The following is a 230,686-nucleotide window of genomic DNA, read 5'->3' as shown; positions in this document are numbered from 1 at the left end:
AACACCTACCACAACGGCCTGAAGGGCCTGATGACCTGGTCCCTGAACTGGGACGGCGCCAAGGACTGGACCTTCGGCGACAACGTCAAGACCGCCCAGGGGCGTTGAGCCCCCGGGCGCCCGATCGACGACGCTACGACCGCCGGCGCGGCCGACCGCGCCGGCCGCCGTCCTTGGGCGCCCCGGCCGCGCGCCGCGGACTCCGCCCGGACGGCGCCTTGCCCCGCGCCGCCCCGGTGCCCTTGCCCTGGCTCTTCGCCCCCGCGGTCTGGCCGCCCTTCGCCTTCTTGCCGGACGCCGACTGCTGCGGGCCCTCCCCGGCGGCGGGGCGGCGGCCGCGGGTGCTGTTCACCGTCCGCCCGCGGACGATCCCGATGAAGTCCTCCACCTGGTCGGTGGTCCGGTCCTCGCGCCACGACAGCGCGACCCGTGACTGGGGCGTGCCGGTCAGCGGCCGGTAGGTGAGGTCCCGCCGGTGGTACAGACGGGCGAGCGACTGCGGGACGATCACGACGCCCACACCGGCCGCCACCAGTTCGAGGGCGTCCGGTGTCGTGGCCGGGCGCTCGATCGCGGGCCGGCCCGGCAGCCGCTCCCAGTCCAGGGTGTCGTCGAGCGGATGCAGCACCAGTTCGTCGGCGAGATCGTCCACGGAGATCTCGTCGAACGCGGCGACGAGGTGGTCCTTGGGCACCACGACGACCGTCGTCTCGGTGTAGAGCGGGATCGCGCTGAGGTCCGTGCGGTCGACCGGCAGCCGCAGCAGACCCGCGTCCGCGCCACCGCTCCGCAGCAGGTCGGCGGCCTCGGCTGCGGACACCTGGAGCAGGGTGAGCGGTGCGTCCGGCAGGCGCTCGTTCCAGATTCGCACCCACTTGGCGGGTGTCACTCCCGGTACATACGCGAGTCGGAACGAAGGGGGTGCTTCCGTACCTGTCACCCCGCCAGGTTACCCGCCGTGGCCGGAGCCCGTGATCCAGAGCCCGTCGTCAGAGGCCGTGGTCAGAGGTGGTGCGCACGCTCGATACCCTGGAACCATGACGTCGCACCAGACCACCCAGACGATGAAGCCCGCCACCGCGGCGAAGAAGCTGGGTGTGTACCTCGAGGCCACCCCCGCCGAGTTCCAGGAGGGCGTGGTCTCGCGCGCCGAGCTGAACGCACTCCAGGCGGACCCGCCCGCGTGGCTGCGCGAGCTGCGGCTCAACGGCCCGCACCCCCGCCCGGTGGTCGCCGCGAAGCTGGGCGTCTCCATTTCCGGCCTCGCCCGTGCCGGGGTCACCGAGGCTCTCACCACGGAGCAGATCGACGCCCTCAAGGCGGAGAACCCGGAGTGGCTGCAGAAGGAGCGCGCCACCCAGGCCGAGGTCCGCAAGGAGGGGGCCCGCCTCAAGGAGAAGCGGCGCGCCCAGAACGAGGCGTAACCGCCCCGCGACGGCGGGCGACGCCCCGGTCCGGCCTCTGTTCGCCGGTCCGGCCGGACCGGCGGTCGGCAGTCGGCAGTCGGCAGTCGGCAGTCGGCACGATCCGGCGACACCCGCCGCCTCACCCTTCGGCACCCGACCCGACATGAGGGGCACATGACGACTCCGAGGACCCGGCCCGTACTCGTCTACGACGGCGACTGCGGCTTCTGCACCACCTCCGTCAACGCCGCCGAGCGGTACCTCCGCCCGCGCTGCCGGATCACCGCGTGGCAGTTCGCGGACCTGGACGAGTTCGGCGTCACCCAGCAGCGCGCCGAGCACGAGCTGCTGTGGATCACGCCGTCCGGAGCGGTGCATGGCGGCGCCCAGGCCGTCGCCAAGCTGCTGCTGAACGCGGGCGGCCCCTGGGCCGTCGCCGGCGCCGTGCTCACCCTTCCCCCGGTGCGCTGGCTCGCCCACGCCGTCTACCGCCTCGTCGCGGACAACCGCCACCGTATGCCCGGCGGCACCCCGGCCTGCGCCCTGCCGGCCAACTCCCGGCCGACTGCGGGGCGTTGACAGGCCGGACACCCGAGAGGGAGCGGCCGGCGGCAACACGGGAGGGCACGGCGCGGCCGGGTGACGAGAGGCGGCCGGGACGGGGCAGACACTCCTCTGTGTACGGTCGGCGACCCGCCGTGATGGGCCGGGAATAGTCGGTGGCCGCCGCGCCTTCACCCAACATGACCGCTACGCCCTTCACGTCCTTCGACCCGCGCACACTGCTCGCGGAGAGCCGCCTGGGTGTGCTCGCGACGATCAAGTCGGACGGCCGCCCGCAGCTCTCCCCCGTCATGCCGTTCTACGACCCGGCGGCGAACGTCCTCTACGTCTCGATGACCGAGGGCCGGGCCAAGACGGCGAATCTGCGCCGGGACCCGCGCGCCACCCTGGAGGTCACCAGCGCCGACGGCGGTTCCTGGGCCACCGCCGAGGGCACCGCGGAACTCATAGGCCCGGGCACCGACCCCCACGGCCCCGAGGTCGAGGCGCTGGTGCGCTACTACCGGCTCGCCGCCGGGGAGCATCCCGACTGGGAGGAGTACCGCTCGGCGATGGTGTCCGACCGCAGGGTGCTGATGGCGATGCCGGTGGACCACGTGTACGGCGCCAAGCTCCGCTGACCAGCTCGACGCCGGCTTTCCGGAAGGTGCCTGGGATGTTCGCACAGGTGCCGGGGATGCTCCCACGGTGCCTGGGATTGTTCCCCCGGGTGCCCGGAATGGTTCCCACAGGTGCCTGGCGCGTGCCGTGACGTACCCGGGAAGCACAAAAACCTTCCCGTGCCGCCCTGCGGTCCGCCCCCGTCGAGGCCCGGCAGTAGCCGGCGAGGCGGACCACGCCGCGTCCGGGCCGACTGCCGCCGGACGCCGGCGTCGTAGGCTCCCAGGGACGAAAGGAGCCTGATCGATGAGTCCGCTGAGTCTGGAGAAGGTGCAGCAGGCCGCGCCACCGCTGGTGAGCCTCTACAAGCAGGCGGGAGTCAGCCTGCGCAAGCACGGGCTCCAGGGGCAACGGGCCGCGGTGTACCTGGTGCTGGACCGGTCGGGCTCGATGCGCCCGTACTACAAGGACGGCACCATGCAGCGCCTGGCCGAACAGGTCCTGGCGGTCTCCGCGCACCTCGACGATGACGCGGTCGTCCCGCTGGTGTTCTTCTCCACGGATGTCGACGGGGTGCACGAGATCGGCCTGGACGACTACCACGGGCGCGTGGCCGCCTGCCACGAGCAGTTGGGGCACATGGGCCGCACCCACTACGAGGCCGGGATGGACGCCGTGCTCGACCACTATCTCGCCTCCGGGGCGACCGCGCCGGCTCTGGTGGTGTTCCAGACGGACGGCGGCCCCACCAGCCGGACCGCCGCCGAGAAGTGGCTGTGCAAGGCGGCCCGGCTGCCGCTGTTCTGGCAGTTCATCGGCTTCGGCGATCCGGAGCACCGCGAGTTCGACTTCCTCCGCCGACTGGACGAACTCCCGGTCCCCACCCGCAGAATCGTCGACAACGCCGGCTTCTTCCCGGCCGGCACCACTCCTGCCGCCCTGCCCGACGCCGAACTCTACGACCGGCTGCTCGGCGAGTTCCCCACCTGGCTGACGGCCGCCCGTGCCTGCGGCGTTCTTCCCCAAGCCTGACGGGCGGAGATCCGGCCGGTGGCGGAACCCGCACTTCCCTGGAAGCAGAGCTGGAGCTCCCGTCGTGCCGGGGAGAGACGGCCCGGCCTTCGTCATAGGCGGCGACAGTCGCTCGCTGATCACCCCGCGCGGCGTTAGCTTGGGTTTTCCAAGTGAATACTTGGAAAACCCAAGCCGCTCCCCTACGATGCCTGGATGATCACAGGCACGGAAGAGGGCGGCCAGGCATGCGCGTAGTGATCCTGTGCGGCGGAGAGAGCTCGGAACGAGACGTTTCCCATGCTTCGGGCCGGTCGGTGGCGAGGGCCATGTTGGAGCGGGGGCACGAGGTGACGCTGGTCGACCCGGCAGCCGACCTGCCGGTCCTGGCCGGACCGCTCCAACCCGGTGATGATGTCGAGGAGTTCACGGTCGGGACGGAGCCGCCGTCCGCCGACGACCGGCGTCGGCTGCAGCGGCGCATGCATGCGGCGCTGACCGGTGGGCCGGTGCTGGAGCTGCTGCGCGGTGCGGAGTCGGTGTTCCTGGCGCTGCATGGTGGTTGGGGCGAAGACGGGCACGTTCAGGCACTGTTGGAGATGGCGGACGTACGGTTCACCGGGGCCGACAATGGCGCCTGTGCGGCGGCGTGGCACAAGGGGCGTGCACAGGCGGTGCTGGGCGCCGCGGGCCTGCCGGTCGTCGAACGGGTGCAGTGGCGGCCGGGGTCGGGTGAAGTACCGCATGCTGCAAAGGAGTTGGTGGCTGCGGGCCCGGTGGTGGTCAAGCCGGTCGCGGACGGTTCCAGTGTGTCCGTCCACCGGGTCGATGCACTTGTGGAACTGGCGCAGATCGGCACCGAAGCAGTTCCCGCCGGTGACGAGCTGCTGGTGGAACCCTTCCTCCCGGGGCGGGAGTTCACCGTCGCTGTCGTCGGAAGCCAGGCACTGCCCGTCGTCGAGATCGAGCTGACGACTCCACTGTTCGACTACACCGCCAAGTACCAGCCCGGTGCGGCCAGTGAGGTCTGTCCGGCGGAGGTGCCCGACGACTTCGCCCGCCGGCTCCAGGAGCTGGCCCTGCGCGCGCACCGGGCTCTGGGCTTCGGCGACGATGCGTACTCGCGCACCGACTTCCGCTGTGACGGCCGGGGCGAGCCGATGTGCATCGAGGTCAACGCGCTTCCGGGCCTGACCTCGACGAGCCTGCTGCCGCTCGCGGCCGGCGGGGCCGGCTGGACGTACCCCGAGCTGATCCAGCGCATCTTGGACCTCTAGCGTCTCCCAGTCCCCGCGGACCGGCCTGCCTTGCGGAGCGTCATGGCTGCCGGAGTTGCGCGCCGGCTGGCAACCCTGCGCTGCCTGGGGCTGTGGGCGGAGGTACGCTCGCCGATCACAGGCCCCCGGGCCTCCGGTCCCACAGACCGGTGACCAGCAGCGAGAGGAACTTGAGCCATGTCAGACACCAGTCCGCTCAGCGGTGTCCCCGCCCCGGCCCCCGACGCCCGCTCGACCGTGGCCGTCCTCGGGCCCGGCGGTGTCGGTGGGCTGCTCGCCGCGCTCCTCTCCCGCGCCGGACACCGCGTCATCTGCATCGCCGGCGACGAGACCGCACGCACCCTGCAACAGGGCGGTGTCCGCGTGCGCAGCGGGCAGTTCGGTGACTTCACCGCCACGGTCGAGGCGGACACCGTCCTGCGCACACCGGTCGATCTGTGCGTGATGTCGGTCAAGCACACCGCGCTCGACACGGCACTCGACCGCGTCCCGCCCCCTCTCCTCGCCGACGGCGTGGTGCTTCCCCTGCTCAACGGGGTTGAGCACATCGCCACCCTGCGGGCACGCTTCGGCATACGGCAGGTGGTGCCGGCCGTGATCCGCGTCGAGTCCACCCGCACCGCGCCGGGGGTCATCGAGCACGGCAGTCCGTTCGTCGAGATCGACCTGGCCGGCGGGCAGGAGCGGCTCGCCCCGCTCGCCGCCGCGCTCACGGCCGCCGGCGTGAACACCCGCGTACTGCCCGACGAGAGCACGGTCCTGTGGGCCAAACTGGCCTTCCTGGCCCCCTTCGCCCTCCTCACCACCCGCTACCGCGCGCCGATCGGCGACATCCGGTCCGAGCGGCCCGAGGAGCTGGCAGCGCTGGTCGAGGAGACCGCCGCCGTGAGCCGGGCCTGCGGCGGCCCGGGCGATGTCGCCCAACTCCTGGCGCGCTTCGACGCCTTCCCGCCCGGCAGCAAGTCGTCCATGCAGCGCGATGCGGAAGCGGGCCGTCCGCTGGAGCTGGAGGCCATCGGCGGCGCCGTGCTCCGGGCGGCAGAACGGCACGGCATCCACGCACCGCTCCTGAAGCGCCTGGTGACGGAGCTGGCGGCCGGCTGAGCGCCACTCGCCCTCCATCTCGCCACCGGCCAACCGGCCCGTCGTCCGATCACGTCGCGGTGTCGTCCGGGGCCACGGCGCCGCACGGCACCGCGTACGCCCTCACCCGTCCGTCCGGGTGGCTGCTCGGTAGACTGCAGACTGCGTCTGCTTCGTCCAACGCACGGCCGGTCGACCCCTTCGAGGACTCCCATGGCGCACCTGGTCAACCGGCTGCCGAAGCTGATCAACCTGGTGGTGTGACGGTGCGGGCGGGCGGCCTCGACCGCCCGCCCGGTGCAGGGCGCCAGCCCGCGCGGGGCCCGCTCAGGTCCGTCGCACCAGCGCAATGCCCAGGGCACCGATCCCGCAGGCGGCGCCGGCCGCGAGATAGGCGAGGTGATAGCCGCCCAGTTGTGTGCCGCCGGTCGCCGCAACCAGGACCAGGACCGCGACGCCGGCGCTGGAACCGATCTGCTGCGCAACGACGTTGACCGCTCCGGCGACCGCATGCTGGTGCTCCGGCACGTCGGTGAGCCCGGACGTCGTCATCGCGGGGAAGTTCAGTCCCTGGCCGAAACCGCTGATCACCAACCCGGGCATCACATGCAGCAGGTAGTTGCCGTGCTGCGGGGTGGTCATCCACAGTGCCGTGCCGGCGCCGATGAGCAGGATTCCGGTGACCATCAGTGCCCGCGGGCTGTACTTGGTCAGCAGTCGTCCGGTGGCGAACGTGGCCGTGAGGAACACGGTCAGCGACATCGGCACCAGGGCGAGGCCGGATTCGACCGGGGAGTAGTGCAGCATCCCCTGCAGATACAGCGGCGCGAAGAACACGATCCCGACCGACGCCGTGTACTGCAGCAGTGCCGCCACGGTCGCCAGCCGCACCGAGGAGAGCCGGAAGAGGGGGAGCGGCAACAGCGGGTCGGCGGTGCGGCGTTCACGCACGACGAAGAGCACCAGGAAGACGACCGCGGCGGCGATGACGCCCAAGGCCCGCGCCCCGCCCAGGCTCACGCCGACGACGAGCAGCGCGAGGCCGAGGGTGCCGGTGATGGCACCGGCCATGTCCACCGGGCCTCGGCGGCCCGCTCCGTCGGGCAGTCCGGCCCGCGTGACCGCGAGCACGAGCACGCCGAGTGCCACCGAGAACCACAGGACGGACCGCCAGCCGAGGAACTCGGTCAGTACGCCGCCCAGCAGCATCCCGCCGCTGAAGCTGGCCGCGCCGACCGCGGCGTACACGCCCAGCGCGCGGCCGCGCTCCGGTCCGGCCGGGAACACCTCGGTGAGCAGCGCCAGTGCGGCCGGCCCCGACAGCGCCGCGCCGATGCCCTGGACCGCTCGCGCGCCGAGCAGCACCGCACCGGTCGGCGCCACGGCCCCGGCCAGCGCGGCCACCGTGAACAGGGCGACGCCGGCCTCGAAGACCCGCCGGCGGCCGAACACATCGGCGAGTCGGCCGCCCACCAGCAGGAAGCCGGCGAACGTGACGGAGTAGGCGGTCATGACCCACTGGAGGGTGGTGTCGGCCAGTCCGAAGCGTTCTCCGACGGACGGCAGGGCCGCGTTCAGGACGGCCATACCGCTCAGGTCCAGGGCGAGCGCCCCGGCCAGCACCCCGAGCGCCAGGCCCGGCCTGCGCTGCGTGGTCGTTGCGATGGTGGTGGTCATGCGGACCTGCCGAGGGACTCCTCGTCGCGGCGGTGGCCGGCGACTGCCCGGAGGAGGTGCTGCCCGCCCGCGAGGGACGGGTGACCTTCGGCATGCGCCGGGCCGATCAGGCCGACGGGCCGCAGCGGGGCCGCGCCCGTCGCGGCCGGCCGGGCCCGCCCCCGTAATGATCTTTTGCGCATAGCGGCGTTGCTTCCTCTCCCCAGGCGGGTTGGACACGAACCCGCCAAGCCGATCACTGCGCCGCACAGCCGGTCAACTGCTTGTTTCCCAACTGGCCGGAAACATCGCATAGTTCACGGGTGACTGGCAGGTGCGGGGGCCGGCAGCCCTTGGTGCCCTTGGTGGGGCGTCTGCGACACCGACGACGTCCTGCCTGGGGCGCCTGGCCTGACTGGCCTGACTGGTCTGGTGGCCTGACTGGCTTCGCCCGCCGCCCGCCGGCGACCGCTGCGACGGACGGCCCGACATACGCGGGGCGTGCGTCCGGAATTGCCTGGCCTGAGCACGATTGCCGAGTTCGGCGCACAGCGTCCGGACTCTCCCGCGATCGCCGCGGGAAAAAGTCGGAACCGGCCACTTGGGGGTCAATTCTTGCCACTGCACCTCCGGCCCCCAGATCACTCTTGTCTCATCCGTTCACAGAGTGGCAGTCTGAGTTCGCCGATCGGGCAAGCGCCTCGTCATCCGGTCCATTTGGGTAAAGCGGACCTGGAAGCCCGTCGGTTGCGGTCGTGCCGGCGAGGGGTTTTCGCAGGCACATCGCCGCAGTCACAGCACGCACGTTGCCACAGTCAAAGCAGTCGCCGATCAACTTGACCAGCAGATGGACGACGTGCCCGGCGGGTGGAATGCCGGGCAGTGATCCCGAATCAGACCGTGACCTGATTCGGTCATGACTCAACGGGGGCAGTCACAGTGCAATTACCGGCCTTTCGGCAGCTACGCCTTCATCTCCAGGGGGGTACCGGCCGTCGCGCACCACACGGCTCTCTTCGCCCTGACCGGGCTTCCTCACATCTCTCATGTTCGCCGTATTCCAGCCTGACCGACGAGGCCGGCGCACCGCCGAGTGCAGCCGGGCACAGCACGGTAGGTGCGTCGAGGCTGACGCAACGGCGCGACCGGGCGCGGCGGTGAAAGCGCCGGTCGGGCGGTAGCCGACCGCGCGCCGCGGATACCCGACCGACCACTCGGACAGACTTGGAATCCTCTGGTTCGTCGGCGCGCGCGGGCAGATTCGCGTGAGCGGAAACAGCTGTGACGGACCGTAGGCCAACTGGCCGGCTTCCGCGCACTGGCCGGCTTTCCGCGTACCGACCGCCCGTGCACTGACCGACCTTTGTGAACACCCCTTTGTGCATACCGCCGGCCCCGGCCGTTGGACCGGCGCGGCCGTATGCACCGAGCCGGCTCCTCCCCTCTGTTTCCGCAATCTCCCGTCCCCCGATACCCCCTTGCCCCAATCCCCTGGGTCTCCCGCTGCCCTGGCGTGGCCGAAGGAGTTTCCCGCGCCTTCGATCCGCCGCGGCAATCCATTACCAGCCCCTGCCATCCGCCCTGCCGAGGAGGCGAAGTGCCCCAAGAGCGCGGACCGCGCAATGTGCGCGCCGTAACAGATTTTCTGCTTTCTCGCGTCGTCGAGCTGTTGGACGTGTCCAAGGACGCGGTGGACCGCTGGGCGCCGATGCACCAGTACGGCCTGGAATCGGTGAAGGCGGCGGCGCTGGCCGCCTCGTTGTCCGAATTCCTCGGCTGGAAAGTGCCGGTCACCTGGATGTGGCAGTACCCGACCGTCGACGAGCTGAGCCGTGCGCTCGTCGACGGTCCGCGTGCCGCGGAGACCGCCGCCCCGAGCACCGGACGCCGGGCGGTCTCGCACGAGCCGGTCGCGATCGTGGGCATCGGCTGCCGGTTCCCGGGCGGGCCGGACCCGTCGTCGTTCTGGCAGATGCTGACCGAGGGACGCGACGCCGTCGGCCCGGTGCCGGCCGCGCGGCGCGAGCTGCTGCGCGACAGCGCGCGCTGGGGCGGATTCATCGACGGCATCGACCAGTTCGACCCGCTGTTCTTCGGTATCTCGCCCCGGGAAGCGGTCCAGATGGACCCGCAGCAGCGCCTGACGCTGGAGCTGGCCTGGGAGGCGCTGGAGGACGCGGGTATCGCGCCGCTCAGCCTCGTCGGCAGCGACACCGGCGTGTTCATGGCCTCCTGCTGGGGCGACTACGCCGCGTTGGCGCACTATCGCGGTCCGGACAGCCAGATCACCCCGCACACCGCGACCGGCATGCACGACGGCATCATCGCCAACCGCGTCTCCTACGTCCTCGGCCTGCAGGGCCCGAGCATGGCCATCGACGCCGCCTGTGCGGGGTCGCTGGTCTCGGTGCACGTGGGCTGCCAGTCGATCTGGCTGGGCGAGAGCGAACTGGTGCTGGCCGGTGGCGTGAACCTGAGTTTCGTCTCGGACTACTACACCGCCATGGACCAGATGGGCGCACTCGCCCCGGACGGCCGCTGCAAGTCGTTCGACGCCCGCGCCGACGGCTATGTCCGCGGTGAGGGCGCCGGTGTCGTCGTGCTGGCCCCGCTGAGCGTGGCGCTGGAGCGCGAACTGCCGGTGTACTGCGTGATCAAGGGCAGTTCGTCCAACAACGACGGCCTGAGCAACGGCATGACCGCGCCCAATCCCCAGGCACAGGAGCTGATGCTCCGCACCGCGTACCGGCGGGCCGGCATCGCACCCTCCCTCGTGGACTACATCGAGTGCCACGGCTCCGCGACACCGCTCGGCGACCCGATCGAGGCCAACGCCATCGGTGCGGTCCTGGGCGGTGACCGTCCGGAGCCGCTGCGGCTGGGCTCCGTCAAGTCCAACGTCGGGCACCTGGAGGCGGCGGCCGGCATCGTCGGCCTGGTCAAACTCGCGCTGTCGATCCGCAACGGCGTGCTGCCGGCAAGCCTGCACTACGCCGCCCCGAACCCGCAGATCCTGTTCGACGAGTACCACCTCACGGTCCAGGACCGCCTGACGGCGTGGCCGCGGCGGTCCGACGCGCGCCGCGGCGGCGTCAGCTCGTTCGGCTTCGGCGGTGCGATCTGCCACGTCGCCGTCGAGGAACTGCCGCGTCCCGAGGGCGCGTTGGTCCTGCTGGCCGAGGACTCCCCGGAGGCGCTGGCCAAGCAGGCGCTGGCGCTGCGGGACGAGAGCGATCTGCGGGCGGTCTGCCGGCGGCAGCCCGGCGACGGCCGGTTCCGGCTCGCGGCCGCCGCCCGCGACCTGAGCGAGTTGCGGGGGCAGCTGGACGCCTTCGCCGCCGGCACGACGGCCGCCGGGCTGAGTGTCGGGGAGAAGACCGGACGCCGGCCCCGGGTGGCGTTCCTGTTCTCGGGCAACGGTTCGCAGTGGGTGGGCATGGGGCGGCAGTTGCTCGCCGGGATGCCGGTGTTCCGGCGGTCCATGATGCGCTCCGACAAGCGGATGCGGGAGCTGCTGGGCTTCTCGCTCGTCGACCAGCTGCTGGCGCCCGACGGCCGCATCGACGACATGGACGTCTTCCAGCCGCTGCTGTTCTGCATGCAGGTGGCCCTCACCGACGCCTGGCGCTCGCTCGGGGTGGAACCGGACGTCGTCGTGGGACAGAGCGTCGGTGAGTTCGCCGCCTCCCACATCGCCGGTGCCCTCGACTTCGAGGACGCCTCCCGGCTGGCCGCCTGCCACGGCCGGCTCCTCCAGCAGCTGGCCGTCGGACGTGGCGAGGGCATCGTGGTCACGACCGGTGCGGACGCCGTCGAGCCGTATCTGACCGGCCGGCTCACCGTGTCCGGCCACAACGGCCTGAACTCCACGCTGGTCACCGGCACCCCGGAGGAGATCGACGGACTCGTCCAGCGGCTGACCGAGGCGGGCCTGACCACCCATCGGGTGCGGATGGGCCACGCACCGCACTCGCCGCTGGTCGACCACGTCCTCGCCCCGCTGAAGGTCGAACTCGCCGGCCTCGCGCCCAAGTCCACCCGCATCCCGATGATCTCGACGGTGACCGGCGAGCGCGTCGACGGCGCGGAGCTCGGGCCGGACTACTGGGCGGACAACCTGCGCCGGGAGATCCGGGTGGTCGACGCCCTGACGGCCCTGCGCGACCACGACATCGACGCGGTGGTGGAACTCAGTCCGCATCCCGTCCTGCTCAAGTCCGTGGGCGAGATCCTGCCCGCGACCACCCTGCCGTCGCTGCGGCGCGGCGCCGACGAAGCCTCGACGCTGCTGGGCTCGCTCGGCGCGTTGTACGCCGCCGGCCACCCCGTCACGGCGAGCCCGTTCCTCGCGGGTGACCGGGGCCGGCACGGGACCCCGGTCCAGGGCGCGGTCGCGGCCGACGAGGAGCTGCACCTCGTACCCGTCACGGCGCACTCGGCGGCCGCGCTGGCCGACACCTGCCGTGCGCTGTCCAACCACGTCGAACGCGATGCGGGCCTGCGGGTCTCCGACCTCGCCTACACGCTCGCGACCCGGCGCACCCCGCAGAACCACCGGGTGGCGCTGTTCGCCCGCAACCGTCAGGACGTCCTGGACGGCCTCGCCCGGGTCGCCGCCGGTCAGCCGCACCCCGATGTCGTCACGGGCACGGTCGTCGGCAACAGCGACCGGCGGGTGGCGCTGGTGTTCTCCGGCGGCGGCACGCAGTGGGTCGGCATGGGCCGGGAGCTGATGGGCTCGCACGCCGGTTTCCGCACCTGGATGCACGCCTGTGACACCGCGGTGCGCGCGGCCGGCGGCTGCTCGGTGCTCGACCAGCTCGCCGCCCCGGCCGACCGGGCCAGGTTCGAGGAGATGGACTTCCAGCAGCCGGTCCTGTTCGCCCTCCAGGTCTCGCTGGCGAAGGTCTGGCTCGAACTCGGGGTCCGGCCGGCCGCCGTCGTCGGGCACAGCCTGGGCGAGGTCGCGGCCGCCTGTGTGGCCGGCCTGCTGTCGCTGGAGGACGCCGCCCGCGTGGTGGTCGCCCGGTCGCATCTGCTCGAACGGAAGGCGGCCCCGGGCGCGATGATCTCGGTCGACCTGCCGGAGCAGGAACTGCTGCCCAGGCTCGCGCCGTACGCCGAGCACGCGGCCGTCGCCGTGGTCAACAGCCCCACCAGCGCGGCGGTCTCCGGTTCGCCCGAGGCCGTGCGCGCCCTGGAGGCGGAGCTCCGGCGGGACGGGATCTCGACCCGGAACATCCGGGTCGAACGGCCGGTGCACAGCCCCGGGATGGACCCGCTGATCGAGCCGCTGCGCGAACGGATCGCCGGCATCACCCCGCTGACCGGCACCCTCGACTTCCACTCCACGGCACTGGCCGACACGGTGAATCCGGTCGCCGACGTCGACTACTGGGTGCACAACCTGCGCAACCAGGTCCGGTTCGCCGAGACCGTCGCCGCGCTGAGCGAGGACGGCATCGGCACGTTCATCGAGATCGGCCCGCACGAGACGCTGCGCGGCGCGGTCGAGGAGATCGCGCTGACCCGTGGTGCCCGGGTGCACGCGGTCAACTCCCTGCGGCGCGACGAGAGCGACCGCCGCTGCCTGCTGGGGGCCGCCGCTTCGCTGTACGTCAGGGGCATTCCGCTGACCTTCGACTCGCTGTTCACCGACGACGTCGAGGTCGTTCAGACCCCGCTCGTGCAGTGGCAGAAGGACCGCTACTGGATCGACACCGACACCAGGCCGCGAGTCGAGGCCGCGTCGGCACCGGCAGTCGAGACCGTGGCCACGGCGGCGACGGCGGCCGAGCCCGTGGTCACGGCCGCGCCGAGCAGGTCGACGGCGGACATCGTCCTCGGTGAGATCTCCGACGCGCTCGGCGTACCGCAGGACAGGTTCGGCGAGGGCGCCGGACTGCGCGACTTCGGCCTGGACTCGATGCTGGCGATCCGCCTGGTCAACAGGTTGCAGTCGCTGTTCGGGCAGCGGGTGTCGCCGGTGGTGTTCCTCGACGGCCGGCCCCTTTCCGAGCTCGTCGACCACATCGTCGAGACCGTCGGCGGGCCGGCTGCGACCACGACCACCACCGCGACCCCGACGGTCGAACCGGCACCGGCACCGGCCGCGGAGGCCCCGCCGGCACCGGTACCAGCGCCCACGGCCCGGCCGGTACGGGACTTCCTCGACGACCTGAGCGAGTTGGACGCCGAGGAGCTGGTGGACGAGCTGGCCGCACGCGGTCTGCTGGAACCCACCGAGGCACCGGCACTCGACCAGCTGCGCGCCGACGGTCTGGGCTTCGAACTGGCGCCGGCCTCGCACGGCCAGGTCTCGCTGTGGTTCATGCAGCAGGTCGATCCGGACGCCGTGCCCTACAACTTCATGGTGGCCGCCCGGGTCCGGACCGCGGTCGACGAGGACGCCCTCGACCGCGCCGTGCGGGCCGTCATGGAGCGGCATCCGGCGCTGCGCACGATCTTCGTCGAGGCCGGCGGCGTCCCGCGCCAGGTCGTCCTGGACGAACCGCTGTACGAGTTCCTCGTCGTGGACAGCACGGACCTGGACGACGAGCAGGCCCGCGAGGAACTCGCCGAGTACGGCCATCTGCCGCTGGACGTGGACAACGGGCCACTGGTGCGCGTGGTGCTGATGACACGTGGCCCGGAGGACCACTACCTGCTGGTGCTCGTGCACCACATCGCCTCGGACGCGGCGTCGGCCGACGTGATGATCCGCGAACTCCAGGAGTTCTACGAGGGCGCCGACCCCGCCGACAGCACACCGGTCGCGCCCTACACGGAGTTCGTCGAGTGGGAGCGGCAGTGGCTGGCCGGCCCGGCGGCCGACGCGGCACTGGACTGGTGGTCGCGGGAGCTGGCCGACCCGCCCGCCCACCTCGACCTGTCCACCACGGAGCGCCCGCCCGGCGTCACCTACGAGGGCCGCGACCTCACGTTCCGCTGGAGCGCCGAGGAGACCCGCCGGCTCCGGGAGTTCGCGGTGCGCGAGGGCGTCTCGCTCAGCACCGTCGTGCTGGCCGGCTTCTTCGCCACGCTCAACCGCGCGGCCGGCGTCGAGGACTCCGTGCTGGCCACCGCCATCGCCCAACGCGGCGAGGCCGGCTGGGAGTCCGCCATCGGCTACTACCTGAACACGGTGCTGGTGCGGGCGAAGCCGGCCGGCGACCGCAGTTTCCGCGACCTGCTGCGCGAGGTCCACGCGTTCGCGCTCGGCCTGCTGGAGCATATGAACTACCCCCTCGACCTGCTGGCTTCCGCGCTGAAGCCGCCGCGGGCGGAGGGCCGCTCGCCGTGGTTCGACGTGGTCGTGAACTGGCTGTCCTCGGACGCCTTCCCGCGCTCCGTCAAGCTCTTCCACGGCGTCGGCGACACCCTCGCACCCGACAGCGCCCTGCCGCTGGAGCCGCTGCCCGTACGCAGGCATCTCGCCAAGTTCGACCTGGAGATCTCCATGGCCGAGGTCTCGGGCGAGGTGGTCGGCCACGTCCAGTACAAACCGAGCTACCTGGAGAAGCAGACCGTGACGGCACTGCTCACGCTCTACCGCACCGTGCTCTTCGACTCGATCGCCCAACCCGACCTGGCACTCGACGAGATCACGCCGGGCGGCCGTTTTGAGGAGACGGACCAGTGACCCAGACCCTGTACACCGAGTTCGTCGCACAGGCCGAGAAGCGGCCCGACGCCACCGCGGTCCACGCCGACACCGGCGACCTGACCTACCGCGAGCTGAACGAGCGGTCCCGCGCGCTGGCCGAACGGCTCGTCGCCGAGGGCGCCGGCCCCGGCGTCCCGGTCGGCCTCTGCATCGAGCGCAGCCCCGATCTGCTCGTCGGCCTCCTGGCCGTCCTCGGCGCCGGCTCCTGCTATGTGCCGCTGGACCCGAGGTATCCGACCGAGCGGCTGGACCTCATGGTCCGCGACAGCGGGACCCGTCTGCTGCTGACCACGCCCGCCTCCCGGGCCAACTGCCCGGCCGGCCCGACCGTGGTCGTGCTGGACGGGACCGTGAAGACCGAGCCCGGTGAGAAGCCGGTGCCGGTCGTGCCCGCGGACACCGCGTACGTGATCTACACCTCGGGCTCCACCGGCCGGCCCAAGGGCGTGGCCGTCCGGCACAGCGGCTGCGTCGCCATGCTGGACGAGATGGACCGGGTCCTCGCCGGCTGCGACCGCAGCGGCGTCTCCGCGGCCGCCTCGATCTGCTTCGACATGTCCGTGATGGAGATCTTCCCCGCGCTGTGCCGGGGCGGCGCCGTCGTCCTCGTGGAAAGCGCCGTCCACCTGCCCGAGAGCCCGCACGTCGACCGGATCACCCTGCTCCACGCCATCCCGTCGGTGATGAACAGCCTGCTCGACGCCGGCGGCCTGCCCCCGAACCTGCGCACGGTCGTGTGCGGCGGCGAGCCCCTGCGGCGCAAGCTGGTGGACCGGGTGTACCAGGAGACCGGCGCCGACCGGGTCTTCAACGCCTACGGCCCCACCGAGGGGACGGTCTTCTGCACCTTCGGACCGGTGCCGAAGGACGGCGCCGGTGAGCCCACGATCGGCTCGCCGTCGCTCAGCGCCCGGGTCCATGTGCTGGACGAGAACCTCCGGCCGCTGGCGGCCGGCGTGCCCGGTGAGCTGTACCTCGGCGGCGCGGGCCTGGCGGCCGGCTACGTCAACCGGCCGCGCACCACCGCCGAACGGTTCGTGCCGGACCCGTTCCTGGACGGCGAACGCATGTACCGCACCGGCGACGTCGTCCAGCTGACCGACAGCGGTGAGCTGGAGTTCGTCGGGCGCACCGACAACCAGGTCAAGGTGCGCGGCCACCGCATCGAGCTGGAGGAGGTCGAGGCCCGGCTGACCGGCTGCCCCGAGGTCCGGGAGGCCGCCGCCGCCGTCCAGGGCCGCCGGCTCGTCGGCTATGTCGTGCCCGAGGGCGATGCCCGGGACGGTGTCCGGGTGGACGCCGAGCTCCGGTCCACCATCACCGGCAGGCTCGCCGCCGAGCTGCCCGAGTACATGGTGCCCGGGACCATCGTGTTCCTGCCCGCGCTGCCGCTGACGCCGGGCGGCAAGCTCGACCGCGCCGCGCTGCCCGAGCCGCCGGCGGCCGACGCCGGGCGCCCCGTGACGGCCGCCGGCACGCCGACCGAGGTGGCGCTGTCGGAGATCTGGGGCCAGCTGCTCGGCCTCGAACCGGCGAGCATCGACGTCCGGGCCGCCTTCTACGACCTCGGCGGCGACTCGCTGCTGCTGGTCCGGCTGGCCAGGCTGATGACCCGGCGGTTCGACCGCCGCGTCCGGGTGCCCGACCTCTTCAGCTTCCGGGACATCCACTCCCTCGGCCGCTGGCTCGACGACGACAGCGGCGCCGCCCCCGAGATGGTCCAGTCGGCCCGCCGCCGCGGCAACATCCGCCGCGCCGCGCTGCGCGGCCGCGCCGCCGCCACCGGCAACTGAGCCCCCACCCACCCCACTTGAGCAGGAGCCTTTCATGTCCGACAGTCCAGAGCAGGACTACGACCCGGGCGACGTGGCCATTATCGGCATGGCGTGCAAGTCGCCCGGTGCCCGCACCAAGGAACAGTTCTGGGACAACCTCGTGCACGGCAGGGAGTCCGTGCGGTTCCTGTCCAAGGACGAGATCAACGTCGACGAGACGCTGATCAACAACCCGTTCTACGTGCCGGCCTGCGGGGTGCTCGACGGGTACGACGCGTTCGATCCGTCGGTGTTCGGCATCAGCGACCGGATGGCGGCCGCGATGACCCCGGAGAACCGGCTGTTCGTGGAGAGTGCCTGGGAGGCGCTGGAGGACGGCGGCTACGACCCGGACCGGGTCGGCGGCGAGGTGGGCGTCTACGGCGCCAACAACCCGCAGACCGCGGCCCTCTACAGCTCTCCGCCGGACCGGGTGTCGGTCGGCCCCGAGGCGATCGAGCACGGCCTGGCGTGGTCGCCGGACACCATGACGTCCAACGCGCTGTACTACCTGGGGCTGACCGGTGAGGCCGTCACCGTCACCACCGCCTGCGCCGGCTTCCACTACGCGGTGCACCTGGCCTGCCAGTCGCTGCTGCTCGGCCAGACCGACATGGCGATAGCCGGTGGCGCGATGGTCCGCCTGCCGCACCCGCGCGGCCATCTGTGGGAGGAGAACCGCATCCTGTCCCGGGACGGCCACACCCGCCCGTTCGACGCCAACGGCACCGGCGCCGTGCTCTCCAGCGGAGTCGTCACGATGCTGCTCAAGCCGCTGGCCGAGGCCGTCGCCGCCCGCGACCACATCTACGCCGTGATCAAGGGTTCGGCCATCAACAACAACGGTGTCAGTGCGGTGGCCTACGGTCTGGCCCAGCCCGAGCGGCTGAGCGCGTGCATCGCCAACGCCATGGAGGTCGGTGGCGTCACCCCGGACACGGTGTCCATGTACGAGGCCAACGGCCTCGGTCTGCCGATGACCGACGAGCTCGAAGTGCACGCGGTGAGCATGGCGTTCGGCAAGCAGACCGGCACCTGCTCGATCGGCGGCGTCAAGGGCAACGTCGGGCACGGCGGTGTGGTGGCGGGCGGCTTCGGTGCCGCGAAGGCCGCGATGGCGCTGTACCACCAGAAGCTGGCACCGACGATCAACCTGACGGACGTCAACGAGGACATCGACTTCCCCAGCACCCCGTTCGTACCGCAGCTCGAACTCGCCGACTGGGAGCCGGAGTCCGGCATCCGCCGCGCGGGCGCCACCGCCATCGGTGGCGGCGGCTACAACGCGCACCTGGTGCTGGAGGAGCCGCCGACCCTCGCCGCGCGTACCCCCGAGGTCGCCGACCGGCCGCGACTGGCCACGCTGTCCGCACTGGACGACGAGGCGCTGGCGCGTCAGCGCGCACGGCTGAAGGACTGGCTGGTGGCCAACCCCGACCTGCGCCTCGACGACGTCTGCTACAGCCTCAACCTGGGCCGCAAGGTGATGGGCCGCCGCTGGGCGGCCGTGGTCCGCAGCCGCGCGGAGCTGATCGAGGCGCTGTCCGCCGACGCCCCCCGCGGCCTGGCCGCCGCGACCGGCGCCGCACCGCAGGTGGACGTGTCCGCCCTCGGCCGCACCGACGGCGGGATCGTGCCGTCCGGCCAGGACGGGCAGGCGCTGTTCGACCTCGCCGCGGCCTGGGTGAACGGCGAGCGGGTGGACTTCGGCTCCCTGCACCAGGGGGAGGCCAGCCACCGCGTGCCGCTGCCCACCTACCCGTTCCAGCCGCGTCGGCTCTGGCGTACGGACTGGTGACCGTGACCACACCAGCACTGGACACCGTGGACCTGGGCGACCCCGGCACGTTCGCGAAGCACGACCTCGACGGGTTCTGGCGCCACCTGCGGGACAGCGCACCGGTGCACTGGAACCCGCCGGCCGACGGCCGCCGCGGCTTCTGGGTCCTCTCCCGCCACGAGGACATCCTGGCCGCCTACCGGGACGACGTGCACTTCACCTCCGAGCGCGGCAACGTGCTCGTCACCCTGCTCGGCGGCGGTGACGCCGGTGCCGGCCGGATGCTGGCCGTCACCGACGGGCACCGGCACCACGAGCTGCGCAAGATCCTGCAGCGGGTGCTCTCGCCGAGGGTGCTCAGCGAGGTGGCGGCGGCGGTGCGGGTCAACACCCGGCAGCTGATCCGCGAGGCGGTCGAGGCCGGTGGCTGCGACTTCGCCGAGCAGATCGCCGGCCGGATCCCGATGAACACGATCTCGAACCTGCTCGGTGTGCCCGCGCAGGACCGGGAATACCTGCTCGCGCAGACCAAGACCGCGCTGTCGACCGACGCCGAGGACGTCGACGAGGTCGACTCCGAGATGGCTCGCAACGAGATCCTGCTGTACTTCATGGACATGGTCGAGGAGCGGCGCGAGTCGCCGGGCGACGACGTGATCAGCATGCTCATCGGCAGCTCCATCGACGGTGTGCCGCTGTCCGACGAGGACATCGTGCTCAACTGCTACAGCCTCATCATCGGCGGCGACGAGACCAGCCGGCTGACGATGATCGACAGCATCCACACCCTCGCGGCCCGGCCCGAGGAGTGGCGGCGGCTCAAGCACGGTGAGGTCGCGATCGACACCGCCGTGGACGAGGTGCTGCGCTGGGCCTCCCCCACCCTGCACTTCGGGCGCAGCGTCGTCCGCGAGACCGAACTGCACGGCGTACGGCTGCGGCCGGGCGAGATCGTCACGCTCTGGCACGCCTCCGGCAACCGCGACGAGCGGGTCTTCGACCGGCCCGGGACGTTCGACCTCGGCCGCACCCCCAACAAGCACATGGCCTTCGGCTACGGACCGCACTTCTGCGTCGGCTCGCACCTGGCCAAGGTGGAGATCGCCGAACTGCTCATGGCGTTGCGGGACTTCACCGCCGGCTTCGAGCAGACCGGTGAGGCGCTGCCCATCCGGTCCAACTTCCTGACCGGGTTCTCCACGCTGCCGGTGCGGTTCCGGCCCGACCACTCCGCGACGAAAGAGGTCGACTGATGAGCGGCAACCCCTTCGACGGCGGCGACGGCGACTGGCTGGTCGTGGCGAACGCCGGCGGACAGCACGCACTGTGGCGGCCGCACCTGAAGGTGCCCGAGGGCTGGCGGATCGTCCACACCGCCACCGCCCGCGACGGCGCCCTGGACTACGTCGAACAGCACTTCACGCCGATGGCGCCGACACCGACGCCCTGACCCGCTCCGGGGGCCGGCGCCGCACCACCCGCACCCGGCCCCCGGAGCCCGGCCACACCGACCGACGACGACGCCCCTCACACGAGAACGCACCGGACACCGGAACCGCGATCGATCGGCCGTTCCCGTGCCTTGGTGGAGCGCTCTCTCAGCCGTACTGAACAGACACCCGACCAGCGACCGCCGGGAGCGCGAGTGAAGATCTACATTTCAGGACAAGGAGCATTCGCGGTGCAGGTCGCGGAGGCCCTGTGCGACGAAGGCCACGAGATCGTGGGTGCGGCCGCCCCCCGGCTGCGCAAGGGCCACTCCGACGACAGCAATGCGCTGTCCTGGGACCGCCTGCGCTCCTGGGCGTACCCCAGGAGCATCCAATGGACGGATTCGGCGGAACTGCGCGCGATGCACATCCCGGACGGGGTGGACCTCATCGTCGCCGCGCATTCGCACGCCTTCATCGGCCGCCGGACACGCGCCAGGGCCAACGTCGCGACCATCGGCTACCACCCCAGCCTGCTGCCGTTGCACCGCGGCCGGGACGCGATCCGGTGGACGATCCGCGACGGTGACAAGGTGACGGGCGGAAGCGTCTACCACCTCACCGAACGCACCGACGCCGGCCCGATCGCCGCGCAGGAGCACCTGTTCGTCCCCCCGAACTCGACCGCACAGAGCCTCTGGCGCGACCACCTGGCCCCACTCGGCGTACGCCTCCTGGTACGGGTGGTCACCGACCTCGCCGAGGACCGCCGCATCGAGGTCCCCCAGGACGAGAAACTGGCAACCTGGGAACCCGCCATGGACGCGCCTCCCCTCTTCAAACCCGAACTCATAGCCCTCCCCGGCACAACCCCCGTCAACGGCAACAAGTGGGCGCTCCACACTCCCTGAAACCGCAACCCCCGCCCACAGACAGCCAGGGCCCTGACAGCGCGATTCCCCCCGCCCGCGCTGGTCAGGGCCCGCCGCGCCTACCGCTGGGGGCGACCGTGCCGGTGGTGTGCAGGGAACGGGCGGCTTCCGGGGGTAGCCGGTGCCTGGTTCGTGTTCCCGACGCCAGGCAGCGACCGAAGGTGTTCCATCGGCCGTTCCGCTGCGGTCACCCCGTACGAAAGTAGGGGGTGTTGACCGCCAACCAGCCGATGCGGGAGACAAGTTGCGTACCCATGCTGATCTGGTGAACAAGCTGAAGGGCCGGGGCTGGCCGTGGTGGGCCGAGGCACTGATGATCTGCGTCGTCGGCGCGGGAACGGTGCAACAGGCGTATGTAGGTGCGGGTGCCACACTGCTCAGCCCCCGCGTCGGGGTGGCCGTGGCGTTGACGCTCTCGGTCCTGCTGCGGCGCCGTTGGCCGGTGTTCGCCTTGGTGAGCACCATGGTCGGCGCGTTGCTGCTGGGACTGTTCTTCCCGCTCCTGATCGTGTTCTTCTACCGTGTCGCCCAGGGCCGGTTCCTCTTCGAGGGGCTGTGCGTGGTGGTCGCGATGATCGGAAGTTCGCTGGCGCATCCGGGGAGCAGCCTGTGGATGACCCGTAAATACGGGCCGCTGCTGGTGCTGCTGCTCGCTGTGATCATCGGGCTGTGGACGGGCAACCGCCGCCGGCACGTCGCCTCGCTCGCCGAACAGGTCGACCGTCTGCGGGTGGAACGAGAACTCCGCGCCGAACAGGCCAGGTTGGAGGAGCGCACCCGGATCGCCGGCGAAATGCACGATGTGCTCGCCCACCGGCTCACGGTCATCGCCCTGCACACCGGTGCCCTCAAGCGGCGGGCCGCCGAACTCCCCGAGCCGGTGGCCGACCGGATCGGCCTGCTGCGCACCGCGTCCACCGAAGCGCTCGGCGATCTGCGCGACGTGCTGGGCGTGCTGCGCGGCCACGACATTGGCGAGAGGCAAGCCTCACGGGTCCCCGGTCTGCCGGCACTGTCGACAGTGATCGACGAGGCGCGGGCGGCCGGACAGCAGATCGAAGCGGTCCTTGAGGGCCACCCCGACTCCGTACCGGCCAGTCATCGTCTGGCCATCCACCGACTTGTGCAAGAAGCCCTGACCAACGCCCGTAAGCACGCCGCCGGAGCGACCGCACAGCTTGAGGTGCGCTACGGCCCGCCGCAGTCCACGGTGGCGATCCGCAACCCCGCCGGCGCCTCGCTGGAGGCCGCGCCCGAGGGTTCGGGCTACGGCCTGGTGGGACTGGCTGAGCGGGTGGCCGCACTCAACGGCCGGCTGGAGTACGGCCCTACGGAATCAGGAGGCTGGCAGGTGGCCGCCACCATCCCGCTCGACGACGAGCGCAGCAGGGAGCCGGCGTGATCCGGACGATGCTCGTCGACGACGACGTCCTGGTGCGGCCGGCGCTCGCCGACATCCTTCAGGACGCACCAGGCATCACCGTCGCCGCACGGGCATCCGACGGCCGGGAAGCCGTCCAACGGGCCGGCACGCAGCGCCTGGACGTCGTGCTGATGGACGTGCGGATGCCCCACATGGACGGGATCGAGGCCACCAGACGGCTGGTCGCGCTGCCCGATCCACCCAAGGTCGTGATGCTCACGACGTTCGACCTGGACCAGTACGTCTACGACGGACTGGCCGCCGGCGCGGTCGGCTTCCTGCTCAAGGACACCGACCCTGCGGACATCATCCGGGCCGTCGAGGTCGTCGCCGAGGGGCAGGCCATGCTGCACCCCTCCGCCGCCCGACGGCTCATCGAGCACCATCACCACACGGCACGCGGCGCCTCGGCCGCCGCCCGGGCCCGGGTGGAGCGCCTGACGCCGCGCGAGACCAATGTGCTCAGGCTCCTGGCCGACGGTGCGTCCAACGCCGAGATCGCCACCGGGCTGGGTATGCGGGAGAGCACGGTGAAAGCGCACGTCAGCCGCATCCTGGCAGCCCTTGAGGTGGACAACCGGGTACAGGCGGCACTGTGCGCCAGGGACGCCGGGCTGGCGGGCTGAAGCCGCGGCCCATCATCGTCGCGCCACCGGCAGATCGCCAAACAGCGCCCCAAGGACAAGTTCCCGTATCTGACCGGCACCACCACGGACCCCCACCAAGGAGAAGATCAAAGCCTTCGACTCGTACTCGTGCCCGCGTCAGGCCACGTCGTTTCAGCGGCCGCCCAGGCTGCTTCCGCCGTCGACGTCGAGGACGTGGCCGGTGATGAAGCCCGCCTCGTCGGAGAGCAAGAACGTCACGGCCGCGGCGACATCGTCGGGGGTGCCCAGGCGCCCCATCGGGATCGACGCGATCGCCCGTCGCTCGCCCTCGCTGCCGACCGGCCGCGCACGGCGGAACAACTCCGTCGCGGTCGGGCCGGGCGACACCGCGTTGGACGTGATGCCGTCCGGGGCCAGTTCCAACGCCCACGACCGCGTGCAACCCACCAGCGCACTCTTGGCCGCCGCATAGGACGTGCGGTCCTTGGCCCCATACGTCGCCCGTGACGTGATGTTCACGATCCGGCCGAACCGCTGCGCACGCATCACCGGCACCAGTGCCTGGACGATCTGAACCGAAGCACGCAGGTTCAAGTCGACCACCTGCTGCAAGACCGTCAGGTCCAGCTCCTCGATGGGCTGTGGCTGGGCGATACCCGCATTGTTGACCACCCGACACACCGCATGCCCTCGGGTCACCTCCTTGAGCATGCGCGCGGTGTCCTCGACATCGGCGAGATCGCACCGCAGGAACGTGCCGGGGAACTCCTCCTCCGGCGCACTCCGGGCCACACCGATGACCCCGTACCCTGCCTTCGCCAACTGCCGGGAAACCGCCAACCCGATGCCCTTGCTGGCACCGGTGACCAGAACGTCGTGCATGCGCTCTTCGAACCTCCACAGTTTTCGGGACGTTGCTCGCCCCGTCGCCTTGTCGCCTTGTCGCCTTGTCGCCTCGGATGGATACGGTCGTGCACCCATGGTGACACCCCTCCCAACCCGCCGGCTCCGCACCCCCGTTCCGCACCGAGTCCGAGCATGCACTGACCGTGGGCCGAGACGCAGCTCAGCTCACGGTCAGCGGGCAGATGGCCACGCGACCGGCCTGGACGCCCACGTTCGGGCCCGTCAGGACGCTTCCGGGAAGTGGCAGGCCGCCTGGTGGGCTGTGTTCGGCTTCAGTGGGCGCAGTGTGGGGGTGTCCGTGTGGCAGATGCCCTGGGCCTTGGGGCAGCGCGGGCGGAGGGCGCAGCCCGGTGGGTGGGTGGCCGGGCGGTCGGGGACTTGCCTGCGGGAGCGGAGCGGGGAGTCCGGGGAAGGGTCGCCGAGGAGGGAGACGCGTGCGCGGGCTCGTTCCACGGCTGGGTCGGGTACCGGGACGGCGGAGAGCAGGGCGCGTGTGTAGGGGTGCGCGGGGGCCGCGTACACCTGCGCCTTCGGGCCGATCTCGACGATCCGGCCGAGGTACATCACGGCGACCCGGTCGCACACCCGCTTGACGACCGACAGGTCGTGGGCGATGAAGAGGTAGGCCAGGCCGAGTTCGTGCTGCAGCCGCGCCATGAGGTTGACGACCTGGGCCTGGACGGAGACGTCGAGGGCGGAGACGGGTTCGTCGGCGACGACCAGGCGGGGGCCGGTGGCCAGGGCGCGGGCGATGCCGATGCGCTGCGCCTGACCGCCGGAGAACTCGTGGGGATAGCGGTCGAGGTGTTCGGGGATGAGCCCCACCCGCTCCATCAACTCGGCGGCACGCGCCCGTGCCTCGGCTGCCGGAGTGCCCTGAACGAGCAGGGGGTCGGCGATGATCCGAGCCACGGTCTGGCGCGGGTTGAGGGAGGAGTGCGGGTCCTGGAAGACCATCTGCAGGTCCCTGCGGAGTGGCTTGAGTTCGCGCTGTGACAGGTGGCTGATGTCCCGGCCGTCGTAGGTGACCGATCCGGCGGTGGGTTCCAGGAGGCGGACGATCAGGCGGCCGGTGGTGGACTTGCCGCACCCGGATTCTCCGACGAGTCCCAGCGTCTCGCCCGCGGACACATCGAAGGTGATGCCGTCGACGGCCCGGACCGGGGCGGCGGCCCGCCGTCGCCCGGGGAAGGTCATGCTCAAGTCCCGTACGGAGAGGAGGGGTTCGGTGGACATTTCGGTGGGCGGTTCAGTGGGCGATGCAGTAGTCGGTTCTGTGGGCGGTTCTGTGGGCGGTTCTGTGGGCGTCATGAGGTTTCGCCTTTGTGCGTGGGGAAGTGGCAGGCCGCGGGGTGGCCGGGCGGGCCGGTGAGGTGGGGGCGCTCGGTCTCGCAGCGGGTGCGCTCCTCGGGGGCCGCGCCGGCGAGTCGGGGGCAGCGGGGCGCGAACGCGCAGCCGGGGGCGGGGGTGAGCAGGGAGGGCGGACTGCCGGTGATGGCCCGTAGGGGTGCGTCGCCGTCGTCGTCGAGGCGGGGCAGGGAGTCGAGGAGGGCGCGGGTGTAGGGGTGGGCCGGTGTGGCGAAGAGGGTGTCCACGTCGGCCTGTTCGACGGCTCTGCCTCCGTACATCACCAGGACCTCGTGGGCGACACGGGCGACCACACCGAGGTCGTGCGTGATCATGATGACGGCCAGTTGCCGCTCCTCCTGGATCCGGGCGAGGAGTTCCAGGATCTGTGCCTGGACGGTGACGTCCAGGGCGGTGGTCGGTTCGTCCGCGATGAGCAGGTCGGGTTCGCAGGCCAGGGCCATGGCGATCATCACGCGCTGGCGCATGCCGCCGGAGAACTGGTGCGGGTGGTCGCGCGCCCGGCGTCGCGGCTCGGGAATGCCGACCTCGGCGAGCGCGTCCACGGCACGCGCACGGGCGGCTCGCCTGCCGGTGCCGAAGTGCACGCGGTGGTGCTCGGCGATCTGCTCGCCCACGGTGTAGTAGGGGTGGAGGGCGGACAGCGGGTCCTGGAAGATCATCGCCATCTTCCGGCCGCGCAACCGGTTCAGCTCGCGCTCCGCCAGGCCGGTCAGTTCCCGGCCGTCCAGCGTGATGGAGCCGCCGACCGAGGCGCCGGTGTGCAGTCCCATCAGGGCCAGGGAGGTGACGGACTTGCCGGAGCCGGACTCGCCGACGATGCCGAGGGTTTCCCCCCGCCGTACCTCGAAGTCGAGGCCGTCCACGGCCCGTACGGGACCGCGCGGGGTGGCGAAGGTGACCGTCAGGTCCCGTACGCGCAGGAGGGTGTCGGGGGCGGCGTTCATCAGTACCTCACTCGCGGGTCCACGACGGCGTACAGCAGGTCGACGGCCAGGTTGGCGAGGACGATGAAGGTGGCCGCCAGCAGCGTCACGCCGAGGATCACCGGCTGGTCGCCGCTGGAGAGGGCACCGTAGAAGAGCCGTCCGACGCCGGGGAGCCCGAAGAGGGACTCGGTGATCACCGCGCCGGCGAGCAGCCCGCCCAGGTCCATGCCGAAGAGGGTCAGGAGGGGTGTCATGCCGGCCCGCAGGCCGTGTTTGACCACGACGGTCCGGTACGGCAGGCCCTTGGCGCGGGCGGTGCGGATGTAGGGCTCCGCCATCGTCTCGATCATCGAACTGCGGCTCTGCCGCGCGTACATCGCCACGTACAGGACGGCCAGGGCCAGCCAGGGCAGGAGCAGGTTCGACGCCCAGTGCAGCGGGTCGTCGCCGAAGGGCACATAACTCGGGTAGGGCAGCAGGCCGGCGATCCGGATCACGCCGTAGATCAGCATCATCGAGGTGAAGTAGACCGGCAGCGAGGCGGCGGCCACGGAACCGACCATGAGAGCGCGGTCGGTGAGGGTGTCCTTGCGCAGGGCCGCGACGACCCCCGCGGACAGCCCGAGGACGAGCCAGATCGCGGCGGCGCCCAGAGCCAGTGAGGCGGAGACCGGCAGACGGTCCATCAGGAGGTCCCAGACGTCCGCGCTGTTCTCGTAGGAGTAGCCCAGGCACGGGACGTGGCAGTGCAGCGTGTACTGGCCGCTGCCCATGGTGCGGCCGGTGAAGATGCCGGTGACGAAGTCGGTGAACTGTCGCCACAGCGGCTGGTCGAGACCCATGTGCGCTCGGATCGCCGCCAGTCGTGCGGTGCTGCACGACTTGCCGCAGGCGGCGGCCGCCGGGTCGGACGGCAGGACGTAGAAGATGACGAAGGTGACGGCGGCGACGGCGATCAGGACGCCGATCACACTGAGCAGCCGGCGGCCGGCGTAGGAGATCATGTGCGGCTTCCCCTCGGGTCCAGGACGTCCCGCAGCGCGTCGCCGAGCAGCGTGAACGCGAGCACGGTGAGGAAGAGGCAGCTGCTGGGGATGACGAAGTACATGGGGTCGGTGTCGTAGAAGGCGACGCTCTCGGCGATCATCTGGCCCCAGGAGGGGGTGGGCGGGCGGACGCCGACGCCCAGATAGCTCAGCGCCGCCTCGGTGGCGATCATCCCCGGGATGATCAGGGTGGTGTAGGCGATGACCGGTCCGGCGACGCCCGGGAGGACCTCGCGGGTGAGGATCCGCCAGGGGCCGGAGCCGCCGACGCGGGCGGCGTCGACGTACTCGCGGTGCTTGAGCGAGAGCGTCTGGCCGCGTACCACACGGGCGATACCGGGCCAGCCGAAGAGCCCGATGACGGCGGTCATCAGCACGATCCGGTTGACGTCCCGTGCCACCGACATCATCGCGATCATGAAGATGAGGGACGGAAAGGACATGGTGAGGTCCATCAGCCGGGAGAGCACCGCGTCGGTGCGGCCGCCGAAGTAGCCGGCCGCGATACCGGCCGCCGTGCCGGCGACGACGACGATCGCGGTGGCGGTGAGGGCGATGAGCAGGGAGACCTGGGCGCCGTGCACGACCCGGGCGAACAGGTCGCGGCCGGTGACGGGTTCGACCCCGAGCCAGTGGTCGGCGGAGATTCCGCCGAGCGGGCCGATGGGCTGACCGCCCAGGTAGGGGTCGACGGCGGTCTTGTCGAACTCCTCGGGTGACCAGCCGCCCAGCGCGCTCAGCAGCGGGGCGGCCACCGCCATGAGCGCGAAGAGCGCGATCACGACGAGGGCGATCTTCACGGAGGTGCGTCGGCGCAGCTGCTCCCAGGCGCGCTGCCAGGGGCCGCTGCCGGCCGGGGCGACGGTGGAGGCGGGGACGGAGGTGGTGGCCATGACGGTGTCCCCTTCAGCCTTCGCTCTTGGCGGGGTCCTTGAGGCCGACCGAGGCGTAGTCGAGCTGGCCGGCGAAGGAGGTCTGCCCGTATGCGCCCGCGACGTTGGTCCCGACCACCAGCGGCCAGCGCCGCACCAGCACGGGTACCGCCGGAGCCTTGGCGAGGATCTCGCCGTCCAGCTTCCGCCAGGCCGCGGTCGCCTTCCCGGCGTCGGTCATGGCGGCGATCTCGTCCATCCGCCGCATGGTCGGGGCGTCCCGGAAGAGGGAGTGGTTGCCGGAGTTTCCCTTCTCCTTGATGGAGCGGCCGTCGAAGACGAAGGGCAGGAAGGTGGAGCCGGACGGGTAGTCGGGACACCAGCCGGTGTAGACCATGTCGGTGCGGTGGGTGGTGTCGCCGATGGTGGCGTAGAACGCGGACGGGTCGACCGTCTCGATGGTGACCTTGATGCCGGCCTTGGCGAGCGCCTGCTGGATCGCCTCGGCCCGGCCCTTGTCACCGTTGGAGACCGTCATCGTGGTGGTGAAACCGTTCGCCTTGCCGGCCTCCTTCAGCAACTGCCTGGCCTTGGCCGCGTCCCCGGTGGTGGGGATCCTCAGGGCGTCGGGCTGTTTGCCGCCGAAGAGCGCGGCGGGCATGTACGCGGTGGACACGTCGTTGAAGGCGGGACCGCCGGAGGCGGTGATCACGGCCTCCTTGTCGAGGGCGTACTGCACGGCCTGACGGACCTTCACATTGTTGAAAGGGGCCCGCCCGGTGTGCATCTGCACCATGTCGGTGCAGTTCATCGACTCGGCCAGCAGCCGTTCGCGGACGTCGGCCCTGGGCAGGACCTTGCCCGCGCTCTCCGGCCGGAGTGCGTACCAGGGCACGGTGGAGGCGTCCGCGCCCCGGCTGGCGACCATCCGGTCGTCGATCTGGTTGGCTCTGAGCCCCATGACCATGACGAGCCTGTCCGGGTACGCCTTGCGTATCGGGTCCGTCCCGGGGTCCCAGTGGGTATTGCGGACCAGGACCAGCTTCTTGTTCCGCTGGTACGTCTCGATCTTGTACGGGCCCGAGGAGAACGGCCGGTTGTCGTACTGGGGCCCGGTGTCCTTCGCCTTCGGCACCGGGGCGAAGGTGGGCATCACCGTCGCGTTGGGGAACTCCGCGAAGGGCCTTCGGAGTTCGAAGACGATGGTCCGGTCGTCCGGTGTCCTGATGGAGTCCAGCTGCCTGCCGTCGGCCGGACCCTGGTATCCCTCGGCGTCCTTGAGGTAGCGGGCCGCGTAGTCGGCGCCGCCGGGCAGGTCCGGGGAGAAGGACCGCTCCACGTTGTATTTGATGTCCTGGGCGGTGACCGGCGTCCCGTCCTCGTAGGTGATCCCCGGCTTGAGGTGGAAGGTCCAGGTCCTGGCGCCGTCCGAGGGTGTGCCGAGGTCGGTTGCGAGGTCGGGGACCAGCTCGCCGCCGGCGGTCCCGGGGGCCGCCTTGTACGACACCAGGGTGCGGTAGAGCAGCCGGGTCCCGAAATCCATCGCATTGACCACCCAGTTGCGGGCCGGGTCGAGGTGGGTGAGGTCCTGGTCGGACAGGATGGTGAGGGTCCCGCCTTTCTGCGGTGTGCCGCCAACGACCCGGCCGTTGTTGGCCGTTGCGAGGTTCTTTCCGTGGGCTCCGTCCGCCTGCCGCCCGCCGGAACAGCCGGCCGTGCCGAGGAGGAGGGCCGCCGTCAGCGCGGTGGACAGGGCGGCGGACAAGGTGCGGGAAGTGCGCTTCTTCATGGGTGGGTCACTCCGGAAGCGATCGGACAGCCAGAGCTGGCTGGAGCGTGACGGGTAACATAGTAATGTGAAATTGCACTGACAAGGTGTCGGTGCAGAACTCACCTCCCTCCAAGGGCAATTGAGTGCGGACCCTTGGCAGGCGAGAGTGCAATGTGAAATATTACCGAGGTGCTGACAAGGAACTCCGCAGACGTCATCGTCGTCGGGGCAGGCGTGGTTGGCGCGGCTTGCGCCTACTACGCCGCCCGGTCCGGTCTCCGTGTCGCCGTACTGGACCGTGGCTCCGTGGCGGGCGGTACGACGGGGGCCGGCGAGGGCAACCTCCTGGTGTCCGACAAGGAGCCGGGCCCCGAACTCGAACTGGCCAGGATTTCCGGCGAGTTGTGGCGCAAGCTGGCCCAAGAGCTCCCGCCGGACATCGAGTACGAACCCAAGGGCGGACTGGTCGTCGCTTCCGACGAGGCGGGGATGGCCGCGCTGCGCGACTTCGCGTCCGGGCAGCGCGGGGCGGGCGTCACGGCGGAGGAGGTCCCGGCCGACCGCCTGCCGGACCTCGAACCCCATCTCGCCGCCGGACTGGCCGGGGGCTTCCACTATCCGCAGGACGCACAGGTCATGCCGGCGCTCGCCGCCGCACATCTGCTGCGTGCGGGCGGCGAGCAGGTCCGGCTGCGCCTCGGCGAGGAGGTCACCGGCCTGCTCACCGGGGCGAGTGGCGAGATCCGGGGAGTGCGGACGACGGCCGGGGAACTCCACGCCCCGTACGTGGTGAACGCCGCCGGGACCTGGGGCGGTGAGATCGCCCGCCTGGCACGGGTCGCGCTGCCGGTCCGGCCCCGGCGGGGCTTCGTCCTGGTCACCGAGCCGCTGCCGCGCGTGGTGCGCCGCAAGGTGTACGCGGCCGACTACGTCGCCGACGTGGCCAGTGGCTCCGCGACGCTGCAGACATCGGCGGTGGTGGAGGGCACCCCGGCGGGGCCGGTCCTGATCGGCGCCAGCCGGGAACGGGTCGGCTACGACCGCACACTCTCACCCGAGGCGCTGCGGCGCCTGGCGGCCCAGGCCACCGCCCTGTTCCCGGTCCTGGCCGGGGTCCGGGCGATGCGCACCTACGTCGGCTTCCGTCCGTACCTTCCGGACCACCTGCCCGCCATCGGCCCCGATCCGCGCGTCCCCGGCCTGCTGCACGCCTGCGGCCACGAAGGCGCGGGGATCGGGCTGGCCCCCGCCACCGGACTGGCCGTCGCACGGTCGCTGACCGGTGGCGAACCGCCGCTCGACCTCACCCCGTTCAGGCCGGAACGCTTCTCCCCGGCCGCCTGAAATCCGCCCGTCCGATGAGCCACCGCCCGACATGTAACTGCCGACACGCCACCGCCGGACACGTCACTGTCCGACACGTCACTGTCCGATGAGTCATGAGAGGAGGAGCCATGGCCCGTACCCCCGCCGAACTGGTCGGGGCCCGGCCCGGTCCGCCCTTCCGGATCACCTTCGACGGGCGCGCCGTGACCGCTCTGCCCGGCCAGTCCGTCGCCGCCGCCCTGTGGGGAGCCGGGATCCTGGCCTGGCGCACCACGCGCGGCGGCGGACGCCCGCGGGGCGCGTTCTGCGGCATCGGCCAGTGCTACGACTGCCTCGCCACCGTCAACGGAGAGCCGAACCGGCGGGCCTGCCTCGTTCCGGCCCGGCCGGGGGACGTCATCACCACCCAGGAAGGACACGGCCGTGCCGATCTCGGCGTCTGAACCGTACGACCTCGCGGTGATCGGTGCCGGCTCCGCCGGTCTCGCCGGAGCCGTCACGGCAGGTGAACTCGGGCTGTCCGTCGCCCTGTTGGACACCTCTCCGCAGACGGGCGGACAGTTCTACCGCACCCCGGCCCCCGCCCTGGGAGCCGTCCGGCCCGAGGCCCTGCACCACGACTGGTCCGCCTACACCGACCTGCGACGACGGCTGGCCCGGAGCGACGTCCGCCATCTTCCCGGGCATCATGTGTGGAGCGTGACGCAGGACGACGAGGAGGGCACGGGCGGCGGGGCGGGTGACGGGCTGTGGGCAGTGCACGCCGTCACCGGGGCCGACGGCTGCGGTGAGCGCCCCGTGCGGGTACGGGCCCGTGCGGTGCTCCTCGCGACCGGCGCCTACGAACGGCAACTCCCCTTCCCCGGCTGGACGTTGCCCGGTGTCGTGGGAGCCGGCGGGGCCCAGGCCATGCTCAAGTCGGGTCTGGTGCTGCCGGGGCGGGAGGTCGTCGTGGCGGGGAGCGGCCCGTTGCTGCTCGCGGTGGCCTCCTCGCTGGCGGCTGCCGGCGCGCGAGTGCCGGCCGTCGTCGAGGCGTCCGGTTATCTGCGCTACGCCCGCCACCTCCGGGCGCTGGCCACGAATCCGCACAAGGCCGCCGAGGCGCTGGTCCACGGCGCGGCGTTGCTGCGCCACGGGGTGCGGGTGCGGCAGCGCAGCGCCGTCACCGAGGTGCACGGCACGGATCGGGTGGCGGCCGTCACCGTCATGCGTCTCGATCGCGACTGGCGCCCCGTACGGGGGACGGGACGCCGGATCGCCTGCGACGCGCTGGCCGTCGGACACGGCCTCGTCCCCCAGATCGAGCTGGCCGTGACGCTCGGCTGCGCCACCCGCCCGCTGTCCGACGGCACCCGGGCCCTGACCCTGGACGACCTCCAGGAGACTTCGGTACGCGGCCTGTGGGCGGCGGGTGAGACCGGCGGGGTGGGCGGGGCCCAACTGGCCCGGATGGAAGGGGAACTGGCGGCGGTGGCGGTGGCCGCACGCGTCCGGGGACGCCCCGCCCACGGCGGCCGGGTCCGGGAGCTCCGGCGCCGCCGGGACCGGATGCGCGCCTTCGCCGACGCGATGACCGCCGTCCACGCGCCCGGCCCCGGGTGGCCGCGCTGGCTCGCCGACGACACCGACGTGTGCCGCTGCGAGGAGGTCACCGCCGGGCGGATCCGGACGGCGGTCGAGGACCTCGGGGCGCGGGACGCGCGCACCGTCAAACTGCTCACCCGAGCCGGTATGGGCTGGTGCCAGGGCCGGATGTGCGGTGCGGCGGTGGCCTGCCTCGCGGCCCGGGGCCACCCCGCCGAACCGTCGGCCGAACGCCGCCCGTTCGCCACTCCCGTCCCGCTCTCGGCACTCGCCGCACTCGACGACCCGGCCGCACCGGTCGTACCGGCCGTCACCGAGCCAGGGCCCCTCACCGATGAACCCGGTGACCACACCCCACAGTAAAATGTCACATTCCATAGAGAGGTGTTTCGTTCACATGACCGTCTCCACCACCTGGAACCCCGACCGTCCGTGGCGCGGAATCATGGTCGCCACCGCCCTTCCCCTGCGGGACGATCTCTCCGTCGACCACGACGCCTACGCCGAGCACGTGCGCTGGCTGATCGACAACGGCTGCGACGGCGTCGTGCCCAACGGCTCGCTCGGCGAGTACCAGACCCTCACCGACGAGGAGCGGGCCCGCGTCGTCCGTACCGCCGTCGAGGCGGCGGGCGACGGGGCGCGGGTCATGCCCGGCGTCTCCGCCTACGGCAGCGGCGAAGCCCGGCGCTGGGCGGAGCAGGCGGCCGACGAGGGCTGCGGCTCGGTGCTGCTGCTGCCCCCGAACGCCTACCGGGCCGGCGAGCCGGGCGTACGCGCCCACTACGCCGAGGTCGCCCGCGCCGGGATACCGGTCGTCGCCTACAACAACCCCATCGACACCAAGGTCGACCTCACCCCCGGCACGCTGGCCGGGCTGCACCGGGACGGCAGCATCGTCGCCGTGAAGGAGTTCACCGGCGACGTCCGCCGGGCCTACGAGATCGCCGAACTCGCCCCGGAGCTCGACCTGTTGATCGGCGCCGACGACGTCCTGCTCGAACTCGCCCTGGCCGGCGCCGTCGGCTGGATCGCCGGCTACCCCAACGCCTTCCCCACCAGCTGCGCCACGCTGTACCACGCCGCCGTCGCCGGCGACCTGGCCACGGCCCGCCCGCTCTACAAGTCCCTGCACCCCTTGCTGCGCTGGGACTCCAAGACGGAGTTCGTGCAGTCCATCAAGTTGTCCATGGACATCGTCGGGCGGCGCGGCGGACCCACCCGCCCGCCGCGTTCCCCGCTCACCGGGCAGACCGAGGCGGCGGTGCGGACCGCCACGCAGAAGGCCGTCGCCGACGGTCACCGCTGACCACGTCACCCGCTCGTCGACGACCAGAGCACCCCGTCCACCGAAGGGAAGCCCGTGCGCACCCGCCATGTCTTCCACGCCGTCGACTCCCACACCGAGGGCATGCCCACCCGCGTGATCACCGGCGGCGTCGGCGTGATCCCCGGCACCACCATGGCCGAGCGGCGGACGTACTTCATCGAGCACCTGGACCACCTCCGGACGCTCCTGATGTACGAACCACGCGGTCATGCCGCCATGAGCGGCGCCATTCTCCAGCCGCCCACCCGCCCCGACGCCGACTACGGGGTCCTCTACATCGAGGTCTCCGGGCTGCTCCCGATGTGCGGGCACGGCACGATCGGGGTCGCCACCGTCCTGGTCGAGACCGGCATGGTGCCGGTGACCGAACCGGTCACCACCGTCCGGCTCGACACTCCGGCGGGGCTGGTGAGCGTCGACGTACGGGTGGCGGACGGCGCCGCCACGTCCGTCACCCTCACCAACGTCCCCGCCTTCTGCGCCGCCCTGGACCGCACGGTCGAGGTGCCCGGGTACGGCACGGTCGCCTACGACCTGGCGTTCGGCGGAAACTTCTACGCGTTCGTCGAACTCGACGCGCTGGGGCTGCCGTTCGACCGCGGCCGCAAGGACGACCTGCTGGCCGCCGGACTCGCCGTCATGGACGCCGTCAACGCCTCGCCGGAACGGCCCGTGCACCCCGAGCGGCCGGAGATCACCGGAGTCAAGCACGTCTACCTCGCCGCTCCCGGCTCCGACGCCCGCCACTCGCGGCACGCGATGGCCATCCACCCCGGCTGGTTCGACCGCTCCCCCTGCGGAACGGGCACCTCGGCCCGGATGGCCCAGCTGCACGCCCGCGGCCGACTCCCCCTGGACCGCGACTTCGTCAACGAATCCTTCATCGGCACCCGCTTCACGGGCCGTCTGGTCGCAGAAACCACGGTCGGCGCCCTGCCCGCCGTCGTACCGACCGTCACCGGACGCGCCTGGATCACCGGCACCGCCCAGTACTTCCTCGACCCGGACGACCCCTTCCCCGGAGGTTTCCTCCTGTGACCGACACCACCGACACCGCCCCCCTCCTCACCTCGCACAACCCGGCCGATCCCGCCGATGTCCTGCTCCGTATTCCGGCGCCCGGCGCCCCGGGGGCGGCCGACGCCGTGGAGCGGGCCCGCACCGCCCAGCCCGACTGGCTGCGCGGCGGGGCGGCCGCCCGCTCGGCCGCGCTCGGCGCGGTCGCCGCGGCCCTGGACGCCGCCGCGGCCGAACTGACCGCACTCGCCGTCCGCGAGGTGGGCAAACCGCTCGCCGAGGCCCGGGCCGAAGTCGCCCGCACGGTCGCGATCTGGCGGTACTACGCCCAGGCCCCCTACGAACCCGTCGGCGCCGTCCACGAGACCGCCGCGGGCCCCGGCCTGCTGCTCACCCGCCGCCGCCCGCACGGCGTGGCCGGACTGATCACGCCCTGGAACTTCCCGTTCGCCATCCCCAGTTGGAAGGCCGCCCCGGCGCTGGCGGCCGGCAACGCGGTCGTCCTCAAGCCCGCCCCCGAGGCCACCGCCTGTGCACAGCGCCTGACCGAGATCGTTCAACAGGAGCTACCCGACGGGGTGTTCACCCTCCTGCCCGGCGGAGCCACCGAAGGCCGGGCGCTCGTCTCCACCGCCGACGTCGTCTCCTTCACCGGCTCCACCGCCGTGGGCCGGGACGTCGCCCGCGCCGCCGCGGAACGGGGCGTCCCGGTCCAGGCCGAGATGGGCGGGCTCAACGCGGCGATCGTCCTCCCCGACGCCGACATCGAACGCACGGCGGCCCAGCTCGCCGCCGCCATCGCCGGGTACGCGGGGCAGAAGTGCACCGCCACCAGCCGCGTCATCGCGGTCGGCGCGGCCCTCGCCCCCCTGCGCGAGGCGCTCGCCGCGGCGCTGCACGCCGTACCCGTCGGCGATCCGGCCGACGCGGCGACCGTGAGCGGGCCGCTCATCAGCGCAGCGGCCCGCGACCGGGTCGGCGACGCCTGGCGGGGCCTGCAGTCGGTGGTGGGCGGAACGGTGCCCGACGGGCCCGGCTGGTACGCGACCCCGACCCTGGTCGAGAAGGTGCCCGCGGGGCACCGCCTGCTGCGCGAGGAGATCTTCGGTCCGCTCGCCGTCCTGCTGCCCGCCGACGACCTCGACCATGCCGTGCACCTCACCAACTCCGTGCCGTACGGCCTGGTCACGTCGGTCCACACCGCCGATCTGGACGTGGCGCTGGGAGGTCTGGACCAGCTCGACACCGGAATGATCCGGATCAACGCACCGTCCACCGGTGTCGACTTCCACCTGCCGTTCGGCGGCACCAAGGCATCCAGCCACGGGCCGCGCGAACAGGGGCGGGCGGCGCTGGAGTTCTACACCTCCACCCGGACCTACACCCTGTCACCGTCGAAGGCAACGTGACATTGTACGGTGGTCCACACCAGACCGAAGGGACCACGAGCGCCATGGGGCACCTGAAGCACCGCGACCTCAACGTCGGCCGGGAGCGGCTGCGCGACCAGGTCAGCAACGCCCTGCGGGCCGCCCTGATCTCCGGTGAACTGCGTCCGGGCATGGTGTACTCGGCGCCGGTCCTCGCCGAGGACTTCGGCATCTCGGCCACCCCCGTGCGCGAGGCGATGCTCGACCTGGCCCGCGAGGGTCTGGTCGAGCCCGTCCGCAACCGGGGCTTCCGGGTCACCGAGGTCAACGAGCGCGACCTCGACCAGTTCACCGAGATCCGCGCGCTCATCGAGATCCCCACGGTCGGCCGGGTCGCCCGCACCGCCGCCCGCGAGGAACTGGAGGCGCTGCGCCCGGTTGCCGAGGAGATCGTACGGGCCGCCCGCGAGCACGACCTCATCGGCTATCTGGAGGCCGACCGGCGGTTCCACCTCTCGCTCCTCGCGCTCTCCGGCAACGACCGCCTCGTCGAGACCGTCGGCGATCTGCGCAAGCGTTCCCGCCTGTACGGGCTCACCGCCCTCGACGAGCGCGGTGAACTGATCCCCTCGGCCGAGGAACACCTGGAACTCCTCGACCTGATGCTCGCCGGCGACGCGAAGAAGGCCGAGCGGTGCATGGCCAGGCACCTGGGCCACGTCCGCTCCCTGTGGGCCGGCGGCGGCAGCTCTGCCCCGGCCGAGACCAAGGGGGCGGCGAGGCAGCGCTCCGGGCAGCGTTCTTCCTGAGGCGCTGAGGCAGCGAAGGGGCCTCCATAACGCCGCGCTATGCCCGGACGAGGGCTCCCCGGGAACAGTCGGCTGAGGCACGCTGACTTGTGCGCACCCATGCAATGTCACACCTCACCAAAGCTTCCGTCCCCCGCCGTGCCGCACCGTGAAAGGGCGCCATGAACCCCGCTCCCGCCACCACCGATCACGTCTTCACCGTCCCGCTGGACCACTCCCGTCCGGACGGCCCGACCCTCCAGGTGTTCGCACGTGAGGTCGTCGACCCGGCCCGCGCCGAGGACCAACTGCCCTGGCTGCTCTACTTGCAGGGCGGCCCCGGCGGCAAGGCACCCCGCCCTTCGGCGGGATCACCGGGATGGCTGTCCCAGGCGCTGAAGACCCATCGGGTGCTCCTCCTCGACCAGCGCGGCACCGGCCGTTCCACTCCGGTCACCGCCAAAGCGGCCTCCCGCTTCGCCGCTCCGTCCGAACTGGCCGCTCACCTGGCCCACTTCCGCGCCGACGCGATCGTGGCCGACGCGGAGCTGATCCGCCGGCACCTGTGCGGCGACGAGCCCTGGGAGACCCTCGGCCAGAGCTACGGCGGCTTCCTCACCCTCACCTATCTCTCCCAGGCCCCCCACGGCCTGCGGGCCTGCTACGTCACCGGCGGCCTGCCCGGACTCACCGCGACCGCGGACGACGTCTACGCCCGCACCTACCCCCGCGTACGGGACCGGGTCCTCGACTTCTACGCCCGTTACCCCGACGACGCCGCTCGACTCCGCAAGATCGCCGACCTTCTCACGTCCGACGACATCCGGCTGCCCGGCGGCGACCGCCTCACCACCCGCCGTCTCCGCACGCTCGGCCTCGTCCTCGGGATGGGCGACGGCTTCGAACGCCTCCACTGGCTGCTCGACGAATCCCTGGACTCGGAGGGGGAGTTGACCGACACCTTCCTCCACCAGGCCGAGTCCCTGACCGGCTTCGTCGACAACCCGCTGTATGCCGTCATGCAGGAGACGCTGTACGGCCAGGGGGTCGGCCCGACCGCCTGGGCCGCCGCCCGGTCACTGACCGACTTCCCCGAGTTCACCGAGGACGCCGACCCCCTCCTCCTCACCGGAGAGATGATCTACCCCTGGATGTTCCGTGAGATCAAGGGCCTGCGCCCCTTCGCGGACGCCGCGGACCTCCTCGCCCGGCGCACCGACTGGCCCCCGCTCTACGACCCCCGGCGCCTCGCCGCCAACCAGGTCCCCCTGGCCGCGGTCGTCTACCACGACGACATGTACGTCGACGCGGGACTCTCGCTGCGCACCGCGCGGGAAGTCGGCGCCACCCGCGCCTGGGTCACCAACGAATGGGAGCACGACGGCGTCACCGCCTCCAACGGCCGTGTCCTCGCCCGCCTGATGGACCTGGCCGCCGGACGCGCGTAGTCCGCTCGTCCCGCACCGCCCCTCCTCCCACCCACCACAGGACAGGAGTGACATGTCCGCCCTCCCCACACGTCTGCGCGCCGTCACCGCGGCTCTCGCCCTCACGTCCTGCCTCGCCGCCCCCATATCGGCCCACGGCGCCGCGCCACCGCCGACCCACCGTCCTTCGTCCCCCGCCCCCGACTGCGCGCTGCCCGGCAGGACCGGATGGACCGACGAGGGCCACGCCACGGACCCCACCCGGTTCCAGCGCGCCACCGGAACCAGGCGCGTCCTGATGCTGTTCGTGGACTTCCCCGACGCCCGGGCCACCGGCTCCACAGCACCGTACGCGGCGCAACTCGCCCCCGCCGCCGACTGGATGCGCACGGCCAGCTACGGGCGCACGCGCCTCGCCCTCACCGCACTGCGCCGCTGGGTCCGCATGCCGGCGACCTCGGACTCGTACGGATTCCGGCGCGGCCTGACCTTCGAGGCCCACGAGAAGTACGTACGCGACGCGATCAACGCCGCCGACCCGTACGCGGACTTCTCCCGCTACGACATGGTCTACGTCGTCCCCACCAAGGCGGCCTCCGCGATCTCCTTCTCCCCCACCTACCTCTACGACCCCGGCACGCCCGGGGTGACCGCCGACGGCACCCGCATCAAGTGGGCCGTGACCTTCGGCCAGGACCTGTGGCACTGGGGCTTCAAGGTCGCCGACCACGAGACCGGCCACACCTTCGGCCTGCCCGACCTGTACTCCTTCACCGGCGCCACCCACCGGTACGTCGGCGGCTGGGACGTCATGGGCAACATCGCCGGCCCCGCGCCCCAGTACCTGGGCTGGCACTCCTGGAAGCTCGGCTGGACCCGTGACGCCCAGGTCGCCTGCCTGGCCGGACCAGGCCGGCGCACCGTGCGGCTGACCCCGGTGGAACGGCGCGACGGCACCAAGATCGCCGTACTGCGCACCGGGGCGACGACGGCGTACGTCGCGGAGTCCCGCAGGGCCCGGGGCCACGACGCGGACGCGTGCTCACGCGGCGTCCTCATCTACCGGGTCGACTCCGCGACCCCAACCGGTGAGGGACCCGTCCGGGTCATGAACGGCCACCCGTCCGCCGGGCCGCAAGCCGGCTGCACCGCCCTCGACCTGGCGGCGTACACCCCCGGCCAACACTTCACGGACCCGGACAGCGGCGCCAGGATCGACGTTCTCGCGGGTGACGCGGCGGGGGATGTGGTGAAGCTCAGCAGGTCATAGCGTAAGCCTCGTATGTGCCGTGCCCCGCTGTCGCTGCTCATGGCGCCGCTGCCCAACTCGGCGTCGAGGGTGGCTCCGACCTGGAGCCCGGCCCGCTCGGCGAAGTCGTCGGAGACCGCGATCCTCCCGGGGCCGATGTCGTGCAGCGAGCCGGCGCGGAAGTCGAGCCGGGCCGGCCGGAGTTCAGACAGCTGTGAAGCGGATTCCTGTAAGTCGCCCACCAGTAAGGTGGTTTGGGACGTGGCCGAGCGGTGCGCCACGTTCCTCAGGCAACCAGAGCCGCCTGAGCCGCGTCTTCCAAGTAGCGTTACCTGCCCCGCCGACGGAATCGTCCGGGCGCCGCAGATCCCGCACGGGGCACGCGATCTGAGCAGCATGCCGAGCTTCAGGAAATGAGAGTCGTTCTCTCATCGCACACCCGAACAGTGGACGGGGGCTAACTCATGAGCATCAGGTGCGGCAGGCCAAGGATGAGGATCATCCTTGCGGTCGCCACAACTTCGGCAGCGGCAAGCGGGTTGGTGGGCGGTATCGGAACCGGAACGGCTGCCGCGCAACCGCCTTCTCGTACGTTCGGCTATACGTGCTCGTCTCTCATGATCGGCGACCAGCCATTCACAGCAGAGGTCGACTCGGACATCCCGCATTCGGTCGCAGTCGGCGCGCCCAGCAAGACCATCACCGTCAACGCGGTGGCGACGGTGGGCGCGGGTTTCACCCGGTGGCTCGCCGGCGCCGGCATGAAGACCCTCGGGGGCACGGTGGACGCGAGGGCCCATGTGGCCGCGCCACAGAATGGCTTCGACGTCACGGTCCCCTTCCACATGGCCACGACCAGCGTCCCGGCATCCGGTCCCTTCAAAGTCACGGCAACCGCCAGCGCGACCACGCGCACCTTCAGTCATCCGGGCAAGGGGAGGGTCACCGCCGGCGGCCTCACGCTCCACCTCCTCGCGAAGAACGCGAGCGGCACCGTGACACTGGCGGGCGATGCGCCGTGCACCCTGAACGCCGGCCAAAGCGATGTCGTGGCGTCCTTCGACATCACGACGCCGAACTCGGCGCCCTCCGCCACTCCGAGCCCTTCGATCGGATCGGTGGCCTCCACTGCTCCGAGGCCGACGACCGGATCGGTGGGCGCTGCCGTTCCCAAACCGACGGTGTCACAGGGCGCCGGGCCCGCAAAGGACAGCGCGACCACGCCCGGCAATCCGAGCCCCAGGGCTTCCAGCACCCCAACGGTGACGAACCCCACCCGTGCGACGCCGAAGTCGACCGAACCCACGATCGTCGGTAAGGGCTCGACCGCTGAGCAGGACACTGGGGATCTCATCCTGCTGGCCGTGGGTGCGCTCGTCGCATGCGGCGCCGCCTTCCTCCTCGGCGCGCGGCTGAAAAACCACCGCCGCACCGGTGAGGACGGACAGGAGCAGCGGTACATCACCCCGAAGCCCGACCGGCCTGTCGAAGGTGTCAAGGCCGGGAGGGGCGACGTCAGTTGCCAACGGAAGGTCTTGATTGCCGCCGCCCCCCAGCGTCGAAGGTGTGACGGTAGGGCAACATCGCACGGCAGCACGGGCCGGAAGGCTACGGACGGCCGGAATCTCCTGCCGGCACGTCATGTTCCGCACCGGGTCGGCCAACAGGGCGTCAGTGCGCGGGCCGGCAGTGGCGCCGATCTGGACAGCCAACTCGCGGGCTTGCTACAGGGTGAAGGCGTCGATGTCGTGACCGACGAGAAGCCCAGCACCGCATACGTTCGACAGGTGTAGTGAGCGACCACCGCCTGTGTAACGGAGGCTCAAGCAGGGCGGCAGGCAGGCACAGGCGCCTGCCTGCCGAGGCGAGGACGGCCGCGGAAACCGACGATCCGCGTGAAGAGGGAGGTACCTCTGTTGACTGAGATCGACACGTTGCTCGGCCAGGTCATGCCTGCAGGTGAAGCGGCGGTGGGCGCGTACGGCGTCGGCGTGCTGACCAGGACCGAGGACGAGGCAGCCGGAGCGACGGTGCGGCTGGGACAGCGGCTGCCCGCCCGGATCCTGCACCGTGGCACCGACGCCGTGTCGGTTGAGGTCGGCGTCACCGACCTGGCGGGGAGGGGTGAGGACCCGGACGTACGGGCCGCACTGCGCCGGCAGATCAAAAGGGCGCTGAGGGACGACCCCCAGTTCGCCGACGAGTTGTCGGCGATGCTGCCCGAGCGCCCGGCCCCACAGGCCACCGGGGCGCGCAGCGTCTCCGTCACGGACAATACCGGGATCATCTCCGTCGGCGATGGCGCGACGAACATCCAGTACCTGTGAGCGTCGCGCCGGATCCGCAGGAGTCGGGGCCCGTCGCACATACGCCTGACCAGTCGAGCGGCGAACGGAAGGTCACGTTCGGAGACGTCTCGGGCATTGTCACTTTCGGAGACGGCAATGTCATCGTGCAATTCGCCAAAGGGGCCACCACCGAACACGCGCTGGCCGAGTTGGTCGAGCAACTCGTGCAGGCAGTGCGCGCCGAGCGCGGCTCCGTTGATGACGAGCTGGCCCAAAAGGCCGATCTGCTCGCGCATGAGGTGCGCGCTCGCCTGCAGCGTGAGGTGGCAGAACTGCGGCTACGGGATCGGGACTCGCTGCCGGTGCGCTGGCAACCGGTGCCTGGGAACGTGCTCGGCCGCGGGGAAGACATCCGCAAAGCCCCGGCCGGGGCAACGGATGCTCCCCCGCTGGACCTGGCCGGTTCACTGGACGAGATCACGGCAGGCGGCCACGAACAGGCGGATTCCCCCTGGCTTTTGGTGCTGGGGCGGGGAGGCTCAGGGAAGAGCGCCCTGGCCCTGCGTTTCGCACTGACCCGCCTGAAGGCGCGTCGTCGCGCCCGCGAAGCGCCAGTACCGGTGATCTTCAGTCTCGGATCATGGAATCCTCAAACTACCTTGCTGCGCAACTGGTTGATCAACCGGTTGGAGCGGGATCAGTCCTTTCTCGCCGAGGCTGGCCCCACCGGTAACAAGACGTGGGCCGCCACGCTGGTGGATGCCGACTACGTGCTACCGATCCTGGACGGGTTCGACGAGATCGCCATCGGTCTGCGCAAAGACGCGCTGATAGCGCTCAACAGCTGCGACTTTCCGCTGCTCGTGACCAGTCGCCGCGCCGAAATCGAGGCCGTCAGGGAAGAAGCCAAGGTGGTGCCCTCCGCCGCCGCTATCGAATTGATCGACCTCAACCTCGACGACTCCGTCAATTACCTGCAGGAGGCCACCGGCACAACTCTCCCCGAGAGTATGGACGTCGCCCCCCGGACCGGGTGGGCTTACGTCCTGCGTGAGTTGCGCCGCCGTCCCCACACACAGGCCGCCGCCAATCTCGGCGCCGTGCTGACCACCCCCTTGATGGTCACACTGGCCCGATTCGTCTACGAATCCGAACTCGACCCGTCGGACCTGCTGAAACCCGAGAAGTTCGGCACCCGAGAAGCCCTTGAAAAACACCTCTTGGACATCTTCATCCCCACCGCCTACAAGCGCTTTCTCAGCGACGAGCCCGCAGCAGGAGAACACCGGCGCTGGGATGCCGAACGCGCCCAGCACTGGCTCCGCTACCTCGCCGCACATCTGACGGAACTCAAAACGCCCGACATCGAATGGTGGCGGCTGGGGACCACTGTGAAGCTGCGCTGGCTCATGCTGCGGGTCGGGGTCACGGTCGGAATCGCGTCCGGCCTCGTAGCCGGGCTGGTTAACGGGGCCGAGGACGGGCTCTTGTACGGGCCCGCGGTCGGTTTCATGGCGGCAAGCCTCACCGGCCCGGTGAACGGGCTCGGGCTGGGTCTGACCTTCGGGCTCATGCACGGGTTCGTCACGAAGATGAAGGTCGGCGGCCCGAAGTTCGAACCGTCGCTCATGGAGATCAGACTTCGGGGCTGGACGAAGAACGGGACGAAGGCCAGATTGCGGGAGAGCTTCCGTCCCAGAGTCGCGGGCGGGCTCGCCGGTGGCCTCCTGTTCGGGCTCCTGTGGGCGCTCGGAGGCGCGGCCTTGATGGCCCTCCTGGGTGTCCCCGGGCCCATGATCGCGCTGAGTGCGGGGGAGGAACTCGCGGTCGGGATCGGCCTGGGGTTCGCGATGGGGCTCGTCGCCGCGCTCGGGGCCGGGTTCGAGACTGTCATCCCGAGAGAGGAAAGAGAGGAATTCGCCCTGCCGTCGGTCCTGTTGAACACGAACCGCGCCACCGTACTCAAGCAGATACTCACCATCGGGCTCGTGATCGGGTCCGGATACGGGATCCTGTTCGGGCTCGTGGTGAACAGCGCCGTGTTCGGACTCGGGGCCGGACTGGTGGCCGGATCCATGATCGCGCTCGGGGTCGGCACCATGACCGCCTGGGGGCGTTGGGTGGTCCTGGCCCGAATCTGGCTGCCCCTGTCGGGATGGCTGCCGAGGGACCTGGACGCGTTCCTGCAGGACGCCTGCGAGCGAAAGGTCCTGCGCCAGGTCGGCACGGTCTACCAGTTCCGCCACGCCCAGCTCCGGGACCACCTGTGCGCCACCACCGACACCCCGCCCGAGCGCATCCTCCACCGGACCGGCAACGACAACGGCAACCTGGACCGCCCCTTCGACACCGCGGACACCGATAGCCACGGCTAGGGCGACGGCGGCTCGATCACGTGCCGTAGGTCCACGTTCGCCGACACAGCTGCCGTCCTGCACAGCCACCTTCTTTCCTGCAGAGAAAGAAGGTGATCCGCCCGCGCCCACGCCCGCGCCCGCCAGCCCTGCCCCGTCCCCCTGACTCGCCAGGCGCCTCTTCGCGCATCGACGCGGACTCGCGGGCCGACCCTCCAGCCAGCAGGCACCAGGCGACCCACGAAATCCGCAGCGGCTGCCTCCCCTGCGGACGATGGCGATCCCCAGACTCAGTTGGACGATCCGGGCTGGCATTCCACGCCCCAAGACACCGAGGCCGAAGAGAATCACCAACGATGCGAAGACGATCGCGGTGGTCCTCGCCCCCCGTACCGGACGGGCGAAGCACAGCGCGCAGAGGAAGCCGCCGATGACAGGCATCGCCGAGCCCGGTGCGGCACCCGCCCCCACAGGACCCGCCGCCGCTCCGGCGACCACCGTTCCCAGCGCAGCCACCTTGCGGCGACGAAGGCCAAGGACTCTCCGTTTCGCGCACGCAGGGTACGGAGACTTCGCAGCCATCCCCGGAGCGATCTTGATCAGCCCAGAAAGCTCAGTCGCACCCGCCGGTGCGGGTTGTCGACGTTGGTGTCCACCAGGCAGATCGACTGCCAGGTGCCGAGGGTGAGTTTGCCGGTGAGGACGGGGAGGGTGGCGTGTGGGGGGACGAGGGCGGGGAGGACGTGGTCGCGGCCGTGGCCGGGGGTGCCGTGGCGGTGGCGCCAGCGGTCGTCGGGCGGGAGGAGATCGCGGAGTGCGGCGAGGAGGTCGTCGTCGCTGCCAGCGCCGGTCTCCAGGAGGGCGACGCCCGTCGTGGCGTGGGGTGTGAAGACGTTCAGCAGGCCGTCGCGGCCCTGTGCCACGTCCCGGAGGAAGGCGACGCAGTCCCGGGTCAGGTCGTGGACGGTCTCCGCGGAGCCGGTGTGTACGTCGATTTCTCGTGTCGTGAAGGTTGCAGCCATGCGGCGATTTTCGCAAAGGCGAGGGGGCGGACCCCGTAGGTGCGGGGGTGGTGGCGGCGGGGCTGCCTGGTGATGGTCATGGCCGGTCGACATGGCCGGTCAATGCTGCGGAAACAAAGGTCCGGGTGCCGAGACGGGGGTTTGACCGGCTCTCCGGGCGGCGCTACGTTCGTCGGCATGTCTACGTCAGCCCTGCTCACCACGCGCGGTCATATCGACCTGCTGCGGGTGGCGTCCGCCGCGTGTTGTCGCCGCGGCCGCGGTTGCTGACGTTCGTTCCGTTCCGGGCGGTTCGGCTCGGTCCTTGTGTGCTGTTCGGTCTCCGCAGGGCTCGCTGAGCTTTGTTCGGTCTGAGTGGGTTTCTTTCGCACTCGTTGAGTTCTGTTCTGTGGCTGGGCGTTCGGCGTTGGTTCCTTGCCGGGGTGGCGTGCTGTGCCGGTGTGCGCTCGGGTGTGTCTGCGGGCGGCTGCCTGCGTTCCGTGCGTCCGGGCGGACGTTGCCTGGCGTCGTGTGGTGCGGGTCCGGGTGCCTGGTTCTCTATGTCTGGGGTTGTCTATGAGCGGTGGGGCCGTGGAATTGTCCCGGGTGGTGCCTGTTTCGGGGCGGCGGTGGAAGGTGCCGCGGTGGATGCGGCGGGCCGTCGGGCCGGTCGGGCTGGTCGTGGTGTGGCAGGTGCTGAGCGGCAGCGGGGTGCTGGCGGCGGACCTGCTCGCGTCGCCGGTGGACATCGCCCGGGCGGCCGGCGGCATGGTGGCGGACGGGACGCTGCCGTCGGCGATGGGGGTCTCGCTGCAACGGGTCGTGGTGGGCCTGGTGTTGGGCGGGGTCGCCGGGATCGGGCTGGCGCTGGTGGCGGGCCTCTCGAGGCTGGGTGAGGACCTGGTCGACGCGACCGTGCAGATGTTGCGGTCGATTCCCTGGGTGGGGGTGATCCCGCTCTTCATCATCTGGTTGGGAATCGGCGAGGCGCCGAAGATCGCGCTGATCGCGGTCGGGGTGGCGTTCCACCTCTATCTGAACGTGTACGCCGGGATCCGGGGCGTGGACGCGCAGTTGATGGAGGCCGGGACCTCGCTCGGGCTGGGCCGGTGGGGGCTGATCCGGCATGTGGTGCTGCCCGGGGCGTTGCCCGGTGCCATGACCGGGCTGCGGTACGCACTGGCCACTGCCTGGCTGGCGCTGGTCTTCGGTGAGCAGGTCAACGCCGACGACGGGCTGGGCTTCCTGATGAACCAGGCACGGGAGTTCTTCCGTACCGATGTGATCGTCGTGTGTCTGGTGGTCTACGCGGTTCTCGGGCTGCTCGCCGATTTCCTTGTCCGTACCCTCGAAAGGCTGTTGCTGCAGTGGCGACCGACGTTCACGGGGCGGTGAGCCCCCTCGCGGTGGGCGCATCGTCCACGCCCACGCCCACCACTCTCCCGTCGTCCGGGCCGCCCCCGTCGCCCCTGTCGTCCGCGTCGTCCGCGTCCTCCCGGTCGGAGGAGGTGGCCGGAGGCGCGGTGCGGGTCGCGGGGCTGGTGCGGGAGTTCGATCGGCGGCGGGTCGTCGATGGACTTCAACTGCGCATCGGGGAGGGTGAGTTCGTTGCGTTGTTGGGGCGTAGTGGGTGTGGGAAGTCGACGCTGTTGCGGGTGCTGGCGGGGCTCGACCGGGAGATCGAGGGTGAGGTGCTGGTGCCGCGGCGCCGGGCGGTGGCGTTCCAGGCACCGCGGCTGATGCCGTGGAAACGGGTCTGGCGGAATGTGGTGCTGGGGCTGCCCGGCGGGGTCGAACGTGCCGTGGCGGAACAGGCGTTGGCGGAGGTCGGGCTCGGGCATCAGGCGGATGCCTGGCCGAAGACGCTGTCCGGCGGCGAGGCGCAGCGGGTGTCGTTGGCGCGGGCCCTGGTGCGCGACCCGGATCTGCTGCTGCTCGACGAGCCGTTCGGCGCGCTGGACGCGCTGACCCGGATCACGGCGCAGCGGCTGGTGGCCGAGCTGTGGCAGGAGCGCGGGTGCGCGGTGCTGCTGGTCACCCATGACGTGGAGGAGGCGCTGCTGCTGGCCGACCGGGTGCTGGTCATGGAGGACGGCCGGATCGCGTACGAGACGGCGGTGGAGCTGCCCCGGCCGCGGGATGTCACGGACCCGCGGTGTGCGGCGCTGCGCGCCCGGCTGCTCGGCCGCCTGGGCGTGGCCGGAACGGACGACGGCGAGAGGGAGACGGTGGACGGCGAGACGGAACCGGTGGGCGGCCGGCCGCAGCCGACCGACGGCGAGACGGCGACAGCGAGCAGCGGGCCCGTGGCGCCCGACGGCGGAACGGACACCCCATGAGAACTGCACGCAGCACCGCCGAGCGCTCACCGAGGCACCGTCGGATGCGTCTCGCGCTGGCCGCGGCGTTGCCCCTGGTGCTGGCGTCGACGGCCTGCGGGGGTGCACCGCGGGCCGGCGGAGGCATGGGTGGGATCGGCGGACATACCGACGGGAAGGGGGCGCCGACGCTGAACGTCGGGGATCAGAAAGGGGGTTCGGAGGCGATGCTGCGGGCGGCGGGCGAGCTGGACGAGCTGCCCTACACGATCAGGTGGTCGACATTCACCTCCGGGCCACCGCTGCTGGAGGCGGTCAACGCGGGGGCGGTGGACGTCGGGGCGGTGGGCAACACCCCGCCGGTGTTCGCGGGGGCCGCGCACTCGAAGATCAAGGTGATCGCCGGGTCCCACAGCCGGTCGGACGGTGAGGCGATCCTGGTGAAGAAGGACTCGCCGCTGACGTCCCCGGCACAGCTCAAGGGGAAGTCGATCGCGGTGGCGCAGGGCAGTTCGGCCCACTACCAGCTGATCGCGTCACTGAAGGAGGCGGGGCTGTCGCCCAAGGACGTCACGCTCAACCACCTCCAGCCGGCGGACGCGCTGGCCGCGTTCACCCGGGGGAAGGTCGATGCCTGGGCGGTGTGGGATCCGTACACCTCGCAGGCGCTCGACCAGGCCGGCGCCCGGGTGCTGACGAACGGTCAGGGGCGGGTGAACGGGCTGAGCTTCCAGGTCGCAGCGCCCGCCGCGCTGGCCGACGGGGCGAAGTCGGCGGCGCTGAAGGACTACACGGCGCGGCTGCGGCGGGCGCAGGACTGGGTGTTCCGGCACCCGGCGGCCTGGGCGAAGGTCTGGGCCGAGGCGACCGGGATGCCGGAGAAGGTGGCGCTGGACGCGGTCCGGCGCACCCGGGGGACGGCGGTGCCGGTCGCCGTGGACAAGAACGCCGTCGCCTCCGAGCAGCGCATCGTGGACACCTTCGCGGCGCTGAAGCTGATCCCGCGTTCCTTCGACTTCGGGGAGTTGGTCGATCCCCGCTTCAACAGCGGTCTGCCGCCTTCGGGCACGGCGCCGCGTACCTACGGAAAGGCCCGGTGATATGTCCGTACACCTGCATTGGTTCCTGCCGACCGGCGGCGACGGGCGGACGCTCGTCGACCGGCACGCCTACACCGACGGCGGCGTCCGGCGGGACCGGATCACTCCGGTGAGCGGGGTGCGCGCCCCGGACGTCGGCTATCTGGCGCAGATCGCCAAGGCCGCCGAGCAGTTGGGGTTCGAGGCGGTGCTCACTCCGACCGGTACGTGGTGCGAGGACGCCTGGCTGACGACGATGGCGCTGGCGCAGGTCACCGAGCGGCTGAAGTTCCTGGTGGCGTTCCGGCCGGGGGTGATCTCGCCGGTGCTGGCCGCGCAGATGGCGGCCACGTTCCAGCGGGTCTCACGGGGGCGGCTGCTGCTGAACGTGGTGACGGGCGGGGACTCCACCGAGCAGAAGCGGTTCGGGGACCATCTCGGCCATGATCAGCGGTATGCGCGGACGGACGAGTTCCTGCGGGTCGTGCGGGGGGTGTGGAGCGGCCGGCCGTTCGACTTCCGGGGGGAGCACTACGAGGTCGAGGGCGGGCTGACGGCGCTGCCGCCGGATCCGCTGCCGGAGATCTTCTTCGGTGGGTCGTCGGCGGCGGCCGGGCCGGTGGCCGCGCGGAACGTCGATGTCTATCTGACCTGGGGCGAACCGCCGGAGCAGGTGAAGCAGAAGATCGACTGGATTCGCGGGCTGGCGGAGCGGGAGGGCCGGACGGTCCGGTTCGGGATCCGGCTGCACACCCTCTCCCGGGACTCGTCGAAGGAGGCGTGGGCCACCGCGAACCGGCTGCTGGACGACCTCGACCCGGACACCGTGGCCGCCGCGCAGCAGGCGCTGGGCCGGAGCGAGTCGGTGGGGCAGCAGCGGATGCTGGCGCTGCACGGCGGTTCGCGCGACAGGTTGGAGATCTCGCCCAATCTGTGGGCGGGGGTCGGCCTGGTGCGGGGCGGTGCGGGGACCGCGCTGGTCGGGAGCCATGCGGAGGTGGCGGACCGGATCGAGGAGTACCACGCGCTGGGCATCGAGCACTTCGTGCTGTCCGGGTATCCGCATTTGGAGGAGGCGTACTGGTTCGGGGAGGGCGTCCGGCCCGAGCTGGCCGGGCGGGGGCTGTTGGCGGCCGGGCCGGCGCCGCTCGCCGGGGTGCCGGCGGCGAACGGGCGGCCGGCCTCGGCTCCCGGCGGTGCGCCGCTGCTGGTGTCCGGCGGGCGCTGAGCCGGGCGGTCGGCACAGGGGGTGGGGCGGTGGGAAGATTCCGGCCCCACCACGAGTTAGTAGAAACATGAACTACACCGGGGTGCGTGAGGTCGAGGTCGTGGTGATCGGCGGCTACTTCGCGGCGTACGAGCGGCGGTTCGGGCTGCGGGTGCACCGGCCGGTGAGCGTCACCGCGGTGCGGGAGGCCGGCGACGGGCGGCTGCGGGTGGAGACCTCGCAGCGGACGTACGCGGCGCGGGCGGTGATCAACGCGACCGGCACCTGGGACCGGCCGTTCTGGCCGCGGTTCCCGGGGCAGGAGGACTTCCGCGGGCGGCAGCTGCACAGCGCCCGGTACCGCGGCCCCGAGGGGTTCCGCGGCGCCCGGGTGGTGGTCGTCGGGGGCGGCACCTCGGCCGTCCAGCAGCTGCTGGAGATCGCGCCGGTCGCGGCGGCGACGACCTGGGTGACCCGGCGGCCACCGGTGTTCCGTACCGGGCCGTTCGGCGCGGACGAGGGGCGGGCGGCGGTCGCGCTGGTGGCGGAGCGGGTCCGGCAGGGGCTGCCGCCGCGCAGCGTGGTCAGTGTGACCGGGCTGCCGATGACCGAGGCGGTCCGGCAGGCCCGGGAGAGCGGCGTCCTTACGCGGCTGCCGCTCTTCGACCGGGTCACGCCGGACGGGGTGGCCTGGGACGACGGGCGCACCGTCGAGTACGCCACCGGCTTCCGGGCCGCCGTCGACCATCTGGCGCCGCTGCGGCTGCGCGAGCCGGGCGGCGGCATCCGGATGGCCGGGACCCGGGCGGTGCGCGACCCCCGGGTGCACCTCGTCGGCTACGGGCCGTCCGCCGGCACCATCGGCGCCAACCGGGCCGGCCGGGCCGCTGTCCAGGAGATCCGGCAGTTGCCGGCCGGGCCCCCGGACGCGGATGTTCCGGGCCCGCGCCCGGCCGATGGCCTCGTCGGGGGCGGTGGCTACGCGGCCGGCGCGGCGGCGGTCTCCCTCACCGGGACGCGGCCCAGCTCCCACGCCCGCAGCTGGGCGTAGCCGGGGCGGATCACCTCGTTGATCAGGGCGGTCCGCTCGTCGAAGGGGAGGAAGGCGGCCTTGGCGGCGTTGACGGTGAACTCCTCCAGCTCGGCGGTGCCGTAGCCGAAGGTGTCCCGCAGGTGCGCGAACTCCTGGGTCATGGTGGTGCCGCTGACCAGGCGGTTGTCGGTGTTGAGGCAGACCCGGAAGCCGAGCCGGCGGAGCAGGTCGATGGGGTGCTCGGAGTAGCCGGCGGCGGCACCCGTCTGGAGGTTGGAGGTCGGGCAGATCTCCAGGGCGATCCGCATGTCGCGGACGTAGGACGCGAGCCGGCCGAGGGCGACCCGGCCGTCCGCGCCGATGGTGAGGTCGTCGGTGATGCGGACGCCGTGGCCGATGCGGTGGGCGCCGCAGCGCAGCACCGCCTCATGGATGGACTCCATGCCGACCGCCTCACCGGCGTGGACGGTGACCCGGGCGCCCTCGGCACGGAGGTAGTCGAAGGCTTCGGCGTGCCGGCCGGCCGGGTTGCCGATCTCGCCGCCGGCGATGTCGAAGCCGGCCACGCCGCGGTCGCGGTGGGCGACGGCGAGCCGGGCGATCTCCAGGGAGCGGTCGGCGTGCCGCATGGCGCACAGCAGCGTGCCGATCCGGATCGGTCGGCCGGCCGCCGCGGCGCGGCGCTCGCCCTCCCGGAAGCCGTCGTTGACCGCCTCGACGACCTCGTCGAGGGTGAGGCCGGCGGACAGGTGCTGCTCGGGGGCGTAGCGGACCTCGGCGTAGACGACGCCGTCGGCAGCCAGGTCCTCGGCGCACTCGGCGGCTATCCGGGACAGTGCCTCGCGGGTCTGCATCACGGCGCAGGTGTGCGCGAAGGTCTCCAGATACCGCTCCAGGGAGCCGGAGTCGGCGGCGTCCCGGAACCAGACGGCCAGCGCTGCCGGGTCGGTGGTGGGCAGGTTCCGGTAGCCGATGGCCGCGGCCAGTTCGATGATCGTCTCCGGGCGCAGCCCGCCGTCGAGGTGGTCGTGGAGGAGCACCTTGGGGGCGCGGCGGATCCGCTCCCGGTCGAGGAGGTGCGGGGACTGCGTCGGAAGCTTGTCAGACAAGGTCATGGGGCGGGAGTATGACACGTCCCGCCGCCACCGGGCGACCGGGCCCGGCGGCCGGTCGGGATGCGCGGCGTCCGGGCCGGTCAGCGGGCCTGCCAGACGGGAAGGGCGGGGGCGCCCGGCGGCAGCATGTGCTTGGCGGCCAGCAGCGGCGTGCGGTCCAGCCGGACGACCTGGGTGACCAGGACGCCGGGGGTGTCCGCGGGGCGGCCCAGCTGGGCGCCGCGCTGCCGGCCGAGGGTGGTGGCCACAATGGTGCTGCTGCCGGTCAGCGGCAGTCCGCGCCCGGCGTCCAGCAGCAGGCCCAGCAGGGACGACGTGTTCCCGCCGGGCCCGTCGAACGCGGCGACGGCGTCCGGCAGCAGCTCCGTCAGCGTCTCGTCCGAGGCCCATTCCTGGGTCAGGCAGGCCGGGAGGCCGCCGACCTCGATCACGCTCTCCCAGAAGCGCACCTCGCCGTGGGCCGGCAGGACCAGGTGCTGGGTGGAGAAGTCGGTGGGCTCCTCGCGGGTGCGGGCCAGCGGCACGATCACCGCCTGCCCGCCCTCCCCGAGCAGCCGCTCGACCGGCTTGAGGAACTCGAAGCCGCGCGGCGGGAGATGATGGCTGACCGTGCGGCCCACCCCGCGCCGGACGCTGATCACGCCGTCCTCCTGGAGCAGGATCAGCGCCTCGCGCAACGCGGTCCGGCTCACGCCCAGTTCGGCGGCGAGCCGGGGCTCGGACGGCAAGGTGGAGCCCGGCGGATAGGTGCCGGTACGGATGGCCTCGACCATCCGCTCGTACAGCGCGACGACCGGGCGCCGCTGGGGCCGCACCGGGGCGCTCCCCCGGTCCTGTTGTCTGCCAGCCATGTCCGTCTCCCCGCGTCCGTGGTCGACCACTCGCACCGCGCCCCGGACGGGCGCGCACCGCCAGTTTCCCACCGACCAGGGGCCGATGACCGGGCACCCCGACTCCGGCGACCGGAGCCGCCGGGCCCGGCACGGCACCGAACACCACTCTCTTGTCTGACAATGCAGTCCCACCTCCCGCCCATGCGGGAACAAACGAACGGCCGATCGAGTGTTCGCCGGAAAGCGTGGTCGATCATGGAACGGCTTCCCTGCCGCCCCGCGACGGGTGATGCTTACGGGGCGCAGGCGACGGGCTGCAGACCGTTACGGCGCGCCTCCGGCCGACACCCCTTGTCGCGCCGGGGAGTTGGTCCCACACTTCGCTAGGAGACAGAACCAGATGAACATCATCACCAGCCTGCTTGCCGGCATCGTCCACCTCGTGGGCTGGCTGGTCTGACGCACTTGCCGCACCGCGGGGCGCCGCTCCTCCTCGTCCCAGGAGGAGCGGCGCCTTCCGCGTGTCCGGGGCCCAACCACCCTGACGGGCGGGCCACTTGGCCGACGGGCGGCTACTGTGCCAGCGGCTTGCGCGCGGTCTCCGGAAGCGCCAGGTAGACGAAGAACGACACCAGGCAGAGCGCCGCCACGTACCAGGGGAAGAGGTCCGGGTGGCCGGCCTGCTTGAACCAGGTGCCGACGTAGGGGGCGGTGCCGCCGAAGAGCGCGACGGTGAAGGAGTACGGGAAGCCGATGCCGGCGGCGCGCACCCGGGCCGGGAAGACCTCGGCGTTCACCGCGGCGGCGACCGACGTGTAGCCGGTGAGCAGCACCATGCCGGCGCACTGCACCAGCAGGAGCGAGACGAAGGCGTCGGTGACCAGGTGCAGCAGCGGCACGCTCAGCACGGCGAAGCCCAGGCCGAAGGCGAGCAGCAGCGGCTTGCGTCCGATGCGGTCGGAGAGCAGGCCGCCCAGCGGCTGGAGCAGGGCGAAGAAGGCCAGCGACAGGGTGCCGACGGTGAGCGCGTCGCCCTTGTCGAAACCGGCGTTGACCTGGGCGTAGGTGGGCAGGTAAGTGGTCCAGGTGTAGTACGCGAGGGTGCCGCCGGCGGTGATGCCGCAGATGAGGAGCGACTCACGGGGGTAGCGACGCAGGCCCTCGAACAGGCCGGGGCGGGCGGCCCGTTGCGCGGCGTCCGGGGACTCGGCGTCCTCGGCGGCCTGCGGAAGGGTCTCCTGGGCACCGCTTCGGATCCACAGTCCGAACAGGCTCAGCAGGGCGCCGACGAGGAACGCGATCCGCCAGCCCCACTGGCCCATCTGCCGCTCGGTGAGCAGCGCGGCGAGCAGTGCCCCGGTGCCGGAGGCGAGCAGCTGGCCGAGGGTGGTGGAGACGTACTGGAAGCTGGAGAACAGGCCGCGCCGGCCCGGTCCGGCGGACTCCACCAGGAAGGTGGTGGACGCGGCGAACTCGCCGCCCACCGACAGGCCCTGCACCAGGCGGGCCACGACCAGCACGATCGGGGCGAGGACGCCGGTGGCCGCGTAGGTGGGGGTGAGCGCGACCAGCAGGCTGCCGCCGCCCATCAGCAGGATGGTGAGGGTCAGCGCGGCGCGCCGGCCGCGCCGGTCGGCGACCGCGCCCAGCAGCAGCCCGCCGACCGGGCGCATGAAGAAGCCGACGGCGAAGACCCCGAAGGTGGCGAGCAGCGGCACCAGGGAGTTGCCGGCGCCCTTGGGGAAGACCTGGTCGGCGAAGTAGACCGCCAGGAAGGAGTAGGCGTACCAGTCGTACCACTCGACGGCGTTGCCGACCGAGGCGGCGGCCAACTGCCGCAGCCGGGACGGCGGACGGGGGCCGTCGGGGGCCCGGTCCTCGGCTATGTGCTGTGCGCTCGACATCGTCCTTCAGCTCCCGGTTCTTCTCCTCGGCGTGCCACTGGGGCAGGATGACCCAGGTGATCATGTACCGGTGGGGCGGGTCGCCGCCAGGGGATACGGCGGCGCGGTCGCGGCCGTAGAACCGCGGCAACGCTGTGGCAACACGGCCGCAACGCGGTGGCGGTGCCCGGCGGGCCGCCGGAGAAGAGCGCGAGGAGGAGGCACCGTGCGGGTAGCGCTGTTCGTCACCTGCATCAACGACACGCTCCGCCCAGGGACCGGGCGGGCGGTGGTGACCCTGCTGGAACGGCTGGGCGTCGACGTCGACTTCCCGGCGGAGCAGAGCTGCTGCGGCCAGCCGCAGTTCAACACCGGCTACCGGCACGCCACCGAGCCGCTGGTGCGCCGCTTCGACCGGGCGTTCGCGGACCACGAGTACGTGGTGACCCCGTCCGGGTCCTGCGCGGCGATGGTGCGCGAGAACTTTCCGCGGATCGCGGCGCGGGCCGCGGCGGAGGGGCGCGGCCGGGAGCTGGCCGAGGCCGCGGCGCGGGCCGTGCCCAAGACGTACGAGCTGACGGAGTTCCTGGTGGACGTGCTGAAGGTGACCGACGTCGGTGCGTACTACCCGCACACCGTCACCTACCACCCCACCTGCCACGGGCTGCGGATGCTGGCGCTCGGCGACCGGCCGCGGCGGCTGCTGGAGCGGGTGCGGGGGCTGACGCTGAGGGAGCTGCCGGGCGCCGAGGAGTGCTGCGGGTTCGGCGGGACGTTCGCGGTGAAGAACCCGGCGGTGTCGGTGGCGATGGGCGCCGACAAGGTCCGGGCGGTGACCGGGACCGGCGCGGAGGCGGTCTGCACGGTGGACAACTCCTGTCTGCTGCATCTCGGGGGCATGCTCGTCCGGCAGGGTTCGCCGGTCCGGCCGGTGCACCTCGCGGAGATCCTCGCCAGTACGGAGGAGGACGTGGCGGCGGGCGGCGGCGCGGGCCGGGCGGCCGGTGCGGCAGGGGGCGCCCGATGAGCCGCAGCTTCCTGGGCATGCCGGCGTTCCCGCGGGCCGCGGCCGTCTCCACCCGCGACACCCGGCTGCGGGCCAACCTCGCCCACGCCACCCACACCATCCGCGACAAGCGGGCCCGGGCGGTGGCGGAGCTGGACGACTGGGCGCGGCTGCGTGCCGCGGGCGCCGCGCTCAAGGACCGGACGCTCCGTCATCTCGACCACTATCTGGAGCGGTTGGAGGAGTCCGTGGTCGCCGCGGGCGGCCAGGTGCACTGGGCGGCGGACGCCGCGGAGGCCAACCGGATCGTCACCCGGCTGGTCCGGCAGACCGGCGAGCGCGAGGTCGTCAAGGTCAAGTCGATGGCGACGCAGGAGATCGGGCTCAACGAGGCGCTGGCCGAGGCCGGCATCCGGGCGTACGAGACGGATCTGGCGGAGCTGATCGTGCAGCTCGGCGACGACCTGCCGTCGCACATCCTGGTGCCGGCGATCCACCGCAACCGTGCCGAGATCCGCGACATCTTCCGTCGGGAGATGGGGAAATGGGGCCGCCCGGCGCCGGAGGGGCTGTCGGACTCCCCCGCCGAGCTGGCCGAGGCGGCCCGGCTGCACCTGCGGGAGAAGTTCCTCACCGCCAAGGTGGGGATCTCCGGCGCCAACTTCATGGTCGCCGAGACCGGCACGCTGGTGGTCGTGGAGTCCGAGGGCAACGGCCGGATGTGCCTGACCCTGCCGGAGACCCTGATCTCCGTCGTCGGCATCGAGAAGACCGTGCCGACCTGGCAGGACCTGGAGGTCTTCCTCCAGCTGCTGCCGCGCTCCGCCACCGCCGAGCGGATGAACCCGTACACCACCACCTGGACGGGGACCACGGACGGCGACGGGCCGCGCACCTTCCATCTGGTGCTGCTCGACAACGGGCGGACCGACACCCTGGCCGACACCGTCGGGCGGCAGGCGCTGCGCTGCATCCGCTGCTCGGCGTGCCTGAACGTCTGCCCGGTCTACGAGCGGGCCGGCGGACACGCCTACGGCTCCCCCTACCCGGGCCCCATCGGCGCCATTCTCACGCCCCAACTCCGCGGCATGGCAGGCCCGTTGGAGCAGTCGCTGCCGTACGCCTCCTCGTTGTGCGGGGCGTGCTACGAGGTGTGCCCGGTGGCCATCGACATCCCCGAGGTGCTGGTGCACCTGCGGGAGCGGGTGGTGCAGGGCGGGCCGGTGACCAGGAACGGGGCCCGGGTCGTCGTCAAGCCGGCCCGGGGGCATGCCGCGGAGCGGGCCGCGATGCGCGCCGCGGCCTGGGCGTTCGACCATCCGGGCGCGCTGCGCGGCGGGATGCGGCTGGCGGCCCGGACCCGGCGGCTGCATCCGCGGCGGCTGCCGGGGCCGGGNCGCGCCTGGTCCGACACCCGTGCCCTGCCGGCGGTGCCGGCCGAGTCGTTCCGCGACTGGTGGCGACGCACCCGGGGCGCGGCCGGGAACTCCGAGGCGGGAGGCGCCGAATGAGCGGCAGGGACGTGGTGCTGGCACGGGTCCGGCGGGCGCTGGCCGATGTGCCCCGCGGCGAGGGGCCGCACGATCCGCCGGTGCCCCGGGACTACCTCCGGGTGCACGGCTCCCGGACGACCGAGGAGACCGTGGAGCTGCTGGCGGAGAACCTCGCGGACTACCGGGCGGTGGTGCACCGCTGCCCGCCCGGCGGACTGCCGGCGCTGATCGGCCGGCTGCTGGCCGAGCGCGGGGCGCGGACGGTGGTGGTGCCGGCCGGGCTGGACCCGCGGTGGCTGTCGGCCGCCGAGGTCACCGTGCTCCCGGACCGGGCCGGCGACACCGCACGGGAACTGGACGCGGTGGACAGTGTGGTGACGGGGTGTGCGCTGGCGATCGCGGAGACCGGCACGCTGGTGCTGGACGCCGGCCCGGATCAGGGCCGGCGCCGAATCACCCTTGTCCCGGACCATCACCTCTGTGTGGTGCGGGTGCCCGGACAGGTCGTCGGCTCCGTGCCCGAAGCACTGCCGCGCCTGTCGCCGGAGCGCCCGCTGACGTGGATCTCCGGGCCGTCCGCCACCAGCGACATCGAACTCGACCGGGTGGAAGGGGTGCACGGGCCGCGGACGCTGGAGGTGGTCCTGCTGGCGGAGGACGGCGGGAGCTGAGCCGGGCGGCGGCCGGCCCGGAGGGTGACCCTGGCAGTGGTACGCACCGGATGCGTACCACTCGCAGGTGTCTGGGTACCCCTCGCGGCCGTCGGCAGACTTCTGGTCATCGCCACCGAGCAAGATGACCGAGAGGCAGGCAGCATCCCATGAACCGCAACGACAACTCCCCGGTGTGGCAGTCCGGTTGGGCCACGGCCGTGCAGCGTCCCAGCGAGGGGTTCCACAAGAACTGGGCCGAGGAGGGCTTCGCGGACCAGACGGTGCGGCAGACCGTGCGGGTCGCCGGGGCGGGGACCCGGGCCCGTATCCGGCTCTCCAACCGCTACGGGACCGCGCCGCTGGAGGTGTCCGGCGCCAGTATCGCCCGGGCCGGTGACGGGGCGGCGGTGGCGCCGGGTTCGGTGCGGCCGCTGACCTTCGACGGCGCGGAGTCGGTGCGGATACCGGCGGGCGGCGAGGTCGTCAGCGATGCGGCGGAGGTGACCGTGGCGGCGCTGGAGTCGCTGACCGTGTCGCTGTACTTCGCGGGCCCGACCGGTCCGGCGACGTTCCACGCGCAGGCGTGGGCCACCGCCTACCGGGCCGCCGGCGAGCAGTTGGGCGAGGCGGATCCGGCGGTCTTCGGGGAGACCTCGGTGTCGTGGTACTACCTGGCCGCGGTGGAGCTGGCCGACGGCGGCCCGGTGAAGCCGGACACCGTGGTGCTCTTCGGCGACTCGATCATCGACGGCTTCGGCTCGGCCATCGACGCCGACCGGCGGTACTCGGACGCGCTGGCCGAGCGCCTGGCCGCCGAGGGCCGTCCGCTGCGGGTCCTCAACCTCGGGATCGGCGGCAATCTGCTGCTGAACGACGCGCCGTACTTCGGCGAGCGAGCCGGGGCGCGGTTCGGCCGGGACGTGCTGGCGCAGCCGGGCGTGCGGTCGGTGGTCGTCCTGGTGGGCCTGAACGACATCGGCTTCAGCGAGGTCGACCTGCCGACGTACAAGCCGAACCCGGACAACTCCGTCGAGCAACTCATCGCCGGGTACGAGGAGTTGATCGCCCAGGCGCACGCGGCGGGGGTGCGGGTCGTCGGCGGGACGATCACGCCGTTCAAGGGGTCGGAGTACCACACGCCGGCCGCGGAGGCGAAGCGCCGGGCGGTCAACGACTGGATCCGGACCGGTGGCGCGTTCGACGCGGTGGCCGACTTCGCGGCGGCGCTGGCGGACCCGGCCGCCCCCGACGCGCTGCTGCCCGCCTACGACTGCGGGGACTTCAAGCACCCGGGCGACGAGGGCTACCGGGCGATGGCGCGGGCAACCGACCCGGACGCGCTCTGACCGCGTCGGCTCCCCCGCGCTCGCCGCACCGTTGAGGGCGGCGCCCCGGGGCCCTGGTCACACCAGGACCCCGGGGGCGCGGCCGTCGTCGCCGGCACCGGCCGGGTCGGCCGCCGGCTCCGGGCGGGTGTCGCGGCGGACCAGGGCGGCGTAGCGGCCGTCGGCGGCCAGCAGTTCCTCGTGGGTGCCGCGTTCGGCGATCCGGCCGCCGTCCAGGACGACGATCTGGTCGGCGTCCCGGACCGTGGAGAGGCGGTGCGCGATGGTGAGTGTGGTGCGGCCCTTGGAGAGCGCGTCGACGGCCTGCTGGACGGCGTGTTCGGTACGGGTGTCCAGGGCGCTGGTGGCCTCGTCGAGGACGAGCACCGGCGGGTCGCGCAGGAGGGTGCGGGCGAGGGCCAGGCGCTGCTTCTCGCCGCCGGAGAAGCGGTGGCCGCGTTCGCCGACGACGGTGTCGTAGCCCTCGGGGAGGGCCGCGATGTGGTCGTGGATCTGGGCGATGCGGGCGGCGCGCTCGAGCTCCTCGTCGCTCGCGTCGGGCTTGGCGAAGCGGAGGTTCTCGGCGACCGAGGCGTGGAAGAGGTAGGTCTCCTGGGAGACCACGCCGACGGCCCGGGCGAGGGTGTCGAAGCCGAGGTCGCGGACGTCGGTGCCGTCGAGGGTGACCCGGCCGCCGGTGACGTCGTAGAGGCGCGGGACGAGGTAGCTCAGGGTGGTCTTGCCGCTGCCGGTGGCGCCGACGACGGCGAGGCTGGTGCCGGCGGGGACGGTGAGGTCGATGCCGTCGAGGGTGGGGGCGACCTCCGGGTCGTAGCCGAAGGTGACGTTCTCGAAGCGGATCTCGCCACGCGGGGCGGGGAGGCGGACGGGGTCGGCGGGTTCGGTGAGGGTGACCGGCAGGTCGAGGTATTCGAAGATGCGCTGGAAGAGCGCGAGCGAGGTCTGCATCTGGACGCCGGTGGTCAGCAGGGAGACGGTGGGGCGCAGCAGGCCCTGCTGGAGGGAGACGAAGGCGACCAGGGTGCCCAGGGAGAAGACGGGGCCGCCGAGTTGGAGGACCAGGCCGGCCGCCCAGTAGATGAGCGCGGGCATGGCGGCCATGACGATGCCGATGGTGGCCATCCGCCAGCGGCCGGCCATGTTGGCGCGGACCTCCAGGTCGACCAGGGCCTCGGACTCGGCGGCGAAGCCGCTGGTGAGCGAGTCGGCGCGGCCCATGGTGCGGCCGAGCAGCACCCCGCTGACCGACAGGGACTCGGTGACCATCGCGGACATGGCCGCCATCTGCTTCTGCCGCTTGCTGGTGATCTTCTTGCGTTCGCTGCCGACCCGGCGGCTGATCCAGACGAAGAGCGGGAGCAGCAGCAGCGAGACGACGGTCAGGCGCCAGTCGAGGGCGATCATGGCGACGACGGTGGCGGTGACCGAGGTGAGGTTGGAGACCAGGGACGTGGCGGTGGAGGTGACGGTGGCCTGCATCCCGCCGATGTCGTTGGCGATCCGGGACTGGACCTCGCCGGTGCGGGTGCGGGTGAAGAACGCCAGCGGCATCCGCTGGAGCTTGGCGTAGACGGCGGTGCGCAGGTCGTGCATGACGCGCTGGCCGACGGTGGTGGAGATCAGGGTCTGCAGGACGCCGAAGACGCTGGTGGTGACGGCGGTGGCGATCATGCCGAGGGCGAGCAGGGTCAGCAGTCCGGTGCGGCGGCCGGGTATGGCGACGTCCAGGATCTCCCGGAGCAGGAACGGGGAGGCCACCGAGACCAGGGAGGAGGCGGCGACGAGCAGGCCGACCAGGGCCAGCCGGCCGCGGTAGGGACGGAACAGCGCGAGGATCCGCCGCAGCTGGACGGGGGCGTCCGGGTCCTTGGGCGGCGGGGTCCAGTTCGGTTCTTCGGGGCGCATGGGCTCCTTCGAGGGGGGCGGGCGGGAACCAGGGGGGCAGGAGGGTGGGAACCAGGGGCAGGAGGGACGGGACTTTGCCGAGCCTAGCTCATTGTTACCTATACTCACAATGAGCCTTGTCCTGTACTCTGGGGCCATGCCCTCCCCCGAGCCGTCGGCCGGCGCCACCGAAGCCAACGTGGCCGAGCAGCTGGTGCGGCTGACCCGCCGGATGCACCGCGCCCAGCAGCGCCACATGGCCCACCTGGATCTCGCCGTCACCCCCGCGCAGTCCCGTCTGCTGCGGATCGTCGGCCACTGCCACGGCGCCCCGCCCCGGATGGCCGACCTCGCCGAGCGGCTGGAGGTGGTGCCCCGGGCGGTGACGACGCTGGTGGACGCCCTGGAGGCGAACGGCACGGTGCGCCGGGTGCCCGACCCGGCCAACCGCCGGGTGGTGCGGATCGAGCTGACCGACACCGGCCGGTCCGCGCTGCGGGCGTTGCGCGGCGCGCGCCGGGCCGCCGCGGAGGAGATCCTGGCCCCACTGACCGCCGCACAGCGCGAGTTGCTCGGCGGTCTGCTCGCCACCCTCGTCGACGGACCGGGTGAACCGCACTGACCTGACGCACTGGCCTGCCGCGCCGTCCGGCGCGCAGGCGACCGGAGGTGACCGTGCCCCTGCTGGAGCCCACGCCCGAGGCCCTGCGGCCCCGCACCACCCGCCCCGCGCCGGACCGGGTGCCCGAGCGGCTGGCGGCCGGCACCCCCGAGCCGCTGCGCGGCGACCTGCTCGCCCTGCTCGGCCCGGACAAGGTGCGGCACACCGTCACCGACCTGGTCCGCTACGCCTCCGACGCCAGCCCCTACCGCTTCCTCCCCCAGGCCGTGGTGGTCGCCGAGACCGCCGAGGACGTCGCCGCGGTCTTCTCCTACGCCCGCGCCCACGGCCGCCACGTCGTCTTCCGGGCCGCCGGCACCTCCCTCAACGGCCAGGCGCAGGGCGAGGACATCCTCGTCGACGTCCGCCGCCACTGGTCCGGCGTCGAGGTGCTGGACGACGGCGCCCGGGCCCGGATCCGGCCCGGCACCACCGTGGTACGGGCCAACGCGGCGCTGGCCCGGCACGGCCGGCTGCTGGGCCCCGACCCGGCCAGCGCCGTCGCCTGCACCGTGGGCGGGGTGGTCGCCAACAACGCCTCCGGGATGACCGCCGGCACCACCCGCAACTCCTACCGGACACTGGCCTCGCTGACCTTCGTCCTGCCGTCCGGCACCGTCGTCGACACCGCCCGCCCGGACGCCGACGCCCGGCTGGCCCGCGCCGAACCGGTGCTCTGCACCGAACTCCTCGCCCTGAAGGCCGAGATCGAGGCGGACCCGGAGCTGGTCGCCCGGATCCGCGCCAAGTACACGCTCAAGAACACCAACGGCTACCGCCTGGACGCCCTGCTCGACGGGCGGACGCCGGCGGAGATCCTGCGCGGGCTGATGGTCGGCTCCGAGGGCACCCTCGGCTTCATCGCCGAAACGGTCTTCACGACCCTGCCGCTGGACCGGCACACCTCCACCGCGCTCCTCTTCTTCCCCTCCCTGGCCGCCGCGGCCGCCGCCGTCCCCCGCTTCAACGAGGCGGGCGCGCGGGCCGTGGAGCTGATGGACGGCAACACCCTGCGCGCGTCGGTGAGCGTGCCCGGGGTGCCCGCCGACTGGGCGGAACTGCCCAGGGAGACCGCGGCGCTGCTGGTGGAGTTCCGGGCGCCGGACGAGACCGCGCAGCGGGCGTACGAGGAGGCGGCGGCGCGGGTGCTGGCCGGGCTGGAGCTGGTCGCCCCGGTGCCGTCGGTCGGCAACGCCTTCACCCGGGACCCGGCGGTGAGCGGCGGCTACTGGCGGGCCCGCAAGGCGTTCGTCACCGCGGTCGGCGGCTCCCGGCCGTCCGGCACGACGCTGATCACCGAGGACTTCGCGGTCCCGCCGGCCCGGCTCGCCGACGCCTGCACCGCACTGCTGGAACTCCAGGCCCGGCACGGCTTCGACGCTGCGGTGGCGGGCCACGCCGCCCACGGCAATCTGCACTTCCTGCTCGCCTTCGACGCCGCCGACCCCGACGACGTGGCCCGCTACGCCGCCTTCATGGACGACTTCTGCCGGCTGACCGTCGAGCGGTTCGACGGCTCGCTGAAGGCCGAGCACGCCACCGGCCGCAACATCGCCCCGTTCCTGGAGCTGGAATGGGGCCCGCGCGCCACCGCGTTGATGTGGCGGATCAAGGAGATCGTGGACCCCCGCGGCATCCTCGCCCCGCGGATCCTCCTCGACCGCGACCCGCGCGCCCACCTGCGCGGCCTGAAGACGATCCCGCAGGTCGAGGCGGTCGCCGACCCGTGCATCGAGTGCGGCTTCTGCGAACCGACCTGCCCCAGCGAGGACCTGACCACCACTCCCCGCCAACGCATCGTGCTGCGCCGCGAGATGCTCCGCCAGCCGGCCCGCTCCGCGGTCAACGACGCGCTGCTGGGCGCCTACGGCTACGCCGCGGTGGACACCTGCGCCGGCGACTCCACCTGTGGGCTGGCCTGCCCGGTCGGCATCGACACCGGCGCGCTGATGCGGGACTTCCGGCACCGCCGGCACTCTCCGCGCGAGGAGCGGATCGCCGAGCGCGCCGCCCGGCACTTCGCGGCGGTCGAGCGGGCGGCCCGGCTGGCGGTGGCCGCCGCCGACCGGCTCGACGACCGGTGGCTGACCGCGGCGACCGGCGCCGCCCGCCGGGCCGTCCGCCCCGACCTGGTGCCGGAGTGGTTGCCGCAGCTCCCCGGCGCCGCCGCCCGCCGGCTGCCCGCCACGCAGCGCACCGGCGCGGCCGCCGTGTACTACCCGGCCTGTGTGAACCGGATCTTCGGCGAACCCGCCGGTCACCGCGGCCCGTCCCTCCCCGAGGCGGTGGTGGCGCTCGCCCGGCGGGCCGGCCGCCCGGTGTGGATCCCGCCGGACGTCACCGGCACCTGCTGCGCCACCATCTGGCACTCCAAGGGCTACGAGCGGGGCAACCGCCTGATGGCCGACCGCATCGTCGAGGCGGCCTGGGGCTGGACGGCCGGCGGACAGCTGCCCCTGGTGGTGGACGCCTCCTCCTGCACCCTCGGCCTGGCCCGCGAAGTGGCGCCCCACCTCACGCCGTTCAACCGCGCCCTGCACGCCGAACTGACCGTCGTCGACTCCGTCGTCTGGGCCGCCGGCCTCCTCCCCCGTCTGGAGATCCACCGCACCCTGGGCTCCGCCGTCCTCCATCCCACCTGCTCCATGCAGCATCTGGGCGACGAGGATCAGCTGCGGCAGGTCGCCGAGGCGTGCGCCCGCGAGGTGGTGGTCCCGGACGACGCGGGCTGCTGCGCCTTCGCCGGCGACCGCGGCCTGCTCCACCGGGAGTTGACCGAGTCCGCCACCGCGAAGGAGGCGGCCGAGGTCACCGCCCGCCCCTTCGACGCCCACCTCTCGGCGAACCGCATGTGCGAGATCGGCATGGACCACGCCACGAACGGCCGAGGCTACCGCTCGGCCCTCCTGGCCCTGGAGTGGGCAACGCGCCCGGACATCAGCCCGACCGGCAACAGCCCCAGCCCGTCCGGCGTTTGAGGACGAGCGAGCGTCAGCGAGCGATGTGCAGCGCCACGGCCCCATGCGCGGGCACGGTCAGCTGCGCCTGCCCGTCCCCGCCCACGGTCACCGTGTGCCCGTCGCACGCCCCCGGATCCGCCGCGACCACGTCGCAATACGTGCCGCCCGGCAACGACGTCGCGAACGACCGACTCACCGCCCCGTCCCCGGCGTTGATCGCGACGAACCCCGCCGCCCCCCGCCCGAAGGCGATCGCGTTGCTCCCGTTGTCCCACCAGTTCGTCAGCTCCGCCGCCCCCACCGCGTTGCGGAACCCCACCATCCCGGTGATCTCCCGCTTGGCGTGCTCGTCGGTCCAGCCGGCGGCACCGGACGCGGGCGGACCGGCGTCCTTGTCGGTCCACTCGTAGCCGGAGTAGACGTTCGGCGAGCCGTACGGCGAGGCGAGCATGAAGACGTTGGCGAGGGTGTAGGCGGCGCCGTCCTTGTAGGTCAGGGTCGAGCCGTTCCGCTCGGTGTCCCAGTTGTCGACGAACGTCCGGGCCCGGTCGCCGCCGAGCTTGCCGTCCGCGACGGACTTGAGCTGGGCGAGGTTGCCGCTCTGGAAGGCGCTCTTGAGGTGGGTGCCGTAGCGGAACTCGTCGACGTCGCCGGTGCCGGTGTACTCGTCGGGCCGGACCGCCTCGCCTGCGCCGTAGACGACCTCCTGCACCCAGTAGCCGGGGTCCTTCATCTTGCCCTTGACGGCGGCGAGATCGGTCGCTGCGATGTGCTTGGCGGCGTCGATCCGGAAGCCGTCCACGCCGAGCGACCGCAGGTCGTCGAGGTACGTGGCGATCGTGGTGCGGACGTAGTCGCTGCCGGTGTCGAGGTCGGCCAGGCCGACCAGTTCGCAGTTCTGGACGTCGTCGCGGTCGGTGTAGTCGGAGATCGGTTTGCGGCAGCCGTGGAAGTCCTGGTTCTGGTAGTAGCCGGGGTAGTTGTACTTGGTGTATTGGGTGCCGCCGGTGCCGGTGCCCGATCCGGCCGACATGTGGTTGATGACGGCGTCGGCGATGACCTTGACGCCGGCCGTGTGGCAGCTGCGGACCATGGCGGCGAAGGCGTCGCGGTCGCCCAGCCGGCCGGCGATCTTGTAGCTGACCGGCTGGTACGAGGTCCACCACTGGTCGCCCTGGATGTGCTCGGTGGCGGGCGAGACCTCGACGTAGCCGTAGCCGGCCGGGCCGAGTTGACCGGTGCAGGCTTTGGCGACGTCGGCGTACTTCCACTCGAAGAGGGTGGCGGTGACGGTCCGGGCGCCGGGCGGGGTGGCCTGCGAGGGCCAGGGGGCGAAGGCGGCGAGGCCGGCCGCGGCCACCGCTCCGGCCAGCGTCCTGCCCCGCATCCGGGATGGGCGCCGCCGGCGCAACTCCCCGGGCACTGCGCGGTTGCGGCTCCTGCGTCGCTGCATGGTGAAGGCTCCTTCGTCATGGGGCACGGGGACCGCGCCCACGAGAGCAGCCACGCGCCAGGCCGCCATGGGGGGGATTCCGCTTCGGAGCCTGCCTTTTCTCGCGTGGACACGTCAAGGCTTTCGGCAAGGCTTTTCAGGCTCTTGCGAAAGACACTGACGGCGCCGGGCGGGACGCCACGGCCGGCACCTCAGCGGATGCACCAAAGTCCATGTACACGAACCACGCGTCCCATGGGCCCTCTTGTGCCCCGGGCCGCCCAACCGCCAGGGTTCCTCACCGAGGTTCACGACTGTCCCGCGTACGATCCGCTTCCTTGGAGGACCGATGCACGAGGCACCACCGCAGAACCAGGAGCCCGAAGAGAGCGGACCCAGCCGCCGTTCGGTCCTGTGGACCGCCGGCGCGGCGGGCGCCGGACTGGGGCTCGCCGGACTGGGCACCGGACCGGCGGCCGCCGCCGCACCCGGGGCGGCCGGCCCGGCCGAGGCCGCCGCCCCGGCCCCGAAGCCCGGTGGACGGACCATGATCGGGGTACCGTTCGAGCCGCACAGTACGGTCCGCGTCGGCATCATCGGCCTCGGCAACCGCGGCGGCAGCATGATCGACCTCTTCCTGGCGATGCCGGACGTCCGGGTCGTGGCCCTCTGCGACCCGGTGAAGGACAAGGTCGCCGCGGCCGCCGCGAAGGTCACCAGGGCCGGGCAGCCCGCGCCCGCCGTCTACACCAACGGCGACCACGACTTCGAGAACCTCTGCAGACGCACCGACATCGACTTCGTCTACGCGGCGACGCCCTGGGACTGGCACTTCGAGATGGCGCGGACCGCCCTGCTCAACGGCAAGCACGTCGGCACCGAATGCCCGCTGGCGCTGCGCCTGGACCAGCTGTGGGAGCTGGTCGACCTCTCCGAGCGCACCCGCAGACACTGCCTGCAACTGGAGAACTGCTGCTACGGCAGAAACGAGATGCGGGTGCTGCGGATGGCGCACGCCGGCCTCTTCGGCGAACTGCTGCACGGCGCCGGCGCGTACATCCACGACCTGCGGGGGCTGATGTTCGACCCCACGTACTACGAGGGTCCGTGGCGGCGGCTGTGGCACACCCGGCTGCGCGGCGACCTCTACCCCAACCACGGGTTCGGGCCGGTCGCCAACTACATGGACGTCAACCGCGGTGACCGGGTGGTGCGGATCTCCAGCTTCGGCACCCCGGCCCGGGGCCTGGCCGCGTACCGCAGGCAGCACATGCCGCCCGGCGATCCCAGCTGGAAGGAGTCCTACATCGAGAGCGACCGGACGATCAGCCTGCTGCAGACCGCCAAGGGGCGGGTGATCCGGCTGGAGCACGACGTCTCCACACCGCACCCGTACAGCCGGATCAACAGCCTCGCGGGGACGAAGGGCCTCTTCGAGGACTACCCCGAGCGGATCTACCTGGAGCCCGACCAGGGCAACGACGAGTGGGGCGACTTCGGCAGGTACGCGGAGTGGGACCACTGGCTGTGGAAGGAGCACGCCAACCCGCCCGGCGGCCACGGCGGCATGGACTACATGCTGGTCCTCCGACTGACGCAGTGTCTGAAACTGGGACTGGTACCGGACTTCGACGTCTATGACGCGGCGACGTGGTCGGCGCCGCTGCCGCTCAGCGACCGCTCGATCAGGGCGCAGGGCGCCCCGCAGGAGATCCCGGACTTCACCCGGGGGCTGTGGCGCAGGGCGCGGCCCGGGATGGACTCGCAGAAACCCGCCGCCTGACGGGGGCGCGGGCCTCCGGCGGACGGTACGTGGCCCGGGGGCGGGCGATCCGCCACCGGGCCACGGGAGTTCACGTCGCCCCCGGGGCCGTGTCCGGCGCGCGGGTCACTTCTCCCCCGGGGCGACGGCGGCGCCGTCCGGCTCCTCCCGGTCGGCGGGCGCGGGGGCCGCCGGCTGCTGCGCCCGGCCGGCCGGAGTGGCGCCGGCGAGCACCTGCTTCGCCGTCACCCGGTCCAGCGCCCCCTCCCAGCGGGACACCGCGAAGACCGCGACGCAGTTGCCGAGCAGGTTGGTCACCACCCGCATGGAGTCCATGATCCGGTCGACACCGAGCAGCAGGGCGACCGCGGCGGCCGGGATGACGCCCAGCGCGGAGGCGGTCGCGGACAGCGCCAGGAACGCCGAACCGGGCACGCCCGCCATGCCCTTGCTCGTCAGCATCAGCACCAGGACGACGGTGATCTGCCGGCCGAGCGAGAGGTGCACGCCGATGGCCTGGGCGATGAAGAGCGTCCCGACGGAGAGGTAGATGGAGGCGCCGTCGAGGTTGAAGGAGTAGCCGGTGGGCAGCACCAGGCCGACCGCGTCGTCCCGGCAGCCGGCCGCCCGCAGCTTCTGCATCATCCGCGGCATCACCGTCTCGCTGGAGCCGGTGCCCAGCGCCAGCAGCAGCTCTTCACGCGTGTAGCGGACGAACTTCCACAGGCTGAGCCCGGTGACGGCCTTGAGGGCCAGCCCCAGCAGCACGAGGAAGACCAGCGCGACGCCGTAGCAGACCGCGATCAGCTTGCCGTACGTCGACATCGCGCCCAGCCCGTACTGGCCGACGAGATGGGCGGTGGCCCCGAAGACGGCGAGCGGGGCGAGCCGCATGATGTAGCCGACGAGGGTGAAGACCACGTCCTGGGTCTGCTCGATCAGCGGCAGCAACTGAGGCACCCGCTTCTGCCCGAGGTGCAGCAGCGCCGCGCCCACCAGGCAGGCCAGGACAAGGACTTGGAGCAGCGAGTTCTCGGCGAACGCGCCGACCGCGCTGTTGGGGAGTGCCTCCAGGATGAACTGGGCCGCGGAGGGCAGTTTTCCGCCACCGGTCCTGGCGTCCACGGCGCCCTTGTCGAGGGAGGCCGGATCGATGTGCATCCCGGCGCCGGGGCTGACGAGATTGCCCGCCAGCAGGCCCACGACCAGGGCGGCACTGGTCGCCACCTCGAACCAGATCAGCGCCTTGACGCCGATCCGGCCGAACGACTTGAGATCCCCGGCCTTGGTGATGCCGGCGACGACGACGCAGAAGACGAGCGGCGAGATGACCGCCTTGATGAGGCGGACGAAGCCGTCCCCGAGCGGCTGGAGCGCGGAGCCCGCCTGCGGCCAGAGGCGCCCGACCAGGACACCGAGCAGCAGGGCGAGCAGCACCTGGGCGAACAGGCTGGTACGCAGCATCCGCCCGGCGCGCCGGGCGAGGCTTCCGGTGGCGTGCGGCACGGGCACTCCTCCATGGACGGATTTTGAAATGCGGAAAGGGATTTCCGCGGTCCGCCACTATGGCCGGTTGTCGTTGCTCCCGAAAGAGGGCCGTGCAACTTCCGTGAAAATCTTGGAGCTTGATCCAAGGAGCGCCCGCCTCCCGTCTTCCGGCCCCGTGCTCCGCCTTCCGTCCCCCGTCCTCCGGGGCCGGAGCAGCGGATTCAGCCCGCGAGGTGCGCCCGGTCCCCCATCACCACGACCGGGTGCCGCGCCGGATCGAGCGCCCGCAGCAGCGCCGCCATCGCGGACTTCGCCACGCTGACGCAGGCCGATGTCCCGCTCCCGTGGTCCAGATGGAGCCAGACCCCGCCGCCCTTGGACTGCCCCTGAGGACGCGTCGGATCCAACGGGGACGTCCCGACGACCCGGTTGTAGTCGATGGCCACCACGTAGTCGAAGTCGTGGCGGGTGTTCTTCGACCAGTAGGCGGGCGGGGTGAAGGCGGCCGAGTGCGTGTAGGGCAGCCGGGCCCCGGGGTCGGGCAGCACCCCGCCCGCGTCCGTCAGCCCGAAGACCCCGACCGGGCTGCGCTGGTCGCCCTCGTGGTGGTCCACCGTCCAGCCGCGCCGGCCGTTGTGCGCCGGCCAACTCCCCTTACGGGCCCAGCCGTCGGCGCCCTTCTCGTACAACTCGACCGTCGACTCCGGGGAATCGGGACCCGCGCCGTAGACCGCGACGACCTGGCGAGTGGCGGCCGGAATCCGCGACCGGAGCGCGGGACCGACCTCGGGGATGTCCCCGCGGTGGGCGGTGCCCGAGCCCGCGCGGGCCGCGCCCCCGGGGCGCTCGGGCGCGCCGGCCCCCTTGCCCTCGGCACCCCTGCCGTCCTGGCCCTGCCCGCCGTTCCCGCCGTCCTCGCCGCCGGCTCCGCAGCCCGCCAGGAGGGCCGCCGTCGCCGCGGCCACCGCCGCCACCCGTACCGCACTGCGCACTGTCCGCATACCGTCCATGCTGCCACCACCCCCTGACAGCCGTTCAGACGCGGGGCCGTCGCCCACCGTCCGCCGTCCGCCACGGACGTGGGAGATCCCTCGGCTTCTCCGCCTTTCCGGAGAAAACCGTTTGAAGCCGGGCCACCCGGCACGCCACGCTTCGCTGTGCCTCAGCTCGCGCCGGGGCCCGCCATCACGGGTGCGAGGCCATGCCGGCCTGCCCGAACGGCGTGCGATCACTCTCACCACCGACGAAGACTCACCTCGTCCCCCGGCCCGCCGAGACGCTCGGCCGACCCCCACTCGCCGCGACGACTCCTTGGACATCATGCGCATTCGCGATCTTCCCCACCCCGACCCCGGCGTCCCCGACGTCCGCACGGGCGGCAGATTCCTCGTGTGGCTGTGCCGGCAGCAGCTCGGCGGGCACGCCAAGGCCCTCTTCTGGGGGCTGGTCCACATGGCCGCGACGGCCGCGTTCCCGCTGCCGGTGGGCCTCGCCGTGCAGGCCGCGGTGGACGGCGACGGAGCCCGGTTGGCGCTGGCGGGCGGCCTGCTGGCGCTGCTCGGCGCACTCGTCGCGGCCGGCGATGTCATGCTGCACCGCGCGGCCGTGACCAACTGGATCGTCACGGTGGCCCGGATGCAGCAGCTGCTCGCCCGCAAGACCGCGGAACTGGGCGGGGCGATGACCCGGCGGGTGGCGGCCGGCGAGATCGTCGCCGTCAGCACCGGCGACCTGGAGCGCATCGGATGGTTCGTCGAGACGCTGTCCCGTTTCGGCGCGGCCCTGGTGGCCTCCATCGGCGTCTGCCTGGCACTCGTCGTCTACCAGCCGCAGTTGGGCTTCATCGTGGCCCTCGGCACGCCCCTGCTGGCGCTGGCCGTCCTCCCGCTGCTGCCGCCGGCCACCCGACGCGCCGACGTCCAGCGCGAGAAGGCCGGCCGGGCCACCGAACTGGCCTCCGACACCGTCGCCGGGCTGCGGGTGCTGCGCGGCATCGGCGGCGAGGAGCTCTTCCTCGGCCGCTACCGCAGCGCCTCCCAGGAGGTCCGCCTGGCCGCCGTCCGCAGCGCCCGTATGTGGTCGCTGATCTCCGCCATACAGGTCGCCCTGCCGGGGCTGCTGCTGATCGCCGTGGTCTGGCACGGCGTCCGGCTCGCCCTCGACGGCCGGATCGCCGTCGGTGAACTCGTCACCATCTACGGCGCGGTGGCCTTCCTGCTGTACCCGCTGCGCCACTTCGAGGAGATCACCATGGCGTGGTCCTTCTCCCGCCCGTCGGCCGGGCGCACGGCACGGGTACTGGCACTGAGCCGGCCGACCGGCGGCCGACCGGCCGGCCCCGACGGGCTCCCCGCGGCCCCGCAAGCCCCGTCCGGCGACCTCCATGACCCGGTCAGCGGACTGACCGCCCGGGCCGGCCGGCTGACCGCCGTGGTGTGCGGCGACCCGGACGCCGCGGGCCGGCTCGCCGAACGCCTCGGCGGACATCCGCCGCAGACGGACCCGGTCGCGCCACCGGACCAGGCCCCGGCCCCGGCTACGGCTACGGCTACGGCTACGGCTACGGCTACGGCCGAGGAGAACGGTGCCGCTGTCCCGGCGGCAAGCGGCGCGGACGGCCACGGGGCGAACGGCCGCGCGGCGGAGCCGTGCCGTCCGCTCTCCGTCCTCCTCGGCGGCACCCCGCTGGACGACCTCCCCCGCGACACCGCCCGGACCGCCGTCCTCGTCCAGGACAAGGACCCGGTACTGCTCTCCGGGACACTCGGCGAGCTTCTCGACGTCCCGGCCTCGGGGCGCGTGACCACGGCCGCGGCGCTCGACGCGGCCCGGTGCGGGGATGTGCTGGCCGCGCTGGCCCAGGCGTCCGCCGACGACTCCGGCGACCCGATGCGCACCCACATCACCGAACGCGGCCGGTCCCTCTCCGGCGGCCAGCGCCAACGGCTGGCCCTGGCCCGCTCGTTGGTCGCCGACCCCGATGTGCTGGTGCTGGACGAGCCGACCAGCGCCGTCGACGCGCACACCGAGGCCCGGGTCGCCGACGGCCTGCGGGAGATCAGGGCCGGCCGCACGACCGTGCTCCTGACCTCCAGCCCGCTGCTCCTGGACCGCGCCGACCAGGTCGTCTTCCTCCAGGAGGGCAAGGTCGCCGGCGAGGCCCCGCACCGCGAACTGCTGCGTACCCACCCCGCATACCGCGCCGTCGTCACCCGCGCGCCGGACCCCGTCCCCGGCCCGCCGGCACCGCACCCCGACCGCACCGCCCTAGAGGAGACCGCATGATCGGCCTGGCTCCGCCGGAGCACGATCCCGGCACGCCCCGGACCGCCGCCACCCTGCCGGTGGGCTCGCCGGCGACGGTGCGCGCCTACGCCGCCGAGCTGATCCGCCGCCACCGCCGGGACTTCACCCTCCTGGTCACCGTCAACGCCGTCGCGGTCATCGCCTCGATGGCCGGCCCCTATCTGCTCGGCGGCCTCGTCGAGGACCTGTCCGCCGGCCGCGGCGGGCAGATCCGACTCGGCCGCACTCTGGGCCTGTTCGCCCTCGCCCTGGTCGTCCAGACGGTGTTCGTCCGCATGGTGCGGCTGCGCGGGGCGATGCTCGGCGAGCGGATGCTGGCGGACCTCCGCGAGGACTTCCTGGTCCGTTCGGTGGCCCTGCCGCCGGGTGTCCTGGAGCGGGCCGGCACCGGCGACCTGCTGTCCCGGATCACCACCGACATCGACCGGCTCGCCGAAGCGATGCGGGAGGCCGTGCCGCAGCTGGCGATCGGCGTCGTCTGGGCCGGCCTGCTGCTCGGCGGGCTCGCCGTCACCGCACCGCCGCTGGCGCTCTCCGTGCTGGTCGCGCTGCCGGTGCTGCTGGTCGGCTGCCGCTGGTACTTCAAGCGCGCCCCCTCCGCCTACCGCTCCGAGGCCGCCGGCTATGCCGCGGTCTCCGCCGTCCTCACCGAGTCCGTGGACGCCGGCCGCACCATCGAGGCGCACCGCATGGGCGCCCGCCGGATCGCCCTGTCGGAGCACCGGATCCGCACCTGGACCCAATGGGAGCGCTACACCCTCTTCCTCCGCTCGGTGCTCTTCCCCGTCATCAACGTCACCCACGTACTGATCCTCGGCACGGTCGTGTCGCTCGGCGGGGTGTTCGTGCTGCACGGCTGGCTCACCCCGGGGCAGTTGACCACCGGCGCGCTGCTGGCGCAGATGCTCACCGACCCCGTCAACCTCGTCCTGCGCTGGTACGACGAGCTCCAGGTGGCCCAGGTGTCGCTGGCCCGGCTCGTCGGTGTGCGCGAGATCGAGCCGGAGGCCGCCGACGCCTCGGTGGTCCCCGGCGGCCGGGACGTGCGCGCCGAGGACGTCAGCTTCGGCTACCGCGCCGGCGTGGACGTGCTGCGCCAGGTCTCGCTGAGCGTCCGCCCGGGCAGCCGGGTGGCGCTGGTCGGCCCGTCCGGCGCCGGGAAGTCCACCCTGGGCCGGCTGCTGGCGGGCATCTACGGACCGCGGGCCGGCTCGGTGTCGTTGGGCGGCGCCGAGCTCTCCGCGATGCCCGCCGAACGCGTCCGGGAACACGTCGCGCTGGTCAATCAGGAGCACCACGTCTTCGTCGGAACCCTGCGGGACAACCTGCTGCTGGCCCGCACGGACGCCGCCGACGCCGAACTCTGGGCGGCGCTGGGGGCGGTGGACGCGGACGCCTGGGCCCGCGCCCTGCCCGGCGGCCTGGACACCGAGGTCGGTTCCGGCGGCACGGCTCTGACGCCGGCACAGGCCCAGCAGATCGCGCTGGCCCGCCTCGTCCTGGCCGATCCGCACACCCTCGTGCTGGACGAGGCGACCTCGCTCCTGGACCCGCGCGCCGCGCGCCACCTGGAGCGGTCGCTGGGCAGGGTGCTCGACGGGCGCACGGTCGTGGCCATCGCCCACCGTCTGCACACCGCCCACGACGCCGACGTCATCGCGGTCGTCGAGGACGGCCGGATCACCGAACTGGGCAGCCACCGCGACCTCGTCGCCACCGGCGGCGCCTACGCGGCACTGTGGCGCTCCTGGCACGGCTGACCCGCAGGGACAGCGGCGCCCGCGTACCGGACGTTTCCCGACGGCGCGATCCGGCCGCTCTCGCCCTGGCACACTGTCCCCTCGCCCGGCAGCAGCACCACCGCAGGTGGCGCGCCGCTGCCGGGCGACGCATCCGGCGCCTGGTGGCACCCCGAGGCTCCCAACTCGCCCAAGGCGCCCGGCGGCCCGCTGCGCCGGCACCGCTCCGCCTGCCCGCGGACGACTCCACCATCTCGGCCGCTCGGGCCGCTGGGGCCGCAGCCGATACCGACGAAGCTGCAGACCCTGCAAAGGTGGCGCCCCGCGGGACCGCGGGACGCCACTCGGCGACAGGGCCGGCCCGGAGCACCGGCCCGGCCCGATCGAACAGATCAGACGGATCAGATGGATCAGGCGGATCGAACAGCTCGCAGGGCTCAGATGTAGCCCATCGCCCCCAGGGCGCCGATGCCGCCCAGCAGCATGAACGCCGGCATCAGCACCTTCAGCTCCACCCAGCTGCCGGCCCGGAAGCGCATCGGCTTCGGCGTGCCCAGCGGATACCAGCGCTTGCGGCCTATCGGGATGGGCCACAGGATCGGGCAGCCCGAGACGGTCAGCGCGTCGCCGATGTCGTGCACCAGCGCGCCCAGCATGATCGGCAGGCCGAGCCAGAGGTACTGCTGCCCCGGCTCGGCGAACAGCCAGCTCGCGCCCTGCCCGGGCTGGTCCATCACCTGGGCCAGGATCCACGCCGACGCCGCGCCGAGCAGCCACACCAGCACATCGCTGGAGACCCGTGCCGCCCGCCACAGCAGTCCCTCGATGGCGAGCACCATGTGCACGAAGAGGATGCCGAGCACCGCCCAGCGCCCGCCCGCCATGGCCAGCAGCGACATGCCGCCGCCGACCAGCACCGCCCACAGCCAGGTGTGGGTCAGCGTCCGGTGGCCGCCGGAACGGTGCGAGTCGCCGCGCATCTTGGTCGCCTTGAAGACGGCGTGCGAGAGGGCGTCGACCACCTCGCACAGCCCGCGGGAGAGCGGTCCGAAGGCGCGCGAGATCGTGGCGGCCTTGTGGTCGAGGTCGGGGGCGAGCGCCGCCCCGGCACAGATCAAGGCCCCGCTGACCAGCACGGGCCAGGGCATCGGATAGCCGGCGCTGTAGGCCGCCGCCCCCACCCCCAGCCAGGCCGCGGCTCCGGACAGCGAGTGCGCCGGTCCCATCATGGTCGTTCCCCACCCCTTGTTCTGCGCTTCTGACGCCCGATCGGCGACTCAGCGTAGCGTCAGATGATCTCCGGGAGCGGAGCGGGTGCCCCACCGCGGCGCGGCCGGGCGACGTACCGAACACGATCCGCACACGGCCGTGCGCGAGAGGTGCGGACCCGGCCCCACGCGGGCGCCGGCCGGACGTCCGGGGCCGCCGCCGGTCTCCGGTTGATCTCCATCCGGAGCACCGGTTCCCTGATCCGGGCCGAAGGCAGGCAGTATGGGGGGCGTGACCCTCATCGATCATCTGCCGAACACCGCCGACCCCGACGCCCTCTTCGAAGCCTTTTCGGGCTGGGCCGAACAGCAGGGCATCGCGCTCTACCCTGCCCAGGAGGAGGCGCTGATCGAAGTGGTCTCGGGGGCCAACGTCATCCTGTCGACCCCCACCGGCTCCGGGAAGAGCCTGGTGGCGGCCGGCGCGCACTTCACCGCCCTCGCCAACGACCAGGTCACCTTCTACACCGCGCCCATCAAGGCGCTGGTCTCGGAGAAGTTCTTCGACCTGTGCAAGCTCTTCGGCACCGAGAACGTCGGCATGCTCACCGGCGACGCCTCGGTCAACTCCGACGCCCCGGTGATCTGCTGCACCGCCGAGGTGCTCGCCTCGATCGCGCTGCGTGACGGCAAGTACGCCGACATCGGCCAGGTCGTGATGGACGAGTTCCACTTCTACGCCGAGCCGGACCGCGGCTGGGCCTGGCAGATCCCGCTGCTGGAGCTGCCGCAGGCGCAGTTCGTGCTGATGTCGGCGACGCTCGGCGACATGTCGCGCTTCGAGGAGGACCTGACCCGGCGCACCGGCAAGCCCACCGCGGTGGTCCGCTCCGCGACCCGGCCGGTGCCGCTGTCGTACGAGTACCGCACCACGGCGATGACGGAGACGCTGACCGAGCTGCTGGAGACCCGCCAGTCGCCGGTCTACATCGTGCACTTCACCCAGGCCGCCGCCGTGGAGCGGGCGCAGGCGCTGATGAGCATCAACATGTGCACCCGCGCCGAGAAGGACGAGATCGCCAAGCTCATCGGCAATTTCCGGTTCACCACCAAGTTCGGGCGGAACCTCTCCCGGTTCGTCCGGCACGGCATCGGCGTCCACCACGCGGGCATGCTGCCGAAGTACCGGCGGCTCGTGGAGAAGCTGGCGCAGGCCGGTCTGCTCAAGGTGATCTGCGGCACCGACACCCTCGGCGTGGGCGTCAACGTCCCCATCCGCACGGTGCTGTTCACCGCGCTGACCAAGTACGACGGGAGCCGGGTGCGGACCCTGCGGGCGCGGGAGTTCCACCAGATCGCCGGGCGCGCCGGACGGGCCGGCTTCGACACCGCGGGCTTCGTGGTGTCGCAGGCCCCGGAGCACGTCATCGAGAACGAGAAGGCGCTGGCGAAGGCCGGCGACGACCCGAAGAAGCGTCGCAAGGTGGTCCGCAAGAAGGCGCCGGAGGGCTTCGTCAACTGGAACCAGAACACCTTCGAGAAGCTCATCGGCTCCGACCCCGAGCCGCTGACCTCGCGTTTCCGGGTGACGCACGCAATGCTGCTGTCGGTGATCGCCCGGCCGGGCAACGCCTTCGAGGCGATGCGGCGGCTGCTGGAGGACAACCACGAGCCGCGCCGGAACCAGCTGCGGCACATCCGCCGCGCCATCGCGATCTACCGCTCCCTGGTGGACGGCGGGATCGTCGAGCGGCTGCCGGAGCCGGACGCGGAGGGCCGGATCGTCCGCCTCACCGTCGACCTCCAGCAGGACTTCGCGCTCAACCAGCCGCTGTCGACGTTCGCACTGGCCGCGTTCGACCTGCTCGACCCGCAGTCGCCGTCGTACGCGCTGGACATGGTCTCGGTGGTGGAGTCCACGCTGGACGACCCCCGGCAGATCCTGGCCGCCCAGCAGAACAAGGCGCGCGGCGAGGCGGTCGCCCAGATGAAGGCCGACGGCGTCGAGTACGAGGAGCGCATGGAGCGCCTCATGGACGTCGAGTACCCCAAGCCGCTGGACGAGCTGCTGTCGCACGCCTACGGCCTCTACCGCAAGAGCCACCCGTGGGTCGGCGACCACCCGCTGTCTCCGAAGTCGGTCATCCGCGACATGTACGAACGCGCCATGACCTTCACGGAGTTCACCTCCTTCTACGAGCTGGCGCGCACCGAGGGCATCGTGCTGCGCTACCTGGCCAGCGCGTACAAGGCGCTGGACCACACCGTGCCGGACGACCTGAAGTCGGAGGACTTCCAGGACATCGTGGCGTGGCTGGGCGAGATGGTCCGCCAGGTCGACTCCAGCCTGCTGGACGAGTGGGAGCAGCTGGCGAACCCGGAGGAGGAGACCGCGGACCAGGCGGCCGAGCGGGCCGACCAGGTCCGGCCGGTGACCGCCAACGCGCGGGCGTTCCGGGTGCTGGTCCGCAACGCGATGTTCCGCCGGGTGGAGCTCGCGGCGCTGGACAAGGTCGAGGAACTGGGCGAGATGGACGGCGAGTCCGGCTGGGACGCCGACGCCTGGGGCGACGCGATGGACGCCTACTGGGACGAGTACGAGGAGCTGGGCACCGGCCCGGACGCCCGCGGCCCGAAGCTCCTGCGGATCGAGGAGGACACCGCGCACGGACTGTGGCGCGTGCGGCAGACTTTCGCCGACCCGAACGGCGACCATGACTGGGGCATCTCGGCCGAGGTGGACCTGGCCGCCTCCGACGAGGAGGGGCGCGCGGTGATCCGGGTCACCGACGTGGGACAGCTGTGAGCCGACGGCTTCGACCGAGGCCGCCGAAGGAGACGACGGAGGACCACCGGTCATGACGAATCCGGCCGAGAAGCTGGTCGATCTGCTGGACCTGGAGCAGATCGAGGTGAACATCTTCCGGGGCCGCAGCCCGCAGGAGAGCCTCCAGCGGGTCTTCGGCGGGCAGGTCGCCGGCCAGGCGCTGGTGGCCGCCGGGCGGACCACGGAAGGGGACCGCCCGGTCCACTCGCTGCACGCGTACTTCCTCCGACCGGGCCGGCCGGGGGTGCCGATCGTGTACCAGGTCGAGCGGGTGCGCGACGGCCGGTCCTTCACCACCCGCCGGGTCGTCGCCGTCCAGCAGGGACGCACGATCTTCAATCTGACCGCCTCCTTCCACAAGCCGGAACCCGGCTTCGAACACCAACTGCCGATGCGCCGGGCCGTCCCCGACCCGGAAGAGCTGCCGAACGTCTCGGAAGAGGTCCGCGCGCACCTGGGCGGACTGCCCGAGGCGCTGGAGCGGATGGCCCGCAGGCAGCCGTTCGACATCCGGTACGTCGACCGGCTGCGCTGGACGCCCGACGAGATCGAGGGCGCAGAACCGCGCAGCGCGGTCTGGATGCGCGCCGTCGGCCCCCTGGGCGACGACCCGCTGGTGCACACCTGCGCCCTGACGTACGCCAGCGATATGACGCTGCTGGACGCGGTCCGCATCCCGGTCGAGCCCCTGTGGGGCCCGCGTGGTTTCGACATGGCCTCCCTCGATCACGCGATGTGGTTCCACCGCCCCTTCCGGGCGGACGAGTGGTTCCTCTACGACCAGGAGTCCCCCGTCGCCACCGGCGGCCGGGGCCTGGCCCGCGGCCGTATCTACGACCGCGCCGGGCGGCTGCTGGTGTCCGTCGTGCAGGAGGGGCTGTTCCGCCGGCTCGACGGGTGACGGGCTCTTCGGCGGCAGGCGCCGCCCTCTTCTACGCTGGCCTCATGGACTTCAGCATCAGCGCGGCGGAGGAGACCGTCGTCCGCCGTCTCACCGGCCGCCTCCGGGCGGGCATGCCGCCCACCGACGACGATCTGGCGGACGAACTGGGCGACGAGGTCCGGCCCCTGCTGCAGTCCCTGCTGGAGAAGGGCTGGCTCGTCGTCGGCGAGGAGCGGACGCTGACCCTCTCCACCATCGCGCGGGCCGTGGTGGCGGACAGCGGCGACACCGGGGAGCCGCGCGGCTGACGACGGACGGCATCCGCCGTCAGCCGACCGGTGACTCGCCCGTCCGGCTCCTCCCGTACTGCCCTCCACCGCGGCCCAACGAGCCCTTCGGCGCTACGGGCGCGGGGAGAAGTTCCCGGGTTCCGACGTCCAGACCGGGACGTTCCCCGGGCTCGTCCCCCGGCTCGACGGCCGGCCGGGCCGGACGGCGGCGGGTGGCCGGACCCGGCCGGGATCCTCTCGGCGAGCGGCTTCCAGGGCCCGGGAGAGATTGACGCGGTACCACAGCACCTCGTCGAACTCCTCCGCCGTCAGGACCCGTTCGAACGCCTCCCTGGCCGCCGGCGTCGCAGTGATCATCGAGGCGAGGACGGGCCGGAGGCGGCGCAACAGGTCGCGCTCCAGCGGGTCCTCGGCCACCGAGGCGAGTTCTTCCGGCGGGAGAACGGCGGCGATCACCGCGGCCGACTCCCACGGGTCGTCGGTCCGCCCCATCAGCTGGGCGACCCGGCGGCTGCGCCACTGGCGGGCCCGCCAGTCCTGTCCGCTGGTGAGCATCACCCGCATCGCGGCGGGGGTGTTGCCCTGCAGCAGCTCCGGCTCACGCTCGGCGAACTCGGTGATCTCCGAGGCGAGATAGAGCCAGACCACCGCGCCGAAGCGGTTCACATAGAAGCGGACGGGGCCCACGCAGCCGGCCCGGGTCAGCCGCAGGGCGCGGCCGGGGCCGATGCCCATCAGCGCGGCGGCCTCGTTGGTGGTGACCGCGCGGAGGCGGGCCCGGAGGCTCTCCGGGAAGCCCGGCTCGGCCTGCAGCCGGGCGATCTCCTCCGCCGGTACCCGGCGCCGGGCGGGCGGCCCGGCGCTTCCCGGCCGGCGGTCGGGCTCGGCCGGGACCGTCCGTACTTCTCCGAGCTGGGTGGCGAGTTCGAACTCGCCGGTCCGCAGCTCCAGTTCCTGGGCGGCGCGCGCCGTCGAGAGCGTCTGCCGTCCGTCACACATCACTGTCACCGTCATGGTGCTTCCCCCTGCGACTCGATCGTCGATCACTGACGGTTACGACGATAGCCGCGGGCGGTGACAACGCGTCAACGCTCGCCTGATGCCTGTGGATAACTCTCCGGCCGGCGGGCCGCGACGCCCAGGTGCTCTCCGACGCGGTTGACCAACAGCGTCATCTCGTAGGCGATCTGGCCCATGTCGGAGTCGGCGCCGGCCAGCACGCACAGACAGCTGCCGTCCCCCGCGGCCGTCACGAACAACACCCCGTCGTCGAACTCGACCATGGTCTGGCGCACCCGCCCGACCCCGAAGTGGAGCCCCGATCCCTTCGCGAGGCTGTGCAGTCCCGAGGCGACCGCCGCCAGATGCTCGGCGTCCTCCCGCTCCAGCCCCTGGCTCGCGCTTGTCACCAGCCCGTCGTTGGACAGCACCAGGGCGTGCCGTACCTTCTCCACCCGTTTGGTCAGGTCGTCCAGCAGCCAGTCGAGTCCGCTGCTCAGTGCCATGCCCGTTCCTCCCCGTGTCCCCGTCCGCGGATGTGGCCGGACGGCAGTTCGCAGCCCGTCGCGGGCCGCCGTGCCAGCCTGTCCCACCTCCGCCGTCTCGGCAAGCGGCTCCGCGCACCGGCGTGCCACGTGCCTCCGGGATTCCACCGGCGGCGAGGATGGCGGCATGGCACACACAATGACGAAGGACGAGTGGCGGGCGTTCCTTTCCGAGGGCACCCGGACCGGAAAACTGTCGACCGTGCGGGCCGACGGCAGCCCGCACATCGCCCCCGTATGGTTCCTGATGGACGGCGACGAGCTGGTGTTCAACACCGGCAAGGAGACGGTCAAGGGCCGCAATCTCGCCCGCGACGGCAGGGTGGCGCTGTGCGTCGACGACGACCGGCCGCCGTTCACGTTCGTGGTCGTGCAGGGCACGGCGGAGCTCGGCGAGGAGCTGCCGGACGTCCGGCACTGGGCGACCCGGATCGCGGCCCGGTACATGGGCGAGCAGCGTGCGGAGGAGTACGGGGCGCGCAACGGCGTCCCGGGCGAACTGGTGGTGCGGGTCCGCATCGACAAGGTGGTGGCGCTCGCCGGGGTCGCCGACTGAGGCGGCGGGGCGCGGGCCGTTCGGTGTTCCGCGCCCCGGGGCGGCGGGCGCCCGGTCCTCCGGGCCGTTCAGCCCACCTGCCGGCCGGAGTGCCTCCGCCCCGCGTGCTCGACGAGCCGGACCAGCACCTCCTTGCCCGAGTCGCGGTCCCGCGCGTCGCACAGCACGACGGGCGTACCGCGATCCAGGTCCAGGGCGCGGGAGACCTCGTCGGCCCCGTAGGACCCGGCGCCCGGGAAGCAGTTGACGGCCACCACGAACGGGAGGGCGCGTCGCTCGAAGTAGTCGACGGCCGTGAAGCAGTCCCCGAGCCGCCGGGTGTCGGCCAGCACCACGGCGCCCAGCGCGCCCTCCGACAGGTCGTCCCACAGGAACCAGAAGCGGTCCTGGCCCGGGGTGCCGAAGAGGTACAGGGAGAGCCCCGCCCTGATGGTGATCCGGCCGAAGTCCATCGCCACCGTGGTGGTGGTCTTGCCGGCCACTCCCCCGGTGTCGTCCACCACCCGGCCGGCCTCGCTGAGGCGCTCCTCGGAGCGCAGCGGACGGATCTCGCTGACCGCGCCCACCAGGGTCGTCTTGCCCGCCCCGAATCCGCCCGCGACTAAGATCTTCAGGGCCAGTTCGGGCGTGGGGCCGGGGGCTATCGCCTCCGGGGTCCCGTGTACGGCGTTCATCGGCCGTCTCCTTCGGGGTGCGGGGTCCCGCGTGGCGCGGGGGTGCGGATCCAGGGCACAGCGACGGGGCCGGGGGCGGCACCACGTGCCGTCCGGAGATCCTTGGCGAGGACCGTACCGCCCGCTGATCGGGATTTCCCCGGATTCGGGAAAGCCGCCCCGCCCTCGGGGCACGATGGGGTTTTCGGCCACGTCGTACCGCGCCGCCCGTATACCGCACCGCAGTCTCCGTACAGACGTTCCCCGGCGGTGCCGGCCATGGGGAATCATGTGCGCATGACGCAGCAGCGGGCACCACGGTCACCGGAACGGCACTCCACGTCCGGCGGGGCGAACACCTCTGTGTCGGCCGTGGAGCGCAACGGCATCGACCCGGTACCGGACGCCGAGCGGCACGGCACGCCCCGTTCGCTGTTCTGGCCGTGGGCCGCCTCCGGGCTGTCCCTGCTCGGCATCGCCTACGGGATCTACGTCATGGGGCTCGGCCTCAATGCCTGGCAGGCGGTGGTGACCGGGACGGTCGGCTATGTGCTGTCGTTCGTCCTGGTCGGCCTGGTGTCGGTGGCGGGGGCGCGGACGGGCGCCCCCACCATGGCCATCGGGCGGGCCGTGTTCGGCCGGCGGGGCAACAAGCTGCCCACAGTGTTCAGTTACGTCTCCAACGTCGGCTGGGAGACGGTGCTGGTCGCGCTCTCCTCCCTGGGCGGCGCCACCATCCTGGCGCGCGTCTCGCCGGCGGTCTTCGCCCGGGCGGACGGGCGGACGCCGACCACCGCGGCCCAGGCACTGTGCTTCGCGGTGACCGCCGTGTCGGTGGTGGTCGTGGGCGTCTACGGGCACGCGCTGATCATGAAGGTACAGCAGTACCTGACCGCCGCCATCACCGTGATGACCGTGGCCTACATGGTGCTGACGGCCGACCGCATCCACCCCTCCGCGCTCCTGGAGGGCCGGCCGGGCGGCCTCGGCACGGCCATCGGGGGCGTGGTCTTCGCGATGACCCTGCTGGGGCTGGGGTGGGTCAACTGCGGTGCGGACTACAGCCGTTACCTGCCGCGCGGCAGCAGTGGCCGGGCGATCACCGGCTGGACGACACTGGGCGGGGTGCTCGCCCCCGTGGTGCTGCTGGTCTTCGGGGTGCTGCTGAACGCCGGCGATCCGAAGCTCGCCGCCGCGGCCTCCGCCGACCCCGTGGGCGCGCTCGCCGCGGCGCTGCCCACGTGGTTCCTGGTGCCGTATCTGCTGACCGCCATCGGGGGGTTCGTCTCCGGGGCGATCATGGACATCTACAGCTCGGGGATGTCGCTGCTGGCCCTCGGGGTGCCTGTCCGCCGGCATCTGGCGGTCCTGGTGGACGGGGCGCTGATGGCCTTCGGCGGCTGGTACGTGCTGTTCGTCTCGCCCGGATTCTTCGCCACGTTCCAGGCGTTCCTGTCCGTCGTCGGGGTGGCGATGGCCGCGTGGACCGCGGTCTTCCTGGTGGCGCGGTGGCGCGGCCGCCGCTCCGGTTCCGGGCCGTCCGCGGCGCCCGCCGTAGGGTGGCCCGCGGTCCTCTCGCTCACCGTCGCCACCGTCGTCGGGCTCGGCCTGATCACCTCCGCCGATCCCCACATCGCCCGGGTCGTGGGGTTCCTGCTCACCGACCGCGCCGCGCACGGCACACCGGGCGCCATGAACATCGGGGTGGTGGCCGCGCTGCTCGTCGCGGGCGTCCTCTACGCCGTCACCGCGCCGCTGGCCCACCGTCCCACCGCACCCCGAGGAGACCGATGAACGGCCTGCCCACCAGTCAGCCGCACGACGTCCGCGCGTTCTTCGGCGCCCGCGCCGCCGGCTGGGACGCCAAGTTCCCCGGCGACGGCCCCGCCTATGCCGCCGGCGTGGCCGAACTGGGCCTGCGGGAGGGCCAGCGGGTGCTGGACGCCGGCTGCGGCACCGGACGCGCCCTGCCGGCCCTCAGAGCGGCCGTGGGCGCCCGCGGAACGGTCCTGGGCGCCGATCTCACCCCGGAGATGCTGGCGGCCGCCGTACGGGCCGGACGCGACGCCTGCGCGGCCCTGCTGCACGCCGATGTGACCCGGCTGCCGCTGTCGTCCGCCGCGCTGGACGCGGTGTTCGGCGCCGGGCTGATCTCCCATCTGCCCGACTCCGGGGCCGGGCTGGCCGAACTCGCCAGGGTGGTCCGCCCCGGTGGCCGGCTCGCGCTCTTCCACCCCGTCGGGCGGGCGGCCCTCGCGGCCCGCAAGGGGCACCCGCTCACCCCCGACGACCTCAGGGCCGAACCCAACCTGCGTCCCCTTCTGGCCGGCAGCGGCTGGGACCTCATCCGGTACGTCGACGAGGACGCCCGCTATCTGGCAATGGCGGTCCGCCAGGGGTGAGGCGCCCCGGCGGCCGCACCCCCTCAGGACGAAGCCGGGTCCCCCTGGGAAGCGTCGCCGCCCACGGGGTGAACGGGGCAACTGCCCAGCCGGCGGGGCGTGGGGAAGGTCCCGAGCTCGGCGACGCGGTAGCCGTCGGGGTAGCCCTTGATCTCCGGGTTCTGCCGGGAGTAGTGGGGAGTACGGCGCGGCGGGAGCAGCCGTACGGCCCTGGCCCGCAGCTTCAGGGCGGTGCGCACCGCGGTCCGCACCGCTGGCCGGGGCCGGTCGTAGCCGAAGGTGTCCAGCAGCGCGTCGTCCAGGAGGGCCTTGCTCGCGGCGCGCACCACCGGGGCGAGCGGTCCGTACCAGCCCGCCATCAGGTCCAGGGAGGCGTCGGCCACCCGGCGGGCGCCGGCGTCCCAGCCGAAGTGCGCCTCCTCGTAGGCGTCCAGGCACTTGGCGAACTCCTCGTGGGTCCGCGGGATGTCGGCGATCCCCATGTGGCGGCCGAGGGTGCGGTAGTAGGCAGCCATGGCGCGCTTCTCGTGCTCGCTCAGCGGCCGCCAGCCGTACTGGTCGATCCAGCGGATCGGCACCACCACGAAGGTGCACAGGACGTAGCGCATGTCGTCGTTGGTGATGTCGTAGCTGCGGTGCATCTGGTTGATGCGGCGGATCGCGGTCCGGCCGTCGCCGGCGTCGAAGCCGTGCTCCACGACGGTGTCCAGGAGGAGGACGGTGTCGTCGTAGCGCTTCTGCGTACGGTCCGTCAGCTCTCCGGTCTCGGCGAGCAGCCGTCCGATGCTCGGCACCGCGTAGGTGCGGTAGAGCGCCAGTTCCAGCGCCCTGGTGATGTCCCACGGGAATTCGTGGGCGTAGGTGATGCGGTGGATCCGCAGGAAGTCACGCTCCGGATCGAGCCGTTGGATCTCCCGCAACCAGTCGTAGCGCCGCACCTGTTGTCCGTCCCTTCGTCGGCCGAAGTTCCCACAGTACGGGCGCGGGTGCACTGCCGCACCGTTCCGGGCGAGGGGCCGGGGGCCGCAATGGCCGGATTTCTACGCGAGATGGCCGGGGCGTCGGCGGGCGGGGTCCTCCACGGCTCCTTCACCGACGTCACGGGATGGCATCGTCGCAGCGTACGGCTGGTGACAAGGCCGCACCCGGCCAATTAGGGTGCGCGGCGAAGTGCGGACCTTAGTGGAGGGAGGCCCGGCGTGCCGACGACCGAGAGCGCCGACAGCGACCAGCTGTTCGTGCTGACGGCGGTGCTGCTGACGCCCGCGCAGTTCCCGAGCGTGCTCGGCGACGACTACCCCGAGGTGTGTGCGGGCCTCGGCCTCGAGCCCTACGCGGAGGGCTACGGGCTGGTCCTCGGCCAGGACGGCACGGGGGCGCGCTGGACCGTCGCCACCGAGGACGTGTCGCTGGTGGCCTGTGCGATCGCGGCCTGGGACTGCGGCATGGAGTACGACCTGTCACCGGGCGAGGACGGCATCGTCGTGGCGCTCCCGGGGTGGCCGCTGGCCCTCGCGGTGGCGGCGCCCGGGGTGCCGGAGCCGCACGATCCGGAGCCGCAGGAGGGCGACCGGGCGCCGCTGGTACCGCCGGACGCCGCGGACTGGGGGCCGGCCCAGCGGCGGCTGGGCGCGGACGAGATAGCCCTGCAGTGGGCGTCCTGGCGGGCCCAGGTGGAGGATGAGGAGGTCTCCTTCGCGGAGCCCGGCGAGGAGCGGCACCCGGGCGTGCGGCGAGTGCTGGCGCAGGCCCGCGGCTACGTCGCCGAGCCGCCGCCGCCCGGCCGGGTGCGGTCGTCGTTCGCCGCCGGCGAGGCCCGTACGCTGCGGGTCGACGGGCCCGGCTGGAGCATGGTGGCCCGCACCGACGACATCGCGTTCGTCCTGCTGGACGAGGAGCCCGGGCAGGTGCACCCGGTGGGCCGAGGGCCCGAACTTCCCGGGCTGCTGGCGTCGTTGGACGGGCTGGCGGCCCGCCCCGTCTGACGGCCCGCGACCCCGGGGCGGACGGGCCGGGGCCGCCGGCTCAGCGCCCGAGCTGCTTGCGGCCGGCCCGGCGCAGCCGGCGCCGCTGGGAGGAGTCGAGCGTCAGATACGCGGCGGCCGGGATACCGACCATGACCAAGACGGCCGCCCAGAAGGGCAGCAACCACAGCAGGAGCACTCCCACCGCGACACCACCGATCGCGACCTTCGCCTGTGTGGACATCCTTCACGCCCTTTCCGCGGCCTGCGCCGCGCTCTGTCGTATTCCATTGAACGCCGGTTCGGCTCCAGAGGTTCCCCGACCGGCCGGATCGTGCTGTACCCTCGGGCGCTCCATGCTCCAGTAGTCAAATTTGAGGAGTACCCGGCCCAGTGGCTTCCCTCCCCGCGGTCACGCCCTCCCCGCTCTTGGATCTCGCCCGCTGCGCGGCGGTCTTCCTGCCCTCGGATCCGCCCCGGCTCGGTCGGGTCGCCTTCTGGCGCCCGGACGGTGCACCGGTACCGGACACCTCCCCGTACGGCGCGCCCGAGGGCAGCGGCGCGCACCGGCCCGCACCGGAGCAGCTGACCGTCGCCCTGCCCACCGGGCCGGACGACGACGAAGCAGTGGACAGGAGCGGCGACGGCGACGGCATCACCGTGTGCGCCGTACCGGCCCTGGTGCTGCCGGTCGCCGCTGCGCTCCCCGTGCTCACCCGGATACGGGGCGGCCGGCACACCCATCCGGCCGCCGCCTTCTGGGGCGCGGCCGCGCTGCTGGCGTTCCGCATCGCGGCCCACGGCCGGCTGCTGCCCGGCCTCAGTCCCACCGACCACGACGCCTGGCGGGCCGGCCCGCTGGACCCGGACGACACGGCGCGGCTGCGCGAGCTGGCCGCCGCGATGCCGCCGTACGCCCACGCCGCCCCGCTCCCCGGGAGCGGCCCGGTCCGGCTGCCGGAACCGGAGCGGCTGGTGCGGGCCTTTCTGGACGCGGTCGTCGACGGGCTTCCCCGTACACCCGCGGCCGAACTGGCCGCCGGCGGGCCGGCGTTCGCGGCGCCCGCCCCGCAGCACGTTCCGGAACAGCGCGCCTGGGCCGCGGAGATCGCCGCCGGCCACGACGCGGGGGTGCGGCTCTCGCTGCGCGTGGAGGTGCACGGAGCGGGCCCGGAGTGGACGGACGAACGCGATGCGCGCGCACCGGGGCCGGACCCGGAATCCGGTGCGGCCCCGGATGTCGCGTTCACTGCCGTCGTCCAGGTGCACAGCGCGGCCGATCCGACGGTGGTCGCGGACGCGGCGGAAGTGTGGTCGGGCACGGCTCCGGCGGGGCGGGCCTTCGGGCCGCGGGCGCGGACCGAGGCCCTGCTGACGCTGCGCCGGGCGGCCGCCGCGTGGGAACCGCTGGCGCCGCTGCTGTCCGCGGCGGTGCCGGACGCGCTGGAGCTGGCGGACGAGGAGGTCGCCGAGTTGCTGGGCCCGGCGTCCGGCGCGCTGGCCGCCGCCGGGGTGCGGGTCCACTGGCCGGCGGAGCTGGCCCGGACGCTCACCACACGGGCCGTGGTGGGCCTGCCCGACGAACCGGAGAACACCGCACACGGAACCGGGGCGGTGGCCGGCGGGCTGCCCTCGTTGGTCTCCGCGGACGCGCTGCTCTCGTTCAGCTGGCGGTTCGCCATCGGCGACCAGGAGATCGACCGGGCGGAACTGGACCGGCTCGCCGAGGCGCGGCGCCCGCTGGTGCGGCTGCGCGGCCGGTGGGTCCTGGTGGACCCCGAGGCGGTGCGCGCCGCCCGGGACCGCGAGGACCGCGCGGTCACCCCGCTCGACGCCCTGGGCGCCGCGCTCACCGGCACCGCCGAGGACGGCGACGGACAGCGGGTGGAGGTCCTGGCATCCGGCCGGCTCGCCCGGCTGCGCGACCGCCTGGCCGACCCCGAGCGCACCGAGGACCCGGCGCTCGGCCCGCCCCCGGGGCTCGCCGCCACCCTGCGCGACTACCAGGTGCGTGGCGTGAGTTGGCTCCACCGGATGACCTCCCTCGGCCTCGGCGGTTGTCTGGCCGACGACATGGGCCTGGGCAAGACCCTCACCCTGATCGCCCTGCATCTGCACCGGCAGACCACTTCGGAGTCGGCCGGGCCCACGCTCGTCGTCTGCCCCACCTCCCTCATGGGCAACTGGCAGCGGGAGGTCGAGAAGTTCGCGCCGGGGACGCCGGTGCGCCGCTACCACGCCGGGCGGCGCAGCCTGGCGGACCTCGCGGACGGGGAGTTCGTCCTCACCACCTACGGGACGATGCGCCTGGACGCCGCCAGACTGGCAGGGGCCGGCTGGGGGCTGGTCGTCGCCGACGAGGCGCAGCACGTCAAGAACCCGTTCTCGGCCACCGCCCGGGCGCTGCGCACCGTTCCCGCCCAGGCCAGGGTGGCGCTGACCGGCACGCCGGTGGAGAACAACCTGTCGGAGCTGTGGGCGATCCTGGACTGGACGACGCCAGGGCTGCTGGGGCCGCTGGGCCGGTTCCGGCGGCGGCACGCGCAGGCCATCGAGGGCGGCGCGGCGGGGTCCCCGGAGGCGGCCGCCGCGGCGGAGCGGCTGGCCCGTCTGGTGCGGCCGTTCCTGCTGCGCCGGCGGAAGTCCGACCCGGGGATCGCACCGGAGCTGCCACCCAAGACGGAGACCGACCGGGCGGTGGCGCTCACGGGGGAACAGGCCGAGCTGTACGAGGCGGTGGTGCGCGAGGGCCTCGGCGAGATCGCCGGGACGGACGGGCTGGCGCGGCGCGGCCTGGTGGTCAAGCTCCTGACCTCGCTCAAGCAGATCTGCAACCACCCCGCGCACTACCTCAAGGAGCCGCCCGGCGGGCCGGACGCCGGGTCCGCGCGGTTCGCCGGGCGGTCGGGGAAGGCGGAGCTGCTCGACGAGCTGCTGGACACTCTCCTCGCCGAGGGTGCGGGCGTCCTGGTGTTCACCCAGTACGTACAGATGGCGCGGCTGCTGGCCGGCCATCTGGCGGCGCGCGGGGTGCCGGCCCAACTCCTCCACGGCGGGACGCCGGTGGCCCGACGGGAGGAGATGGTGCGGCGCTTCCAGGAGGGCGAAGTGCCGGTGTTCCTGTTGTCGTTGAAGGCGGCGGGCACCGGCCTGAACCTCACCCGGGCCTCCCATGTCGTGCACTTCGACCGCTGGTGGAACCCGGCGGTCGAGGCGCAGGCCACCGACCGGGCCTACCGCATCGGGCAGACCCAGCCGGTCCAGGTGCACCGGATGGTCACCGAGGGCACCGTCGAGGACCGGATCGCCGCCCTGCTCGCCCGTAAGCAGCGGTTGGCGGACGCGGTCCTCGGCTCCGGCGAGGCGGCGCTGACCGAACTCACCGACGCCGAGCTCGCGGACCTGGTGGCGCTGCGCGGGAGCGACCGGTGAACGGGAGGACGACCAGGGACCACGGGACAGGCAGAAGGGCGGCCCTTGTGTACGGGGACGGGCTGCTGGAGGGGGACACGATGAACAGGGACGCGGCGGAGCACCACAGGGAAGGCGGGGACGCGGTGTACGGGAGCGGGGCCGGGGCGGCGGTGCCGGAGCGGACCTTCGCGGCGCTGCCGGTGACGCGCGGCCGGGGCTTCGCGCGCACCTGGTGGGGTCAGGCGTGGCTGAAGGCACTGGAGGACACGGCCCTGGACGGGAAACAGCTGAAGCTGGGCCGCCGTCATGCGCGTGCCGGGGCGGTCGGCGCGGTCTCCGTGCGCCCCGGCCGGCTGACCGCCGTTGTCCAGGACCCCGACCACACCGCGTACCGCTCCGACGTGCTGCTGCAGCAGCTGAGCGCGGCGGACTGGGACCGGCTGCTGGACGTCGTCGCGGACCGGGCCGGGCACCTGGCGGCCCTCCTGGACCGCGATATGCCGCCGGTCCTGGTGGAGGACGCGGCGGCGGCCGGCGTCGAACTCCTGCCGGGCATCGGGGACCTGGAGCCGGAGTGCGGCTGCGAGGCGTGGGACCACTGCGCGCACGCGGCGGCGCTGTGCTACCAGGTGGCGCGGCTGCTGGACCAGGACCCGTTCGTGCTGCTGCTGTTGCGCGGGCGGGGCGAGGAGGAGCTGCTGGACGAGCTCCAGCGGCGCAGCGCGGCCCGGGCCGAGGCGGCGGCCGGGCCGGCCGGTCCCGCAGGCGGGGAGGAGGCGGGCGTGCCCGCCGCCGAGGCGTACGCGGCGCGGGACGTCCTGCCGCCGCTGCCGCCGCCCCCGCCGCCGGTCACGTCCCCCGGCCCGGCACCGGCGCTCGGCGGGGGCACCCCGCCGGCGCCCGGAATCGCGGCGGACGCACTGGAGTTCCTCGTCGCGGACGCGGCGGCGCGCGCCCGGCGGCTGCTGGCGGAGGCGCTCGCGCCCGAGCACGCCGACGCCCCGCCGACGCCCGCTCCGGCGCTCTCCCAGGACGCGGTGCGGCTGGCCGCAGCGGGGCCCGGGGCGGCCGTCGCGGCCCGCCTGGCGGACGGCACGGGCCGCGGTGCACGGGGCCTGGCGCTGGCCGTTCGTGCCTGGCGGACGGGCGGCGCGGCCGGGTTGGCGGCTCTGGAGGAGGAGTGGATGCCGACGCCCGAGGTGCTGTCCCGTGTGCAGGACCGGTTGGCGGCCGCCTGGGAGGACGAGGCGTCCCGGCCGCGGCTACGGGCCGCCGGGAACCGCTGGACCGTGGTGGGCGGCGGCACCCAGCTCCGCTACGGGCGCGACGGCCGATGGTGGCCGTTCCGCAAGGAGGCCGGCCGGTGGGCACCGGCCGGGCCGGCCGCGGACGATCCGGCGGCGGCGCTGGCCGCCCTCGCGGCGGACGCACCGGGCGGGTTCTCGTAGGGGAATCCCGCCGCGATGCGAGAAACGTCACGTTTGATCAGACCTTGACACCCATTGGTCATTTCGGGTCGGCGCCAATGACAGGATGGGACCGAATCCGCACCCTTTTCATGCGATTCATTCCGCGATGCTGCCCGCCCGGCTCCCGCTGTCCAGGCTTGCGGCGGCACGCGTCCCGTATGTCCGCCGTTCGACCGTTCCGACGGTCGGACCGAACCGACCGTTAGGGCCCCGTCCTGCCATGCCGCTCGCCTTCCTGCACCGCCTGCGCGACCGTACGCCGCACAGCCTCCAGCCCGCCCTCCCCCGCGGGGCGGGCGCGCTGGACCTGTGCGTCAACGATCCCGTCGGACTGCCGATGGCCGGGGTGGCGATCTCCGTCCGGGACGCCGACGGCCAGGAGGCGACGGCCGGCCGGACCGACCCCAACGGCCGGCTGACCGTCACCCTGCCACCGGGCGACTACCGGCTCCTGGTGACCTGCGACGGCTTCAGTCCGGTCCGCTGCGAGGTCCGGCTGGCGGCCGGCGAACGGACCGCGCCCCGCCCGATCACCCTGGAACTGGCGCCGGCACTGCCGCTGCCCGACGCCGGCCAGTGGCGCCTGGACCCCGACCACAGTGCCATCCGCTTCACCGCCCGGCACATCGGACTGGCCGAGATCCACGGCCGGTTCAACCGCTTCGAGGGCGGCCTGTGGGTCGGCGAGCGGATGGCGGACTCCCGGGTCGAGGTGACCATCGACGCGGCGAGCATCGACACCGGCGTGCGGATGCGCGACGACCACCTGCGTTCGGCGGAATTCCTGGACGTCGCCAGGTTCCCCCATCTCCAGTTCGCCGGCGAGCGGTTCGTCCACAAGGGAGGCAGCCGGTGGGCGGTGCAGGGCGTGCTCCATCTGCACGGCGTCAGCCGCACCGTCCAGTTGGACACCCGCTACCTGGGCATCGGCACCGGCATCATGGGCGAGACCCGCACCGCGTGCCAGGCCGTCACCGAACTGCACCGCGAGGACTTCACCCTGGACTGGCGCAAGATGCTGGCCAGGGGCATCGCCGCGATCGGCGCTACGATCCGGGTCGAGCTGGACATCCAGGCGGTCCGGCCCGAGTAGCCACCGCAAGGAGAGGTCGAACCCCATGACCGGCCCGTCGCCCCAGCCGCCGCTCGCCCAGGCGCTCGCCGCCGGACCGGTCGTCCTCGACGGCGGTCTCTCCAACCAACTGGAAGCCCAGGGCCACGACCTGAGCGACGCCCTGTGGTCGGCCCGACTCCTCGCCGAGGAACCGGAAGCGGTGGTACGGGCCCACCAGACGTACTACGAGGCGGGCGCCCAGGTCGCCATCACCTCCAGCTACCAGGCCACGTTCGAGGGCTTCGCGCGGCGCGGCATCGGCCCGGAGGAAACCGCCGGGCTGCTGCGCCGCAGCGTCGAGCTGGCCCGCGAGGCAGCCGCCCGGGCCCGCGCGGGCGGCGTCACCGGACCGCTCCGTGTCGCCGCGTCGGCGGGCCCGTACGGGGCGATGCTGGCGGACGGCTCCGAATACCGCGGCCGGTACGGGCTGTCCGTGGACGCGTTGGAGCGCTTCCACCGGCCGCGCCTGGAAGTCCTGGCCGCCGCCCGGCCCGACGTGCTCGCCCTGGAGACGGTGCCGGACGCGGACGAGGCGCGGGCCCTGCTGCGGGCCGTGCGCGGCCTCGGCGTCCCGGCCTATCTCTCGTACAGCGTCGCCGGCGACCGCACCCGCGCCGGGCAGCCGCTGGCCGAGGCGTTCGCCCTGACCGCCGACGCGGACGAGGTGATCGCGGTCGGCGTGAACTGCTGCACGCCGGACGACGCCGACCGGGCGGTGGCGCTCGCCGCCCGGGTCACCGGCAAGCCGGTCGTGGTCTACCCCAACAGCGGGGAGCGCTGGGACGCCACGGCCCGCGCCTGGCGCGGCAGCCCCACCTTCACCGCGGACCGGGTGGCCGGCTGGGTCGCGGCGGGCGCCCGGCTGATCGGCGGCTGCTGCCGGGTCGGCCCGGACGCCATCGCGGAGTTGGCGACGGCACTGGGCCGCTGACCGGGGCGCGGGAAACCCGGCGGCGGCCTGGTCTCCGCGCGCCCGAGACGGGCACGACGAGCCCTCACGGCCTCTCCCCGACCACCGCACCGCCTCAGACCAGCGGCTTGGTGAGCTTCTTGGTGCCGCTGCGGTTGCCGGTCAGGCTGCACACCACGGACTTGACGCCCAGCTTGTAGCCGTGGACGGTCGGGAACTGAACGTAGGTGCCCCCGGCCGTCCCGGCGGGCTGCTTGGCCGCCTTGTCCGGGAGCTCGATGGAGCACAGCGCGGACGCCTTGTCCTTGATCTCGTTCTCGGAGGCCAGGCCGCGCGGCAGGGTGTAGACGAAGACGACCTCGGCGTCGTGCGGGCCGTTGCAGGACGCCGCCCGGTTGTTGCCGCCGTTCCCGCCCGGCGGGATGTCGAAGCAGTCGCCCGTCTTCAGCGTGTAGAACGGCGCAGTGCGGCCCGTGGGTGCGGACGGGGAGGTCTCCGGGCCGGTGGGGGTCGTGGAGGCGGACGGCGTCGGGGAGGCGGAGTCGGAGGCCGAGGGGGTGGCGCTCGCCGAGGCGCCGGTGCCCGGCCGGGCCTGAGTGCCGCCGCCGTCACCGCTGTTGGCCCAGACGACGCACCCGACGACGAGCGCCACGACGAGCACGCCGGCGCCGATGATCAGCGCGATCGCGGTGCCGTTGCCACCGCCGGAGGGTGGCGCGGGCGGCTGCTGCCAGCCACCGGGACCGCCGGACGCGGGCGGGCCGAAGCCGCCGGCGGGCGCACCGTACGGGCCGGCCGGCGGCTGCCCGGCCTGCGGGGCCGAGGGCCCGTAGCCGCCCGGCCCGTAACCCCCCGGCCCCGGCTGCTGCCCGCCGGGCCCGTAGCCGCCTCCCGGCGGGCCAAAACCGCCCGGCTCCCCCTGGGGCGGCTGGTGCGGCGGCTGGTTGGACGGCGGGGGCGGGGGAAAGCTCATGGCGGAAGTGATCGCTTCTTTGATGGGGAGTCAAGGACGCGGTGACCGATCTGGACCGTTCCGAGGCGAAACATCCACCCCTGAGGCCACCGTTGGTGCTCCACGGCCCGGGACGGACGGCCCTGGGCCCTGGTCGCCCGGACAGACCCTAACGTGCCCGACGTGTACGCCTCACTGCCCGGAGGTGCTCCATGTTCACCGACCTTCCCCTGGACGAACTGCGCCGCTACCGCCCACCGCTGCCCGAACCCCCCGGTTTCGACGCCTTCTGGCAGCGCACCCTGGACGAGGCCCGCGCCCACGACCTCGCCCCCCGGTTCACCACGGCCGACACCGGCCTGACCCGGCTGCACACCGACGACGTGGAGTTCACCGGCTTCGGCGGGCACCGGATCCGCGGCTGGTTCCTGCGACCGCGCACCGCCGCCGGGCGGCTGCCGTGCGTGGTGCAGTACCTCGGCTACGGCGGCGGCCGACTGCTGCCGCACAACTGGCTGCTGTGGCCGTCGGCCGGCTACGCCACGCTGGTCATGGACACCCGCGGCCAGAGCGGCCCCGACCGGCCCGGCGACACCCCCGACCCGGTGGGCGCCGCGCACCCGGGCGTACCGGGCAAGCTGACCCAGGGCCTGCTGGATCCCGACACCTACTACTACCGGCGGCTGTTCACCGACGCCGTACGGGCCGTGGAGGCGGCCCGCGGCCACCCGGCGGTGGACGCCGAGCGGATCGTGGTCGCCGGCCACAGCCAGGGCGGCGCCCTCGCGCTGGCCATGACCGGGCTCGTCCCCGGGCTCGCCGGCGCACTGATCGACGCGCCGTTCCTCACTCACATCCGGCGCGCCCTCGACCTCACCGACCAGGGGCCGTACGGCGAACTGGCCCGCTACTTCGCCGGCCAGCGCGGCCACATCGACACCGCGCTGCACACCCTCGACCACTTCGACGGCCTGAACTTCGCGGCCCGCGCCACCGCCCCGGCGCTCTTCGGCACCGCACTGCGCGACGAGATCGCCCCGCCGTCCACCGGATTCGCCGCCCACCACCACTACGCGGGCGACAAACGGCTGGAGGTCTGGCGGTTCAACGCCCACGAGAGCGGCGGGGGCGCCCAGCGGACCGCGGAAATCCGCTTCCTCCGCGAGCTGTTCGGCGGCTGATCCGCACCGGCCGCGCGTGTCGTCCACAGGCCGCCCGCGGCCCGCGGCCCGCACATTACGATGCGGCTGCACGCCGGGGCCCTGAGCGGCCGGGAGCCCCGGATCAGGGCCTGGCACCACCGGCCGCGGAGGGAGGTGCCCGATGGGCGCACAGGCGGCCGGACCGCTGGTCGTCGGCGTGGACAGCTCGACGCAGTCCACCAAGACGCTGGTCGTGGACGCGGAGACCGGCGAGGTGCTGGCCCGGGGCCAGGCACCGCACACGGTCGGCGGCCCCGGCAAGGAGAGCGATCCGCGGCAGTGGTGGCAGGCGCTGGGCGAGGCACTGGCCCGATGCGGTCCCGCCGCGCGCCAGGCGTCCGCGATCTCCGTCGCCGGCCAGCAGCACGGGCTGGTGACACTGGACGCGGCCGGCGAGCCGGTGCGCCCGGCACTGCTGTGGAACGACGTCCGGCCGGCCCGCGAGAGCGCCCGGCTGATCGCCGAGGGCGGCGGCCCGCAGGCATGGGCGGAGCGCATCGGGAGCGTGCCGGGCCCGGCGTTCACGGTCGCCAAGTGGGCCTGGCTGCGCGCCCACGAGCCGGACGCGGCGGCCGCCACCGCCGCCGTCCGGCTGCCGCACGACTACCTCGTCCAGCGGCTCACCGGCCAAGCCGTCACCGACCGCGGCGACGCCTCCGGCACCGGCTGGTGGGCGGCGTCCACCGGGGCGTACGACGCCGGGACCCTGGAGCGGGTCGGGCTGACGCCCGCGATGCTGCCGCGGGTCGCACTCCCCGGAGAAGCGGCGGGCAGCGTACGCACCGACGAACTCCCGCTCCCGCACGGCGCGTTGGTGGCCGCCGGGACGGGCGACAACATGGCGGCGGCGCTCGGCCTGGGCCTGCGCCCCGGCCAGCCGGTGCTGAGCCTGGGCACCTCCGGCACGGTGTACGCGGTCACCACCCGCCGGCCCGCCGATCCGACCGGCACCGTCGCCGGCTTCGCCGACGCCCGCGGCGACTGGCTGCCGCTGGCCTGCACACTCAACTGCACACTCGCCGTGGACCGGGTGGCGGCGCTGCTCGGCCGCGACCGGGAGGCCGTCGAGCCGGGCGGCGGCGCCGTGCTGCTGCCCTTCCTGGACGGCGAGCGGACGCCGAACCTCCCGCACGCCTCGGGCCTGCTGCACGGCCTGCGCCACGACACCACACCCGGCCAACTGCTCCAAGCCGCCTACGACGGCGCGGTGTTCACCCTCCTGCGGGCCCTCGATCAGGTGTCGGGGCCGGAGACCGCGCCCGGTGCGCCACTGCTGCTGATCGGCGGCGGGGCCCGCGGCAGCGCCTGGCGGGAGACCGTACGGCGGCTCTCGGGCCGCCCGGTGGTGGTGCCCGAGGCCGGCGAACTGGCCGCACTCGGCGCCGCGGCGCAGGCGGCCGGGCTGCTGCTGGGCGAGGATCCGGCGGCGGTGGCGCGCCGGTGGGGCACGGCCCGCGGCGCGGAGTACCCGGCCCGGGAGCGGGACGACGCCGCCTGGGCACGGCTGACGGCCACACTGGCGGACGGAGCGGCGCTGCTCGGCGGCTGACGGCGGCGCCCCGCACCTGCACCGCCGGAATCACCCCGGCACACTTTGCCCAGCACCGAAAAAACCTAAACTCTTTCCACGGAAACTTATATCCATGCCACCCCATCGAGCGATTGTGCGGATAAAAACAGCGCCACTATCTTCGATGCGGCGGCGAGCTGCCGGGGCATATTTCTGACGCCCTCCCGGTGTTCCACGCCGCAGCCTCCACGAGATGGGTGACATGGTGACGATTGCCGGCGAAACGCTGTCCGGAAACGCCGAAGAGAGCCAGAATTCCAGCCTCAGTACCACCGCCGCGCGGAATCTGGCGACGACCACCAAGACCGCACCGCAGATGCAGGGCATCACCTCCCGCTGGCTGCTGCGGCTGCTGCCCTGGGTGCAGGTCTCGGGCGGCACCTACCGCGTCAACCGACGGCTCGCGCACACCGTCGGCGACGGGCGGATCGACTTCGCCATCGACGGCGGCTCGGTCGCGATCATCCCCGAGGAGCTGCGCGAACTGCCCGCGCTCTGGGAATTCACCGACACCGAGGTCCTCGCGGCGCTCGGCGAAAGGTTCACCCAGCACGAGTACGCCCCCGGCGAGGTGATCGCCCAGGCCGGCACCCCGCACGACCGGGTGGTGCTGATCGCACACGGCCGGGTCGACCGGATCGGCACCGGCAAATACGGCGACGAGACCGTCCTCGACGCGCTGGCCGGCGGCGACCACCTCGGCGACGCCGCCCTCAACCACACCGACGGCCAGTGGGAGTTCAGCTACCGCGCGGTGACCCGGGTGACGGTGATGACCCTGGCGCGCGAGGCCGCCCGGGAGGTCGTCGACCGCTCCCCCGCGCTGCGCGACCACCTCGCGTCGGTCGCCGACGGCGACGCGCCGGCGACCGACGCCGGCGGTGAATCCGCCATCGCCCTCTCCTCCGGCCACCACGGCGAACCCGCCCTGCCCAGCACGTTCGTCGACTACGAGCGGTCGCCCCGGGAGTACGAACTCAGCGTCGCGCAGACCGTGCTGCGCACCCACACCCGCGTCGGCGACCTCTACAGCGACCCGATGAACCAGGTCGAGGAACAGCTCCGGCTCACGGTGCAGGCCCTGCGCGAGCGCCAGGAGCACGAGATGATCAACAACCCCGGGTTCGGGCTGCTGCACAACGCCGACCTCAGGCAGCGCGTCCGCACCCGCAGCGGCCCGCCCACCCCCGACGACCTCGACGAACTCCTCGCCACGGTCTGGAAGGACCCGGGCTTCCTGCTGGCCCACCCCAAGGCGATCGCCGCGATCGGCCGGGAGTGCAGCGCCCGCGGCCTCTACCCGGACGCGGTCGACGTCATGGGCCACTCGGTGCCGTCCTGGCGCGGCGTGCCGATCTTCCCCTGCAACAAGATCCCGGTGACGCAGGAGGGCACCAGCTCGGTGCTGCTGCTGCGCACCGGCGAGGAGAAGCAGGGTGTGGTCGGGCTGCACCGCAGCGGAATTCCCGATGAATACGAACCGAGCCTCTCGGTACGCTTCATGGGCGTCGACGACCAGGCCATCGTGAACTACCTCGTCAGCGCCTACTATTCGGCGGCCATTCTCGTACCCGATGCACTCGGCGTCCTGGAAGACGTGGAAATCGGGCACTGAGCGGAATACCGGGAAACAACTACCGCACCGCGCGGGACGGTAGTGCCTCCCGCCGCCCACTTCTCCGTTCTTTCCCGCGCGTTTTCCGGAATTTGCGCACCGAGACTCCCGCACCGATCGGAACAGGTGACCGTTCACCATGACCACATCCGTGGACCCCACGTCCGGCCCGCAGACCGAGGGCACCGACCAGCACCGGTCCAGCCTCGACACCGCGGCCGCCCGCAACCTGGCGACCACGACCAAGACCCCGCCGCAGATGCAGGGCATCTCCTCGCGGTGGCTGCTGCGGGTCCTGCCCTGGACACAGGTCTCCGGCGGTACCTACCGCGTCAACCGGCGCCTGACCCATACCCTCGGCGACGGCCGGGTGGAGTTCGTCACCGAGGGCACCGAAGTCCGGGTCATCCCCCAGGAGTTGCGCGAGCTGGCGCCGCTGCGCGGCTTCACCGACGACCCCACCCTCCAGGAGCTGGCCGGGCGGTTCGCCCAGCGGGACGTCGTCCCCGGCGACGTCCTCGCCGAGCGCGGCACGCCGACCGACCAGGTGATCCTGATCGCCCACGGCAGGATCGAACGGGTCGGCACCGGCAAGTACGGCGACGAGACGGTGACCGCGCTGCTCACCGGCGGCGACGCGGCCGGCGACGCGGCACTGCTCGGCGCCGACGCCGAGTGGGAGTTCACCCTCCGCGCGGCCACCCGCGGCACCGTCCTCACCCTCTCCCGCGGCGACTACGAAGAGGTGCTGGGCCGTTCGGCGGCACTGCGCGAGCACGTCGAGAGCTTCCGCACCGCCCTCGTCCCGGCACAGAACAAACACGGCGAGGCGGCCATCGAACTGGCCGCCGGCCACGTCGGCGAGCCGACGCTCCCGGGCACGTTCGCGGACTACGAGCGGTCGCCGCGGGAGTACGGACTCAGCGTCGCGCAGACCGTATTGAAGATCCACTCACGGGTCGCCGACCTCTACAACGACCCGATGAACCAGCTGGACCAGCAGCTGCGGCTGACGATCGAGGCGCTGCGCGAGCGCCAGGAACACGAGCTGGTCAACAACCGCGAGTTCGGCCTGCTGCACAACGCCGACCTCAAGCAGCGCATCCACACCCGCAGCGGCCCGCCCACCCCCGACGACCTCGACGAGCTGATCTCCCGCCGCCGCAAGACACAGTTCCTGCTGGCGCACCCGCGGACCATCGCGGCCATCGGACGGGAGTGGAACGCCCGCGGCATCTACCCGGCGACCACCGAGATCGAGGGCACGCCGGTACGAGCCTGGCGCGGCATCCCACTGCTGCCCTGCAACAAGATCCCGATCAACCCGGACCAGACCAGCTCGGTCCTCGCCATGCGCGTCGGCGAGGAGAACCAGGGCGTGGTCGGCCTCCACCAGACCGGCATCCCCGACGAGTACCGGCCCGGCCTGTCGGTGCGGTTCATGGGCATCAACGACCAGGCCGTCATCAAGTACCTGGTCAGCGCCTACTACTCGGCGGCGGTGCTGGTGCCGGACGCGCTGGGCATCCTGGAGGACGTCGAGATCGGACGCTGAGCGAACGGGACCGGGGGAAACGAACCGGACCTGAAACCCCGTCACCCGGGTGCAGCGCTGCCCTGACTTACCGTCAGTTTCAGGGCGTGGCGCGGCACCCGGGTGACGTTCGTGCGGTCCGATCAGGGGGCGTTGAGCGTATTTGATTCACGGTTGACCTTCTTTGGTCAAGCCATTGACGCAACGGCCATTCCCTTGGCAGGGCGCGTGCTGCTGCGCAAGACGAACGCACCGGCTGTGCATGACATGTACGCGACCACCCCTCGGTCCTTGTCAGGAGTTCGCATGGAACCCGACCAGCACTTCCCGGCTCGCCGTCGGCTGCTCGCCGGCGCCGCCGCATTCGCCGCGGGCGCCGCCCTCACCCCCCTCACCCCGGCCGGCGCCATGTCGCCCCGCAAACGGGCCAGGAAATCCGCCGGCTACCCGCCCGTCCACTGGCACCCCGCCAGCTCGGGCAACTACACGGCGGCCAACCGCCCGAGGCAGTACCGCATCGACACCGTCGTGATCCATGTGACGCAGGAGACCTTCAGGGAGACCCTGCGGATCTTCCAGAACCCCAGGCACAAGGCCGCCGCGCACTACGTCGTCCGCTCCTCGGACGGTTACATCGCCCAGTGCATCCGCGAACGCGACGTCGCCTGGCACGCCGGCAACTGGAACTACAACACCCGCAGCATCGGCATCGAGCACGAGGGCTGGATCGACGACTCGAAGTGGTTCACCGAGAGCCTCTACACCCGCTCCGCCCTGCTGACCGCCGCCATCTGCGAGCGCTACGGCATCCCCAGGGACCGCAAGCACATCATCGGGCACGTCGAGGTCCCGGGCGCCAACCACACCGACCCCGGCCGGTACTGGGACTGGGCCCACTACATGGATCTGGTCAAGGGAGTCTCCTCCTGGGACCACAAGTGGGACCACAAGGGCGACGGCTTCTGGGGCCACAAGGGCGACGGCTTCTGGGGCCGCAAGGGAGACGACTTCTGGGACCGCGAGGGGGACGATTTCTGGGAGGACCTGCTCGACTCCTGAAGCCCGCCGGGCCGGCCGCCCACGGCCCGGGCCCCGTGCCGCCGCCCGCTCCCGGGCGACACGGCACCGTTCCACGAATGTTCGGAATCCCGCCATCGGCGGGTCATAGTGAGCGCGGCCACCACCTGGGATTGTTGACGCGACGTCAGGGGGCTGTTGTGAAGCAGCAGTTGGGCAAGTTCCGGACGGTGGCGGCGCTCGCGGTCGCCTGGGGCCTACTGGCCGGCGGCACGGCGGCGGGCGCGACACGGGCGTCCGCCGACGGCGGTGTCATCCGGACGGCCCCGACGCGCCTGGCCCGCGGCGTGACCTACACCGAGTTCCGCATGCGCCTGCCCCGCGGCATCGTCCACGGCCATCTGCTGACCGTGGACCTCTCCGACCCCGCGGTCTCGGTGGACCTGCTCCACCCGGCCGCGGTCGCCGCCCGGGCCCCGGTGTCCGAACTGGCCGACGACCGGGACGCGGTCGGCGCGGTCAACGGCGACTTCTTCGACATCAGCGAGGCCCAGCACCCCCAGGCCAAGGTCACCGGCTCCTCGGTGGGGCCCGCGGTTGAGTCGGGGCGGGAGCTGAAGGCCGCGGTGCCGGACGGCCAGCGATTCGGCCCGACCCTGCCGCCCGGCGCCACCACCGAGGACGTCCTCACCATCGGCTACGACCACCGCGCACGGCTGGACCGCCTGGCGCTGCGCGGCACCGTGCGCAGCCACGAAGGCTCCTGGCCGCTGCGCGGACTCAACCAGTACGCCCTCCCCCAGGGCGGCATCGGCGCCTACACCCCCCTCTGGGGCGCGGTCTCCCGCGAACGCGCGGTCTGCGGCACGGACACCGACCGCGGAGCCGGCTGCGACACCGACACCGCCGAGGTCACGATCCGCCACGGCCGCGTCGTCCAGACCACCGCCCGTCCGGGTGCCGGTGTGATCCAACGGGGTTCGGTGGTCCTGGTCGGCCGCGAACAGGGCGCGCGACGCCTGCGCACCCTGCACCGCGGCGAGCGCGTGCACATCGGCCACCGCCTCGTCGGCCACCTGCCGGGCCGCCTGCGCTGCGCGGTCGGCGGCTTCCCCGTGCTGCGGCACGGCCGCCCGGCCCGCGGCCTGGACACCGCGGCCGTCACCATGCGGACCTCCGTCGGCATCGCCGACCGCGGCCGCACCCTCTTCCTGATGGCGCTGGACGGGGAGAAGGGGAAGCACCAGACGGGCCTCACGGTGCGGGAGCTGGCCAAGCTGATGACGCTGCTCGGCGCGCGGGACGCGATGGACCTGGACGGCGGCGGCTCCTCGACGTTCGTCACCCAGGATCCGTACGGCGAGGCGGAGGTGCGCAACCATCCGACGGACGGGAGGGAACGGCCGGTGGCCAATGCGGTGGGGGTGTTCTCCGGCGTGGGCGGCCTGGGGGGATTCTCGTAGGGGTGACAGCTTGGGGTGGTGGCCGGTGGCGCCTCGGGGTGGTGATCACCGAGGGGCACGCCGCGGGGTGACGGCAGGCTAGTCGGGGCCGGGTGCGTGGCGTGGCGAGCCTGGGCAAGTCCGGGAGGCTCGTCTGCGGTGTCCGGGGCGTCTTCGTCCGGGGGCGTGCTCCGGGGCGTTCCGCCGCTTCGCTGTCGGGGTCGGCGGGACTCCTTTCTGTCGGGCGGGTGGTGCTTCTTTCGGTGGGGCGAGGCTTCACGCTCTCCGTGCGTGGGTTCACGCTCTCCGTGCGTGGGGTCGTTGGGCGGCTTGGGGTTCTGCTGTGGGCCGGGGTGCCTCTGCCTCTTCCTCTGTTCGGCAACGATTACGGAGAGTTATTTGTTCCCGGAGCCTTACGGAGGGTGGTGGCGTTCTTACTTCAGGTGAGAGCGGGGGCAAGGCAGCGTTACGGGCGGACGCTGCTGACTACGTCGGCGGCGCCGGCGAGGCCGTGGTGGATGTCGGGGGCGAGGCTGCTGCCGGCCAGATAGAAGCCGAGTAGTCCGCACACGACGGCGTGCGAGATCTTCAGCTTGCCGCTGCGCAGAAAGAGCACGACCAGGATCACCAGCAAGAGGATGACCGAGATGGAGACCGCCATGGACACAACACCTCCTCGACCGCCGCCCGAACAGGCGGTAAGCGGTGGCCAGTTTGGCGCATTTCGGGGTATGTCCGGTTCACGGGAGGGTGCGCCAAACAGGTGGTCACTGCGGGTCACGTAGGCAGGGGTGGGTAGCGGAGCTGGGCGGGGTGGATGCCCTCGGTCGGGTGGGGTGGGGGCTCCGGGGCAGGGGCAGGGGCAGGGGTGCCTCGCCGGGTCGGGTAAGTCGAGTCGCTCACGATCGGGGCGGGGGCCGGGCCAGGGCGGAGGCCGGGCCCAGTGGGGCCGAGCCGGGTCGCGGCCGAGTGGGGGCGGGAAGGTGGGTGACTCGACTCAGGGTCGGAGTCCGGGTCGGGGTGGGGGCGGAGTCGCGTGGAGGGTGCGGGGCAGGGTTTTCGTCTCGGGGTTTCGTTCTTTTGGGTGGGGATGTTCGGGACTTGGGGGTGTGAGGTGGGCGTGAGGAGTGGGTTTGCGGCGCCGGGGGTGGCGGGTGGGGTGAGGGCGTTCGGGTTCATAGGGGTCGGTAAAGAAGTGGCATGGATCACGTCACGCCTCGCAACGGGGGGTTGCGATTGAGCGTCTTAGCGGCCGACATCGCCGCCGCCCGCTCCACCGACGGAAAGTCCGCCCATGAGCCTGAGCCCCGCCCGGTCGTTCCGGCCGTCCCGGTCGTTGTGTGTCGCCGTCGCGCTGATGCCGGTGCTCGGCATCGGCACGCTGGCGGCCTGCGACGCGGCCCGGGCGTCGGCGACGCAGGCGCGGCCGGTGAAGGTGGGACTGGGGTCGGCCGCCGGGCATCCGACGGTGCAGGCCGGCGACCGACTGCGGGTCAGTGCGGCCGGCGGGGTGCTGACCGAGGTGACGGTGACCGATCCGCGGGGGCGGCAGCTGGTCGGGGCGTTCAGCCACGGCGGGACGATATGGACGTCGCGGGCCAAGGCTGCGCCGGACACCAAGTACTCGGTGCTCGCCCGGACGAAGGGGGTCCAGGGCACCCCCGGTGAGGCCAAGGAGTCGCTGACCACCGGGAAGGTGGCCAAGCGGAACCGGGCGACGCTCAGTCCCCGTCCGCGCGACGGGGTGGTCGGCGCCGGCGATCCGATCAGCCTCACCTTCGCGTTCCCCGTGCGGGACCGGGCGGCGGTGGAGCAACGGCTGCAGGTCACCACCGACAACCGCACCGAGGGAGCCTGGACCTGGGTGTCCGGCCACGGCAAGGAGCGGATCGTGTGGCGGCCGGCGAAGGGCTGGAAGCCGGGCACCAGGGTCACGCTGCGGGCCGAGCTCAACGGCGTGGACTCCGGTGACGGGCGGTTCTTCACCAAGGACTACGGCCTGCGGTTCACCGTGGGGCGGGGTCCGGCCGTCCGGTCGGACCCCGATTCTGACGCGTACATCACACCCGGACTCGGACTTACGCCGGCTTTATGGCAAGGTCCAGGTGGGTGACCTGACAGCGGTCACCGAACCCTCCCTGCGAGGGACAGACAACCGAGGGGGCGGGGCCGGAGACTGGATGGTCGCCCGGTCGCAGCGGCAGGGGACCCGGGGTGGCGAGCGCACTCCCCGCGGTTGGTCTGCCAACCCCTTTTCAGAGCCTAATGTGACGGAATGAGCACCGTGCAGGACCAGGATCAACTCACGGGGTGGCGGCGCCTGCGGCGCCGCGTCCCCAATGGCTTCGCCATCGTCTTCAGCTTGCTGGGCCTTTTCTGTGCCCTGACGGCACTGATCGGGCCCCTTCGGCGCACCCTCCACTCGGTGACCTACTGGCTGGACACGCTCACCATCCCGGTGACGGCGAACTTCGCCTACGCCGTGTTCCTCTTCCTCCTGGCCGCCGCGATGGCCGCGCGGAAACGGGTGGCGCTGTGGTTCGTGGTCGCGTACATGGCGCTGAACGTCCTCGCGGATGTGCTGTTCATGGCGGACGGGGCCTGGCAGTTCGGCTTCTCCCTGGTGCTGTGTGCCGGGGCGCTGGTGCTGCTGCTCGTCTCGCACCGTGAGTTCTACGCGATCACCCGGCGCGGCGCGTTCCTGCGGGCCGCGCTGGTGCTGGCCGGTGGGCTCGTCGTCGCGGTGCTGATCGGCTGGGGCGTGGTGTCGCTGGCGCCCGGTTCGCTGGAGCGCGGTGGCGGCAACCGGCTGCTGTGGGCGGCCAACCGGGTGTGCGGCGGGCTGGTCGGCGGCAAGATCGTCGAGGGGCATCCGCCGCACTGGATCGGCACTCTGCTGGGGCTGCTGGGTGCGCTGGCGCTGCTCAACGCCGCCGCCGCGCTGTTCCGTTCGCAGCGGATGGAAGCGGCGCTGCACGGCGACGAGGAGGACCGGATCCGGGCGCTGCTGGCGAAGTACGGCAGCCAGGACTCGCTGGGTTACTTCGCGACGCGTCGCGACAAGGCCGTGGTCTTCTCCCCCAGTGGCAAGGCGGCCGTCACCTACCGTGTGGAGACCGGGGTCTGCCTGGCCAGCGGTGATCCGGTCGGTGACCGGGAGGCGTGGGGTCCGGCGATCGACGCGTGGCTGGAGGTCGCGGGTCGCTACGGCTGGCAGCCGGCGGTGATGGGCGCGAGCGAGGAGGGCGCCAAGGCGTTCGCCCGTGCGGGGCTGGGTGCGCTGCAGCTCGGTGACGAGGCGATTCTGCATGTCTCGCAGTTCGATCTGGACGGCCGGGACATGCGGGTCACCCGCCAGGCCGTCAACCGTGTCGCGCGGGCCGGGGCGACGTTCCGGGTGCGGCGGCACGCGGAGTTGACCGATGCGGAGATGCAGGAGGTCATCCAGCGGGCGGACGCGTGGCGGGACACCGAGACCGAGCGTGGTTTCTCGATGGCGCTGGACCGGCTCGGGGACGAGCAGGACGGCGAGTGTCTGCTGGCGGAGGCGTTCGACGCCGACGGCAACATGATCGCGCTGCTGTCGTTCGTGCCGTGGGGCAAGGACGGCATCTCGCTGGACGTGATGCGGCGCGACCGCAGTGCGCCCAACGGCGTGATGGAGTTCATGGTCGCGCAGCTGTGTGCGCAGGCCGGGTCGATCGGGGTGCGGCGGATCTCGCTGAACTTCGCGGTGTTCCGGTCGGCCTTCGAGGAGGGTGCCCGGATCGGTGCCGGTCCGGTGCTGAAGTTCTGGCGCCGGCTGCTGCTGTTCTTCTCGCGCTGGTGGCAGCTGGAGGCGCTGTACCGCTCGAACTCGAAGTATCTGCCGGAGTGGTACCCGCGGTTCCTGTGCTACGCGGATGCCGGTGCGCTGGCGCGGATCGGTCTGGCGTCGGGTATCGCCGAGGGCTTCGTGGCGGTGCCGAGTCTGGGCAAGCTGTGGGGCAAGGGCCACAAGAAGCGGGTGCTGGCGCCGGCGAGCACGGCGGGTCTGCCGTCGCTCGACGAGCTGGGGCTGGTGGCGGCTCCGCCGGCCACCGAGGAGGAGCGCCGGGAGCAGGAGCTGGCGGCGCTGCCCGAGCAGGTGCGGGTGCGGCACCGGAAGCTGGAGCGGCTGCGGGAGGCGGGTACCGACCCGTATCCGGTGGGTGTGCAGCGGACGCACACGCTGGGCCAGGTGCGGGAGGAGCACCGGGAGCTGGCGGCCGGGCAGCGTACCGGCAAGACCGTGACGGTGGCCGGGCGGGTGCTGCTGGTCCGTGATCACGGCGGGGTGCTGTTCGCGGTGGTGCGCGACTGGTCGGGCGATCTGCAGATCGCGTTGACCCGGGATGCGGGCGGTGAGCTGCTGGACCGTTTCGGTGCGGATGTGGACCTCGGTGACCATGTGGAGGCCGAGGGCGAGGTCGGTTGCAGTGACCGCGGTGAGCTGACGGTGTTCGTGACGCGGTGGCGGTTGACCGCCAAGTGTCTGCGTCCGCTGCCGGACAAGCGGCGGGGTCTGTCCGACCCGGAGGCCAAGGTCCGCCAGCGGTATGTGGACCTGGTCGTGTCGCCGAACGCGCGGGAGACCGTGCGGGCGCGCAGCACGGCGGTGCAGGCGCTGCGGCAGGGGTTGATCGACCGGGGTTACCTGGAGGTCGAGACGCCGATGCTGCAGCAGATCCACGGTGGTGCGAACGCGCGTCCGTTCCAGACGCACATCAACGCCTACGACCTGGATCTGTATCTGCGGATCGCGCCGGAGCTGTATCTGAAGCGGCTCTGTGTGGGTGGTATGGAGAAAGTCTTCGAGATGGGGCGGACGTTCCGTAACGAGGGCATCTCGTACAAGCACAATCCCGAGTTCACGATGCTGGAGGCGTACCAGGCGTTCGCCGACTACGACGTGATGCTCAACCTGACGCGGGAGCTGATCCAGGGGGCGGCGGTCGCCGCGTTCGGCAGCGCCACGGCGCGGAAGGCGGATGCGAGCGGGCGGCTGGTCGAGCACGACATCTCGGGTGTCTGGCCGGTGAAGACGGTGTACGGGGCGATCTCCGAGGCGTTGGGCGAGGAGGTCGACGCGGACACCGATCCGGAGGTGCTGCGGCGGTTGTGCCTGGCGGCTTCGGTGCCGGTCAATCCGGAGATGGGCCGGGGCGATGTCGTGTTGGAGATGTACGAGCGGCTGGTCGAGGAGAAGACCACGCTGCCGACCTTCTACAAGGACTTCCCGACCGATGTCTCGCCGCTGACCCGTCAGCACCGCAAGGATCCGCGGGTGGCCGAGCGCTGGGACCTGGTGGCGTTCGGGACCGAGCTGGGTACGGCGTACTCGGAGCTGACGGATCCGGTGGAGCAGCGGCGGCGGCTGACCGCGCAGTCGCTGCTGGCGGCCGGCGGTGATCCGGAGGCGATGGAGCTGGACGAGGACTTCCTGCAGGCTCTGGAGTACGCGATGCCGCCGACGGGTGGTCTGGGGATCGGTGTGGACCGGTTGGTGATGTTCCTGACGGGTCTGTCGATTCGGGAGACGCTGCCGTTCCCGCTGGTGCGGAGGCGCTGATCGCGCGGGGTTGACGACGTCCGGGCCGTGCGTCCGGATGCGCGGGGCGCTGCCCCGGACCCCGGTCCTCAAACGCCGGACGGGCTGGATTTTTTCCGGCCCGTCCGGCGTTTTTTGTGCCGGTTACTTGTTGGCCTGGTGGTGGAGGGGTTCGCCGCGGAGGTAGCGGGCGACTTCGGCGGCGGCGAGGGCGGCGGCCTTGTGGGCGACCTGCTGGCTGCCGCCGGCGACGTGCGGGGTGAGGACGGCGCCGGGGGCGGTGAGCAGGCGGGAGCCGGCGGGGACGGGTTCCTGGGGGAAGACGTCGAGGCCGGCGCCGGCGAGGTGGCCGCTTTCCAGGGCGTCGCAGACCGCGTCGTAGTCGAGGAGGGCGCCGCGGGCGCAGTTGACGAGGACGGCGCCGCGGGGCATGGCGGCGATCTGTGCGCGGCCGATCATGCCGGTGGTCTCCGGGGTGACCCGGGCGTGCAGGGAGACGATGCGGGAGCGGCTCAGGAGTTCGTCGAGGGTGACCTGTTCGGCGAGGCCGGCCAGGGTGTCGGGGCGGACGTAGGGGTCGTGGACGAGGAGGTGGGCGCCCATGGCGTGCAGGACCTTGGCGACGCGGCTGCCGATGGCGCCGTAGCCGATCAGGCCGATGGTGGTGCCGTCGATCTCGATGCCGCAGTTGTCGTAGTCGTAGAAGTCGCCGCGCCAGGTGCCGGAGCGGAGGGCGGTGTGGGTGTCGCCGACGCCGCGGGCGGCGGCCAGCAGCAGGGTGAGGGTGTGTTCGGCGGTGGCGGTGGCGTTGCGGCCGGGGGCGTTGCAGACGGCGACGCCGTGGCGGGTGGCGGCTTCGAGGTTGGCGTTGACGGGGCCGCCGCGGCTGGTGCAGAAGAGCTTGAGGTCGGGGCAGTTGGCGAGGATGCGCTCGGTGAGCGGGCCGTGTTCGGTGACGCAGATCTCGATGCCCTGGAGGGCCTGGATCATCTCGTCCTCGGTGCCGGATGCCTCGGTGACTTCGGCGACGGGGCCGAAGGGGGTGTGGGGCCAGCCGAACTGGATCTCGCGTATGTCGAGCGGGGTGTCCCCGGTCGCCTTGCGTACGGCCGCGGTGAACAGGCCGGGGCGGATGAAGTGGTTGCCGGCGGCGAGGACGGTGGTGGTCATGTGGGGTGCTTCTCCTGGTGTGCGGTGTGGTGCGTCGTGCGGTGTGATGCGGTGGCCGGCGGTGGGTCAGGGGAGGGCGGGGGCCGTGGTGAGGGCAGGGGCGTTGAGGCGGAGGAGGGCGGTGTGGTCGTTCTCGATGCGGATCTCGGTGAGGGCGCCGTTGTGGAGTTCGGGGAAGGTGCGGCGGTATTCGGCCAGGGGGATGCCGAGGAGGTGGCAGAGGAGGACGCGGATGAGGGTGGAGTGGGCGACGATCAGGATCCGGCCGTGGGGGTGGTCGCGGGTGAGGTCGGTGAGGCAGGCGGCGGCGCGTTGTGCGGCGTGGCGGGGGTGTTCGCCGCCGGGGAGGTGGTGGTCGGCGGGGTCGGCGAGGAAGGCGGCGAGTTTCTGCGGGAAGTGCTGCCGCATCTCGTCGCGGGTGAGGCCCTCGCCCTGGCCGAAGTCGAGTTCGGTCAGGCGGGGGTCGGTGTGGGGGGTGAGGCCGCAGGCGTCGGCGGCGGGGGCGGCGGTGCGGCGGGCGCGGGAGAGGGGGGAGGTCCAGATGGCGGTGAGGCCGGCGGTGGCGGCCCAGTCGGCGAGGGTGTGGGCCTGTTCGCGGCCGCGGTCGGTGAGCGGGACGTCGGAGCGGCCGGCGTAGCGGTTCTCCGCGTGCCAGACGGTCTCGCCGTGGCGGACGAGGAGGAAGTCGGTCACTGGGCGGCTCTCCTGAGGGCGTGGTCGGCCACGGCGGGGTCGAGCCAGCCACGGCGGGTGAGTGCGGTGACGAAGCGGTGGTAGGTGGGGAGGTGGCGGGTGGTGCGGTGGGGGTCGGGGCGGATCTCGGTGCCGGGGCGGACCATGGCGGCGGCAGTCGCGGGGAGGCCGGCGCCTGCGGAGGCGGCGGCGAGGACGGCCATGCCGAGGGCGCCTTCGGCGTGTTCGGGTACGTGGACGGTGCGGCCGAGGACGTCGGCGCGCAGCCGGCACCAGTAGGTGTTGCGGGCGCCGCCGCCGGTGAAGGTGAGGGGGCCATCGGTGGGGGCGCCGAGGTGGTCGAGGTAGTCGAAGCAGAGGCGTTCGAGGCAGGCGACGCCGAGGAGGTAGGCGTGGAACTCGGCGGCGCGGGTGGGGGTTTCGCCGAGGATGAAGGGTTCGGCTTCGGGGGCGCGGAAGGGGAAGCGTTCGCCGCCGGTGGAGACCAGGGGGTAGGCGACGGCGTCCGGGTCCTGGGCGGCGGCCTGTTCGGTGAGGACGTCGAGGTTCTCGCCGTGGAAGTACTGGGAGATGACGCCGGCGCCGCTGCTGGAGGCGCCGCCGGGCAGCCAGGTGTCGCCGGGGCCGCGGTGGCAGTAGACGATGCCGGCGGGGTCGCGGACGAGGTGGTCGCTGCTGCCTTTGAGGACGAGGGTGGTGCCGAGCACGGCGTTCCAGGCGCCGGGGGTGAGGGCGCCGGCGCCGATCTGGGCGGCGCAGCCGTCGGTCATGCCGGCGACGAGGGTGGTGCCGGCGGGGATGCCGGTGGCGTCGGCGGCTTCCGGGCAGACGGTGCCGAGGACGGTGCCGGGGCGGACGACGTCGGGCAGGAGGCCGGTGGGGATGCCGAGGGTGTCCATGACGTCGTGGGGCCAGCGTTCGTCGATGAGGTGGTAGCCGGTTTTGAGGGCGTGGCTGGCGTCGCTGGGGACGGGGTGGCCGGCGAGTTTCCAGGTGATGAGGTCGACTTGGTGGAGGAGGCGGGAGCCGGTGCGGAGGGTGGGGTCGTGGTCGAGGAGCCAGCGGAGTTTGGGCAGGGCCCAGGAGGGCGGCATGCTGCGGTAGCCGAGGGTCTCCCAGACGTGGGCGCCGGCGGCGTTGACGGTGGTGGCCTGGTCGGTGGCGCGGCCGTCGTCGTACATGAGGCCGGGGGTGCGGGGGGTGCCGTGGGGGTCGGTGAGGAGGAGGGTGCCGGAGGTGCCGTCGATCGCGAGTCCCCGGATGCGGTGGGTGTCGAGGCCGGTGAGGGCCTCGTGGCAGGCGTCGGCGAGCGCGGTCCACCAGGTGTGGGGGTCCTGTTCGTGGCGGTTGCCGGTGCGGTGGCTGGTCAGCGGGCGGGTGGCGGTGGCCAGGAGGGTGCCGGTGCCGTCGACGGCGAGGCAGCGGGCGCTCTGGGTGCCGAGGTCGAGGCCGAGCCAGATGCCGTCGGGGTCGGGGCCGCTGCCGGGGCCGGTGGGTCCGGGGGCGTGCGGGTCAGACACGGATGCCTCCAGGGGCGGGGGTCTCGGCGGGGTGGTGGGTGGCGTCGGTGTGTCGGGGGGCGGGGTGCCAGGTGGCGGTGGTGCGCCAGCCGGCGGTGCGGGCGAGGTCGCGCCAGGTGAGGAAGTCCTGGTGGAGGGCGGCGTAGAAGGCGGCGCGCTCGGGGTCGGGTTGCCAGCGGTGCTGTATGTGGACGTACTTGTCGGCGGCGCGGTGCATGCTGCCTTCGGCGCCGGTGCGGACCAGGCCGGTGAGGAAGGCGCCCTTGGCGCCGATCTCGGTGTCGCCGGAGCGGGCGGTGGGGACGCCGGTGGCGTCGGCGATGAGGGCGCACCAGGCGTCGCTGTTGGCGCCGCCGCCGCACAGGCGGAGTTCGGTGACGTCGGTGCGGGCGGCGGCGAGTGAGTCGCGCAGGACGAGGGAGAGTCCGTCGAAGACGGCGCGGGCGAGGTCGGCGGGGGTGTGGTCGAGGGAGAAGCCCCAGAAGGAGCCGCGGGCGCCGGGGTCGAGGAAGGGGGCGCGTTCGCCGGCGGGTGAGAGGTAGGGCAGGAACGTCAGGCCGCGGGCGCCGGGTGGGGACTGGAAGGCGAGGCGGGCGAGTTCGGGTGGTCCGGGCAGGTGGAGGAGGCGGGCGGCCCAGCTGAGGACGTCGGCGCCGTTGAGGGTGGGGAAGGCGCGCAGGACGCGTTCGCGGCCGCGGTAGGCGATGTGGACGCCGGAGGGTTCGCCGGTGGTGTCGATGCCGGTGCGGACGATTTCGGTGCACAGGGTGGTGCCGAGGATGCTGCATGCCTGGCCGGGGTTGACGGCGCCGACGCCGCGGGCGGTGGCGGCGATGTCGTAGGGGGCCATGACGACGGGGAGGCCGGCGGGCAGGCCGAGTTGGGCGGCGGCGCCGGAGGTGAGTTCGGCGGTGCGCTGGTCCTCGCCGAGGACGGTGGGCAGGAGCCGGGCGTGGCGGGTGAGGCCGAAGAGGTCGAGGACGGTGGGGTCGTACTGGCCGGTGGTGTGGTCGAGGAAGGGGGCGGAGGCGTCGGATTCGTCGGTGGCGCGGACGCCGGTGAGGCGGAGGAAGAGCCAGCCGGCGGCGGTGAGGGAGGTGGTGGAGCGGGCGAGCCGGTCGGGGTCGTGGGCGGCGAGCCAGGCGAAGAGGGCGTTGGGCATGCCGGCGCAGGTCAGTGAGCCGTTGCGGCGGAAGGCGGCTTCGAGGAGGCCGGCGCGCTGCCAGGTGGTGAGGAGGTCGCCGGCGCGGCCGTCGGACCAGAGGATGGCGGGGCCGGTGGGGCGGCCGTGGTCGTCGATGAGCCAGGCGCCGTCGCCCTGGGCGGTGAAGGAGACCAGCCGGACGGGGTCGGTGAGGTCGGTGAGGGCGTCGCGGACGGTGTGGACGACGGCCTGCCAGACGGCGTCCATGTCCTGTTCGGCCCAGCCGGGGTGGGGGCGCAGGACTTCGGTGGCGACGCGGGAGACGGCGGTCTCGTGGCCCTCGTCGTCGAAGACGACGGACTTGATGACGGTGGTGCCGGCGTCGATGGTGAGTACGGACATCAGTGGGGTCCTTTCACGCCGGGGCCGGGCTGGTGTGCGGTGCGGCGGCGTCCGGGCCGGTGTGGGGCGCGGTGGCGTCCGAGCCGGCCGCTTCCGTCCGGGGTTCGTCCGGCGGTTTCGGGAAGAGGGTGAGGGCGCGGCTCACCGCGTACATGCCCGCGAAGATGTCCATGCCCGGGAAGATCCAGACCACCCCTTCGACGCCGAGCGGCCCGGCGAAGGCCGCGGCGACGGTGGGTCGGACGAAGGTGCCGGCGCCGAGGTTGGGGGCCGCCGGTGCCTGTCCCTTGTGCCGCGGCTTCAGAGAGGGCATCAACGCTGATATCGGTACGTATGCGGTCAGCGTAGCCGGTCCGCTGCGCCGGTCCGCTGCGCTTGGCTGGCTTCCCACGTTGTCGGCTTCCCCGCCGTAGGGGTTCTTGCCGTTGCGCCTGCGGCGCGTTGCTTGTCCGCTGCGCGGGGCTGTTGGGTGCGGTGACGGGCCTGCGGGGGTGGTGTGCCGGACTGCTTCGCTTTACGTCCGGCACACCACCCCCTCCGACCCGTCCCCTCCCGTTGGGGTCAGATTTCAGGCCAGTTGCACCATCTGTCTGTGGGCCCGTGCCGGCTCTGGACTGAGGGGTGACCGTCGACGACAGCGACCCGCACCGGACCACTCACGCCGGCCCCCACCCACCGTCTTCCATGACCCCCCACGGGAGGGGACGGGTCGGAGGGGCAGGGGGTGTGTCCGGACGTAAAGCGAAGCAGTCCGGACACACCCCCTGCCCCGCAGACCCGGCACCGCACCCAACAGCCCCGCGCAGCGGAACGACAACGCCCGCGAAGCGGACCAGCAACGCCCGCGAAGTGGGCCGGAAAACGCGCCGCCAGGCGCAAAAGGCGAACCCCTACGGCGGGAAAGCCGACAACGTGGGAAGGCCAGCCAAGCGGTGCGGGCGATGGAGGGTTCGTCATCGAAGCTCTCGTTCGGGTCGGTGGAGGGGTGGTGGGATGTGCGGGCCGCTGGGCGACGCGGTGATGCAATCGTTTGCGTGAAAGGGGCGTCAAGGGTGGCTGGAATCTTCCCGTTGCGGCGGGAGATTGCCGTGATGCGTTGCGGCGGAGTCGTATGCGGTGGGCAGGCGTACGTCGCGCGTCGCGTTACCTTCGTGTGAACATCACGCGGTGCCTTCACGCAGGTGACCGTGGCGCGAACCGGAGGGGACGGGGCGATGGACCGGGTCGAGGCCCAGGAGGAACGGCGGCGGCGGATCCGGGAGTCGGTGGTCGCGCGGGGGTTCGTGCGGACCGCCGAGCTGGCCGCGGAGTTCGGGGTCAGCCTGATGACCGCCCATCGGGATCTGGACGCGTTGCAGGCGCAGGGGTGGCTGCGGAAGGTGCGTGGCGGGGCGACGGGGCTGCCGTCGGCGCAGTTCCACGGCACGGTCGCGGAGCGGATGGCGACGATGGCGGCGACCAAGCGGCTGTTGGCGCGGGCCGCGGCGGCGCTGCTGGTGCCCGGGCAGACGGTGTTGCTGGACGACAGCACGACCTGTCTGATGCTGGCGCACCAGGCGCCCGCGCACGCCCCGTTGACGGTGATCACGAATTCGCTGCCGGCGGTCACCACGCTGGCGCAGGAGCCGGGTATCTCGCTGATCACGCTGGGCGGGGCGTACTTCCCGGCGTACGACGCGTTCATGGGGCTGCACACCGCGGACGCGGTGCGGGCGTACCGGGCGGATGTGCTGTTCCTGTCGACGACGGCCGTCGCCAAGGGCCGCTGCTATCACACGTCGCCGGAGACGGTGCAGGTCAAGCGGGCGATGATGGAGAGCGCGGCGCGCCGGGTGCTGGCCGCCGACCACACCAAGTTCACGAAGGACGGGCTGTATGCGCTGGCGCCGGTGGCCGACTTCGACCTACTGATCACCGATGGCGGGCTGCCGGCGGAGGAGGTGCGGGCGATCCGGGCGGCCGGTACGGAGGTGACGGTGGTGGCGGGGGGTGGGGGCGCGTCCGTGGAATAGCCGGGCTGCGCCGTGCGTTGGGGCCCCGAGGGGGCGCTTGCGACCCCTACGGGATCTGTTCGCCCCTCCCCCAAGGGTCCCCCGGGCCGAGTTCCCCCAAGGGTCCCAGGGCCCCCGGCCGAGCCCGCTCCCCCGTCGCAGCCGGGCCGGGCCTACCCCAGCCCCAGCACCCCGGGGGCGGTCGCCAGGTCGCGCAGGGCCGTTCGGGGGTTGGTGAGGAGGTGGCGGGCGGTGAGGTCGAGGATGCCACAGACGGCGGTGATCTCGGCGGCGGTGGTGCCGTCGGTCTTGCGTACGGTCTGCTCGATGACGAAGGTCTTGCCCTCGTTCCAGACGAACCGGCAGCTGACCTCGACCTCGTCGCCGGCGCGGAGTTCCCGCCGGTAGCGGATGGTGGTTTCGAGGGTGACCGGGCCGATGCCGCGGGCCACCAGCTCGCTCTGCGGGATGCCGCCCGCCTGGAGGGCGGACCAGCGGGCGTGCTCGGCGTACTGGAGGTAGACGCTCTGGTTGAGGTGGCCCTGGGTGTCGGTCTCATAGCCGCGGACGGTGATCGGTACGGCGAAGGGCCGGTCCGGGCCCGTTTCCCTCGCCACATGCGCCACTTCGGTCACGATCGCTCCTGTCTCCCCGTGGGTCACGCGTCGCACCATCGTAGGAGGAACGCTCAGCCGGCGCCGGGCATTCCGGTGGCCGTGGGTGTCCCGTCGCCGGTCATTCCGGTGGGGGTGCCCAGGTCCGTCCAGGCGACGGTGCGGTCGCACCAGCGTTGCAGCAGGGTGCGGTCGTGGCCGACGGCGAGCACTCCGGCACCGCTCTCCCGGCGGTAGGTCTCGACGACGGCGACGAGCGCGGCGGTGGTGGAGGCGTCCAGCATCGCGGTCATCTCGTCGCAGATCAGCCAGCGGGGGCGGAGCACCAGCGCGCGGGCCAGGCAGGCGCGTTGCAGCTGGCCGTCGCTGACCTCGTGGGGGCGGCGGGCGAGCAGGTCCTCGCCGAGGCCGACGAGGGGAGCCAACTCCCGTAGGCGGTCGGGGACTTCGGTCTTGCGGCCGGTGGCGCGCAGCGGCTCGGCGATCACGTCGGCGAGCCGCAGGCGGGGGTCGGCGGAGAGCCGGGGCTGCTGGAAGAGGACGCCGAAGGCGGTGCGCAGGGCGCGGGGTGCGCGGTGCCGCCAGCCCGGGGCGGGCGTGCCGTCCAGGAGGACGGTGCCGGCGTAGGGCCGGTGCAGCAGGGCGGCGACCCGGGCCAGGGTGGACTTGCCGCAGCCGCTGGGGCCGAGCAGGCCGACCGCTTCGCCGGGGGCGAGGGTCAGGGACACGCCGCGGACGACGGGAGCGCCGCGGTCGTAGCCGGCGGTGATGTCACGCAGTTCGAGCACGGTCGCTCTTCCTCTCCGGCGGCACCGGGTGGTGGCAGGCGACGCCGTCGCGGGGCGCGGGGAGCGTCGCGCAGGCCGTGGTGGCGCGGTCGCAGCGGGCGGCGAAGGCGCAGCCGGCCGGCAGGTCGCCGAGTTCGGGCGGCATGCCGGGGATGGGGGTGAAGGCGCGGTCGGGGAGTGCGTCGAGCAGGCCGCGGGCGTAGGGGTGGCGGGGGCCGGGGGTGCCGAAGAAGCGGCGGGCGTCGGCGAGTTCGACGAGGCGTCCGGCGTACATCACGGCGACCCGGTCCGCGATGCGTTCGGCCGCGGCCAGGTCGTGGGTGATCATCAGCAGGGCGCGGCCGGCTCCGGTGTGCCGGCGGAGTTCGTCGACGGTGCGGTCGACGAGGTCGCGGTCGAGGCCGGTGGTGGGTTCGTCGGCCAGCAGCAGCGGGGGGTCGCCGGCCAGGGCGAGGGCGGTGGCGGCGCGCTGGGCGAGGCCGCCGGAGAGCTGGTGCGGGTGGCGGTCGAGGTGGCCGGGTGGGAAGGCGGCGCGTTCGGCGGTCCGTTCGGCGGCCGCGCGGAGTTCGGGGCCGCGTCTGGTGCCGGTCAACTCCCGTACGGTTTCCTCCAGTTGGGCGCGTACGGTGCGGACGGGGGTGAGGTGGGCGGCGGGGCTCTGCGGGATCAGGCCGATCCGGCGGCCGCGGACGGAGCGGGCGAGTTCGGCCTCGGGGGCGGTGAGCAGTTCGGTCGGGCCGTGGGTGTCGGTGAGCAGCGCGGTGCCGGTGGCGTCGGCGTTGCCGGGGAGCAGGCCGAGCAGGGCGGAGGCCAGGACGGACTTGCCGCAGCCGCTCTCGCCGACGAGGACCAGGCACTCGCCGGGTGCCAGGTCGAAGGCGGCGTCGGTGACGGCGGCGACGGACCGGCCGCCGGGCATCCGGAAGCGGACGGTCAGTTCGCGCACGGCGAGCAGCGGCCGGGGCTTCTCGTGGTGTGCGTCGGGGGTGCCGTGGGCGGTCACAGCGTCAGCTCCGATCGGCGGCGGGGGTTGAGCCGTTCCCGCCAGGCGCCGGCCAGGCCCGCGACGGCGAGGGTGGGGACGATGAGGAACAGGCCGGGGAAGAGGGTGGGCCACCAGTCGCCGGCCAGCAGGGAGCTGCGGGCGGCGTTGGCCATGATGCCGAGGCTCGCCTCGTGGGCGGGCAGTCCCAGGCCGAGGAAGGAGAGGGCGGACTCGTGCCAGATGGCGTGCGGCACCATCAGGACGGCGGCGAGTCCGGCCTGCGGCAGCACGGCCGGCAGGAGGTGACGGGTGGTCACCCGCCGGCGTGAGGCGCCGCCGGTGAGCGCGGCGTCGAGATGGGGGCGGGAGCGCAGCGAGAGCACCTCGGCGCGGACGATGCGGGCGGTGGACAGCCAGTGCGTCAGCGCCACGGAGAGGATCACCGGCCAGACGCCGGGCCGGAAGACGGCGACGACGAAGATGCCGAGCAGCAGGTGGGGCACGGAGGCGAAGAGGTCGACCAGGCGCATCACGGTGCGGTCGGCCCAGCCGCCGAGTGCCCCGGCGAGGGCGCCGACGGCGGTGCCGGCGACCGTGGCGGCCAGGGCGGCGACCACGCCGACGAGCAGGGAGACGCGCAGTCCGTAGACGCAGCGGAGCAGCAGGTCACGGCCGACTTCGTCGGTGCCGAACGGGTGGGTGGCGGAGGGGGGTTGGAGCTTGGCGGCCAGGTCGACGGCCTGCTGGTCGAGGGGGAAGAGCAGCGGGACGAGGAGGACGGCGAGGACGAGGACGGCCAGGGTGGTGGCGGCGGCCCGGAGCCGGAGGGTGCGCCGGGTGCCCGGGCCGCGCCGGGTCCGGGGCGTGCGGGTGGAGGCGGTGCTAGCCATCGAAGCCCACTCTCGGGTCGGCCAGTCCGTAGAGGAGGTCGGACAGCAGGTTGCCGGCGAGGACGGCGGCGGTGGCGAGCACGGTGAGCGCGGCGAGCAGCGGGAAGTCGACGCCGGTGGCGGCCTGGACGGTGGCGGCGGCGATGCCCGGCCAGCTGAAGACGGTCTCGACGAGGAGGGCGCCGGTGATGAGTTCGGGTACCCGGGAGCCGATCAGGGTCAGGACGGGCAGCAGGCCGGAGCGGAGCGCGTGCCGGTGGAGGACGGTGCGTTCGCGCAGGCCGCGGGCGCGGGCGCCGCGTACGGGGTCCTCCTCCAGTGCGTCGCCGACGCCCTGCCGGACGTACAGCACGAACCACGGGAGCTGGGAGACGGCGAGCACCAGTGCGGGGAGGGTGAGGTGGCGGGCGATCTGGCCGGGGGTGGCGAGGTCGCTGCCGGTGTCGGTGAGGCCGCCGGCCGGCAGTACGCCGAGTTTCAGGGCGCCGAGCCAGACGGCGAGCAGGCCGAGCCAGTAGGGCGGGGCGGCTTCCAGGACGTAGGCGGTGGTGGTGATCGCGCGGTCGAGGGGGCCGCCGCGGCGGCGGGCGGCCAGTACGCCGAGGAGGGTGCCGGCGGTCACGGCGAGGGCGAAGGCCAGCGTGCACAGCAGTACGGACCAGCCGAGGCGTTCGCCGATGACCTGGGAGACGGGGGCGCGCAGGCTGGTGGAGTCGCCGAGGTCGCCGGTGAGGGCGCGGGTGAGCCAGTCCCACCAGCGGGTGAGCAGGGGTTGGTCGGCGCCGAGGTTGTGCCGGAGCTGGTCGAGGTTGTCCTGGGAGGCGGTGAGTCCGGCGGTGCCGGCGTAGGCGCGCACCGGGTCGAAGGGCGAGGCGGCAGCGAGGGCGAACACCCCGAGGGTGACGGCGAGGAGGACGGGCACGGCGGTCAGGGCGCGCCGTGCCGTCATCCGTGCCATCGGCCCCCAGGGCAACGGGCGGTGGTGCGTGGTCACTTGGCGGGCTGCCAGTCCTCGACGTTCCACCAGGGGCCGGAGGCCAGGCCGTGGTCGTGCGGTTCGACCTGGGTGGTGAGGTCCTTCCAGCGGTTGTCGACGACGTAGAGGTGGTCGACGTGGGTGAGGAAGACGTAGGCGGGGTCGTCGGCCAGTGTGCGCTGGATGGTGTCGTAGGCGGCCTTGCGGGCCGTGTGGTCGTCGGTGCGGCGGGCCGTGACGAGCTGGTCGTCGACGGTCTTGTTGGCGTACCGGGACATGTTGTTGAAGCCGTCGCCGGCGAGTGCGGAGTGCAGCAGCAGGTACTGGTCGAAGTCGGGGTCGGCGGGGCTGCCGCCGCCGGCGAGGACGGCGTCCTGCTTCATGGCGGGCTCGATGGCCTCCCAGGTGCCGGACTCGACCTTGGCCTCGATGCCGGCCTTCTTGGCGTCGGAGGCGAAGGCGAGGGCGTGTTCCTGGCGGAGCTTGTCGCCGGAGAGGTACCAGAGGGTGAAGGAGGCGCGCTGTCCGTTCTTGGCGCGGATGCCGTCGGGGCCCTTCTTCCAGCCGGCGTCGTCGAGGAGGTGCTGGGCCTTGCCGAGGTCGTGCGGGCGCTCGGTGCCCTTGGCGAACCAGGGGCTGTCGGTGGGCACCGGTCCGTAGGCGGGCTTGCCGGCGCCGCTGAGGATGCCGTCGACCATGGCCCGGCGGTCGACGGCGAGGTCGAGTGCCCGGCGGACGGCCCGGTCGCCGGTGACGGGGTTGGCGGTGGGCAGGGTGACGTTGCGGTAGTCGAAGGTCTTGGCGGCGAGGGTGGTGCGGCTCTTGTCGGTCTTGAAGGTGGCGGCGAGTTCGGGCGGGAGGATGGCGCCGTCGAGGTCGCCGGAGCGCAGCCGGGTGGCGCGGATGTCGTCGTCCTTGATGACCGCCATGGTGAGGTGCTTGACCTTGGGTGTGCCGCCCCAGTAGTGGGGGTTGGCGGTGAAGGTGAGCTTCTCGCCCTTGGACCACTTGGAAAGGACGTAGGGGCCGGTGCCGACGGGGTGGGTGGTGAAGGGGCCGGTGTTGACGTCCTGTTTGCCGGCGAGGTGCCGGGGGGCGATGGGCAGGACGGTGCGCTCGGCGAACGGCGCGTAGGGGTACTTCAGGTGGAAGACGACGGTCCGGTCGTCCTTCTTCTCGACGGTGTCGAGGGCGTCCAGTTCGGCCTTGGAGGCGTTGTTGGTCTTCTCGTCGAGGATGGTGGTGTAGGTGAAGACGACGTCGTCGGCGGTGAAGGGCTTGCCGTCGCTGAAGGTCACGCCGGGGCGGAGGGTGTAGGTGTAGGTCTTGCCGCCGTCGGTGACCTCGGGCAGGGCGGCGGCGAGGGCGGGCTTGAGGTGCATGCCGGCGTCGTGGGTGAGCAGCCCGTCGAAGATCTTGGAGTTGCCGTCCTTGCCGTAGCCGAGGAGCGGGCTGAGGGTCTCGGGTTCGTAGGCGATGCCGACGACGGCGCTGTCGGTGGGTTTGGTGCTGCCGCGGCCCTCGTTCGGCGTGGCGCAGGCCGCCGCGGTGAGCGCCGTGGTGGCCGCCAGTGCCGTGGCGACCGCTCGCCGTATGGACCGGGACGTCATGCCCACACCTCTTTTGAAGATCGACTGTTGTTGCGAAGTGCTCGCATTTCTGCGGCTGCCATTAAAACAGTCGTAAAGGTGTGGTCATGAACCGGTCCCGGACGGCTGTGGCCCGCTATGGGGCGCGGGGTCCCCGGGACCGGGCGGTCACGGGGTGCCGGTCACCAGCTTCAGGTTCCACTTCCGCAGCGGCACGTCGATGGGCTGGAAGATGGTGACGGTGTCCCCGCCGACGTCGCAGGTCGCCGCGCCGCCCCCGGAGTGCACGCCCACGGCCTTGGGGGCGCCGGGCTGGCTGACGTAGGAACCGCCCGAATCCCCGGCCGCCGAGCAGGCGTTGGTGAAGGACAGCCCGGAGATGACGGTGGTGCCGTAGTCCACGGTCTGGTCGGTGCGGGTGATCTCGCCGCAGTGCCAGCCGCTGGTCTGGCCGGAGTGGCAGATCGACATCCCGACGATGCCCTGCTGGGAGCCGGTGACGGTGACCGGGCTGCCGCCCTGGCCCCGCACCTCCGGGGTCAGCCGCCAGCCCGGCTGGTTCACCGACACCAGGCCGAAGTCGCCGGCGTAGCCGTTGACGCTGTGCGTCCCGCCCTGGTTGGAGGTCCCGATGCGGCTGCCGTCCTTGCCGTAGGCGGGCTGGTTGGCCTTGAGGGTGCAGTGACCGGCCGTCAGGAAGCCCTGGAAGTGGTGGGGTCCGGTCACCGAGAAGCCGATGGAGCAGATGCCGTCGGTCCCCGGCATCCAGCGTTCGCCGCCGCCGACCGTGCCGTTCTGCTGGCTGGGGGCCTGGTCGCTGCGTTCGACGGTGACCGGGACCCGGGAGCGGACCGCGATCTGGCGGACCGTGCTCTCGAAGCCGGCGGTGCGGGTGGTGCGCGCCGCGCGGTCGACCCGCACCACGACCCCGTTGGCGCGCTCGTCGATGCCCCAGCCGGTGACGCCCGGGACGCCCCGGCCGGCGTGGTCGGCGATCTGCCGGACCACTCCGCGCAGCGTCTCCCGGCTGTGCCGGACGGTCTTGGGGACCGCCCCCGCGTCCCGGACCCGCCGGGCGTCGTCGGGCCCGTTGACCGCGACGACGAGCCGGCCGAGCGACGTGTCGAACCACATCCCGGCGGGCGGCGCGGACAGCGCCCGGCGCACGGCGAGGGCGGTGTGCTGCGCCTCGGCCTCCTGCGCGAGCCGGGTCCGGACCTCGGTCGGGGACAGCCCGAGGTCCCGGCGCATCGCGTCGAGCATGGTGCGCCGCGCGGGCTGGGGGCTGGGTTCGGACTGCGGCAGGGCCCGCGCCGGGCCGTTCGGGGTGACGGCCGCCACCAGGGCGGCGGCGGCCGCGCTCCACAGGGCGGCCTTGGGAATGCGGCGTTGCATGGGGGTCTCCTCGCGGTGTCGAGTACACATCCCGCCCGGAGGTGGGCGGGTGCAGGGATCGGCCCGCAAACGAGCCTCGCCGACACCGCACGCGCCGGCACGGGGAGAACGGCGGCATGATGGGGCGGTGGTCCCCGCCGATCGCCGCCAAGTCCCCACCGCCCACGGCCCCGTCGCGTTCGGGGCGCCGCCCGGGGCGCTGCGCAACGTCCCCTGCTCGGCCGCCCGCCATCCGGGAGCCGGGCCACCTGAATGCCCGTCACCCCCGGCCGAGGGCGCCGAGGGTGGACCGGCCACGGCGCCGCCCCCGGATCTCGGCGGGGACGCCACGTGCCGGCGGTACGCCTACGCGGTGCCGGGCCACTTCGGGCTGTGGGTGCCGCCGCTGCGGTCGGCGGAGCCGTGGGCGGACCGGGCGGCGACCCGGCGGGCCGCTGCGCCGGGGCCGCTGGACCTGGTGCTCTTCGGCGGCGGGCCGGTCGCCGGGCGGCCGGAGGGGTACGGCGCGCACGTCGGCGTCCACCTCGGTCCGGACCGGGTGCTGCACCTGTGCCGGGAGGTGGGCCGGCCGGTGGTGTGGGGCTACGCCGACTTCGCGGTGCGGGCGCGGTACGCGCGTTTCCTGGGTGCGAAGCGGGTGGTGCCCGGCGGCTCCCGGGAGGGGTGACCGGGCGGGCGGCGAGGGTGGCTCAGAAGCCGCCGCCGAAGCCGCTGTCGCCGCCGCCCCCGAAGTCCCCGCCGCCGTCGCCGAAGCCGCCGCCGAAGCCGCCGGCGTCGAAGTCGGCGCCCGTGTCGTCGCCGCCCTCCGCGCCCTGGTAGCCGCCGAGGTCGGCGCCGTAGGCGGGGCCGGACATCATCAGGTGGCCGAGGGTGGTGCCGACGAGGAGGCCGGGGAGCAGCCCGCCGCCGAAGTAGCCGCCGGCCCAGGGGGCGTAGGCGGGGCCCGCGTCCCAGTAGGGGCGGTCGCCCTGCGGGGTGCGGACCGTGCGGGCCAGCGGCTCGCGGCCGTCGTCCAGCCGGCTCTTGTCGGCGGCGCAGACCGGGACGGTGCGCTCGGCGCCGCCGGGCGGGGCCCAGTCGGCGTCGGTGACGGAGGGGCCGTGCCGGGGGTCGAAGAAGCAGGGCAGCCGGCGTTCGGGCAGCGGTTCGCCGGCGCGGCGGGCGGCGAGGGTGGCGAGCGCGAAGCGGCCCTCCTCCAGTTCCTTGGTCACCGCCTGGACGTCGCCGGGGTGCTCGGCCGCGGCCATCGCCGACTTGGCGTCCTCGTAGGCGTCCAGGGCGCGGGCGTAGTCGGCGCGCATGGTGTCGTCGGCGCCGGGCGCGGCCGGGTCGAAGTCCAGCCGGTCCAGCTCCTCGCCGAAGGCGGTGATGTCCTCGTCGACCACGATCCGCAGGTCTTCGAGGGCGGCGCGTTCCTCCTCGGCCCGCTTGCGGCGGTTGCGGCGGGCGATGGCGTAGGCGCCGCCGCCCCCGATGACGATCAGCGCGCCGATGCCGACGGCGGTGCCGGTGCCGAAGCCGCCGCCGCGGCCGCCCCAGGAGGCCGGGGCGTGGCCGCGGGCCTCGGTGACGGCGGTGTCGACGAAGCTGTTCAGGCGCGCGGAGACGGTCGGGTACCGGGAGCGCTCGACGGCGCCGACGAGGTTCTGGACGGCGGTGCGCGGCATCACCCGGGGGTCGGCGCCGGCGTTGAAGCCGTCGCCGAGTTCGACGGCGTAGACGCCGCTGATGCCGACCTTGGTGCGCAGGTCCCGGAGGAGGGTGGCCGGCTGGTAGTCGGAGGTGCGGGGCAGGACCGCGACGAAGACCGGCTTGCCGGAGTCCTTAATCTTTTTGGCGAGGGCGTCCGCCTGGCCGGCCGAGAACCGATCCGCGGCGCGGGGGTCGACGTAGACCGGGCCTTTCCGCAGGGCGGCGGCCGCCTCGTCCAGGCCGCCCGCGGCGTGCGCGCCGGGTGCAGCCACCGTGACCGTCGCGAGGAGGGCCGCCAGCAGCAGGAGAACCGGTCCGGTCAGCGCACGGCGGATTGCGGTCTTCATGGCTCCGACGCTACCCGAACCGCACTTTCAGGACACCCTTGGCGGTTTACCGAATTTTTACCGATCGTCCCGGGGATGGCGGGCAGTATGCGGTGCCCCGGCGGCCCTGTCGCGCCGGGGCTGTCCGTCCAGGTGGTCGCCGGGCGCGGCTTTTTGATGATCAAGGTCGCCGGGGATGTTCGGGCTCGTCCCTTCCCCGACGGCGCCCGGGCACGCCCCGCGGCGGCGCCCACGGAAGGGCCCGAGGAACGACTCGTCCCTCCCCGACGAAAGGAGGACGCGATGGGCAGGGTCGCCGAGACGGCCAACTCCCTCGCCATCGCCGTCGCCGCCACCGCGGTCGGCTGCACGCTGGTCCTCGAACTGGCCCCCGCCCACCACCCCGGCGCCCAGCGGTCCGCCACCCCCGCGGCGGCGCCCGCGGCCGCTGCCGGTCCGGCCGCCGTCGGCCGCGCCGCGGTCGCCCTCGGCGGGCCGGAGGTGGTCCCCGAGGACCCGGCGGCCGACGCCGCGCCCGGCGCCCCCGGACCGGCGCCGGTCCGCCCCGCCGACTCCCGACCCGACTCCCGACCCGACTCCCGGCCGGCCGCACCGCCGCCCGCCGCCGGGCGACCGGGCGGGCGGATCCAGGTCACCGGGCCCGCCGGCCCGGCCAGTCTGCGGGCCAAGGGCAGCTTCCCGGTCGCCTGGACCAACACCACCGGCACCGAGGTGGACGTCTGGCTCAACGCGGCCGCCGGCCGGGGCCGGATACAGCGGCTGGCGATGGTCTCCCCGCGGGCCGGCGCCGGACCGGCCGGCGAGGCCCTGGTGACCCTGCCCGAGGTGCCGCCCGGCCGGGCCTACGCCCTGGAGGTGGCCGCCGGCAACGGCACCACGCACGCCTTCAGCCGGCCGTTCGCGGTCACCAACTGACAGGCCAGGGAGGCGGGTTGAGGCGCCTGCCTACGGCGCGGCCAGGTCGACCAGTCCGGCCAGTGCCGCACGGTGGCGGCCCGGGGTGCCGAGGGCGAGTTCGTCGCTCTTGGCGCGCTTGAGGAAGAGGTGCGCGGGGTGCTCCCAGGTCATCCCGATGCCGCCGTGCAGCTGGATGCACTCCTCGGCGGCGCGGACCGCCACCGGCGCGCAGAACGCCTGGGCCACCGCGACCGCGACCGGCGCGTCCGGGGTGTCGCCGGCCAGCGCGTCGGCGGCGTTGCGGGCCGCGGCCCGGGCCGCGGCCACGTCCAGCCACAGGGCGGCCATCCGGTGCTTGAGGGCCTGGAAGGAGCCGACCGGGCGGCCGAACTGGGTGCGCTCGCGGGTGTACCGCACGGTTTCGGTCAGGCACCACTCGGCGAGTCCGAGCTGTTCGGAGGCGAGCAGTCCGGCGCCGGTGCGCAGCGCGCGCTCGACGGCGGCGCGGGCCCGCTCCCCGTGGGCCAGCGGGCGGCCGGCGGCGCCGTCGAGGACCACGTGAGCCAGCGGCCGGGTCAGGTCGAGCGGGGTGACCGGCTCGATGCGCACGCCGTCGGCCGCGGCGTTGACCGCGTGCAGCGCCGGGCCGTCCGGGCCGTCGGCCGGGACGAGCAGCAGCCCGGCGCCGGGGGCGTCCGCGACGGAGGTGATCCGCCCGGTGAGGGCGCCGGCGGCGTCCGCCCGTACGGTGGCCGGGCCGGTCCCGCCCGGAGCGGTCGGCAGCGGGACGGCGAGCGCGCCGACGGTGCGGCCCTCGGCGAGCGCGGCCAGCGGGCCGGCGACCTCGGGCCGGCCGGTGTCGCAGCCGAGCAGCGCGGTGACCGCGAGCACCGCGCTGGTCAGATAGGGCAACGGCGCCACCGCGCGGCCCAGTTCCTCCAGGACGACGGCGGCCTCCCGGGGGCCGGCGCCCTGTCCGCCGAGCTCCTCGGGGACGAGCAGCCCGGCGGCGCCGATCCCGGCGGTCAGGGCGTGCCACAGCTCCGGGTCACACGGCCGGCCGGTCTCCACGGCGGCGAGCACGGTGGCCGGATCGGCGCGGTCGGCGAGCAGCGCCCGTACGGCGGCGCGCAGGGCGTCCTCCTCCTCGGAGTAGAGGAGGTCGGGTTCGGCGGCGGGGGTCGCGGGGGCCGGGGTCGTGGGGGTCATCGGGGGAGGTCCTTCCACGCGACGTCCTTGTCGGTGCGCGGCTCGGGCGGCAGGCCCAGGACGCGTTCGGCGACGATGTTGAGCAGCACTTCGGAGGTGCCTCCCTCGATGGAGTTCCCCTTGGCGCGCAGATAGCGGTAGCCGGCCTCGCGGCCGGTGAAGTCGACGCCCTCGGGGCGGCGCAGCGTCCAGTCGTCGTAGGTGAGGCCGTCCTCACCGCGGAACTCCACGTCCCAGCCGCTGATCTGCTGGGCGAGCCGGGCGAAGGCGAGTTTCATCCCGCTGCCCTCGGGGCCGGGCTGGCCCTGGGAGAGCTGCTGGCGCAGCCGTTCGCCGGTGAGGCGGGCCACCTCGGCCTCCACCCAGAGGGTCAGCAGCCGCTGGTGCAGGTCGTGGGTGCGCAGCTCGGGGTGGTCGCGCCAGGCTGCCGCGGCGACGCCGATCATCCTCCCCCTGCCTTCGGCGGGGGTGCCCCCACCCTCGCGCGGGGCGCGGACGCCGCCGATGGCGACCCGCTCGTTCATCAGGGTGGTGCGGGCGACCTGCCAGCCGTCGCCGACGTCGCCGAGGCGGTGGGCGTCGGGGATCCGCACGCCGCCGAGGAAGACCTCGTTGAACTCCGCCTCGCCGGTGATCTGGCGCAGCGGCCGCACCTCGACGCCGGGGGCGGTCATGTCGCAGAGGAAGTACGTCAGTCCGCGGTGTTTGGGGACGGCCGGGTCGGTGCGGGCGATCAGGATCGCCCAGCGCGCCAGGTGGGCGCTGGAGGTCCACACCTTCTGCCCGTCCACGATCCAGTCCCCGTCGCCGTCCTCGTCCCGGACGGCGCGGGTGGCCAGCGCGGCCAGGTCGGAGCCGGCGCCGGGCTCGCTGAACAGCTGGCACCACACCTCCTCTCCGGTCCACAGCGGCCGCAGGAAGCGCTTCTTCTGCTCCTCGGTGCCGTAGCGGAGGATCGTCGGGGCGGCCATGCCGAGGCCGATGCCGATCCGGCCGGGGTCGTTGTCCGGGGCACCGGCGGCGGCGAGTTCGGCGTCCACGACGGCCTGGAGGGAGCGCGGGGCGTCCAGGCCGCCGAGGCCCTCGGGGAAGTGCACCCAGGCAAGCCCGGCGTCGAAACGGGCGCGCAGGAAGTCCAGCCGGCCGGTGCGCTCGGGAGGGTGGGCGGCGAGCAGGTCGGTGGTGCGCCGGCGCAGGTCGGCGGCGTCGGTCATCGGGTCTCCTCCGTTCCGGGAACGACCACGAGGCGGCCGACGGAGTCCCCGTCGGCGACCCGCTGGACGGCGTCGGCGGCCGCCGACAGGGGCACCCGTCCGCCGATCAGCGGCGCGACGGCGCCCCGGGCGGCGAGCTCGGTCAGCTCCTCGTGGCAGGCGTCGACGGCGGCCGGGTCCTTGGTGTGGTAAAGGCCCCAGTGCAGGCCCAGGATCGCGTAGTTCTTGACGAGGGCGTGGTTGAGGGCCGGGGTGGGGACGGTGCCGCCGGCGAAGCCGACGACGACGATCCTGCCCTCGAAGGCGATGCACTTGGTGGACTTGGCGTACGCGTCGCCGCCGACCGGGTCGTAGACCACGTCCGCGCCCCGTCCGCCGGTGGCCTCCTTGACGGCGGCGACGAGGTCGTCGGTGTGGCGATCGAGGACGAGGTCGCAGCCCAGTTCCCGGGCGGTGCGGGCCTTGTCGGGGCCGCCGACGACACCGATGACCCGGGCGCCGGCGGCCCGGCCCAGCTGGACGGCGGCGCTGCCGACGCCGCCGGCCGCGGCGTGCACCAGCAGTGTCTCGCCGGCCTGGAGCCGGGCCCGGCGGTGCAGTCCGAACCAGCCGGTCTGGTAGCCGATGTGCAGCGCGGCGGCCTCGGCGTCGTCCAGCGCCTCGGGAGCGGGGCGGACGGTGGCGGCGTCGGCGACCGCGAGTTCGGCGAACCCGCCGCCCGGGAGCGCGGGCTGGGCCAGCACCCGCGACCCGACCTCGCCGGCCGCGCCCTCGCCGACGGCCAGCACCTCGCCGCAGATCTCCACGCCGGGGGTGAACGGGAGCGGCGGCCGGGCCTGGTACTGGCCCCGGCACAGCAGCGCGTCGGGGAAGTTGACGTTGGCCGCCCGCACCCGCAGCAGCAGCTGCCCCGGCCCCGGCTGCGGGTCCGGCACCTCCTCCAGCCGCATCACCGCTCGCGGCTCCCCGTTCGCGTGCACGCGCCATGCCTTCACCTGATGCCTCCACAGACCTGAAGTCGTACGGCTGGTGCGGGGCCGGGGCCCGGCCCTCGCCACGCGGCATACTAAGCGGTCGGTATCCACCGACGGAACAGTTCCGGCCGCCCGTCGTCGCGGGTGCCCCACCGGCCCGGGGACGACCAGGGTGCGGCCCGGTGCCGGGAGCCTGCCCCTGACAGGGACAGGCACCCCACCCGCCCCGTCAAGCACACTGGCGGGCATGGACTCATCCGCCACCGGCCCCTCCGGCCCCTCCGTACTGGGGGACTTCCTGCGCACCCGCCGCGCCCGGCTCCAGCCGGAGGACGTCGGCCTGGTCTCCTACGGGTCCCGCCGCCGGGTCCCCGGGCTGCGGCGCGAGGAACTCGCCCAGCTCGCCGGCGTCAGCGTCGCCTACTACACCCGCCTCGAACAGGGCCAGAGCCACAACGCCTCGGAGGGCGTGCTCGACGCCCTGGCCCGGGCGCTCCGCCTGACCCCCGACGAGCGCGCCCACCTGCGCCAACTCGCCCGTCCGGAACCGGCCCGGCGCCGCCCGGCGGTCCGCCCCGCGACCGCCCGCCCCGGTGTGCGGCAGCTGCTCGCCGCCGTCGGGGCCGTGCCGGCCGTGGCCCTCGGACCGCGCTTCGAGGTCCTGGCATGGAACCGCCTCGGGCACGCCCTGATCGCCGGCCATCTCGACTTCGACAGCCCGTCCCGCCCGCTGGACCGGCCCAACACCCAGCGGCTGCTCTTCCTCGACCCGCACACCCGCGAGCTCTACCCGCGGCGCGAGGAGGAGACCCGGCGCGCGGTCGCCGCCCTGCGGGTGGCCGCGGGACAGCTCCCCGACGACCAGCAACTGGCCGGGCTGATCGGCGAGTTGTCGATGAAGAGCACCGAGTTCAGCGGCCTGTGGTCACGCCATGTGGTCGGCAACTGCACGTTCGGCACCAAGCACTTCCACCATCCTCTGGTGGGCGAACTGGCCCTGGACTTCGAGATGATGCAGACCCCGGACGGCTCCGGCCAGTCCGTCCTGATGTTCACCGCCCCCGACGGCTCCCCCTCCGAGGCCGCACTACGACTGCTCACCGCCGAACACGGCCCAGCCGCCCGGGCCCTCGAACCCGAGCGCCGATAGCCCCTCCCCCGCACCCCGTACGCCACCGGCACTCCCCCGGCCCGCCGTCCGGGCGGGCTACGCCGCGCCGTCGAGCCGTCGCCGCAGCAGCCGGGCCTGCCGTTCGGCGGTGCCGGGTGGGTTCCTGGGGTGCGCGGGGTCGTCGGCGGCGAGCAGGAAGAGCCAGACCAGGGCGAGCAGGATCCGGCAGTCCCGCAGACGGGCGGACTCGGCGGGGGTCAGCGGGAAGCGGCGCAGGAACGCGGCGGTGTCGAAGGGACGCGGCACCCGGGCGGAGACATGCTCGACGATCTCGGCGAGTTCGTAGGCGCGGTCGCTGCGGCCGGACTCCTCGAAGTCGACCACCCGGACGCGCCGGCCGTCCCAGAGGTAGTTGGCGGAGTTGCCGTCGCCGGCGCCGAACACGGCCGGGACGTCCGGCGGGACGCCGTGCGGAGCGTCCGGCGCGCCGAACCCGGAGCCGTCGAGCCAGTCCCTGCCGGCCTCCAGCGCCCGCCGGACGGCCGGGCCGAAGGGCCGGTCCGGCGGCCGCGCGTACCAGGCGCGGACCCGTTCGACGGTCTCCCGCTGGTGACCGTACCGGAGCGGCAGCCGGGCGAGGTCGGTGGGCGGGAGCGCGGCGTGGACGGTTCGGACGGCCTGCGCCCAGGCGGTCAACTGCCGCTCCCCCAGCGGGTTTCCGCGCAGGGGCGCACCGGGGAGGCGGGACATCACCAGGGCCGGCGGATCGGCGGGGACGGCGGGGTCGTGGGCGCTCAGGAGGACGGGGGCGACGCCCGGGGCGTGGGCGGCGAGGAGGGTCAGTGCACGGCGTTCGCGGGTGTAGGGGCCCAGGCCCTCGGCGGGGCGGAAGCGTTTGACGACCCGGTCGGGGTGGAGGGCGAGGTCGTGGGTGTGCCAGCGGGCCGTCCCGGCGGGCGGGTGGGGCGGTGTCCGGTCTGCGTTCACCGGACGGACGGTGGCACGGGCGGCCGGTGCCGGCAAGGTGGCAGGCGGTGAGTGGCGCCGCGGGGCGGGCGCGGCGCCGGGGCGGGCGTCGGTGGGGAGTGGCCGCCCGCCCGTGCTCAGGCCGGCGTGTCCTCGCTGCCGGGTTTCTCCGGGGTGGTCCGGTGGATGCGGCCGGTGGTGAGGGCTTCGGTGAGGGTGAGGTGGTTGTGGACGAGGGCGAGGCAGGTGGCGGTGTCCATGCGGAGGACGGTGTCGGGGTGGGGGGCGGGGCCGTCGGCGTAGCGGGGGGCGGAGGGGTCGTCCGGGTCGAGGACGAGGTGGAAGGCGCCCTCGTCCAGGGCGATGTCCACGACGCGGACCGGGTCGTCGGCGAAGTGGTGGGCGAGCCGGGTCAGCAGCGGGACCGCGAACCAGTGGGCGCGGACCGCGTCCGTGGGGCGCTGCGCGCCGAGGGCCGCGGCACCCCAGTCGGCGAGTGCGGTCAGGGCCGGGAGCAACGCGCGGCCGCGCGGGGTGAGTTCGTAGACGTAGGCGGCGCCGGGCGGGGGGAGGCGGCGGCGGGTGAGGAGGTCGTCGCGCTCCATGTCCTTCAGACGGGAGGCGAGCATGTCGGTGCTGACGCCCGGCAGATCGGCGTGGAGGTCGGTGTAACGCCGGGATCCGCCGAGGAGTTCCCGGACGATCAGCAGCGTCCAGCGGTCGCCGACGGCGTCCAGGGCCCGGGCGACGGCGCAGTACTGGTCATAACTTCGGCGCGGCATGACACCAGCATAGACATGTGATTGGATTTTCCAAGTCAGAAGTTGGGAAAACCAAGTACGGTGTCACGAGTGCTGCCGCGCCCCGCGGTGGGAGAGAGGACGAGGAGGCCGCCGCATGCAGTTCAAGCAGTCCAGCAAGATGGCCGATGTCTGCTACGAGATCCGTGGACCGGTGATCGAGCACGCGGACGCGCTGGAGGAGGCCGGCCACAGCGTGCTGCGGCTGAACACCGGCAATCCGGCGCTGTTCGGCTTCGAGTGCCCGGAGGAGATCCTCCAGGACGTGATGCGCAACCTCTCCCGGGCGCACGGCTACACCGAGTCCCGCGGCATCCTCTCCGCCCGCCGCGCGGTGGCCCAGCGCTATCAGGAGGCCGGGCTGCCGGACGTCGGCGTCGACGACGTCTATCTGGGCAACGGCGTCTCCGAGCTGGTCTCGATGGCGGTCCAGGCGCTGCTGGAGGACGGGGACGAGGTCCTCATCCCGGCGCCCGACTACCCGCTGTGGACGGCGGTCACCAGCCTGGCGGGCGGCACGCCGGTGCACTACCTCTGCGACGAGTCCGCCGACTGGTACCCGGACCTCGACGACCTCGCCTCGAAGATCACCGACCGGACCCGGGCGATGGTCATCATCAACCCCAACAACCCCACCGGCGCGGTCTATCCGCGCGAGGTGCTGGAGGGCATGCTCGACCTCGCCCGCCGCCACCAGCTCATGGTCTTCGCCGACGAGATCTACGACCGCATCCTCTACGACGACGCCGTCCACCACCACGCCGCGGTCCTCGCCCCGGACCTGGTGTGCCTGACCTTCAGCGGCCTGTCCAAGTCGTACCGGGTGGCCGGCTTCCGCTCCGGCTGGCTGGTGGTCTCCGGCCCCAAGCAGCACGCCGCGGACTACCTGGAGGGACTGGGCACCCTCGCCACGATGCGGCTGTGCCCCAACGCCCCGGCGCAGTACGCGATCCAGGCGGCGCTGGGCGGCCGGCAGACCATCACGGACCTGGTCCTCCCCGGCGGCCGGCTGCGCGAGCAGCGCGACCGCGCCTGGGAGCGGCTCAACGAGATCCCGGGCGTCTCCTGCGTCAAGCCCAAGGGCGCGCTGTACGCCTTCCCCCGCCTCGACCCGGCGGTCCACAAGATCCACGACGACGAGAAGTTCGTACTGGACCTGCTGCTGCGGGAGAAGATCCAGGTCGTCCAGGGCACCGGCTTCAACTGGCCGCGCCCGGACCACTTCCGGATCCTGACCCTCCCGCACGCCGACGACCTCGACGCGGCGATCGGCCGGATCGGGCGCTTCCTGGCCGGCTACCGGCAGTAGGGAAACCAGGCGCGCGACCCTGGACGGGGTGCACCGTCCCGGCCGGGGCCGCGCGACACCCGAACGGGCGTACCAGTTTCCCGGCGGCTTCACCCCGCCCCACCTGCCCCGTCACCCACTGCCGCCCCTCGGCGGCGGGAAGGCGCTCTTGAGGGGACCGTGCGCACCGGCTTAGGTGGGGGACGGCAATCCAGCCGCCATCCCGGAGGGGAGAGGGAAGCGATGCCCGTACGACCGTCGATATCGGAAGCGGAACTCGCCGCGCACCTGAGCGGTATCTGTTTCAAGACGGGCCCACCGCGCCGCACCGGCGTCGAGATCGAGCTTCTGGTCCACGACGCGCGCAACCCCCGATGTCCGGTCGACCCCGACCGGATGCACCGTGCGGCGGCCGCCCTACGAGCCCTGCCGCTCACCTCCGCCCTCACCTTCGAACCCGGCGGCCAGCTGGAGCTCAGCTCGCTGCCCGCCACCTCTCTGACCGCCTGCGTCGAGGCGGTCTCCGCCGATCTGGCCCGGGTCCGGCCCGTCCTGCGGGAGCTGGACCTCGTCCTCGCGGGCCACGGCCACGACCCCTGGCAGCCGCCCCGCCGGGTGCTGACCGCGCCGCGCTACGACGCCATGGAGGCGTACTTCGACCGCCGCGGCCCGGCCGGCCGGTCCATGATGTGCCGCACCGCCTCCGTCCAGGTGTGCCTGGACGCCGGCTACGAGGAGCCGGGGCCGCTGGGGCTGGGCCGGCGGTGGCTGCTGGCGCATCTGCTGGGCGCCGTGCTGGCCGCCGCGTTCGCCAACTCCCCGCTCGCCGAGGGGCGTCCGACCGGCTACCGCACCACCCGCCAGGCCATCTGGGCGCGGCTCGACCCGGGCCGCACGCTCGCCCCGCCCCAGGACGTGGAGCCGCGCACCGCGTGGGCCCGCTACGCCCTGGACGCCCCGGTGATGTGCGTCCGGCGCCCGGACGGCCCGTGGGACGCGCCGGAGGGTCTCACCTTCCGCGAGTGGGCGCGCAGCGGTGTGCCCCGGCCGGTGACGCTGGAGGACCTCGACTACCACGTCACCACGCTCTTCCCGCCGGTGCGGCCGCGCGGCCATCTGGAGCTGCGGATGATCGACGCGCAGCCCGGCCCGGACGGGTGGATCGTGCCGCTGGCCGTCACGGCCGCCCTGTTCGACGATCCGGCGGCCGCCGAGTTCGCCTACCGCACCGTCAAACCCCTTGCGGAAACTGCTGGTTGGCAGCCGCCGCCGGAGAACCCGCTGTGGCGCACCGCGGCCCGGGCCGGGCTCACCGACCCCGAGCTGCACGCCGCCGCGGTCGCCTGCTTCGACGCCGCGCAGGAGGCGCTGCCGCGGCTGGGCGCCGCCCCGGAGATCCGGGCCGCGGTCGCGGAGTACGTCGAGCGCTATGTGGCGCGCGGCAGATGCCCGGCCGACGACCAGCTCGACGCGCTGCCCGCGGCCGAGGCCGCCGGCGGCCCGGACCCGGCCGACGGCGCCGGTACCGCGGCCGAGGGCCGCCTCCTGCGTGGGAAGGACAGCGCGTGACGATCGACCCCGAGCCGTTCCGGGAGCGGGCCGCCGCGGCGCTGCTCGCCGCCCGCGACCGCACCCGCCTGCTGACCGGGTGTGTGGCGGAGCCCGACCTGGTGGCCCAGCACTCCCCGCTGATGTCCCCGCTGGTGTGGGATCTGGCGCACATCGGCAACCAGGAGGAGCAGTGGCTGCTGCGCACCGTCGGCGGCCGTGACGCGCTGCGCCCCGACATCGACTCCGTCTACGACGCCTTCGAGCACCCGCGGGCCGCGCGCCCGTCGCTGCCACTGCTGTCCCCGGCCGAGGCCCACGGCTATGTCGCGGAGGTGCGCGGCCGGGTGCTGGACGTCCTGGAGCGCGCCGAGCTGCACGGCGGCCCGCTGCTGTCGGCCGGTTTCGCCTTCGGGATGATCGCGCAGCACGAACAGCAGCACGACGAGACGATGCTGATCACCCATCAGCTGCGGAAGGGGCCGCCGGTCCTCTCCGCGCCCGAGCCGCCGCCCGCGCCCGCCGGCCCGCTGCCGCCGGAGGTCCTCATACCCGGTGGGCCGTTCCGGATGGGGACGTCCACCGAGCCCTGGGCGCTGGACAACGAACGCCCCGTGCACCGGCGGCTGGTGCCGCCCTTCTTCCTCGACACCACCCCCGTGAGCAACGGCGCCTACCAGCGCTTCATCGAGGACGGCGGCTACGACGAACCGCGCTGGTGGGCCCCGGAGGGCTGGGCGCAGGTGCGCGAACACCGGCTGCGGGCCCCGCTGTTCTGGCGCCGCGAGGGCCGGCAGTGGCTGCGCCGCCGGTTCGGGGTGACCGAGCCGGTGCCGCCGGACGAGCCGGTGCTGCACGTGAGTTGGTACGAGGCGGACGCCTATGCCCGGTGGGCCGGGCGGCGGCTGCCCACGGAGGCCGAGTGGGAGAAGGCCGCCCGCCACGACCCGGCGTCCGGGCGGGACCGGCGCTATCCCTGGGGCGACGCGGACCCGTCGCCGGACCGCGCCAACCTCGGCCAGCGGCACCTGCGGCCGGCGCCGGTCGGCAGCTACCCCGACGGCGCCTCACCGCTCGGCGTCCGGCAGCTGATCGGCGACGTCTGGGAGTGGACGGCCAGCGACTTCCTGCCGTACCCGGGCTTCGCCGCGTTCCCCTACCGGGAGTACTCCGAGGTGTTCTTCGGCAGTGCGTACAAGGTGCTGCGCGGCGGCTCGTTCGCCGTCGACGCGGTCGCCTGCCGTGGCACCTTCCGCAACTGGGACCTCCCGGTGCGGCGGCAGATCTTCTCCGGTTTCCGCACCGCCCGGGACGCCGGACCGTCGGCCGGGGACGGTTCCTGATGTGCCGTCATCTTGCTTACCTGGGGCCGGAGACACCGTTCGGACAGGTGGTCCTGGCGCCGCCGTACGGGCTGTACCGGCAGTCCTGGGCGCCGCGCCACCAGCGGCACGGCACGGTCAACGCGGACGGCTTCGGCGTCGGCTGGTACGCGCCCGGCGACCCGGTGCCGGCGCGCTACCGCCGGGCCGGGCCGATCTGGGCCGACGAGCAACTGCCCGACCTGGCCCGGGTGGTCCGCACCGGGGCGCTGCTGGCCGCCGTCCGGGACGCCACGGTGGCCGGTGCGGACGCCGAGGCGGCCGCCGCGCCGTTCGCCACCGGGCGGTACCTCTTCAGCCACAACGGCGCGGTCGCCGGCTGGCCGGACACCCTGGCGGAGGTGGCCGCCGGGCTGCCCGCGGCGGAGCTGCTGCGACTGGCGGCCCGCAACGACACCGCGTTGCTGTGGGCCCTGGTGCACCACCGGCTGGCCGCCGGCGACGACCCGGGCCGGGCGCTGGCCGCCACGGTCGAGGAGGTCGCCGCGGCGGCGCCCGGCTCGCGGCTCAACCTGCTGCTGACGGACGGCACCACGATCGCCGCCACCACCTGGGGCGACACCCTCTTCCACCTGACCCTCCCCGCCGGCGGCGTGGTCGTCGCCTCCGAGCCCTACGACGCATCCCCCCACTGGACCGAGGTCCCCGAGAGCACGCTGCTGTGCGCCACTCGCACCGAGGTCCGACTCACCCCGCTCAAGGAGCCCGCAACGTGAGCCCGCTCAGCATCACCCGCACCCTCCCCGCCGACGCCACCGCGGCCGCGCTGCGCGCCGACGTCGTGGCGGGCCTGTCCCGTACGCCCAAGCAGCTGCCGCCGAAGTGGTTCTACGACGCCCGCGGCAGCGAGCTGTTCGACGAGATCACCACCCTGCCCGAGTACTACCCGACCCGTGCGGAGCGCGAGATCCTGCGTGCCACCGCGGACCGGATAGCCGCCGCCACCGGCGCCCGGACCCTGATCGAGCTGGGGTCCGGCTCGTCCGACAAGACCCGCCACCTGCTGCGGGCCCTCACCGGACTGCACACCTATCTGCCGGTCGACGTCAGCGAGTCCGCGCTGCGGGCGGCCGGCGAGAGGCTGCTGGCCGAGCATCCGGACCTGACCGTGCACGCCCTGGTCGCCGACTTCCAGCCGGGCCTGACGCTGCCGGCCACGCCCGGTCCGCGGCTGCTGGCGTTCCTCGGCGGCACCATCGGCAACCTCCTCCCGGACGAGCGGGCCGCGTTCCTGCGCTCCGTGCACGACCTGCTCGCGCCCGGGGACGCCCTGCTGCTCGGCACCGACCTGGTCAAGGACGAGGACACCCTGGTCGCCGCCTACGACGACGCCCGCGGGGTGACCGCCGCGTTCAACAAGAACGTCCTGGAGGTCATCAACCGCGAGCTGGGCGGCGACTTCGACCCGGCGCAGTTCGACCACGTCGCGCGGTGGAACGCCGCACAGGAGTGGATCGAGATGCGGCTGCGGGCCCGCACCGGACTGACCGTCAAGATCCCCGACGTGGACCTCGTGGTGCCGTTCGCGGCCGGCGAGGAGCTGCGCACCGAGGTCTCCGCGAAGTTCCGGGAGGAGGGGGTGCGCGGCGAACTCGCCGCCGCCGGGCTGAAGCTGACCGAGTGGTGGACCGACGGCGCCGGCCGGTTCGCGCTGTCGCTGGCGGTGCGGATCTGACGGATCCCGTCCGCCGGGTGCCCTGCCCCCCGCCGATGTGGTTCGATGCCCCGATCGCACATCCGTACGGGCTCGTCGGAGGGGCAGGGCATGGGCACGGGCACGGGCACGGCGCTGGATCGGCGGAGTTTCCTCAGGGGCGCGGCGGGGCTGTCGGCCGCCGGCGTACTGGCGGGCATCGGCGGCGGGACCGCGGCGGCCGCGGCCCCGGCGGCGGTCTCGACGCGGGACTGGATGTCCGCGCTCGGCGACGCCACGCCCGTACAGCGGCTGACCATCCCCGGCACCCACGACTCCGGCGCCCGGATCGGCGGGCCGTGGGTGGCGTGCCAGAACACCTCGGTCGCCGAGCAGCTGGCGTCCGGCATCCGGTTCCTGGACGTCCGCTGCCGGGCCGTCGACGGCGTCTTCGCGATCCACCACGGCGCGTTCTACCAGGAGCTGATGTTCGGCGACGTGCTGAACGCCTGCCGGGACTTCCTGCGGGCGCACCCGTCCGAGACGGTGCTGATGCGGGTCAAGCAGGAGTACTCGGAGGTGCCGGCCGAGGAGTTCCGCCGGATCTTCGGCAGCTATCTGGACGCCAAGGGCTACCGGCCGCTGTTCCGGCTGGACCCGGGGCTGCCGCGGCTGGGCGAGGCCCGCGGCCGGGTGGTACTGCTGGCGGACGCGGACGGGCTGGGCGGGGTGCGCTACGCCGACCCTGCGCTGTTCGACGTCCAGGACGACTACATGGCCGAGCCGATCGGGAAGTACCCCAAGGTCGAGGCACAGTTCCGCAAGGCGGCCGGGCAGCCCGGCAAGCTCTTCGTCAACTACGTCTCGACCGCCGCGCTGCTGCCGCCGCGGTCCAACGCCGACCGGCTCAACCCGCGGGTCAAGGCCCTGCTGGCGGGGGCGGAGGGCAGCGCCTGGCGGGGGCTGGGCATCGTCCCGATGGACTTCCCCGACGAGTTCGGGATGGCCGGGACCCTGATCCGGCACAACCTGGCAGGGTTCGGTGTCACTCCGCCGGCTCAGGCGCACACGTGATCGGCCGTCGAACCGAACCACTAGCCGCCACCGTGCATCAGACTGGTTGAAATGTCTGGTTCCGGCGCTGCCCCGCCCGTACGACGACGGGCGGTGCGGCGGCGCCGGCTGAAGCGGCAAGGCGGCACCTGGTGGAGACGAGCGAACGCGAGCCCGGGACGGCGGCGCAGGACGGGCCGCGGGCGGCCGGGCCGGCGGCCGAACGGCGGGAGTCCGGCGGGCCGGTGCGCACCGGCCGGGCCCGCGCGGGGGTGCCGCTGCGGGTGACCGCGACGCTCGGGCTGGTGACGGTCGTCGTGGGCGGGGCGGCGCTGGCGCTGAAGTCGGTGCGTCAGGACCCGTACGTGGCGCCCGGGGACCCGGTCGCCGGGACGTATCTCGCCTCGCGGGCGGCCGGCGACCGGGCCGCCGCCGCGGTGCTGGCCGGCCCGTACCGCGAGGAGCCGGGGGCGCCGCCGGCCGTGACCACGCGGATGGCCGGCGGCGCCCCGGCCCCGCTGCCGGTCTCCCGGCCGCTGGTGGCCGGCCCGGCGGCCCCGGCGCCGGCGGTCGGGGCGCTGTTCTCCCCCGGTGACGACGGCGAGACCGGCCACTACTGCACGGCGAGCGTGGTGCACTCCCCCGCCGGGAACCTCGTCGCCACCGCCGCGCACTGCGTCCACGACGGCGGCTTCCGCACCCGGCTGGTGTTCGCGCCCGGCCTGCACGACGGGATCGCGCCGTACGGGCTGTGGGTGCCGACCCGGATCGACGTGGACCCGCGGTGGATCGGCGACCGGGACCCGGACCACGACGTGGCGTTCCTCCGGGTGCGCCGACACGGCGGGACGGACCAGCGCATCGAGGACGTCACGGGCGCCGAGCAGATCCGGTTCGACGCCCCGCCCGGCCGGCCGGCGCAGCTGACCGGCTACCCGGCCGACAGCGACACCCCCGTCACCTGCCGGCACACCGCCGAGGCCGAGGGGGCGGGACAGCTGCGCTTCCCGTGCGCCGGTTTCCCGACCGGGACCAGCGGCGGCCCGATGCTCACCGACATCGATCCGGCGACCGGTACCGGCACGCTGATCGGGGTGATCGGCGGTCAGGACGAGGGCGGTGACGACAACACCTCGTACAGCAGCCGCTTCGGGGCGGATGTGGCGGCGCTGTACCGGCGGGCCGTCCGGGGCGGGCCGGCGGCCCGCAGGTAGCGAACCGGTCAGGCGCCGCCGCGCGGGACGACCGTGCGCAGGACGGACGGCAGCGGGTACCAGTCGGCGGTGGCGAAACTGGCGTGGGCGGCGGCGAGTTTCCCGACCCGGGCCAGGGCCTCCGCCTCGGTGGGGTGGGTGGGGTCCAGGGCCGGCGGGACCTTGTGGGCGTCGGTCATGACGAGCAGGTAGTGCCGGGTGTCGTACCAGGAGGTGTCGATGGTGCCGTCGAGGTACGTGGCCGCGTCGCCGTCGAAGACCACGAACCAGGGGCGCAGGGCCGGGTCGGCGTAGCGGTCGCGGGGGTCGCCGGGCGCGGCGCCGTGGACGGCGGGGAAGGCGGTCGCCCGGCGCAACTCCCCCTGTGCGGCGAGGTCCTTGAGGTGGCCGGCGTACTCCACGTCCGTCCAGAGCCTGTCGAGCGGGTTGTGCTCCTCGACGGTGCCCGGTATCAGCTCGAAGAGGAACTTGCCGGCCAGGGCGGTGCGCGGGGGCCAGCCGCCGGCCCGGACCGCCTCGTCGAGGGTGGCGTGGCCGGCCGCGAGGTCGCCGGGCCCGTAGACCGCGTCGCCGAGCTTCTGGCGTATAAGGGCGTCGAATTCGGCCGGTCCTCGGCCCCCCTTGGCATTGAAGCCGTCCTTCATCTCGATCTTGACGAGGATCGGGCGGTGGCCGGGGTGGGCGTCGTGCCAGGCACGCATGTCGGCGAGGCAGCCGGCGAGGTCCTGGTTGCGGTCCTTGGTGCGCAGTTCGGCGGCGGTGGTGGCGCCGACGCAGTTGTTGTTGTTGCCGAGCGGGTTGCTGTGCGAGACCCGCCAGCTGCCGCCGAGGCCGTTGGTCCAGACGTCCACCTCGACGAGTGCGGTACCGGAGTCCAACGCGTCGGCGAAGTAGGGGTACTTGGCCTTGTCGTAGGAGTTGTGGACCCCGACCGCCGTGCTGGTGTCGTAGGTGCCGCCGGCGGCCGTCGCGGAGGCCGCCGGCGTGCCGGTCTCCGCTCCCGCCGGGCCGGTCGCCGCGATCATCGCCGCCGCCGCGACGGCGACCGTCCCCGCACACCGCTTCCTGTTCATGGGCCCCGCTTCCCCTGGTGTCCTGCTGGTCGGTCAGCAGCGTACGGGAGTTGGCGGTCGGCGGGCGGAACGGGAGCGGGCACGATACGGTCAGCGACGCGAACGATCAACGAAAGGGTGTGCGGATGCGGAACCGGGGGAGCGGCGAGGCCGCCTCGAAGGGACTGTCGTGGGCGGCGGCGGTGCTGACCGGAACGGTCGCCCTCTACATCACGCTGGTGGCCTTCGGCAACATCACCGACTTCGGCACCAACCAGCAGTACGTCCAGCACGTGCTGGCGATGGACACCACCTTCCACGACCCCGACCTGATGTGGCGGGCCATCACCTCGCCGACGCTGCAGAACGCCGCGTATGTGGCGGTGATCGGGTGGGAGTCGGCGTCGGCGCTGCTGCTGCTCGCGGCCACCGCGCTGTGGGCGCTGCGGGGCCGGGCCGGCGGTGCCGGGCGGGCGCGGGGGCTGGCCACCGCGGGACTGCTGATGATGATGGTGCTGTTCGGCGCCGGCTTCTGGGCCATCGGCGGCGAGTGGTTCTCCATGTGGCAGTCGAAGCAGTGGAACGGTGTGGAGGCGGCGGTGCGGAACTTCCTGATGACCGGTGTGGTGCTGCTGGTGGTGCAGCTGTCGGGAACGGTGGGGCGGCGCCCCGGGCCGGTGCGCGCGGCGGACACCGCCGACGTGGACGACACGGACGACCCGGCCGGCGCCTAGGCACCGGCGAGCGGCGGCGGGTGCGGACCTCGCGCCCCCGCCGCCGCGGTTCCGTGGGGTGTCAGCCCGCCGCGTAGACGTCCTCGATATAGCGTCCGGCGGCGGTCAGTTCGCGCAGCCACGCCTCCGACTCCTGCTCACTGGCGCCGGTGGCGGCCCGGTGGACGGCGCGGAAGGCGTCCCGCACGCCGGGCGCCATCCGGCTGCCGTCGCCGCAGACGTAGACCCGGGCCCCGGCCTGCAGCAGCTCCCACACCTCGGCGGCCTCCGCCTCGATCCGGTGCTGGACGAAGCGGTGGCCGTTCTCGGGGCGGGCGCTGAAGACGGGGTGGACGGTGAGCGCGCCGGCCCGTTCGGCGGCGGCGAACTCCGCGGCGTGCAGGAAGTCGCCGTCGGGGTCGTCGCAGCCGAAGTAGAGCCGGGCCGGGGTGGTCCGGCCGGCCGCGACGCGGTCGGCGACGGCACCGCGGAACGGCGCGAGACCGGTGCCGGCGGCGACCATGATGACCGGGGTGTCGTCGGCCGGGTCGAGGCGGAACGCCTCCCGGCACGGCTGGACCCGGGCCAGCAGGGTGTCGCCGGGGCGCAGGGTGTGCAGATGGGTCGAGCCGGTGCCGCCGGGCAGCAGCGAGACCATCAGGTCGGCGTGCCGGGGGTCGGCGGCCGGCGACGAGGACAGCGAGTAGTGGCGGGTGCGCAGCGGCGGCAGCAGCTCCAGGACCACCGGCCAGGGCAGTGCGCCGCGCAGCGCGGGGTGCGTCTCGATCAGCTCGACGAGGGTGCGCGGGTCGTCCTCGGGGAGGTTCTCCAGGGCGTGCCGCTCGGGCGGGCAGGGGTTGTGGGCGGCCAGCAGAGCGAGCTGCGCACGCGTCGGGCGAGCACCCAATTCCAGGTGGTGTGTAAGGAGTTGACGTATCGTCAGGGGTCGGTCGACGGGGAGGGTGTCGCGGGCCGGGCGGCCGGTGGGCGGGCGCAGCGCGAGTACGGTGTCCAGGTCGGCGCCGAGCGCCCGGGCGGTGCGGGCGACCGCCTCCGGGGTGTTGGCCGGCAGTACGGCGAGGTGGTCGGCGGTGCGGTAGGAGACCCCGTCCGGCAGCGCCAGGCGCAGGAAGCGCTTGGGGCGCGGCCAGCCCTCGGCGGTCAGGTCGTGGGCCTCGGTGACGGTCATCGGGACGAGGCCGTGCCGGGCGGCGAGCGCGTCGAGCGGGCCGCCGGTGAGGGCGGTGACGGTGTAGCCGGTGTCGTCGGTCCCGGCGGCGTCGGAGCCCGGGGCGCCGACGGTGGCCGGGTCGCCGTAGCGGACCAGCAGCTCGGTGCGCAGGGCGGCGCCGAACTCCTTGACGGTGGTGGTGAGATCGCCGGAGGCGTCGGCCTCGGCGCGGGGCAGCAGCCGCTCCCCGCCGAGCGCGGCCAGCCGGTCGTCGAGGAGGGTGGGGACCTGCTGGTAGGTGGCGGCCCAGTTGCGGTCGCCGACGCCCAGCACGGCGTAGCGGACCCCGGCCGCGGCGCCCTCGGGCGCGGTGCCGAGCCAGGCGGTGAACGCGGTGGCGTCGTCGGTCGGCTGGCCGTTGTAGGAGGCGGCGACGATCACGACGGGGCGGTCGGCGGGCAGGCCGCCTGCGTGCGCGTCCAGCGGCGCGACCTCCGTGGCGAAGCCCAGTGCGGTGGCCTCGTCGGCGAGCCGCTCGGCGAACTCCCGGCAGGTGCCGTAGTTGGTGCCGTGCAGCAGGAGCAGCCCGGTGTCCTGCGGGACCCGGGTGGGCAGGCCGTCGACGGGGGCGGCGCCGGTGGCGTCGTCCGCCGCGGCGCCGGGCAGCACGGCCAGTGCGGCGCGCACCGCGGCCCGGTCGGCGGGGGTGCGCGGGGCGAGGGTGAGGGTGAAGCCCTCGGGCTTGAGGGTGAGGGTCTCCTTGACGCGGAGCCGGTAGCCGGTGTGGTCGATCAGCCGGTAGCGGTGGACCAGCAGCGCCAGCAGCATGGTGGCCTCGTGCAGCGCGAACTGCCGGCCGATGCAGGCGCGTTCGCCGGTGCCGAAGGGCTTGTAGGCGTGCGGGGAGCGGGCCGCCTCGGCCTGCGGGGTGAAGCGGAACGGGTCGAACGCCTCGGGGTTGTCGCCCCAGACCGGGTCGCGGTGGAGCATCGGGGTGAGGACGGTGACCTGTTCGCCGGCGGCGACCGGGTAGCGGCCGCCGATCACCGTGTCGGTGCGGGCCTGGCGGGTGAAGGCGGCGGCGGTCGGCCACAGCCGCAGCGTCTCGTTGAGGACCTGACGGGTGAACGGCAGCCGGCCGATGTCCTCGAAGGAGGGGTCCGGGTCGGGGTCGTCGCCCCACAGCTCGTCCGCCTCGCGCTGCGCCAGCCGCAGCGCGACCGGGTCCTTGAGGAGGTGGTAGAGGGCGAAGGAGAGCGCACCGGAGGTGGTCTCGTGGCCGGCGATGAGGAAGGTGATGACCTGGTTGCGGATGTTGGCGAGGTCCAGGACCGGCCCCTGGTGGGCGGCGTTGCCCTCCGCGGCGGTGAGCATCAGGCCCAGCAGGTCGTCGTCGCGCCGCTCGCCGCCGGCCGTGCGGGCCGCGATCACCTCGTCGACGACCGACGCGAGGTGGTCGGCGTCCGCGCGGAACGCCGCGTCGGCGGCCGAGTGGTCGGTGCCGGGCTGCCGGGAGAACTTCGTCATGCTCCATTCCAGGCAGCGCACCATCGACTCGACGAAGGGGTGCGGGGTGTCCCGGGAGAACGACTCGAAGTCGAAGCCGAAGCCGGCCAGTCCGATGGTGTCCAGCGTCATCCGGGTCATGTCGTCGGCGACCTCGACGGGGCGGCCCTCGGCCATCCGCCGGTCCCAGGAGGCCAGCACCCGGCGGGCGACCTTCAGCATCGCCGGGTGGTAGGTACGCATCGAGCCCAGCGCGAAGGCCGGCATCAGCAGTTCGTGGGCCCTGGCCCAGTTGGGCTCGTCGTTGTAGGCGGTGAACAGACCGTCACCGGCGAACTCCCGTACGTCCTCCAGGACCACCGAGACGCCCTTGGCGAAGCGGGTCTCGTCAGCGACCTCGGTGACCAGGTCGAGGGAGGAGAGGAACAGCGTCTCGCGCGCGCCGAACTTGCGCTTGAATGCCGGGCCGTGGATCCGGGCGAGGTCCATGGCCTGCTGGATGGGGGCGTGGCTGATCCCGGTCGCCGTGAGGTCGGCGACCGGGACGCCCGCGTCGGCGGTCCGGTCGCCCGTCTGGGGCGCGATGGTGTCGGTCATGCCTCCAGCGTGACCGGCCCGGCGCCCACTCCCGGCCAGAGAAACTGCATGATTGTGCAGTGGATTGTCGCCGCGCATACTTGCGCGCGGGTCGCGGATGAGGCAGGGACGGCCGGCAGCACGGGAGAAAGGGCGGAAAGCGGGCGATGGGCGGCGCGGCGTGCGGCGGGGCACCGGGGGACGGCCGGGGCGCGGACCGGGAACCTCCGCCGTCGCCCGGCCCGCCCGCGGCCGACCCCTACCGCGACTACTTCGTGATGCTGCTGGACCGGATCCCCACCCCGATCGCGGTGTGCCGGGCCGACGGCGAGGTGCTGATCGCCAATCCGGCGATGGCGGCGCAGTGGGGCGCGGTCCCCGGGCAGCTGCGCGGCCGCAATCTGCTGGACCGCTTCCGGCCCCGCGACCGGGCACAGGTCGCCCGGGTCATGGAGGCGCTGCGGCTGGGCCGCCGGTCCCGCTATCCGGTCGAGGTGCGCTGGCGGACCGGGCCCGGCGAACCGGAGCGGCAGGGCGAGCTGACGATCGATCCGGTCGGCGACCCGTCCGCGGAGCCGCCGGCGCTGCTGGCCCTGCTGCGGGTGCACGAGCCCGCCCCGCCGCCGCCCGCGCCGCAAGCCGCCACCAGCCCCGTGGAGGCCCGCATCCTGGCACTGGCGGCCGGCGGGGCGACCACCGCCGCGATCGGCGGCACGCTGGGCCTGACCGTCGACGGCGTGAACTACCACCTCACCCGGCTGGCCCGGCGCTGGCGCGTCCAGGGCCGCACCGCGCTGGTGGCCAGGGCCTATGTGCTGGGGGTGCTCGACCCGGCCCACTGGCCGCCGGCGCCCGCGGTGCCCGGGGACGGCGGCGCGCACGCCCCCGGCTAACCTCGCTGCTGTGGAGGACAACACAGCCGCGCCGTTCGAGCGCGGAACGGACGGCCCGAAGGTCATCGTCGTCGGCGTCGACGGCTCCGACTCGTCCTGGCGCGCCGCGGCGTACGCGGCCGGCCTGGCCCGGCGGCAGGGCTCGAAGCTGGTGCTGGTCTACGTCCAGCCGGTGCTGGCGACCGGGGCCGCGCTGGGCGCACCGGTCATGGCGGCCACCGGCGAGGTCGCCGAGGAGCTGATGGCCGAGATCCGCGAGGCCACCGAGCGGGTGGACGGGATATTCCACCTGCGGTGGGAGTTCCACACCCTGCGCGGGGACCCGTACAACGGCATGGTGCAGATGGCCGACGAACTCAAGGCGGACGCGGTGGTCGTCGGCGCCTCCGAGTCGGCCGGGCACCGGATCATGGGCTCGGTCGCGGTCCGCCTGGTGAAGGCCGGCCGGTGGCCGGTCACGGTGGTGCCGTAGACGCCGCTCGGCCCCGTCCGGCTCCGCTGGTGGGCCGGGCCGGGCTGAGGCACGGTGGAGGGTGGACGGGCGGAGCGCCGCCCCGGCGAGGGAGACCACCGTGACCGACCGCACCTATCGCGTCACCGAGATCGTGGGGACGTCCCAGCAGAGCATGGACGCCGCGATCGAGAACGGCATCAAGCGCGCCTCCGAAACCCTGCGCAATCTCGACTGGTTCGAGATCACGCAGGTCCGCGGCCATATCGTCGAGGGCCGGATCGACCACTACCAGGTCGGTCTGAAGGTCGGTTTCCGACTGGAGGACGCGGGCTGAAGCCCCCGGGGCCGAATGGGCCCCCGCCGCCGCGTCGCCTTCGTACGGCGCCGCCGGCAGTCCATGATGATCCGCCGTCGGACCACGACGGACACGTACCGAGCGTACGGAGGGATCACCCATGGCACGCCTGCTGCGCGCGGGAGAGGGCGTATGGCGCCGCAAACCCATCGAGCACATCGAGGAGCCGGAGGGCACCGCGGGCCAGCAGCTCACCCGTGAGCTGGGGCTGTGGCAGCTGACCGCGATCGGCGTGGGCGGGATCATCGGCGCCGGCATCTTCACGCTGGCCGGCACCGTCGCGCACGAGAAGGCCGGCCCCGCGGTGCTGATCTCCTTCCTCGTCGCGGGCGTGGCCAGCGCCGCGGCGGCCTTCTCGTACGCCGAGTTCGCCGGGCTGATCCCGAAGGCCGGCTCGGCCTACACCTACGGCTACGCGGTGCTGGGCGAACTCGCCGGCTGGTTCATCGGCTGGGACCTGCTGCTGGAGTACACCGCGATCGTGGCGGTGGTCGCGATCGGCATCTCCGGCTACTTCGCCTTCCTGCTCGGCGAGTCGGGCGCCGAGCTGCCGCGGTGGATGCTGGGCGCGCCGGGCACCGGACCCGGGCACCGGGTGGACCTCTTCGCGGCGGTGCTGTGCCTGCTGATCGCGTATCTGCTGACGCTGGGCATCAAGAACGCCGCGCGGTTCGAGACGTTCGTGGTCGGGCTGAAGGTGCTGGTGGTCCTGGTCGTCGTCGCGGTCGGCTTCCTGCACGTCGACACCGCCAACTACCGGCCGTTCTTCCCGTTCGGGGTGAGCGGCGCGTTCACCGGCGCGGCCACCGTCTTCTTCGCGGTCTTCGGCTACGACGCGATGAGCACCGCCGCCGAGGAGTCCCGGGACGCCCAGCGCCACATGCCCCGGGCCATCATGTACTCGCTGGCCGTCTCGATGGTGCTGTACGTGCTGGCCTGCCTGGTGCTGACGGGCATGCAGAACTACCGCCACATCGACCCGGAGAGCGGTTTCTCCAGCGCGTTCAAGTCGGTCGGGCTGGACGCGCTGGCGGACGTGATCGCGGTCGGCGCGATCATCGGCATCCTGACCGTGATGTTCACCTTCATGCTGGGGGTGACCCGGGTGTGGTTCTCGATGAGCCGTGACGGGCTGCTGCCCAGGTGGTTCGCGAAGACCAGCGCCACCCACCACGTGCCGGTGCGGGTCACCTGGATCGTCGGGGTGGCGTCCGCGCTGATCGCGGGCTTCCTGCCGATCGGCGAGGCCGCCGAACTGACCAACATCGGCATCCTGTTGGCGTTCGTGGTGGTGTGCATCTCGGTGATCGTGCTCCGCTACAAGCGTCCCGAACTGCCCCGCACCTTCCGCACGCCGGGCATGCCGGTGGTCCCGGCGATCGGGGTGTGCTTCTCGCTGTGGCTGATCACGTTCCTGGAGTGGCAGACCTGGGTGCGCTTCGTGGTGTGGTTCCTGGTGGGCCTGGTCATCTACTTCTCGTACTCCTACCGGAAGTCGGCGCTGGCGACGACGAAGACGGAGGGGACGGCGGCAGAGCGGGGGTGACGCGGGCGCAACGGGAGGGCAGGGGCGGCGCGTTGGCGCATCAGTGCCCCTTGACGCGCCGTTGCGCGGGCCGAAGAATGAGCCCGCCCTGACAACGTTGTCGGCCCTTCCGGAGGTCTGCCCATGCCCTGGACCCGACGCAGCCGGCCGCGGACCGCGGGCGCGGCGGTGGCGGCCGTGCTCCTCGGGAGCGTGCTCACCGCCCCGGCCGCCCACGCCGCACCCGACGCGGGGGCCGAACCGCCCGGCGGCCGCCTCACCGACCTCGTCAACCCCTTCATCGGCAGCCGGAACGAGGGCAACACCTACCCCGGGGCGGCGGTGCCGTTCGGCATGGTGCAGCTCTCCCCCGACACCGGACACACCACCGGCTACGACTACGACGACCACCACATCCGCGGCTTCAGCGCGGTGCACGTCTCCGGCGTCGGCTGCGGGCTCGGCGGCGACCTGCCGGTGCTGCCGACCACCGGCGACATCGGCGCGACCGACTACGCGAAATACGCCGCCGGGTACACCCATGACGGCGAGTCGGCCCGGCCCGGCGCCTACCGAGTCCGGCTGACCTCGTACGGCGGGATCACCGCCGAGCTGACCGCGACCGCCCGCACCGGCCGGCAGCGCTACACCTTCCCGTCCACCGACAAGGCCAATGTGCTGCTCGACGCCGGCCAGTCGCTGCACCGGACGGTCTCCACCCGCGTCGAGGTGCTGGACTCCCGCACCGTGCGCACCACGATCACCGGCCGCGGCTTCTGCCGGGACACCCGCCCGTACACGCTGTACACCCTGACCCGCTTCGACCGGCCGTTCACCGCGTACGGGACCTGGCGCGGGGACACCGTGACGCCCGGATCGCGGGACTCCACCGCGTCCGGCCGGCACGGCGCCTACGTCCGGTTCGACACCCGCCGGGACCGCGTCGTGACGGCCACCACCGCGCTGAGCTACGTGGACGCGGCCGGCGCGGCCCGCAACCTCGCGGCGGAGGGCGGGAGTTCCTTCGAGCGGGCCCGGGCGGCGGCGGACGCGGCCTGGGAGCAGCGGCTGCGCGTGGTGCGCGTCCGGGGCGGGGACCGGACGCTGCGCCGGACCTTCTACTCCTCGCTCTACCGGTCGTTCCTCGCCCCGAACGTCAGCACCGACGTGGACGGCCGCTACACCGGCTGGGATCAGCGGCCGCACCGGGCGCGGGGGTTCACCTACTACCAGAACTGGTCGCTGTGGGACACCTACCGCACCCAGACCCAGCTGCTGTCGCTGCTCGCGCCGCGGGAGGCGCGCGACATGGCGCTGTCGGTGCTGCGCATCGACAAGGAGGGCGGCTGGCTGCCCAAGTGGGGCGCCGGCACCGTCGAGACCAACATCATGACCGGCGATCCGGTGACCCCGTTCCTCACCAACGCCCACCGGCAGGGGCTGCTGACGGGCCATGAGGAGGAGGCGTACGCGGCGCTGAAGAAGAACGCTGACGGGGTGCCGCCGGCCGCCTCCGCCGCCGTCGGCCGGGAGGCCAACCCCGCGTACATCGCGCACGGTTATGTGCCGTACCTCAAGGGCCGCCCGCACACCAAGCCCGGGGACTCCGACTTCGACCACGGGGCGTCGGCGACGCTGGAGTACGCCCTGTCGGACGCCATGCTGGCGCAGCTGGCGCACGACCTGGGGCACCGTGCGGACGCCCAGCGGTACGCCGCGCGGGCGCTCAGCTACCGCACGCTGTTCGACCGTTCCACCGGATTCTTCCGGGCCCGGGACGCCTCGGGAGCCTTCACCGGCCCCGCCGACCCGGCCCGGAGCGAGGGCTTCCACGAGGGCACGGCCTGGCAGTACCAGTGGCTGGTGCCGCAGGACCTGCCGGGGATGATGGCGCTGATCGGCGGCCGGGAACGGGCCACGGACCGGCTGGACTCCTTCTTCGCCTACCGGAAGTTGCTCGCGGACCCGGCGCGGACCGCCCGCGAGGTGTGGGTGAACGGGCCGTACGACTACGACAACGCCGACAAGTACAACCCGCAGAACGAGCCCGACCTGATCGCCCCGTACACCTATCTTTCGACCGGTGAGCCCTGGAAGACCACGGACGTGGTGCACGCCGCGCTGACCCTCTTCACCGACGGGCCGGACGGGATGACCGGCAACGACGACCTGGGCACCATGTCGGCGTGGATGGTGCTCTCCTCGATCGGCGTCTTCCCCGTCCAGCCGGGCACCGACACCTGGGGCCTGAGCACTCCGGTCTTCGACCGGGTGGAACTGGCCCTGGACCGGCGGTACTTCCCCGCGGGCCGCTTCACCATCGAGGCCCCGGGCACCTCGTCCGCCCGCCGCTACATCCGGTCGGTACGGCTGGACGGCGTGCCCCGGGACCGGACCTATCTGACCACCGCCGAGCTGCGCGCCGGCCGTGAACTGGCCTTCTCGGTGGGGCCGGAGCCGTCCCGCTGGGGCACCGGCGAGCGGGCGGCCCCGCCGCCGGTGGGGACGCCGGGGGCGCTCGCCGCGGCCGCGCGGCCTCAGCCCTGGGCTGACGTCCAGAACTCGTCGAACGACATCAGGCCGTCGTCGTCGGAGTCCTTGGCCTTGATGACCGCTTCGGCCATCGGGCCGGTGACCAGGTGATCGCCCATCTCGGCCATCGCGTGCTTGAACTCGTCCGGCGTGACCAGGCCGTCGCCGTCCGCGTCGAACTTCGCGAACGTGGCCCTGGCCTGCTCTATGTCTGCCACGGGTGGTGCCCCTTCGTCGTGCCGCGGCCCGTCGTGCGCCGGCTCCGCGGGGTGTGCTGACTGACCCGCGTACATTAGCGGACCGTCAAGAACGTTCCCGGTGTGCCCTCCTACGGGCGAGATAGCCGGCGGTGCGGCTGCCGGGGGCGGCGGCGACCTCGGCGGGGGTGCCCGCGGCGACGATCCGGCCGCCCTCCGCGCCGCCGCCGGGGCCGAGGTCGATGACGTGGTCGGCGCCGGCCACCACGCCCATGTCGTGTTCGACGACCACGACGGTGTGGCCCGCGTCGACCAGGCCGTGCAGTTGCCGCAGCAGCACCTCGGTGTCGGCGGGGTGCAGGCCGGTGGTGGGTTCGTCGAGGAGGTAGAGGGTGTGGCCGCGGCGGGTGCGCTGGAGTTCGGTGGCGAGTTTGATGCGCTGGGCCTCGCCGCCGGAGAGTTCGGTGGCGGGCTGGCCGAGCCGCAGATAGCCGAGCCCGACGTCCTGGAGGGTGCGCAGGCTGCGGGCGGCGGCGGGGACGTCGGCGAGGAACTCCGCGGCGTCGTCGACGGTCAGGCCCAGGACGTCGGCGATGGTGCGGTCGCGGTGGGTGATCTGGAGGGTCTCGGGGTTGTAGCGGGCGCCGTGGCAGTCGGCGCAGGGGGCGTAGGTGCCGGGCAGGAAGAGGAGTTCGACGGCGGTGAAGCCCTCGCCCTGGCAGGTCTCGCAGCGGCCGGCGGGGACGTTGAAGGAGAACCGGCCGGCGGTGTAGCCGCGGGCGCGGGCCTCGTCGGTGGCGGCGAAGACCTTGCGGACGGCGTCGAACAGGCCGGTGTACGTGGCGAGGTTGGAGCGCGGGGTGCGGCCGATGGGCTTCTGGTCGACGCGGACCAGCCGGTCGACGGCGTCCAGGCCGGTGGCGGCGGTGAGCCGGGCGCGGGGTGCGGGCTCGGTGGCCTGGTCGACGTCGGCGGCGGAGGCGCCCGGGCCGGTGTCGGCGTCCGGGCGGGGGCCGGTGGCGCCCAGGTGCTCCTGGACGGTCTCGGCGAGGACCCGGGTGACCAGGGTCGATTTACCGGATCCGGAGACGCCGGTGACGGCGGTGAAGACGCCGAGCGGGAAGGTGGCGTCCAGGTCGCGGAGGTTGTGCAGGGTGACGCCGTGCAGGGCCAGGGTGCCGGTCGGGGTGCGCGGGGTGCGGGCGGGCGGGGGTTCGGTGGCGAAGAGGAAGGGGCGGGTGGCGGAGTGTTCGGCGTCGGCGAGGGCGGCGACCGGGCCGCTGTGCAGGACCCGGCCGCCGTGCTCGCCGGCGCGCGGGCCGATGTCCACGATCCAGTCGGCGTGGCGGACCACGTCCATGTCGTGCTCGACGACGAAGAGGGTGTTGCCGGCCTCCTTGAGGCGGCGCAGCACGGTGAGCAGGGCCTCGGTGTCGGCGGGGTGCAGGCCGGCGGAGGGCTCGTCGAGGACGTAGACCACGCCGAAGAGGCCGGAGCGCAGCTGGGTGGCGAGGCGGAGGCGCTGGAGTTCGCCGGCGGAGAGGGTGGGGGCGGGGCGGTCCATGCCGAGGTAGCCCAGGCCGAGTTCGGTGAGGATCTCGATCCGGGCGACCAGGTCGCGGGCGAGCGCGGGGGCGGGTTCGTCGCCGGGGCGGGCGGCGGTGGGGCGGAGGAGTTCGGCGAGGGTGGCCAGCGGCAGGCCCGCGAGGGTGGCGATGTCGTGGCCCTCGAAGGTGACCGCCAGCGCCTCGGGGCGCAGCCGGCGGCCGCCGCACGCGGGGCAGGGCTCGGCGGTCATGAACTCCCGGACGCGCTTGCGCAGCGGCTCGCTCTTGGAGTCGGCGAAGGTGTGCAGGACATAGCGGCGGGCGCTCATGTACTGGCCCTTGTACGGGCGTTGGATGCGGCCGGCCTCGCGGACCGGGTGGACGGTGACGACCGGCTGCTCGTCGGTGAACAGGATCCACTCGCGGTCGGCGGGCGGCAGCTCGCGCCAGGGGCGGTCGATGTCGTGGCCGAGGGTGGCGAGGATGTCGCGGAGGTTCTTGCCCTGCCAGGCGCCGGGCCAGGCGGCGACGGCACCGTCGCGGATGGAGCGCGAGGGGTCGGGGACGAGGGAGTCCTCGGTGACGCGGTGGACGGTGCCCAGTCCGTGGCACTCGGGGCAGGCGCCGGCGGCGGTGTTGGGTGAGAAGGCGTCGGAGTCGAGGCGTCCGGTGCTGCCGGGAGGGTAGTCGCCGGCGCGGGAGAAGAGCATCCGCAGGGTGTTGGAGAGGGTGGTGACGGTGCCGACCGAGGAGCGGGAGGTGGGCGCGGAGCGCCGCTGCTCCAGTGCGACGGCCGGCGGCAGTCCGCTGATCTCCTCGACCTTGGGCGCGCCGACCTGGTGGATCAGCCGCCGGGCGTAGGGGGCGACCGACTCGAAGTAGCGGCGCTGCGCCTCGGCGTACAGGGTGCCGAAGGCGAGCGAGGACTTCCCCGATCCGGACACCCCGGTGAACGCGACCAGCGCGTCCCTCGGGATGTCCACATCGATACCGCGGAGATTGTGCTCACGGGCGCCGCGCACCCGGACGTACGAGTCGACCATGTCTCCATGATCGGACACCGCCCGCCATGATCGGGCACCGCCCGCCGTGGTCGGACACCGCTCTCCGTGATCCGATACTGCCCGCCGTGGCCCGGCACCGCTCGCCGTGATCCGACACGTCCTCCCTGCTCGGACGCCGCTCGCCGTGGTCCGACACCGTGCGCCGTGGCCCGGCACCGGGCTCCGTGTCCGCGGCACCCGTGCGGGGTGGGGCGGCGTGCCCGCGGCCCCCCGTGCGCGGGGCGGGGCCGTCAGCCGACGGCGGTGGCGGTGGCCTCCCGGACCCGGTCGCGTGCCTCCTCCCAGGGGACGGGGGTGGCGACCACCGCGCGCAGCGCCCGTATCTGGCGCGGCGGCAGGGCGCAGGCCAGTACGCCGACGGCCCGGCCGGCGCGGCCGTAGAGGGCGACGGCGCGGCGGGCGTCGCGGTCCAGGACGGTGGTCTCCACCTCGTCGGCGCCGGCGGTCAGGCCGTACGCCTGGAGCTTGAGGCCGTACTGGTCGGACCAGAAGTAGGGCACGGGGGCGAAGGGCCGGCGCTCCGGCGGCTCCGCGCCCTCGGCCGCTTCGGCTGCGGCTTCGGCGGTCTCGGCGGTCAGCTCGGCGACGAGGTTGCGGGCGGCGGCCATGGCCTGCTCGGTGGCGTTCATCCGGTGCTCGAAGCGGAGCGGGCGGCCGTGCACCGGGTGCTCCCAGCGGGCCACGTCGCCCGCGGCGTAGATGCCGGGGGCGGCGGCGCAGTAGGCGTCGCAGCCGAGCCCGTCGGTGGTGTCCAGGGCCGGGTCGGCCAGCCAGCCCACGGCGGGCTCGGAGCCGATGGCGAGCAGGACCAAGTCGGCGGGGAGCACTGTGCCGTCGGCCAGCCGAACGCCGGTGACCTGGGCGGCTGGCCCGTCCGTCGCGTCGGCCGCGTCCGTCGCGCCCGTTGCGTCCGTCGCGTTCCCGGTGGTCTCGAACGCGGCCACCTCCCCGGTCAACAGGCGGACGCCGCGGGCCCGGTGCTCCTCGGCGAGCAGTTCCCCGATGCCCGCGCCGACGGCGGCGGCCATCGGCACCGGCTCCCGGCCGACGAGGGCGACGTCGTGCCCCAGCTCGCGGGCGACTGCGGCGGCCTCGCAGCCCAGGACGCCGTTGCCGACCACGACGAGGCGGCGGGGGCCGCCGGACAGCCGGTCGCGCAGGGCCAGCGCGTCGTCGAGGGTGCGCAGGGTGAAGACACCGGTGAGCCCCTCGGCGGCGGGCAGGGTGCGGGCCGCGACGCCGGTGGCGATGATCACGCCGGCGCAGGCCAGGTGCTCGCCCCCGTCGAGGGTGAGGGTGCGGGTGGCCGCGTCGAGGGCGGTGGCGCGGGTGCCGAGCCGCAGGTCGAGGCCGAGCGGGGCGAGCTGCTCCTCGGTGCGCAGCATCAGCTTGGCCGGCTCCCAGGCGCCGTGCAGCAGCTGCTTGGACAGCGGCGGCCGGTCGTACGGGAGGTGCGGCTCGTCGCCGATCAGGATCAGCGGGCCGTCCCAGCCGGCCCGGCGCAGGGCCTCGGCGGCGGTGATACCGGCGGCCGAGGCGCCGACGACGGCGATCGGACAGTTCGTCATTCCTGCACCTCGATCACGGCGGCCGGGCAGATGGCGGCCGCCTCGCGGACCGCGGCGTGCTGCCCGGCGGGCGGCTCGGCGTCGAGGAGGACGACCACGCCGTCCTCGTCCCGCTGGTCGAAGACCTCGGGGGCGATCAGCACGCACTGGCCGGCGGCGCAGCACTTGTCGGCATCAAGGGTGATCTTCATGGTGTGGCTCCGTGGGCGTGGGTCGGATCGGTGGGTCGGCCGGGGTGGCCGGTGCGGCCGGGGTGGCCGGTCACCAGGTGACGGGCAGGGAGTGGCAGCCGTAGATGGCCATGTCGGTGCGGAAGGGGATCTCCTCGACGGGCACGGCGGGCCGCATGGCGGGGAAGCGGCGGAGCAGGGTGGCTATGACGACCTGGAGCTCCACCCGGGCGAGGGCCTGGCCGAGGCACTGGTGGATGCCGTAGCCGAAGGCGACGTGGTGCTGGGCGTTGGGCCGGGCGAGGTCGAGGCGGTCGGGGTCGTCGAAGACGCGGTCGTCGTGGTTGGCGGACGGGACGGCCGCCACCACGCCCTCACCTGCGCGGATGAGCTGCCCGCCGACCTCGATGTCGGTGGTGGCGACCCGGCGGGGGCCGTTGCGGATGATGCTGTGGTAGCGCAGCAGTTCCTCGACGGCGCCGCGGATCAGCGCCGGGTCCTGCCGCAGCCGCTCGGCGGCGTCCGGGTCCTGCATCAGCGTCAGAGCACTGAGGCCGATCATGTTGGCGGTGGTCTCGTGGCCGGCGATCAGCAGCAGGGCGGCGAAGGCGGCGACGTCGTCGTGGCTGATCTCGCCGGTGCGCTGCTGCTCGACGATCAGCCGGCCGAGGATGTCGTCGCCCGGCTCCTGCTCCTTGGCGGTGACCAACGCGTCCAGATAGTCGCGGAGTTCGGTCCGGGCGGCCTCGCGCTCCTCGTCGGTGACGGTGCGCGAGAGCAGTGTGCCGGTGAGCCGCTGGAAGATGTCGTGGTCGTCGTAGGGGACGCCCAGCAGCAGGCTGATGACGAGCGAGGGGACGGGCAGGGCGAGCGCCTCGACCAGGTCGACCGGCTCGCCGGCGCGGCGCTCCATCGCGTCGCACAGCTCGTCGGTGAGGCGCTGGATCTCCGGGCGCAGGGCCTCGACGCGCTTGACCATGAACTCGCGGGTGACCATCCGCCGGAGCCGGGTGTGCTCCGGCGGATCCATGCGGATGAAACCGCGGTTCTTGGTGTTGGCGCCGCCGGTCATGCCGCTGAGCGGGTAGCCGTGGAGGGTGGTGTCGGAGCTGAAGCGGGTGTCGCCGAGGATCGCGCGGATGTCGGCGTAGCGGGTGGCCAGCCAGGCCCAACTGCCGTCGGGGAGCGAGATCTTGGAGATCGGCTCCTCGGTGCGCAAGGTGCCGAACTCGGCCGGGGGGTGGAAGGGGCAGCCGCTGGGAGGTTCCACGGGCAGCGGTGCCGGGGCGGCGGGGACTGTCGTGTCGATCATCTCGGTCATCTCGCTCCTCGCGCGCACACCGGTCGGGTGTGCGCCATGAGTCGATCCTTCGCCTAACGAGCGTAAACTTACATGCGTAATGATCGGGTAAACGCCGCGGGGTCTCCGGCGGAACGTGAGGAGCGGAACACCCGCGACCGCCCGGCGGCGGATACGCAACAAGGCCCCGGCCGACGGTGCGGCCGGGGCCTGAGAGGGGCCTCGGGGGGTGGCGAGAAGCGAGAAGAAGGGAGCGCCGGAGGAATGCGCCGGGGTTCGGGCAGGCGCCGACGTTCGGGCAGGCGCCGGGGTTCAGCGCTCCAGCAACAGCTGCAGCAGTTCCTCCACGAACCCGTCCAGTCGGCTGGTGTCCTTGCGGCTCGGCATGACCTGCCAGATCATGACCCGGCCGTGCACCGCCGACCACAGCAGATACGGCGCCTCGGAGCGCGAGCCCCGCACCCGCCAGCCGGCCTCCTCGCAGGCGGTCAGCGCGTGGTGCCAGCTGCGCACCAGCAGCCCGGCCGGGTGCCCGGCGAGCCGCTCCGGGCCGACCGGGGTCTGCCGGGTCTCGTAGAGCAGGCGGTAGTTGGCCGGGTGCTCGATGGCGTAGCGGCAGTAGGCGCGCAGCTGCGCGCGCAGCCGGGCCACCGGGTCATCCTCCTCGGCCTGCCCGGCGGCGTCGGTCATGGCGTGCGCCAGCCGCTCGTAGCTGACCTCCAGGGTGGCCCAGACCAGCTCGGTCTTGTCGGCGAAGTGCCGGTAGATGCTCGGCGCGGCGACCCCGGCCTCCCGGGCCACCGCGCGCAGCGACAGCGCGTCCTCGCTGCCGACCTCCTCCAGGAGGCGCTCGGTCGCCCGCAGGAGTTCCTCCCGCAGGCGCTCGCCCTGCCCACGCGGGTTGCGGGGCCGGACGGCCGCACTCTCGCCCACTGCCCTCCGGTCCTTTCCTGGCCTGGCCGATCTGCTCGTCGACGGGGACGTCGCCCCTTCACCAGGGTTTCACACCGCGGCGCCGGCCCGTACCGGAGGACCACACTCCACTCCCCCCGACCCGGCTCCGGGCCGCCGCCCGGCCCGCAGCCCAGCCGGTCGATCTCGGCGCGAACGCCGTCATGGCGGCGGGTCCGGGCGAGAGCCAGCCCCCGCACGAGGACCGGAACGGCCGCTTCCCGTCGGGCGGCCCGGTGAGTGAACGATCAGCGTCGCGCCGTGAGTGTCGCAGCGGAACGCATGGCCACCGAGCGGCTCCATGTCATGCCAGGCGAACGGGCAAAGGGGCCGCTCCTCGCACGCCACTTCCACTTCCGCCTCGGCTCCCGCCTCCACCTCCGCAGCCGCCTCCGGTTCGGTCGTCTGCCGGGCAGCGGCGCGGCGGGCTAGCGGCACGGTCGTCCCCGGCCGTCGGTCTTCTTGCCGCCGTTCGGGCCCTCCGACTGTTCGTTCCGCTTGGCGATCTTCCGGCTCACGTCGTCCGGCCGGCCGCTCACCGGCCCGCCGCCTTCAGGTGCCGGAGCAGGTGGGCGGCCCGACTCGGGATGAGCTGCGTCGGCGCACGCCCGGTACGACGTGCGGGCAGGACCGGCCATGGAGTCCTCCTTACCTCTCCGTAGCGCTTCCGCTACCGGGAGCACCCAGCGTGCTCTACAGTCAGGAAGTCCTCAACTTGCGCTGAATGAGGGGGGAGTTGGAATCGGCATGGTCAATCGCAGGGAACTCAACCCCGACGAGTCGCCCAACGCGCGCTTCGGGGAGCGTCTACGCAGGCTACGGGAGGAACGAGGGTGGACCCAGGAAGAGTTGGCAGACCGGACGGGGTACTCAGATACGCACGTCTCCGCCGTAGAAACTGGCCGCCGTTCCCCAACTCCCCGGTTCGCGAAAAGTTCCGACAACGCGTTTGGCACGGGCGACCAGCTTGAACGTCAGAGCCGTGCGGTCCGGGGCAGCGCCTTGCTGGAGGGGTTCCCCGAGTTCGTTGACCACGAAGGCGGCGCAGTGGAGATCCGCTTGTACGAGGTAGGCGTCATCCCGGGGCTGCTCCAGACGCCGGAGTACGCATCGACGCTCGCCAAGAGCGCGGTCAAGCGTGGGGCGATCACGCTCGATGAAGCCGATGAGCGGGTCTCGCTTGTTGCCAAGCGGCAAGCGGCGATTGCCCGTCCGCACCCGCCCATGGTCCTGGCCGTATTGGACGAGAGTTGCCTCCGTCGGCCCGTCGGAGGTCCCGCCGTCATGGGCGCGCAGTTGGCACGGCTTATCGAGTTCGCGGAACTGCCGCACACTGTGCTTCAGGTGGCTCCGTTCGACATGGGGGAAGACAGGCCGTTCACCCTGCCGATCACGGTGTTAACGCTGCCGGACTGCTCGTTCATGTCCTATGCCGAGTCAGCTCAACGAGCCCATCTTGAGCGGGAAAGCGCCGCAGTGCTGCCCATACTGACGGCCTACCATCAAATGCAAGCCAACGCGCTGCCTCAGGCCGCGTCTGTGGCCTTGATCGAACAGCTTCGAAAGGGCACCCCGTGACCGAACCCTCCCCTCGATGGATCAAATCCTCATACAGCGAGAACGGCGGCCAGTGCATCGAGGTCGCCACCAACCTTGTGCCCTCTCATGGCGTCGTCCCGGTGCGGGACAGCAAGACCCCGACGGGGCCCACGTTCGCCGTCCCCGCCGAGTCCTTCTCCGCGTTCATCGCGGCCGTGAAGAACGACGCGTTCGACGCGTTGTAAGACCGCAGAGCGCGCAGCGTGCAGGGCACAGAGCACCAGCTGAGCGGCCCCCTTCACCGCGAAGTGACGGCGAAGGGGGCCGTTTTATCTGCCCATGGTCAATCCGGCCTTGTTCGCGTGCCTGCTCAGTACCAGTTGGCGGATGCGTCGGCGGATGGGCTTGAGGTCCGGCCGGCCGGCCTTGATCGCCTTGTCCACGTCGAGCACGCGGCCCGCACGGGCGTCCCACCACAGCGGGACGAATTCAGCCTTGGTGATCTTCCAGCGACCGCCCGGCGCGGTCGGCGGGGTGAAGGTGAACCGTGCGGCGGCGCTCATCCTTCCGTTTCCGTCGTGGTGGGTGCCTCCCATGAGGTCGCCCAGTCCGTAGGCGACCCAGGTACCGCTGTCGTGCATCTCGGCCGCTGCCCGTCGGCCGTCCGGGGTCCGGGCGACCCAGGTGCCGTGCACCTTCTCGAACGGCTGGGGGGTGTGGGTGTGGCTGCCGACGATCAGGTCGATGTCGGGGCGGCCGTCGGTGCGGGCGGCGGCGAGGATGCGGGCCAGGCGGCGCTGTCGGGCGTCGGGGGCGGTGCGGTACTCGGTGCCCCAGTAGGGGCTGACGACCACCACATCGGCGCCGGCCCGGCGGGCCGCCCGGGCGTCCGCGAGGATCCGCCCGGAGTCCAGGGGGCTGATCGCCCACGGCGCGTCCTTCGGCGGGCGGGCGCCCTCGGCGTCGTAGGTGTAGGCGAGGTGGGCCACCACGGCGCCGCCGGGGACGCGCAACAGGGTGGGACGGGCGGCCTCGGCGGCGTTCCGGGCAGTGCCGGTGTGTCGCAGGCCGACGGTGTCCAGGGCGTCGAGGGTCCGGCGCACCCCGCCCTTGCCCTGGTCGAGGGCGTGGTCGGTGGCGGTGGCGCAGGAGTCGAAGCCGGTGGCCTTGAGGGCGGTGGCGACCTGTGGCGGGGCCTGGAGTTCCGGATAGCCGGTGAACGGGCCGTCGAGCGGGCCGAGCGGCGCCGCCAGGTGGCACAGCGCCAGGTCGGCGGTGCGGACGACGGGCGTGACACCACGGAGCATCGGCCGGAAGTCGTAGCCGCCGGCCATCGGCGCGTCGTCCTGCGCCGTGTCGAGCGCCTCCGGGTGGGCGGGGATGACGTCACCGGTGGCGACCAGGGTGAACGGCCGGGCCGGGACGGTTCCGGCGGCCCGGGTCCCGGGGCGGCGGGACGGGGCGGACGGAGCGGCGGGGCGGCGGGACGCGGTGTGCGTGGGGGCGGATCGCGGTGCGGGCGGCCGGGCGTCCGGCAGGGGGCCGCAGCCGACGGCCAGTGCGGCGAGCAGAACGGCTAACGCATACCGGGTGAACGCACTCATGCCCGACAGATATCAGTCGCTTCGGGCCGGAAATGACCGTATGCGGTGGTGTCCGGCGCTCTCCCCCGGACGGCCGACCGAACGGGCGGAAGACGGGCGGATGCGCCCAGCCGTCCCTGTGGGCCGGGCGTCTCCCGGCCTCCTCATCCGCCCCATGCCGCGAGCCCGCCCGGACGGCCACAACACGCCTGGCCCGCAGCCCGGTTGGCCGACCATCTGCGTCAACGCACTTACTCCCCCGGCCCGTTGGGCGAGGCAGGCCGACCGGGCGCGTCTAGGGTGGCTCGGTATGAACGAGGAACCGCTTCATGTGACGGTGTGGGACGAGGGGCTGCCCGGTGCGCCGCGGGCGCTGCTGGTGCACGGCACGATGAGCTGGGGCACCGAGTGCTTCGCCGGGCAGCGGCCGCTGGCCGGGATGTTCCGGCTGGAGCTGGTGGACCGGCGCGGCTTCGGCGACAGCCCCGACGTCGAGCGCAGCGACTATGCGGTGGACGCCGAGGACATCGGCCGGCTGCTCGGCGAGGGGGCCCACCTGGTGGGGTACTCGTACGGCGCGGCGGGGGCGATGCTGGCCGCCGCCGCGCGTCCGGAGGCCGTGCAGTCGCTCACCCTGATCGAACCGTCGCCGCTGCGCACCGCGGCCGCGCACCCCGTCGTGCGGGCGGCGGTGGAGCGGATCCGGGCGGCGTTCGCGCACCTCGAAGGGGGCCCGGAGGTGAGTCCGGAGGAGTATCTGAGGCAGTGCACCGAGGCGTACGGGATGCGGCTGCCGGAGGTCACGCCGCGGCTGCTGCGGGCGGTCCGGTCGGCGATGCGGGAACGGCCCGTCTGGGACGCGCAGGTCCCGCTGGCGCCGCTGGCCCGCGCCCAGATGCCCAAGACGGTCGTCAACGGGACGTGGGAGACCGCGCACCCCGACTACCGGGCGTTCGTCGGCGATGCGCTGGCGGCCTGCGGGGAGTACCTCGCCGAGATGATCGGGGCCCGTCATGTGCGGGTGCCGGGTGCCGACCACGCCCCGCACCAGGACCGGCCCGAGGTCGTCAACGACGTGCTCACCCGGCTGTGGCAGAAGTGATCCGGGCGACGGCGCGCGGTCTGCGGGCCGCCGCCGCTCTTCCGCCCGCCGCACGCCGGCCGCGCACCGGACTCAGCTCACCTCGATGCCGAAGTCGGCGACCAGGGCGGCCAGGCCGCCGGGGTAGCCCTTGCCGCCGAGGACGAAGTCCCAGTCGCCGCCCGCGCGGCGGCGGAACGTCCCGAGGACCAGGGCGCGCTCGCCGGGCCGCCCGTCGGAGACCGGCAGCCGGTCGAGTTCGGTGCCGGCGGCGTCCAGCAGCCGGATCCGGGCGTCGGTGAAGCCGCCGAGGTCGCCGTCCGGGTCGGTCTCCGCGTCGACCGCGGCGACCAGGACCAGCCGGTCGGCGTCCGAGGGCAGTTCCTCGAACCGCACCCGCAGGGCCGCGCGGTCCTCCGTCACGCCGGCCAGCATCCGCACCGAACCGTCCGGTGTGGCCGGGTTGTTGAAGAAGACGAAGTGGTCGTCGTCGAGCACGGTGGTGCCCTTGCAGACCAGGGCGCAGACGTCGAGGGCGGCCGCGCCGGACCAGTTCATGGCGAGGACGGTGTGGTCCGGGGCGGGGTCGGCGGGCTCGGGGGCTGCGGGTGTGCCGGGGGTGGCGTCGCCGGGGCCGAGACGGCCGCGCAGCCCGTACCGGCCGAGCAGGTCGACGAGTTCCGGGCCGGCGACGAGGGTGAGCGGCTTGCCCTGGGCGAAGCCGTGGGCGCCGGGACCGAACTGGGAGGTCGTCACCAGCACGCCCTTGTTGGCGCCTTCGGACTGGACGGTGCCGTAGAGGTCGCGGACCGCGGACGGCGGGACGGTGTTGCGGTACCGCTTGACCTGCACCACGATCTTGCCGCCGCGGATCGGGTCGGGGTCCAGCGCGTCCACGTCGATGCCGCCGTCGCCGGACCGCTGGGTGGTGACCGCGTGCATCCCCATGGCGCGGAACAGCTCGGCGATCAGCTGCTCGAAGGCGAGCGGGTCCATGGCGAGGAGGTCCGGTTCGCCGTCGGTGCCGTGGGAGACCACCGCGCCGCCGGCGATGTCGTCCGGCCGCCGTCCGGGGCGGACCGGGGTGCGCTGGTCGGGGCGGGCGGAGAGCCGGCCGCGGAGTCCGTCGGTGAGGCAGTCGGGGGCGCTGACCTGGTCCAGGTGGTAGGAGGCGACGGCGCTGCGGGGGGCCAGGACGGTGGCGAGGAAGATCGTGGCGGGGCGGCCGGTGACCGGGTCGACGTCGTCGACGAAGCCGTTGAGCTCCACCGAGTCCAGGGCGCCATAGGTGTCGGCGGCGAAGAGGTCGCGCAGGACCAGCAGCATGCTCTGGGCGAGCACCTCGCGGTAGAGCGCCCGGCGCTGGGCGGCCGGGCGGGCGGTCTCCCGCTCCTCGTCGGCGGTGGGCAGGTAGCGGACGGCCTTGACGGCAGGGACGACGTCGTAGCCGGGCAGTTCCCAGTCGAGGACGAGCCGGCGGGCGGCGGTGTCGTAGCCGGCGCTGAGCTGGCGGGGGAAGCCCTCGGGCCAGCACGTGCCGGAGTACAGGGCGGCGGAGAAGTACTGCACGACGGCGTCCGCGTCGCCGGCGCGCAGGCCCGCGGCCAGCTCCTGGACGCCGGCGTTGTGCCGGCGGATCTCGTCCAGGGCACCGGCCGCCCACTGGTCGTACTGCCGCTGATAGGCGGCGAGTTGGGCCTGGCGCCGGGCCTCGGCGGCCTGGGCGGCGTACCAGTCCTGTTCGAAGCGGGCGCGGGCCTCCTGGCGGTCGCGGTCGCGGCGGAGTCCGGAGCGCATGCCGCCGGTGGGCACCTGGTAGCGCGCCGGATCGGGCATGGGTACCGGGGCGGCGAGTGCGCCGGGGGCGAACGGTTCGACGCGCTCGGGGCGGAGCAGGGCGGCGGCGGTGAAGGCGGGGGCTCGGCAGCCGTCGGCGAGCAGGCCGGTGAGGGCGGCGACGCGGGCCTCGATCTCCTCGGTGCGGCGGCGGGCGTCGGCCTCGCGCTGCCGGCGGTAGGCGGTCTGCCGCTCGCGGTGCATACGGGCCATGGCGCGCTCGGCGGCCCGGGCCTGCCGCTCCTGTTCCCGCTGCTGTTGCAGCCGTGCGCGGTGTGCGGCCTCGGCCTGGCGCTGCTGCCGGCGCTGCGCCTCGGCCCAGACGCCGAGTAATCCCTGGGAACTGCGGCTCATGTGATGGTTCGTCCTCCCCCCGGGGCGGCGACCCCCGGAACCCGCGGCAGCGTGGCGTCTGTGCCGGTCTGCCCTGGTCTGCTGTGGTGAGGCGACTTTAGCGGGGGCCGGGCGGCGTCGATCAGGGGGTCACCGGCCCCGGTTCGCGCCCGCGCCGCGGGCCGGCGTCCCCCAGACCACGGGGGGAGGTGCCGCGCCGGCCAGCCGCCTGGCTCGGCCGGTTCCGTGCCGGCCGGCAGGAACGCCCCGACGCCGAAGTCGGCGGTGCTGTCGTGGGTGACCGGCGGGCTGGATTCCGGCAGCACCGCCAGTACCTTGGCGTGCGCGGCCGCCACCCACGCGTGGCAGTCAACTCCCGGCGCCGGAAGGGGTGGAGGGGCGCCAGGAACGGACCGCCACACAGGTCCGGACACGGCCTTGCGTTGCCTTCGCACGTCTGTGCACGTAGTGTTGCGGACGTGACTACCGGGTCGGCCATGGGCCATGAGCGAGTGAGGCACCCGGTCACTTCGTGACCGCGCGGCGGGTGAGAGACCCGCCCCTGCCCCTCCCACCTCTTCTTTCGCGCGCGTCAGGCGCGCACCTTCTGCTCTTCTCCGCGCGGCTGTTCCGCGCGCTTCCGCTGCCCGCACCGCACCTGCCGCCGTGCCGCGCCCTGCCGCGCCGCACCGCCGTCGTCGTGCGGTCACTTCGTCCTGCCCACGCGGCTTCGCCCTGGGCACGTCCTCCCTGGAGACGCACCTTTCATGCCCCATGACTTCAACCAGCAGGTCATCGACGAGTTCCGGGCCAACGCCGGCCGGGTCGGCGGCCCCTTCGAGGGCGGCCGGCTGGTCCTGCTGACGACCACCGGCGCCCGCAGCGGCGCCCGGCACACCACCCCGGTCGGCTATCTCCCCGACGGGGACCGGATCCTCGTCATCGCCTCGGCCGGCGGCGCACCGCACCACCCGGCCTGGTTCCACAACCTGGTCGCCCATCCCCGCGTGACCGTCGAGGCCGGGGTCCTCACCTACGAGGCGGAGGCCGTGGTGCTGACCGGCGCGGAGCGCGACGAGGTCTTCGCCCGCGCCGTCGAGGCCGATCCGGGCTGGGCGGCGTACCAGGCGAAGACCCGCCGCACCATCCCGGTGGTGGCGCTGACGCCGGCGGAGGCCGGCCCGCCGCGGTTCGCCGGGGCGACGCCGGGCGCGACCGTGCGCCTCGTCCACGACGGCTTCCGGCGCGAGATCGCCACCCTCCGCAAGGAGTTGGCGGGTTCCGGCTCGGTGCTCGGCGCGCAGCTGCGGATCAATTGCCTGACGCTGTGTCAGGGCTTGGACAACCACCACACGGGCGAGGACCGGATGATGTTCCCCGCGCTCCGCCGCCACCGCCCGGACCTCGCCCCGGTGCTGGACCGGCTCGACGCCGAGCACCGGAGCATCGCCGCGCTCCTGGCGGAGCTGCGCCGGGCGCTGGCCGAGCCGGCCGCCGCGCCGGGCGGCATCCAGGCCGAGGTCGAGCGGCTGACGGACGCGCTGGAGGCGCATCTCGCCTACGAGGAGGAACAGTTGATCCCCGTCCTGGACGCGGCGACCGGCTGATCCCGGCGCACGGGCGGCGGCCGCGGGACTCATATCCGGCGGCCGTGGCCCTCCCAGTACGGGTCCCGCAGCTGCCGTTTGAACAGCTTCCCGGACTCGTCGCGCGGGAGCCGCTCCTCGAAGACCACCGTCCGGGGCACCTTGTACGCGGCGAGCCGTGCGGCGACATGGGCGCGGACCGCCGCGGCGGTGAGCGGGACCCGGGGGTCGGTCTCCAGGTGGGCGGCGAGCGCCTCGCCGAACTCCTCGTCGGGGACGCCGAACACCGCCGCGTCCCGCACCCCGTCCAGGGCCAGCAGGCAGCCCTCGATCTCCGCCGGGTAGATGTTGACGCCGCCGGAGATCACCAGGTCGTTGCGGCGGTCGCTGAGGTAGAGGTAGCCGTCCTCGTCGAGGTGGCCGATGTCGCCGAGGGTGACGTATCCCGGCCGTCCCGGGGCCTCCATGGCGGCGCGTTTGTCCGCGTCGCCGAGGTAGCTGAAGCGCGGCCAGTCGTCGGCCGGCCGGACGTAGATCTCGCCGGTGGCGCCGGGTGGCAGCGCCTCTCCGCCGGGGCCGAGGACGAGGACCTCGCAGGTGCCCTGGGCGCGTCCGACGGTGCCCGGGTGGGCCAGCCACTCCGCGCTGTCGCACCACGTCACCGCGCCGGTCTCGCTGCCGCCGTAGTACTCCCGCAGGACCGGCCCCAGCCAGTCGATCATGGCGTGTTTGATGTGCGGCGGGCAGGGCGCGGCGGCGTGCACCACGGAGGTGAGGGAGGAGACGTCGTAGCGTTCGCGGACGTCCTTGGGCAGCCGCAGCAGCCGGACGAACATGGTGGGCACCACCTGGGCCTGCTCGATGCGGTGCCGTTCGATCAGCCGCAGGAACTCCTCCGCGTCGAAGCGCGGCATCAGCGTGATGTCCAGGCCGGCCGCCAGCGCCAGGACCGCGTGCTGGCTGGGCGAGGCGTGGTAGAGCGGGGCCGGGATCAGGGTCCGGCCGCCGGGGGCGACCGCGAAGTACTCCAGGAAGCTCGCCACGGCCTCGGCGAGCAGCTCGGGGCCGACCGGTTCGCGCAGAACGCCCTTGGGCCGCCCGGTCGTTCCGGAGCTGTAGATGACGGTGGGCGGGCGGTCCCCGGCGGGCCGTTCCAGCGGCGTCCGGCCGGCCAGCCATGCGTCGAGGACGGGGAACCGGCCGGTGACGGGCGGGGCGGTGGTCCCGCAGGCCGCCGCCACGCCCGGCGGTACCGCGACCTCGACGACCCGTACGCCGTCGGGGAGCACGGCGGTCACGTCGGCCAGCAGGTCGGTGTGGGCGAAGACCACCGTGCTGCCGCTGTCGGTGAGCACGTGGCGCAGGTCGTCCCGGCGGAAGTGCCAGTTGACGGGGACGGCGGCGGCGCCGAGCAGGGCGGCGCCGGTGGTGATCTCCAGGTGCGCGGGTTCGTTGCGGAGCACCACGGCGACCCGGTCGCCGGGGGCGACTCCCCAGTCGGCCAGGCCCGTTGCGATCCGGGCGGCGCGATCGAGGAACTCCGGGTAGCCGCGGGTGTGTCCCGCGCAGCGGATGGCAGGGGGTGCGACGGATTCCATGGTGCCTCCAGAAGGGAGCGGCCAGGACCGGCGCACACCGGTCCGGCTCATTCAAGCGCCAACCACCGGGCGGCCACCAGAGCGCACCGCGCCATCCCCGCGCCGTGCTCCGATCGCCCCGCACCGGGCGCCGTCGCCGCCGGCCGCTCCTATCCTCGGGACCATGGGCAACAACGACATCCTGCGCACCCACGCCGAGGCGCTGGCGCTCTTCGGCGAGCGGGTGCACGCCGTCGGGGAGGACCAGTGGGAGGCGCCGACCCCGTGCGCACAGTGGTCGGTGTTCGACCTGGTCAACCACCTCACCGCGGAGCAGCTGTGGGTGCCGCGCCTGGTGCGGGACGGTTCCACCGTCGCCGCGGTGGACGGGGACTTCGACGGCGACCAGCTCGGGGAGGACCCGGTCGGGGCGTGGGACCGGGCCGCCGCGGCGGCGAAGGCGGCGTTCGCCGAGCCGGGCGCGCTGCACCGCTCGGTCCACCTCTCCTACGGCACCACGCCGTCCGACGCGTACTGCACGCAGATGACCGCCGACGCCGTGGTGCACACCTGGGACCTCTCCCGGGCGATCGGTGCCGACGAGCGGCTGCCGGACCGCCTGGTGAACGCGGCGCTGCGCGAGGTGGAGCCGTATGTCGACGCGCTGGCGGGTACGGGGCTGTTCGCCGCGCCCGTCGAGCCGCCGGAGGGCGCGGACGAGCTGACCCGGCTGCTGTGTCTGCTCGGCCGGCGGCCCTGACCGCGGTGGCAGCCGCCGGCCCCTGCCCCCGGAGAAGAGGAGGGGCCGGGGCCGGCGGGCACCCGCGGCGGGGTCAGTCGATGCCGCGGACGATGTGCGGTTCGACGGGATCCTCCTCGCAGCCGGCCAGACGGACCGGGCCGCAGCGGTCCCAGGCTTCGAGATTGCGGACTTCCTTGATTCGCCCTGAGCGCTCGCCCTGCTTCAGACGGGGCTGCTTGTGTTGAGCCTTGTGCACTGCCACCACGCACTCCTTCTTCGAGGTACTGGTTCCGACGCGGTGGCGCCTTGTTCACAAACCGGGAGGTCGGCCAGGGTTTGTGGCGTTCCCGCGACGGGCCAATGGTGTTGGCGTCTCCCAGGAGGGTCGTCCGTCGCCTTCCAGAATATCGGCGCCGCTCGGGGTCCGCTCGGCTTTTTCCGGTGATAGCGACACGTCGTGCGAAGGCGGAAAAAGCGCCCGGGTGCCACGGCCCGCCGCGGGCCCGCGGCCACGCTGTGTCATTCACCCGACCGGCTGTCAGCCCCCCTCTTTCGCACCGCCCGCGCGGCTCCCCGGTTGCCGGCGCGGGTCCGTTCCCTAACGTGGACAGATGGGGCCGGGGCGCGGGCCGCGTTCCGCGCGCCGTCTCCCCGGCCGGTGGCCCCGGTGCTACCCATGGGCGGGTGGAATGGTTCTCTGATCCCGGTTCATGGCTCGGGCGGCTGGTCTTCCAGCGGCTGCTCGCCGTGCTCTACCTGGTCGCGTTCGTCGCCGCGGCCCGTCAGTTCCGGGCGCTGCTGGGCTCCCGGGGGATGCTGCCGATCCCGGACTTCACCGCGCGGGTGCCGTTCCGGCTGTCCCCGTCGGTCTTCCAGCTGCACTACTCCGACCGCTTCTTCGCGGGCTGGGCCTGGAGCGGGGCGGCGCTGGCCGCGGCGGTGGCTGCCGGGGCGGCGGACGCGGTGCCGCTGGGGGCGGCGATGGCGATGTGGGCCGTGCTGTGGGCGATGTACCTGTCGATCGTCAACGTCGGGCAGACCTGGTACGGCTTCGGGTGGGAGACGCTGCTGCTGGAGTCGGGGGTGCTGGCGGTCTTCCTCGGCAACGCCGACACCGCTCCCCCGGTGCTGGTCATGTGGCTGCTGCGCTGGCTGCTCTTCCGGGTGGAGTTCGGCGCCGGGCTGATCAAGATGCGCGGGGACCGCTGCTGGCGCGACCTGACGTGCCTCTACTACCACCACGAGACCCAGCCGATGCCGGGCCCGCTCAGCTGGTTCTTCCACCGGCTGCCCAAGCCGCTGCACCGGGTCGAGACGGCCGCCAACCACGTCGCCCAACTCGTCCTGCCGGTGCTGCTGTTCACCCCGCAGCCGGTCGCCGGGTGGGCGGCCCTCGGGATGGCCGCCACCCAGCTGTGGCTGGTGCTGTCCGGCAACTTCGCCTGGCTGAACTGGATCACCATCGCGCTGGCCCTGTCGGCCGCCGCCCCGCTGTGGGGCGGCCCGCCGCCGGCACCGGGCGCCGCGCCGGTGTGGTTCGAGGCGGTGGTGAGCGCCGCCGCGGCCGGCGTCGTCGCGCTCAGCCACCGCCCGGCGCGCAACCTGGTGTCCCGGGGCCAGCTGATGAACACCTCCTACGAGCCGCTGCACCTGGTCAACTCCTACGGTGCGTTCGGCAGCATCACCCGGGTCCGCCGGGAGATCGTCGTCGAGGGCACCGAGGACGCGGTCTCCGGCCCCGACACGACCTGGCACGCCTACGAGTTCCACGGCAAGCCCGGGGCCCCGGGCCACTTGCCGCGCCAGTTCGCGCCCTACCACCTGCGGCTGGACTGGCTGATGTGGTTCGCGGCGCTCTCGCCGGGCTATGCCCGGTCGTGGTTCCTGCCGTTCGTGGCACGGCTGCTGGAGAACGACCCGGACACCCTGCGGCTGCTGCGCCGCAATCCGTTCCCCGATCTGCCGCCCGCGCGGGTGCGGGCCCGGGTCTTCCGCTACCGCTTCACGACCTGGCGGGAACTGCGGGAGACCGGCGAGTGGTGGCACCGGAGCGCGGAGCAGGAGTTCCTGCCGCCGGTGTCGCGGTCAGCTCTGCCCGGAAGGCGATGACCATCTCGCGGGCGTGCCGCAGTCCGATGCGGGCGAAGTCCCGTTCCAGGGCGTCGAGTTCGTGCAGCGTACGGGTGCGGTCGTGGCCCAGGCGGGCGCGGGCCTTGGCCAGGCCGAGCCGGGAGAGCGCCGCGCCGCGCGGCTCCTCCATCGCGCGGAACTCGCCCAGCGCCAGGGTGTAGGTGTCGCGGGCCTCGGCGTAGCGGCCGGCGCGGTAGAGGACGTTGCCGCGCATCTTGTGGTTGTAGGCGAGCGCGCCGGCCAGGTCCATGGTGCGGCAGATCGTCTCCGCCTCGGAGAGCAGGGCCAGCGCCCGGTCCGGCTCGCCGCGGACGGACAGCACGTCGGCGACGCCGCGCAGCGACCAGGCCCGGCCGCGGAAGTCGTCGGCCTCGGCGGCGATCCGGGCGGACTCCTCGAAGAGTTCCAGGGCCCTGTCGTGCTCGCCGGTGTTGCGGTGCATCTGGGCGATGCCCGACATCGCCCAGACCATGTGCCGGGCCTCGCCGTGCGCCCGGGCCTGCGCCAGGAGCTGCTCGTGCAGCTCGGCGACGGCCTCGTAGTCGCCCTGTATCCGGCCGGTCTCGGCGAGGCCGGCGAGGGAGTAGCCGTGCGCGAGGCGGTCGCCGCCGGTCTCGGCCAGCGTCACCGCGTGGGTGAGCAGCCGCCGGGCCAGCGGCAGGGCACCGCACTGGCGGGCCAGGGTGCCGCCGCTCCACAGGGCCCAGGCCATCGCGGCCGGGTCGCCGGCGGTCCGGCCGCTGCGGTAGGCGGTCCGCCAGGCGGTGCCGGCGGCGTCCGCCCGGCCCAGCCGCCGGTTGGCCTCGGCGACGGCCAGCTGGGCCCGGGACCGCTCCAGCGCGGTGTCCGCGTCGGCGAGTGTCCGGTGCGCCGTGGCCAGTACCTCCTCGTAGGAGGAGTTCACGCTCAGCGCCGAGCCCAGTTCGCCCTGGTACTCCGGGGCGAATGCCTTGCCGTACATCGATCCGCGACCTCTCGATCATGCGTTTTCCTTGGTCACGAACGTATGCAAGGTGTGGGGTGCGGCGAATCCGTCCGCGTATGTGTTTGCGCGTACGACTGGAGTGCTACGTGCCGGGTGGGGGTCATCATCGGGATGTACGGGGTTCCCGGGGTGGCGGTGGCTGATGGGACGTCAAGTGCCGTGCCCTTGCGGGGTGGTGGGGCTCGGGCCACCCTGACTGCCGGGTGGGCACCGTTCCGGACCGGAGGTGTGGCATGGGCGAGGCGGCAGAGGCGCGCGGCGGGATCGGGCGGCGGAGATTCGCCGGGGCGCTCGCGGCGGGCGCGGCCGGAGCCGCGGTGGCGGCCGGGGGCGGCGGTCCCGCGTGGGCCGGGCGGCGGCGGCCGCGGCCGCTCTTCCTGGGGACGTACACCTCGAAACCCGGGGGCGGCACCGGCATCGGCCTGGCCCGCTACGACCCCGGAACCGGCGCCCTCACCGCCACCGGCGTGCTCCCGGGCGTCCCCGACCCCTCCTACCTGGCCCTGGCTCCGGACAGCCGGACGCTCTACGCGGTCGACGAGCAGGAGGACGGCGCGGTGACGGCGGTCGCGCTGCGGCGCGGCAGTGGGCCGGTGGTGCTGGGCAGCCGGCCCACCGGCGGCGCCGGGCCGTGCCATCTGTCGGTGCACCCCGGCGGCCGGTGGCTGCTGAGCGCCAACTACCTCTCCGGGAGCGTGGCCGTCCATCCGATCGACCGCCGCACCGGGGCGCTGGGCCCGCGCACCGACCTGGTCGTCCACGACAGCCCGCCGCCCGGCCCCGGGCAGACCGGGCCGCACGCGCACCAGATCGTCACCGCCCCGGACGGCCGTCATGTGCTGGCCGTGGACCTCGGCAACGACACCGTCTACACCTACCGGCTCGACCCGCGGGCCGGGACGCTGTCCCAGGTGGCGTACGCCTCGCTGCGGCCGGGCGCCGGCCCCCGCCATCTGACGTTCCACCCCTCGGGCCGGCATGCCTATCTGGCGAACGAGGTCGACAACACCGTGGTGGTCTGCGGCTACGACCCGCGCGGCGGGCGGCTCGCGCCGGGGGCGCCGCAGTCCACCGGGACCGCACCGGGGGTCGTCAGCCATCCGGCCCAGATCCTGGTCACCGGCGACGGCCGGTTCGCCTTCCTCGCCAACCGCGGCGACAACAGCCTCACCCGGTACGCCGTCGAGGAAGGCGGCGCCCGGCTGCGGCTGCTGGACACGGTGCCGGTGGGCGGCGACTTCCCCCGGCAGATCGCGTTCTCGCCGGACCGGCGGTGGCTGTTCGCCGCGAACCAGAAGTCGGGATCGGTGACGGTCTTCGCGGTGGACGCCCGGACCGGGACGCTGGCCCGGGCGGGCGAGCCGTTCACGGCGCCGATGGCGGTCTGCGCACTGCCGCTGTGACCGGCTCCCGACTGGCCGGGCGGGGCTGAAACACTGCGGCAACAGCCCCGCAGGATTGGCACGTTAGCGTCGCGCCCCATGAGTACGGGAACGACATCCTCCGGCGGTGCCGCGCCTCACACCGCGGCGCCGCGGCCCGGCCCGGCCGACCCGGCGGCGGACTCCGCCGGCACCGGCCTGCGGCAGGGCCTCAAGCGCCGCCATATGCGGCTGATCGCGCTGGGCGGGGTGATCGGAGCCGGGCTGTTCGTCGGCAGCGGGGTGGTGATCCGGTCCACCGGGCCGGCCGCGGTGGTGTCGTTCCTGGCGGCCGGCGTACTGACCGTGCTGATCATGCGGATGCTCGCCGAGATGACCGTGGCGCGCCCGGCGCTGGGCTCCTTCTACGCGCACGTCCGGGAGACCCTCGGGCACCGGGCCGGGTTCGCGGTGGGCTGGCTGTACTGGTACTTCTTCGTCGTCGTGGTCGCCGTCGAGGCGGTGGCGGGCGGCCGGATCATCCGGCTGTGGCTGCCCGGGGTGCCGCTGTGGGCGGTCAGCCTGGTGCTGCTGACGCTGCTGACGGCGACGAACCTGGTGTCGGCCCGCTCCTACGGCGAGTTCGAGTACTGGTTCTCGTCGATCAAGGTCGTGGCGATCGTGGTGTTCCTCTTCCTGGGCGCGCTCTTCGTGCTCGGGCTGTGGCCCGGGTCCGGCGGCGGGCTGGACCGGTTGACCGCGCACGGCGGCTTCGCGCCCGCCGGCGCCGGCGCCGTGCTGGCCGCCGTGGTGCCCTGTGTCGGCTTCTTCACCGGCACCGAGATCGTCACCATCGCCGCGGCGGAATCGGTCGAGCCGGAGCGGGCGGTGGCGAACGCCATCCGCTCGATCGTGCTGCGGGTGGTGGCGTTCTATGTGCTGTCGGTCCTCGTGGTGGTCGCGGTGGTGCCGTGGACGTCGAAGGCGATCGAGGTGAGCCCGTACGCGGCGGTGCTGGACCGGCTGGCGGTGCCCGCGGCCGGCACGGTGATGAATGCGATCGTGTTGGTGGCGGTGCTCTCCTGCCTGAATTCCGCGCTCTACACCTCGTCCCGGATGCTCTTCGCGCTCACCCGCAACGGGGACGCGCCGCGCGGCCTCACCAAGGTCGGGGCGAGCGGGGTGCCGCGCCGGGCGCTGCTGGCCGGGACGTCGGTCGGCTATCTGTCGGTACTCGCGGCCTGGCTCTCTCCGGATGTGGTCTTCTCCTTCCTCATCAACTCCTATGGCGCCATTGCCCTGTTCGTCTATCTGGCGATCGCGGTGACGCAACTGCGGATGCGGCGCCGGCTGGAACGCACGGAACCGGCGCGGCTCACCCTGCGGATGTGGGGCTTCCCCTGGCTCAGCCGGCTGACCGTGGCGCTGATGGCACTGGTGATCGGGGCGATGGCGGTACTGCCGGACAGCCGGGCGCAGTTCTGGCTGAGCCTGCTCACGCTCGGTGTCGTACTGGCCGCCTATGAAATCCGCCGGCGGGTCCGGCGGAAGTAGATCCTTTCCCGGACCGGCCGTCCGCGGCGCCACGGACGGCCGGCCCTCCCCCCTCGCACCTCGGCTTCCGAAACCCCCGGAAATTCCCCCCGGAATCCCCCGGAAAATGCTGCGGAAATCCCGTCGATTCCCTCAGCATTCCCCTCGGTATCCCCTTTCTGGATTCCCGTGGACCTCTTCCGCAGAGGCTTGTCTGCGGCGGCGCGTCAGCCGCCGGCCGTCACCTCTGGCCGGAGACTTCGACGTGCAGACGGGTGCCCGGGTAGATGAGGTTCGGGTCCTCGCCGATAATCTGGCGGTTCTGCCGGTAGATTTCCCGCCAGGATTTTCCGTGGACGACGGCGATTCCGCTCAGGGTGTCCCCTGCATTGACTACCACCACACCGCCGGAAATCCGGTGCGGTGCTTTCTTGTAGGGGTGCACCTGGTGGTGGGACTGCACCTGCGGCCCGTGGTGGTGGCCGTGGGCGTGCCGGGGGACGGCCTTCGGCCGGGCCGGGAGGATGTGTACGCGGCCGCCGCGGGCTGCGCCGTGCAGCCCCAGCGAGGCCGAGCAGGCGGGCCAGGCGCCCCAGCCCTGGCGGGCCAGCACCCGTTCGGCGACCTGGATCTGCTGCTCCCGCGTGGCCCGGGAGGCACGGCCCGCGTAGGCCCCGCCGCCGTAGGAACGCCAGGTCGAGTGGCCGAACTGCAGCCCTCCGGAGAAGCCGTTGCCGGTGTCGATCCGCCAGTTGCCACCGCTTTCACACTGGGCCAGGCGGTCCCAGGTGCCGCTGTTGGCGGCTTCGGCGGGCTCCTCGGAGACCGCGCCCAGCGCGCCGGCGGCCAGCAGGACGGCGGCCGCGGTGACGCCGCGGGCCCCCCGGCCGCGCAGTGCCTCGCCGCGAGCGGCCCGGTCCGCCGGTTCGCGGGTTTCCGCCGCCCGGCACACCTGGGGTTCCGGCGATTCCTGCGTTTCCGGCACCTGCTGAGTTTCCATGTGCGTGCTCCCGTCGCTTGTGCTGTGCGTACTGAGGTGTCGCTCGCGCCGAATACCGGAGATACCGGTATTTCGGTGGGCGCGCAGAGATGTCAGCGATTTCGGCGAGTTCTGGGATTCTGAGATCTGGGATTCGGGATCGTCGGGTGTTTTTCCGGGCTGTCGAATTCGACGAGGAAGAGACAACCACGGGCCGCGTCGACACCGGCAGAGCGCGCGGTAGCGCCTCCGACGGCCGGCCTGCCCCCTCGCCATCGGAAGGGGGATGAAATCCTCCGCATGGCGCACGGACCCGGCGGGTAGGGGCGCACCCCTCGTGCCCGGGGTGCCGGATCGGGCGAGAATCGCTCATATGTTCGCCCCCGGGGGGTTACGCCCTGTGCATCCGCCCGCCTCGGTGCATACGCGCGGCGGGGGCTGCACACACCGCGCACGGCCGTCGGGGCGGTGCAACCACCCGGCCTTTACCTGAACTTGGCAGGCCGTGGCGCGGTCGCCGGCCCGCGGCGCGGCGCGAACCGGCCCGGCGCACCGGCCCCGTCCCGGGCGACCCGCTCCGTGCGCCCCCGCCCGCGCCCGCATGCCCCGCATCCCCGCGCGTCACCGCGCCGCCCGTGCGCCCCTCCACCCCGCCGACCCGCCGCCCGCGGGGGCCCGGGAGCGCCGCGCCAACGGGGTGGCACGTGCGCGGGGCAAGCGCACTGGCAACGACCAGGGCCTGTCCCGCGGTTGAGGATCTAGGGCTCTTGTGACGGGTCTCCGTGGACGCCGCGGAGATCCGTCAGAAGCGCCCTAGCCCTCGACGGGTTCCAGGAAGTGCCGGAGCAGCTCCCGGAATTCGGCCTCGAAGACGTCGTAGCGGGAGCGGAGCAGGGCACCCGGCCAGGCGTCCGGCAACAGCGGCGCGGGCAGCAGCGGGTCGGTGAGGAGGTGGCGGAGGACCGCCGCGGCGACGGTGAAGCGGTCGGCGGGGGTGGCGGCGCGGTCCAGCGCGGCCAGCAGTTCCCGGGCGTGCGCCGCCCAGCCGTCCAGGTCCCACAGGCCGCGGGCGAGCGCGGCCGGGTCGCCGTCGGGGGCACCGGTGAACCATGTGCACTGCGCGGTGGCCACCGCCGGGCGGGGCCGGTCGAGGTTGGCGGGGCGCAGCCAGCTGCCCTCGCGCAGCTCGGCCAGCCGCAGCGCGGCCATCGCCTGGCGCAGCGCGGCGCGTTCGGCGGGCGGCCGGCCGCCGTCCGCGGTGACCACCGCGATCTCCCAGGCGCCGTGCCACGGGCGGGTCCGCGGTGTGCGGCTCTCGTCCTGCCGGGCCTGCCGGGCCAGCAGCCGGGCGGTCAGCGCATAGCCGCCCGTGCTCTGGCGGAGGTCGCCGGCCGCGGCCATCCGGGAGAGGGCGACCCGGACGGTGCCCTCGGCGATGCCGAAGAGTTCGCCGACCCGTACCAGGACGCGCACCGGCAGCCGGGGCGGGTGGTGGCCGAGGAGGGTGCTCAGCACCACGGAGCGGGCGGTCAGCGGGCGGAGGGCGGGCGGGGCGTCGTTCATGGGTGCGGAAAGTCTACGGCTCGGTACCGGCTTACGGCCTTACGCTCTTCCTTCATTCGTAGGGGATCTGTAACGTCAAGGATATGACCGTCACCCATGAGGTAACCAATCAGGCCCCGCCGCTGGGGGATTTCAGCGCCGCGGACGAGCGGGCGCTGGTGGAGGCGCTGCGCCGGGAGGGCGGCGCCTGGGGCGAGCCGGAGGTGGTCGCGCTCGGCGCACTGGCCGGTTCGGCGGAGGTGCAGGACCAGGCGCGCTGGGCGGAGCAGCAGCCGCCCCGGCTGCACACCCACGACCGGTACGGGCACCGGGTGGACGAGGTGGAGTTCCACCCGGCCTGGCACCGGCTGATGACCACCGCGGTCGAACACGGGCTGCACGCCGCGCCGTGGACCGACGGGCGCCCGGGGGCGCATCTGGTGCGCGCCGCCAAGTTCTACGTCTGGTCGCAGGCCGAGCCCGGCCACGGCTGCCCGATCTCGATGACCTACGCGGCGGTGCCCGCGCTGCGCGCCGCCCCGGAACTGGCCGCACAGTACGAGCCGTTGCTCGCCGCCCGCAGCTACGACTTCGGGCTGCGCGCCCCGCTCACCAAGCGCGGTCTGATCGCGGGCATGTCGATGACGGAGAAGCAGGGCGGCTCCGACGTCCGGGCCAACACCACCCGGGCGGTGCCGGCCGGGGACGGCAGTTACCGCCTCACCGGCCACAAGTGGTTCACCTCGGCGCCGATGAGCGATGTCTTCCTGGCGCTGGCGCAGACCGACGAGGGGCTGAGCTGCTTCCTGGTGCCGCGGGTGCTGCCGGACGGCGCGCGCAACGGCCTGCGACTGATGCGGCTGAAGGACAAGCTCGGCAACCGCTCCAACGCCTCCTCCGAGATCGAGTACGAGGACGCGGTCGCCTGGCCGGTCGGCGAGCCGGGCCGCGGGGTGCGGACCATCGTCGAGATGGTGAACATGACCCGGCTGGACTGTGTGCTGGGGTCGGCGGCCGGGATGCGGGCGGGGCTGCGGCAGGCGCTGCACCACACCGCCCACCGGCGGGCGTTCGGGCGGGAGTTGGACCGGCAGCCGCTGATGCGCTCGGTCCTGGCCGACCTGGCCGTCGAGTCGGAGGCGGCCACCGTGCTGGGGATGCGGCTGGCGGCCGCGGTGGACCGCTCGCAGGCCGGCGACGCCGGGGAGGCGGCGTTGCGGCGGCTGGCGCTGGCGGCCGGGAAGTACTGGGTGTGCAAGCGGGGCAGCACCCATGCGGCGGAGGCGCTGGAGTGCCTGGGCGGCAACGGCTACGTCGAGGAGTCGGGCCTGCCGCGGCTGTACCGCGAGGCCCCGCTGCTGTCGATCTGGGAGGGCTCGGGCAATGTCGCCGCGCTGGACGTGCTGCGCGCGCTGACCCGCGCACCGGAGGCGCTGGACGCCTACTTCGCCGAGGTCGAGGCGGCGGCCGGCGCCGACCGGCGGCTGGATGCGGCGGTGGCCGGGCTGCGCAAGCTGCTCGGCGGGCTCGGCGATTCCGAGCGGGCGCAGCTGATGGCCCGTTCGCTGGCGGAGCGGCTGGCGCTGGTGCTCCAGGGGTCGCTGCTGGTGCGGCACAGCACCCCGGCGGTCGCCGACGCGTTCTGCGCCTCCCGGCTGGACGGCGAGTGGGGCCACGCCTTCGGCACCCTGCCGCCCGGCGCCGACCTCGCCGCGATCCTCGGGCGCGCCCGGACCGGCGGGGACACCGCCTGATGGCGGGCGCGGCGGACGCCGCCGTACGGGTCGAGCGGGCCGGGCCGGTGACGACGGTGGTGCTGTCCCGGCCGGTCGCCCGGAACGCGGTGGACGGCCCGACGGCCCGCCAACTCGCGGACGCCTTCCGTGCGTTCGACGCCGACGACGACGCGCGGGTGGCGGTGCTGTGGGGCGCGGGCGGCACGTTCTGCGCCGGTGCCGATCTCAAGGCCGTCGGTACCGCCCGCGGCAACCGCGTCGCGCCGGACGGCGACGGCCCGATGGGCCCGACCCGGATGCGGCTCGGCAAACCGGTGATCGCGGCGGTCGCCGGGCACGCGGTGGCCGGCGGCCTGGAGCTGGCGCTCTGGTGCGATCTGCGGGTGGCGGAGGAGGACGCGGTCCTGGGGGTGTTCTGCCGGCGGTGGGGCGTCCCGTTGATCGACGGCGGCACGGTGCGGCTGCCCCGGCTGATCGGCACGGGCCGGGCGATGGACCTGGTCCTGACCGGGCGCCCGGTGCCGGCCGCGGAGGCCCTGGAGATGGGGCTGGTGAACCGCGTGGTCCCCACCGGCACGGCCCGCGCCGCGGCGGAACGGCTGGCCGCGGAGCTGGCCCGCCTCCCCCAGGCGTGCCTGCGCAGCGACCGGGCCGCCCTGCTCGACCAGGAGGGCCGGGACGAGGAGACCGCCCTGGCGAACGAACTCCGCTACGGGCAGGCGGTGTTGGCGGAGGGGCTGGCGGGCGCGGCACGGTTCGCGGCGGGCGCCGGCCGGCACGGGGCGGCCGACGACGCCCCGTGACGCCGTCGCCGGGGTCACCGGCCCGGGAATGCGGGTCACCGGGCCCCCGCCTAAGGTGTTCGCATGGCCGAGCGGCCCCCCGACCCCTCCGCGGAGGGTTACGACCCCCGTGCCGACCGGGACACGCCCCGGGTCGAGGAGGCGGCACCCGGGGTGTCCCACCACGAGCCGATCGGACTGCGGGAACGGCTGTCGCTCAACCGCATGGGCACCTTCGACTGGGACCTGGACGCCGGCCGCATGGACCTCGACCCCGGCGCCATGGAGGTCTTCGACCTGCGGCCCGGGGAGTACGACGGCGCGCCGATGTCGCTGATCTCCCGGGTGCCGCCGGAGGAGGGCCTGCGGCTGGACGCGGCGCTCTCCCAGGCCCTGCAGGACGGCAACTCCGCCTACGGCGCGTACTTCCGGGTCCAGTGCCGCGACGGCACCCGGCGCTGGACGCACTCCCAGGGCCGGATCCTGCACGACGCGCGGGGCGTGGCGTACCGGATCATCGGCATCGTCCGGGAGGCCACCAGCGAACTGGCCGACTCGGCGCTGCTGCGCTCCCTCCAGCAGGAGCGGCAGCGGCAGACGGTGATGGTGCAGCAGACCACCGCGGCGCTGGCCCGCGCGCTGTCGGTGCCGGACGTGACGCGGGTGCTGACCGGTGCCGGCGGCGCCCGGCGGTTCGGCGCGGACGCCCTGGTGCTGGGCCTGGTCGAGAACGACCGGTTCGAGGTGATCGCCGCCGCGGGGCTGGACGGCGAGGTGCCCGCCGACCTGACGCACTCGCGCCTGGACGACACCCTCCCGCTGTCCGAGGCGGTGCGCTCCCGCCGGCCCAGCTTCCTGAGCACCCGTGGCGAGCTGATCGCGCGCTTTCCGCGGCTGCGCCCGTACGTCGACGTGCTGCCGACCGGCAGCGCCGCCTTCCTGCCGCTGATCGCGCAGGACACCGTCCTCGGGGCGCTGGGGCTGTTCAACCACGAGCCGGCGGTGCAGTCGCCGGAGGCCCGGAACCTGGCGCTGGCGCTGGCCGGTGTGGTGGCGCAGTCCCTGCAGCGGGCCACCCTCTTCGACCAGGAGCGGGAGTTCGCGACCGGGTTGCAGGCGGCGATGCTGCCGCGCCTGCTGCCGCCCATCGCGGGCGGCGAGGTCACCGTCCGCTACCACCCGGCGAGCGTCGGCCGGGACGTCGGCGGCGACTGGTACGACGTGATCGCGCTGCCGCAGGGCCGCACCGGGCTGGTGGTCGGCGACGTCCAGGGGCACGACACGCACGCCGCGGCGGTGATGGGCCAGCTGCGGATCGCGCTGCGCGCCTACGCGAGCGAGGGCCACGCCCCGGAGACGGTGCTGGTGCGGGCCTCCCGCTTCCTGGCGGAGCTGGAGACCGAGCGGTTCGCGACCTGCACCTACGTCCAGGCCGACCTGGAGTCCGGGGCGCTGCACCTGGCCCGGGCCGGGCACCTGGGCCCGCTGATCTGCAGCGCCGCCCGGCACATCGACTGGCCGGAGATCAGCGGCGGGCTGCCGTTGGGCCTGGCCACCACCTTCGGGCAGGACCACTTCCCGGAGACCCAGCTGTTCCTGGAGCCCGGTTCGACGCTGCTGCTGTGCACCGACGGGCTGGTGGAGCAGCCCGGCCGGGACATCACGGCCGGCATCGACGCGCTCTCGGCCGCGGTCCGCGCCGGGCCGGCGGCGCTGGACGCGCTGGCCGACCGGCTCTCCGACCACCTGTGGGCCGAGCCGGGCTCCGACGACGACATGGCGCTTCTGCTGCTGCACCGCAGCGCAATCCCCGGGGAGGCGGCGACCCCGCGGATGCGGCTGCACGTCCACCAGGCCGACCCGGCGGGCACCGCGGAGGTCCGCTCGGCGCTGCGCCGCACGCTGGACCAGTGGCGGGCGGGCGAGGTCACCCACGACGTGGAGGTGGCCGCCTCGGAGCTGATCGCCAACGCCCTCACCCACACCGAGAGCGGCGCCCTGGTCTCGGTGGAGCTGCTGCCCGGCAGCCCGCGCCGCATCCGGCTGGAGGTCGAGGACCGGTCCAGCCAGTGGCCGCGGCGCCGCCGGCCCGGCGAGACGGCGACCTCCGGGCGGGGGCTGCTGCTGGTGGAAGCGCTGGCGGACCGATGGGGTGCGGAGCCGCGCGGCTCCGGCAAGGCACTGTGGTGCGAGTTCGTACTGCCGGACGTCCCGGCCGGAAACGGAGCCTGAACTCCCTTATCCCGTACGGGAGATGGCCGGTCGCACCCCGCCCAAGCACTGCCTTCGGAACGGGCCCGGCTCACGCGCCGTGCTGATCGGGACGAGCCGCTTCACCAGCCCGGACCTGCCGGGCATCCCGTCGGTGGCGGCCGACCTCCAGGGTCTGTGGGCGGCGCTCACCGCCCCCGCGCGGGGGCTGCCGGGGGGTGGGCTTCTCCGCCGTCCCGATCGAGCTGGTGAAACGGCAGGTGGGCGAGGCCCGGGCGCGGGCCCGGGTGCTGGGCCGACCGTCCCCCTGTGGGCCGCACCCTGATCCGGCCCACGCGGCTCCCCCGCCCACCGGGCCGGCTCACCCCTCCTCCGGCCCGTACCACACCGTCGTCATGTTGCAGAACTCGCGCATGCCGTGGCCGGACAGCTCCCGGCCGTAGCCCGAGCGCTTGGCGCCGCCGAACGGCAGGCCGGGGTGGGAGGCGGTCATGCCGTTGAAGTACACCCCGCCGGCCTGGAGGTCCCGGGCCAGGCGCCGCTGTTCGTCGGCGTCCCGGGTCCAGGCGTTGGAACTCAGGCCGAACGGCGTGTCGTTGGCGAGTGCGATCGCCTCGTCCAGGTCGGCGACGCGGTAGAGCGTGGCGACCGGGCCGAACGCCTCCTCGCGGTGGATCCGCATGCTCGGGGTGACGCCGGTGAGCACGGTCGGCTCGTAGAACCACCCGGCGTGGCGGTCGGGCGGGCGGCGGCCGCCGCACCGCGCCCGGGCGCCCTGGTGGACCGCGTCGTCGACCAGTTCCTCCAGGTCGGAGCGGCCCTGCTCGCTGGAGAGCGGTCCGACGTCGGTGGCCTCGTCCATCGGGTCGCCGACGGTCAGCGCGGCCATGCCCGCGGTGAACCGTTCGGCGAAGGCGTCGTAGACGTCGTTGTGGACGATGAACCGCTTGGCGGCGATGCAGGACTGACCGTTGTTCTGGACGCGGGCGGTCACGGCGACCCGGGCGGCCTTGTCGAGGTCGGCGGAGGGGAGGACGACATAGGGGTCGCTGCCGCCGAGTTCGAGGACGGTCTTCTTTATCTCGTCGCCGGCGATGGCGGCGACCGAGCGGCCGGCGGGTTCGCTGCCGGTGAGGGTGGCGGCGGCGATCCGCGGGTCGCGCAGGACGTCCTCGACGGCGCCGGAGCCGATCAGCAGGGTCAGGAAGCAGCCGTCGGGGTAGCCGGCGCGGCGGAACAGCTCCTCGAGATAGAGCGCGGTCTGCGGGACGTTGGAGGCGTGTTTGAGCAGTCCGGTGTTGCCGGCCATGAGGGCCGGGGCGGCGAACCGCACGACCTGCCAGAGCGGGAAGTTCCACGGCATCACCGCGAGGACGGTGCCGATCGGGCGGTAGCGCACCACCACGCGGACCGCGCCGGAGTCGTGGACGTCGGCGGGGTCGGGCCGTTCGTCGGCGAGCTGCGCCTCGGCGTGGTCGGCGTACCAGCGCATCGCCTTGACGCATTTGGCGGCCTCGGCGCGGGCCTGGGCGAGGGGTTTGCCCATCTCGGTGGTGATGGTGCGGGCGATGCCGTCGTTGTCGGCCTCCAGCAGGTCGGCGGCGCGGTGCAGGAGTTCGGCGCGGCGGGCGAAGGACGTGGTGCGGTGGATCTGGTACGCCTGGTCGGCGCGGACCAGGCGGTCCTCGATCTCGCCCGCGTTGAGCGCGTCGAAGGTCTTGAGGGTCTCGCCGGTGGCCGGGTTGACCGTGGCGATCGCCATGTGCGACACCTCCTTGGCGGAGTGGTCGGGGCGCGGTGGTGCGCCCTACGGGGACGGCGTTCGGCTGAGCGGCCGGGGGGCCGGGGACGGCTCCGGGACCGGGTCGGGGTCGGGTCCGGGCGGGCGTGGCACCGGTGAGGGCTCCGGGGGGATCGGCTCGGGCGGCGCCGGCGGTTCGGGCGGCCCCGGCAGCGGTTCGGGCGGGACGGGGCCCGGTGGCGGCTCCGGGACGGGGCCGGGCGGTGGCTCCGGGCCGGGCCCGGGCGGTGGGCCTCCGGGGTCCGGGGGGATCGGCGGGGGCTGCCGATCGCAGTCGGGTGTGCGGTCACGGCGGACGGACTCTTGCCGCTGCACGACGGGCCTCCGGTTCGAGACGACAGGTGGCTTATCAGCCCCCGTACCCGAGTCTGGCCCGTTCATGGCCCGTGTGCACGGCGGACTCCGGGTCCGGGCCGGCCGGGTTCCGCCACCGTCCGGCCCGGCCGCCCTCACCAGGGCGTCATGGCTTCACGGCCGCGGGTCCCGGGCGTCGTAGCGGGCGAAGGCGCGCCGGCCCAGCCCCAGCCCGGTCACGACCAGAACGCAGGCCAGGCCGCCGCCGACCACCGCGACGGCGGGCGAGGTCAGGTCGGCCGCGGAACCGGCGAGGAAGTCGCCGAGCCGCGGGCCGCCGGCGACCACCACGATGAAGACGCCCTGGAGGCGGCCGCGCATCTCGTCCGGGGTGGCGGCCTGGAGCATGGTGCTGCGGAACACCATCGAGACGGTGTCCGCGCAGCCCGCGGCGGCGAGGAAGAACAGGCCCAGCCACAGGTGCCGGGAGAGGCCGAAGGCGGCGACGGCCGCGCCCCAGGACGCCACCGAGAGCAGGATGGCCAGGCCGTGCCGGCGGATGCCGCCGAGCCAGCCGGAGAACAGCCCGCCCAGCACGGCACCGACCGCGGGGGCGGCGACCAGCAGGCCGACGGTCTTGGCGTCGCCGCCGAACCACAGCGCGGCGATGGCCGGGAACAGCGCGCGGGGCTGGGCCAGCACCATCGCCGCGAGGTCGGAGAAGAACGTCATCCGCAGGTTCGGGCGGGTGGCGAGGAAGCGCAGGCCGTCCAGGACGGAGGCCCGGCGGGCCGGCCCCTCGCCCTGGTCCGGCCGCATCGCGGGCAGCCGCCACATCGCGTAGAGCGAGGCGGTGAAGGCGACGACGTCGATGAGGTAGGCCGCCTGGTAGCCCCACAGGCCGACGATCACGCCGCCCAGCATCGGGCCGCCCATCAGGCCGAGGTTGGTGGTGAGCGACTGGAGGGCGTTGGCGGCCGGGAGCTGCTCGGTGGGCAGCAGCCGGGGGATCATCGACGAGCGGGCCGGGGAGTTCATGGCGAAGCAGACGGCTTGAAGCGCGACGACGGTGTAGAGCAGCCAGACGTGGTGGTAGCCGGCCAGGGCCGCGGCGGCGAGTGTGACGGACAGCGCGGTGGCGCCGGCGGCGCTGGCCAGGCCCAGTTTGCGGCGGTCGACGGTGTCGGCGACGGCGCCGCCGTAGAGCCCGAAGACAACCAGCGGGACCAGGGAGCACAGGCCCACCAGGCCGACGGCAAAGGTGGAGCGGGTGAGGGCGTAGACCTGGAGGGAGACCGCGAGGGCGGTCATCTGCTGGCCCATCCAGGAGACGGTGTTGCCGCACCACAGGCGGCGGTAGTCGGGCGAGGTGCGCAGCGGGGTCAGGTCGGCGAATATCCGTCCGCGCAGCGGTATTCGGGGCTTCTCGCCCTTTCCGGCCTGGTCGCCGGCCGGGGCGTCGGAGGTCGTTGTACTGGGCACGCGGCAGTAAACCACGCCGCCCGGCCGCGATGGAATAGGCGCATGGCGCGAGCGCCCCTTACCGACCGCCCTCCCCGCCGTCGCCGTCCAGTCCGTACACCCGCCGTGCGTTGTCCGCCGCCAGCATCGCCGCGACCCGCCGGGCGTCCGCCTCCGACCACGCCCCGGACGCCGTCCACCCGCCCAGCACCTCCCCCAGCGCCGCCCGGAACAGCGCGCTGCCCACCACGTACAGCTCCGGCAGCCCGTAGGCGTCGGTGGAGAACAGCAGCTTGCCGAACGGCGCCAGCTCCAGGAACTCGGCGAGCACCGCGGGCGCCCGCGGGCCGACGTGCGTGAGCGTCAGCCCGACGTCGGCGTAGACGTGCGGGAAGACCCCGGCGAGGTAGGCGGCCTGCCGGTGGTACGGGTAGCAGTGCAGCAGCACCAGGTCGGTGCCGGTGTCCGCGGTGGCCCGGACGAGGTCGGTGAGCAGCGCCGGATCGGCGTGGTCCAGCCGCAGGTCGGGGTCGCCGAAGCCGGTGTGGAGTTGGAGCGGGCGGCCGGTGGCGACGGCCCGCCAGATGAGGTGGCGCAGCAGGACGGGGTCGGCGAGGCGGGGCGCGCCCGCGGCGAGCCAGTCGCGGGCGGCGGCGCGCACCGCGTCCGGGCCGGGCTGCCGGGGGTCCAGTGCGAGGCCGTGGCGGTAGGCGGCCACCGACTTGAAGGCGGGCGCGGTGTGCGCCGCCGCGCGCACGGCGCGGTCCAGGGCGTCGGTGAACTCCTCGGCGGCGTCCGCGGTGACGGCCCCGCCGCCGCGCCCGCGGTGTCCGGCCGCGGTCCGCTCGGCCAGGGCCTCCAGCCGCACCACCTCGTGTCCGGTGCCGCCGCCCGCGCCGGCCGTCTCCGCCGGCCCGGTCAGGTCGCCGGGCAGGCCGGTGTCGACGAGGTAGGCGCCGATCCCGGTGGCGGAGAGCAGCCGCCGCCGGGTCTCGTCCGGGCCCAGTTCGCGGCGGCGGGCCAGATAGTGCTCGGGCGGGCAGTGCGCGGGCAGGTCGAGCAGCGGCGGGCACCAGCGGCGGACCGCGAAGCCGGTCTGCGTGTCGAGGAACGTGGTGCCCGCCGCGGGCGGCCGGTCCGACTCGGTGAGGAAGGCGGCGAACGTCCCCGGGTCCGGTTCGTGGCGGAGCACCCCGTGGCAGTGGTGGTCCACCAGGGGCGGGAGTCCGTGCAGCACGTCGGGGGCGCCGGGCCCCGGGGCGTCCGCGGCCATCACCAGCACCAGCGGGTGGCGGCGGCGATCTCCGCCGGCTCGTACGCGGCGAAGTGGGCCTCCTCGGCCCGCCGGACCGCGAGCACCGCGCCGTGCAGCACCTCGCCGAGCGCCTCGCGCAGCGGGGCCGACTTCTCGAACCGGTCGGCGGCCTCGGTGAGGGTGGCGGGCAGCCGGACGATGCCGCGCCGGGCGCGCTCGCGGACGCCGAGGACACCGGGGTCGCCGGTCTGCGGGGCGGGCAGGCGGGCCGCGGTGTCGATGCCGTGCAGCCCGGCGGCGATCACCGTGCCGACCGCGAGATAGGGGTTGGCGGCGGCGTCGAAGGGCTTGACCTCGGCGTGCCCGCCGTCGGGCTCGTCGGGGGCGCCGACCACCAGCCGGAGCGCGGCCTCGCGGTTCTCCACGCCCCAGCACTGGTAGACCCCGGCCCAGTGGGAGGGCAGCAGCCGCAGGTAACTGGCGGGCGAGGGGCAGCCGATGGCGAGCAGGGCGGGCAGGGCGTCCAGCACGCCGGCGAGGAACGCCCTGGCGTCCGGCGCCAGGGACCAGTCGGCGCCGGCGGCCCGGTGCAGGCTCGTCCCGTCGCGGTAGAGGCCGAGGTGCAGATGGCAGCCGTTGCCGACCTCGCCGGCGACGACGGACGGGGCGAAGGAGGCGCGCAGCCCGTGCCGGGCGGAGACCGCGCGGATCGTCTCGCGGACCAGGACGACGTCGTCGGCGGCGCGCACCGGGTCGGCGGGCGCGGTGCTGACCTCGAACTGGCCGGGCGCGTACTCGGGATGGAGCTGGAGCACCTCGACGCCCTGGACGGTGAGGGCCTCGGTGACGTCGCGGAGGTAGTCGGAGAGTGCCACGACCCGGGCCATGCCGTAGGCGGGGGCGGTGGTGGGGTAGTCCAGCTCCCCGGCGTCGGCGGGGCCCTGCGGGACGCGGGCGACCACCCACTCCGTCTCGAAGCCCATCCGCAGCTCCAGGCCCGCGGCCGCCGCCCGGTCGGCCATCCGGCGGGCGAACAGCCGCTGGCAGGCCGGGTGCGGCCGGCCCAGCTGGTCGTAGCGGTCGGCCGGCGCCCAGGCCCAACCCGGCTGCGCGGCAAGGGCGGTGAGCCGGTCCAGGTCGGGGAAGAGCCGCAGATCGCCGTCGGGCCCGCCGAGGTGGTCGGAGGCGGTGATGCCGTCGGCGGAGGTGAAGACGTCGAACACCGGCGACATGCCGACGCCCCGTGCCGCGGCGTCCGCCAGCCGCTGCGTCGGCACCGCCTTGACGCGGCTGATGCCCGCGTTGTCCACCCAGGTCAGCGCGACATTGCCGACCCCCTCCGCGTCAAGTCGCGCCGCCGACTGGCGGGCGCTCTCGCGCTGTTCCGCCCGCGATCCCATAGTGCAGTCCTCACGTGGCCGTGCCGATCCCTCGGCGCCCGTACCCGCTGCGCCGGTCGGGCCAGGGCCTTCCCGGTCAGGGGCAGTTGAACTCGCACCATACGCACTTTCCGCCGCCGCGCGGTTCCACCCCCCACACATCAGCAAGCCGGTCGACGAGCAGCAGGCCCCGGCCGGAGACGCCGGCCTCGCCTGGTTCGCGGCGGCGCGGCAGGCTGCTGGAGCCGTCCTCGACCTCCACCCGCAGCCGCCGTTCGGCGCCGTGCGGCATCCGGACGGTGACCACCGCCTCGCCGTCGGTGTGCAGCAGGGCGTTGGTGATCAACTCGTCGGCGACCAGCTCGATCTCCTCGGTGCGCTCGCCGGAGCCCCAGGCGCGGACCGCGGCGCGGATCATGTGCCGGGCGGTGGCGAGCCCCGCGGGATCGGCCGGGGCGACGTGCTGCCGGAAGCGGCCGACCGTGTCGTGCTCGGGCGGACCGAGCCGGCGCAGCAGGAGCAGCGCCATGTCGTCCTCGCCCGGCCGGCCGTCCGCCGACTCGCAGAGCCGGTCGGCCAGTTGCTGGACGTCCTGCGGGCCGTCCCGGACCTCCCGGGCCAGCTGCCGCAGTCCGGCGTCCAGATCGCCCCCCGGTTCCTCCACCAGGCCGTCCGTACACAGCACCAGGGTGTCGCCGGGGGCCAGGTGGACGGTGGTGACGGGGTAGTCCAGCAGCCGGAACTCGGAGGAGAGGCCGAGCGGCAGCCCGCCGGCCACCGGGAGCCGGCGGCAGATGCCCTCGGCGTGCCGCACCATGGGGTCGAGATGGCCGGCCCGGACGAAACGGGCGGCGCCGGTGCTCAGGTCGGCGTCGACGTAGGTGCAGGTGGCGAAGCGGTCGCTGTCCAGTTCGTTGAGGAACGCCGAGGCCCGGGCCATCACGGTGGCCGGTGCGTGCCCCTCCGCGGCGTAGGCGCGCAGCACGATCCGCAGCTGCCCCATGAGGGCGGCGGCCTGGGTGTCGTGGCCCTGGACATCGCCGATGACCGCGGCGACCCGGCCGTCCGGCAGCGGGATCACGTCGTACCAGTCGCCGCCGATGTGCCGGCCCATCCGGGCCGAGCGGTAGCGGACCGCGATCTGCGCCTCGGGGAAGCCAGGGATGCGGCGCGGCAGCATCGCCTGCTGGAGGCCGGCGGCGATCTCGTGCTCCTGGTCGTAGAGCATCGCCCGGGCCAGGCTCTGCGCGATGCTGCTGCCCAGCGCGACCAGCACATTGCGCTCCTGGTCCCGGAAGTCGCTCTCGCGCTCGAAGAACAGCCCGATCACGCCGATCGGGCGGCCCTGGGCGATCAGCGGCAGATACGCGCCGGAGCTGACGTTGAGCGGCTCGACGGCCGGCCACAGCCGCGGGTAGTGGGTGCGGAACTCCTCACGGCTGTGCACGAACCGCGGGGTGAGGGTCCGCACCACCTCGCTCATCGGGAACTCGTCGCCGACCCTGGTGTACTCCAGGTCCGGGACGAAGCTGCCCGCCCGGCCCTCGGAGACCAGCCGGATCCGGCCGGCCTCGACCAGGCCCAGGATGATGTTCTCGGCGCCCAGCCGGCTCAGCCCCTGCTCGTCGGCGAGGACGCCGATCACCTCGCCGACCGTGCGGGCGTGCGCCAGGGCGGCGGTGGTGCGCTCGACGATGCTGGTGTGCCGGCGGCGCTCCTCGGTGACCGCGAGCCGCTCGGCGGCCTGGGCGTACTCGTCGGTGGCGTCCCGGACCACGCCGATGATGCGGCGGGGCCGGCCGGTGGGGTCGCGGCGGATGCTGCCCTGGGCGTGCGTCCAGCGCAGCGCGCCGTCCCGGAGCCGGACCCGGAAGTAGGCGCCGTAGGAATGGCTGCCGTCCTTGAGGGCGCGGGCCACCAGGGCGTCGAGCCGGGCCGCCTCGTAGCCGGGCACCCGGCAGCCGAGGCTCTCCGGCCGGTCGTCGTACTCGGACGGCCGGAGGTCGAAAACCTCCAGCGCGGGCGGATCCAGATGCATCAGCCCGCTGTCGAGGTCCCAGTCGAAGCCGCCCATGCCGTTGAGCGCCAGGGTCAGGTCCGGGTGGGCGGGCCAGTCGTCCGGCACCGACACGGTGGGCCGCTGCGCTCCCCGGTCAGCCATGCCGTCACTTTGCCACATTCATCCTTGTTGCGGCTCGTCCAGAGATTTCCAGAGATTTCCAGAGATTTCAGGATGCAGCCGTGCGCCGCTTCCGCCACGCCGTCCGCCGCCCCGCCCACCACCCCACCTGTCACCCCACCCGCTCCCCACCCGCCACGCCACTGACTCCCGCATCAGCATTACCTCAACATCACCCTCCGCACCGCCACAGAGCTGCTTATTTCTCCGACAACCCCTACCCGAACCATTGCGATGTTCTCGCCCTGTCAGCGTCCCCGGCCATGGAGGAAGACCCCGGGGGCCGGATCGCCGACGACGCCGGAGACGTCACCGAGCGCGTCCGGCAGGTGATCACGCGGCTCGGCTGCAGCCATCGGGAGTTCGCCCGCCGGATCGTGATGGACCCCTCGAAGCTGTCCCGGTCACTGGGCGGCACCCGGCGCTCCGCGCTCGCCGAGATCGTCCGGATCGCCGACATCGGCGGGGTGGACACCGGCTGGCTGCTCGGCGCCCCGGAACGCCCCGCGGCACCGCCCGAGCACGGCCCGGCCACCGTCCCCGAAGGCGGCCGCCCCCTCCCCCGCCCCTCCCCCTCTTTCGTCAGGTCGTCCAGGAGGACTGGATCGACTACGACGGCCACCTCAGCGAGACGTACTACGTCCTGGTCTTCGGCTTCGCGACCGACGCCCTGATGGACGCGTCCGGCCTCGACGCCGACTACCGCGCACGCACCGGCTGCTCGCTCTACACCGTCAAGGCTCACGTCCGCTGTCTCGACCAGGTCCCCCGAGGCAGCCAACTGGCCGTCCACACCACGGTGTTGGGCGTGGCCGCCAAGAAACTCCGCGTCCTCCACGAGATGTACCGCTGCGATCCCGCCGGCAACCCCAGCGGCGATCCCGTGGCGACCGAGGAACTCTTCACCCTCCGCGTCGACCGGCGTCAGGGAAGCGCCGCCCCGTTCCCCGACACCACCCGCGACCGCCTCACCGCCCTCACCACACCGGCCCCGCACTGGGCCGGCCACGGCATTCGCCCCGTCGGCAGCCGACCCGGCCGCGCACGACACTGACGCCGCGCGCACCGAAACCGGCGTGCCTCCCGGACCCGGACATGTTCTGATCAGCAACCATGCGTCATGAGCACACTCCTCTCCCCGATGCAGGCGAGCTGTCGGCCAGGATGGAACGGAACCTGGCCGAGCACGCCTGCCATCTGCACCGGAACCTGGCAGACGCGACCGTCACGGAGGCCGGCGACCTCCTCGTCGCCGACAGCGGTCTTGCCGACGACACCTTCAACATCGTCGCCGCGGCCCGCTTCACCCCCGCCACCGCCGGGGCACGGATCTCCGCGACCGTGCGGGCGGTGGCCGGGAGCGGCCGCCCCTTCTCCTGGTGGGTCGGCCCCGCCTCGACACCGCCGGACCTGACCGCCCGGCTGGCCGACGCCGGCCTTCCCCCGTCCGCACACGAGACGGCCATGTGGGCCGAACTCGACGGCACCCTCCCTTCCCCGTCTCCCGACCTCCTGGACATCCGGCAGGTGACCACCCCCGAACAGCTCTCGCACTACGCCACGGTCCTCGGCGCGAACTGGAACCCGCCCGCCGACACCGTCCGCCGTTTCTACGACCGGGCCGCCCGTCAGGCACTCGCACCCGGCAGTCCGGCCCGCTATCTCGTCGGCTACGCCGCCGGCCACCCGGTCGCCTCGGCCGAGGTCTTCCACCACGCCGGCGTCGCCGGGATCTACAACATCTGCACCCTGACCGCACACCGCCGGCACGGCTATGGCACCGCCCTCACCCTGGCCGCACTGCACACGGCCCGCGCCGAGGGCACCCGCATCGCCGTCCTCCAGGCGTCCGCGGACGGCGAACCCCTCTACCGCCGGCTGGGCTTCCGCTCCTGCGGCCACTTCACCGAACATGCCCTCACCCCACTTGAGAACGTGTCGTAGGTCATGTCTCACACTCTGCGGATCGCGGGATGCGACCGCGTCAGGGATCTCCCTGAACCCGTCCCGGATGCGACCCTGAGGATGTACCGACCGACTCGCGAACGGAGATCAGGGTTGTGTCCACGCAAGGCCATCGCATTGAGATCAAGCCAGGCACCGAGCACGTCCGGGTCGTGGTGAACGGGCAGGTGCTCGCGGAGAGCCGGCGCCCGCTGCTGCTCTTCGAGACCGGTTGCCCGGTGCGCTACTACCTGCCTCCGGAGGATGTCCGCACGGATCTGCTGACGCCCTCCGCGACCCATACGGTGTGCCCCTTCAAGGGCACCGCCTCCTACTGGTCACTCGAACAGGGCCCCGAGGACCTGGTCTGGGCCTACCCCGAGCCGCACGACGGCGTCGCGGAGATCAAGGACCATTTCTGCTTCTACGAGGTGCAGTTGGCCTAGATGAGCGAGTCCGCGCGGGGCGGTGTGCGGCCTGCCGGAGCCCCGCTGTGACGGCGGCACCGTTCCACGGCGCACAATCGAAGGGTGAATGCCCCGGAGGACCCCCGACAGCCCACCCGGAACGAGGAGGGCGGCGCCCCCGCGCCGCGCCCCCGTGACCGCGACGCGCGGGGGCGGGCCCGTAACGCCCGCCCCCGCGACGGGCTGGGCCGCCCGCTGCCCTACGGTTCCCCGGGGGTCGCCCGGCAGCCCGAGGGTGTGTCCCGTACACCGGACGAGACGCTGGCGGAGGCGCAGCGGCTGCTGGACGACGGGAAGCCCTTCCATGCCCATGAGGTGCTGGAGGACGCCTGGAAGGCCGCCCCCGAGGCCGAACGTGCGCTCTGGCGGGGGTTGGCGCAGCTCGCCGTGGGGCTCACCCATGCGGCGCGCGGCAATGCCGCGGGGGGCGCCGCGCTGCTGGAGCGGGGTGCCGCGGCCATCGCCCCGTATGCCGCTGCCGGGCCGTACGGCGTGGACATCGGCGGGCTGACGGCCTGGGCGCGTGAGCTGACCGGGCGCCTGGCAGGGGACGCCCCGGAGAGCGGTCCGGCAGCCGGTCCGGTCTCGGCCGCCGGCTCGGCTCCCCGGCTGCGCGAGCCCGCCTGAGGTCCCCTCCCCCGGGCCCCCGTGGACCACGGCTCCCAGCGCCCCTCAAAGCCCTCCCCTAAAAGTCCTCTTCTTCCTCCTCCTCGTCATCGCGCCCGCTCCGGCCGACCGGTTCGGAGTGCGCCACGTGGTCGAAGCCCCAGTCCAGTAGCGCCCCGGCCTCCTTGTAGACGCCGTTGGCCTCGCCCGACTGGGGGTTGAGCACGGTGGCGATCAGCGTGTGGCCGTTGCGCCGGGCGGCGGCGATCAGGGTGTTGCCGGCCTTGCTGGTGTAGCCGTTCTTGACGCCGATGATGCCGGGGTAGCGGGGCATTCCGTGCGAGCCCACCAGTATCCGGTTGGTGTTCTCCAGTTGGGCGGTGCCGCCGCCGGCGGCCGGGAAGCCGGCGCGGGTGGTGGAGCAGTAGCGGGCGAACTCCTCGTTGGCGAGGCCGGCGCGGGCGAAAACCGTCAGGTCGAAGGCGGAGGACACCTGGCCGGGGGCGTCGTAGCCGTCCGGGGACTTGACCGTGGTGTCGCGTGCGCCGAGCCGGTGGGCGGTCTGCTGCATCTCCCGGGCGGTGGTCGACCAGCCGCCGTTCATGGCGGCGAGGACGTGCACCGCGTCGTTGCCGGAGCGAAGGAAGACGCCGTTCCAGAGGTCGGCGACGGTGTAGCGCCCTCCCTGGCGGATGCCGACGACGCTGCTGCCGGAGCCGAGGCCGGAGAGGTCGGCGGCGGTGACCTGGCGCACCCGTTTGGCGGAGAACTTGGGCAGTACGGTGACCGCGAAGAGGGTCTTGAGGGTGCTGGCCGGGGGGAGTTTGCGGTGCGGGTTCTTGGAGGCCAGCACCTTGCCGCTGTTGACGTCGGCGACCAGCCAGGCCAGGGCGGTGAGGTCGCGGCGCAGGTGCCGGGAGTGGGCGGCGGGCTGACGGGCCGTCGTCGCGGCGGAGCGGGCGGCGGCCGGTATGGGGGTCAGGGACACACCGGCGGCGGCGATCATTGCCAGCGCACCGGCCTTCTTGGACACAAGCGCGTCAAATGCCATGGGATCACGCTAAGAAGGGCCGGCGGTGGGCGCAGCGCGGGTGCGCCAGACGGGCCAAGGGGTGGTCGCCCGGCCGGCGGGTCGCGGGGGCTGCGCAGACGCAAAGAAGGACCCGCCCGGTGCGACGGGGGATGCACACCGGGCGGGTCACAGGACTTTTCTACCGCATGTCTGAACGGTTACGCATCAAAAACTTGTGCGTTCTCGGATTACCAGGCCACGGGCAGCGAAATCAGGCCACGTGCCCGGATGGTGCGGCGATGCCGTACTTCGTCCCGCGGCACATCGAGGCGCAGCCCGGGGAAACGGCTGATGAGGGCACCGATGGCGATCTCCGCCTCCATCCGGGCCAGCGGTGCGCCCAGGCAGTAGTGGATGCCGTGTCCCAGGGCGAGGTGGCCGGACAGGTCGCGGGCCGGGTCCAGCCGGTCCGGGGCGGGGAACCGGTGGGGGTCGCGGTTGGCCGACGCGAGCGAGAGCAGCACGCTCTCTCCGGCGGGGATCCGGACGCCGCCGATCTCCATGTCCTCAACGGGGAAGCGGCGGATGGCGAGGGCGGCCGGTCCGTCGTAGCGGAGGAACTCCTCGACGGCGGGGGTGACTTCGGCTGGATTTCGGCGCAACGCGGTGAGTTGTTCGGGGTGGTCGAGGAGGGCGAGGACGGCGTTGCCGATGAGCTGGACGGTGTTCTCGTAGCCGGCGAAGAGGATCAGGAAGGCCAGGGAGGTCAGTTCGTCCTCGCCGAGCCGGTCGGCGTCCGTGGTGCCCGCGGCGTCGTCGCGGACCGCGATCAGGTCGGAGAGCAGATCGTCGCCGGGCTCGGCGCGCTTGGCGGCGATCAGCGCGGTGTAGAACTCCAGCATCGCGCCGATCGCCTCCTTCATCGCCTGCGGACGGCCGGGGTCGGGAGTGATGAGCGCGTCCGACCAGGCCAGGAAGTTGCGGCGGTCCTCGGCGGGGATGCCGAGCAGATCACAGATGACGGTGATGGGCAGTGGTCCGGCGTAGTCCGCGACGAGTTCCGCGCGGCCCTTCGCGGCCATGGCGTCCAGCAGTTCGTCGGCGATGCGCTGTACGGGTCCGCGGAGTGCCTCGACCCGGCCCGGGGTGAACGCCTTGACGACCAGGCGGCGGATCCGGGTGTGGTCCGGGGGGTCCATGTTGAGCAGGTTGGCGTCGAGGGCGGGCGGCAGCGAGAAGCCGCGGTAGTTGCCGGGCGTCGCGTGGCGTTTGTCGAGCGAGAGCCGGGGGTCGGCCAGGGCGCTGCGGACGTCGTCGTAGCGGGTGACCAGCCAGGCGGGCTGCCCGTCGGTGCCGGTGATGCGGTGCACCGGGCCGGCTTCGCGGAGCGCGGCGAGGGCGGTGTACGGATCGTCCAGGAGAGGGGTGGTGTCGATGGGGGCGTCGGGGCCGGTCTCGGCGGTGTTCTGCATGGCGTCCGAGCCTAGATGAGTGAGTCCGAAGTCCCGCCTGCCCCGCGGTGTCTGGCACGGCACTCCCCCAGCTAACGCTGGGAGGTGCCCCCACGCGGCGTTGCCGAACCATCCCGATAGCTCCGCTATCAAGACGCTCCGGCGCCTTGCGATGCTCCCCCATGCCCTGAACGGGCATGGGAGGTACCCCCACCACCAGACACCGCGAGGCCCGCCCCTTCGGGCGGACGACGGGACTTCGGACTCACTCATCTAGATCAACGGGTGGGGGCGCCGGGCGGCACCGGCCATGTCGGCCGGTGCCGCCGTGCGCGGAGCGGGAGGCCCGGACCCCCGTACCGGGCCACCCCGTCTTCGGGGTCGCGGTCAGCGGCGCAAGGTGGCGCTGCGCTGCCGCAACTCGGTGAGCACGGTCTCGATCAACGGGGAGCGGTAGACGTCCGCGACCAGGGCCAAGTGCTCGTATTCGGCGGAGAGTTCGGCGGCATCCCGGCCGTCGGCGACCACCACGCTGTCGGCGCCGTGCGCCGGGACGTGGCCGACCGCGCGGTTCTCCAGGCCGCGGCGGAGGGCGGCCGCCTCGGCGACCGCGGCCAGTTGCCGGTCGTCCAGGGAGACCGCGCGGGCGCGTTCCCGGACGATGTCGATGGCGTCGGACTCGACGTGGTGGCGGATGCCGCGCTGGACGTCGCGGATCTCGGCCATCTGACGGTTGGCGCGCCATTCCAGATCGGCGAAGGGCCAGTGGCCGGACCACCGGGAGCCGTCCATGGTGACCTCGGGGGTCTGCGCGGTGACGGTCCGCCACAGCGGCGTCAGGCGGCGCAGCCGGCGCCAGGCGGCGACGCGGGGGCCGGCCGCGGGCAGGCTGAAGCCGGTGAGGACGAGGATCGCGGCGACCGAGGCGCTGAGCGGCGCGACGCCGTTGGAGAGCCAGAGCGCCGGGTGCCCGGCCCACGACAGGGCGAACCCGACGACCTTGCAGGCGCAGTAGACCAGGCCGAGCCAGCAGCCGGCGGCCAGCACCCGCAGGCCGCGGGCCAGCCAGGTGCCGCCGAGCCGGGCGGCGTAGCGCGGGCAGAGCGTGCCCAGGCCCGCCAGGCTCGCCCCGAAGATGGCCAGATACAGCACCAGGAAGACCATCACGCCCGGGGCGTCGGTGTAGGCGGTGGAGAAGTCGCGGGGGTGTTCCACGGCGTCCGGGCGGCCGACGGCGAAGCCGGTGACGGCCACCGCCCACAGGAGCGCCACCGCGCCGACCGTCACGCGGGCCCTGGTGCGGGCCCGGGTCCGGGCCGCGTCGCCCTCGCCGGCCGTCCAGCGGAGCAGGAGTACCAGCGCCCCGGCGGCGAACACCACGACCGAGGAGTAGAGGAAGACCATGGCGAGGTTGGCCACGCCGGCCAGCCGGTCGAATCCGCGGTAGAGGCTGGGCGCGGAGAAGAGGAAGACGGTGGCCACGCCGCCGGCCATCACGCAGGCGAGGCCCAGGTCGGTGTTGGAGCGGTCCCGGAACCAGGCGACGGCCTTGTAGGCGACGAGTGCCCAGGCGGCGGCCCCGAAGCAGAGGTAGACGACGTCAAACACCGGCTTCCCCCTTCGCTGCGCCGGCGCCCTGCTGGCGCCGGATGTGCTGGAGGGCGGGGCCCAGGGCCGCCGCGACCTCGGCGGCGGCCCCCTCCAGCGGGAGTTCCCGCTCCGCCGCGGAGGGCACCACGTGCTCCATCAGGAGCGTGCCGAGCACCTCGGTCTCCCGCTCGGCGAGGTTGTCGTAGCCGTGGTGCCGGGCGAAGCCCATGGTCAGACCCATCCGCCGCATGGCGGTGGCGACGTCGACGGACGGGGTCCACATGCGCAGCGCGTCCTCGGTGACGGCGGGGTCCTGGTCGTGGCCGAGGAGGAGGTGGCCGAGTTCGTGCAGCACGATGTGGGCCTGGTGCCAGGGGGAGGTTCTGAGTTCGTAGAAGACCCAGTAGCCGTCCTCGGTGGTGGCGGTCATGCCGGAGACCACGCCGCCCAGGCTCATCGGCACCAGGTGGACGGGCCGTCCCACCCGGGCCGCGACGATGTCGCAGATCCCCCGCAGATCGGTCGAGGCGGGCAGCCGCAGCTCCTTGATGAGCTGCTTGCACCGCCTGCGCATCTGCCCCACTCGCATGCTCGTCCCGTCCTCGTGTCCGGCCCGCCGCCAGGTAGTGAAGATCCGGTCGCGCTCAGCGGTCCGTATCGGGCCGTGCGCCACGCCGATCACCACCCTGCTCCGGCGGGCCGTCCGGCAGGTTCATCTGCCGGCGGAACTGGGAGATGATCGTCGTCAGGCTGTCCTGGACTTCCGGGGGCAGCCCGACCGAGCGCAGTGCGATGGCGCGCACCCGCTGGTCCCGCATGGCGGCGAGGAACTTGACCTCCTCCTCCACCCGCGCGGCCTGCGGCTGCGAGAGGTCCCCCAGCAGATACCCGACGGGGACCGCGAAGAACTTCGCCAGCGCGCGCAGGAGTTCGGGGCCGGGGTTCGTGCGCCGTCCGTTGCGCAGCATCGACAGGTACTGCTCGGTCACCTTGACCCCGCCGTACTCCGCCGTCCCCTGGCTGATCTCCTCGGCCACATGGGCGTTGGTGTACGGCGCGCCCGGCGGGTGCATGTGCGCGAAGAGGTGGTTGAGCCGTTCCGCGAGCACGCTGCCCTCCCCCTTGGCCCGGCTGTCGCCCCCCACTGTCATCCCCCGTTCCCCGAGTTGCCCCAACGAGCAGTTAAGGCCATCGCGACCACACCCCCATCCTGTCACGGCACGAACACCCCGCACCAGTCCACATACGGACAGTGAGGAGCACCGAACTTAACCGCGAGTTGAGTGAGGAGGCAACAACAGGGTGTCGATCGACGAGGCCCTCAACCGGGGTGAGCTGGGACAGCGGGTCCCCGCGGGCACTCCGGACGGCCAACTGCCGTGCGGCTTCGGGGGTGAGGGCGGGGCCACCGGGGAGCGCGGTTCCGCTCCGGTGCGTCACGACGCCGGTTTCCGGCCAACTTTCACGGCTCTCCGGCGACGGGCAACGCGAAGAGGCCGTGTCGGATATTTCCGACACGGCCTCCGACTCACGTTTCCGTAAGTCGGGACGACAGGATTTGAACCTGCGACCCCTTGACCCCCAGTCAAGTGCGCTACCAAGCTGCGCCACGTCCCGGTGCCCGATTTCCCGGGGAACTCCCCGGGCGGTCGTGCACGAGAACAATACCCCATGTCAGAGGATGCGTGCTGCCTTTTCCAGGCCGGCGCCGACAACGGGCCAGGTGACGGACGGGTGCGGCCGCCGCGGGTCGCCGGCCCCGCAGCCCGCGCCTTGACCTCAATCTTGGTTGAGGTTGCAGGCTCTGTCCCATGACGACGACAGCGACGGCCACACCCGTGGCCACTCCTCTGCACGGCTCCCGCGGATTCGGCGAACTGCCCCGGCTGATGGGGCTGATGACCGGCGACGAGAAGCACGGCCCGGCGGCCACCTCCACCCTCGACGCCCTCTGGGTGCTCTACGACCGGGTGCTGCGGGTCTCCCCCGCCACCGCCGCCGACCCCGACCGGGACCGCTTCCTGCTCTCCAAGGGCCACGGCCCGATGGCGTACTACGCAGTGCTGGCCGCCAAGGGCTTCTTCCCCACCGACTGGCTGCCCGGCTTCGGCTCGTACGCGTCGCCGCTCGGCCACCATCCCGACCGGATGCTGGTGCCCGGTGTCGAGATCGGCAGCGGGTCGCTCGGGCACGGACTGCCGCTGGCCGTCGGCACCGCACTGGGGCTGCGCGCCCAGGGGCGCACCGGACCGGCGGTGTGGGTGCTGATCGGCGACGCCGAACTGGACGAGGGCAGCAACCACGAGGCGCTCGCCTTCGCCGGCGCGGCCGGGCTGGGCCGGCTGCACACCCTCGTCGTCGACAACTCCTCGGCCACCCACGGCTGGCGCGGCGGGATCGCGTCCCGTTTCGAGGCCGCGGGCTGGTCCGCGGCCACCGTGGACGGCCGTGATCACCAGGCGCTGTACGAGGCGTTCCGCGCCCCGCACCCGGGCCGGCCGCACGCGGTGGTCGCCCGCGTCGAGCCCAAGACCGCCAAGCGGTCCGCGAGCCCCGAGAACGCCGGCTGACCGCGCCGCATCGCCCGACATCTCCCGACGAACCCCCCTTCTCCTGAAAGGACTTCACCGATGGACACCATGCGTGAGCGCTTCGCGGCGGTCGGCTCCCGGTTGCTGGACGAGGACCCGCGGCTGGCCGTGGTGCTCGCCGACATCGGCGTCGACGGCTTCGCGGAAGCGGCCCGGCGGCACCCCGAGCGGGTGGTGAACGTCGGCATCCGCGAGCAGCTGCTGGTCGGGGTCGGCGGCGGGCTGGCGCTGGCCGGGCTGCGGCCGGTGCTGCACACCTTCGCCAGCTTCCTGGTGGAGCGCCCCTTCGAGCAGCTCAAGCTGGACTTCGGCCACCAGGGCACCGGCGGGGTGCTGGTGAGCGCCGGCGCCTCCTATGACTGGCCGAGCGGCGGCTTCACCCATATGGCGCCGGGCGATGTGGCCCTCCTGGACACCCTCGACGGCTGGACCGTGCATGTGCCCGGTCACCCGGACGAGGCCGAGACGCTGCTGCGGAAGGCCGCGGCGGCCGGCGACGACAAGGTGTACGTGCGGCTGTCCGTGCAGGTCAACGAGGCGCCGCGGCCGGTGGACGGGGCGGGGTTCCACACCGTGCGGGAGGGCCGCCGCGGCGTGGTGGTCGCGGTCGGGCCGATGCTGGACAACGTGCTGGCCGCCACCGAGGGGCTGGCGGTGACGGTGCTCTACGCGACCACCGTGCGGCCCTTCGACGGCCGGGCGCTGCGGGCCGCCGCCGGCGCCGCCGGCTCCTCGGACGTGGTGCTGGTCGAGCCGTACCTGGCCGGGACCTCGGCCCAGGAGGCCGGCGACGCGCTGGCGGACCGGCCGCACCGGGTGCTGGGGCTCGGGGTCGGCCGCCGGGAGCTGCGCCGCTACGGGCAGCTCGACGAACATCTGGCGGCCCATGGGCTCGACCCGCGGGGCCTGCGGGAGCGCATCGCCGGGTTCCTGGGCGCGTAGGTCGCCTCGATGGCGGGAGGGTGGGTGGGTGCCGCTAACGGGTGGTGCAGGACGGGTCAGTGACGGGGGATCAGATGTGCTTGTCGAGCCAGGCCAGCAGGTCGTCCTGGATCTCGTCGCGGTTGGTCTCGTTGAGGATCTCGTGGCGGGCGTCCGGGTAGGCGCGCCAGGTCAGGTCGCGGATGCCGAGGTAGCGGAAGTCCTCCAGGAGTTCATGGACCAGGGTCATCCGCTGGTGGCAGGGGTCCTGGTCGCCGACCGCGACATGGATCGGCAGGCCGCGGGGGACGCGGGCGAGGTGGGCGGGGTCGTTGATCTTGCGGATGGCGCGTACCCAGTCGAGGACCAGGCCGGCGCAGAACGGGAATCCGCAGTCCTCGTCGGCGGCGTAGCGGTCGACCTCGGCGGTGTCCCGGGAGAGCCACTCGTAGCCGGTGCGGTGCGTGAAGGCGTCGTTGAAGGAGCCGAAGGTGCGCGGGAGGAACGGGGAGAGGTGGGCCCGGCCGTGCGCGGCGATCTCCGCCTCCAGTTCGGCCGTGGCGGCGTCGATGTCGAGGCCCGGCAGGGTGCGGAAGGTGCCGGTGAGGATCAGGCCGGCGAGGTCGGCGCCGTACTCCTGGGCGTAGTCGCGGGCCAGCATCGCGCCCATGCTGTGGCCGAGGAGGACGAGAGGCAGGCCCGGGTGGGCGGCGGCCGCGCGGTCGCCGAGGGCCTTGAGGTCACCGACGACGGCCCGCCAGGCGTCCTCGCCGGTCACCCCGCGGCCGCCGGTGGAGGCGGCGGTGGCGCCGTGGCCGCGGTGGTCGGAGGCGACGACGGCGTAGCCGTGGCCGGTCAGGAAGCGGGCGAAGCGGTCGTAGCGGCGGGCGTGTTCGGCGGCACCGTGGGCGATCTGGACCAGGGCGCGCGGGGTGCCGGTCTCCGGGAGCCAGGTGTAGGCGGCGATGCGGGCGCCGTCGTGGGCCTCGTGGACGTCCTGCTGCATGGTGCTCTCCTGGGGCGGGCGGGCGGGTCGTCGGTCGGGCCCACTCTGGCCCGCGGGGCCACGGTTTGCCACGGGGCGCGCGTAAGGACATGGCCCGCGGCCCGTCCGGCGTGAAACGATCAGGCGGTTCCGTGCCGGCACTGTGCCGCAACCCCCTTTCACAGGAGGATCGTTGGACACCGCAGACCGTTCCGAGCACGCCCCAGTCCCGCACGCCCCGGTCCCGCACGCGCCGCTCTCCCGCCGCAGATTCCTCCAGGGCACCGCCTCGGCCGCCGCCGCGGCCGGGCTGGTGGGCCTCGCGGCGCCCGCGGCCGAGGCCCGGCCCGCCGCACCGGCCGGCGCCCCGGCCGCGGGCGGCGCCACGGGCCTGTCCTTCACGGCCGCCACCAACGGCGCCGCCACCCTCGCCCCCTCCGGTGACCGGCTGGTCGCCGAGGTGCAGAACGTCCTGTGGTCGCTGCCCCGCGCCGGCGGCCGGGCGCGGGCGCTGACCCCGCCCGATCTGGAGCCCACCCGCCCGGTGTTCGCCCCCGACGGCCGCCGGCTCGCGGTCTGCGCCTACCGGGGCGGGAACTTCCACCTGTGGGCGCTGGCCCCGGACGGTTCGGGGCTGACGCAGCTGACCGACGGCCCGTGGGACGACCGCGGCCCGGCCTGGTCGCCCGACGGCACCCGGATCGCGTTCGCCTCCGAGCGCGGCGGCGACCCGGTGAACGGGAGCCCGTACCGGTTATGGGTGCTGGAGGTGGCGTCCGGCCGGCTGACCCGGGTGACCGGGCTGCCGGGCCAGGACGGCCCCCATCAGGACGGCGCCTGGGAGGACTTCGACCCGTGCTGGTCGCCGGACGGCGCGCGGATCGTCTTCGTCCGGGGCCGGCTGGACAGCACGGCGCTGGTCTCGCGGACCGTGGCGTCGGTGCCCGCGGACGGGCGGGGCGCGGTGCGCACCGAGCACACCGAGACGGCCGCGGCGCAGGTCATGGTGCCCGCCCTGTCCCCCGCCGGGCGGCTGGCGTATCTGCGGACCACCGACCGTCCGGGGCCGACCTGCACGCTGGTGGTGGACGGCGCGGCGGTGGCGGTGAACGGCGATGTGGAGCCGGTGCCGCCGCGCTGGGTGTCGCGGGAGGCGCTGCTGGTGACGGTCGGCGGGCAGTTCCGGATCGTCCGGCCCGACGCGCCGGAGCGGGCCGAGACGATCCCGTTCAGCGCGCAGCTGCCGGTGGACCGGCCGCGGTACCGCGTCAAGGACTACGGCTTCGAGTCCGCGGCGGGCGGTCCGGTCCGCGGGATCCATCTGCCGGCGCTCTCCCCGGACGGCCGCAAGGTGGCCTTCGCCGCCCTGAACTCCCTGTGGGTGGCGCCCACTTCGGGCGGTGGCGCGCCGCGCCGGATCACCGGGGCGGCGGCCACCCGCTATGTGTGCGCGCCGAGCTGGTCCCGGGACGGCCGGGCGCTGGTGTACGCGGACGACCGGGACGGGCTGTTCGCGGTGCGCCGCCGGGCGCTGGACTCCGGTGCGGAGACGGTGCTGGCGTCCGGCGGGCGAGTGCAGCCGGCGTTGTCGCCGGACGGCGGGCGGCTGGCGGCGCTGGACATGTTCGGCAATCTCGTGGTGCGGACCCTGGCGGACGGCTCGGAGAGGTCGCTGGTGGCGCCGATGGGCGCGGGCGGGCTGCCGGGCCGGCCCAGTTGGTCGCCGGACGGCCGCCATCTGGCGCTGTGCGACCGCAACCGGCTCAACCACCGGTTCCGCGAGGGCTACAACGTCATCCGGATCGTCGACGCGGAGACCGGCAAGGACCGGCTGTACCAGGTCGCCGAGCATGTCTCGATCGCCGACCGCTACGACTCCGGGCCGGTGTGGTCGCCGGACGGGAAGTGGCTGGCGGTGATCGCCGAGTCGGCGCTGTGGGTGCTGCCGGTGCGGCCGGACGGGACACCGGACGGTGCGCCGCGGCAGCTGACCCCGGAGGCCGCGGACCATCCGTCGTGGTCCGGGGACTCGACGACGCTGCTGTACCTCTCGGCGGGACGGCTGCGGCTGGTGGCGGTGGCCGGGGGTGCGGCGCGGACCGTTCCGGTCGCGCTGGAGCGGCGGCCGGCCCGGGCCCGGGACACCGTGGTGCACGCGGGCCGGTTCTGGGACGGCACCGGCGACACGGTCCGCGAGGACGTCGACGTGGTGGTGCGGAACGGCCGGATCACGGCGGTGGAGCCGCACCGGGCGTCCCGGGCCGGCACCGCCCGGCGGGTGGACGCCGCGGACCGTACGGTGCTGCCCGGACTCTGGGACGCACACACCCACCCCTGGCAGACGACGTACGGCGGCCGGCAGACCGCGCTGCAGCTGGCGTACGGCATCACCACCACCGTCTCCTGCGGCGGCTTCTCCTACGAGCAGGCGCGGCTGCGGGAGGCGCTGGCCGCCGGGGTGCTGGCCGGGCCACGGCTGCTGACCTGCGGTGAGCTGCTGGACGGCGGGCGGGTGGCCTACAGCATGGGCCGGGCGCACCGCACCGAGGCGGGGCTGCGGCGGTCGCTGGACCGGGGTGCGGCGCTGGACTGGGATTTCGTCAAGACCTATGTGCGGGCGCCGGGTTGGGTGATGGCCGAGGCGGCCCGCTTCGCACACGAGCGGCTGGGCGTCCGCTCGGGCAGCCATCTGCTCACCCCCGGCGTGCAGCTGGGCCAGGACCTGACGACCCATCTCCAGGCCACCCAGCGGCTGGAGTTCGGGCATGCGGTGACCGCCACCGGCCATGCGTACGAGGATGTGGCGGAGGTCTACACGGCCGGCGGGATGCACATGCTCGCCACGCCGTTCTCGGCGTCGCCGCTGATCGGCGCGGATCCGGCGCTGGCCGAGGACGTGCGGGTGACGCGGCTGATGCCGCCGTGGGACAGCGCGGTGGTCCGGGAGAACGCCGCGCACCGGCCGACGCCGGCGGAGCTGGCCGACATCGGGACCGAGGTGGCGGTCTACCGCCGGATCCTGGACGGCGGCGGGCTGGTGGCGCTGGGCACGGACCAGCCGCTGGTGCCGGTGGGGCTGTCGCTCCATCTGGCGCTGCGGGCGCTGCACCGGGGCGGGTTGAGCGTCGCCCAGGCGCTGCGGACGGCCACCGTGCTGCCGGCCCGGGTGTTCGGTGCGGAGCGTGATCTGGGGACGCTGGAGGTCGGCAAGCTCGCCGACATGACGCTGGTGGACGGCGATCCGTTCGGGGACATCGCGGCGCTGGTGCGGACCTCGGCGGTGGTCAAGGGCGGCCGGCTGTACGAGCAGCGGGCGCTGGTGGAGGCGTTCCCGGCGCCCGGCGGGCCGGCGCTGCGCGCGGCGCGGGGCACCGACTGGCTGGCGGTGGGCCGGCAGCAGCGCCGCGAGTCCTGCTGCGATCTCGGGCACTGACGGCCGGGGTGGTGCGGGGTGGCGCGTTCCGGTGCTCGTGGGAGCGCGCCACCCCACCGCCCGCGGCCGGGCCGGTGTGACACCTCCGCACGCCCCAAGTGCCGGTAGGAATGCGCGGGGTTGGTGTTTTGCCTGATCCGTAGCCGGTGTTGCGAGGAATATTGCACGCGGTGAGCGAGGGGTCACTTTCCGGTACGATCGCGGCACCGCCCATTGCCGCCCCGAGGCGGCGAGCGGCCGGCACGCGGACGTCCGCGGAGGAGGGCTCGTCTTGCATCGCTACTTCACCCACCGGCGCCATGAGGCACTCCGGCTCCGGGTACGGGATTTCGCCGAGCGCGAGGTCCGGCCCCGGATCGCCGAGCTGGAGGCGAACCGCGCCGTCTGCCCGGACCTCTCCCGGCTGATCGCCCGTCAGGGCTGGATCGGTGCGACGGTGGACCGCGCGTACGGCGGGATGGGTGCCGGGCATGTCGCCAAGACCCTGATCATCGAGGAGCTGTCGCGGGTGAGTGCCGCGATGGGCGCCATGGTGCAGGCGTCCCAGCTGGGCGTGGCGAAGATCGTCCACTTCGGCAGCGAGGAGCAGAAGAAGACCTGGCTGCCGGCGATCGCGTCCGGTGACTGCCTGCCGACGATCGCGGTCACCGAGCCGCAGTCCGGCGGCCATGTGCTGGGCATGGCCTCCACCGCGGTCCGCGACGGCGACGCCTATGTCCTCAACGGCCGCAAGATCTATGTCGGCAACAGCCACATCGGCGATCTGCACGGGGTGGTGGTGCGCACCGGCGAGGGCTCGAAGGGGCTGTCGGCGTTCCTCGTCGAGTCCGGTACCCCCGGTTTCCGGGTCGGCCCGCAGCAGCCCGCGATGGGCCTGCACGGCTTCAGCTTCGGCGAGCTGTTCTTCGACGACTGCCGGGTGCCGGCGACGCAGCTGCTGGGCCGGGAGGGCGACGGCCTGTCGGTGGCGTACTCCTCCAGCGTGCTGTACGGGCGGCCGAATCTGACCGCGGTCTCGCTCGGCATCCACCAGGCCGTCCTGGACGAGACCACGGCGTTCTGCACCGAGCGCCGCCGCTACGGCGAGCCGCTCGCGGAACTGCCGACCGTCAAGCTGAAGTTGGGCCGGATCCAGTCCCGGCTGCTGCTCGCCCGGCTGTCCGCGTACCACGCGGTGCACCTGCTGGACGAGGGGCTGCCGTGCGACGCGGAGCTGATGAACGCCAAGCTGGTGAACGTGGAGTCTGCGCTGGAGTCCGCGCGGGACGCGATGGACATCCACGCCGCCTGCGGCCTGTTCACCGACCGGCCGGTGGAACGCTTCCTGCGCGACGCGCACCACATCTTCGCGCCGGCCGGCACCTCCGACGTGCAGCTGCTGCGGCTGGGCGAGTTGGCGCTGGGCCAGGACAAGGGCGAGTGGTCGGACCGGCTCGCGGAGCTGCTGCGGGCGGCGCCGGCGGAGTGGCGGGACGAGGACGGGGTGCCGGGCAGCCGGGAGGCGCTGGTCCGGGTGTCCTGAGCGCCGAGCCGCCGCGCGCCGCCGTGCTGCGGCCCCGGCCGGCCGTACGGGCTTCCGGGGCCGCGGGCGGGCCCGGTCAGGAGGCGTCGGCTTCCCGCTGCCGCTGCTCCATCTCGTGGATCTGCTCGACGAGTTCGGCGGCGAACGCCTTGATGGTGTGCAGCCCCTCGCGGCCCCAGGGCCGGGGTTCGCGGTCGATGACGCAGACGGTGCCCAGGGTCATGCCGGTGTGGTCGATCAGCGGGGCGCCGAGGTAGGTGCGGATGCCGAGTTCGTCGACGACGGGGTTCCCGGCGAACCGCGGGTAGTCGCAGACGTCTTCCAGGACCAGCGCCTTGCGCCGTACCACGACGTAGGGGCAGTAGCCGTGGTCGCGGGCCATGATCCGTTCCGGGCGGCCGCTCGGCGGTGCCGGGCCCAGCTCGACGGAGGTGTCGAGGTCGGGGGCGTACAGGCCGGCGAAGTACTGCTCGTGCTCGTCGATGAAGTTGACCATGGCGTACGGGGTGTCGGTGGCCTTGGCGAGCTTGCGGGCGAACGCGTCGAAGGCGGGCAGCGGGTTCTTGCCGATGCCCAGCTCGCGCAGCCGGGCGACTCGCGCCGGCGCCTCGTGGTCCTCCGGGGTGATCAGCAGACGCCTCGTCAGGTCGTCGTTCAGATACGGGAGTTGGGAGGAGGGGTAGTTGCGCCAGGACGGTTGGCGGGCGGGGAAGGGGAAGCGTGCGGAGGGGACGTTCATGGCAGCTCCGGGATGGCGGTGCGGGCGGGTGTGGTGAGGAGGTGGGCGACGAGGGACACCAGGACCTGAGTGCCGGAGGCGCACTGGCGGGCGTCGCAGACCACGACCGGGACCTCCGGGTCGAGGTCCAGGGCGGCCCGGACCTCTTCGGGCGCATAGCGGTGGCCGCCGTCGAACTCGTTGACCGCGACGACGAACTGGATGCCCCGCCCCTCGAAGAAGTCGACCGCGGCGAAGCACTGGTCCAGCCGTCGGGTGTCGGCGAGCACCACCGCGCCGAGCGCGCCGTGGGACAGTTCGTCCCACAGGAACCAGAAGCGGTGCTGCCCGGGCGTCCCGAAGAGGTACAGGACGTGGTCCGGGCCGAGGGTGATCCGGCCGAAGTCCATGGCGACGGTCGTGGTGATCTTGTCCGCCACGCCCGCCAGGTCGTCGGTGCCGACACTGATCTGGGTGATGAGCTCCTCGGTGCTGAGCGGTTCGATCTCGCTGACCGCGCCGACGAAGGTGGTCTTGCCGACGCCGAACCCGCCCGCGACCAGGATCTTCACCGCGGTCGGAAAGGAATCGGCTCCGGGGTCCCCCGCGGGCCCGGGGTCAGAGTCGTTCACGAAGTCCATGCAGCACGGCCTCCAGCAGCGCACGGTCGGTACGGAAGGCGGACCCGGCCGAGACGGCCGAGGGGGTCCGCGCGGTGAGCGCCCCGCAGTCGACGAGGTCGGCGAGGAGCACCTTGGTGACCGCGGCGGGCAGGCGGATGTGCGCGGCGATCTCGGCGACCGGGACGGGCCCGTCGCACAGCCCCAGGACCCGGTCGTAGTCGGGGCCTTGGAGGCCGGCGGGCCGCCGCCCGGTCGCCCGCACCATGGTCATCAGGTCGAAGTGCGCCGAGGGGCGGGTGCGTCCCTTGCTGACGGTGTACGGGCGGACCAGCCGGCCCGCCACGTCGTCGACCCAGGGTGCGTCCGGACCCGGCGGCCGCTGCCGGCGGGGCAGGGCAACGGTCAACGGCCGGCCGCCGGGGCCTGCTGGCGCGGGGGTGTCGACAGATACGGCCGGACGCTCTTGACCAGCATCCCCATCTCGTAGCCGAGCACGCCGGCGTCGGCCTCGCGGTCGGCGAGGACGGCCAGGCAGGCACCGGACCCGGCGGCGGCGACGAAGAGGAAGGTCTGCTCCATCTCGACGACGACCTGGAGGATGTCGCTGCCCTCCCCGAAGCGGGAACCGGCGCTGCGGGCAAGGGAGTACAGGCCGGAGGAGAGCGCCGCCATGTGGTCGGCGACGTCGGGTTCAAAGCCGTGGGATGCCTTGACGAGGCCGTCGGCGGACAGCAGGACGGCGCTGCGGGTGTGCGGTACCCGTTGGACGAGTCCGGTCAGCAGCCAGGAAAGGTCGGTGTGCTGATTGCCGCGGTACTCCGTGGACGTCTGCGCGCGCACATCACTCACCATGGTCGGGGTCGTCTCCTCGGGGGCGGGCCATCGGGGCGTCGTGGTCGGGGGCGGGGTACGGCTCGGGGTCTCCGGGTCTGCCGGTGCCGGCGCGCCGGCCCGGGGTGGGGGCGGGAGCGGGGGCGGGGTGGCCGGCGGCGGCGAGGCCGGCCGCGTAGTCGGGGTCGCCGCGGCTGAAGCCGCGCTGGTAGGCGGCCATGAGGTTGGGGTCGTGGAGGCGTGCGGGCCCGGTGCGGTCGGGTGGCCGGACCGGGCCGTCGCGCAGCTGCGGGGCGAGGTGGGCCTGCTTGACGCGGCGCGGCAGCCGGGGGCGGTCGGTGTCGTCGAGGGGCAGCGGCGGGGGCGGCAGCACCACCGGGCCGGGATCGGCGGGGTGGCCGCCGCGGGTCGGGCCGTCGGGCGCGCCGGAGGCATGCTGCGGGGCGGTGGCCGCGGCCTCGACGCTGGCGGCGGTGGCCGAGGCGGGGGTGCGGATGATGCGCCGGCGGGCGGGGACGGCGTCGGAGCCGGCGGGCAGCGCGCGGGCCGGGGCGGGGGCGGCGGCAGCGGTCGGGGCCGGGGCGGCGGTGGCCTCCCGGCGCTCGGGGACGTCGTCGAACCGGTCGCCGTAGGGCCGCCGGCCACGTCCGGGCGCCGGTTCGCTCTCCTCGTCCTCCATGCCGTCCGGGAACTCCTCCCGGGTCTCTGCCGAGTTGGCGCCCAGCAGCTCCGGCGGGACGATCACCACCGCCTGGACGCCGCCGTAGATGCTGCTCTGGAGCCGCACCAGGAGGCCGTGCCGCTGGGCGAGCGAGGAGACGACGTAGAGGCCGATCCGGCCGTCGTCGAGGAGTTCGGTGAGGTCGATCCGCTCGGGGTCGGTCAGCAGCCGGTTCATCTGCGCCTGCTCCTCGGCCGGCATGCCCAGGCCGCGGTCCTCGACCTCGACGGCGAGTCCCGCGGTGACGTGCCGGGCCCGCACCGTGACCGGCGTCTCCGGGTCGGAGAACTCGGTGGCGTTCTCGACGAGTTCGGCGAGCAGGTGGACGACGTCGGCGACCGCGTGCCCGCGCAGGGTGCCCTCGAAGGGCGACACCAGCTTGATCCGGGTGTACTGCTCGACCTCGGCGGTCGAGGACCGGACGACCTCGGTCATGGTGATCGGGCGGGTCCACTGGCGGCGGGTGATGGCGCCGCCGAGCACGGCGAGGTTCTCGGCGTGCCGGCGGATGCGGGTGGCCAGGTGGTCGATGACGAACAGGCCCTTGAGCAGGTCCGGGTCCTCGACCTGGTGCTCCATCTCGTCCAGGGTCAGGATCTGGCGGTGGACGAGGGACTGGAGGCGCCGGGCGAGGTTGACGAAGACCTCCAGCTTCTGCTGGTTGCCGGTGGCGTCGCTGCGGACGATGCCCACCGCCTCGATGAGCGCGGCCTCGGCGGCCCGGCCGGTGGCGGCGACCTCGTGGGCGAGCCGGGTGAGGGAGTCGCCGCCGGGCTCCGGCAGCGGCTCACGTTCCTCGCCGGGACGCAGCCACTCGTCATTGCGCACCCGGTCGAGGAGGTCGGCGAGGTCGGTACGGGCCCGGGCGCACACCTCGCGCAGGCGCCCGTAGCGGTGTGCCAGGGCGCGGGCCTCGGAGTTTCCGACCAGGGCGCTGATCAGGACGATGCCGCAGACCACGGCGAGGCCGCCGGCCAGCACCGCCCATTCGCGGCCGGTGATCCGGGCGCCGCCGCTGCGGACCACGAACGCGGCGACGCCCGCGCAGACCACGGCCACCAGCAGGGCGGGGANGGCGGCGAGCCGGACCAGGCGGGACCGTATGGCCGCGTCCGAGACCAGCTCCGGAAAGGCCGCGCGGCCCTGCCGTCCCCCATGGGACCGGGAAGTCTCCCGGGACGACTCGGTCCTCTGCGGGATAGCGGTAGGCATGGGCGCCCTCCGGATCGGCCGTTGGCAGTTCGCGGAGCACGCACGCTAGTTGTTGCGGGGGCGGGGTACGGTCCCTCTCCGGGGTTCGCCACCCCGCGCCAGCTCCTTGGGTAGGCACGGTCCGTACGGGGGTGCGAAAAGATCCGAACTCCCGTACAGGAAGCCGATGTTGAGCCCAAGTTGAGCCTCGCCGCAGACGCCTCAGGCGCACCACGGCCCCCGCCGCACTACGGAAGTTCGGCCGACGCCCGCCCCACCGCACCGTCCGCCGGCCCCGTCGCCGCTCCGTCCGCCACCGCGGCGGCCCGCAGCGCCGGACCCGCCGGCGGCCAGCTCGGCCAGCCCTGCACCGGCGGCACCGCCACCGCCCGCCACCACGGCTCCACGACCTGCTCGTCCGCGGGCTCGAACGGCCGGCCCGGTGTCGGCACGGCCACCTCCGCCCCGGCGCGGTACGCCGCCGCCACCGTCCGCTCCGCGGGCTCGGCCCAGGGATGCGGCGCGAGGTTGAAGGTGCCCCAGTGGATCGGCAGCAGCACCCCGCGCGGCGCCCCGCCCTGCAGGTCGAGATGGGCCCGCATCCCCTCCTCCGGCGTCATGTGGATGTCCGGCCAGAAGTCGGAGTACGCGCCTATCTGCACCATCGTCGCGTCGAACGGGCCGTGCGCCGCGCCGATCTCCGCGAATCCGGGGAAGTAACCGGTGTCGCCGCTGTGGTAGATGCGGCGCTCGGGGCCGGCGACGACCCAGGAGGCCCAGAGGGTGTGCTGGGCGCCGCGCAGCCCGCGGCCGCAGAAGTGCTGGGCCGGCGTCGCGGTGAGGGTCAGCCCGCCGACCCGCGTCGACTCGTGCCAGTCCAGCTCGGTGATCCGTGCCGCCGGCACGCCCCAGAACTCCAGGTCGGCGCCGATGCCGAGCGGGACGACGAAGACCGCGCCGGAGCCGGCCAGGAACTTGATCGTGGGCATGTCGAGATGGTCGTAGTGATCGTGCGAGATCACCACCGCGTCCACCGGCGGAAGCTCCGCCAGCTCCACCGGCACCGGATGCATCCGCTTCGGCCCGGCCCAGTCGAACGGCGAGCAGCGCTCGCCCCACACCGGGTCGAAGAGCACCCGCTGCCCGTCGATCTCGGCGAGCACGCTGGAGTGTCCCATCCAGGTGATCCGCAGCCCGGAGGCGGGCGGGCGGCCCCAGTCCGCGCCGGTCGGGCGGTGCACCGGGATCCGCCCGACCGGCGCCCGCCGCAGCCGCCCCTCGCGGCTCAGCTGCGTACGGGCCATCGGCAGAGCGGCACCGCGGAGCAGCTGCCGGGTGGGCACCGGATTGCGGAACTGGCCGTCCACGAACTGCGGCGATCTGCGCATCCGCGCCAGGCGCTCGCCCGTCGGCTCGGCGCCGAAGCTCGCGGGGCGCAGCGCGGTCAGTCGTCCGGCGCGGGGTCGGGATGCGGTCACGGCACCTCCATGGTCGGGGCAGTCGCGAAGTGAACGGACCGCACGAACGCTCGGTTCCGGCACCACCGGGCCGCCGCACGACGGCCGGCCACGACTCCGGCACCGGCACTCTCCGTCACAACAGCCGGCCCGCTCCATGCATTCCCGACCTCACATTTCCGGACACCTCCCGATTCGGAAACGGTGGCCGGATCCGACCCCTACGACAGGACGCCCGTGGCCGCCAGTTGACGACATCCGTTCAGGTGAACGGCCCGCTGCGGGCGGATGTGGGCGACCGCCCTCTGCTCCCCCGCTCCTCCCCCGCGGCCGCCTCGCACTCCCCGGCGTCCCTGATCGTCAGCCAGGTCACGTCGCCTCCACCGCGGCCGGCAGGCAGGGCAGGCCCGGGCGGCGCGGGAGGAGGACGGTGCGCAGGAGGACGGGCGGGGTCATCAGGCGGGAGGGCGCGGCGGTGAGGCAGAAGACGTCGCGGAAGGCGGCGCCGACGACCGGGTCGATGGCGGCGCGGGCGGCGAGCCGGTCGAGGTACCACGTCGTCAGCCGCTCGCCGAGGCCCGCCTTGGTTTCCGTCCCGCGGACGTAGGGGCGGTCCGCGCCGACCGCCGCCGTCCAGGCGGTTTCGGCGGACCGGCTGATCGCCCGCTGGGCCCGGGCGAGCACGCCGGGCCCGAGGCCGCCGGCGGCGTCGAGGGTGTCCCGTACGGCCAGCGCGCCGAGCGCGGCCACCGACATGCCCTGGCCGTAGACGGGGTTGAAGGTGCAGTTGGCGTCCCCGAGGACGAGGAGGCCGTCCGGGGCGGCGCCGCGGCGCTCGTAGTGGCGGCGGCGGTTGCAGGTGTCGCGGAAGCCGTGCACCGGCGAGACCGGTTCGGCGTCGGCGAGCAGTTCGTGGACGCAGGGGTCGCCGATGGTGGCGGTGAAGGCGGCGAACTCCGCCCCGTCCGTGGGCGGGTGGTGCCCGTGCACTCCGGACAGGGTCAGCAGCCAGTTGCCGCCCTCCACGGGGACGTAGGCGGCGCCGCGCGGGCATCCGGGCCGGCCGGGGATGTTGACGCCCACCTCCGGTGCGCCGTCCGGGTCGGCGGGGCGGTACATCCGGGTGGCGTAGACGAGGCCGGAGTCGACGGTCTGCTCGTGCGGTGCCTCGCGGCCCAGTTCGGCGTACCACCGGGGCGTGCGGGAGCCGCGTCCGGAGGCGTCGACGACCAGGTCGGCGGCGAGCGTCCGGACCGCCCCGGCGGTGTGGTCGCCGTTGCGGGCGCGGACCTTGACGCCGGTGACCCGACGGGCGTCGCCGGTGAGGCCGACGGCCTCGGTCGCCTCCAGCACCTCGACGCGGGTGGCCGGATCGGCGGCGGTCAGGGCCCGCTCGCGGACGACGGCGTCCAGGACCGGCCGGGTGACGCTGAGCGTGGGATGCCGCCGCTCGTCGAAACGGCGCTGCCATCCGGTGGGCGTACGGGTGACCAGATCGCTCGGCAGATACAGGCTGCGGGCCCCGGCATCGGTGAGCGCGGCGACCGTGCCGGGCAGCAGCCGGTCCAGTGCGCGCTGTCCGCCGCTGAGGAGAAGGTGCAGGTGGCGGGCTTGCGGGACGCCCTTGCGGAAGATGTGGCCGGCCGGGTAGCGGTCGCGTTCGACGACCGTGATCGCCTCGACGTGGCCGCGCAGGGCGGTGACGGCGAGCATGCCGGCGAGTCCCCCGCCGATCACGAGGGCGGTCCGTCCGCGCCCGGTGTGCTCCGCCATGCGTACCCCTTCGCCGCTCTGGCCGTCCCGCCCCGCGGCCGGCCGTCGTCCCCGTCCCGGAACCTGATCACTGGTGCGCCTCAGCCTCCGCGCCCGCGCGCGCCCGTGTCAACGCCGCGTTCCCCACCCCGATCGGTTCACCTGCCGGGCGAGGGAACCTCCCTGCTCACACTGCTTCCTGACGCCGTGTGGGGGGTGGTCCGACGCATGACGGGGAACGGCCCGGACCGCGGGCGCGGGCGGTGGCGTCCCGGCCGCCCGGCCCCTCCCCCGCGCGTCACGCCAGTCCCTAACATCCCGATATGAGGCGAGTGTGCGTCTAGACTCCCGACGGCGGGCGCACCGCGGCCGCGGCCGCTCCCACCAGCACGGGACCCCTCTCACCAGCAAGGGATTCAGGGACGCTTGTGACCTTCCAGCAGGTATCTGAGCCATATGACGTACTCGTCGTCGGCGGATCGGGCGTGGACACGATCGTGCGGGTCAGTGCGCTGCCCGTACCTTCCGCCGACAGCCATGCAGTGCCGCCCATCCGCGAATGGGCCGGGCACACCGGTACCGGGGTCGCGCTCGGCTGCGCGGCGCTGGGACTCACCACCGGATTCGTGGACTTCCTCGGCGACGACCCACCGGGTGCCCTGGTCCGCGAACGGCTGGCCGGCAGCGGTGTGGACTTCCGCCCGCTGACCTCCCCGCACGGTACCCGCCGCGCGGTCAACCTCGTCTCGCCCGACGGCCGCCGGATGTCCTTCTACGACGCGCGCGACCCGCTCGACCTGCGGATGCCGCCCGAGCACTACCTCCCGCTGCTCCGCCGCACCCGGCACGTCCACCTCTCGATCAGCCACTTCGCCCGCTATCTCTTCGACGACATCGAGGCGCTGGGCGTGCCCGTCTCCACGGATCTGCACGACTGGGACGGCCTGACCGAGCACCACCGCGACTTCGCGTTCCGCTCGGACCTGGTCTTCCTGAGCACGGCGGGGGCCGGCGAGCGGATCAGCTCGATCATGCGGGAGATCATCCGCGAGGGCCGCGCCCAGGCGGTGATCGCCACCGCCGGCGCGGGCGGCGCCTACCTCCTCACCCCCGAGGACCGCACCCCGCGGCTGGTGCCGGCCGCCGTACCGCCCGGCCCGGTCATCGACAGCAACGGCGCGGGTGACGCCTTCACCTGCGGTTTCCTCTACGGCCGGCTGTCGGGCCGGGACCTGGAGGAGTGTGCGCGGCTCGGTGCCATGGCGGGCGCCCACGCCTGTACGGCGGCGGGCACCCACACCGCCCTCGCCGGACCGGACGACCTCGAGGCCGCCCCGCCCGCGCCGCCCCAGGTACCCGCCGCCGAGCCCGAGGTCTCCCCCACCGGGGCGTAGCCCACGGCGGCACCCGGGCGGATCCCCTGGCCGGCCGGACCCCCACTCCGGCACGGCCCGCGGGGCGGGGGCACCGGTGTCCGGCCGTACGGGGCTCCGCCGGGTCAGCCCTTGCGGCCCACCACCCCGTAGAAGATGGTGTTGTTGAGCTCTTCCGGGCCGGGCACGGGGCCGTCCGGGCGCCACAGCGGCACCCGTACGACACCCGGTTCGAGCGGGTCGAACGGCCCGAGGAGCGCCGCGATCTCGTCCTTGGTGCGCAGCGCGATCGGGGTGGTGGCGCTCTTGTAGACCTCCTCCACATGCGCCCGGGCGGCCTCGTCGACCCGGCCCTCGGCGTAGCCCTCGTACGGTTCGTAGGTGCTGTGCGAGAGCACCAGATGACTGCCGGCCGGTATGGCGGCGCCGAAGGCGGCGAGCAGTGCGGCGGGGTTGTCGTCATCCGTGAGGAAGTCCATCGCGCCGCCGATCAGCAGCCCCACCGGCTCGCCGAAGTCGATCAGCTCGCGCACCACCGGGTCGTCCAGGACGGCCTTGGGGTCGCGGAGGTCCCCGAGGGCGAAGGCGGTGCCGGGGTCGTTGGCGAGCCGGGCCCGGGCGTGGGTGGCGACGATGGGGTCGCTGTCGACGTACACCACCCGGGTCTCGGGGGCGGACTCCCGGGCCACCTCGTGGGTGTTGGGCGAGGTGGGGATGCCGATGCCGAGGACGAGGAACTGCCGGACGCCGGTGGCGACCACCGCGCGGACCGCGCGCGCGCGGAAGTCGTTGTTGGCGCGGACGCTGCCGCGGACCTGCGGGTGCAGTTCGATGACGCGGTCGCCGGCGACCCGGTCGACCTCGTAGTTGTCCCAGCCGCCGAGGAAGTAGTCGTACATCCGGGCCGGGTGCGGGCGGCTGGTGTCGATCTCCTCGGCGGCGAAGCCGAGGTGGTCCGGCCCGGGCGGGTACGGCCCGAACTCCGGGACGCCGGCGCCCTCCTCGGGAGGGCTGTGCTGGTCGGTCATGGCTCCTCCCTCAGTGCGCCGAACACGGCGCGGCGGAGAGCAGGAAGTCGGCGTGGCCGGCCTTCGCACCCTCGATGAAACTGACCATCTCGCGGTGGGTGTAGATCAGCGCGGGACCGTCCGGGTCGGTGGACTGCCGCAGGGCGACCCGGCCGTCGCGCAGGCGCATGGCCTCGACGCACTCGCCGCCGTTTCCGCCGCTCCAGGGCTTGTGCCAGCCGTCCGTGCCCAGCTCGTTGGCGGGCATGCCGTTGTAGATGCGTATGCGATCCATGGGGGGTTCAGATCTCCTTGCGAAAGCCACCCAGAATGGCCTCGGTGGTGTGTGCCGGCGCGGCCTGCGCACACATCCGGTCCAGGGCCTCCAGGAACTGCGAGACGTCGTTGCGCTGGTCGAAGTACACGCCTCCGACGAGGCTTTCCGCGTACGCGATGTCCGGGAGCTCCGGGATCGGGAAGCGGAAGATGTGGAACGGCCCGTACATGGCGGGGTGCGGGCCCGCGGCGAACGGCATCACCTGGAGCCGGACGTTCGGCATCGAGGTGGCTTCCATCAGCCGGGTGATCTGGTCGCGCATCACCTTGGGCCCGCCGATGGGCCGCCGCAGCACGGTCTCGTCCATGACCGACCACAGCATCGGGGCGTTCTCGCGGGTGAGCAGCGCCTGGCGTTCCATGCGCAGGGCCACGATGCGGTCGATGTCGGTGGGGGCGGCGTGCGGCATTCCGGCGCGCAGCACGGCAGCGGCGTAGTCCTCGGTCTGCAACAGGCCGGGGACGTAGTGCGGTTGGTAGGAGCGGATGAGGTTGGCTTCGCTCTCCAGGCTGACGTAGGCGCTGAACCACTCGGGGAGGACGTCGCGGAAACGGTGCCACCAGCCGGGGCGGTTGGCCTCGCGGGCCAGGGACAGGAAGCCGTCGATCTCGTCCTGGTCGGTGACGCCGTAGGTCGCCAACAGCTTCTCGACGTAAGGGATCTTGAGGCCGACCTCGGCCTTTTCCATGCGCCGTATCGTGGCGTGTGTCACATCGAGCGCGCCCGCCGCCTGCTCGAAGGAGAGCCCCGCCCTCTCCCGCAGATCCTGCAGTCGCTTGCCGAGCACCACCCGCAGGACGGTCGGTGCACCTGCAGACCGTGGGTCCGCCACGTCCGATCCCCTCCAACCAGCTTCAGTGTTCAGCAGTGTGTCATGCCGTCATCAGCTCGAACAGACTGCACTTTCAATTCTGCAAATTACAGAGTGATCCTTGCCAACGGTGAGCAACATCGCACATAGTTATGTCGTGGCTTCCTACAAAAACGCTCCGTCGTTAGGGCGATGCGGCGGATACCTCGCCCAGAGCCCGCAGGACGCGTTCCACTTGCCGGCGCGGCGCACGTCCGTGCCTGAGGCGCGCAAGCGCGTCAGCACGCTGCTGCGCGAGTGGGGCGCTGCCGAACAGGTCCGCGATGACGTGGAGTTGGTGGTCACCGAGCTGTTCACCAACGCGGTGCGGCACACCGACAGCGAGAAGGTCGGCTGCGAGATCACGGTCGTCGGCGGGCACATACGGATAGAGATCACCGACGAGGGCGGCCCCTGCACTTCCGCGCCGCACGCCCGGCTCGGCTCCCTCGACCAGGAGGGCGGGCGCGGCCTGTTCCTGGTCGGTGCGCTCTCCGACAGTTGGGGCACCCGCCCCGACGACGGCGGCCGGGGCCAGGTGGTCTGGGCCGACCTGCCGTACCGCACCGCGACCACGACCGCGACGCGCTGAAGGCCCCGCTCCGCCACGGGGGCGGCACGGGGCCTTGCGCTCGGGAAAGGGTTACAGCGGCAGCAGGTCGGGCCGCTTGGGTGCGACGTCGTCGCCGGAGGAGACGCCGCGCAGCCGGCGGCCGATCCACGGCACGAGGTGCTCGCGCGCCCAGTGGATGTTGTCCCGCCGCGCCTCGGCGGGAGTGCGCTCCGTCTCCGGCGGCCACGGCTGGTCCGGGTCGGCCGGCACCGCGAGGTCCAGCACCTGCGCGGCGCGCAGCGCCACCCGGGTGTGGCCGTCGGCCGACAGGTGCAGCCGGTCCTCGCTCCACGCCCGGCGGTCCTGGACGGACTTCAGCGACCACAGGTCGAGCACCGGGCAGTCGTGCCGGTCGGCGATGGCCCGGACATGGGCGGTGTACGTGGCGATCTTGCCGCGCAGATGCTTGAGGACCGGGACGCCCCGGGTGTCGAAACCGGTGCACAGCAGCACCGTCGGGACCGTCTCGCGCAGCGAGGCCACCGCCGCCTCATAGCGCTCGGCCACCGCGTCCGGGTCCGAGCCCGGTCGCAGGATGTCGTTGCCGCCGGCGCAGAAGGTCACCAGCTCGGGGGCGAGCTCCTTCGCCCTGGGCACCTGTTCCTCGATGATCCGGTCCAGGAGGCGCCCGCGCACGGCGAGGTTCGCGTAGCGGAAGTCCCCCTCGTCCCGCTGGTCGGCCAAGAGGACCGCGAGCCGGTCCGCCCAGCCGATGTACGCCCCGTCCGGACCAGGGTCTCCGACCCCCTCGGTAAAGCTGTCCCCGACGGCTGCGTACGACCCGATGGCGCTCTGGGCGCCGTTGCTGATGTTCTTCGAATCGTCTGCCACGTCAGGACATACTTCACCGCGAGAAGTGACCTACGCCACCGTAACCAGGGGTTGACGGGAGGTGATTAATACCACCAGGTCAAATTCTGCCCAAGTTGGAATAAGAATCGATCGGGAAGTGCTGCTTCAGCGCCACTCATAGGGCATCATGCGCGCCGTTGCGCCGGTGTTTCACGGCACTGCCACCTGATTGCGCATTGCACCAATGTCGTATCGTCGAAGGAGCCCTGTCTCGTCGACGAGCAGCGTCGGCGGCCGACCCCGAGGAGCGCCCGTGACGCAGCAGACGCCGCAGGTCCCCCAGTCCCAGCCGGAGCTCGCGGAGGTGCGCAACTTCCGCGACGTGGGCGGACTGCCGACCGTCGACGGGCGTCGCATCCGGCACGGACGGCTCTTCCGCAGCGGCCACCTCGCGCACGCCACCGAGGCGGACGCCGCGTTCCTCGCCGGCCTCGGGCTGCACACCGTCTTCGACTTCCGCAACGCCGCCGACATCAAGCTGGAGGGCCCCGACGTCACCCTGCCCGGCGTGCGGAACGTCAACATCCCGCTCACCGACCCCGCCGACGGTGCGGAATTCTGGACGATGGTACGGGACGGCGAGCTGGACCACCTCCGTGTCGCCCTCGGCGACGGCAAGGCCGCGGGCCGCATGACCCGCACCTACCGCGAGATCATCACCACCCGCACCGCGGACCACAGCCGGGTGCTGCACGCGCTCGCCGAGGACAGCGTGCCGGCGCTGATGCACTGCGCGGCCGGCAAGGACCGCGCGGGCCTGACCATCGCGGTCACCCTGCTCGCGGTCGGCGTGGAGCGGGACGCCATCGAGGACGACTACCTCAGGTCCAACGACCCCAGCGGGCGCTACAAGATCCGCCGCTCGGACAACTCCCCGGCCGGCATGTCGCCGGAGATCCTGGAGCTGCTCGCGCCGCTGTTCGGCGCGCACCTCGACTACCTCACCGCCGCCTTCGACGCGATCGAGGAGACCTGGGGCTCCACCGAGTCCTACCTCACCGACGGCCTGAAGCTCTCCCCGGCCGTCCGCGAGCAGCTGCGCCACCGCCTGCTGACGGACTGACGCCCGCGGGACGGAGTCCCGCACCCTTTTCGGGGGCCGGCGGACCGTCGGCCCCCGGGTGCGGTCAGCGGTTGGCGACCGCCTGTTTGACCAGCGTCCGCCCGAAGTCCCACAGCAGGCCGCCGCCGCTGTGGGCGTCGTCCATGACGGCGGTGAACGCCTGGACGAACCGGTCCACTTCCCGTTCGCCGATGATCAGCGGCGGAATCAGCTTGATGACCTCCAGGTGGTCGCCGGAGACCTGGGTCAGGATGCGGTGGCGCTGGAGCAGCGGCACCACGACCATCTGCGCGAACAGCCCCTTGCGGGCGGCCTGCAGCATCGTCCAACGGCTCCGCAGGCCAAGGGACTTGGGGCGGCCGAACTCGATGCCGATCATCAGGCCGCGGCCGCGCACCTCGTGCAGCAGCTCGTAGCGGTCGACCAGCGCGGCCAGCCGGGAGCGCAGCAGATCACCGGTCCGCCGGGCGTTGGCGACGATCCCCTCGTCCGCCATCACCGAGAGGACCGCCAAACCGGTCGCCATCGCCTGGGCGTTGGCGCCGAAACTGGCGGAGTGCACCAGCACCCGGTCCATGGACGAGTAGACCTTCTTGAAGATCCACTCCTTGCCCAGGGTGGCGCCGACCGGGACGTAGCCGCCGGAGAGTGCCTTGGCGACGCAGACCAGGTCCGGTTCCACGCCCTCCTCGTGCTGGTAGGCGAAGAAGTCGCCGGTGCGGCCGAGGCCGGTCTGCACCTCGTCGGCGATCAGCAGCGCCTTGTGGCAGTGCAGCAACTCCTGGGCGGCGCCCAGGAATCCCGGCGGTGCGGGGGTGACGCCCTTGCCCTGGACGGGCTCGACGACGAAGGCCGCCACGTCGCCGCGCCGCAGCTCCCGCTCCAGCGCGGCCAGGTCACCCATCTCGACGGCGGTGTCCGGCAGCAGCGGGGCGAAGCCGTCCCGGAAACCGTCCTCGCCGTTGACCGAGAGCGAGCCGGTGGTCAGGCCGTGGAAGGCGTGGGTGCAGTAGAGGACGCGCGGGCGGCCGGTGGCGTAGCGGGCGAACTTCAGGGCGGTCTCGACGGCCTCGGTGCCGCTGTTGCCGAAGAAGACCCGGTCCAGGTGGGGAGCGTGGCGCAGCAGCTGCTCGGCGAGCAGTCCGGGCAGCGGCGGGCAGTCGAAGCGGGTGAGGTCGGCGAGCTGGGCGTCCAGCACGTCGTGCAGGGCCTGGCGGACGACCGGGTGGTGGCGGCCCAGGCCCATCACCCCGAAGCCGGCGAGCATGTCGAGGTAGTCCCGGCCGTCGGCGTCGTAGAAGTAGGCGCCCTCGGCCCGTTCGTAGACCTTGTCGAAGCCGAGGGTGTGCAGCATCCGCGGGAGTTGGTGGTTGAGATGGCGGCTGTGGAGTGCGTAGCGCTCGCCGCCGCGTTCGGCGAGCAGCCTGGTCAGGTCGAATCCGGTCACGGGGTGTTCTCCTCACGGGCGGCGGGCCGCGCCGCTCCAAGCCGGGCCGGCGGCACCGGAAGGCTCCGGTGCCGCCCGCGCTCCGCTCGCCGCGTCATCCGCGGTTGCCGCCGACGGTCTCCCTGGCCGCCCGCAGGGACTCCTTCAGGGAGCCCATGGTGGCCAGCACCGCGGTGGGCTCGTAGCCGCAGTGCGCCATGCAGTTGGCGCACCGCGGGTCCTTGCCCCGGCCGTACTTCTCCCAGTCGGTCTCCTCGATCAGCTCGCGGTACGTCGGGACGTAGCCGTCGCTCATCAGGTAGCAGGGGCGCTGCCAGCCGAAGAGGGAGTAGTTGGGGATCGCCCAGGCGGTGCACGGGAAGTCCGCCTTGCCCTCCAGGAAGTCCAGGAAGAGGGGGCTGTGGTTGAGCCGCCAGCGCTGCCGGTTGCCGCCGGCGAACGCCTTCCGGAACAGCTCCCGGGTCTGCTCGACGCCGAGGAAGTGCTCCTGGTCGGGGGCCTTCTCGTAGGCGTAGGCGGGCGAGAGCATCATCTCGTCGACCTTCAGGTCGTCGTTGAGGAAGTTGAGGACCTCGATGATGGTCTGCGGGGTGTCGGTGTTGAAGAAGGTGGAGTTGGTGGTGACCCGGAATCCGTGCCGCTTGGCCTCCCGGATGGCCGCCACCGCCTCGTCGAACACGCCCTCCTTCGCGACGGATTCGTCGTGGCGCTCCCGCATACCGTCGATGTGCACCGCGAAGGCGAAATACGGCGAGGGCTTGAATTTCTCCATCTTCTTCCGCAGCAGCATCGCGTTGGTGCACAGGAAGACATACTTCCGGCGGGCCACCAGCTGCCGCACGATCTCGTCGATCTGAGGGTGCATCAGGGGCTCGCCGCCGGCGATGGAGACCATCGGGGCGCCGGACTCCAGCACCGCGCCCACCGCCTGGGCCACCGGCATCCGTTGCTTCAGCACGCCGGCCGGATGCTGGATCTTCCCGCAGCCCTCGCACTTCAGGTTGCAGGCGAAGAGCGGTTCCAGTTCGACAATCAGCGGGAACTTCTCCCGTTTGCGCAGCACTTTCTGTTCAAACAGATAGGTTCCGACCCGAATGGTCTGGCGGAGCGGCATGGCCATCTGGCTCACCTCCTGGGGAGCAGCAAAGAACGGTGCCATTCAAAGAAAACAGGAAATACCGAGCGCAGCACGCGGAAGGCATGTATTCCACCGCGTACCGTCCCGATGCGCACGAGTTCGTGTTCCGGGGCGTCCACGACCACCCGGACGGCGGCAACCGCGGGACTGCCGCAGCGCACCGCCGTCCGGAGCGTGGCGGCCGACTCCATGTCCACCGCGATCGCCCCCTCGGCGTGCAGCGCGGCCCGCTCGGCGCCCCGGACGACGTGGTCGGAGCCGCGCAGCAGGCCGGTGTGCACCCGCAGTCCGCGCTCCCGCAGGGCGCGCACCAAGGGGCCGTTGTCCCGGCAGGTCACATCGGGCGCGCCGGGCCGGTGGTCCCGGGTGGCCTCGGCGACGATCACGTCCCCGGGACGCGTACCGGGGACCAGCCCGGCGCAGAAACCGCTGGCGACGACGGGGGAACCCGCCGTGGCCGCGCCGGCGCCCAGCGCGGCGGCCACGGCGCGTTCCGCCGCCTGCGGCCCCATGCCGGTGCGCAGGGTGACCACGGGCGGTTCGGCCGCCCCGTGGTCACCGCCCCGCAGCGCGAACCGTTCGATGCCGAGCGCGCAGGCGACCAGCAGCGGCGGTTCCGCGTCCGGCGGGGGCCGTCTCGGCATCAGTCCCCCACCGGTGCCCCGGCGGCCTGGCCGGTGGCCGGTCCGCCGTGGACGTAGCGGCCGAGGGCGGTCAGCGGGAAGACCTGGCGGTAGAGGTGGTAGTTGATGGAGAAGTCCCACGGGAAGCCGGTGCCGGTGAAGTACGGCTCGTCCCAGGAGCCGTCCGGCAGCTGGGTCTCCACCAGCCAGCGCACCCCGCGGCGGACCGCCTCGCCGTCCCGCTCGCCGGCCGCGAGCAGCGCCATCAGCGCCCAGGCGGTCTGCGAGGCGGTGGAGGCGCCGCGCCCGGCCCAGCCCTCCTTGTCCTGGTACGAGCGCTGGTCCTCGCCCCAGCCGCCGTCGTCGTTCTGCACCCGCTCCAGCCAGCCGACGGCCCGGCGGACCGCGGGATGGGAGGCGGGGATGTCGGCGGCGGTCAGGGCGGGCAGCACCGACCCGGTGCCGTAGACGTAGTTGGTGCCCCAGCGGCCGAACCAGGCGCCGCTGGGCTCCTGTTCGGCCAGCAGCCAGGCCAGGCCACGGCGGGTGCGGGGGTCGTGCGCCCGGCCGGTCTCGGCGAGCATCTCGACGACATGGGCGGTGACGTCGGCCGACGGCGGGTCGATGACCTCGCCGAAGTCGCAGAACGGCAGCCGGTTGGGGAACGGGCTGGTGTTGTCGGCGTCGAACGCGCCCCAGGCGCCGTTCTTCGACTGCATGCCGGCGTTCCAGCGGACCGCGCGGTCGACGGCGGCCTGGACCCGGTGCGGGTCGGGGTGCCTGACCCGGAGCAGCGCCAGCACCACCTCGGCGGTGTCGTCGATGTCCGGGTAGTTGTCGTTGTGGAACTCGAACGCCCAGCCACCGGAGGGGAGTTCGGGGCGTTGCACGGACCAGTCGCCGGGCCGGTCGATCTGTTCGCCGAGCATCCAGTCGGCGGCGCGGAGCAGTTGCGGGTGGTCGGCGGGCACCCCGGCGTCGGCCAGCGCGATGGTGGCCAGGCAGGTGTCCCAGACCGGCGACTGGCACGCCTCGATCATCCGGGCCCCGTCCTCGCGCCAGACCGCGAACCGGTCCAGGGACGCAAGGCCGGCCCGCAGCACCGGGTGGTCGAGGTCGTAGCCGAGCAGGTGCAGGGCGATGACGGAGTAGACGGCGGGGGGCTGGATGCCGCCCCAGCAGCCGTCGTTCTCCTGCCGTTCGACGATCCAGCGGGCGGCCGAGCGCATCGCGGCGGCGCGCGGCCGGCGCAGGGCGACCTTGTGGTACAGGTGCAGCGCCTTGTCCAGGCGCTGGAAGAGGCCGTCCCAGCTCGCGACGGGGGCGAGCGGCCGCGGCGGGTTGGGGTCGCGGGGATCCGCATGCAGCTCGTCGAGGGCGAACGGCGCCGGGCGGACGGGGCGTTTGGCCGAGACGATGGTCAACGGCACTATGGTCTGCCGGGCCCAGCAGCCGAAGGCGTGGATGCTGAGCGGGAACCACTTGGGGAAGTAGATGAGTTCCGGGGGGAGTTCGGGCAGGTCGTCCCACTTCCACCAGCCGAAGAGGGCGAGCCAGATCCGGGTGAAGACGCGGGCGGCGGCGATGCCTCCGTGCGCGCGGATCCAGGCGGCGGCGGTGGCCATGTGCGGGGTGTCCGGCGCGTCGCCGGCCAGCCGCAGCGCGACGTACGCCTCGATGGTGGTGGAGAGTTCGCCGGGGCCGCCGTAGAAGGTGGCCCAGGTGCCGTCCGCGCGCTGCTCGCCGCGGATGTGGCGGCCGGCGGCCTCGGTGAGCTTGGGGTCCTGGATGCCCAGGAACTGACGGAGCAGCAGGTCCTCGGCGTCCATCGTGACGTTGGTCTCGAGGTCGCCCTTCCACCAGCCGGCGGGGTCCTGCAAGGAGAGCAGGTGATCGGTGGCGCGGGCGGTCGCCTCCCGCGCGGCCTCCGCCGTGTCCTGCAGCACGGTGGTGGTCCTGGTGGCCGAGGAGCTCCGGGGCGGGCGGGGCCCGGCGCTGCCGTCGGTCGTCGCTGTCATGGCTTCCCCTTCTGCAGTGAATCTGTCGACGTGCTCAGGGATTCCGTCGGCCGGCGCCGGAGCGGCGCCGGCCGGCGACTGCGATCTAGTGCGTGTTGATGGCCATCATCTCTCTCGTACGACGACGAAGTCCGCGAGCGCGACGAGCTGCCCGCGGATCGATTCGGGCATGTCGATCTCGTCCAGCGCGGCGATCGCGGTGGCGTGCTGGCGGCGGGCCTCCTGGGAGGTCCACTCGCGGCCGCCGGCCTCCTCGATCAACGCCGCGCGGGAGGCGAACTCTTCCTCGGTGAAGTCGGCGATCTCGGTCTCGCTCTTCTTGGCGTCGGCGGCCAGGATTCCGGCGAGCCGCTCGGAGGCGGGCCCGCCGGCCGCGAGCGCGGCGACGACCGGCAGCGACTTCTTGCGCTGCCGCAGATCGCTCCAGGTCTGCTTGCCGGTGGCCTCCGGGTCGCCCCAGATGCCCAGCAGGTCGTCGACGGCCTGGAAGGCGAGGCCGAGGTGGTAGCCGTACTTCTCCAGGATGTCCGCGGTGCGGTCGTCGGCGCCGCCGAGGACCGCACCGATGGAGACCGCGCAGGCGAGCAGGGCACCGGTCTTGTTGCCCTCCATCTCCAGGCACTCCTCGACGGTGACCCGCTCGCGGTGCTCGTAGGAGATGTCCTGGGCCTGACCGTCGATCAGCTTGCGGGTGGCCAGGGTCAGCCGGCGGGTGGCGCGGCCGGCGTCGACCGTGCCGAGCTCCAGCAGTATTTCGTTGGCCAGCGCGAACAGCGCGTCGCCGACGAGGATGGCCTGGGCGGGGCCGTGCACCTTCCAGACCGTGTCGCGGTGCCGGCGCTGCTCGTCGCCGTCCATCAGGTCGTCGTGCAGCAGCGAGAAGTTGTGCACCAGCTCGACGGCGACCGCGCCGGGCACGCCGACCTCAGGGGCGGCGCCTGCGACCTCGGCGGACAGCAGGGCGAGCGCGGGCCGGACGGCCTTGCCGCTGTCACCGGCGGTGGGGTTGCCGGCCGCGTCGATCCACCCGAAGTGGTAGGCGGCGACGGTGTCCATGGGAGGGGCGAGCCTGGCCACGGCGGCACGCAGCACGGGAGTGGCGAGTGTCCGCCCGCGCTCCAGCAGCGCGGTGACGCTCGCGGTGTCGATAGCCGGGGAAGCCACGGTTTCTCCTCTGTTTCCGATGCTTGTGCTCGTGCGAGCGCCCGTACGCCTGGTCATGCCGCCTCCGGTGGCAACTGGCCGTGGGGGACGCCGAGTTCGGTGAGTGCCTCACGGGCGGCGGCGGTGCCGCTGCGGACAGCGCTCTCCATGGTCGCGGGCCACCCGGTGGCGGTCCACGCACCGGCCAGGAACAGGCCGGGGACTTGGGTGCGGGCGGCCGGGCGGAGCCGGCCGACGCCCGGTGCGGGCGCGAAGGTCGCGGTGCGCTCGCGGGTGACGAAGAAGTCGAGGATCCGGGCGCCCCGGGCGGCCGGCAGCAGGCGTTCCAGCTCGGGGAGGTAGCGGGCACGGAGCTTGGCGACCGGCTGGTCGATCTCCTCCTGTGCGGCGGACTGCGACAGGGCCAGGTACTGGCTGCGTTCGTTGCCGACGGTGCGCGCCAGGCCGGAGGCGCCGGTGCGGTCGAAGACCCACTGGACCGGGGAGCCGATGGCGGCGAAGAACGGGCGGCGCAGCACCTTGCGGTCGTAGACGACGTGGACGTTGAGGATCGGGGCGGTGCCGATGTCCAGCAGCCGGTCCTTGGCGGGCAGCGCACCGTCGGGCAGCAGGGCGTGCGCCTCGCGCTGCGGTACGGCGAGGACGACGGTGTCCGCGGTGAGCGTCTCCCGGCCGTGCGGGCCGTTCTCCACCGCGACCTGCCAGCCGGCGCCGTCGCGGGTGACGGCGGCGACGCGGGTGCGCAGTGCGACCCGGACGCCGGCCGTGCGCAGCGCGGCGGCGGCGCGGGTGTCGTGGAGGTCGCCGAGCGGGACCCGGGCCCAGCCGATGTCGGCGGCGCCGGGGGCGGAGAGCAGGCCGGTCTTGAAGACCTTGGCGGCCAGCCCCAGTGAGGCGTCGCCGGCCGGGGCGTTAAGGGTGGCGATGCCGACCAGGTCCCACAGTGCCTCGACGGCGCGCTGGCTCTGGCCGTGGCGGCGCAGCCAGCTGCCGAAGTCGGTGGCGTCCAGCGCCGGGTCGGCCGGGTCCAGCCGGCCGAGGGCGAGGGTGGCGCGGACCACGCCGGCGCGTTCGGCGGGCGAGAGGTGCGGGTAGAGCGCGAGGCTTCTGGCCAGGTGGAGCGGGACCGGCAGCGCGGTGCGGCGGAGCCGGCCGAGCCGTGCCCGGCCCCGGGCGCCGACCGGGTCCAGGACCGGTACGTCCATGCGGTCCTGGACGGGCGCCAGGTCCTGCGCGCCGAGCCGTGCCAGGTGGTCGCCGTAGGCGGTGCAGCAGCGCAGGTAGACGTGCTGGCCGTTGTCGACGGTGAGCGGGCCGGCGGCGGAGTCGCGGCGGAACGAGAAGACCAGGCCGCCCAGGCGCGGCCGGCCCTCGATCAGGGTGACCCGCAGGCCCGCGTCGGCCAGTGCCAGCGCCGCGGTGGTGCCGGCCAGTCCGCCCCCGACGACCACCGCGGCCGCCCCTTCGGGACGGCCGGAGGGGCGGGCGGAGTCGGGTCCGGGCAGCGTCGTTCCCGCTGTCATGTGCTCTCCCCCCTTACGCCCGTCATAGACGCAGCCGTCCGGCGAAGGGTTGCCCGCCGCACCGACGCCGGACCGTGGTCGCCCTCCGCGGAGCGGCCCGACATCCACGCCGCGGTCCGGCACCTCATCCACGCCTCCTGCTCACGGCCTGCCGGCGGCCGATCGCCCGGGCGTCGAGCCCGGAGAGCCCACGCACCGCGACGAACGCCTTCTCCCGGCCGGGCAGCGAGACCCGGCCGCGGAGCACCGCCTCCGGGTCATCGGCGATCCGCGACAGCAGCCGGTGGTAGATGCCGGCCATCGCCGCCACGCAGGCGCCGCTGCGCCGGTCGAGCATCGGAAGCAGCCGGAAGCCGTCCGCGAACAGGGCGCGGGCCCGCCGGACCTCGAACTGCACCAGGCCGGCGAAGTCGGCGCCGGGCGGCGGCACCGGGCCGTGGAACCCCGCCGAGCAGCCGAACTTGGCGAGATCCTCGGCCGGAAGGTACGTCCGCCCGTTGCCCGCGTCCTCGCGAACATCCCTGAGGATATTGGTGAGTTGGAGCGCGAGCCCGAGCGTATCGGCGTACTCCGGGGCGCGTTCGGCGTCGAGCGCGCCGGGTACGGTGCCGAACACACCGAGGGAGAGCCGGCCGATCGCCCCGGCGACGCAGCGGCAGTAGACCTTGAGTTCGTCCCAGGTCTCGTAGGTCTCGCCGCGGACGTCCGCCAGCACCCCGTCGATCAGCTCGTCCAGCCCGCCGAGCGGGATGGGGAAGCGCCGCGCGGCGTCGGCGAGCGCGACCGCCACCGGGTCGGTGTCGTCCTCGGCGATCCGGCCGTCCCTGACGCGCGCGAGCAGGGCGCGGGTCTCCTCCAGGCGGCGGGCCTTGGCGTCGGGCTCCAGGGCTCCGTCGCCGATGTCGTCGACCCGGCGGGAGAACGCGTAGAGCGCCGACATGGCCTGCCGCTTGTCGGCCGGCAGCAGCCGGATCCCGTACGCGAAATTGCGCGCCTGCTGCCCGGTGACCGTTTCGCAGTAGCGGTACGCAGCGAGCACCGGCGCGGGCATCTGTGCGGTTGCCTCCACGGTCCGGCTCACCCCTCTCGTCGCAGTGTCGCCCCTACCTCGCGCAGCAGGCTGAGCTTGGCCGGCTTGGGCGGTCCGGGGAGTACGTCGTGATCGGCGGCGGCGACCGCCTGGAGGGCGGCGCGCCCGCCGGCGACGAAGCCGGCCAGCAGCAGCTTGAGTCTGCCGTGCACGCTACCCACCAGCGGCGCACCCTCATCCAGCAGCTCACCAGCGCGTTCCGCCTCGAAGGCGATCAGTGCGCGCACCGATGCGCCGCCGGTGGGCTTCGCCAGGTCGTCCTCGGTGACGCCGAAGCGCTTCATGTCCTCGTCGGGGAGGTAGATCCGGTCCCGGCCGAGGTCCTCGGCCACGTCCTGGATGTGCTCGACGAGCTGGAGCGCGGTGCAGACGGCGTCCGAGAGCCGGATGCGCTCGGGGCTGGAGGTGCCGGTGACGCCGAGGACGAGCCGGCCGACGGGGTTGGCGGACAGCTCGCAGTAGGCGGCCAGGTCGCCGTAGCTGGCATAGCGGCTGATCCGCTGGTCCTGGCGGTTGGCCTCGATCAGGCCGAGGAAGGGCTCGGGGCTGAGCGCACAGCGGCGGACGGTCGGGCCGAGGCGGCGCATCAGCGGGTGCTTGGGGCCGGGGGCGCGGTCGCTGAAGACCCGGTGCAGGTCCGCCTCCAGGGCGTCGAGCAGCGCCGGGCGGTCGTCGTGCTGGGCGCGGTCCAGGCCGAGGAGGACGGCGTCGCCGCCGCCGGGGGCCAGGTCGCCGTCGCCGATGTCGTCGACGAGACGGGCGAAGCCGTACAGGGCCATCAGGTCGGCGCGCCAGGCGCGGGGCAGGAAGAACGGTGCGACCGGGAAATTCTCGTGCGCGGCCTGATCGAGCACGGTGCGTGTGTGGTCCTTCCCGCCACTCACCGCCACCCTCCGAAGGAAGGCGCGACGCGCCTGCTCGTCTCCTCGGCTCACCGGGGGCTACCCGGCGCGTTGTGGAGCCGGAGCGAACCAGTAGCCATTGCCGTCACGTCTCCCGTTCTACACCGCCAGACCAAAACATCCCATTTCGGACACGCCGCAGCCGGCGACGCGCTCCGCTCGAGCCCTCGCCGCCCGCCTGGGTGCACTTTGCCCGACTTTGCACCACTTGTGCTGTTCAGTACCCGTACAGCTTACGCCGTACATCTGTGAGACGTCCGCGCGGGTGCCGGAGCCCCGGGCAATGATCCGGTCAACATCGCCGGGGACCCAACTGTTCCCGGCCCCCACGGAGTTGACCGTTCCGTCACACTCGAAGACCCCCGCGAACGGACTCGCGAGGGCCTCCTGCGGCAGATGGGCTATTTGCCCGTCTCCTTCTCGTACGCCTTGATGACCTCGTCCGTCGGGCCGTCCATCAGCAGCTCGCCCCGCTCCAGCCACAGCACGCGGTCGCAGGTGTCCCGGATCGAGTTGTTGTTGTGGCTGACGAGGAAGACCGTACCCGCTTCCTTGCGCAGTTCGCGGATGCGGGCCTCGGAGCGCTTCTGGAAGGCGCGGTCGCCGGTGGCCAGCGCCTCGTCGATCAGCAGCACGTCGTGGTCCTTGGCGGCCGCGATGGAGAACCGCAGCCGGGCCGCCATACCGGACGAGTAGGT

186 protein-coding genes, 1 tRNA gene and 4 pseudogenes (1 of these 191 cut by a window edge) are annotated in these 230,686 nt (G+C 73.2%); 102 read left to right on the top strand and 89 right to left on the bottom strand.

The window, feature by feature from the left end; translation table 11 throughout:
• Positions 1-108, top strand: the 3' end of a protein-coding gene (locus tag B073_RS0136730) for a chitinase (RefSeq protein WP_018543053.1). 951 nt of this gene lie to the left of the window's left edge; 108 of the gene's 1,059 nt are visible here — the last part of the coding sequence; its start codon lies off the left edge, out of view; it ends in the stop codon at positions 106-108.
• Between the two features lie 25 nt (positions 109-133).
• Here B073_RS0136730 and B073_RS0136725 read toward each other — a convergent pair whose 3' ends face one another.
• Positions 134-940 carry a LysR substrate-binding domain-containing protein gene (locus tag B073_RS0136725; RefSeq protein ID WP_026248067.1) on the bottom strand — a complete coding sequence of 269 codons (807 nt, stop codon included), beginning with the start codon at positions 938-940 and terminating at the stop codon, positions 134-136.
• A 97-nt stretch (positions 941-1,037) separates the two neighbouring features.
• On the opposite strand from B073_RS0136725, the gene B073_RS0136720 reads away from it, so the two are divergent.
• From B073_RS0136720 to B073_RS0136695, 6 genes are all read left to right on the top strand, one after another.
• On the top strand, positions 1,038-1,424 hold the full coding sequence (locus B073_RS0136720) for a DUF5997 family protein (RefSeq protein ID WP_018543051.1): 387 nt from the start codon (positions 1,038-1,040) through the stop codon (positions 1,422-1,424).
• Between the two features lie 156 nt (positions 1,425-1,580).
• Positions 1,581-1,985 (top strand): thiol-disulfide oxidoreductase DCC family protein, encoded by a 405-nt coding sequence (locus tag B073_RS0136715; protein WP_018543050.1) that lies wholly within the window; start codon positions 1,581-1,583, stop codon positions 1,983-1,985.
• 164 nt (positions 1,986-2,149) lie between these two features.
• A complete protein-coding gene (locus B073_RS0136710) occupies positions 2,150-2,590 on the top strand; it encodes a PPOX class F420-dependent oxidoreductase (protein WP_018543049.1) in 441 nt (146 codons plus the stop codon).
• Between the two features lie 286 nt (positions 2,591-2,876).
• Positions 2,877-3,602: a vWA domain-containing protein gene (locus B073_RS0136705; RefSeq protein ID WP_018543048.1), complete on the top strand. Its 726-nt coding sequence runs from the start codon at positions 2,877-2,879 to the stop codon at positions 3,600-3,602.
• A gap of 227 nt (positions 3,603-3,829) precedes the next feature.
• Positions 3,830-4,858: a D-alanine--D-alanine ligase family protein gene (locus B073_RS0136700; RefSeq protein ID WP_026248066.1), complete on the top strand. Its 1,029-nt coding sequence runs from the start codon at positions 3,830-3,832 to the stop codon at positions 4,856-4,858.
• 177 nt (positions 4,859-5,035) lie between these two features.
• Positions 5,036-5,962 (top strand): ketopantoate reductase family protein, encoded by a 927-nt coding sequence (locus B073_RS0136695; RefSeq protein WP_018543046.1) that lies wholly within the window; start codon positions 5,036-5,038, stop codon positions 5,960-5,962.
• A 306-nt stretch (positions 5,963-6,268) separates the two neighbouring features.
• Here the strand turns inward: B073_RS0136695 and B073_RS0136690 are convergent, their stop codons facing one another.
• The gene (locus tag B073_RS0136690) at positions 6,269-7,618 is read right to left on the bottom strand and encodes an MFS transporter (RefSeq protein ID WP_018543045.1); all 1,350 of its coding nucleotides are present in this window, start codon (positions 7,616-7,618) and stop codon (positions 6,269-6,271) included.
• A gap of 1,576 nt (positions 7,619-9,194) precedes the next feature.
• Here B073_RS0136690 and B073_RS0136680 point away from each other — a divergent pair.
• From B073_RS0136680 to B073_RS0136645, 8 genes are all read left to right on the top strand, one after another.
• Complete coding sequence (locus tag B073_RS0136680) at positions 9,195-15,239, top strand: type I polyketide synthase (protein WP_051094385.1); 6,045 nt, start codon at positions 9,195-9,197, stop codon at positions 15,237-15,239.
• Complete coding sequence (locus tag B073_RS0136675) at positions 15,236-17,056, top strand: non-ribosomal peptide synthetase (RefSeq protein WP_018543042.1); 1,821 nt, start codon at positions 15,236-15,238, stop codon at positions 17,054-17,056. Before B073_RS0136680 ends, B073_RS0136675 begins: the two co-directional genes overlap by 4 nt.
• Positions 17,057-17,090: 34 nt before the next feature.
• Complete coding sequence (locus B073_RS0136670) at positions 17,091-18,875, top strand: beta-ketoacyl synthase N-terminal-like domain-containing protein (protein ID WP_018543041.1); 1,785 nt, start codon at positions 17,091-17,093, stop codon at positions 18,873-18,875.
• Positions 18,872-20,110 (top strand): cytochrome P450, encoded by a 1,239-nt coding sequence (locus tag B073_RS0136665; RefSeq protein ID WP_018543040.1) that lies wholly within the window; start codon positions 18,872-18,874, stop codon positions 20,108-20,110. The genes B073_RS0136670 and B073_RS0136665 overlap by 4 nt, the downstream gene beginning before the upstream one ends.
• Positions 20,110-20,307 carry an MbtH family NRPS accessory protein gene (locus B073_RS0136660; RefSeq protein ID WP_018543039.1) on the top strand — a complete coding sequence of 66 codons (198 nt, stop codon included), beginning with the start codon at positions 20,110-20,112 and terminating at the stop codon, positions 20,305-20,307. Before B073_RS0136665 ends, B073_RS0136660 begins: the two co-directional genes overlap by 1 nt.
• Before the next feature lie 231 nt (positions 20,308-20,538).
• Positions 20,539-21,198 carry a formyltransferase family protein gene (locus B073_RS0136655; RefSeq protein WP_018543038.1) on the top strand — a complete coding sequence of 220 codons (660 nt, stop codon included), beginning with the start codon at positions 20,539-20,541 and terminating at the stop codon, positions 21,196-21,198.
• Between the two features lie 286 nt (positions 21,199-21,484).
• Positions 21,485-22,621 carry a sensor histidine kinase gene (locus tag B073_RS0136650; protein ID WP_018543037.1) on the top strand — a complete coding sequence of 379 codons (1,137 nt, stop codon included), beginning with the start codon at positions 21,485-21,487 and terminating at the stop codon, positions 22,619-22,621.
• Positions 22,618-23,268, top strand: a complete 651-nt coding sequence (locus B073_RS0136645; protein ID WP_018543036.1) for a response regulator transcription factor — start codon at positions 22,618-22,620, stop codon at positions 23,266-23,268. The genes B073_RS0136650 and B073_RS0136645 overlap by 4 nt, the downstream gene beginning before the upstream one ends.
• Positions 23,269-23,421: 153 nt before the next feature.
• Here B073_RS0136645 and B073_RS0136640 read toward each other — a convergent pair whose 3' ends face one another.
• The 6 genes from B073_RS0136640 to B073_RS0136615 all read right to left on the bottom strand — a co-directional run bounded on the left by B073_RS0136640 (position 23,422) and on the right by B073_RS0136615 (position 30,160).
• Complete coding sequence (locus B073_RS0136640) at positions 23,422-24,132, bottom strand: SDR family oxidoreductase (RefSeq protein ID WP_018543035.1); 711 nt, start codon at positions 24,130-24,132, stop codon at positions 23,422-23,424.
• Between the two features lie 246 nt (positions 24,133-24,378).
• Positions 24,379-25,392 (bottom strand): ABC transporter ATP-binding protein, encoded by a 1,014-nt coding sequence (locus B073_RS0136635; RefSeq protein ID WP_018543034.1) that lies wholly within the window; start codon positions 25,390-25,392, stop codon positions 24,379-24,381.
• A gap of 71 nt (positions 25,393-25,463) precedes the next feature.
• Positions 25,464-26,471, bottom strand: a complete 1,008-nt coding sequence (locus tag B073_RS0136630; protein ID WP_018543033.1) for an ABC transporter ATP-binding protein — start codon at positions 26,469-26,471, stop codon at positions 25,464-25,466.
• Positions 26,471-27,457 (bottom strand): ABC transporter permease, encoded by a 987-nt coding sequence (locus B073_RS0136625; RefSeq protein WP_018543032.1) that lies wholly within the window; start codon positions 27,455-27,457, stop codon positions 26,471-26,473. The genes B073_RS0136630 and B073_RS0136625 overlap by 1 nt, the downstream gene beginning before the upstream one ends.
• Positions 27,454-28,392, bottom strand: coding sequence for an ABC transporter permease (locus B073_RS0136620; RefSeq protein ID WP_018543031.1), 939 nt, complete (start codon positions 28,390-28,392; stop codon positions 27,454-27,456). The genes B073_RS0136625 and B073_RS0136620 overlap by 4 nt, the downstream gene beginning before the upstream one ends.
• Before the next feature lie 13 nt (positions 28,393-28,405).
• The gene (locus tag B073_RS0136615; RefSeq protein ID WP_018543030.1) at positions 28,406-30,160 is read right to left on the bottom strand and encodes an ABC transporter substrate-binding protein; all 1,755 of its coding nucleotides are present in this window, start codon (positions 30,158-30,160) and stop codon (positions 28,406-28,408) included.
• Positions 30,161-30,331: 171 nt separating this feature from the next.
• Between B073_RS0136615 and B073_RS0136610 the strand changes: the two genes are divergently transcribed.
• The 12 genes from B073_RS0136610 (at position 30,332) to B073_RS42385 (ending at position 44,896) form a co-directional block, all read left to right on the top strand.
• Positions 30,332-31,486 (top strand): NAD(P)/FAD-dependent oxidoreductase, encoded by a 1,155-nt coding sequence (locus tag B073_RS0136610; RefSeq protein WP_026248063.1) that lies wholly within the window; start codon positions 30,332-30,334, stop codon positions 31,484-31,486.
• 110 nt (positions 31,487-31,596) lie between these two features.
• A complete protein-coding gene (locus B073_RS0136605) occupies positions 31,597-31,911 on the top strand; it encodes a (2Fe-2S)-binding protein (RefSeq protein WP_018543028.1) in 315 nt (104 codons plus the stop codon).
• Positions 31,892-33,415, top strand: coding sequence for an NAD(P)/FAD-dependent oxidoreductase (locus B073_RS0136600; RefSeq protein ID WP_018543027.1), 1,524 nt, complete (start codon positions 31,892-31,894; stop codon positions 33,413-33,415). Before B073_RS0136605 ends, B073_RS0136600 begins: the two co-directional genes overlap by 20 nt.
• Positions 33,416-33,449: 34 nt before the next feature.
• Positions 33,450-34,361, top strand: coding sequence for a dihydrodipicolinate synthase family protein (locus tag B073_RS0136595; RefSeq protein WP_018543026.1), 912 nt, complete (start codon positions 33,450-33,452; stop codon positions 34,359-34,361).
• A gap of 54 nt (positions 34,362-34,415) precedes the next feature.
• Positions 34,416-35,420, top strand: coding sequence for a proline racemase family protein (locus B073_RS0136590; RefSeq protein ID WP_018543025.1), 1,005 nt, complete (start codon positions 34,416-34,418; stop codon positions 35,418-35,420).
• A complete protein-coding gene (locus tag B073_RS0136585) occupies positions 35,417-36,808 on the top strand; it encodes an aldehyde dehydrogenase family protein (RefSeq protein WP_018543024.1) in 1,392 nt (463 codons plus the stop codon). Before B073_RS0136590 ends, B073_RS0136585 begins: the two co-directional genes overlap by 4 nt.
• 44 nt (positions 36,809-36,852) lie before the next feature.
• Complete coding sequence (locus B073_RS0136580; RefSeq protein WP_018543023.1) at positions 36,853-37,578, top strand: GntR family transcriptional regulator; 726 nt, start codon at positions 36,853-36,855, stop codon at positions 37,576-37,578.
• Positions 37,579-37,739: 161 nt separating this feature from the next.
• Positions 37,740-39,005 carry an alpha/beta fold hydrolase gene (locus B073_RS0136575; protein WP_018543022.1) on the top strand — a complete coding sequence of 422 codons (1,266 nt, stop codon included), beginning with the start codon at positions 37,740-37,742 and terminating at the stop codon, positions 39,003-39,005.
• Positions 39,006-39,057: 52 nt separating this feature from the next.
• Positions 39,058-40,254 carry a M6 family metalloprotease domain-containing protein gene (locus tag B073_RS0136570; RefSeq protein WP_018543021.1) on the top strand — a complete coding sequence of 399 codons (1,197 nt, stop codon included), beginning with the start codon at positions 39,058-39,060 and terminating at the stop codon, positions 40,252-40,254.
• Positions 40,255-40,697: 443 nt separating this feature from the next.
• A complete protein-coding gene (locus B073_RS46965) occupies positions 40,698-42,026 on the top strand; it encodes a DUF6801 domain-containing protein (RefSeq protein ID WP_324608815.1) in 1,329 nt (442 codons plus the stop codon).
• A 123-nt stretch (positions 42,027-42,149) separates the two neighbouring features.
• Complete coding sequence (locus B073_RS0136555) at positions 42,150-42,560, top strand: hypothetical protein (protein ID WP_158690317.1); 411 nt, start codon at positions 42,150-42,152, stop codon at positions 42,558-42,560.
• Positions 42,557-44,896: an NACHT domain-containing protein gene (locus tag B073_RS42385; RefSeq protein WP_158690316.1), complete on the top strand. Its 2,340-nt coding sequence runs from the start codon at positions 42,557-42,559 to the stop codon at positions 44,894-44,896. Before B073_RS0136555 ends, B073_RS42385 begins: the two co-directional genes overlap by 4 nt.
• A gap of 578 nt (positions 44,897-45,474) precedes the next feature.
• Here the strand turns inward: B073_RS42385 and B073_RS0136545 are convergent.
• A complete protein-coding gene (locus tag B073_RS0136545) occupies positions 45,475-45,897 on the bottom strand; it encodes a YjbQ family protein (protein ID WP_018543016.1) in 423 nt (140 codons plus the stop codon).
• Positions 45,898-45,969: 72 nt separating this feature from the next.
• On the opposite strand from B073_RS0136545, the gene B073_RS49490 reads away from it, so the two are divergent.
• From B073_RS49490 to B073_RS42375, 6 genes are all read left to right on the top strand, one after another.
• The gene (locus tag B073_RS49490; RefSeq protein ID WP_420706490.1) at positions 45,970-46,167 is read left to right on the top strand and encodes a putative leader peptide; all 198 of its coding nucleotides are present in this window, start codon (positions 45,970-45,972) and stop codon (positions 46,165-46,167) included.
• 285 nt (positions 46,168-46,452) lie between these two features.
• Positions 46,453-47,271 carry an ABC transporter permease gene (locus B073_RS0136540; RefSeq protein ID WP_037813944.1) on the top strand — a complete coding sequence of 273 codons (819 nt, stop codon included), beginning with the start codon at positions 46,453-46,455 and terminating at the stop codon, positions 47,269-47,271.
• A 74-nt stretch (positions 47,272-47,345) separates the two neighbouring features.
• Entirely contained in the window at positions 47,346-48,215 is an 870-nt protein-coding gene (locus B073_RS42380; protein WP_086023879.1) for an ABC transporter ATP-binding protein, read from the top strand.
• Positions 48,216-48,259: 44 nt separating this feature from the next.
• Complete coding sequence (locus tag B073_RS0136530) at positions 48,260-49,294, top strand: ABC transporter substrate-binding protein (protein ID WP_018543013.1); 1,035 nt, start codon at positions 48,260-48,262, stop codon at positions 49,292-49,294.
• A 1-nt stretch (position 49,295) separates the two neighbouring features.
• Complete coding sequence (locus tag B073_RS0136525) at positions 49,296-50,501, top strand: LLM class flavin-dependent oxidoreductase (protein WP_018543012.1); 1,206 nt, start codon at positions 49,296-49,298, stop codon at positions 50,499-50,501.
• Positions 50,502-50,568: 67 nt separating this feature from the next.
• The gene (locus B073_RS42375; RefSeq protein ID WP_018543011.1) at positions 50,569-51,531 is read left to right on the top strand and encodes an NAD(P)-binding domain-containing protein; all 963 of its coding nucleotides are present in this window, start codon (positions 50,569-50,571) and stop codon (positions 51,529-51,531) included.
• On the opposite strand, the gene B073_RS0136515 is transcribed toward B073_RS42375, so the two are convergent.
• The 3 genes from B073_RS0136515 to B073_RS0136505 all read right to left on the bottom strand — a co-directional run bounded on the left by B073_RS0136515 (position 51,459) and on the right by B073_RS0136505 (position 55,365).
• Complete coding sequence (locus B073_RS0136515) at positions 51,459-52,628, bottom strand: adenosine deaminase (RefSeq protein WP_018543010.1); 1,170 nt, start codon at positions 52,626-52,628, stop codon at positions 51,459-51,461. The genes B073_RS42375 and B073_RS0136515 overlap by 73 nt on opposite strands.
• Positions 52,629-52,708: 80 nt before the next feature.
• On the bottom strand, positions 52,709-53,479 hold the full coding sequence (locus tag B073_RS0136510; RefSeq protein ID WP_051094383.1) for a GntR family transcriptional regulator: 771 nt from the start codon (positions 53,477-53,479) through the stop codon (positions 52,709-52,711).
• Between the two features lie 554 nt (positions 53,480-54,033).
• Positions 54,034-55,365, bottom strand: coding sequence for an MFS transporter (locus tag B073_RS0136505; protein ID WP_018543008.1), 1,332 nt, complete (start codon positions 55,363-55,365; stop codon positions 54,034-54,036).
• A gap of 205 nt (positions 55,366-55,570) precedes the next feature.
• Between B073_RS0136505 and B073_RS0136500 the strand changes: the two genes are divergently transcribed.
• The 4 genes from B073_RS0136500 (at position 55,571) to B073_RS0136485 (ending at position 59,842) form a co-directional block, all read left to right on the top strand.
• A complete protein-coding gene (locus tag B073_RS0136500; RefSeq protein ID WP_018543007.1) occupies positions 55,571-56,371 on the top strand; it encodes a (Fe-S)-binding protein in 801 nt (266 codons plus the stop codon).
• The gene (locus B073_RS0136495; protein WP_018543006.1) at positions 56,368-57,861 is read left to right on the top strand and encodes a lactate utilization protein B; all 1,494 of its coding nucleotides are present in this window, start codon (positions 56,368-56,370) and stop codon (positions 57,859-57,861) included. Before B073_RS0136500 ends, B073_RS0136495 begins: the two co-directional genes overlap by 4 nt.
• Positions 57,858-58,514, top strand: a complete 657-nt coding sequence (locus B073_RS0136490; RefSeq protein WP_026248061.1) for a LutC/YkgG family protein — start codon at positions 57,858-57,860, stop codon at positions 58,512-58,514. The genes B073_RS0136495 and B073_RS0136490 overlap by 4 nt, the downstream gene beginning before the upstream one ends.
• A gap of 149 nt (positions 58,515-58,663) precedes the next feature.
• Positions 58,664-59,842 (top strand): GDSL-type esterase/lipase family protein, encoded by a 1,179-nt coding sequence (locus B073_RS0136485; protein WP_018543004.1) that lies wholly within the window; start codon positions 58,664-58,666, stop codon positions 59,840-59,842.
• A gap of 57 nt (positions 59,843-59,899) precedes the next feature.
• Here the strand turns inward: B073_RS0136485 and B073_RS42370 are convergent, their stop codons facing one another.
• On the bottom strand, positions 59,900-61,747 hold the full coding sequence (locus B073_RS42370; protein WP_018543003.1) for an ABC transporter ATP-binding protein: 1,848 nt from the start codon (positions 61,745-61,747) through the stop codon (positions 59,900-59,902).
• Between the two features lie 136 nt (positions 61,748-61,883).
• Here B073_RS42370 and B073_RS0136475 point away from each other — a divergent pair, with 136 nt between their 5' ends.
• Together B073_RS0136475 and B073_RS42365 are read left to right on the top strand one after the other, a co-directional pair.
• Positions 61,884-62,348, top strand: coding sequence for a MarR family winged helix-turn-helix transcriptional regulator (locus B073_RS0136475; protein ID WP_018543002.1), 465 nt, complete (start codon positions 61,884-61,886; stop codon positions 62,346-62,348).
• Between the two features lie 53 nt (positions 62,349-62,401).
• Positions 62,402-65,365, top strand: a complete 2,964-nt coding sequence (locus tag B073_RS42365) for an FAD-binding and (Fe-S)-binding domain-containing protein (RefSeq protein ID WP_051094380.1) — start codon at positions 62,402-62,404, stop codon at positions 65,363-65,365.
• Between the two features lie 13 nt (positions 65,366-65,378).
• On the opposite strand, the gene B073_RS0136465 is transcribed toward B073_RS42365, so the two are convergent.
• On the bottom strand, positions 65,379-66,734 hold the full coding sequence (locus B073_RS0136465) for an alpha-amylase (RefSeq protein ID WP_018543000.1): 1,356 nt from the start codon (positions 66,732-66,734) through the stop codon (positions 65,379-65,381).
• Positions 66,735-67,128: 394 nt separating this feature from the next.
• On the opposite strand from B073_RS0136465, the gene B073_RS0136460 reads away from it, so the two are divergent.
• Complete coding sequence (locus B073_RS0136460; RefSeq protein ID WP_018542999.1) at positions 67,129-68,562, top strand: Gfo/Idh/MocA family protein; 1,434 nt, start codon at positions 67,129-67,131, stop codon at positions 68,560-68,562.
• 105 nt (positions 68,563-68,667) lie between these two features.
• On the opposite strand, the gene B073_RS0136455 is transcribed toward B073_RS0136460, so the two are convergent.
• The gene (locus tag B073_RS0136455; RefSeq protein ID WP_018542998.1) at positions 68,668-70,047 is read right to left on the bottom strand and encodes a C4-dicarboxylate transporter DctA; all 1,380 of its coding nucleotides are present in this window, start codon (positions 70,045-70,047) and stop codon (positions 68,668-68,670) included.
• 203 nt (positions 70,048-70,250) lie between these two features.
• Positions 70,251-71,030, bottom strand: coding sequence for a transpeptidase (locus B073_RS0136450; RefSeq protein WP_037813941.1), 780 nt, complete (start codon positions 71,028-71,030; stop codon positions 70,251-70,253).
• A gap of 319 nt (positions 71,031-71,349) precedes the next feature.
• On the opposite strand from B073_RS0136450, the gene B073_RS44980 reads away from it, so the two are divergent.
• Both B073_RS44980 and B073_RS0136440 read left to right on the top strand, forming a co-directional pair.
• Complete coding sequence (locus tag B073_RS44980; RefSeq protein ID WP_018542996.1) at positions 71,350-73,314, top strand: ABC transporter transmembrane domain-containing protein; 1,965 nt, start codon at positions 71,350-71,352, stop codon at positions 73,312-73,314.
• A complete protein-coding gene (locus tag B073_RS0136440) occupies positions 73,311-75,095 on the top strand; it encodes an ABC transporter ATP-binding protein (protein WP_018542995.1) in 1,785 nt (594 codons plus the stop codon). Before B073_RS44980 ends, B073_RS0136440 begins: the two co-directional genes overlap by 4 nt.
• Before the next feature lie 416 nt (positions 75,096-75,511).
• On the opposite strand, the gene B073_RS0136435 is transcribed toward B073_RS0136440, so the two are convergent.
• Positions 75,512-76,303: a metal-dependent hydrolase gene (locus B073_RS0136435; protein WP_018542994.1), complete on the bottom strand. Its 792-nt coding sequence runs from the start codon at positions 76,301-76,303 to the stop codon at positions 75,512-75,514.
• 271 nt (positions 76,304-76,574) lie between these two features.
• Here B073_RS0136435 and B073_RS0136430 point away from each other — a divergent pair, with 271 nt between their 5' ends.
• Genes B073_RS0136430 through B073_RS0136420 form a run of 3 tightly spaced genes read left to right on the top strand, consistent with a single transcriptional unit; the run spans position 76,575 to position 80,300 of the window.
• Positions 76,575-79,088, top strand: coding sequence for a DEAD/DEAH box helicase (locus B073_RS0136430; protein WP_026248060.1), 2,514 nt, complete (start codon positions 76,575-76,577; stop codon positions 79,086-79,088).
• A 52-nt stretch (positions 79,089-79,140) separates the two neighbouring features.
• The gene (locus B073_RS0136425) at positions 79,141-80,010 is read left to right on the top strand and encodes an acyl-CoA thioesterase (RefSeq protein ID WP_018542992.1); all 870 of its coding nucleotides are present in this window, start codon (positions 79,141-79,143) and stop codon (positions 80,008-80,010) included.
• A gap of 44 nt (positions 80,011-80,054) precedes the next feature.
• Positions 80,055-80,300 (top strand): hypothetical protein, encoded by a 246-nt coding sequence (locus tag B073_RS0136420; RefSeq protein WP_051094404.1) that lies wholly within the window; start codon positions 80,055-80,057, stop codon positions 80,298-80,300.
• Positions 80,301-80,393: 93 nt separating this feature from the next.
• Here the strand turns inward: B073_RS0136420 and B073_RS0136415 are convergent, their stop codons facing one another.
• Positions 80,394-81,296 (bottom strand): DUF6397 family protein, encoded by a 903-nt coding sequence (locus B073_RS0136415; protein WP_234025252.1) that lies wholly within the window; start codon positions 81,294-81,296, stop codon positions 80,394-80,396.
• Positions 81,297-81,367: 71 nt separating this feature from the next.
• Positions 81,368-81,787 (bottom strand): roadblock/LC7 domain-containing protein, encoded by a 420-nt coding sequence (locus tag B073_RS0136410; protein ID WP_018542989.1) that lies wholly within the window; start codon positions 81,785-81,787, stop codon positions 81,368-81,370.
• A gap of 166 nt (positions 81,788-81,953) precedes the next feature.
• Between B073_RS0136410 and B073_RS0136405 the strand changes: the two genes are divergently transcribed.
• Positions 81,954-82,382, top strand: coding sequence for a PPOX class F420-dependent oxidoreductase (locus tag B073_RS0136405; protein WP_026248058.1), 429 nt, complete (start codon positions 81,954-81,956; stop codon positions 82,380-82,382).
• 68 nt (positions 82,383-82,450) lie between these two features.
• Here B073_RS0136405 and B073_RS0136400 read toward each other — a convergent pair whose 3' ends face one another.
• Positions 82,451-83,056: a GTP-binding protein gene (locus tag B073_RS0136400; RefSeq protein ID WP_018542987.1), complete on the bottom strand. Its 606-nt coding sequence runs from the start codon at positions 83,054-83,056 to the stop codon at positions 82,451-82,453.
• A 276-nt stretch (positions 83,057-83,332) separates the two neighbouring features.
• On the opposite strand from B073_RS0136400, the gene B073_RS0136395 reads away from it, so the two are divergent.
• A complete protein-coding gene (locus B073_RS0136395) occupies positions 83,333-84,829 on the top strand; it encodes a purine-cytosine permease family protein (RefSeq protein ID WP_026248056.1) in 1,497 nt (498 codons plus the stop codon).
• Positions 84,826-85,437 (top strand): class I SAM-dependent methyltransferase, encoded by a 612-nt coding sequence (locus B073_RS0136390; protein ID WP_018542985.1) that lies wholly within the window; start codon positions 84,826-84,828, stop codon positions 85,435-85,437. The genes B073_RS0136395 and B073_RS0136390 overlap by 4 nt, the downstream gene beginning before the upstream one ends.
• 23 nt (positions 85,438-85,460) lie before the next feature.
• On the opposite strand, the gene B073_RS0136385 is transcribed toward B073_RS0136390, so the two are convergent.
• Complete coding sequence (locus B073_RS0136385; protein WP_018542984.1) at positions 85,461-86,375, bottom strand: oxygenase MpaB family protein; 915 nt, start codon at positions 86,373-86,375, stop codon at positions 85,461-85,463.
• A 261-nt stretch (positions 86,376-86,636) separates the two neighbouring features.
• On the opposite strand from B073_RS0136385, the gene B073_RS0136380 reads away from it, so the two are divergent.
• The gene (locus tag B073_RS0136380; protein ID WP_018542983.1) at positions 86,637-87,422 is read left to right on the top strand and encodes a hypothetical protein; all 786 of its coding nucleotides are present in this window, start codon (positions 86,637-86,639) and stop codon (positions 87,420-87,422) included.
• A gap of 40 nt (positions 87,423-87,462) precedes the next feature.
• Here the strand turns inward: B073_RS0136380 and B073_RS0136375 are convergent, their stop codons facing one another.
• Complete coding sequence (locus tag B073_RS0136375; RefSeq protein WP_018542982.1) at positions 87,463-87,645, bottom strand: hypothetical protein; 183 nt, start codon at positions 87,643-87,645, stop codon at positions 87,463-87,465.
• A 149-nt stretch (positions 87,646-87,794) separates the two neighbouring features.
• Between B073_RS0136375 and B073_RS0136370 the strand changes: the two genes are divergently transcribed.
• From B073_RS0136370 to mmuM, 4 genes are all read left to right on the top strand, one after another.
• Positions 87,795-90,833 (top strand): DEAD/DEAH box helicase, encoded by a 3,039-nt coding sequence (locus B073_RS0136370; protein ID WP_018542981.1) that lies wholly within the window; start codon positions 87,795-87,797, stop codon positions 90,831-90,833.
• Positions 90,834-90,913: 80 nt separating this feature from the next.
• Positions 90,914-92,263, top strand: coding sequence for an SWF or SNF family helicase (locus B073_RS0136365; RefSeq protein WP_234025251.1), 1,350 nt, complete (start codon positions 90,914-90,916; stop codon positions 92,261-92,263).
• Positions 92,264-92,504: 241 nt separating this feature from the next.
• On the top strand, positions 92,505-93,377 hold the full coding sequence (locus B073_RS0136360) for a YceI family protein (RefSeq protein ID WP_018542979.1): 873 nt from the start codon (positions 92,505-92,507) through the stop codon (positions 93,375-93,377).
• Between the two features lie 25 nt (positions 93,378-93,402).
• The gene (mmuM, locus tag B073_RS0136355) at positions 93,403-94,329 is read left to right on the top strand and encodes a homocysteine S-methyltransferase (protein ID WP_018542978.1); all 927 of its coding nucleotides are present in this window, start codon (positions 93,403-93,405) and stop codon (positions 94,327-94,329) included.
• Between the two features lie 94 nt (positions 94,330-94,423).
• Here the strand turns inward: mmuM and B073_RS0136350 are convergent, their stop codons facing one another.
• The gene (locus B073_RS0136350) at positions 94,424-95,281 is read right to left on the bottom strand and encodes a hypothetical protein (protein WP_018542977.1); all 858 of its coding nucleotides are present in this window, start codon (positions 95,279-95,281) and stop codon (positions 94,424-94,426) included.
• Positions 95,282-95,472: 191 nt separating this feature from the next.
• Here B073_RS0136350 and B073_RS0136345 point away from each other — a divergent pair, with 191 nt between their 5' ends.
• From B073_RS0136345 to B073_RS0136320, 6 genes and pseudogenes are all read left to right on the top strand, one after another.
• Positions 95,473-96,441: an acetylxylan esterase gene (locus tag B073_RS0136345; protein WP_018542976.1), complete on the top strand. Its 969-nt coding sequence runs from the start codon at positions 95,473-95,475 to the stop codon at positions 96,439-96,441.
• 142 nt (positions 96,442-96,583) lie between these two features.
• Positions 96,584-98,011: a xylulokinase gene (gene xylB / locus B073_RS0136340; RefSeq protein WP_018542975.1), complete on the top strand. Its 1,428-nt coding sequence runs from the start codon at positions 96,584-96,586 to the stop codon at positions 98,009-98,011.
• A gap of 223 nt (positions 98,012-98,234) precedes the next feature.
• Positions 98,235-99,647: a family 2B encapsulin nanocompartment shell protein gene (locus tag B073_RS0136335; RefSeq protein WP_018542974.1), complete on the top strand. Its 1,413-nt coding sequence runs from the start codon at positions 98,235-98,237 to the stop codon at positions 99,645-99,647.
• A 139-nt stretch (positions 99,648-99,786) separates the two neighbouring features.
• A complete protein-coding gene (locus tag B073_RS0136330) occupies positions 99,787-101,202 on the top strand; it encodes a family 2B encapsulin nanocompartment shell protein (RefSeq protein ID WP_018542973.1) in 1,416 nt (471 codons plus the stop codon).
• 285 nt (positions 101,203-101,487) lie between these two features.
• Positions 101,488-102,102: pseudogene (locus B073_RS0136325) on the top strand (N-acetylmuramoyl-L-alanine amidase); the annotation flags it as partial.
• A 296-nt stretch (positions 102,103-102,398) separates the two neighbouring features.
• A complete protein-coding gene (locus tag B073_RS0136320) occupies positions 102,399-103,661 on the top strand; it encodes a phosphodiester glycosidase family protein (RefSeq protein WP_018542971.1) in 1,263 nt (420 codons plus the stop codon).
• 445 nt (positions 103,662-104,106) lie between these two features.
• Here the strand turns inward: B073_RS0136320 and B073_RS0136315 are convergent, their stop codons facing one another.
• Entirely contained in the window at positions 104,107-104,301 is a 195-nt protein-coding gene (locus B073_RS0136315; protein ID WP_026248055.1) for a hypothetical protein, read from the bottom strand.
• Between the two features lie 633 nt (positions 104,302-104,934).
• Between B073_RS0136315 and B073_RS0136310 the strand changes: the two genes are divergently transcribed.
• Entirely contained in the window at positions 104,935-105,753 is an 819-nt protein-coding gene (locus B073_RS0136310) for an Ig-like domain-containing protein (protein WP_018542969.1), read from the top strand.
• Between the two features lie 162 nt (positions 105,754-105,915).
• Positions 105,916-109,230: a bifunctional lysylphosphatidylglycerol synthetase/lysine--tRNA ligase LysX gene (lysX, locus tag B073_RS0136305; protein ID WP_018542968.1), complete on the top strand. Its 3,315-nt coding sequence runs from the start codon at positions 105,916-105,918 to the stop codon at positions 109,228-109,230.
• A gap of 123 nt (positions 109,231-109,353) precedes the next feature.
• Here lysX and B073_RS0136300 read toward each other — a convergent pair whose 3' ends face one another.
• The 5 genes from B073_RS0136300 to B073_RS0136280 form a co-directional block, all read right to left on the bottom strand.
• The gene (locus tag B073_RS0136300) at positions 109,354-110,379 is read right to left on the bottom strand and encodes a 2-hydroxyacid dehydrogenase (RefSeq protein WP_018542967.1); all 1,026 of its coding nucleotides are present in this window, start codon (positions 110,377-110,379) and stop codon (positions 109,354-109,356) included.
• A gap of 66 nt (positions 110,380-110,445) precedes the next feature.
• A complete protein-coding gene (locus B073_RS42360) occupies positions 110,446-111,072 on the bottom strand; it encodes a histidine phosphatase family protein (RefSeq protein WP_018542966.1) in 627 nt (208 codons plus the stop codon).
• Positions 111,069-112,592: an FGGY-family carbohydrate kinase gene (locus tag B073_RS0136290; protein WP_018542965.1), complete on the bottom strand. Its 1,524-nt coding sequence runs from the start codon at positions 112,590-112,592 to the stop codon at positions 111,069-111,071. Before B073_RS0136290 ends, B073_RS42360 begins: the two co-directional genes overlap by 4 nt.
• On the bottom strand, positions 112,585-114,138 hold the full coding sequence (locus B073_RS0136285) for an FGGY-family carbohydrate kinase (protein ID WP_018542964.1): 1,554 nt from the start codon (positions 114,136-114,138) through the stop codon (positions 112,585-112,587). Before B073_RS0136285 ends, B073_RS0136290 begins: the two co-directional genes overlap by 8 nt.
• 13 nt (positions 114,139-114,151) lie before the next feature.
• Positions 114,152-114,451, bottom strand: coding sequence for a hypothetical protein (locus tag B073_RS0136280; RefSeq protein WP_018542963.1), 300 nt, complete (start codon positions 114,449-114,451; stop codon positions 114,152-114,154).
• Between the two features lie 901 nt (positions 114,452-115,352).
• Between B073_RS0136280 and B073_RS0136275 the strand changes: the two genes are divergently transcribed.
• Positions 115,353-116,150 carry a DeoR/GlpR family DNA-binding transcription regulator gene (locus tag B073_RS0136275; protein WP_018542962.1) on the top strand — a complete coding sequence of 266 codons (798 nt, stop codon included), beginning with the start codon at positions 115,353-115,355 and terminating at the stop codon, positions 116,148-116,150.
• A 152-nt stretch (positions 116,151-116,302) separates the two neighbouring features.
• Here B073_RS0136275 and B073_RS0136270 read toward each other — a convergent pair whose 3' ends face one another.
• The 7 genes from B073_RS0136270 to B073_RS0136240 form a co-directional block, all read right to left on the bottom strand.
• Positions 116,303-116,764 carry an acyl-CoA thioesterase gene (locus B073_RS0136270; protein WP_018542961.1) on the bottom strand — a complete coding sequence of 154 codons (462 nt, stop codon included), beginning with the start codon at positions 116,762-116,764 and terminating at the stop codon, positions 116,303-116,305.
• A 53-nt stretch (positions 116,765-116,817) separates the two neighbouring features.
• Positions 116,818-117,531 (bottom strand): ABC transporter ATP-binding protein, encoded by a 714-nt coding sequence (locus B073_RS0136265; RefSeq protein ID WP_018542960.1) that lies wholly within the window; start codon positions 117,529-117,531, stop codon positions 116,818-116,820.
• The gene (locus B073_RS0136260; RefSeq protein ID WP_018542959.1) at positions 117,515-118,534 is read right to left on the bottom strand and encodes an oligopeptide/dipeptide ABC transporter ATP-binding protein; all 1,020 of its coding nucleotides are present in this window, start codon (positions 118,532-118,534) and stop codon (positions 117,515-117,517) included. The genes B073_RS0136265 and B073_RS0136260 overlap by 17 nt, the downstream gene beginning before the upstream one ends.
• The gene (locus tag B073_RS0136255) at positions 118,531-119,406 is read right to left on the bottom strand and encodes an ABC transporter permease (RefSeq protein ID WP_018542958.1); all 876 of its coding nucleotides are present in this window, start codon (positions 119,404-119,406) and stop codon (positions 118,531-118,533) included. The genes B073_RS0136260 and B073_RS0136255 overlap by 4 nt, the downstream gene beginning before the upstream one ends.
• Positions 119,399-120,355, bottom strand: coding sequence for an ABC transporter permease (locus tag B073_RS0136250; RefSeq protein ID WP_018542957.1), 957 nt, complete (start codon positions 120,353-120,355; stop codon positions 119,399-119,401). Before B073_RS0136250 ends, B073_RS0136255 begins: the two co-directional genes overlap by 8 nt.
• Before the next feature lie 41 nt (positions 120,356-120,396).
• On the bottom strand, positions 120,397-121,992 hold the full coding sequence (locus B073_RS0136245) for an ABC transporter substrate-binding protein (RefSeq protein WP_018542956.1): 1,596 nt from the start codon (positions 121,990-121,992) through the stop codon (positions 120,397-120,399).
• A gap of 147 nt (positions 121,993-122,139) precedes the next feature.
• A complete protein-coding gene (locus B073_RS0136240) occupies positions 122,140-123,366 on the bottom strand; it encodes a S1 family peptidase (RefSeq protein WP_018542955.1) in 1,227 nt (408 codons plus the stop codon).
• 127 nt (positions 123,367-123,493) lie between these two features.
• Here B073_RS0136240 and B073_RS0136235 point away from each other — a divergent pair, with 127 nt between their 5' ends.
• A complete protein-coding gene (locus tag B073_RS0136235) occupies positions 123,494-124,033 on the top strand; it encodes a hypothetical protein (RefSeq protein ID WP_018542954.1) in 540 nt (179 codons plus the stop codon).
• A 22-nt stretch (positions 124,034-124,055) separates the two neighbouring features.
• Here the strand turns inward: B073_RS0136235 and B073_RS0136230 are convergent, their stop codons facing one another.
• Positions 124,056-125,405 carry a hypothetical protein gene (locus B073_RS0136230; RefSeq protein ID WP_018542953.1) on the bottom strand — a complete coding sequence of 450 codons (1,350 nt, stop codon included), beginning with the start codon at positions 125,403-125,405 and terminating at the stop codon, positions 124,056-124,058.
• Positions 125,406-125,687: 282 nt separating this feature from the next.
• Between B073_RS0136230 and B073_RS0136225 the strand changes: the two genes are divergently transcribed.
• Entirely contained in the window at positions 125,688-126,320 is a 633-nt protein-coding gene (locus B073_RS0136225; RefSeq protein ID WP_018542952.1) for a hypothetical protein, read from the top strand.
• A 30-nt stretch (positions 126,321-126,350) separates the two neighbouring features.
• Here B073_RS0136225 and B073_RS0136220 read toward each other — a convergent pair whose 3' ends face one another.
• The 3 genes from B073_RS0136220 to B073_RS0136210 are packed head-to-tail and all read right to left on the bottom strand — an operon-like array spanning position 126,351 to position 129,720.
• Entirely contained in the window at positions 126,351-127,511 is a 1,161-nt protein-coding gene (locus B073_RS0136220; protein ID WP_018542951.1) for an acyl-CoA dehydrogenase family protein, read from the bottom strand.
• Entirely contained in the window at positions 127,508-128,725 is a 1,218-nt protein-coding gene (locus B073_RS0136215; RefSeq protein WP_018542950.1) for an acyl-CoA dehydrogenase family protein, read from the bottom strand. The genes B073_RS0136220 and B073_RS0136215 overlap by 4 nt, the downstream gene beginning before the upstream one ends.
• Positions 128,722-129,720, bottom strand: a complete 999-nt coding sequence (locus B073_RS0136210; RefSeq protein WP_026248050.1) for an NADPH:quinone oxidoreductase family protein — start codon at positions 129,718-129,720, stop codon at positions 128,722-128,724. The genes B073_RS0136215 and B073_RS0136210 overlap by 4 nt, the downstream gene beginning before the upstream one ends.
• Positions 129,721-129,946: 226 nt before the next feature.
• Between B073_RS0136210 and B073_RS0136205 the strand changes: the two genes are divergently transcribed.
• The gene (locus B073_RS0136205) at positions 129,947-130,849 is read left to right on the top strand and encodes a helix-turn-helix transcriptional regulator (protein ID WP_018542948.1); all 903 of its coding nucleotides are present in this window, start codon (positions 129,947-129,949) and stop codon (positions 130,847-130,849) included.
• Between the two features lie 57 nt (positions 130,850-130,906).
• Here B073_RS0136205 and B073_RS43400 read toward each other — a convergent pair whose 3' ends face one another.
• Together B073_RS43400 and B073_RS0136195 are read right to left on the bottom strand one after the other, a co-directional pair.
• On the bottom strand, positions 130,907-131,797 hold the full coding sequence (locus B073_RS43400) for an aminoglycoside phosphotransferase family protein (protein WP_018542947.1): 891 nt from the start codon (positions 131,795-131,797) through the stop codon (positions 130,907-130,909).
• Between the two features lie 116 nt (positions 131,798-131,913).
• The gene (locus B073_RS0136195) at positions 131,914-132,558 is read right to left on the bottom strand and encodes a winged helix-turn-helix transcriptional regulator (protein ID WP_018542946.1); all 645 of its coding nucleotides are present in this window, start codon (positions 132,556-132,558) and stop codon (positions 131,914-131,916) included.
• A gap of 115 nt (positions 132,559-132,673) precedes the next feature.
• On the opposite strand from B073_RS0136195, the gene B073_RS0136190 reads away from it, so the two are divergent.
• The 7 genes from B073_RS0136190 (at position 132,674) to B073_RS0136160 (ending at position 140,694) form a co-directional block, all read left to right on the top strand.
• On the top strand, positions 132,674-133,885 hold the full coding sequence (locus B073_RS0136190) for a pyridoxal phosphate-dependent aminotransferase (RefSeq protein WP_018542945.1): 1,212 nt from the start codon (positions 132,674-132,676) through the stop codon (positions 133,883-133,885).
• 222 nt (positions 133,886-134,107) lie between these two features.
• Complete coding sequence (gene egtA, locus B073_RS0136185; RefSeq protein ID WP_018542944.1) at positions 134,108-135,433, top strand: ergothioneine biosynthesis glutamate--cysteine ligase EgtA; 1,326 nt, start codon at positions 134,108-134,110, stop codon at positions 135,431-135,433.
• Positions 135,430-136,755: an ergothioneine biosynthesis protein EgtB gene (gene egtB, locus B073_RS0136180; RefSeq protein ID WP_018542943.1), complete on the top strand. Its 1,326-nt coding sequence runs from the start codon at positions 135,430-135,432 to the stop codon at positions 136,753-136,755. Before egtA ends, egtB begins: the two co-directional genes overlap by 4 nt.
• Positions 136,755-137,510, top strand: a complete 756-nt coding sequence (gene egtC, locus B073_RS0136175) for an ergothioneine biosynthesis protein EgtC (protein ID WP_026248049.1) — start codon at positions 136,755-136,757, stop codon at positions 137,508-137,510. Before egtB ends, egtC begins: the two co-directional genes overlap by 1 nt.
• Positions 137,507-138,469 carry an L-histidine N(alpha)-methyltransferase gene (gene egtD, locus B073_RS0136170; RefSeq protein ID WP_018542941.1) on the top strand — a complete coding sequence of 321 codons (963 nt, stop codon included), beginning with the start codon at positions 137,507-137,509 and terminating at the stop codon, positions 138,467-138,469. The genes egtC and egtD overlap by 4 nt, the downstream gene beginning before the upstream one ends.
• 90 nt (positions 138,470-138,559) lie before the next feature.
• On the top strand, positions 138,560-139,501 hold the full coding sequence (locus B073_RS0136165) for a phosphatidylinositol-specific phospholipase C (protein WP_018542940.1): 942 nt from the start codon (positions 138,560-138,562) through the stop codon (positions 139,499-139,501).
• Between the two features lie 131 nt (positions 139,502-139,632).
• The gene (locus tag B073_RS0136160; RefSeq protein WP_018542939.1) at positions 139,633-140,694 is read left to right on the top strand and encodes a trypsin-like serine peptidase; all 1,062 of its coding nucleotides are present in this window, start codon (positions 139,633-139,635) and stop codon (positions 140,692-140,694) included.
• An 8-nt stretch (positions 140,695-140,702) separates the two neighbouring features.
• Here B073_RS0136160 and B073_RS0136155 read toward each other — a convergent pair whose 3' ends face one another.
• Positions 140,703-141,767, bottom strand: coding sequence for a phosphatidylinositol-specific phospholipase C domain-containing protein (locus B073_RS0136155; protein ID WP_018542938.1), 1,065 nt, complete (start codon positions 141,765-141,767; stop codon positions 140,703-140,705).
• A gap of 125 nt (positions 141,768-141,892) precedes the next feature.
• Here B073_RS0136155 and B073_RS0136150 point away from each other — a divergent pair, with 125 nt between their 5' ends.
• The gene (locus tag B073_RS0136150) at positions 141,893-142,480 is read left to right on the top strand and encodes a DUF2165 domain-containing protein (RefSeq protein ID WP_018542937.1); all 588 of its coding nucleotides are present in this window, start codon (positions 141,893-141,895) and stop codon (positions 142,478-142,480) included.
• Between the two features lie 61 nt (positions 142,481-142,541).
• On the opposite strand, the gene B073_RS0136145 is transcribed toward B073_RS0136150, so the two are convergent.
• Positions 142,542-145,733: a cytochrome P450 gene (locus tag B073_RS0136145; protein WP_018542936.1), complete on the bottom strand. Its 3,192-nt coding sequence runs from the start codon at positions 145,731-145,733 to the stop codon at positions 142,542-142,544.
• A 146-nt stretch (positions 145,734-145,879) separates the two neighbouring features.
• Between B073_RS0136145 and B073_RS42350 the strand changes: the two genes are divergently transcribed.
• The 5 genes from B073_RS42350 to B073_RS0136120 all read left to right on the top strand — a co-directional run bounded on the left by B073_RS42350 (position 145,880) and on the right by B073_RS0136120 (position 151,582).
• Entirely contained in the window at positions 145,880-146,605 is a 726-nt protein-coding gene (locus B073_RS42350; RefSeq protein WP_018542935.1) for a PAS domain-containing protein, read from the top strand.
• 10 nt (positions 146,606-146,615) lie between these two features.
• Positions 146,616-147,077 carry a universal stress protein gene (locus tag B073_RS0136135; protein WP_018542934.1) on the top strand — a complete coding sequence of 154 codons (462 nt, stop codon included), beginning with the start codon at positions 146,616-146,618 and terminating at the stop codon, positions 147,075-147,077.
• A 100-nt stretch (positions 147,078-147,177) separates the two neighbouring features.
• Positions 147,178-147,393, top strand: coding sequence for a dodecin (locus tag B073_RS0136130; RefSeq protein WP_018542933.1), 216 nt, complete (start codon positions 147,178-147,180; stop codon positions 147,391-147,393).
• 121 nt (positions 147,394-147,514) lie between these two features.
• A complete protein-coding gene (locus tag B073_RS0136125) occupies positions 147,515-148,960 on the top strand; it encodes an amino acid permease (RefSeq protein ID WP_018542932.1) in 1,446 nt (481 codons plus the stop codon).
• A gap of 123 nt (positions 148,961-149,083) precedes the next feature.
• A complete protein-coding gene (locus B073_RS0136120) occupies positions 149,084-151,582 on the top strand; it encodes a GH92 family glycosyl hydrolase (RefSeq protein ID WP_018542931.1) in 2,499 nt (832 codons plus the stop codon).
• Here the strand turns inward: B073_RS0136120 and B073_RS0136115 are convergent.
• The 6 genes and pseudogenes from B073_RS0136115 to B073_RS0136090 all read right to left on the bottom strand — a co-directional run.
• Positions 151,489-151,689, bottom strand: a pseudogene (locus B073_RS0136115) (EF-hand domain-containing protein); the annotation flags it as partial. The gene B073_RS0136120 and the pseudogene B073_RS0136115 sit on opposite strands and share 94 nt — an antisense overlap.
• An 85-nt stretch (positions 151,690-151,774) precedes the next feature.
• Positions 151,775-154,258, bottom strand: a complete 2,484-nt coding sequence (locus tag B073_RS0136110; protein WP_018542930.1) for an excinuclease ABC subunit UvrA — start codon at positions 154,256-154,258, stop codon at positions 151,775-151,777.
• Between the two features lie 251 nt (positions 154,259-154,509).
• On the bottom strand, positions 154,510-155,847 hold the full coding sequence (locus B073_RS0136105; RefSeq protein ID WP_018542929.1) for an NAD(P)/FAD-dependent oxidoreductase: 1,338 nt from the start codon (positions 155,845-155,847) through the stop codon (positions 154,510-154,512).
• Positions 155,844-156,038: a ferredoxin gene (locus tag B073_RS0136100; protein WP_018542928.1), complete on the bottom strand. Its 195-nt coding sequence runs from the start codon at positions 156,036-156,038 to the stop codon at positions 155,844-155,846. Before B073_RS0136100 ends, B073_RS0136105 begins: the two co-directional genes overlap by 4 nt.
• 70 nt (positions 156,039-156,108) lie before the next feature.
• Positions 156,109-157,338, bottom strand: a complete 1,230-nt coding sequence (locus tag B073_RS0136095) for a cytochrome P450 (RefSeq protein WP_018542927.1) — start codon at positions 157,336-157,338, stop codon at positions 156,109-156,111.
• A gap of 291 nt (positions 157,339-157,629) precedes the next feature.
• Positions 157,630-158,250 carry a TetR/AcrR family transcriptional regulator gene (locus tag B073_RS0136090; protein WP_018542926.1) on the bottom strand — a complete coding sequence of 207 codons (621 nt, stop codon included), beginning with the start codon at positions 158,248-158,250 and terminating at the stop codon, positions 157,630-157,632.
• Between the two features lie 279 nt (positions 158,251-158,529).
• On the opposite strand from B073_RS0136090, the gene B073_RS46960 reads away from it, so the two are divergent.
• The 3 genes from B073_RS46960 to B073_RS0136070 all read left to right on the top strand — a co-directional run bounded on the left by B073_RS46960 (position 158,530) and on the right by B073_RS0136070 (position 160,052).
• Positions 158,530-158,700, top strand: coding sequence for a hypothetical protein (locus B073_RS46960; protein WP_158690315.1), 171 nt, complete (start codon positions 158,530-158,532; stop codon positions 158,698-158,700).
• A gap of 315 nt (positions 158,701-159,015) precedes the next feature.
• On the top strand, positions 159,016-159,846 hold the full coding sequence (locus B073_RS0136075) for a helix-turn-helix domain-containing protein (protein WP_026248047.1): 831 nt from the start codon (positions 159,016-159,018) through the stop codon (positions 159,844-159,846).
• Positions 159,843-160,052, top strand: coding sequence for a DUF397 domain-containing protein (locus B073_RS0136070; protein ID WP_018542922.1), 210 nt, complete (start codon positions 159,843-159,845; stop codon positions 160,050-160,052). Before B073_RS0136075 ends, B073_RS0136070 begins: the two co-directional genes overlap by 4 nt.
• A gap of 84 nt (positions 160,053-160,136) precedes the next feature.
• On the opposite strand, the gene B073_RS0136065 is transcribed toward B073_RS0136070, so the two are convergent.
• Complete coding sequence (locus B073_RS0136065; protein WP_018542921.1) at positions 160,137-161,411, bottom strand: CapA family protein; 1,275 nt, start codon at positions 161,409-161,411, stop codon at positions 160,137-160,139.
• 289 nt (positions 161,412-161,700) lie between these two features.
• Between B073_RS0136065 and B073_RS0136060 the strand changes: the two genes are divergently transcribed.
• Positions 161,701-162,492 carry an alpha/beta fold hydrolase gene (locus B073_RS0136060; protein ID WP_037813934.1) on the top strand — a complete coding sequence of 264 codons (792 nt, stop codon included), beginning with the start codon at positions 161,701-161,703 and terminating at the stop codon, positions 162,490-162,492.
• A 72-nt stretch (positions 162,493-162,564) separates the two neighbouring features.
• On the opposite strand, the gene B073_RS0136055 is transcribed toward B073_RS0136060, so the two are convergent.
• On the bottom strand, positions 162,565-164,661 hold the full coding sequence (locus B073_RS0136055; protein ID WP_018542919.1) for a restriction endonuclease: 2,097 nt from the start codon (positions 164,659-164,661) through the stop codon (positions 162,565-162,567).
• Between the two features lie 746 nt (positions 164,662-165,407).
• Between B073_RS0136055 and B073_RS0136050 the strand changes: the two genes are divergently transcribed.
• Positions 165,408-166,247 carry a nitroreductase/quinone reductase family protein gene (locus B073_RS0136050; RefSeq protein ID WP_018542918.1) on the top strand — a complete coding sequence of 280 codons (840 nt, stop codon included), beginning with the start codon at positions 165,408-165,410 and terminating at the stop codon, positions 166,245-166,247.
• Positions 166,248-166,276: 29 nt separating this feature from the next.
• On the opposite strand, the gene B073_RS0136045 is transcribed toward B073_RS0136050, so the two are convergent.
• Complete coding sequence (locus B073_RS0136045) at positions 166,277-167,824, bottom strand: AMP-binding protein (protein ID WP_018542917.1); 1,548 nt, start codon at positions 167,822-167,824, stop codon at positions 166,277-166,279.
• Between the two features lie 163 nt (positions 167,825-167,987).
• Between B073_RS0136045 and B073_RS0136040 the strand changes: the two genes are divergently transcribed.
• Positions 167,988-168,563, top strand: coding sequence for a TIGR03086 family metal-binding protein (locus B073_RS0136040; protein WP_018542916.1), 576 nt, complete (start codon positions 167,988-167,990; stop codon positions 168,561-168,563).
• Between the two features lie 73 nt (positions 168,564-168,636).
• On the opposite strand, the gene B073_RS46955 is transcribed toward B073_RS0136040, so the two are convergent.
• On the bottom strand, positions 168,637-168,807 hold the full coding sequence (locus tag B073_RS46955; RefSeq protein ID WP_158690314.1) for a hypothetical protein: 171 nt from the start codon (positions 168,805-168,807) through the stop codon (positions 168,637-168,639).
• Between the two features lie 422 nt (positions 168,808-169,229).
• On the opposite strand from B073_RS46955, the gene B073_RS0136030 reads away from it, so the two are divergent.
• Entirely contained in the window at positions 169,230-170,654 is a 1,425-nt protein-coding gene (locus tag B073_RS0136030) for a lipase maturation factor family protein (protein WP_018542914.1), read from the top strand.
• Here the strand turns inward: B073_RS0136030 and B073_RS42345 are convergent.
• On the bottom strand, positions 170,548-171,636 hold the full coding sequence (locus tag B073_RS42345) for a tetratricopeptide repeat protein (RefSeq protein WP_018542913.1): 1,089 nt from the start codon (positions 171,634-171,636) through the stop codon (positions 170,548-170,550). The genes B073_RS0136030 and B073_RS42345 overlap by 107 nt on opposite strands.
• A gap of 257 nt (positions 171,637-171,893) precedes the next feature.
• Between B073_RS42345 and B073_RS0136020 the strand changes: the two genes are divergently transcribed.
• Entirely contained in the window at positions 171,894-173,063 is a 1,170-nt protein-coding gene (locus B073_RS0136020; RefSeq protein ID WP_018542912.1) for a lactonase family protein, read from the top strand.
• A 78-nt stretch (positions 173,064-173,141) separates the two neighbouring features.
• Complete coding sequence (locus tag B073_RS0136015; RefSeq protein ID WP_018542911.1) at positions 173,142-174,575, top strand: amino acid permease; 1,434 nt, start codon at positions 173,142-173,144, stop codon at positions 174,573-174,575.
• Between the two features lie 220 nt (positions 174,576-174,795).
• Here B073_RS0136015 and B073_RS49170 read toward each other — a convergent pair whose 3' ends face one another.
• Together B073_RS49170 and B073_RS0136005 are read right to left on the bottom strand one after the other, a co-directional pair.
• Positions 174,796-175,554 (bottom strand): transglycosylase family protein, encoded by a 759-nt coding sequence (locus tag B073_RS49170; RefSeq protein WP_106732065.1) that lies wholly within the window; start codon positions 175,552-175,554, stop codon positions 174,796-174,798.
• Positions 175,555-176,346: 792 nt separating this feature from the next.
• Positions 176,347-177,096: a PaaX family transcriptional regulator C-terminal domain-containing protein gene (locus B073_RS0136005; RefSeq protein WP_018542909.1), complete on the bottom strand. Its 750-nt coding sequence runs from the start codon at positions 177,094-177,096 to the stop codon at positions 176,347-176,349.
• Between the two features lie 83 nt (positions 177,097-177,179).
• Here B073_RS0136005 and B073_RS0136000 point away from each other — a divergent pair, with 83 nt between their 5' ends.
• The 3 genes from B073_RS0136000 (at position 177,180) to B073_RS0135990 (ending at position 181,825) form a co-directional block, all read left to right on the top strand.
• Positions 177,180-178,829 carry an acyl-CoA dehydrogenase family protein gene (locus B073_RS0136000; protein ID WP_018542908.1) on the top strand — a complete coding sequence of 550 codons (1,650 nt, stop codon included), beginning with the start codon at positions 177,180-177,182 and terminating at the stop codon, positions 178,827-178,829.
• The gene (locus B073_RS0135995; protein WP_018542907.1) at positions 178,829-179,614 is read left to right on the top strand and encodes a crotonase/enoyl-CoA hydratase family protein; all 786 of its coding nucleotides are present in this window, start codon (positions 178,829-178,831) and stop codon (positions 179,612-179,614) included. Before B073_RS0136000 ends, B073_RS0135995 begins: the two co-directional genes overlap by 1 nt.
• Before the next feature lie 63 nt (positions 179,615-179,677).
• Complete coding sequence (locus B073_RS0135990) at positions 179,678-181,825, top strand: SpoIIE family protein phosphatase (RefSeq protein WP_018542906.1); 2,148 nt, start codon at positions 179,678-179,680, stop codon at positions 181,823-181,825.
• 340 nt (positions 181,826-182,165) lie between these two features.
• Here B073_RS0135990 and B073_RS0135985 read toward each other — a convergent pair whose 3' ends face one another.
• The 5 genes from B073_RS0135985 to B073_RS0135965 all read right to left on the bottom strand — a co-directional run bounded on the left by B073_RS0135985 (position 182,166) and on the right by B073_RS0135965 (position 190,155).
• Positions 182,166-183,566: an NADP-dependent succinic semialdehyde dehydrogenase gene (locus B073_RS0135985; protein WP_018542905.1), complete on the bottom strand. Its 1,401-nt coding sequence runs from the start codon at positions 183,564-183,566 to the stop codon at positions 182,166-182,168.
• Positions 183,567-184,073: 507 nt separating this feature from the next.
• Complete coding sequence (locus tag B073_RS0135980) at positions 184,074-185,315, bottom strand: MFS transporter (protein WP_086023878.1); 1,242 nt, start codon at positions 185,313-185,315, stop codon at positions 184,074-184,076.
• 124 nt (positions 185,316-185,439) lie between these two features.
• Positions 185,440-186,633 carry an amidohydrolase family protein gene (locus B073_RS0135975; RefSeq protein WP_051094393.1) on the bottom strand — a complete coding sequence of 398 codons (1,194 nt, stop codon included), beginning with the start codon at positions 186,631-186,633 and terminating at the stop codon, positions 185,440-185,442.
• Positions 186,633-188,015 carry a glutamine synthetase family protein gene (locus B073_RS0135970; protein WP_018542902.1) on the bottom strand — a complete coding sequence of 461 codons (1,383 nt, stop codon included), beginning with the start codon at positions 188,013-188,015 and terminating at the stop codon, positions 186,633-186,635. The genes B073_RS0135975 and B073_RS0135970 overlap by 1 nt, the downstream gene beginning before the upstream one ends.
• Positions 188,016-188,091: 76 nt before the next feature.
• The gene (locus B073_RS0135965) at positions 188,092-190,155 is read right to left on the bottom strand and encodes a SpoIIE family protein phosphatase (RefSeq protein ID WP_018542901.1); all 2,064 of its coding nucleotides are present in this window, start codon (positions 190,153-190,155) and stop codon (positions 188,092-188,094) included.
• Between the two features lie 281 nt (positions 190,156-190,436).
• Between B073_RS0135965 and B073_RS44970 the strand changes: the two are divergent.
• The 5 genes and pseudogenes from B073_RS44970 to B073_RS0135945 all read left to right on the top strand — a co-directional run.
• Positions 190,437-190,733 (top strand): annotated as a pseudogene (locus tag B073_RS44970) (helix-turn-helix domain-containing protein); the annotation flags it as partial.
• Positions 190,734-190,777: 44 nt separating this feature from the next.
• Positions 190,778-191,227, top strand: coding sequence for a thioesterase family protein (locus tag B073_RS42340; protein ID WP_051094392.1), 450 nt, complete (start codon positions 190,778-190,780; stop codon positions 191,225-191,227).
• A gap of 110 nt (positions 191,228-191,337) precedes the next feature.
• Positions 191,338-192,117: a GNAT family N-acetyltransferase gene (locus B073_RS0135955; protein WP_018542898.1), complete on the top strand. Its 780-nt coding sequence runs from the start codon at positions 191,338-191,340 to the stop codon at positions 192,115-192,117.
• A gap of 116 nt (positions 192,118-192,233) precedes the next feature.
• Positions 192,234-192,563, top strand: coding sequence for a DUF427 domain-containing protein (locus tag B073_RS0135950; RefSeq protein ID WP_018542897.1), 330 nt, complete (start codon positions 192,234-192,236; stop codon positions 192,561-192,563).
• 84 nt (positions 192,564-192,647) lie between these two features.
• Complete coding sequence (locus tag B073_RS0135945) at positions 192,648-193,211, top strand: DUF309 domain-containing protein (protein ID WP_018542896.1); 564 nt, start codon at positions 192,648-192,650, stop codon at positions 193,209-193,211.
• Positions 193,212-193,269: 58 nt separating this feature from the next.
• Here B073_RS0135945 and B073_RS42335 read toward each other — a convergent pair whose 3' ends face one another.
• The 6 genes from B073_RS42335 to B073_RS0135915 all read right to left on the bottom strand — a co-directional run bounded on the left by B073_RS42335 (position 193,270) and on the right by B073_RS0135915 (position 198,860).
• The gene (locus B073_RS42335; protein ID WP_202487962.1) at positions 193,270-194,241 is read right to left on the bottom strand and encodes a D-alanyl-D-alanine carboxypeptidase family protein; all 972 of its coding nucleotides are present in this window, start codon (positions 194,239-194,241) and stop codon (positions 193,270-193,272) included.
• A gap of 209 nt (positions 194,242-194,450) precedes the next feature.
• Positions 194,451-195,674, bottom strand: a complete 1,224-nt coding sequence (locus B073_RS0135935) for a cytochrome P450 family protein (protein WP_018542894.1) — start codon at positions 195,672-195,674, stop codon at positions 194,451-194,453.
• 366 nt (positions 195,675-196,040) lie between these two features.
• Positions 196,041-197,261, bottom strand: coding sequence for an MAB_1171c family putative transporter (locus B073_RS0135930; RefSeq protein ID WP_018542893.1), 1,221 nt, complete (start codon positions 197,259-197,261; stop codon positions 196,041-196,043).
• On the bottom strand, positions 197,254-197,826 hold the full coding sequence (locus B073_RS0135925) for a hypothetical protein (RefSeq protein WP_106732070.1): 573 nt from the start codon (positions 197,824-197,826) through the stop codon (positions 197,254-197,256). The genes B073_RS0135930 and B073_RS0135925 overlap by 8 nt, the downstream gene beginning before the upstream one ends.
• Before the next feature lie 61 nt (positions 197,827-197,887).
• On the bottom strand, positions 197,888-198,394 hold the full coding sequence (locus B073_RS0135920; protein WP_018542891.1) for a helix-turn-helix domain-containing protein: 507 nt from the start codon (positions 198,392-198,394) through the stop codon (positions 197,888-197,890).
• Positions 198,395-198,786: 392 nt separating this feature from the next.
• Positions 198,787-198,860 (bottom strand) — tRNA-Pro (locus tag B073_RS0135915).
• 194 nt (positions 198,861-199,054) lie between these two features.
• On the opposite strand from B073_RS0135915, the gene B073_RS0135910 reads away from it, so the two are divergent.
• Both B073_RS0135910 and B073_RS0135905 read left to right on the top strand, forming a co-directional pair.
• Positions 199,055-199,813, top strand: coding sequence for a hypothetical protein (locus tag B073_RS0135910; RefSeq protein WP_051094375.1), 759 nt, complete (start codon positions 199,055-199,057; stop codon positions 199,811-199,813).
• Positions 199,814-199,873: 60 nt separating this feature from the next.
• On the top strand, positions 199,874-200,776 hold the full coding sequence (locus B073_RS0135905; RefSeq protein WP_018542889.1) for a transketolase family protein: 903 nt from the start codon (positions 199,874-199,876) through the stop codon (positions 200,774-200,776).
• A gap of 70 nt (positions 200,777-200,846) precedes the next feature.
• Here the strand turns inward: B073_RS0135905 and B073_RS0135900 are convergent, their stop codons facing one another.
• Entirely contained in the window at positions 200,847-201,761 is a 915-nt protein-coding gene (locus tag B073_RS0135900; protein WP_018542888.1) for an alpha/beta fold hydrolase, read from the bottom strand.
• Between the two features lie 172 nt (positions 201,762-201,933).
• Here B073_RS0135900 and B073_RS0135895 point away from each other — a divergent pair, with 172 nt between their 5' ends.
• Both B073_RS0135895 and B073_RS0135890 read left to right on the top strand, forming a co-directional pair.
• Entirely contained in the window at positions 201,934-205,173 is a 3,240-nt protein-coding gene (locus tag B073_RS0135895; RefSeq protein WP_018542887.1) for an amidohydrolase family protein, read from the top strand.
• 271 nt (positions 205,174-205,444) lie between these two features.
• Positions 205,445-206,695, top strand: a complete 1,251-nt coding sequence (locus B073_RS0135890) for an acyl-CoA dehydrogenase family protein (RefSeq protein WP_018542886.1) — start codon at positions 205,445-205,447, stop codon at positions 206,693-206,695.
• A gap of 76 nt (positions 206,696-206,771) precedes the next feature.
• Here the strand turns inward: B073_RS0135890 and B073_RS0135885 are convergent, their stop codons facing one another.
• The 7 genes from B073_RS0135885 to B073_RS0135850 all read right to left on the bottom strand — a co-directional run bounded on the left by B073_RS0135885 (position 206,772) and on the right by B073_RS0135850 (position 214,009).
• Positions 206,772-207,434, bottom strand: coding sequence for a GAF domain-containing protein (locus B073_RS0135885; RefSeq protein ID WP_018542885.1), 663 nt, complete (start codon positions 207,432-207,434; stop codon positions 206,772-206,774).
• Complete coding sequence (locus B073_RS0135880) at positions 207,431-208,054, bottom strand: GTP-binding protein (RefSeq protein WP_026248043.1); 624 nt, start codon at positions 208,052-208,054, stop codon at positions 207,431-207,433. Before B073_RS0135880 ends, B073_RS0135885 begins: the two co-directional genes overlap by 4 nt.
• Positions 208,032-208,442, bottom strand: coding sequence for a DUF742 domain-containing protein (locus B073_RS0135875; protein ID WP_018542883.1), 411 nt, complete (start codon positions 208,440-208,442; stop codon positions 208,032-208,034). Before B073_RS0135875 ends, B073_RS0135880 begins: the two co-directional genes overlap by 23 nt.
• Positions 208,439-208,888, bottom strand: coding sequence for a roadblock/LC7 domain-containing protein (locus tag B073_RS0135870; RefSeq protein ID WP_026248068.1), 450 nt, complete (start codon positions 208,886-208,888; stop codon positions 208,439-208,441). The genes B073_RS0135875 and B073_RS0135870 overlap by 4 nt, the downstream gene beginning before the upstream one ends.
• On the bottom strand, positions 208,878-210,800 hold the full coding sequence (locus B073_RS42330) for a sensor histidine kinase (protein ID WP_051094372.1): 1,923 nt from the start codon (positions 210,798-210,800) through the stop codon (positions 208,878-208,880). Before B073_RS42330 ends, B073_RS0135870 begins: the two co-directional genes overlap by 11 nt.
• 227 nt (positions 210,801-211,027) lie before the next feature.
• Positions 211,028-212,257: an MBL fold metallo-hydrolase gene (locus B073_RS0135860; RefSeq protein WP_018542881.1), complete on the bottom strand. Its 1,230-nt coding sequence runs from the start codon at positions 212,255-212,257 to the stop codon at positions 211,028-211,030.
• A gap of 348 nt (positions 212,258-212,605) precedes the next feature.
• Positions 212,606-214,009, bottom strand: coding sequence for an NAD(P)/FAD-dependent oxidoreductase (locus B073_RS0135850; protein WP_018542879.1), 1,404 nt, complete (start codon positions 214,007-214,009; stop codon positions 212,606-212,608).
• Positions 214,010-214,473: 464 nt separating this feature from the next.
• On the opposite strand from B073_RS0135850, the gene B073_RS0135845 reads away from it, so the two are divergent.
• The gene (locus B073_RS0135845) at positions 214,474-215,382 is read left to right on the top strand and encodes a PfkB family carbohydrate kinase (protein WP_018542878.1); all 909 of its coding nucleotides are present in this window, start codon (positions 214,474-214,476) and stop codon (positions 215,380-215,382) included.
• Between the two features lie 104 nt (positions 215,383-215,486).
• On the opposite strand, the gene B073_RS0135840 is transcribed toward B073_RS0135845, so the two are convergent.
• From B073_RS0135840 to B073_RS0135830, 3 genes are read right to left on the bottom strand one after another with little or no spacing between them, the layout of a single operon-like run.
• Positions 215,487-216,389, bottom strand: a complete 903-nt coding sequence (locus B073_RS0135840) for an SAM-dependent methyltransferase (protein WP_018542877.1) — start codon at positions 216,387-216,389, stop codon at positions 215,487-215,489.
• A gap of 10 nt (positions 216,390-216,399) precedes the next feature.
• Complete coding sequence (locus B073_RS0135835) at positions 216,400-216,663, bottom strand: DUF397 domain-containing protein (RefSeq protein WP_018542876.1); 264 nt, start codon at positions 216,661-216,663, stop codon at positions 216,400-216,402.
• 7 nt (positions 216,664-216,670) lie between these two features.
• On the bottom strand, positions 216,671-217,537 hold the full coding sequence (locus B073_RS0135830) for a helix-turn-helix domain-containing protein (protein ID WP_026248042.1): 867 nt from the start codon (positions 217,535-217,537) through the stop codon (positions 216,671-216,673).
• 136 nt (positions 217,538-217,673) lie between these two features.
• On the opposite strand from B073_RS0135830, the gene B073_RS0135825 reads away from it, so the two are divergent.
• Positions 217,674-218,147 carry an ATP-binding protein gene (locus B073_RS0135825; RefSeq protein WP_234025250.1) on the top strand — a complete coding sequence of 158 codons (474 nt, stop codon included), beginning with the start codon at positions 217,674-217,676 and terminating at the stop codon, positions 218,145-218,147.
• A gap of 51 nt (positions 218,148-218,198) precedes the next feature.
• Here B073_RS0135825 and B073_RS0135820 read toward each other — a convergent pair whose 3' ends face one another.
• Positions 218,199-218,999, bottom strand: coding sequence for an SGNH/GDSL hydrolase family protein (locus tag B073_RS0135820; protein WP_018542873.1), 801 nt, complete (start codon positions 218,997-218,999; stop codon positions 218,199-218,201).
• A gap of 274 nt (positions 219,000-219,273) precedes the next feature.
• Here B073_RS0135820 and B073_RS0135815 point away from each other — a divergent pair, with 274 nt between their 5' ends.
• A complete protein-coding gene (locus B073_RS0135815) occupies positions 219,274-220,083 on the top strand; it encodes a tyrosine-protein phosphatase (protein ID WP_018542872.1) in 810 nt (269 codons plus the stop codon).
• A 64-nt stretch (positions 220,084-220,147) separates the two neighbouring features.
• Here B073_RS0135815 and B073_RS0135810 read toward each other — a convergent pair whose 3' ends face one another.
• The 9 genes and pseudogenes from B073_RS0135810 to B073_RS0135770 form a co-directional block, all read right to left on the bottom strand.
• The gene (locus B073_RS0135810) at positions 220,148-221,530 is read right to left on the bottom strand and encodes an aspartate aminotransferase family protein (protein ID WP_018542871.1); all 1,383 of its coding nucleotides are present in this window, start codon (positions 221,528-221,530) and stop codon (positions 220,148-220,150) included.
• 94 nt (positions 221,531-221,624) lie between these two features.
• A complete protein-coding gene (gene hpnH / locus B073_RS0135805) occupies positions 221,625-222,650 on the bottom strand; it encodes an adenosyl-hopene transferase HpnH (protein ID WP_018542870.1) in 1,026 nt (341 codons plus the stop codon).
• Positions 222,651-222,655: 5 nt separating this feature from the next.
• Positions 222,656-223,312 (bottom strand): hypothetical protein, encoded by a 657-nt coding sequence (locus B073_RS0135800; RefSeq protein ID WP_018542869.1) that lies wholly within the window; start codon positions 223,310-223,312, stop codon positions 222,656-222,658.
• Positions 223,312-225,309 carry a squalene--hopene cyclase gene (gene shc, locus B073_RS0135795; protein ID WP_018542868.1) on the bottom strand — a complete coding sequence of 666 codons (1,998 nt, stop codon included), beginning with the start codon at positions 225,307-225,309 and terminating at the stop codon, positions 223,312-223,314. The genes B073_RS0135800 and shc overlap by 1 nt, the downstream gene beginning before the upstream one ends.
• Before the next feature lie 105 nt (positions 225,310-225,414).
• Positions 225,415-226,530 carry a polyprenyl synthetase family protein gene (locus tag B073_RS0135790; protein WP_037813927.1) on the bottom strand — a complete coding sequence of 372 codons (1,116 nt, stop codon included), beginning with the start codon at positions 226,528-226,530 and terminating at the stop codon, positions 225,415-225,417.
• Entirely contained in the window at positions 226,527-227,996 is a 1,470-nt protein-coding gene (gene hpnE, locus B073_RS0135785) for a hydroxysqualene dehydroxylase HpnE (RefSeq protein WP_018542866.1), read from the bottom strand. The genes B073_RS0135790 and hpnE overlap by 4 nt, the downstream gene beginning before the upstream one ends.
• Positions 227,997-228,120: 124 nt before the next feature.
• Positions 228,121-229,047 (bottom strand): presqualene diphosphate synthase HpnD, encoded by a 927-nt coding sequence (gene hpnD / locus B073_RS0135780; RefSeq protein ID WP_078508373.1) that lies wholly within the window; start codon positions 229,045-229,047, stop codon positions 228,121-228,123.
• A 26-nt stretch (positions 229,048-229,073) separates the two neighbouring features.
• Positions 229,074-229,940, bottom strand: a complete 867-nt coding sequence (gene hpnC / locus B073_RS0135775) for a squalene synthase HpnC (RefSeq protein ID WP_051094387.1) — start codon at positions 229,938-229,940, stop codon at positions 229,074-229,076.
• 449 nt (positions 229,941-230,389) lie between these two features.
• A pseudogene (locus B073_RS0135770) lies at positions 230,390-230,686 on the bottom strand (ABC transporter ATP-binding protein); the annotation flags it as partial.

Origin of the sequence: Streptomyces sp. MspMP-M5, from assembly GCF_000373585.1 — a bacterium.
In the GTDB taxonomy this organism is placed as follows: domain Bacteria; phylum Actinomycetota; class Actinomycetes; order Streptomycetales; family Streptomycetaceae; genus Streptomyces.
This window is presented reverse-complemented; position numbering and strand designations above follow the sequence as displayed.

Bases quoted from the DNA above. Each gene is read 5' to 3' on its own strand.
- B073_RS0135850 (WP_018542879.1), bottom strand. From the start codon at position 214,009: ATGGCGGAGCACACCGGGCGCGGACGGACCGCCCTCGTGATCGGCGGG.
- B073_RS0135920 (WP_018542891.1), bottom strand. From the start codon at position 198,394: ATGACAGTGGGGGGCGACAGCCGGGCCAAGGGGGAGGGCAGCGTGCTC.
- B073_RS0136450 (WP_037813941.1), bottom strand. From the start codon at position 71,030: ATGCGGACAGTGCGCAGTGCGGTACGGGTGGCGGCGGTGGCCGCGGCG.
- B073_RS0136125 (WP_018542932.1), top strand. From the start codon at position 147,515: ATGGCACGCCTGCTGCGCGCGGGAGAGGGCGTATGGCGCCGCAAACCC.
- B073_RS0136620 (WP_018543031.1), bottom strand. From the start codon at position 28,392: ATGGCCACCACCTCCGTCCCCGCCTCCACCGTCGCCCCGGCCGGCAGC.
- B073_RS42345 (WP_018542913.1), bottom strand. From the start codon at position 171,636: ATGTACGGCAAGGCATTCGCCCCGGAGTACCAGGGCGAACTGGGCTCG.
- B073_RS42335 (WP_202487962.1), bottom strand. From the start codon at position 194,241: ATGGCATTTGACGCGCTTGTGTCCAAGAAGGCCGGTGCGCTGGCAATG.
- B073_RS0136075 (WP_026248047.1), top strand. From the start codon at position 159,016: ATGGTCAATCGCAGGGAACTCAACCCCGACGAGTCGCCCAACGCGCGC.
- B073_RS0136705 (WP_018543048.1), top strand. From the start codon at position 2,877: ATGAGTCCGCTGAGTCTGGAGAAGGTGCAGCAGGCCGCGCCACCGCTG.
- B073_RS0136050 (WP_018542918.1), top strand. From the start codon at position 165,408: ATGCCCCATGACTTCAACCAGCAGGTCATCGACGAGTTCCGGGCCAAC.
- B073_RS0135975 (WP_051094393.1), bottom strand. From the start codon at position 186,633: ATGGCCGCGGACGCCCCGGGGCCCGGCGCCCCCGACGTGCTGCACGGA.
- B073_RS0136425 (WP_018542992.1), top strand. From the start codon at position 79,141: ATGACGAATCCGGCCGAGAAGCTGGTCGATCTGCTGGACCTGGAGCAG.
- B073_RS0136000 (WP_018542908.1), top strand. From the start codon at position 177,180: ATGACCGTCACCCATGAGGTAACCAATCAGGCCCCGCCGCTGGGGGAT.
- B073_RS0136420 (WP_051094404.1), top strand. From the start codon at position 80,055: ATGGACTTCAGCATCAGCGCGGCGGAGGAGACCGTCGTCCGCCGTCTC.
- B073_RS0136460 (WP_018542999.1), top strand. From the start codon at position 67,129: ATGCACGAGGCACCACCGCAGAACCAGGAGCCCGAAGAGAGCGGACCC.
- B073_RS0135870 (WP_026248068.1), bottom strand. From the start codon at position 208,888: ATGGTGAGTGATGTGCGCGCGCAGACGTCCACGGAGTACCGCGGCAAT.
- B073_RS0136045 (WP_018542917.1), bottom strand. From the start codon at position 167,824: ATGGAATCCGTCGCACCCCCTGCCATCCGCTGCGCGGGACACACCCGC.
- hpnE (WP_018542866.1), bottom strand. From the start codon at position 227,996: ATGACAGCGGGAACGACGCTGCCCGGACCCGACTCCGCCCGCCCCTCC.
- B073_RS0136485 (WP_018543004.1), top strand. From the start codon at position 58,664: ATGAACCGCAACGACAACTCCCCGGTGTGGCAGTCCGGTTGGGCCACG.
- B073_RS0136310 (WP_018542969.1), top strand. From the start codon at position 104,935: ATGAGCCTGAGCCCCGCCCGGTCGTTCCGGCCGTCCCGGTCGTTGTGT.
- B073_RS0136040 (WP_018542916.1), top strand. From the start codon at position 167,988: ATGGGCAACAACGACATCCTGCGCACCCACGCCGAGGCGCTGGCGCTC.
- B073_RS0136720 (WP_018543051.1), top strand. From the start codon at position 1,038: ATGACGTCGCACCAGACCACCCAGACGATGAAGCCCGCCACCGCGGCG.
- B073_RS0136415 (WP_234025252.1), bottom strand. From the start codon at position 81,296: ATGACGGTGACAGTGATGTGTGACGGACGGCAGACGCTCTCGACGGCG.
- B073_RS42370 (WP_018543003.1), bottom strand. From the start codon at position 61,747: ATGCGCCCCGAAGAACCGAACTGGACCCCGCCGCCCAAGGACCCGGAC.
- B073_RS0136250 (WP_018542957.1), bottom strand. From the start codon at position 120,355: ATGACGGCACGGCGCGCCCTGACCGCCGTGCCCGTCCTCCTCGCCGTC.
- B073_RS0136360 (WP_018542979.1), top strand. From the start codon at position 92,505: ATGCCGCTCGCCTTCCTGCACCGCCTGCGCGACCGTACGCCGCACAGC.
- B073_RS0136240 (WP_018542955.1), bottom strand. From the start codon at position 123,366: ATGCAACGCCGCATTCCCAAGGCCGCCCTGTGGAGCGCGGCCGCCGCC.
- B073_RS0136395 (WP_026248056.1), top strand. From the start codon at position 83,333: ATGACGCAGCAGCGGGCACCACGGTCACCGGAACGGCACTCCACGTCC.
- B073_RS0136625 (WP_018543032.1), bottom strand. From the start codon at position 27,457: ATGATCTCCTACGCCGGCCGCCGGCTGCTCAGTGTGATCGGCGTCCTG.
- B073_RS0135900 (WP_018542888.1), bottom strand. From the start codon at position 201,761: ATGCAGCAGGACGTCCACGAGGCCCACGACGGCGCCCGCATCGCCGCC.
- B073_RS0136605 (WP_018543028.1), top strand. From the start codon at position 31,597: ATGGCCCGTACCCCCGCCGAACTGGTCGGGGCCCGGCCCGGTCCGCCC.
- B073_RS0135905 (WP_018542889.1), top strand. From the start codon at position 199,874: ATGGACACCATGCGTGAGCGCTTCGCGGCGGTCGGCTCCCGGTTGCTG.
- B073_RS0135880 (WP_026248043.1), bottom strand. From the start codon at position 208,054: ATGGACTTCGTGAACGACTCTGACCCCGGGCCCGCGGGGGACCCCGGA.
- xylB (WP_018542975.1), top strand. From the start codon at position 96,584: ATGGGCGCACAGGCGGCCGGACCGCTGGTCGTCGGCGTGGACAGCTCG.
- B073_RS0136595 (WP_018543026.1), top strand. From the start codon at position 33,450: ATGACCGTCTCCACCACCTGGAACCCCGACCGTCCGTGGCGCGGAATC.
- B073_RS0136330 (WP_018542973.1), top strand. From the start codon at position 99,787: ATGACCACATCCGTGGACCCCACGTCCGGCCCGCAGACCGAGGGCACC.
- B073_RS0136145 (WP_018542936.1), bottom strand. From the start codon at position 145,733: ATGACCGACACCATCGCGCCCCAGACGGGCGACCGGACCGCCGACGCG.
- B073_RS0136515 (WP_018543010.1), bottom strand. From the start codon at position 52,628: ATGACCTTGTCTGACAAGCTTCCGACGCAGTCCCCGCACCTCCTCGAC.
- B073_RS0136015 (WP_018542911.1), top strand. From the start codon at position 173,142: ATGAGTACGGGAACGACATCCTCCGGCGGTGCCGCGCCTCACACCGCG.
- B073_RS0135910 (WP_051094375.1), top strand. From the start codon at position 199,055: ATGACGACGACAGCGACGGCCACACCCGTGGCCACTCCTCTGCACGGC.
- B073_RS0135995 (WP_018542907.1), top strand. From the start codon at position 178,829: ATGGCGGGCGCGGCGGACGCCGCCGTACGGGTCGAGCGGGCCGGGCCG.
- B073_RS0135885 (WP_018542885.1), bottom strand. From the start codon at position 207,434: ATGAACGTCCCCTCCGCACGCTTCCCCTTCCCCGCCCGCCAACCGTCC.
- B073_RS0136365 (WP_234025251.1), top strand. From the start codon at position 90,914: ATGAACAGGGACGCGGCGGAGCACCACAGGGAAGGCGGGGACGCGGTG.
- B073_RS42375 (WP_018543011.1), top strand. From the start codon at position 50,569: ATGAACTACACCGGGGTGCGTGAGGTCGAGGTCGTGGTGATCGGCGGC.
- B073_RS0136410 (WP_018542989.1), bottom strand. From the start codon at position 81,787: ATGGCACTGAGCAGCGGACTCGACTGGCTGCTGGACGACCTGACCAAA.
- B073_RS0136005 (WP_018542909.1), bottom strand. From the start codon at position 177,096: ATGAACGACGCCCCGCCCGCCCTCCGCCCGCTGACCGCCCGCTCCGTG.
- B073_RS0136020 (WP_018542912.1), top strand. From the start codon at position 171,894: ATGGGCGAGGCGGCAGAGGCGCGCGGCGGGATCGGGCGGCGGAGATTC.
- B073_RS0136350 (WP_018542977.1), bottom strand. From the start codon at position 95,281: ATGAGCTTTCCCCCGCCCCCGCCGTCCAACCAGCCGCCGCACCAGCCG.
- mmuM (WP_018542978.1), top strand. From the start codon at position 93,403: ATGACCGGCCCGTCGCCCCAGCCGCCGCTCGCCCAGGCGCTCGCCGCC.
- B073_RS0136245 (WP_018542956.1), bottom strand. From the start codon at position 121,992: ATGACGTCCCGGTCCATACGGCGAGCGGTCGCCACGGCACTGGCGGCC.
- B073_RS0136465 (WP_018543000.1), bottom strand. From the start codon at position 66,734: ATGCGGGGCAGGACGCTGGCCGGAGCGGTGGCCGCGGCCGGCCTCGCC.
- B073_RS0136055 (WP_018542919.1), bottom strand. From the start codon at position 164,661: ATGAGCCGCAGTTCCCAGGGATTACTCGGCGTCTGGGCCGAGGCGCAG.
- B073_RS0136670 (WP_018543041.1), top strand. From the start codon at position 17,091: ATGTCCGACAGTCCAGAGCAGGACTACGACCCGGGCGACGTGGCCATT.
- B073_RS44980 (WP_018542996.1), top strand. From the start codon at position 71,350: ATGCGCATTCGCGATCTTCCCCACCCCGACCCCGGCGTCCCCGACGTC.
- B073_RS0136280 (WP_018542963.1), bottom strand. From the start codon at position 114,451: ATGCCCTCTCTGAAGCCGCGGCACAAGGGACAGGCACCGGCGGCCCCC.
- B073_RS0136110 (WP_018542930.1), bottom strand. From the start codon at position 154,258: ATGGTCGACTCGTACGTCCGGGTGCGCGGCGCCCGTGAGCACAATCTC.
- B073_RS0136065 (WP_018542921.1), bottom strand. From the start codon at position 161,411: ATGAGTGCGTTCACCCGGTATGCGTTAGCCGTTCTGCTCGCCGCACTG.
- B073_RS46965 (WP_324608815.1), top strand. From the start codon at position 40,698: ATGAGCATCAGGTGCGGCAGGCCAAGGATGAGGATCATCCTTGCGGTC.
- B073_RS0135970 (WP_018542902.1), bottom strand. From the start codon at position 188,015: ATGGGATCGCGGGCGGAACAGCGCGAGAGCGCCCGCCAGTCGGCGGCG.
- B073_RS0136335 (WP_018542974.1), top strand. From the start codon at position 98,235: ATGGTGACGATTGCCGGCGAAACGCTGTCCGGAAACGCCGAAGAGAGC.
- B073_RS0135935 (WP_018542894.1), bottom strand. From the start codon at position 195,674: ATGCAGAACACCGCCGAGACCGGCCCCGACGCCCCCATCGACACCACC.
- B073_RS0136530 (WP_018543013.1), top strand. From the start codon at position 48,260: ATGCGTCTCGCGCTGGCCGCGGCGTTGCCCCTGGTGCTGGCGTCGACG.
- B073_RS0136640 (WP_018543035.1), bottom strand. From the start codon at position 24,132: ATGCACGACGTTCTGGTCACCGGTGCCAGCAAGGGCATCGGGTTGGCG.
- B073_RS0136220 (WP_018542951.1), bottom strand. From the start codon at position 127,511: ATGACCCCCACGACCCCGGCCCCCGCGACCCCCGCCGCCGAACCCGAC.
- B073_RS0136630 (WP_018543033.1), bottom strand. From the start codon at position 26,471: ATGAACGCCGCCCCCGACACCCTCCTGCGCGTACGGGACCTGACGGTC.
- B073_RS0135985 (WP_018542905.1), bottom strand. From the start codon at position 183,566: ATGGCGATCGCCACGGTCAACCCGGCCACCGGCGAGACCCTCAAGACC.
- B073_RS0136195 (WP_018542946.1), bottom strand. From the start codon at position 132,558: ATGCCGCGCCGAAGTTATGACCAGTACTGCGCCGTCGCCCGGGCCCTG.
- egtC (WP_026248049.1), top strand. From the start codon at position 136,755: ATGTGCCGTCATCTTGCTTACCTGGGGCCGGAGACACCGTTCGGACAG.
- B073_RS0136300 (WP_018542967.1), bottom strand. From the start codon at position 110,379: ATGACCACCACCGTCCTCGCCGCCGGCAACCACTTCATCCGCCCCGGC.
- B073_RS0136545 (WP_018543016.1), bottom strand. From the start codon at position 45,897: ATGGCTGCAACCTTCACGACACGAGAAATCGACGTACACACCGGCTCC.
- B073_RS0136165 (WP_018542940.1), top strand. From the start codon at position 138,560: ATGGGCACGGGCACGGGCACGGCGCTGGATCGGCGGAGTTTCCTCAGG.
- B073_RS0136525 (WP_018543012.1), top strand. From the start codon at position 49,296: ATGTCCGTACACCTGCATTGGTTCCTGCCGACCGGCGGCGACGGGCGG.
- B073_RS0136475 (WP_018543002.1), top strand. From the start codon at position 61,884: ATGCCCTCCCCCGAGCCGTCGGCCGGCGCCACCGAAGCCAACGTGGCC.
- B073_RS0136540 (WP_037813944.1), top strand. From the start codon at position 46,453: ATGAGCGGTGGGGCCGTGGAATTGTCCCGGGTGGTGCCTGTTTCGGGG.
- B073_RS0136570 (WP_018543021.1), top strand. From the start codon at position 39,058: ATGTCCGCCCTCCCCACACGTCTGCGCGCCGTCACCGCGGCTCTCGCC.
- B073_RS0136435 (WP_018542994.1), bottom strand. From the start codon at position 76,303: ATGATGGGACCGGCGCACTCGCTGTCCGGAGCCGCGGCCTGGCTGGGG.
- B073_RS0136150 (WP_018542937.1), top strand. From the start codon at position 141,893: ATGCGGAACCGGGGGAGCGGCGAGGCCGCCTCGAAGGGACTGTCGTGG.
- B073_RS0136490 (WP_026248061.1), top strand. From the start codon at position 57,858: ATGAGCGGCAGGGACGTGGTGCTGGCACGGGTCCGGCGGGCGCTGGCC.
- B073_RS0136205 (WP_018542948.1), top strand. From the start codon at position 129,947: ATGGACTCATCCGCCACCGGCCCCTCCGGCCCCTCCGTACTGGGGGAC.
- B073_RS0136275 (WP_018542962.1), top strand. From the start codon at position 115,353: ATGGACCGGGTCGAGGCCCAGGAGGAACGGCGGCGGCGGATCCGGGAG.
- B073_RS0136400 (WP_018542987.1), bottom strand. From the start codon at position 83,056: ATGAACGCCGTACACGGGACCCCGGAGGCGATAGCCCCCGGCCCCACG.
- B073_RS0136255 (WP_018542958.1), bottom strand. From the start codon at position 119,406: ATGGCTAGCACCGCCTCCACCCGCACGCCCCGGACCCGGCGCGGCCCG.
- B073_RS0135965 (WP_018542901.1), bottom strand. From the start codon at position 190,155: ATGGCTGACCGGGGAGCGCAGCGGCCCACCGTGTCGGTGCCGGACGAC.
- B073_RS0135790 (WP_037813927.1), bottom strand. From the start codon at position 226,530: ATGACCAGGCGTACGGGCGCTCGCACGAGCACAAGCATCGGAAACAGA.
- B073_RS0136440 (WP_018542995.1), top strand. From the start codon at position 73,311: ATGATCGGCCTGGCTCCGCCGGAGCACGATCCCGGCACGCCCCGGACC.
- B073_RS0136700 (WP_026248066.1), top strand. From the start codon at position 3,830: ATGCGCGTAGTGATCCTGTGCGGCGGAGAGAGCTCGGAACGAGACGTT.
- hpnH (WP_018542870.1), bottom strand. From the start codon at position 222,650: ATGGCCATGCCGCTCCGCCAGACCATTCGGGTCGGAACCTATCTGTTT.
- lysX (WP_018542968.1), top strand. From the start codon at position 105,916: ATGAGCACCGTGCAGGACCAGGATCAACTCACGGGGTGGCGGCGCCTG.
- B073_RS0136615 (WP_018543030.1), bottom strand. From the start codon at position 30,160: ATGAAGAAGCGCACTTCCCGCACCTTGTCCGCCGCCCTGTCCACCGCG.
- B073_RS0136575 (WP_018543022.1), top strand. From the start codon at position 37,740: ATGAACCCCGCTCCCGCCACCACCGATCACGTCTTCACCGTCCCGCTG.
- B073_RS0136635 (WP_018543034.1), bottom strand. From the start codon at position 25,392: ATGTCCACCGAACCCCTCCTCTCCGTACGGGACTTGAGCATGACCTTC.
- B073_RS0136405 (WP_026248058.1), top strand. From the start codon at position 81,954: ATGGCACACACAATGACGAAGGACGAGTGGCGGGCGTTCCTTTCCGAG.
- B073_RS0135840 (WP_018542877.1), bottom strand. From the start codon at position 216,389: ATGACCGACCAGCACAGCCCTCCCGAGGAGGGCGCCGGCGTCCCGGAG.
- B073_RS0136100 (WP_018542928.1), bottom strand. From the start codon at position 156,038: ATGAAGATCACCCTTGATGCCGACAAGTGCTGCGCCGCCGGCCAGTGC.
- B073_RS49490 (WP_420706490.1), top strand. From the start codon at position 45,970: ATGGTCATGGCCGGTCGACATGGCCGGTCAATGCTGCGGAAACAAAGG.
- B073_RS0136120 (WP_018542931.1), top strand. From the start codon at position 149,084: ATGCCCTGGACCCGACGCAGCCGGCCGCGGACCGCGGGCGCGGCGGTG.
- B073_RS0136230 (WP_018542953.1), bottom strand. From the start codon at position 125,405: ATGAAGACCGCAATCCGCCGTGCGCTGACCGGACCGGTTCTCCTGCTG.
- B073_RS0136510 (WP_051094383.1), bottom strand. From the start codon at position 53,479: ATGGCTGGCAGACAACAGGACCGGGGGAGCGCCCCGGTGCGGCCCCAG.
- B073_RS0135835 (WP_018542876.1), bottom strand. From the start codon at position 216,663: ATGGATCGCATACGCATCTACAACGGCATGCCCGCCAACGAGCTGGGC.
- B073_RS0136505 (WP_018543008.1), bottom strand. From the start codon at position 55,365: ATGTCGAGCGCACAGCACATAGCCGAGGACCGGGCCCCCGACGGCCCC.
- B073_RS0136690 (WP_018543045.1), bottom strand. From the start codon at position 7,618: ATGACCACCACCATCGCAACGACCACGCAGCGCAGGCCGGGCCTGGCG.
- egtA (WP_018542944.1), top strand. From the start codon at position 134,108: ATGCCCGTACGACCGTCGATATCGGAAGCGGAACTCGCCGCGCACCTG.
- B073_RS0136315 (WP_026248055.1), bottom strand. From the start codon at position 104,301: ATGGCGGTCTCCATCTCGGTCATCCTCTTGCTGGTGATCCTGGTCGTG.
- B073_RS0136225 (WP_018542952.1), top strand. From the start codon at position 125,688: ATGGGCAGGGTCGCCGAGACGGCCAACTCCCTCGCCATCGCCGTCGCC.
- B073_RS0136375 (WP_018542982.1), bottom strand. From the start codon at position 87,645: ATGTCCACACAGGCGAAGGTCGCGATCGGTGGTGTCGCGGTGGGAGTG.
- B073_RS0136580 (WP_018543023.1), top strand. From the start codon at position 36,853: ATGGGGCACCTGAAGCACCGCGACCTCAACGTCGGCCGGGAGCGGCTG.
- B073_RS0136215 (WP_018542950.1), bottom strand. From the start codon at position 128,725: ATGACCGACGCCGCCGACCTGCGCCGGCGCACCACCGACCTGCTCGCC.
- B073_RS0136285 (WP_018542964.1), bottom strand. From the start codon at position 114,138: ATGTCCGTACTCACCATCGACGCCGGCACCACCGTCATCAAGTCCGTC.
- B073_RS0136190 (WP_018542945.1), top strand. From the start codon at position 132,674: ATGCAGTTCAAGCAGTCCAGCAAGATGGCCGATGTCTGCTACGAGATC.
- B073_RS0136155 (WP_018542938.1), bottom strand. From the start codon at position 141,767: ATGAACAGGAAGCGGTGTGCGGGGACGGTCGCCGTCGCGGCGGCGGCG.
- B073_RS0136060 (WP_037813934.1), top strand. From the start codon at position 161,701: ATGAACGAGGAACCGCTTCATGTGACGGTGTGGGACGAGGGGCTGCCC.
- B073_RS0136715 (WP_018543050.1), top strand. From the start codon at position 1,581: ATGACGACTCCGAGGACCCGGCCCGTACTCGTCTACGACGGCGACTGC.
- B073_RS0136660 (WP_018543039.1), top strand. From the start codon at position 20,110: ATGAGCGGCAACCCCTTCGACGGCGGCGACGGCGACTGGCTGGTCGTG.
- B073_RS0136390 (WP_018542985.1), top strand. From the start codon at position 84,826: ATGAACGGCCTGCCCACCAGTCAGCCGCACGACGTCCGCGCGTTCTTC.
- B073_RS0135800 (WP_018542869.1), bottom strand. From the start codon at position 223,312: ATGCCGAGACGGCCCCCGCCGGACGCGGAACCGCCGCTGCTGGTCGCC.
- B073_RS0135990 (WP_018542906.1), top strand. From the start codon at position 179,678: ATGGCCGAGCGGCCCCCCGACCCCTCCGCGGAGGGTTACGACCCCCGT.
- B073_RS0136695 (WP_018543046.1), top strand. From the start codon at position 5,036: ATGTCAGACACCAGTCCGCTCAGCGGTGTCCCCGCCCCGGCCCCCGAC.
- B073_RS49170 (WP_106732065.1), bottom strand. From the start codon at position 175,554: ATGGAAACTCAGCAGGTGCCGGAAACGCAGGAATCGCCGGAACCCCAG.
- shc (WP_018542868.1), bottom strand. From the start codon at position 225,309: ATGACAGCGACGACCGACGGCAGCGCCGGGCCCCGCCCGCCCCGGAGC.
- B073_RS0136345 (WP_018542976.1), top strand. From the start codon at position 95,473: ATGTTCACCGACCTTCCCCTGGACGAACTGCGCCGCTACCGCCCACCG.
- B073_RS42350 (WP_018542935.1), top strand. From the start codon at position 145,880: ATGGGCGGCGCGGCGTGCGGCGGGGCACCGGGGGACGGCCGGGGCGCG.
- hpnD (WP_078508373.1), bottom strand. From the start codon at position 229,047: ATGCCCGCGCCGGTGCTCGCTGCGTACCGCTACTGCGAAACGGTCACC.
- B073_RS0136710 (WP_018543049.1), top strand. From the start codon at position 2,150: ATGACCGCTACGCCCTTCACGTCCTTCGACCCGCGCACACTGCTCGCG.
- B073_RS0136105 (WP_018542929.1), bottom strand. From the start codon at position 155,847: ATGACGAACTGTCCGATCGCCGTCGTCGGCGCCTCGGCCGCCGGTATC.
- B073_RS0135955 (WP_018542898.1), top strand. From the start codon at position 191,338: ATGGAACGGAACCTGGCCGAGCACGCCTGCCATCTGCACCGGAACCTG.
- B073_RS0136095 (WP_018542927.1), bottom strand. From the start codon at position 157,338: ATGACCGAGATGATCGACACGACAGTCCCCGCCGCCCCGGCACCGCTG.